Here is a 230,686-nt window from a genome sequence, read left to right as displayed (position 1 = left end):
TTTAAAGCCTGGGGTTTACCGGTCAGTGATCGCGTCCGCCTGTGTACCGGCAGCGAAGAAGTGCTGGCGTTTTACCGTCAGGTTGAAGCCGACCGTCCGTCACTGGGCTTTGATATTGACGGCGTGGTAGTGAAAATTGACTCGCTGGATATTCAGGAAACGCTGGGCTTTGTGGCACGTGCGCCGCGCTGGGCAACAGCCTTCAAATTCCCGGCGCAGGAACAAATCACGCTGGTGAAAGACGTCGAGTTTCAGGTAGGGCGTACTGGTGCGATCACGCCGGTCGCACGTCTGGAGCCGGTTCTGGTCGCGGGCGTGATGGTCAGCAATGCCACGCTACATAACGCAGATGAAATCGAGCGCCTTGGGCTGCGTATCGGCGATACCGTGATTGTCCGTCGTGCCGGAGATGTTATCCCGCAGGTGGTGGGCGTGGTGCTGGATGAGCGTCCTGAAGATGCCCGCGAAGTGGTTTTCCCGACGCATTGCCCGGTCTGTCATTCTGATGTTGAACGTGTCGAAGGCGAAGCCGTGGCGCGTTGTACGGCGGGTCTGATTTGTGGTGCACAGCGTAAAGAAGCGCTGAAGCATTTCGTCTCCCGCCGGGCGCTGGACGTTGACGGCATGGGCGACAAAATCATCGATCAGTTGGTCGAGAAAGAATATGTCAAAACGCCGGCAGATCTGTTCCGTCTGACGGCGGGCAAACTTACCGGTCTGGACCGCATGGGACCGAAATCGGCGCAGAACGTGGTCAGTGCGCTGGAAAAAGCTAAAGAAACCACGCTGGCAAGATTCCTGTATGCGCTGGGCATTCGTGAAGTGGGCGAAGCCACGGCGGCTAACCTTGCCGCGCATTACGGCTCGGTTGAGGCGCTTAAAGCGGCAGATATTGAATCGCTGAAAGGCGTTCAGGATGTGGGTGATGTCGTGGCGAAACACGTGGTGAATTTCCTGTCGGAAGAACATAACCAGCAGGTCATCGACGAGTTGTTAAGCCCTGAAATCAATATTCACTGGCCGGAAGTGCAGGTCATTGTACCGGAAGAAATCGACAGTCCGTTTGCCGGCAAAACTGTGGTGCTGACCGGTTCGCTGTCGATTCTTTCCCGCGATGACGCCAAAGACCGTCTGACTGCGCTGGGCGCGAAAGTCTCCGGCAGCGTGTCGAAGAAAACCGATCTGGTGATTGCCGGTGAAGCGGCGGGTTCCAAGCTGGCGAAAGCACAGGAACTGGGCATTGAGGTGATCGACGAGGCGGAAATGATCCGTCTGCTGGGTGAATAAATCATGGAAAAAGAAGATCTGATCCAGATAGCCAATAGAGTGATGCCGTTCGGAAAATACGCCGGACGGGTGCTGATCGACTTGCCGGAAGAATATTTGCTGTGGTTCGCCCGCAAAGATGAATTTCCGCAAGGAAAACTGGGTGAACTGATGCAGCTGACGCTGACGATTAAAAGCGAAGGGCTGCAAAACCTGATCAATCCGCTGCGCCGCAATGGTCCGGGACTCGATGGCACCGACGAGTAAACGCTGTTGAGAACAGGTCAACTCATAAAACAAAGGCGCTGAATTCAGCGCCTTTTTTCTGCCTGCTATTTAGCCAGCTTATTCAGTAACAGGCGCGTGTTTCAGCGCCGCTTCCTGTTGTTTTTTCTGATAACGTTTTGCCAGCACCGCGCAGGTCATCAACTGTACCTGATGAAAAATCATCAGTGGCAGCACCATCATGCCAATCGCGCTGACCGGGAACAGAATGTTCGCCATCGGAATACCGTTCGCCAGGCTTTTCTTCGAGCCGCAGAACACGATGGTAATTTCATCGGGTTTGCTAAAGCCCATCCAGCGCGCCATATAGGTATTGATCACCAGGATAAAGGCCAGCAGCACCAGACTGAACACCACGATAAACAGCAGTGAACCGATGCCGACCTGATGCCAGATCCCCTGCGTCACGGCTTCGCTGAAAGCGGAATACACCACCAGCAAAATCGATGTCTGGTCGGTTTTGCCGATCATTTTACGGTGACGTTCGACAAAGCCGCCAATCAGCGGACGGAGTAAATGCCCGGCGACAAACGGCACCAGCAGTTGCAGAACAATATGCCAGACCTGTTCTAAACCATTCCCCGTTTCCCCCTGCACATGCATCAGCAGGCTGACCAGCAACGGCGAAACAAAAATCCCCAGCAGACTTGATGCGGAGGCGCTGCACACCGCTGCCGCTACGTTCCCGCCAGCCAGTGAGGTAAACGCAATCGCCGACTGTACCGTCGCAGGCAAAATACACAGATAGACAAAGCCGCTGTAAATTTGCGGACTGACGTCTACCGGATGCCACCACTGGAAAAGCAGCCCGAGGATCGGGAATAAAATGAAGGTACTGAACATCACCCACAAATGCAGACGCCAGTTATTGCTGCCCTGAAAAATAGCTTCGCGCGAGAGTTTTGCGCCATGCATGAAAAACAGCAGGCCGATGGCGAAAATGGTCAGATTATTGAAGAAAGCCACAAATATGCCGCTGGCCGGGAAGAACGTCGCCAGCAAAACCGTAGCGATGAGTGTCAGGGTAAAGCGATCGGGTAAGAAGCGCATAACAAGTCTCGGATTTGTTGTTTCTGAATGCGGCTATTCTGAGTCTTTGCGATACAATTAAAAAATTGATTTATTTAATCCATTAATGCAGAAAATTCATGAATTATTCGCTCAGGCAACTTCGCGTATTTGTGACCGTTTCACGCTACGGCAGCTTCAGCCGGGCTGGTGAGTCCATTGGTTTAAGCCAGTCGGCTGTCAGCCATAGTATGAAAGAGCTGGAAGCCGAAATGGGCGTGCGGTTGCTGGACCGCACAACGCGCGAAGTCGTGCTCACTGATGCCGGTCTGCGTCTGGCGAATCGTGTCGAGCCGTTGCTCGACGAACTCCACGCCATGCTGCTCGACACCCGCAGCTTCGGCACGCAGCATAATGGTCGGGTGCGTATTGCCTCTAGCCAGACGATTTCGGCGCAACTGATGCCGCAATGTATCTCCAGCGGCGAGCGGCAGTATCCGGACATTCGTATTTTGTTGCGCGATCAGGCGCAGCAACTGGTGCTTAACAGCGTCAGAAATGCGGAAGTGGATTTCGGTATTGTGATTGATCCGGGTGAAAACACAGATCTGGACTGCGAGCCGATTCTGCATGAGCCGTTTTTGCTGATGTGCCGTGAGGATCATCCGCTGGCGGCGCTGCCGGAGGTTGAATGGCAGGCACTGAACGGCCAAAAACTGGTGCTGCAGGATTACGCATCAGGAAGCCGGATCCTGATCGACGGCGCACTGAAAGCGCAGAAAGTGAAAGCGGAGATTACTCAGGAAATCGGCCATCCAGCCACGTTATTCCCGATGGTGGAAGCCGGAATTGGTATCAGTGTTATCCCGGCGCTGGCGTTGCCCATGCCGGAAGGGAGCCGTCTGGTGGTCAGAAGCCTGGTGCCGGAAATCAACCGGGTGCTGATGCTGGTCAGACGTAAAAACCGGTCGTTATCACCCGCTGCACAGGCCATCTGGCAGGTGGTGAAAGAGCAGGCGAATTTATTGCGGGAAAAACGCAGCCAGCAGGGAATGTACAACCACTGATACCTTGCCGGCTGTTTCAGGCTTTGACCGGGGTTATACGTAGATATCGACTGCGTTGGTTTCTGAAGGCTTATTCACGCCTTCGTCTTTCTTCATTTCAGCGTCAGCTTGTTGTTGCTGCTGTTGCTGAAGTGCTTTCTGAGCCTGCTGCTGTTGAATCTGCGCGATCTGCTGTTGCAGCATTTCGATTTGCTGCTGCAGGAGTTCTTGCTGTTGCTTAACTTCGTCAGTATCGCCGCCTGAATTGCCCACGTTTTTGAGCTGCTCAGTCAGTTTGGTAATCTGCTTAGTCAGCTTTGCTATCTGGCTGGCACTGCCTGAGTCGCTGGTGGACGCAGAGCTTACCGAACTGCTGGTCGCGCTGATAGTCGTCATAAAAAGCCTCATTGAGTAAGAATAAAATTTTGCACGTAAAGGTGCTTAAGCTATATCGGCAAAAATCAGCGAGGCTTTACAGGCTTTGCCTATTCCTTACGGTATTTATGGCTTTCATTCGGTTAACGCTTTCACTCTGAGCTTCGGCCACCGGGTCAGCCAGCTTTTGCTGCTGATCCGCTCGGCAAAAACTGCGGGGATCGCATGCCGCGGGTTTGGCGTAATACTGAAAGCAAACAAAGCATCCAGTCCCAGCGGCGCATTCAGCTCAATTTGCCCGTCAGCATTCATTCTTGCGCCGATAGCGGTTTCCATTTCCACCCAGTAGCTCATCGCCTCGGCGCTGGAGGCATAGGGCGCATGGCCGTGGCGCTCATGCATGCGGGCCTGATTTTTCACAGACCAGGGAAGGTCGGGCGATTGCGCTTTCAGGCGATGTTCATAGCGCTGGTCAGCTTCCGGCGAGCAATCCAGCGGATTGAAATACACCACGTCGATATCATTGAGTGCTGTGGCCTGCGCATATCCGTGTAGCCGGTCCCAGACCAGATTGCGGACAAAGCCCGCCGCCAGCCAGGCATCGTTAAGATTTTGCGTGCGTGCCTGCGTCAGTGCCAGCAAATGAAGCGGTTCCTCTCTGAGCCAGGTGATGATTTGCTGTTCCATTGTTGCCACGTGATGTTCTCCTTTTATCCGACGTCAGCGTTCTGAGAAGCCAAAGTGTAGCGCCCTTTTGTGACGCTTATCCAACGCACCATTTCGGATATGCGGCTTACGGCGGCGCGCTAAAATGTAGCAAGCCTCCCCTGAATACGGCTACAGGCCGCGCCTGCTGAGGGTTTCTTAAGTGGTACAGCCTTTGCAACATCCATCCTTTGCAACACAAATAAGAGCAAGGCTGTCGCAGTTCTTTTCAACAAAAATTGAATTATCACCGGGCAGGGGATCATTTATGCAAACCACGAAAGTCACACCTGTTTTAAAACGTACACTGGGGAGTTTTAAACTTTGGGGCATTGCCGTCGGGCTGGTTATCTCCGGCGAATATTTTGGCTGGAGTTACGGCTGGGCGCAGGCAGGCACACTGGGCTTTCTTATCACTGCTCTGGTGATAGCGGCTATGTATTGCGCCTTTATTTTCAGCTTTACCGAACTCACTACGTCGATTCCGCACGCGGGCGGTCCTTTTGCTTACGCTTACCGTGCGTTCGGGCCAACGGGCGGATTTGTCGCGGGTTTCGCAACGCTGGTGGAATTTGTTTTTGCGCCGCCTGCTATCGCGATGGCGATCGGGGCGTATCTCAATGTGCAGTTCCCGTCGATTGAGCCGAAATGGGTGGCTGTTGGCGCGTATCTGGTATTTATGGCGCTCAATATTCTCGGCGTCAGTATTGCCGCCACCTTTGAACTTCTGGTCACGTTGCTGGCAATTTTTGAATTGCTGGTCTTTATGGGCGTGGTGGCGCCGGGCTTTGAAATGTCGAACTTTGTTCACGGTGGATGGGCGGGCAGCGACACTTTCAGTCCCGCAGCCTTTTCCGGTATTTTTGCAGCCATTCCTTTTGCCATCTGGTTTTTCCTGGCGATAGAAGGTGCCTCAATGGCCGCTGAAGAGGCGAAAGATCCGCAGCGTACCATTCCGAAAGCTTTTATCGGCGGCATTCTGACTCTGACCGTTCTGGCGCTCGGCGTGATGTTGTTTGCCGGTGGTGTGGGCGACTGGACCAAGCTGTCGAATATCAACGACCCGTTACCGCAGGCCATGAAACTGATTGTCGGCAGCAACAGTGGCTGGCTGCACATGCTGGTCTGGCTGGGGCTTTTTGGCCTGATTGCCTCTTTCCACGGCATTATCATGGGGTATTCCCGTCAGATCTTCGCGCTGGCCCGGGCAGGTTATTTGCCTAAACGGCTTGCCAGCGTCAACGCCCGTTTCCAGACACCGCATCTTGGTATTATCGCGGGGGGCGTTGTTGGCATCGCGGCTATTTTCTCGGATTCACTGATCGTGATTGGCGGCCAGCCACTGACGGCCAATATCGTGACAATGTCGGTCTTTGGCGCCATTGTGATGTACATCATTTCGATGGCTGCATTGTTTAAACTCCGCCGCAGCGAACCGAATTTAATCCGTCCGTTCCGTGCGCCGCTCTATCCTTTTGCACCTGCTCTGGCGCTGGTGCTGGCAGTCGTCTGTCTGATCGCTATGATTTACTACAACACCTTACTGTTTTTGATCTTCGCCGCCATGATGTTGCTGGCGTATGCCTGGTTCCGTATCACCCATCAGTCGCGCACTGATGCCGCGGAAGATCCGCAATTACGTGGCCTGCGCCCGGTTCCCGCTAAAAGCAGCAAATAATCCGGCGCGCTAAGGAGTGTTATGTTTCAGACGACATTAAGTCACCGAAGGTATCAGTTTAAGGATTTACGCGAACTGATGGCAAAGGCGTCGCCCGCACGGTCGGGCGACTATCTGGCTGAAGTGGCTGCCGCCAGCGCTGAAGAGCGCATGGCGGCAAAAATGGCACTGGCTGATGTGCCGCTCAAAACCTTCCTGCAACAATTGCTGGTGCCGTATGAGGACGATGAAGTCACGCGGTTGATTGTCGATACTCATGATGTCGCGGCGTTTGCCGCGATTTCGCATCTCACCGTCGGGGATTTCCGCGACTGGTTGTTGAGTGAAAAAACCGACAGCGTTGTGCTGGCAGCCGTCGCCCGCGGGATCACGCCCGAAATGGCGGCTGCCGTCAGCAAACTGATGCGCAATCAGGATCTGATCCTGGTGGCTAAAAAATGCCGGGTGATTACTCAATTCCGCAATACTATCGGGCTGCCGGGGCACATGAGCGTGCGCCTGCAACCGAACCATCCGACCGATAATTTACAGGGCATTGCTGCCAGTATGCTCGACGGTTTGTTATATGGCTCCGGCGACGCGGTGATCGGTATTAATCCTGCCAGCGACAGCTTACCGCTGCTGGAAAACCTCAATTACATGCTTGATGACATCATTACGCGCTTTGAAATTCCCACGCAGTCCTGTGTTCTGACGCATGTCACTAACACCATCAAACTGGTGGAGCGCGGCGCACCGGTTGATCTGGTGTTTCAGTCGATAGCGGGAACTGAAGCGGCGAACAGCGGGTTTGGTATCAATCTGGCGCTGCTGGCGGAAGCGCAACAGGCGGCGCTCAGTCTTAAGCGTGGCACGCTCGGCGACAACGTGATGTATTTCGAAACCGGGCAGGGCAGTTGTTTATCTGCCAATGCGCATTTTGGGGTCGATCAGCAAACCTGTGAGGCGCGTGCGTACGCCATCGCCCGCCATTTTTCACCGCTGCTGATTAACACCGTGGTGGGGTTTATCGGCCCGGAGTATTTGTATGACGGTAAACAAATTATCCGTGCGGGTCTGGAAGACCATTTCTGCGGCAAACTGCTGGGCGTGCCGCTGGGCTGCGATGTCTGTTACACCAATCATGCAGAAGCCGATCAGGATGATATGGACACTTTGCTGACGCTGCTCGGCACTGCCGGGCTGACGTTCCTGATTGGCGTACCGGGCGCGGATGACATCATGCTCAATTATCAGAGCACTTCTTTCCATGACGCGTTATACATCCGTGAATTACTCGGGCTGAAACATGCGCCGGAATTTGCCGTATGGCTGGAGAAAATGAAAATTATCGATCCGCAGGGCGTCTTGCAGGATACCCGGGCGTCCCATCCGTTACTGCGTCAGTTGCCGCAACTGAGCTGAGGTCTGTGCTGATGAATAAAGAAAAAGAGCAGGGATTATCGCCGCTGGTGCATAGCAACCCGTGGGAAACTCTGCGTCAGTTTACGGCTGCACGTATCGCGCTGGGACGTACCGGTTCGAGTCTGCCCACCGATGAGCTGCTGCGATTTGGTTTAGCCCATGCGCAGGCGCGTGATGCCGTGCATCAGCCCTTTGACAGCCAGAAGCTCGAACCCGAACTTTACGCGCTGGGGCTGGAAACGCTGACCGTTGCCAGCGCTGCACCGGACAGGGCGACCTATTTGTGTCGTCCTGATCTTGGCCGCAAGCTGTCAGAAAGCAGCCGTCAGGCCTTGCAGCGTCTGGCGCCGGAGCCTGCCGACGTGGTACTGGTCATCGCTGACGGTTTGTCATCGAAAGCCGTGCACCGGCAGGCCGTACCGCTGATTGCGGCGTTATTGCCCTATCTGCGCACGCTGGAGCTGAAAATCGGGCCTGTGGTGCTGGCGCATCAGTCGCGGGTGGCACTGGGCGATGATATTGCGCAGGTGATGAAAGCGAAGGCGGTAGCGATTTTGATCGGAGAACGTCCGGGATTGTCATCTCCCGACAGTTTAGGCATTTACATGACCTGGGGGCCCCATACCAAAAGACTGGAATCGGAACGAAATTGTATTTCCAATGTGCGGCCGGAAGGGCTGAATTATCCGCAGGCGGCTTTTAAACTCGCCTGGCTGCTCGAACAATCTTTCCATCGCCAGTTGTCGGGCGTCAATCTGAAAGATGAAAGCGATAATCCGGCGCTACACAATAAGGTCGTGCCGATGTTTAAACTGGAGTAGGGGGAGGAGAAAAATAGAACCAGCTGCTGGTTCGCCTCCATCACGGTTTTTCTTCGGAGTACAGATGCGAAAAAAGCGCCTATAAGGCGCTTTTCTCTGAATTGGTGGGCCGTGCTGGATTCGAACCAGCGACCAATTGATTAAAAGTCAACTGCTCTACCAACTGAGCTAACGGCCCGCAGAAGTGGTGGGCGATGACGGGCTCGAACCGCCGACCCCCTCCGTGTAAAGGAGATGCTCTACCAACTGAGCTAATCGCCCACTTCTGGGTACTTCCCCATGTAAGAAGAAACGTGCTGAGAAATGGTGGGCGATGACGGGCTCGAACCGCCGACCCCCTCCGTGTAAAGGAGATGCTCTACCAACTGAGCTAATCGCCCATTTCTCAATTCTTCTTACTTATCACAACGCGGCACTCTTAAAGAGTGGTGGGCGATGACGGGCTCGAACCGCCGACCCCCTCCGTGTAAAGGAGATGCTCTACCAACTGAGCTAATCGCCCCCGTCGTGATGGAGTCGCATTATAGGGATACTTGAAATTACGTCAACGCTTTTTAAAAACAAAAATGTTCATTCGGCTTATTTTTAGTCAACCTGACGTGTTTCTCGCCCGCGTAGTCGATTCTTTACGCATTCATGGCCTTAAACCACGTGACTGCCCCTGGTTGTGCGTTGAGGAATCAGGGCAGAGTGGTAGAATGTCAGCCACTTTTTGTTAATTGATAGCGACGTTTTTTGGCGTTGCGTGATTAAGGTTGCACCCAGATGAAAATCAAAACCCGTTTTGCCCCAAGCCCGACCGGCTATCTGCACGTCGGTGGCGCCCGTACCGCGCTCTATTCCTGGCTCTTTGCCCGCAACCTTGGCGGTGAGTTTGTGCTGCGTATCGAAGACACCGATCTCGAACGTTCCACTCAGGCAGCTATCGACGCGATTATGGATGGCATGAACTGGCTGAATCTGGACTGGGATGAAGGCCCGTATTTCCAGACCAAGCGTTTTGACCGTTATAACGCGGTGATTGATGAGATGCTGGAAAACGGCACGGCTTATAAATGCTATTGCTCTAAAGAACGTCTGGAAGCGCTGCGTGAAGAACAAATGGCAAATAACGAGAAGCCTCGTTATGACGGCCGCTGCCGCGACAGCCACGAACATCACGCTGCTGATGAGCCGTGTGTGGTGCGTTTTCGTAACCCGCAGGAAGGTTCTGTCATCTTTGACGATCAGATCCGCGGACCGATCGAATTCAGTAATGACGAGCTGGATGATCTGATCATCCGCCGTACCGACGGTTCGCCGACCTATAATTTCTGTGTCGTTGTCGATGACTGGGATATGGAAATCACCCACGTCATCCGTGGCGAAGACCATATCAACAACACGCCGCGTCAGATAAACATCCTGAAAGCGCTGGGCGCGCCGGTACCGGTTTACGCGCACGTTTCTATGATTCTGGGTGACGACGGTAAAAAACTGTCCAAACGCCACGGTGCGGTCGGCGTGATGCAATACCGTGATGACGGTTATCTGCCGGAAGCGCTGCTGAACTATCTGGTGCGTCTGGGCTGGTCTCATGGCGATCAGGAAATTTTCAGCCGCGACGAAATGAAAGCGCTGTTCTCACTGGAAAACGTCAGCAAATCTGCCAGTGCGTTTAACACTGAAAAACTGCAATGGCTGAACCATCACTACATTAACACGATGGATCCGCATTACGTGGCGACCCATCTGCTGTGGCATGTTGAGCAGGCGGGTATCGAAACCCGTAATGGTCCGCAGCTGTTTGAAATCGTGACCCTGTTGGGCGAACGTTGCAAGACGCTGAAAGAGATGGCGGAGTCCTGCCGTTACTTCTACGAAGATTTTGCAGAGTTTGATGCCGATGCGGCGAAGAAACACTTACGCCCGGTTGCACGTCAGCCGCTGGAAGTGGTTCGCGCCAAACTGGCTGCTATCACTGACTGGACCGCTGAAAACATTCACCATGCGATTCAGGGCACGGCGGATGAGCTGGAAGTAGGGATGGGTAAAGTTGGTATGCCACTGCGCGTTGCGGTAACGGGCGCAGGCCAGTCACCGGGTGTTGACGTCACCGTTCACGCTATCGGCCAGAGCCGTGTGCTGGCGCGTATCGATATGGCGTTAGCCTTTATTGCTGAGCGCGAAACACAAGCACAGTAATGGCGGTTAAATAGCGATAAAAAAGCCAGCGCGGGAAACCGGCTGGCTTTTTCTTTTCGTAAAACCCGGGTGTGAAAAACGTCTTAATTAACGTTGTTCAGTTGCCGGTGTTTCAATGGTCGGGCGGTAGGCCAGGAAATACATCAGGCCAACAAAGCCCGCACCACCTACGGCGTTACCGAGGAACACGGCCACGAAGTTAGGCAGGTATTCTGACCAGCTCAGCGCACCGGCAAAGATTGCCGCAGGCACGATGAACATATTTGCTACCACGTGCTGGAAGCCGATGGCCACGAACGCCATAACCGGGAACCACATGCCGATCACTTTGCCGCCAACTTCTTTGCTGGCGAAGGCCAGCCAGATTGCCAGACACACCAGCCAGTTACAGCCGATACCGGAAATGAACGCATGCATGAAGTCTGCGTTGACCTTCGCGGTGGCGGTTGCCACCGTTTTGCTCAGGAAAGCGCCTTCCGTCAGCCCCAGAACGTGGCCGAAGAAATAGGCCACTGCCAGGCTGCCCAGCAGGTTAGCGACAGTGACCCAGAACCAGTTACGCAGCACCGCGTAAAGGCTGATCTGACGCGCGAACCAGGCGATAGGTAGGGTCATCATATTACCGGTCAGCAGTTCTCCCCCTGCTAACACGGTCAGAATGATGCCTACCGGGAAGACGGCAGCGCCAAGCAAGTTACTGAATGAACCCCAGGATGCAGGTAATGTCCCTATTACATGCAGATCCAGAAGGAAACCGGTGGCGATGAATGCGCCAGCCAGAAAGCCCAAAATTAACAAATTCAACACGGTGGCGCGGCTTTTATTAACGCCCGCTGTGACGGCGATGGATGCGATTTCTTTAGGTGAATACAAGGACATGGGAGTGCTCGAATGGTGTAAGTTATGATTATTGCGCGAGAAGTCTATTCTGAGATTTATCTCAAAACAAGGCGATTATCATAGTCTGCTAACATTTCATTAATCATTCGGACATAGATGTTAAGGAAATGCGTAAGCAGATCAGAAAGCTAGGAAGAATGCGGGCTGGCGGACAAATTGTAAAACAAAGCGTCTGTCTGAAAATTTCCCTGATGGCAGAGGATTTTTCCCTGTGGAATGGGGGATTTGGCGGCTTTTTCAGCGCTTGAATTGAGAAACGGATTTAGCCGTTGACAGGGGTAGCGACGTTTCATATTATGCGCCCCGTTCACCCGTTTTTACGGGCATGAATTGGGGGTATAGCTCAGCTGGGAGAGCGCTTGCATGGCATGCAAGAGGTCAGCGGTTCGATCCCGCTTATCTCCACCAACTTCCTTTCCAGAGTAAGTTGGCTGTTTCCTTCCCAGGGAAACAAAAAAGTAAATGTGTACGACCTCGTGTGGGGGTATAGCTCAGCTGGGAGAGCGCTTGCATGGCATGCAAGAGGTCAGCGGTTCGATCCCGCTTATCTCCACCAAATATTAAAGAAACCCGCTTCGGCGGGTTTTTTGCTTTTGGCGCTTTGTCATTTCTCCTGCCTGTTTTACTGCGCTGAATCGCAGACATAAAAAAAGGCGCCGGAGCGCCTTTCTCGTCGTTCTGTATTTGCTTACTTACGCCAGTACCAGACCCGCGATAGAAGCAGACAACACGCTGACCAGCGTTGAGCCGTACAGCAGTTTCAGGCCGAAGCGTGAAACCACGTTGCCCTGATGTTCGTTCAGGCCTTTGATAGCGCCGGCAACGATACCGATGGAAGAGAAGTTTGCGAAAGACACCAGGAACACGGACAAGATGCCCACGCCGCGTGGTGAAAGTTCGGTTGCTACTTTCTGCAGATCCAACATCGCAACGAATTCATTGGAAACCAGTTTGGTTGCCATGATGCTGCCTACCTGCAAGGCTTCGTGACTTGGCACGCCCATCATCCACGCGAATGGATAGAAGACATAACCCAGCACGCCCTGGAAGGTGATACCGAATACCACGTCGAACAACGCATTCAGGCATGAAATCAGTGCGATGAAACCAATCAACATGGCTGCAACGATGATAGCCACTTTGAAGCCTGCCAGGATGTATTCACCCAGCATTTCAAAGAAGCTCTGACCCTGGTGCGTATTACCGATTTGCAGGTCTTCTTCTGAATCAACCTTATAAGGGTTGATCAACGACAGTACGATGAAGGTACTGAACATGTTGAGCACCAGCGCAGCAACAACAAAGCGCGGTTCCAGCATGGTCATGTACGCACCCACAATCGACATAGAAACCGTCGACATTGCTGTGGCAGCCATGGTGTACATACGTTTTTCAGACATTTTGCTCAGAATATCTTTATACGCGATAAAGTTTTCTGACTGACCCAAAATCAGGGAGCTGATGGCGTTGAAAGATTCCAGTTTTCCCATGCCATTAATTTTCGACAGAACCGTACCGATAATACGGATGACGAAAGGCAGTACACGAATGTGTTGTAAAATACCGATCAACGCAGAAATAAACACGATCGGACACAAGACTTTCAAGAAGAAGAACGCTAATCCTTTATCGCTCATGCCTCCAAATACGAAGCCGGTCCCTTCCGCAGCGAATCCTAATAATTTCTCAAACAAGTCTGAGAAGCCTTTCACAAAACCTAAACCAACAGAAGAATTCAGGAAGAAGTAGGCTAACAAGACTTCGATGACCAACAGCTGAACGATGAAGCGTAAACGGATATTTTTCCGGTCACGGCTCACCAGTAAAGCGAGTGCAGCGACAACGGCCAACGCTAATACAAAGTGCAATATTCGGGACATGGGTGCTCCAAATTAGAGGCAGGCTATATTTCGACGGTCATTTTATGTAACGCGTACATTTAAAACGTGAAGTCGATTGCAAATATAGAAATTACAGACACGAATTGCAACAAATCGCGGCCCATCACACAAAAAATCAAGATGTTAATAAAACTAAGCACAATTAGCATTCCTGTGCTAGTTTTATCATGTGCCGTAATGCGTTCTGAATCTGGCCCGTTAATGTCTGTTTTAGGAAAGTGCGCTGCGTCTGGCTTTCTGAAGCCGGGTGAGCGAATCACCCCCTCAGTTATTACCTTCTCGCTTACTGCTGCTGCCTATCAGAGTAATCACTCAGATCATTCCAAATGCACTTGATAATCATTATCAATTAGATATCATTGATGTAAGCGTAATAATTGTAAGGGTTAACTAACTATGCTGAACAGCCGGGCCGAATCTGCAGGCCGCGCGTCCAGAAAGATGAAGCTTTCACTGATGGGACCGGCCTTTATCGCCGCCATTGGTTATATCGATCCGGGCAACTTTGCGACGAATATTCAGGCCGGTGCTTCTTATGGCTATCAGTTGCTGTGGGTGGTGGTATGGGCCAACGTCATGGCGATGTTGATCCAGTTGTTGTCTGCCAAACTCGGTATCGCGACCGGCAAAAACCTGGCCGAACATATCCGCGATCGTTTCCCGCGTCCGGCCGTCTGGGCTTACTGGGTGCAGGCGGAGATTATCGCAATGGCCACCGATCTGGCCGAATTTATTGGCGCCGCCATTGGCTTCAAATTGCTTCTCGGGGTTTCCCTGTTACAGGGCGCAGTACTTACCGGGATTGCCACCTTTATTATCCTTGGGCTGCAAAAACGCGGGCAAAAGCCGCTGGAACTGGTGATCGCCGGTTTACTGTTGTTTGTTGCTGCGGCTTATATTGTTGAATTGTTCTTCTCGCAGCCAAGCATGCTGGCGCTGGGCAAAGGCATGTTAATCCCCGCACTGCCAACCGCCGATTCGGTGTATCTGGCCGCGGGTGTGCTCGGCGCGACCATTATGCCGCATGTCATTTATCTGCACTCTTCGCTGACTCAGCGGGGCGGCAAGGCGTCCAAAGCGCAGCGTTATTCAGCCACCAAGCTGGATGTCGGTATTGCCATGACTATCGCCGGTTTTGTGAATCTGGCGATGATGGCGACGGCTGCGGCGGCATTCCATTTCAGCGGACACAGCGGGATCAGTGAGCTGGATGAAGCCTATCTGACGCTGCAACCGTTGCTCGGCCACGCTGCCGCGACCACCTTCGGTCTGAGTCTGGTGGCAGCCGGTTTATCTTCTACAGTTGTCGGCACGCTGGCCGGACAGGTAGTGATGCAGGGGTTCGTGAAATTCTACATTCCGCTGTGGGTTCGCCGTACGGTGACCATGATGCCGTCTTTTATTGTGATCCTGATGGGATTAGATGCCACACGTATTTTGGTGATGAGCCAGGTATTGCTGAGCTTCGGGATTGCGCTGGCATTGCTGCCGTTGCTGGCTTTTACCGGTAACCGCAGCCTGATGGGCGAGATGGTGAATACTAAAACCGTGCAGTGGGCGGGGCGGGTCATCGTGCTGATCGTCGTCAGCCTTAACCTTTATCTGCTGACAGGTATGTTGAAATAACGCCTTCGCCAGCAACAGGTAATAAAAAACGGGACAGTTTGCGCTGTCCCGTTTTTGTTTTATTCCGTTGATTAATGGCGGTGATCGCCATGCCCGCCCCTGCGATCATCATGGCCGTGACCCCGATCCGGCCCGCGGCGGTGATCATAATGCGGACGTCCGTGGTCGCTGTGATGATAACGCGGTGGCGGCATCGGACGACGTGGAGGATGGCGTTCGTTCCACCAGCCATGATCGCGCCAGCGATAACCATCCCAGTAATAGCCACGCGGGCTGCGTGCACCATAGTGGTGACCACGGTAACCATTCCACCAGCCTGGGTTACGCCAGTCATAGCCGTCCCAGTAATAACCCCGCCTGTCGCGATCACCGATATTGATAGAAAGGCCCGGCGTATTCAGGCTGAAGCTGCTGGCCTGCACGGTGGGTACCGCCGCAGGGAGCAGGGTAAAGAACAATGTGGCAAAAAGTACCGGCTTTAACATGAGTGGCCCCAGATTCCTTATAATTTATGCTGACAGTTATAAGGGGAAGAGGGCACCGGTACTATTGCTTACAATCCTGTTTTGAATGATTTACGCGCCTTAACGGTTTACTTACGAATCCTCCATAAAGGCGCGTTTTTTATACCGCAGGGTAATCGCTTACACTAAAATCCCTTCGATCGCCGCCAGTTCTTCTGTGCTGAAATGACGGTGAGAGACCATGCCCACGGCATCGTCGATCTGGCTGGTTTTACTGGCACCAATCAGGACGGACGTCACGCGGTCGCCGCGCAGAACCCACGCCAGCGCCATCTGCGACAGCTTCTGACCGCGTGCCTGCGCAATATCATTCAGCTTACGCACTTTTGCCAGCTTCTCTTCCGTCAGCTGATCTGCTGTCAGGAACTTACTGCCGCTGGCTGCGCGGGAATCTTCAGGAATGCCCGCCAGATAACGGTCAGTCAGCACGCCGCCTGCCAGTGGCGAGAAGGCGATAGACCCGACGCCGTTATCCGCCAGCGTATCCAGCAGATCAGCCTCAACCCAGCGCTCGAACATGGAATATTTCGGCTGATGGATCAGGCACGGTGTGCCAAGATCTTTCAGGATTTCAAACGCTTTTTTGGCGCGTTCTGCCGGATAGTTCGACAAACCGACGTACAGGGCTTTGCCCTGACGCACGATCAAATCCAGCGCGGCCATGGTTTCTTCCAGCGGTGTATCAGGGTCAGGACGGTGATGATAGAAAATATCCACGTACTCCAGCCCCATGCGTTTCAGGCTCTGATTCAGGCTGGCGACCAGATATTTTTTCGAGCCCCAGTCTCCGTACGGGCCGTCCCACATGGTGTAACCGGCTTTGGAGGAAATAATCAGCTCATCGCGATAAGGCAATAAATCTTCCTGCAGGATGCGGCCGAAATGCTGTTCTGCCGAACCCGGAGGCGGGCCGTAGTTATTGGCCAGATCGAAATGGGTGATCCCATGGTCGAAAGCATGGCGGATCAGTTTCCGGCCATTCTCAAAATGGGCGTTATCGCCGAAGTTATGCCACAAACCCAGGGAAACGGCGGGCAGTTTCAGACCGCTCTGGCCACAGCGACGGTATTCCATATTCTCGTAACGGGTTGGACTGGCTTGATACACCATGTGAGTCCTTATAATAAATTCAGAAGTGAACAGAAGGTTATAAATGTCATAAAAAACCAATTTTAGTGTATGCGCTTTCACAAGCATTTCCAGCTAATCAGATCACATACGGAACAATCCTTGTGCGCAGGATCGTTGATTACCGTGACTATTCTTCCTGCCTATTACCTTTACTGCTGAATCCGCTTCCCTGCATTCACACAGTGCAGGGGTGTAACTCTGCGTTGCCATGCCTTATTTCGAATAATAAATGTGCTGTTCCCCGGTTTGGAGTAATACTCATATTAGTGGGATTAACTGGTTACTTTATTTTTCTCAGAGGATCGTCATGGTTAATGAATACACAGTAGGTGACTATCTCTTAGATCGTTTATCACTCAGCGGGATCTCCGAGTTGTTTGGCGTGCCGGGTGACTACAATCTGAAATTCCTCGACAGTGTGATTAATCATCAGCAAATCACCTGGGTCGGCTGTACCAATGAATTAAATGCCGCCTATGGCGCAGATGGTTACGCCCGTACCAAAGGTATTGCGGCGTTGCTGACGACGTTTGGTGTCGGCGAACTGAGCGCACTGAATGGCATTGCCGGTAGTTATGCGGAATATGTGCCCGTCGTGCATATCGTGGGTGCGCCAGCACTGACGTCTCAGCGTAAAGGTGAGCTGCTGCATCACACGCTGGGAGATGGCGAATTCTGTCATTTCATGCGGATGTCAGCTCCGGTCAGCGTGGCGCAGGCGTCCCTCACACCGGAAAATGCCCTGGCTGAAATCGACCGTGTGATTGAAGAAGTGATGTACAGCTCGCGGCCGGGTTACCTGTTATTGCCCAGCGATGTGGCCGCGTTGCCGGTCAGTACCCGTGCGCATGCGTTACCTGCGCGTCAGCCGCCTTTCTCGGCTTCTTCTCTGGAAGCTTTTACTGCCGCCGCTGAAACGCAGTTGCGGGGTGCAAACCGTGTTTCGTTGCTGGCGGATTTTCTGGCAGACCGCTTCAAGGTTAAAAAGGCGCTGGAACAGTGGATGGAAGAAGTGCCGCTGGCGCATTCAACGTTGCTGATGGGTAAAGGTTTATTCAACGAGCAGCAGGCGCATTTTGCTGGCACTTATTCGGGGGCCGCCAGCGCACCGTCAACGAAAGAAGCGATTGAAGGGGCTGATGTGGTGATCACGGTCGGGGTGAAATTTACTGACACCATCACCGCCGGTTTTACCCAGCAGCTTCCGTCCGGAAAATGCATCGACCTTCAGCCCTTTTTTGCCCGCGTGGGCGATAAGATCTTCCATCAGCTGCCGCTCGAAAAAACGGTCAGCGTGATGCACCGCCTGACCGCTGAACTGGCTTCCGGCCGGACGCCTTATCCTGTTAAACACAACGCATTGCCGTTGTCGCACGATAACAGCCTCGGACAATATGCCTTCTGGCAACAGATTCAGGATTTCCTGCAACCGGGAGATGTGCTGGTCGCTGAGCAGGGCACCGCCTGTTTTGGTGCGGCGGCGCTGAATTTGCCGCAGGATTGCCAGTTCGTCGTCCAGCCGTTATGGGGCTCAATCGGTTTCACGCTGCCCGCCGCATTTGGTGTACAGATTGCCGTACCGGATCGCCGTGTCGTGCTGCTGATTGGCGATGGCTCCGCACAGCTCACCTTGCAGGGATTAGGTGCCGCCATCCGTTATGGCCTGCCGCCGATTATTTTTGTGATTAACAATGACGGTTATACCGTCGAACGGGCGATACACGGCGAAACCCAGCGCTACAACGACATCGCGCAGTGGAACTGGACACAGTTCCCGGCGGCCTTCGGCGGTAAAGAAGTCTTCAGTGCGCGGGTGGATTCGCCGCAGGCGCTGAAAGAAGCGATAGCAAAGGCCACCGCACGGCGGCAGATGGCCTGGATAGAAGTCATTTTGCCAAAAATGGATATTCCTGAACTGCTCAACTCAGTGACTAAATCGCTGGCGCAGCGTAACTCAGGGCAATAAATCAGTTTCCGGTGATGGCGGGACAGTCAGCTGGTCGATGAACCACCAACCCGCCGGACCGGGCTGATTGTTTTTACTCCAGACCGCATCCACCGATATCTGCTTCGGCCAGCCGCGCATCGGCAGGCTGACCAGTTTGTCATGTCCGAACTGTTTCACCAGCCAGTGCGGCAGTGTCGCCCAGCCAAATCCCTGTTCCGCCATTTCCAGCAACATCAGATAACTGGGCGCTGACCAGATCTGACCCCGCGCCCGAGGCATTTCACGACGGCTGTAAGGCTGCAGGCAAAGCTGGCGGAAGGTGTGCAACTGCTCCGGTTGCAGATCGGTGATTTTTGCCAGCGGATGTTCACGGCTGCAAAATACCGACATATCCGTTTGTTCCGGTAAACGCGCCACACCAATGTCCGGCGGATAACTCGCCTGTACTTCCACCATGCCGACATGGGCACGGCCAGACTGCAACAGGTCGATCACATCCTGATCTTCGGCGATCTGACATTCAAATTCGATATCCGGATACCGGCGTTCAAACCGGCGCAGCAGCGCCTCGTGGTGAGTCGGCTGGTAAGTGTCAGACAGCACAAACGTCAGGCGGGTTTCCACCTGCGTCGATAAACGCACCGCCAGTTCATCGAGGCGTTCGCTGGCCGCCAGAATCGCCTGAACGTGGCTGAGCACGCGTTGTCCGGCTGGTGTCAGCACCGGCTGGCGACTCTGGCGGTCAAACAGTGTTACGCCCAGATCCACTTCCAGATTGGCGATCGCCGTACTGACACTCGACTGACTCTTGCGCAGTTTACGCGCCGCTGCTGAAAACGATCCGGTATCGGCCGCTTCGACAAAAGCCATCAGGGCTTCCGGTGAATAGCGCATCAGGTACTCCTTCTGATTCTGATCTATCTATTTTATCGATACTTTCTATCTTTTAACTATCTTATTTAGTGATGATAATGACTGCCTGTGACAGCCGTCACGTAACAATGATCAGGAATCAGGCAGGTTTTTATGTCTAAGCAAACACGGAATATCTCTCAGAAAACGTTCGGCGAACGCATTTTCCACGCGGTGGGTTTTGAAACAATCGCGGTACTGATTTCGGCACCGGCAGCAGCCTGGGCGCTGAACAAACCGGTCTGGGAAATGGGCGCGCTGGCGATCATGCTGTCGACGACAGCGATGGTCTGGAACATCGTTTATAACAGCCTGTTCGACAAATTCTGGCCGGTTTCCCGCGTGGTGCGGACATTTAAAATCCGCGTGGCGCACGCGCTGGGGTTCGAAGGTGGATTTATTATGATTGGTCTGCCGGTTGCCGCACTGTGGCTGGGGATCGGGCTGCTGGACGCCTTTATGCTGGAAGTCGGGTTCTTCCTGTTCTTCCTGCCGTATACCGTGGCCTACAACTGGGTTTACGACACGTTGCGCCAGCGCTGGATGGACCGCCGTCTGGCCGCAGAGGATTGCCCGGCCAAACATTAATCCGCATCGCTGAATGCACAAAAAAGCCCGCCGACATTTTCTTTGTCCGCGGGCTTTTTGTCGGTTATGGTTTTGCCATCCGCATAAACACAGGGTGTGCAAATGAAAACGTTAGGGTTGATTGGTGGCATGAGCTGGGAATCTACCGTGCCGTATTACCGCATGATTAACGAGCATGTGAAGCAGCAACTGGGGGGATTGCATTCTGCCAAACTGTTTCTCTACAGCGTCGATTTTTATGAAATCGAAAAGCTGCAAATGGCTGGTGACTGGCAGCAGGCGGGTGAAATTCTTGGTAACGCCGCGAATTCACTGGCGCGTGCAGGGGCGGAGGTCATCGTTGTGTGTACCAACACCATGCATAAAGTGGCAGACGATATCGAACGGATCGGCGGCCTGCCGCTGCTGCATATCGCCGATGCGACGGCTGACAAAATCACCGGACAGGGGCTGTATAAAATCGGTCTGCTCGGCACGCGTTTCACCATGGAACAGGATTTCTATCGCGGACGTTTGCAGGAAAAACATCAGATTGACGTGGTGACGCCGGATGAAGCTGACCGCGCGATTGTTCATCGCATTATTTATGAAGAGCTGTGCCTGGGCAGGATTAAGGAGGATTCCCGCGCAGAATACCGGCGGATTATTGGCAAATTAGAACAGCAGGGCGTGGAAGGCATTATTCTCGGATGTACCGAAATCACCCTGCTGGTGGGCGCTGAAGACGCGAGCGTGCCGGTTTTTGACACCACCGCCATTCATGCGCTGGCGGCGGCGGAGTTTGCACTAAAGCAGGATTAATCTTCTTCCGGGACCGGCCGGTTGAGCCGCTGTTTTGCCACCTGCATCAGCGGTTTACCTGCCAGCATCAGCCAGGCTGGCAGCATCACGATGCACAGTAGCGGCAATAATTTCAGCCCCGGCACCACCGCTGCGGCCATAAACAAGCTGAGCCAGCCGTCACGTGTCACCACCAGCACCATGCCCATGACGGCGCATGAAACGGTCACCGCCGCCGGCACATCCGGTGCGTACTGATGCAACATCAGGCCAAGCGATACCCCGACAAACACCGCCGGGAAAATGCGTCCGCCACGAAAACCGCAGGCTGCCGCCACCACTAACGCCGCCAGTTTGGTCAGGGTGATCGCCAGCAACGGCCCCATCTCAAACAACGCATTGGAATGTGCCAGTTCCTTCATTTCATCCAGCCCTTTAAACAGGGTAATTTCCCCGCCTGTCAGCGCCAGTAAACCCAGCACAAACCCGCCAATACCCAGGCGCAATACCGGATTCTGAATATTGTTAAACATCCGGTGAACATGCGGGAACAACCAGACGGCAATCATCCCCAGCGCGATGGCAATCAGCACCACGACTGACCCGCTGAAAATATCCATCAGGCTGGCGGCGTCATACGACGGAATGCTGAGCGAAAAATCGGGCTGAAAAAACTGATCGGTGGTGATGGCGCCAGCGCCCGCGGCGAGCAATGGCGCAAAAAGGCGATCCCATAACTGCACATCTTTGCTGGTGCCGAGGGTTTGCGAAAAAATCAGCGCGGCTGCCACCGGCGTGCCGAACAACGCGCCGATAGTCCCGGCCGCCGCCAGGATCACCCAGTCCGTCGTTGGCACTGCGGGCAATAAACGGGATCCTATTGCCGCCACCAGCGCGATATTAATCACTGTAATCGGATGTTCCGGCCCCAAACTGACACCGCCTGCCAGTCCGACCATCAGCGCCAGCGCCAGCCCAGGTAAAGCGCTGACTGCCACCGGGGCGCCAATCAGAGATTCCGTGGCAGGATCCGGCCCGGCGTGGCCTGGCATATACTTAATGATGGCGCCGACGCCAATGCCGGTCAGTGTCAGCATAAACAGCGTCCAGCTGGCGGATTGTGTATTGATATTCAGCACGGCGGGAATGTTCTCCCACAGCAGATTTTGCAGCGCGCCAGAAATCATCATGACGAATACCAGAACCAGGCTGGACATCACGCCAATAATGATCGCGGGCAGGGCAAAAGCTAACATGACTCTGGTGCGGGGATGGAACATGCACGTATTTCCTTATTTATAATTTTGTTTGCTCTGATAGCTTAGATGAATCCCGGCAAAGTCGGTTTGCGGGCTGTCGACATTATTTTGTGTGGCATGCTGCATAAATGTGGGTTGCTTCAAAACTGCGTTGCAGCGTATAGCAATTACCGCTATTTTGCCCACACGAATTTGGCGCAAATGCGCAGCATAATGAATTTACTTTTGCGGAGAATAACATGACCAAATACTCCCTGGTGGGCGATGTCGGGGGCACCAACTGCCGCCTGGCGCTTTGCGCGTTGGACAGCGGCGATATTTCTCAGTCTAAGACTTTCTCCGGGCTGGATTACGACAGCCTCGAAGCCGTGGTGCGTGAGTACCTCGCGCAGCAGCATCAGGATGTTGAGGATGCATGTATTGCCATCGCCTGCCCGATCACTGGCGACTGGGTGGCCATGACCAACCATACGTGGGCCTTTTCCATTGCCGAAATGAAGAAAAACCTTGGCCTGCAACATCTGGAAGTGATCAATGACTTCACCGCCGTTTCGATGGCGATCCCGATGCTGAAAGAAGATGACCTGTTGCAGTTCGGCGGTAAAAAAGCGCAGGACGGCAAACCGGCAGTGATTTACGGTGCTGGCACGGGGCTGGGCGTCGCACACTTAATTCATGCCAATAACCAATGGTTGAGTCTGCCGGGCGAAGGCGGCCATGTTGATTTCGCGCCAAACAGCGAAGAAGAAGACATCATTCTTGAGCAGTTGCGTACCGAAATGGGGCACGTTTCTGCCGAGCGTATTCTCTCCGGTCCGGGGCTGGTGAATCTCTACCGTGCCATTGTTAAATCAGATAACCGCGTGCCGGAAAACTTCAAACCGAAAGACGTGACAGAACTGGCGCTGGCAGACGAAAATCTGGATTGTCGCCGCGCACTGTCGCTGTTCTGCGTCATCATGGGGCGTTTCGGTGGCAACCTGGCGCTGAACATGGGGACCTTCGGCGGCGTGTACATTGCCGGCGGCATTGTTCCGCGCTTCCTGGACTTCTTCAAAGCTTCCGGTTTTCGTGCCGCGTTTGAAGACAAAGGCCGCTTCAAAGATTACCTGATGGATATTCCGGTGTTCCTGATCACGCACGATCAGCCGGGGCTTGTGGGTGCCGGGGCGTACCTGCGTCAGTCTATCGGCCTTCCTCTTCGTCCTTGAAGTTGCAGCGGTGTTGGCTGCGCTCGAAGACCCGAATCACTGACATCAGTCAGCTCATCGGGATCTTCTCACTTGCCGCCTTGCTGCAACTCCAATGACTTAGCGGAAGAATCGGGCTTTCTATTTCAAAAGCCCGATCAAAACCGCATTAACTGCCTGAATTCCTTCACCTTGCTTCTACTCACCGGCACTTCAAAATCCAGATCACTTAAGCGCAAAATGTAGGTGTTGTTAAACCACGGCACGATCTCGCGGATTTTCGACAAATTCACGCAGTACGAACGATGACAGCGGAAAAAATGCTCCTCCGGCAGGCGGTTGCATAATTCGGTGATGTTCATCGGCATGGTGAATTCTTCTTTGCGGGTATATACCTGCGTGACCTTTTCCTGCGCGGCGGCGTAATAAATATCGTTGATATCGGTAACGATAATCCGCTCATCTTTGATCAGATTGATGCTGTGACTGACACGCGGGGTGCTGCCCGCGACGGGGGCAACACCTTCCGGTTTATCGCCCGGTTCCTTCACTGTCAGCTCTTTATCCCGGCGAAAATGTGACTCCAGCTTTTGCAGCATGGTGACAATGCGTGACTCGTGATAAGGCTTAAGAATGTAATCAAATGCCTCGATTTCAAAGGCTTCTGCGGCGTGCTCCTTATAGGCGGTGATAAACACGATATAAGGTTTATGCGCAAACTTACTGATGTTTTGCGCCAGTAATACGCCGTCAAGGGAAGGGATGCTGATATCGAGAAAAATCGCGTCCACTTCATGTGATTGCAGGTATTTAAGCACGTCCAGCCCGTCATCCAATATTGCTTCAATGCTGATGCTGCTGTGGGTATTAATCAGATAACTCAGCTCTTCCTGAGCCGGTACTTCATCTTCGACGATAATCGCTTTCACTGAATTATCTCCCGGTGCGATGGCCCGAAAGGCGGGCGGGTAAAATGAAAAAGCGTCCCTGTAGTCAGGCTATTTTGCTCTCAAGGGCTTGCGTGACTTTTGCAGGAGCGTGGGTAATAACAAACGAAATATCGGTGCCTGGCTCAAGACGGCGGATGCTCAGGCCCTGACCATACAGCAATGAAACACGGTGATGCACATTGAGCAGGCCGATTTTGTTGCCGGGCATTTCATTGCGTGCCACACGGTCAATGGTTTCCTGATTAATACCGTGGCCGGTATCTTTTACTGACACCCTGATACCGTCAGCCTGATGCTTCACTGAAATCACCACCACGCCTTTTCCGCTGCATTTCTGGATGCCGTGCACAATGGCGTTTTCGACCAGCGGTTGGATCAGCAGGCTGGGAATTTTCACCGAAATGTCGTCATCAATGTCATAAATCACCGTCAGTTTGCTGCCGAACCGCGCCTGCTCAATGGCGATGTAATCCTGTACCTGATGAAGTTCTTTGCGCAGGTCGATCAGTTCATCGTTCAGTTCCAGGTTATAACGCAGATAACGGGAAAGGTTGATGATGAGCTGGCGCGCCACGTCGGGGCGGGCGCGGATAGACGACGAAATCGCATTCAGCGCGTTAAACAGAAAATGGGGATTTATCTTGCTCTGCAACGCCCGCATTTCGGCTTTATTGGCCATCTCGCGCAACTGTTCGGTGCGTGATACTTCCATCTGCGTCGACATAATTTGCGACAGCCCGATCGCCATCACTTTCAGCGAATAAGTGATGCGGTGCGGGTCGCAATAATAGATTTTCAGCGAGCCGGTGACTTCGCCTTTTTCCCACAGCGGAATAATAATCAGCGAGTGAATTTGCGGCGTACGGTGCATTTCATCGTTGTTTCTGACCGTGATTTCACCGCTTTCCAGCGTCGCTTTGGTCATCTCACTCAGCGTTTCATGGCCGATATTATACTCTTCAGCACCCACGCCGACGTACGCCAGAATGTTTTTGGTATCAGTGATCGCCACCGCATCGGCGTCGATATCATCACGAATAATGCTACAGATACTGGCCAGGGATTCGGCGTTGATATTCCTGCCTTCTATGTTACGGCCATCTATATTGCGAAAGTACGGCAGCGTTTTATTGGCAATATCCAGCGCCAGCCGCGCCTGCCGTGCGGCAATCACCTCTTTTTCATCCTCGACACTTTGCACCAGCAACACAATCAGGCCGATGGAACTGGCTCCGAGGATCAGCGGTGCAGCGATGTTCATGACGATATCCAGCCCGAGCGAAAACGGTCGCGCCATCAGTAAAATCAGGATCATGGTCAGCGTTTCGCACAGCATGCCGCCCAGAATGCCGACTTTCCAGTGCAGTGATTTTTTGACTTTCTTATTGATATAACCGGAAAGGAAACCTGCGGTAATACTGGTGATGAGGCACGGAACAGACGTTGGTCCGTGAATGTCGATCAGGAAACGGTGCGTGCCGGAAATCAGGCCGGTAATGATCCCGACCCACGGCCCGAACAGGATCCCGCCCGACATGATCGCGATCGTACGCACGTTGATCAGTGAGCCTTCGACGTTGATCCCTGAGAGCGTACCGAAAATGGCGAACAGCGAGAAAATGGCGGTGACCGCAGTCAGTTCCAGCGGCGTATGGGTTTCATTTTCTTTGTGCAGCAGTTTGCGGAACAGCGGGGTTCGCGTGAGGAAGAACAGACAGATGAGCATCAGCGCCGCACGGTCGAAGACCGCCAGCAGCATATCGAACATGTGAGGCATGGCAGATTAGGCTCTTTGCACGATTGAAAGATAAGCGTGCCAAATGGATTCAGCGGTTATTATATGTAAAAGGTCAGACTTTCACCATCGCCAGACACAGGAGCACATTCCGACATGATTTTGTTATCCACGCCGCGGCTGATCATGCAGCCCATCCAGGCTGACGACTGGGCATTTTTCTTGCGGCTGTATCAGACCCCGGACGTCATGCGTTTTATCGGCGATATCGAAACCCACGCACAAGTTCATAGCCGTTTTGAACAACGTCTTGGTCACTGGGATCGCTACAGTGATTTCTGGCTGTGCCTGCTGATCCGCGAAAAAGACACCGGCGCGGCGGTGGGGCTGACCGGATTTTTCCCGGACTGGCGGCCCTATAAACAGGGCGAAGTCGGATTCATTCTGGCGCCTGAACATCAGCGCAAAGGTTATGCAGTGGAATCCCTGCGCGAAGTGCTGAACTTTGCGTTTGACCAGTGTGGTTTTCACCGTCTGCAGGCCAACGTGCTGGAAGGCAACGACGCTTCGCGCCGTGTGCTGGAAAAATGCGGATTCCTCATGGAAGGCCGTTTACGGGACAGCTACCGGATCGGCGACGAGTGGAAAAACGACTGGCTGCTGGGGCTGCTGGCGACCGATCCGCGTCCGCAGTAAAAAAAAGAATGCGCAGTATCTCGACAGCCATTTTCCTCTGCGTTATGTTCGTAGAAGGCCGTTACGCGGCCAGCGTCGCTCGGACGGTCCGGGCGCTTACGTATCCCAGAGGAAATTATGGCTGATTCCAGTTCACCCCGTCGTTTTTCACGTATTGATCGTCTTCCCCCGTATGTTTTCAACATTACCGCTGAACTGAAAATGGCCGCACGCCATCGTGGCGAAGACATTATCGATTTTAGTATGGGTAACCCCGACGGCCCGACACCGCCGCACATTGTGGAAAAACTGGTGCAGGTTGCGCAGCGTGAAGACACGCACGGTTACTCGACCTCACGCGGCATTCCGCGTCTGCGTCGTGCGATTTCCCGCTGGTATGCCGATCGTTATCAGGTAGAGATCGACCCTGAAAGTGAAGCTATCGTCACTATCGGTTCGAAAGAAGGGCTGGCACATCTGATGCTGGCGACGCTCGATCACGGCGACACCGTTCTGGTGCCCAACCCAAGTTATCCGATCCACATTTATGGTGCCGTGATTGCCGGTGCGCAGGTGCGTTCTGTGCCGCTGGCTGAAGGTGTAGATTTCTTTGCCGAGCTGGAAAAAGCCATTCGCGAAACCATTCCGCGGCCGAAAATGATGATCCTCGGCTTCCCGTCCAACCCGACGGCGCAGTGCGTGGAGCTGGATTTCTTCGAGCGCGTGGTGGCACTGGCTAAGCAATACAACGTGCTGGTGATCCACGATCTGGCGTATGCCGACATCGTATACGACGGCTGGAAAGCGCCGTCAATCATGCAGGTGCCGGGTGCAAAAGACATTGCGGTGGAATTCTTCACGCTGTCGAAAAGTTACAACATGGCGGGCTGGCGCATCGGTTTTATGGTCGGTAATCCTGAACTGGTCAGCGCGCTGGCGCGTATCAAAAGTTATCACGATTACGGCACCTTCACGCCGTTGCAGGTGGCGGCCATCGCGGCGCTGGAAGGGGATCAGCAATGCGTGAAAGACATTGCCGAGCAATATCGCCAGCGCCGTAACGTGCTGGTACGCGGGCTGCATGAAGCGGGCTGGATGGTGGAAAATCCGAAAGCGTCGATGTATGTCTGGGCAAAAATTCCGCCTGCGTATGCGCATTTAGGGTCACTGGAATTCGCCAAACGTCTGCTGGCCGACGCTAAAGTTTGTGTGTCGCCGGGCATTGGTTTTGGTGATTACGGCGATACCCATGTGCGTTTCGCCCTGATCGAGAATCAGGACAGGATCCGCCAGGCGGTGCGCGGCATCAAAGCGATGTTCCGGGCAGACGGTTTGCTGCCACCGAAAAAAACGGCGGGTGAACCGCCTGTGGAGCCGGAACAGGCCGTTAACGAATAATATTCTGATGCGCTGAAAGCGATAAATGAAAGCCAGTCATTCAGATGACTGGCTTTTTTGTTTTTATGCGGCCGGTTTGTTCAGCGAATATCGGCAGGCGAACAGCCAAAACGCTCTTTGAAGCGCAGGGAAAAACGCGAGCTGGCCCGATAACCGCAGGCATCCGCGATTTGCGAAAGATTCCAGCGCGTGGTTTGCAGCAGGGTGATCGCATGATGCATGCGGATATCCTGCAACAACGTGCGAAAACTGATTTGCTCTTCCACCAGACGCCTTCTCAGCGTGGCTTCGCTCATCGCCAGTTGCTGGCTGGCGCTGGCGGCCGTCCAGGCAAATTCCGGCGCGGCCGCCAGCAGGGCGGTAAGACGTGTACCGAGCGGTTCTGCGGCGCGCGGCATAAACAATATGCGGCGTTCTGCCAGCGCGATAAGTACGGCGGTAAGACGATTTCGCTGCACTGTATGACTGGCCGGATTGCCGATCCCGCGCAGGCAAAAATCGAGCGTATCGCGTAATTCGTCATCCAGCGGGAGAGTTTCAAACCCGTTCAGCGGCGACAGCGCAGTCAGAAGGCGGGCGTTATCGCGATAAAATTCCGCTACCAGCGCAGGTGAAAACCCCAGATACAGCGACGAGAAAAAACCGTTTGCCGCGTCCGGCGTTTTACTGACGTGCGCCAGCGTATGCTGCGACACCACGATCAGATGTTCCGAATTCCCAAGCTGCACCGACGTGCCGTTTTCATGGCGCAGCGCCAGCTGACCAGAATTTACCCGCAGCAGCGAAGGCTCAAAAAAACGAAAATTCGACACCTGATGAGGCTGTTGCAGATAAGGCTCGGCCCGTGAAAATTGCCGGTCATGACTGACCGGCAATTTATTTGGCAAAAGACTCACGGCGTGACTGTGCTGCTCAGAGGACATGGTTTCTCCTGCCTGCGGACTTTAATCCAGATTGGGATTTAACGTGTAGGTGCCGGTCAGGCTGGCCTGCGCCAGAACGTGACCTTCGATGGCCTGCAACACATCCGGGCCAAAGAATTTATCCTGCAAATCCAGTTTTTCAATGTCCAGCGCATACAGCGTAAATACGTAGTCATGCACCCGTTCATCGTTCCACGGCGGGCACGCGCCGTCGTAACCGTAATAGTCGCCGCCCATGTTTTCATCATCGCCAAACCATGCGGTATAGCCGTTGATGCCATGACGCATTCCGGCGCTGGCGGGCAGCGCGGGTTTGCCGTGCGGCGTCACGCTGTTGCTGTGACTGCCTGCGGCGATTTCGCGAGCATCTGCCGGAATATCCACCAGCAGCCAGTGGAATAAATCGATGCGCGGCAGCGAAGCTGGCACCACTTTGCCTTCCTGATTCACGTCGTCCGGGCGGCCTGGTACGTGCGGATCCACACACACCAGCACAAACGAACGGGTATTTTCCGGCACATCACTCCACGCCAGGTGCGGGTTCTTATTATCGGAAAGTGCAATGTGGTTTTGGGTATCTTTCACGGCAAATGAAAACTCACCCGGGATAGGTGCACCGTTCTCAAAACTCTGGCTAATCAATTTCATCGTAAACTCCGCATCAGACAATGCTATTTTAGTGTGCGTTGATTATAAAGAGCGGTGCGGACAGACAGGGAACATCACCGGTCAAATTATTCACTTTTCCTGTCATTATGAGCGGAAAGGTGAATGTCTGCCGCGTTTAATCCCTGTTGCGGGTATATCCACAAAGTCTGCGCAATTCCTTTCTATACTCAGGGCAATATTCCTGTTTTCCACACGTTATCCTCCGGCGAGGAAATTACTCATGAAAACCCGTTATTCGCTGTCGCAGATCAGCCTGCACTGGGCAACGTTACTGATGATTATTCTGACCTACACGGCGATGCTGACCCGTGATTATTTCCCTGAAGATAATCAGCCGCTGGTGCGTTTGCTGCATTTTAATTTCGGGATTTGTGTCTGGTTGCTGATGTTTGTGCGCATTTTCCTGCGGACCCGCCATGCGACACCGGCGATCACGCCGCCCGTGCCGCGTTGGCAAAAAGCCGCGTCCCATGCAGTGCATGGGGTGTTATATCTGCTGTTTCTGTCGTTGCCGGTGCTGGGGATTTTGACGCTGGAGTTTGGCGGGCGGGAGTGGTTTTTATTCGGCTGGCCGGTGCCACAGTTTGTGACGCCGGATCCCGATGTACGCCGCACGGTGAAAACGGCGCATGAATTCCTGGCAAACTGCGGTTATTACCTGATTGGCCTGCACGCGCTGGCAGCGATTTATCATCATTACTTGCGCAAAGATGACACCTTACTGCGCATGATGCCGGGAAAATAAAGCGGGATTCACCGGCAGAAATCTGCCGGTGAAGGGGAGGCGATTATTCTTCGTCGTGTTTGTAATGAATGACCCGGCGTTTACCGTCAATCTGTACGTCAGCCCATTTACGCGTTACCGGTTTGACCTCGCCGTTGCGCAGGGCAGTGATCAGCGCAGGGTTATCCTTTTCTTCATACAGATAAAGTTCTCCCGTTTGCGCCCATTTCCCGGCCTGTCTGGCGTAAATACGGCAGTTGACGGAAGGCGTATCCAGCGTATTACAGAGGAAAACTTCTTTCTGCCGGTCGTTGTTTAAATCCAGCGTATTAACGATACACGCGCCCTGCAGGCTGTGACAGTCGCGCAGTGTGTTGCGGTATTCATCCAGCTGCGGCAGGTTTTTCCACCAGGTGTCGTCGGGGGATACCGCGCCTTTCGCAAGCTGAATCATCTTCTTAGCGTCTTCCACGCGATAATTTTCAGCCAGTGCAGCATGCTCTTTATCATCGTAAGCGCCCCAGCGTGATGTCTGCGCGATCATATTTTTCAGTGTGACCTGCAGGCGCGGATCGGCAGTAAACGCGGGGTGTTGTTGCAGCGCTGTCAGCGCCTCGTTGCCACGGCGACCGGTATCAAAACGCAGCATCTTCAGATCGAAATCCTTCGCCTGCGTTTTGCCGCTGTCGAGTCGCGCAATCTGATTGTTGACGCTGATACGGTAAGGATCGAGCAGCGGGCTGTTGGCCGCCATCAACAGAATGACCACCAGCAGCGACAACGGCTTATTGAATTGGGTAATACGCGGCAGCCAGTCCGGGCGTTTATCGATCACCGAAAAACTGTAGCAAAGGGCGGCGATCAGCGTGACGCTGATCACCAGCACCGCCCACAGACGTTGCGGCGTCCAGCCGTATTGCGAAACGCGCAGGCCGGTGGAATACAGCGCCAGCACGGCATACACCGGCAGCAGTAAAATCGCCGCATTCACCAGCAAACGGATCGCCCGCGGATACGGTTTTTCAGCGTGATCGGTTTCGCGTACCACGTTAACCAGCAGCAGAATGCCGAGCGCCATGGTGGTCAGCAAACTGGCTGCGGACCAGGCTTGCGATAACACCGTCAGGCCGGTGAACGGCAGGGCGAACAGGAAAATCAGCGCAACGAACGCCACCAGCGGCAGCAGGCCTTTGAGAATAAAACGGATGATATTGCGGGTGGTATTCATCAGCGCCGGTTGCGTGCGGCAGGTGACGATACTGATGCCCAGCAGCAGGCCGAACACCAGATGCATAAACAGCGGCGTATCGAAAAACAGCTCATGGAAATATTCAATGCCGATCACCCGGAACAGCCCGGCACATAATGCCATCACGCCAACGGCCAGCAGCATCATCAGCAACGTCAGCATGGCGCACAGCGTATTCTGGCTGTAGCAGGCGGAAAGGTTGGCGTAACGGTAACGGCTTTCTGCCGGGAACGCCTGCACCTGTAGCCACGGCAAAACAAAAAAGACCAGCAGCGTCAGCGACAGGTTAAACGGCACCATCACGCTGTCCCCGGACGTTGCCGCGATATTGCTTTTCGCCCAGGCTGCCATGCCCGCCAGTAACAGGATGAGTAACCCCGTTCCGCCCCAGAACCGGCGATCACCAGGCTGTACTACTGACAGAGAAATCAGCACCGGTAATGTTAATGCCATAGTCTGGCCGTAAATATTATGAGAGAACCCGGCATATCTGATGGCCGCGTGATCTGAAAAGAAGTAATACAGCAGGAACCCCTGCAACAGGCAAATCGCAAGGATTAACCAGCGGGTGGGAACGGGCAGAGGCGGCATCGCGCGACCTGCTCTGTTGAACTGAGACATCCGTGACTCTCCGAAAGTGTAAGAGGACATGTTGTTAAAAACGCATGCCAGTGTAGAGGGTTCCGGCTTCCGGTGCAGAAAACTCTTCACCTGAGCGGCCTCAGCGTTTTGTGAGCGACCCTTCATAACTGGCAAAATCAGCGGCAGTCACTAGGCTTATGGACTGGATGGAGAATTTCGAGGTGAAAATGGCAGAACATGAACTGAAAGAAAAGCGCATTGAAATTGTTAAGAATTTCTACGCCAAACTGGATCAGGCAGATGCCTCTTTACTGGATCTCTTTGCTGAAGATGTGGTGCTGTTTTTTCCAAAATTTGGCACCGCGCAGGGAAAGTCTTCACTGGGGGAACTGGGTAAACGCTTTGCGCTTGAAATCGACAAGATCCAACATATTCAGAACGCTTTCCGCTTTCTGAGTGACGGAGATGCCATTGTGCTGGAAGGGCAGATGCGCGGCGTGATGCAAAACGGTGACCGCTGGCCGACGTCCGAAGTCGGCAGCCATCATTTCTGCACTGTCTTTGTCTTTGAAGATTTGCTGATCAAACGGCTGAGCATTTATCTCGATCCGGACTTTAATCTTGAGGATAAAAAGCGGGTGAATAATTACCGGCAGGTGATGAAAAGCGAGGAAAGCAAAACCTGAGATTGTCGGATAAAAAAAGAAGGGAAACCGTTTCAACCCACGGTTCCCCTTCGCCAACTGCCTCTTATCAGGATTCGGCAGGGACAATGTTGTTCTTATAGCGTTGCAGAATGGGTGAGTTGATCTCCGACGGGTTCTGCAACTGCCACAGGTTACGTTCGATACCGTCATTCACCAGATAAATCACGCCGGATTCAATCGCCGACATCAGGCATAACATCACAGGCTCATTGGTGGTGTAGCCCAGTTCGCCTTCCAGCAACCGCTGATAATCGATAAAGCGGAACACCCCGGCCTGCACTTCATACGACAAAATCGTTTTGCTGGTATTTACGGAAGATAAAACCTCGCCGGTATTGACGTCGACAGCGCGCAGGTTCACGGCTATCTGATCCAGCTGGTATTGCGTACTGGCACCGATACCGAAATACCGCGCCCCCACGCCGCCTGATTTCACATTACTTTCGTAACCGATTATCGAGCCTTCAATCAGAATATTCGCTGCCACCAGCGAGGAAAGTGGCCGCTGATTATTGATCGCGACACTGCCATTTTCCTGCGCGGCACGGATAATTTTGCGTTCGTTCAGCAGGTTTTGCAGCCCCTGACGTTCCAGCGGGATAAACCATTTTGAATCTTTGAGTGCCGATACCAGCATCGCTGTGGCGCTTTGTGGCACGGCGGTCGAGAAGTTACTGGCCGGATACGGTTTGAACTGGCCCGTTTCATCCTGAATGTTATAGACCGACACAAAAATCCGGCCCTGCGGCGAAGGCAAATGCGTCAGATCGGTATAGCTTGGCGCCCGGGGCAATAATGTCGGTCTTGCGGCTTCTTTCGGTGCTGCTGTGAGGCACCCGCTCAACACAAAAACTGCGATGAGTAATAAATAGCTGCGCATGATGTCGTTCCTGTTTTTATTGATCGTCGGAATCAGTTGGTGGTGGCGGACAAACCCTGAACCTGAATAGTGGAAATTTTACCGGTCTTGCGGTCAGTGACATTCATCACCAGCTGTCCGTCGGTATTCTGGATATCCACGATAAAGTCCTGTGTTACCAGTCGCCCCGGTTTTCCCTGATTGACGTTGCCCATCAGGCTGCCCAGCAATTGTGACTGAATTGAGGCGGTGAAATTGTCCAGTGCAGACGTCGAGGTGGACCCGAAGTCATACGCATCGGGGTCTTTATAGGAGTTTTGCGCCTGAGCTTCGTTGAGCAGAAACGCGCCATTATTCGGGTTGCCGCCGAAATTCGGGTTGATGAACTGGAAAACCATATTGCCGCCCCAGGAAACCGGGGACGCCGTCAGCAATGCCAGCAGCATGACTGAACGCGAAGCTGAGACTGGAATATTCACGATGCTCTCCTTAAGAGGCTGTGCATTAAAATTCGTCATGGGCGAGATCCCCGGTGCCCAGTAACGCTTTGTCTAATTGCCGCCGTGATAACGCTTCGGTTACACCGGCAATGGCGGTATCGACGTCCTTATTAAAATTGCGACGGTTGGGAAACAGCAAAGTCTGATACAGGGTGTCCTGACCTATTTTTATGGTGATCCAGCTCCCCCAGCGGGCGCTGGGCCTTTCTGAAATGGTGATGGTTTCCGGGTAGTTCTGTTCCCATTTGCCGGTAAAGCCACGGTAAAAATCGTGGCCGACCGATGTCACGGTTCTGTCGGTGATAAGCCCCGGGTCTTTTATATCCGCAGCCTGAACATGCAGGCAGGTGGCGCATAACAGCGCCAGCCAGAGCCAGAAGCCCTTTATGCAAATAGTCATGATGTCAGCGCTTGAGATTGTCATTCGCCCAGGACGCCGCCTGGGTACGGTTTTTAACCGAGATTTTTCTAAATAAATTATAGAGATGCGTCTTGACGGTGTTCTCGCTGATAAACAGCAAACGCGCGATTTCCGTGTTCGAGGCGCCCACACGTAACTTATTGAGGATCTCTTTTTCACGATGGGTCAGGCCGGTTTCTTCTGAGTGAAGATGACGGAAAGCACCGGACTGATTGATCAGGTAACTGGCGAAGCCCTGAGAGAAGTAACATTCTCCGCGGATCACGCTTCTGATCCCTTCCACCAGATGTTCTTCGTCAGTGGAGAGATAAAAAACGGCGCTGATCCCCGGCCAGGTTTCAATTTCCCGAAAATGATAATTATCAGGTGTGTTTAATAATAATAACTTCACGTTGTCGTGATAGCGGTTAATAGCTGTTTGCCACAGTTCAATTGTCCGGCGATCGGCTTCCATCATATCGAAGAGAATTAATGCCTGTTGAAGCGCCTGATCCTCAAGTGATTTATGGATATTATGCAGCCGGGTATTGACACAAAGTTGCTGTTTTAATTGTTGCAATAAAGCACTGGCTTGTAATGATGGTTTGGTCACTAATAAAAGAATATTATTATTGATTGCTGCTTCATTACTCATAATGAAACCCTGCCCTGATTTTTATAGCCACAGTCTGCCACTGCCTGAATATTGAAAAGGCACGGAATAGACTGAGATTTTATTTTGCTAAATCTATAGCTGTATGTTTGCTGTGCATATCTGAAAGTAGCAAATATTCACAACCTGAGGCACATAATATTTTCAGGTGGTTTATGTGCGGTACTGACTCAATTTAGCTTTTGGTTTACCTTACGCAAGGCTTATTTATGTTTCAAAATGTAACTGAAAATGTATAAAGCTTTCCTTATGTATTCCGGGAAATTAAATTCCGCCCTATTAAAGAGGGCTTAAGTAATAAATTTACACTATCTTAACGTTTGGCCTTGTTAAGACAGCATATTTGTCAGATAGCGCTGCGAATTAAGGGGGCTCAAACACCAGCCGGCTGCGTATTTCGCCTTAAATAACTCAAACTGGTTTATCTTTTCGTATTGATTTTACTTAGGTGAGCACATCTGCAGGCTTCTTTATGCCCTGTTAAACCGCGCCGCAAGGCAGCGGGAAGGCATTTTTAAGCGACTGTTAAGGGGTGGAAATGTGCGGGGGATCTCTTTTAGGGCTGTTTTAGTTTCAGAGAGAATTAAGAATAGTTGCATTTGTGTGATTATTTAAAACGGTTTGCTCTGTAACTTTAGGATTAATGCCATGGGTTGATTAGCCGTGCTGATCTTTTACTGAGACGCGCTGGTCAATCCGTATGATAAATACCGCCTCATGCTTTTTGATGACGTCTGAAATTAAAATACGACGAGCGGGTGAGTTCCTTATTTTGAGCAAACACCATAATCAATTCGTCAGCAGCAATTAGCCGGTAAGCAAAGTGTGGTGCCGGTATATACAGGGTGACGAAATGAAAAAGACTTTATTGACCCTGGCGTTACTTTCAACCTCCTGGGGCATTCATGCACAGCAATTTGATATGGCCTATCCGGAAATGAATTCTGAGGTGCCGGATCAGATTTTTGCTGGCGCAAGGAATTCATCGGGGAATTCGTCAGTGATTTATCAGAACGGTAATAACAATCTGGCCACCACTTATCAGACGGGTTCTGGAAATTCCGGCGTTATCCGTCAGTCCGGGTCAGAGAATACTGCGCTGGTGAATCAGCGAGGTAATGGAAATAACGCGGATATATCCCAAAGCGGCAGCGATAATTTTGCCTACGTATCGCAAACCGGTGGCGGGGATGCATCCATTACGCAACAGAATTTTGGCAATACCGCATACATTCTGCAAAAAGGCCGGAGTGTGACGGAAATTCGCCAGAATGGTACGAACCAGAGCGGCGGCGTCGTGCAAAATTCGTCAGGAATGGCGATTAGAGTGACACAGCATTAACACACCAAACATCCGATATTAAACCAATGGGGTAGCATCATGAAACTTTGGAAAATTGTGGCAGTCTCCGCTTTAGTCGTCAGTGGCAGTGCATTTGCAACCAGTCCTGGTCATGGCGGGGGTGGCTCTGACCACGGTCATAATCCACCTTCATCAACTGTGCCGACATTCACAGCCACTCAGTGGAATTCTGAAATTCAGATTTACCAGCAGGGCACGGCAAACCTGGCGAATGCCACTCAATCTGGCGCACAAAAATCGCTGACCGCAATCAGTCAGGATGGCTACAGAAATAGCGCCGGGACGACTCAGACCGGTGATGGCAGCCTGATCAGTGTGGTACAAAAAGGTGAATACAACGGCGCTAACGTTTCTCAGAGCGCTAACGGCAGCAAAGTGCTCGTGTCCCAGAACGGTTCAGGCAACTATGCCCAGGCTTCACAAGGTGCGAATGGCTCTCTGACCAGCATTACTCAGGTCGGTACCGCGAACCTGGCCTACGCGTCACAAAACTGATGAGTGTTCCCTCCCCTGCGAAGGGGAGGAGTAAAGCAGAACAGGGCACTAGCCCTGTTTTTTTTCGACGGAACCCTGAGGATAAACGCTATGCACTTACTGCTGATCGCCGCCGTGATGTCCAACCAGCTTTGGTTTGATACGCACAACGAGGCGCAGAATTATGTTATTACCCCGATGGTCAGTCTCACCAAAGCCTGTTCCTGTCAGGTGGCGGTTTCTGTGTTGCAGGAAAGCACCGCAGGCACCAGCACCAGCCGCCAGAGCCACAATGTGAATCTTTCCGCCAATCAGCCACAGCCTCTGGGACAGATGCGTTTTGCCGTCCAGCCCGGCGGGAAAACACAAATTATGATAACCATTACAGACGGCGACAAACTGCGTCTGGAAAAGCAGCTTACCTTGCCGAATGACGCCTGATACCGGGCGGATCACACCGCCAGATTGTCATAGCCTTTGCGGCGATAATTAAGGACAGAGATGCCCCAGAACACGACGAAAATCGCCACAGCCGCATAGCCGACGCTGCCCATATTCTCATTCAGGCGTTCGACAACCGCCCATATTCCGCCGTGTAAATCCAGTTTATCGGCCATCAGTCCGAGTGCTTCCAGGCCGCCGATAAACAGAGCGATCATCACGCTGGTGGCTGTAATCGTCATGTTGTAATAGAGCTTTCGCACCGGTTTATCGAACGCCCAGCCGTAAGCGCCGACCATGACAAAGTTATCCAGCGAATCGACCAGTGCCATGCCGCTGGCGAACAACGCCGGAAATACCAGAATGCTCCATACGGACATGCCGGAAGAGGCCCCCGCAGCGGAAATACCCAACAGGCCAATTTCCGTGGCGGTATCAAAACCCAGCCCGAACAAAAATCCCACCAGATACATCTGCCAGCTTTTATTCACCAGATTAAATGCAAAGCTGAATAACCGGCTCATCACACCCCCCTGCATCGCGTGGGTTTCTCCGGCGTCCGGAAAGCTTTTGCCCTGTTTGATCTTCTGAAAACGGCGGTAAACATCGCGCAGGATCAGCGCATTCAGCAGGGCCATCATCAGTAAAAACAGTGCTGAAACCATCGTGCCGATGGTGCTGCCATAATCGTGCAACCAGCCAATTTTGTTGCCAAACATCAGTGACGTCGCGGCGATCGCCACGCAGGCCAGTACCACAATGCTGGAATGTCCGAGGGAGAAAAATGCCCCGACGGCCACCGGACGCTGACCCTGTTGCATCAGCTTGCGGGTAACGTTATCGATAGCTGCAATATGATCGGCATCGACGGCATGACGCAGCCCGTAACCGTAAGCCAGCAAGGCCGCCGCCACCAGCGCCGCATTGTGGCGAAACACCACCAGTGCCCAGCCCCAGGCCAGTAAATTGATTGCCAGCAGCCCGATCAGCAGCCAGAAAGCACGACGGTGCGTGTGAAAAAAATCACGGTTAATCATGGGAGTCCTTGTTGTTAAAACCAGAAGAAAATTGCAGACGGGCGCAGGCGACAACGGCCTGACCCAAAGCCAGTCCGCCGTCTCCGGCGGGCACGTTTTGCGGCATCAGCACGCGAAGGGGGGCTAAATAATGATGTAAAAGCTGGCGCAGCAGGCGGTTGTGCAGCACGCCGCCACCCAGTGCGACCGTGCGGGTGCCGGTTCTCACCGCGTGGTAGCAGGCGAGGGCGGCAAAGCCTTGCGCCAGCGCGTCGTGAAAAGCGAAAGCCCGTGCGGCAGGCGTGGCATTCCAGCCGAGCCATTGCTGCCAGAACGTCGCTAAATCCAGAAAAGTGCCCGACGGCGTATGCCGCAGTGGCATCGTGACCGGATGCGAAATACCCTGTGCACGTTGTGCCAGCGCTTCCAGACGGCATGCCGCTTCGCCTTCCCAGCTCAGTTGCGCAGGCGTACAGCCGAGTGCGGCGGCGACGGCATCAAACAAGCGCCCGCAGGAAGACGCCAGCGGGGCATTAATCCCGGCGGTGATGGCTCTGGAGAGCGGTAACCACGGAAATGCCTGCAACACCTTTGCCTCCGGGCGTGTCTGCCAGTCCGGCACAAACGCCTGCCACTGCGCCAGCAAATTCCGCCACGGTTCCCGCGCGGCCCGGTCGCCACCCGGCAGCGCAACGGCAGGCAATCCGCCTAAATGTTCACAGTGCAGATAATCCACCTGTAAACACTCACCGCCCCACAGGGCACCGGTTTTATCGTCAGCAATACCATAACCCAGCCCGTCAAGCGCCAGCCCGATGACCTTGCTGCCATCCAGCGGCCAGTGATGTTCCGCCAGACACGCGGTGATATGAGCGTGATGATGAAGAACATCAATCATGCGTACACCGTGACTTTCCGCCTGCACATGACTGATATACGCCGGATGTGCATCACGGGCCACCGCCAGCGGCATACAGTCATAAAGGTGCTGAAAATGTTCAATCGCCTGCTGCTGCTGTCCGGCAATATCGCTGCGGGTGAGTGACCCGAAATGTGCGCTGAGAATCGCCTGATCACCGCGCACCAGACAGAAGGTATTTTTGAGGTCACCGCCCAGTGCCAGCAGCGACGGCTGGGCATCGAATCCGTCAGGCAACGTAAAAGCATCGGGCACATAGCCGCGTGCGCGGCGCAGCATTTCAGTACCGTGCGGCGTCACACGCAGCAGCGAATCATCGGCGCGCTGGACGATATCGCGGTTATGCAACAGCCACATGTCTGCAATGCCATCGAGTTGCAACAGCGCAGCCGCATTAGTCAGCACGGGGGCACAACCGTTCGCATTTCCGGAGGTCATCACCAGCGGGGTATCCGCTGCCTGCATCAGCAAATGATGCAGCGGGGTAAACGGCAGCATCAGTCCGACTTCGTCCAGTTCCGGCGCGATTGCCGCGCACAGCGGCGACATCGCGCTTTTCGTTGCCAGTACGATGGGCGCGGCCGGTGACTCCAGCATTTCGCGCAGCGCAAATGGCGGGCTTTCATCGCTGCATTCTGCCAGCCAGCCGATGTCCGGCAGCATCACCGCCAGCGGTTTTGACGGACGCTGTTTACGTTCGCGCAGCCGCATCACCGCGTTTTGCTGCGTGGCATCGCAGGCCAGATGAAAGCCTCCCAGCCCTTTAATAGCGACGATTTTACCCGCGCGTAATGCCGCAACCGCGTATTCCAGCGCCGCATCTCCTTGCGCCAGCATGTCGCCATTTTGCAACGTCGCGCTGACCTGCGGCCCGCACTGCGGGCAGGCGACCGGCTGCGCGTGAAACCGCCGGTCGGCGGGGTTCTGATATTCCTGCTGACAGTGCGGACACAATGTAAATTCCGCCATGCTGGTGGAAGGGCGGTCATAAGGCATGGCGCGGATCAGTGTAAAACGCGGGCCGCAATGTGTGCAGTTGGTGAAGGCGTAGCCGAAACGACGATCACCCGGGCGGGTGATGTCTTTCAGGCATTCCGGGCAGGTCGCCGCGTCGGGCACCACCTGCGTATCCATCCGGCTGTGACGGCTGTCAGCGATAGTGAAATTTTGCGGAAGCGTCTGCCAGTCGAAAGGATTGAAGCTGATGCTGTCGATGCGCGCCAGCGGCGGGCAGTCGCGCTGTAATTGTTCAATAAAAAGTTCGAGATTGACCGGCTGAAGCAGCCTGATTTCCACACCCGCGCTGTCATTACACACTTCCCCCCGGAGCTGCAGACGGTCGGCCAGTTGCCAGATAAAAGGTCGGAAACCGACGCCCTGGACTTTGCCGCAGACGCGAATGAGCAGACCGGAATCAGACATAAATACCTCTTAAATCTCAGGGGGGTTTTGCTCCTCCCCCTGCGAAGGGGGAGGAGCTTAAAAACTAAACCTCAACCACCGGGATCACATCTTCCACGGCGCTGCGCAGGCGCGCTTTCATGTCGCTGTAAGTCTGATGAGCGTAGTTCTCTGCCCAGCGCTGATCGGCGATCTGCTCGACTTTCACCGCGCAGTATTTGGTTTCCGGCGTTTTGGAAATCGGGTCGAGATTGTCCTGGGTCAGTTCATTACAGGCACCGATCCACCACTGATACGTCATGTACACCGCACCCGGGTTGATACGTTCGTTGTAGTTGGCGCGGGAAATGACTTTGCCACGGCGTGATGCCACCCAGACCAGTTGCTGATCACGGATACCCAGCGCCTGGGCGTCCACCGGGTGCATCTGCACGAAGCCCGGTTCATCAGCCAGCGTTTGCAATGCCGCACAGTTACCGGTCATTGAACGGCAGGAGTAGTGACCGACTTCACGCACGGTACACAACACCAGCGGATAATCGCCGTCCGGCACTTCAGCCGGTGCGCGCCACGGTGCGGCAAACAACTGGCCTTTACCGGTCGGGGTATCGAAGTGATTGTCGGCATACAGATATGGCGTCCCCGGGCTTTCAAGCGTGGTACAAGGCCACTGCACGTGTCCCAGTTCGCCCATTTTTTCGTAGGTGGCGCCGTAAAACAGCGGACACAGGCTGCGCATTTCGTCCCAGATTTCCTGGTTATCGTTGTAATGCATCGGATAACCCATTTCGGTCGCCAGCAGGCTGATAATGTCCCAGTCGCGCTTGACGTTATATTTTGGTTCGATGGCTTTCTCGAAGCGCTGGAAGCCACGGTCTGCGCAGGAGAAGACACCGCCGTGTTCGCCCCAGGAAGTGGCCGGTAAAATCACGTCGGCCTGCTCGGCGGTTTTGGTCATGAAGATGTCCTGAACCACCACGAATTCCAGTGCTTCAAAGCCTTTGCGCACCAGACCTAAATCGGCTTCGGTCTGCAACGGATCTTCACCCATGATGTAATAGGCTTTAACTTTGCCTTCAAGGGCCAGATGCGGGATTTCCGTGATACGGTGACCGACTTCGGTGTCCATCTGATTCACGTCAATGCCCCAGGCATCGGCGAATTTCGCGCGAACTTTCGGATCAGTGACGGACTGATAGCCCGGGAATTCATTCGGCAGCACGCCCATATCACAGGCACCCTGCACATTATTCTGACCGCGTACCGGTCCGACGCCGACGTTGGCGCGGCCAAGATTACCGGTCAGCAAAGCCAGCCCTGCCAGACCTTTTACCACGTCAACCGCCTGACCAAACTGGGTGACGCCCATGCCCCACATGATGGTGGCTGAAGGTGCAGCGGCGTAAGTGCGCATCGCCTGACGGATTTGCTGCGCAGAAACACCGGTCTGTTCTGCCACGGCTTCCGGTGAGTAATCCGCCACATTTTTGCGGTATTCCTCAAAGCCTTCGGTGTATTTCGCGACATAGTCATGGTCATACAGATCTTCTTCGATCAACACGTGGGCAAAGGCATTTACCAGCGCCATGTTGCAGCCGTTTTTGATTTGCAGATGCTGATCGGCAATACGTGCGGTTTCGATGCGGCGGGGGTCGCAGACGATGATCTGCGCGCCTTTTTCTTTCGCTTTGATCACACGGCGCGCGACGATGGGATGGGAATCCGCGCAGTTATAGCCGAACACCAGCAGACATTTTGAGTTTTCGATATCGCCGATGGAATTACTCATCGCGCCGTTACCGAGCGTGGCCTGCAAACCGGCCACCGACGGGCCGTGACACACGCGGGCGCAGCAGTCGACGTTATTGGTGCCGATCACTGCACGGGCAAATTTCTGCATCACATAGTTGGTTTCATTGCCGGTCCCGCGGGAAGAACCGGTGGTCATAATGGAACGCGGGCCGTGTTTTTGTTTAATGTCTTTCAGGCGCTGTGCGGTGTAACGGATGGCTTCATCCCAGCTGACGGCTTCGAATTTTCCGCCTTTCTGGCGGCGGATGAGCGGCTGGGTCAGGCGCGGGGTCAGCAGTTTGGTGTCATTGAGAAAATCCCAGCCGTAATAGCCTTTCAGGCACAGTTCGCCCTGATTGGTGACGCCGTTCGCGGCTTCCGCACGGATGATTTTTCCGTTATCTACAACCAGATTTAATTTACATCCGGCGCCGCAATACGGGCAGACAGTGGTGACTTTTTTCATGGTCTTGCTTCCTTAATCCGGGGTTAAAACAGCAACGGGGAGGTGCTGTCGAGCGCAGCGCGGCGGCGTTTTTCTGCGTTCATTTCCTGTAAGTGGTTACGGTCGATAGCGAAAAGTGCCTTGGTCGGGCAGATTTCCATACAGGCCGGGCCTTCAGCGCGGGTGTGGCACAGGTCGCATTTGTGCGCCTCGGCTTTATCCGAGGTGGTGACCATCGCCGCGCCGTTCTGGCGGAAAACGGGTTTGGTGACGACTTCCATGGCGCCGTACGGGCAGGCGACAACGCAGGTCTTACAGCCGATGCAGCGTTCCTGCATCACCTGTACATGATCTCCGGTGCGAAGAATGGCGCCGTTCGGACAGACGTTGGCACAGGGCGCATCTTCACACTGGCGACACATCACCGGTGTACTGAGATTGACACCTTTAATAACGTGCAGACGCGGTGCGAATGTCGCGGCGTTGAGCAGCGAAATATCCTGCGATTCACTGTGAGCCATCACGCAGGCAATTTCACAGGTACGACAGCCGATGCATTTTTTAGGGTCGGCGATGATAAACCGGTTCATTTTTCTCTCCAAATCCCCGTCGTCCTTGACATCGCAGGTGCGTTGGCTGCGTTCACTCGCCCGAATCACTGACTCATGTCAGCTCATCGGGACTCCTTCGCTTGCCGCCTTCCTGCCATGCCAATGCCTTAGGGGATTTCAGTGTGCTTTTAATACAGGGGGTTAAAAGTTTTCATCTACTTCTATACATAAAACGTGCCAGTTTCGGATGCTTGTTTTTATCTATGTATTTCAGTTGGTTATATAAAAATGACGTAACGATGACGAAATGTCGGGCTGATGTCATGTCTGTTTCGTCACCGCATCGACAGTTATGTCGACAGCCGCTGTCAGAGGCTTTCGGGCCGGAAAGGGGCGATTCCCAGCCCCTGATCCAGCGCAGGCAATAGCTGATACAGGCGGTTCACGGCCTGTTCAACGGCGGCACTCATCGGGAAGTAAAAAGCCACCACGTCCGTCTGAATGCCGACAAAGGTGATCTGCGGGATGTCTTCACGCAATTGCTGAATAAGAAACGTCAGCGGCAGATTGTGGGTGGTCATCATGAACATCTCAGCGATGTCATCTTCATCGATAATGCGCATTTCACCGGGCGCCAGCCCCATGTCGGTGGCATCGACAATCACCAGATGCGCAGGCCGCAGTTCGCGTAAATAACCGATGTCGTTCTCTGGTGCCGCACCGCCGTCAACCACAGTCCAGCCGGACAGCGGTTTTTCAGCGCACAGTTCGGCCAGCCGCGGGCCGGCACCGTCGTCGCCCATCATGCTGTTGCCCACGCACAGCAATGCGTAGCGGGAGGATAAATCAGGCATCGTATCTCCTGACCATCAGGTACATGGCGGGGTCGTTTTCAATCTGGGCAAGCAGGGTGATCAGCGCATCGCTCCAGCCCTGTTGCGTATCACTCATGTACGGGCGGGCAGCGCTCAGCGCCAGCGCCAGCAGGTGGGTGTGGCTGCTGTCGATAATGATCTCTCCGAAACGCTGCACACCGGCCAGTTTTCGATATGCTTCGCTGTTTTCGGGCAGGCAGTCAATCCAGTGCATATACCCGTCGAGAGGGCATTCGAGACGGGATTTCAGGCAGTCGATCACCCCGAGGTGATGGCCGATCGCCAGGCTGTAATACACCACTTCCTGCACTTTTTGCGAACTGCGTTTCAGGGCGCTTTTCTCATCGACAAACTTGCTGCTCAGCGAATAGAAAATCACTTTGTTCTTGTCCGGCTGATGACCGGCGTAGGGTTGATGTCGCGCGTAGCGCTGGTCGTTGACGGAGGTCATCACAGGTGTACCTCGCCACGCAGAACCTGCTGATAAATGTGCTGCAGGTTGCCGACAATTTCGTTGAGACGCAGATCGCCTTGTTCTTCAAGATATGCAGAAACGCGCTGTTCCACGGGTTGTAAGCCGGGCGCGGCCACGATATCCATAAAGGTGTCGGCAATCTGACGGCCATAACGGTAACCGGCCATCCGGCGCGCTTCGCGGTCCAGCAACACGCGCAGCGGCTGCGGTAAATCCGGGTGCAGCAGCAGAGCCGGTTCGGTGGCCGCCTCATCGTGTTGCTGGCCTTTGATCTTCTGATCCAGCAAACCCAGCGCCATCGCAAAACCATAAATGGTGGCGGCCGGTGTCGGCGGGCAACCCGGAATATACACATCCACCGGCACGATTTTGTCGGTGCCGCCCCACACGCAATACAGATCGTGGAAGATGCCGCCGCTGTTGCCGCAGGCGCCGTAGGAAATGCAGATTTTCGGATCCGGCGCAGAATCCCAGGCGCGCAGCGCCGGAATACGCATGGCGCGGGTCACGGCACCGGTGAACAGCAAAATGTCTGCGTGACGCGGCGACGGGACCACTTTAATCCCAAAGCGTTCGGCGTCGAACAGCGGGGAAATGGCCGCGAAAATCTCAATTTCACAGCCGTTACAGCCGCCGCAGTCCACGCGGTAAACGTAAGCTGAGCGGCGGATGCTGTGAAGCAGTGTGGATTTCAGTTTGGCAATGCTTTCATCCAGCGTGACGGGTACCGGCAGGCCATTTTCGTCACGCGGAGCAATCAGGTTATGACTCATGAATGAGCCTCCGTGGTCATGTGCCGGCCAATATCAATACGGTCGGAGGAAGAAAGGCTGTGCAGTTTTTTGCATTCGGGGCAGGTTTCATACTGCTCCCGGCGGTCAGCAACTTGCCGGTCGCTCAGGGCGGCGCTTTCCTGCAACAGGCTGAGTGCGAAGTCGATTTCCTTTTGTACCGCGTAAGGTTTGCCGCAGGCACGGCAGTGACAGATAGGGAAATCCGCGGTCTCAAACAGGTCTTCTTTACGCCAGACTGCCAGTTCAAATTCCTGCGACAGTCTGATGGCCGCCGTCGGGCAGACTTCCTCGCAGCGGGCGCAGAAAATGCAGCGGCCTAAGAACAGCTGCCAGCGGAGGGTTTCGCCGTCTTCTGCCGTGGTCATGGTCAGCGCGTTAGACGGGCAGGCGTTGGCACACGCGCCGCAGGCAATACACTGCTGTGCGGTGTATTGCGGTTTGCCGCGAAAATTCGCTGCCAGATCCAGCGGCTTAAACGGATAAGCCACGGTTGCGGTGCCGGTTTTAAGCACTTTTTTAATCAGTTTCAGCATGATGGGAGCAGCTCCTCAAAGCGGCGAATTTTTGCGTTCGATGCCGTAGCGTTCGATCTCTTTGTAAGGCACGACGATGGACGTTTTCTTACGCACATCGACAACCGTCATGCGGTCGGTGCAGGAATAACAAGGATCGAGACTGCCGATAATCAGCGGCGCATCGGAGACCGTATTACCGCGCAACATGTAACGCAGCGTCGGCCAGTTGGCGTAAGTCGCCGCACGGCAACGCCAGCGGAACAGCTTTTGGTTGTCGCCGGTCATGCTCCAGTGAATGTCGTCACCGCGTGGTGCTTCAGCAAAACCGAGGGCGAAACGGTGAGGAATATAATTAAAGCCTTCCACCGCCAGCGGGCCGCCGGGCAGGCTTTGCAGGCCGAACTCGATCATATTCAGGGCGTTAAACACTTCGTGGATGCGCACTTTCAGGCGGGAATAAACGTCGTTACCGGTTTCGCTGCACAGTTCAAATGGCAGTTTGGCGTAACCGGCATAAGGGTGATCCTGGCGCATATCGCGGCGGTGACCGCTGCCGCGCACCATCGGGCCGACATTACTGAAATCGCGCGCCACCTGCGGATCCAGAATACCGACGCCGACGCTGCGCTGCCGGGTATTCGGCGTACTGAGCAGGATATCCACCAGCTCGTTAAGATCCCGGCGCATGCTGCCCGCCAGCGCAATCGTGGCGATCATGTCGTCTTTGAGGATGTCACGGCGGATGCCGCCGATCAGGTTCATGCCGTAGGTTTTACGCGCGCCGGTCAGGATTTCTGCCATCTTCATCGACTGTTCACGGACGCGGAAAAACTGCATGAAACCGGAATCAAAACCGACAAAATGACAGGCAAGCCCGAGGTTCAGCAGATGGCTGTGCAGACGTTCGACTTCCAGCAGAATAGAACGGATCATCTGGGCGCGTTCCGGCACCACGATACCCATCGCGTTTTCGACCGAAGAGGTGTACGCCACGCTGTGCGTGAACCCGCAGATGCCGCAAACGCGGTCTGAGAGGAAGGTGACTTCGTTGTAACCCATGCGGGTTTCGGCCAGTTTCTCCATGCCACGGTGCACGTAAAACAGCCGGTAATCGGCATCGATAATGTCTTCACCGTCAACGAACAGACGAAAGTGTCCCGGTTCGTCAGAAGTGACGTGCAGCGGACCAATCGGCACAATTTTGCTGCCTTCTTTGGCTTCGGAAATAAACGGATAGGTTTCTTCGTCCGTGGTAGGTGCCGGGCGCTGACGGTAATCCATCGCGTCTTTGCGCAGCGGGTATAAATCGTCCGGCCAGTCATCCGGCAGCACCAGACGGCGTTCGTCCGGCAACCCGACCGGGCGCAACCCGTACATATCACGCACTTCACGTTCGCCCCAGACCGCTGCCGGTACGCGCGGTGTCACGGAAGGGAATTCCAGCGACACAGGATCCACTTCGGCGCGCACGGTGATCCAGCACTTCACGCCTTTTTCCATCGACAGCACGTAATACAGCGCGTAATTGCCGCACAGCGTCCGTTCGTCGTTTCCGAACAATACGGAGAGCCAGCCACCCTGCTGGTAATACAGCCATTCGACCACTTCCGGCAGCCAGTTCAGCCTGATGGTGACGGTCGCCTGCGTGTCGGTCTGCCATTCACTGCCTAAGATCGCCGACGGAAACTGCTTCGCCAGCGCGGCCAGATACTCTTTACCGACCGGGTTTTGATTTAATGCGGTATTGAACTCACTCATTACAAAGCCTCTTCCCGCCGCAGCGGGACAAGAAAAATGTCAGGTCAGCCTGCGACCAGCCAGGAAACCAGCGCCAGAAACGCCAGCCCGAAACCCGCCCAGGTGGTGCGGGAAGTTTTAAGAAAGCGCAGACGGGCGACGCTGTTCTCGATGAGCGCCACCACAAATACCGCGATCAGCAGTTTCACCAGACACAGCACCATGGCGGTCAGCAACGTCAGCGGCGTGAGTTGCTCCGCCAGTCCGAACGGGAAAAACAGACCAAGGAATAGCTGCAACACCACCAGTTGTTTCAGGCTGATGCCGATTTTCAGCACGCCCAGCGCCGCGCCGGAGTATTCGGTCAGCGGGCCTTCCTGTAATTCCTGCTCGGCTTCCGCCATGTCGAACGGCAGCTTGCCCATTTCGATATAGGTCGCGAATGCACAGGCCAGACCGGCCAGAACGAGGGTTAAGGAAGACGACAGCGGCCAGTGCAGAACACGGGCGGCAATGGCGCCAAGCGAGGTGGAACCGGCGACCAGCGCCGCAATCCACAGCCCGAGCAGCAGAATGGGCTCGACCAGCACACCAAGCACCGCTTCACGGCTGGCGCCGATGCCGGTGAAGGTGCTGCCGGTATCCAGCCCGGCGATGGCAAACACAAAACGCACTATGGCAAACAGATAGATGACCGTGATCAGATCGCCCGCCGCGCCCATTGGCGACGCCAGCGTCACCACTGGCAGGGCGGTGGCGATCACCAGTAAGCCGCCGGTCAGCAGGTACGGCATGCTGCGAAACGCCGCACCGGCCGCGGCGGGTGCGACACTCTGGCGGGTCAGCAGTTTGGTGATATCACGGTATTCCTGTAACACGCCCGGTCCCTGACGGTTGTGCATCCGTGCGCGCATTACGCGACTGAATCCGGCAAACAGCGGCGCGAGCGCCAGCAACGCAATCGCCTGAATCAGCGCCAGCGGCCACAACGAACCCGCGAGTAAGAATGAAGTGTTCATAGTCAGTTCCTCAGGCAAAAGCCACGACCAGCAACACGGCCAGTTCGATGAAAGCCAGACGACGGCAGAAGGCACCCAGCCAGCCACGGTGCAGCGCGGCCACCAGCGGAGCCGGTGTCATGTGCTGACGCAGGCGATAAAGCGGGGCAAACATCACGCGCAGCGGTTGGGCAAAACCCGTCGCTGTCACCACCATGTCAGCGGAATGGCCGTAGCCACAGGCCCAGGCATCGCCGCGTGAACGGTTTGGCAGACGGGAACCGCGCAATACCGTGGCGGCAATCCACGGCAGCAGCGGCATGCCCAGCAGCAGAATGGCGACCATCGGCGCGGATACCGCAGACGTGGCGGAAAACGCCGCGCCATGTCCGGCGGCCTGTAAAACAGGCACGTTCAGCACTGAGGCGGCAACGGCGGAGAAGTGCGGAATCAACCACGGCGAGGCGACACCGAAAACCACACACAACAGCGCCAGCAATACGCTGCTGAGTGTCATCAGTCGCGGGGCAGGCGTGGCGTCTGCCGCCGCCGGACTGCGTGGTGTGCCTAAGAAAGTGACGCCGAAAACTTTGGCAATACACATCAGCGCCAGCGCACCGGTCAGGGCCAGACCGACCGCCAGCAGCGGCCCGAGCAGACGTGCGATAAACACGTGACCCGCACTCAGCTGGAACAGCGACTGATACAGCAGCCATTCGCTGGCAAAGCCGTTCAGCGGCGGCAGGGCAGCCATCGACATCAGGGCAATCAGCATCGACACGGCGGTCCACGGCATCAGACGGGCGATCCCGCCGAGTTTTTCCATGTCCTTAATGCCGGTCTGCATTTCGATTTCACCGGCACCGAGGAACAGCGCGGTTTTAAACAACCCGTGATTAAACAGGTGAAACAATCCGGCCAGCAGGGCGAGCGAAGCCAGCAGCGGCAGATTCAGCGCCACGCCCACCATGGCGCTGCCGATGCCGAGCAAAATAATCCCGACGTTTTCCAGCGTGTGATAGGCCAGCAGACGGCGGATATCGTGCTCCATCAGCGCGTACAGGCCGCCGATAAATGCGGTCAGGATTGCCAGAAGCAATACCATCAGGCCCCACCAGAGTGGCGGTGCGCCGAGCAAGTCCAGACCGACTTTTACGATGCCAATAATGCCGATTTTCATCAGTGCCGAAGAGAACAGGGCAGCGGCGTGGGCGGGGGCGCTGGAATGCGACTGCGGCACCCAGGCGTGCAGCGGGATAATCCCGGCGTAGAGTCCGAAACCGGCCAGTGCCAGCAGGAAAGCCAGCGATTTAATGCCTGGCGTAAACGTGGTGTGGCGAAGAACCTCAAAATCCAGACTGCTGCTGGCGTGATGCAGCAGCGCAAACGCCAGGATCAGACACAGCGTGCCGAGGCGGCCGGATAAAAACTGATTCAGACCGGCACGGCGGCTTTTCACATCGTCGGCTTGTACGATCATGAAATACGCACACAGCGCGGCCATTTCCATCATCAGGATCAGTTCAGCCGCATTGGCGGAAATCGCCGCGGCAGTCAGCGCCGCCAGCAGCAGATTGCATAACAACCCGGAACGGGCGCGCTGGCGCGGACGGGCATTCGCCAGCCATGCGCAGGCATACAGGCTGCTGAACAAGGCTGTTACCGACATCGCCAGTAACAACAATGCATTCAGCGGGCTGAAGCTGGCGTGGTAAGGCAGAACCGGCAGTGTAAGGGTCACCGGTGCGCCACTGTTAACCATCTGAATCGCAGCGATAATAACCGCCACGGATGCCACCATGCTGCCAGCGCCTGAAATCAGGCTGCTTAATTTCGCGGCTCCTGCCAGTAACCCGCAGATAATGCCGCTGAAAACCCAGACCAGCAGCGCCAGCGTCAACAGTGATGCCGGATCCAACGTTAATAGTGCCGTCATTGTTTGGCCTCCGTGTCAGGCGCACTAAAGGATGTCAGCCCGGCCGGGAATACATTCATCGCATTCAGGCGTTTTTGCTGGCTGGCATTTTCAGACAGACTGGCCGTGATAAGCCGGATGGCCTGTGTGGGACAGGTCTTGATGCACGCCGGACCCTCAGGGCTGAAGCTGCATAAATCGCATTTCACTGCCACCGCGCGAACCCCCGGCACACAATCCAGGAAAGGGCTGATCGCACGTGGCGGGCGCGGCGCGGGCAGCGCTTTTGAGGTGTTACAGTCGACGGGCATGTCCAGCGGCGTGCTGCCGGAAAAGGTGATGGCACCGAACGGGCAGGCAAGCCCGCACAGTTTGCAACTGACGCAGAGGCTTTCATTGAGATGAATCGCGTCGTTTTCACGGGTGATAGCATTAACCGGACACACCTGCGCGCAGGGGGCATCTTCACACTGGTGACACATCACCGGCGCGGAATCCAGACGGTTTCGCATCACCTGCAAACGGGGGGCAGATTGTAAACCGTGACGCTGGTGTTCCTGCGAACAACTGGCCATACAGGTATTGCAGCCAATACAAAGTTTCGGATCAGCTATCACATATTGATTCATGGCATTTTTAAAGCTCATGAAGTCTCCTTGGTATTTCGTCAAAGGTGACGAAATCGGCACTTAAATTGACATTTCGACATTTATGTCGGAATAGATCCCAGTAAAAAAACGGCAATGAAAAACATTCCTGTTATGCCGGTGCGATAATGTATTTCTGAATGTAACTCAGGCGTGGTCGAGTAATTTATCGAGTTGCGAATGAATGGGCTGATTAGTTTTCAGTGAGTCAAAAATACACTGATAAATAGCCGATATTTTATTGAGATAATGTTCCAGCACGGCGTTCTTATCTTTAATATCCACGGTGCCATCAACCCGGCCTTCTTCACTCAGCGTGGCGTGTGCAAACGCTCTGAAGTCGGGTTCTTCACCGCTGTGCGCCATGTTCAGGCTGTAAACGATATCCTGACTGTAGAAGTCGTCGCTGAGATGAATACTGACGGAAAAATGGTTAAACAGGGTGAAGCGGATATCCTGATCTTCGCCGCAACTGAATTCATGGTTTATCTTTTTATTTGAATGGGTTATGGCCTGTGTCAGGCTGTTCTGATACAGGCGCCATTGTGATTTCAGATGGCTGTTTTTGCTGGCTATATAATCCGCTTTACTGGTCAGTTCGCTGAGAGTGCTCATTGTCATTACCCGTTATTGAGGTGTGCGTAGGTGCCTTTCCGGTCCGTCTTTATGCAGAAAGTGACGACGAAAATACGGCGCATACATCCCTGCTGGCATAAAACGTGCCAGTTTCCGGTTTTGTTTAATAACTGCTTTATTATTAAAAGGTTAAGATATTTAAAACCTGTGTGCCCGGTCGCATGAAAAACATAATGACATGTCGATGACACGGTATTTCGACATATATGACGGACTGCGCCGGGATTATTTCGCTATCCGGTTTTCTTCTCCGTGTCTCCGTGTCGAAAAATTGTGGCATCAATATTGCTACTTACCTTCCCATGCGCTGTTTATTAATCTCCTGACGGAGAGGGAAATAATGCACGAGATTACGTTGTGCCAGAACGCCGTGGAAATAATGCAACAGTTTGGACGGCAAAATAATGCCCGGAGAATTACGGCGGTATGGATGGAAATTGGCGCGTTTTCCTGCGTCGAACCTGAAGCGGTGCAATTTTGCTTCGAACTGGCGTGCCGCGAAACGCTCGCTGAAGGTTGTGAATTGCATCTCCACACACCGGCGGCAGAAAGCTGGTGCTACACGTGCCAGCAGGACATCACTTTACTCAGCCCCGGCGTGCTGCTGTGTCCGCACTGTGGCGGACGTGATGTGCGGGTGGTGGCCGATGACGGCATGAAAATTAAACGAATCGAAATCGAATAACGGGCACCCGATGTGCCCGGGGAGAAAGCTATGTGCAGTACCTGCGGTTGTGCCAGCGGCGAACTTCGTATCGAAGGCGTCAGCCCTGAACACACTCATCACCATTCCCATGATCACGATGATTCACATGATCATCGCCACGGTCTGCCGTTTGCACCGCGACGCCTGGTGGACATCGAAATGGACGTGCTGGCGAAGAATAACCATATCGCTGCCCATAACCGCGAGCATTTTGCGGCGGCGGGCATTCTGGCACTGAATCTGGTGTCCAGCCCTGGCTCCGGTAAAACGACCCTGCTGACCAGCACCCTGACCCGGCTGGCACCGTATTTCGACTGCGCGGTGATAGAAGGCGATCAGCAAACCACTCACGATGCCGATCGTATCCGTGCCACCGGCGTCCCGGCGATCCAGGTGAATACCGGTAAAGGCTGCCATCTGGATGCGCAAATGGTTCATGATGCGTTGCATCAGCTGTCGCCAAACAATAACAGCCTGTTGTTTATCGAAAATGTCGGCAATCTGGTGTGTCCGGCCAGTTTTGATCTCGGTGAATTGCACAAAGTGGCGGTGCTGTCCGTCACGGAAGGTGAGGACAAGCCGCTGAAATATCCGCATATGTTTGCCGCATCGCGCCTGATGGTCCTCAATAAAATCGACCTGTTGCCGTATGTCAGTTTTGACGTCGAAGCCTGTATTGCCAATGCGCGCCAGGTCAATCCGCAGATTGAAGTGATCCGGCTTTCTGCCACTACCGGCGAAGGTATGGAGCAGTGGCTGGCCTGGCTGGAGCAGCAACGATGTGCATAGGCATTCCGGGACAAATCGTCGCGCTGCATGACCAGCAGCCTGATCACGCCTGGGCAGAAGTCTGCGGTCTGCGCCGCGAAGTGAATATTGCGCTGGTGTGCGACGGCCAGCCACAAACGCTGATCGGCGGCTGGGTGTTAATCCACGTCGGTTTTGCATTGAGCAAACTTGATGAACAGGAAGCACAAGAAACGCTGGCTGCGCTGCACGCGATGGAAGAAGTAGAAGCCGATGTCGCCCTGTTTCTCGGTGCGGGAGAGGCCCGATAATGCGTTTTGTTGATGAATTCCGTGATCCGAAACTGGCGAAAACGCTGATTGAACGGCTGCATCAGCGGGCGGCATTACTGCCTTACACCGCTGAAAAACCCATGCAGATTATGGAAGTGTGCGGCGGCCATACCCATGCCATTTTCAAATTCGGGCTGGATAAACTGCTGCCCCCGCAACTGGAATTTATCCACGGGCCGGGGTGTCCGGTGTGCGTGTTACCGATGGGGCGTATCGATGCCTGCTGTGAAATTGCCGCACATCCCGACGTGATTTTCTGCACCTTTGGCGACGCGCTGCGCGTGCCCGGCAAGCAAGGCTCGCTGTTGCAGGCGCGCGAACGGGGTGCCGATGTGCGTGTGGTTTATTCCCCGCTGGATACGCTGAAACTGGCTCGTGCAAATCCGGCACGTCAGGTGGTGTTTTTCGCCCTCGGTTTTGAAACCACGCTGCCGGTTACCGCTGTCACGCTGCAACAGGCACGGCGCGAACGTCTGCCCAATTTCAGCGTGTTCTGTCAGCACATCAGCCTGATGCCGACCTTACGCAGCCTGCTCTCGCAGGATGATGTGCGGATTGATGCTTTTCTGGCTCCCGGTCACGTCAGCATGGTGACGGGCACCGCACCTTATCATTTCATCAATGAAGAATTCGGCAAGCCACTGGTGATCAGCGGCTTTGAGCCACTCGATATGCTGCAAAGCGTGCTGATGCTGGTGGAACAAGTTTGCGAGGCATCGTGTAAAACGGAAAACCAGTATCGCCGCGTGGTGCCGGAAGAGGGTAACCTGCTGGCACAGGAAGCGATGCGCGAAGTGTTTACGCTTGCCGGTAGCAGCGAGTGGCGCGGTCTGGGCGTGATTGAAGCCTCAGGGATTTCCCTGGCCCCCGCCTATGCCTCATTTGATGCAGAGCGGCGCTTTAACCCGCAGGCACAACCGGTAGCGGACGATCCCCGCTCCCGTTGCGGTGAAGTGCTGACCGGGCGCTGCAAGCCGCATGAGTGCCCGCTGTTTGGCACCGCTTGTACGCCACATAATGCATTTGGTGCGCTGATGGTGTCTTCTGAAGGTGCGTGCGCGGCGTGGTATCAGTACCGGCATCAGGAAACGGCAATGGCGGATAAACCGCAGCAAAAGCATCAACAGCAGAAGGTAAGTCAGGATGAGTGATCGCAAAGAAGTCGTCACAATGGCGCATGGCAGCGGCGGCCGCGCCATGCAACAGATGATCGAACAGATGTTCATCAGCGCATTTGATAATCCCTGGCTTAACGAACGGGAAGATGGCGCACGATTGTCACTTGCCAGCCTGAGTGCACAGGGCGACCGGCTGGCGTTTACCACGGACAGTTACGTGATTGATCCCATCTTTTTCCCCGGCGGCAATATCGGCAAGCTGGCGGTGTGCGGCACGGCAAACGATCTGGCGGTCTGCGGGGCGACACCCGCCTATCTTTCCTGCGGTTTTATTCTGGAAGAAGGGTTAGCGCTGGATGACTTACAAAAAATAGTCAGCGCGATGGCGCAGACCGCACATGCTGCGGGCATTGCCATTGTGACCGGCGATACCAAGGTCGTGCAGCGAGGTGCCGCCGACAAAATCTTTATTAATACCGCCGGGATCGGCGTGATCCCAACGGCCGTTAACTGGGCCGCCGGTACGATAAAAGCAGGCGATAAAGTGATCGTCAGCGGGACGCTCGGCGATCATGGTGCGGCGATCCTCAATCTGCGTGAAAAGCTGGGGATGGATCTGGGCGTGGAAAGTGACTGCGCGGTGCTTGCGCCGATGATTGCACCACTGCGACCGCTGGCTGGCGTGCATGCCTTACGTGATGCCACGCGCGGCGGGGTGAATGCGATTTTGCATGAATTCAGCGCCGCCAGTGGTTTTGGGATATGTATCGACGAAACCGCGTTGCCGGTGAAACCGGCTGTGCGTGGCATCTGTGAATTACTGGGGCTGGAACCGCTGAATTTTGCCAATGAAGGCAAACTGGTGATCGTCGTGTCCGACCGGGCTGAAGAGCAGGTGCTGAACCTGTTACGCAGCCATCCGCTGGGCGCTGATGCGGCGACTATCGGCGAGGTGACGATAAGTCCGCAGGTGTGTCTGCGCGGCGCGCTGGGTGTTTCCCGCCAGTTAATGTTGCCCCATGCGGAGCCATTACCCCGCATTTGTTGATCTCGTCAGGGGAGCGCGCCGCCGCGAAGGCGTAAACTTTCTTAATCGTTTCTTCAAAAACGCTTTACATCAAAAGCCAGAGCCCACGGTATGCAGAGTGCAACAATGAGCACCACAAAACACAAAGGATTACTGGAACTGACGCGCACATTGCTGCTGCAACAGAACATGACTTCGCTGCTGGAAACCCTGACGCAAGTGGTTCAGAGCGCCGGTATTGCGGAGGCTGTGACGCTGGTGTTGTTCGACAATAACAGCGAACGCGTCAGTTTTTATGGCATCGATCCGCATCATCAGCCGGTCAGTTATGAAGATGAAACGCTGCTGGCGACCGGGCCGCTACATGCCTTACTGAGCAATCCTAAAACGCAGGTCTGGCGCAGCGAAGCGTTGCATCTGCGCTATCCGCAACTGGCGGCGCTGAACCTGTATCCGGCGTTTACCGATTATTGTCTGGTGCCTCTGCTGGCCTCTTCCGGCTTGCTGGGGGGCTGTGAGTTTACCCGTCAGCACGCGACCCCGTTCAGTGAGGAAGACAAGAACGGTCTTTATGAGCTTTGTACGCTGGCGGCCATTGCGGTCGAACAAATCCAGTTGCGCGAAAACGCCTCGCTCCAGCAATCCCTGCTGCGCCATGAACGTGACGATTTCCGCATTCTGGTGGATATCACCAACGCCGTCCTGTCCAAGCTGGATCTCGACGAACTGACCGGCGAAATCGCCAAGACTATTCACCATTTCTTTCACATTAATGCCATCAGCATTGTGTTGTGTGATGCCGATAAAGACAGCGAACAGGCCAGTGTTTACGCGACACATTATGTGCAAACGCACGTCGCGGAGCGTGAACAGTCGCGCATGACGCTGGAGGGTTCCCTGGAACAGCAGGTGATGAAAAATGGCGAAATGTTGCTGACTAACGTGCGGTCCGCCGAAGAACCGGATAACGATGAAAGCACGTTGTTCCAGCTGTTATGGCGGGATCAGACCAAAACCCTGTGCATTCTGCCGTTACGTTTTGGTCATAAAACGCTGGGGGTGTTGAAACTGGCACAGTGCCAGCCGGATAACTTTAATTCCGCTAATCTGCGCGTGTTGCAGCAGATCGCCGAACGCATTGCGATTGCCGTGGATAACGCACTGGCCTATCAGGAAATTAAAAGCCTGAAGGAAAAACTGCAACACGAAAACCTGTATCTCACCGAGCAGATAAACAGCAATAACCCGGATTTCAGCGACATTGTCGGCCGCAGTTCCAGCATGTCGGCGGTGCTGAAACAGGTTGAGATCGTGGCGAAAAGCGACTGTTCTGTGCTGATCCTCGGCGAAACCGGCACCGGTAAAGAGCTGATCGCCCGTGCGATCCATAATCTCGGCGATCGTCGTGATCAGCGCATGGTGAAAATGAACTGCGCGGCCATGCCTGCCGGATTAATGGAAAGCGATTTATTCGGCCATGAAAAAGGCTCGTTTACCGGGGCTACCGCTCAGCGGATGGGGCGTTTTGAACTGGCTGATAAAGGCACCTTATTTCTCGATGAAGTGGGTGAAATTCCGATTGAACTGCAACCCAAGTTGCTGCGCATTTTGCAGGAGCAGGAGTTCGAGCGTGTCGGCGGCAATAAACTGATTTCGGTGGATGTGCGGATGATCGCTGCGACCAACCGCGACCTGTGCCAGATGGTTGCCGATAAAGAATTCCGCAGTGATTTGTATTACCGGCTGAATGTGTTCCCGATTGTCATCCCGCCGTTGCGTGAGCGACCTGAAGACATTCCGCAACTGGTGAAATTCCTGACCTATAAAATCGCCAAGCGCATGAAACGCACCATCGACAGTATTCCCGCCGAGACCTTGCGTTTATTAAGCCGGATGCCCTGGCCGGGCAATGTGCGTGAACTGGAAAATGTTATTGAACGCGCTGTGCTGCTGACCCGCGGAACGGTGCTGGATTTACAACTTCCTGAGCTGAATTATCCGTTGCCGGTGTCTCAGCCGGAGAGGGTGATGCCCGCGCCTGATACTGCGCCCGCCCCGCATTTGAATGAGGAAGACGAGCGCGAACGTATTCTTCAGGTACTTAAGGAGACCAACGGCGTGGTCGCCGGTCCGCGTGGTGCGGCACAACGTCTGGGATTAAAACGTACGACGTTGTTGTCGAGAATGAAAAAATTGGGGATTGCCGCGCATTAACCGGGTCAGGCTGTTTTTACCGCACCGGACAATGAAATATGGCCGATGCGGTAATGCTGCCCGTCGCCTGCCAGCGGATTTCTCCCCGCCGTAAAATGGATTTTCTTCCAGTTTGTCGTGTCCCAGGCGGTGACGTCGATAAGTCTGTCGCTCACCGTTTGCTCACTGAATGGCGCAAGGTCACTGAACGGTGCGATATCCGTTATCTCTCTTTTCGCATATACCGCCTCCGCGACGTTTCCGCTGACATGTGCCGTCAGCACCGGATAAACCCGGATCTGCGGCCAGCCGAAGGCGCCGGCGACGCCCTGAAAACCTGCACCTGAAATAAAACGGTTCATATCTGATACGTCCTGCCACAGGTAAAACGGCGCGTAGATATTTTCTGCGCTGCCGGTTTGCAGGCAGTTGCGGCGGGCATAGAGATAGGTTTTGAAAATAAGCCCTGCAAAACCGTCCGTCCGATATCCGTTATCCGCAATGCGCTTTTCAATAATGCCCATGTCGTAGTCCGCAGGCAGGGTAAAACTGTATTGCATGGCAATCATGACCGGGCTCCTTGCGCAATTCTGAACATTTCACCGTGACTGAACGACCAGTCTTCCGGCTGTGTAAAACTCACCACCACCATCACATCAGCCTGAGAAATTCCCAGTGTGAGGTGTAATTTTTCGGCCAGATGGTGGAACAGTTGCTGTTTCTGATAACCGTTACGCGGTTTGCCTGCGGTGATGTGAAACAGCAGAAAATCGTCTGAACGCCGGTCATTTTCACCGGCTAAATAGGTCGGGTTGATCACCCGCTGGTGGCGGCTGACCGGTTCGAATAACTGAAAACAATCATCTTTGGGCACGGAAAAGTGATCAACCAGCGCTTCCTGTAATATGGCTGAAATGGCATCCTGCCAGGCATCCGCGCGGTGGGCTGGTAAAGAAATTCGGCTAAAAGGCATCGGTTGTTCCTCCGGTTACGGGGCGCGGGTTACTGGTCATTGAGAGCGGCGAAGCGGCTCAGGGCGGATGCCGCTGCGGGCCAGCCGGCATAAAATGCCAGATGGGTGATCACTTCTGAAAGTTCGGCCTGTGAGACCCCGTTTTTTACCGCCAGGCTCAGATGAAAAGGCAGTTGTTCAACGCGATTGAGGGCAATCAGTGCGGCAACGGTGATCAGGCTGCGATCACGCGCAGACAATTCATTTCTTTTCCACAGATCGCCGAACAGCACCTGTTCCGTCAGTTCCGCAAATTTGGGCGTCAGACGCGCCATGGTATCCAGCGTCTGTGTTTGGGACGAGGTCGTGCTCATATCAGGCTCCTTTTTGTCGGTGTGAAAAGGAGCATAAGGCGTTATGATTATCCTGAATATCGAAAATAACAGCAGCATTAGTCCATAAAAACGGGATGATTAAGCATGGCGAAAAGACCGGTCACTTTTGATTCAGAAGCCTTGCGCAGTTTTGTTACCGGCATTGAGCTGGGGAGTTTTGTGCTGGCCGCCGACCGGCTGGGACGCTCCACATCTGCCGTCAGCGCGCAGCTGAAAAAGCTGGAGCAACAGGCGGGCACGGAGCTGGTACAGAAATCCGGACGGCACCTGATCCTGACCGGACGCGGCGAAGTGATGCTGAGTTATGCGCGGCGGATCCTCAGCCTGAATGATGAGGCCAGCGCTGTGCTGCTCGCCAGTACGCTGAGCGGCAGCCTGAACCTGGGCATGCAGGAGGATTTCGGCGAAACCCTGTTACCGGCCATTCTCGGCACATTCACCCGCGCACATCCGCAGGTGCAGGTTTCCGCCAGTATTACCCGTAATCAGCAATTGCTGGACGGGATCCGGCATAACGAGTTTGATCTGGCGGTGTGCTGGCAGGCTGATGAAACGCCACTTTTCCCGTCAAGCCGCTCGCTCGGACGGATACCGCTGCGCTGGATTGGCCCTGAAAGTTTCGACCTGAATCACTATCAGGAAACCGGCGAACCGGTGCCCCTGCTGGTGTTCGAAGCGCCATGCCTGATGCGGAATGCCGCAACGACGGCGCTGGATAACGCCGGTATTGCGTGGCGGATAGCCTTCACCAGCCGCAGCCTGAGCGGGATTTGGGCGGCGATGTCGGCGGGGCTGGGGGTGACTGTTCGTACGGATTTCGGTATGCCATCAACCGTACGGATTTTGCAGGAATTGCCCGCGCCGGGTGAGGTGGGGATCAGCCTTCATCAGAGCCTGACGCCCCCGGGCGAGGCGGCCGCCAGCCTGAGAGAGTCGATTGTCGGCTTCTTTACGCAGCAGCACTGAGCCGCTGTGACTATTTTTTAGCCGGTTGCTGACGATAATGTTCCAGACGTTCGCGAAAATAAGCGCGCAGATGTTCCGGCTGCTCCATCTCCACTTCATCTGCGTTGACCGGCAGATGGTTGCGCTCACGCACCACGACAGTCCCGGCCGCCAGCCCGGCGCTGACTTTATCCATTTCCTCTTTACTCAGCCCTGCGAGTGCTTTGTTCATGGTTTCTCCTTTTGATTGTTCTGTTAGGTTGTCGGGCAAAGCCTCTATTCTACTGCGGTTCCGGCCAGTGTCTTTAACATGCCGTCTGCGAAATACGTCTCCAGCAACGCCGGGTCGGTTTTCTGATGTTCCGATGAAAGAAATTTGGCAATAGCGTTGCGATCATCTTCTCCCCAAATAAAGATTTTATCGGGATGATAAAAAGCATGTTTTTTTATTGAGGCATTATTGGTGATCAGTTTCTTATTAAAAGCCATGGCTTCGAGAGCACGCAGCGTTAATCCGCATTGATCCGGCTTGTTGATCTCAAGAACGACAGAAGCGCGTTTCAGCTTTTCAATATTTTGCTGATAACTGATTTTCTGATTGATACAACAGTCCGGGTAATCCGGGGTTCCGTTGCAATCGCCCACCAGATAAAAGTCGGTCTGGCAGTGATTCTGGCGCAATACCGGTGTCAGGTCGTTAATGAGTTTTGCCCGATAATCATCAAACCCGCCGACATAAAAGCAAGAGCCGGATGACGGCGTATTTGCCGGTTCCGATTGCCACGCAGCCATGTTATGGCGGGTGAACGGCAAAAACTGGTCAACATAAGAAAGTCCGTATTTCCGGCAATCTTCGGGATCAAAACTGTAAATAACATCAAAAACAGCGGTGACCCGGTCGAGATAATTTTCGTCATGGGAAAGTAATTTCAGCCGACGTCTTTTAGACGTAAGCGCGGCCACTGAGTCGCGCAATACCAATATTTTTTTGCATTTGAGCAGGGAAAGTAAATCCAGCATCAGAAATGCGCTGTAGCCGTTACAAATGATGATGTCGCTTTCACGCACGTGGCGGAACTTAATAGCAATCTGAAATTTCCGGTGCCAGTGTTTGAGCCGCTTTCCCGGCAGCAAAGAGTGGACAGATTTAAAGTGTTTTTTGACGTGATAAATCGTATGCACATTAAATTCTTTTTTCAGTGCAGAGGTCATCATCCGTTCGTACTCTGAGTTCCATTCGATGAAATGTATTTTCGGTGGTTGCGAAAGATAGTTTTTCATTGTTTCTCCCTTTATGACCAAAGTTTAGCATTTTCAGTGCATAAAAGTGTTGATGCGGCCTGGAAAGCCATCCCATCTCACAACGGGTTTACAAAATCGCCAAAAACAGGCCATTATTTATCCTTCCCCTGACCGGAACGGAGCCTGAAAAATGACCCGAATGACAGCGAAAGATTTCCCGCCTGAACTCCTCGAATATTTTGATTTTTACGTGCACGGCAAAATGACCAAACGTGAGTTTCTTGATCTCTCGGCGAAGTTTGTGGCAGGCGGATTGTCGCTGGCTGCACTGACAACGCTGATGACGCCGAACTATGCCTACGCCGAACAGGTGCAATTCACTGATCCGGATATTGTGGCGGAATACATTCAGTATCCGTCGCCGCAGGGACACGGCAGCGTGAAAGGCTATCTGGTGCGTCCGGCCAAAGTGACCGGTAAAGTGCCTGGTGTGGTGGTGGTGCATGAAAATCGCGGGCTGAATCCGTATATCGAAGATGTCGCGCGGCGGGTGGCGAAAGCCGGATTTGTCGCGCTGGCGCCGGACGGGCTGAGTTCGGTCGGCGGTTATCCGGGCAATGATGAAAAAGGGCGCGAACTGCAAAAACACGTTGATCCGACCAAACTGATGAACGACTTTTTTGCGGCGGTAGAATTTCTGATGCACCACGAGACTGGCACCGGCAAAGTCGGCATCACCGGTTTCTGTTACGGCGGTGGCGTGGCGAATGCGGCGGCGGTGGCTTACCCTGAACTGGCGGCCGCCGTGCCGTTCTACGGGCGTCAGCCGAAAGCGGAAGATGTGCCGCGTATCAAAGCGCCGTTATTGCTGCATTATGCTGAACTGGATAAACCCATTACCGAAGGCTGGCCGGCGTATGAAGCGGCGCTGAAGGCCAATAACAAAGTTTATGAAGCGCATATTTATCCCGGCGTGAACCACGGTTTCCACAATGATTCGACGCCGCGTTATGACAAAGCGGCGGCGGATTTAGCGTGGGAAAGAACCATTGCCTGGTTTAAAAAGTACCTCGAACCGCAGACAGAAAGCGCATAAAAGAAAAGGGCGGGATCGCAAAATCCCGCCCTTTTTTTACGTTTCAGACGCCCGTTATGATTTCAGGATGCCATCGAAATCCGAGGCATCATGGCGCTCTTCCAGTTGTTCATCACCCCAGGTGCGGTTCACAATGCGTCCGCGTTTCACCGCCGGACGGCCCGCCACTTCAGCCGCCCAGCGCTGGAAGTGCTTATAAGATTCGATGTCGAGGAATTTAGCCGATTCATACAGACCGCCCTGCGCCAGGCTGCCATACCAGGTGAAAATGGCGATATCAGCAATCGTGTATTCTTCCCCGGCAATAAAACGGTGTTCAGCAAGCTGACGGTCTAATACGTCGAGCTGGCGTTTGGCTTCCATCGTAAAGCGGTTAATGGCGTATTCGATTTTGACCGGCGCGTAATGGTAGAAGTGACCGAAACCGCCGCCAAGATACGGCGCGGAACCTTGCAGCCAGAACAACCAGTTCAGGGTTTCAGTGCGACCGGCGAGATCTTTTGGCAGGAATTGGCCAAATTTTTCCGCCAGATACAGCAGGATGTTGCCGGATTCAAACACGCGGATTGGCGGTGTGGTTGAGTTATCCAGCAGCGCCGGAATTTTTGAGTTCGGGTTAACGTCAACAAAGCCGCTGGAGAACTGATCGCCTTCATTGATGCGGATAATAAACGCATCGTATTCCGCACCGCTGATGCCCAGCGCCAGTAACTCTTCCAGCAGGATCGTCACTTTCTGGCCGTTCGGCGTGCCAAGGGAATAGAGCTGAAGCGGGTGCTTACCGACCGGCAGCGTTTTTTCGTGCGTCGGACCGGCTATCGGGCGGTTGATGTTCGAGAACTTGCTGACTTCATCTTTATTCCAGGTCCAGACTTCAGGGGGCTGATACTGTTCTGACATTGCATTCTCCGCATCTTTTTTTGAGGTTAAGACTCAAAAGTCTAGCAGGAGATAATCAATGGCGACGCTGAGAATGTGCCTTCGGGGCGCGGCTAACTGGCGGCAGGATACAACCCTTTGCGCTTCCATTTCACATCGGCCACTGACTGGCCGTTGTGAATTCTCCCCTGTAACAGCAAATTGAATTTCGCGCCGGTAGCGCGCATCAGGCGGCTTTGCAGAATATACACTGCCTCGGTGCCCAGCTCGCGGCACGGCAAATGCACGGCAGTGAAACTTTGTGCCGCTGATGTTTTCATGTCGTGCGCAAAATCGATACTCATCACCGAAATATCTTCCGGGACTTTAAATCCGTATTCGTTCAGGGCATCAATGGTGGCCTGTGCAATCTGATCGCCTCCGCATAAGATGGCTGACGGCATGGTTTCCCGTTTATGCCCCCGGAGATACTTCTCAATATTTTCTCTCGCCTGTTCCCCTCCGCTGCCATGATTGACCAGCAAATGCAGGGCTTCGTCGAACACCACATGGTGTTCAAGGCAGGCGCGTTTAAAGCCATCGAGGCGCTGCATCATGGTTTCACGACGCAGGTCGGTGAACAATAAAACGGGGCGGTGACCTCTGGTAAACAGATAGTTGGCAGCACTGTAACCGATGGAATAATGATCGGCAGAAACACAGTCCAGACGCATCTCGCTGTCCTTGGCGTTGATCATTACCACCGGTTTGTTAGATTCTGCTGCCAGCCGATACAGCATCACGTCATCAATACCGATAATGACAATGCCGTCGACATCCGGCTGATGAAGTGCCTGCATAAAAACAGCGATATCCGGTTCATTGACTGCCAGCGCGCATTTACGTATGTGAATATCAAAACGCGCAACTTCCGCCGTTATTTCCTGAATCACTTCATAATAATAACGATCTTCATGGGGAGAGAAGGCGGCGGGTGGCGCACAGAGCAACAGGCAATTCATTAACAAACGGCTGGCCGGAATGTCACGCAAAATACCCATTGTTCTGGCATGGGCAAATACTTTCTCTTTTGCCTGGAGACTGACATTGGCTTTCCCTGCCAGCACACGGGAAACGGTACTCGGAGAAAGCCCGGTTAACTCCGCTATTTGCCTGATTTTTAATTTTCCCGTCATTTTGTGATCAATGCCTCAAATGGAGATGGACTTATTGCCATGGTTAACTGGTTGTAATTCATGGGCTATTCAGCATGATAGCAAATTCCGCAAACGGCACTGCAATTCCTGTCACAAATAACAGTTGTTGGAAAAAAAAACCATTATTACTCTCCAGAATATAAACCTCAGAAACAAAAAATAAGGTATTTATCTGTGCTGAATCTATAAAGAATTCAACACGGTGACGCCCTTTATGCGGCTTAAATCCGCCAGCTGTTCGGTTAAATATAAGGAGTAAGAGAATGCTGAAAATAGCCATTATTGGTACGGGTAATATTTCACATAACCATATTCAGGGATATTTAGAGTTTGCTGATCGTTGCCAGATTGTTGCGCTGGTAGATATTTATCCTGAAAAAGCGGAAGAGAAAAAACGGCATTATGGCCTGACGAACGCCAGGGTCTATGCCAGCCATGAGGAAATCCTTAATGATGCAGATATCGACATTTTTGACGTCTGCACGCCGCCGTATGTCCACGCCGAAATCTCGATTAATGCGCTGAACGCAGGCAAACACGTGTTGTGCGAAAAGCCGATGGCGGCGTCATTACAGGAATGCGACGCGATGATCAGCGCGGCGCAGGCGAGCGGGAAAACGCTGTCAATCATCGCGCAAAACCGTTTTACCGACGCGTTCTGGCGGCTGAAAAAAGTGCTCGATTCCGGTGAGACCGGCAAAGTGTGTCATGCGCAGGTGGATTCTTTCTGGTGGCGCGGTCATTCCTATTACGATTTGTGGTGGCGCGGCACCTGGGAAAAAGAAGCGGGCGGTTGCACGCTCAATCACGCCGTTCACCATATTGACGCGATTCAGTGGATGCTCGGTTTTCCCTCTGAAGTGGTCTCGATGATTACCAACGCTGCGCATGATAATGCCGAAGTGGAAGATCTCTCGGCGGCCATTTTCAAATATGACTCCGGCGCACTGACCCAACTGACGGCTTCCGTGGTGCATCACGGCGAAGATCAGAAGATTGTTATTCAGGGCGAGAAAGCGCGAATTTCAGCTCCGTGGGACAAATACGCCAGCATTTCTGCGCCGAACGGTTTCCCGATTGATGCGCGTGACACGGATCGTGAAAACCAGCTTGAAGACATTTACCAGTCGATTCCCAAACTCACTTATACCCTGCACACCGGCCAGATCGACAATTTCCTGACCGCACTGGAAACCGGTACCGCGCCGCTGATTGACGGCATTCAGGGCAAGCGTTCACTGGAACTGATTGCCGCGATTTATAAATCCGCCATTACCCGCAGCATTGTGTCACTGCCGTTGTCGCCGGAAGATCCGTTTTATCAGACCGGCGGGCTGGTTTCGCTGGCACCGCACTTTTATGAAAAATCAGCATCGGTGGAAAACTTCGCCAATGAAGATGCGATCCCTCTCGGCAAAAATATGGATAAAGGAGCCTGAACATGAGCAATAAAGACGGTATGAATTATGCGCCGGTGGGGAAACCGCAACCTGTGGTAAAGCCCGGTGAATTCGTGATTGCTGCTGCGGCCCTGGATCACGGGCATATCTACGGTATGTGTAACGGGCTGATCGAGGCGGGCGCCAGCCTGAAATGGGTTTACGATCCGGATCCGGTAAAAGTGGAGAAGTTTGTCGCCCAGTATCCGCAGGTTAAGGTCGCGGAGTCATTGCAGATACTCCTTGATGACCGTGAAGTGCAGATGATCGCGGGGGCGGGCATTCCGTCCGAACGCTGCGCGCTGGGGCTGAAAGTCATGGCCGCCGGGAAAGACTATTTCAGCGACAAAGCGCCGCTGACCACGCTGGAACAACTGGCGCAAGCGAAGGCCAAAGTGGCCGAAACCGGGCGCAAATATGCCGTGTATTACAGCGAACGCCTGCACGTAGAAAGTGCGGTCTTCGCAGGCCAGCTGGTGCACGAAGGAGCGATCGGACGCGTGATCCAGACGCTGGGTACCGGCCCGCATCGTGAGGGTGAAGGGCGTCCCGACTGGTTCTACGAGAGAGAGCGTTTTGGCGGCATCCTGTGTGATATCGGCAGCCATCAGATTGAACAATTTCTGTTTTATACCGGCAACAGTGACGCACAGGTTGTGGCGGCTCAGGCCCTTAATTTCAATCACCCGCAGTATCCGCGTTTCGAAGACTTTGGCGACACGATGCTGAAAGGCAATAACGGCGCACGGGGTTATTTCCGCTGCGACTGGTTCACACCAGAAGGGCTGAGCACCTGGGGCGACGGCCGTCTGACGCTGCTCGGCACCGAAGGTTATATCGAGATCCGCAAATATGTTGATCTCACGCTCGGCGAGCAGGACGTGGTGTATCTGGTGAATCAACAAGGCGAGTTCCGTTACCCGGTTTCCGGCAACGTCGGCTTCCCGTTCTTTGGTCAGTTGATCCTCGATTGCCTGAACCGCACCGAGCACGCCATGACCCAGGAGCATGCGTTTAAAGCTGCCGAGCTGTGCATCCGGGCACAGATGCTGGCAAACGGAACCCACTAAACGGGAGCAGATGATGAAAACTCTCCAGGCTGCGGTGATCGGTTGCGGGTCTATCCATACCTGCCATGTGGCAGCGATCCGGCACGAACCGGATTGCCAGTTAAGGGCGATTGCGGAGTGCGATATTGGCAAAGGCCGGGCGCTGGCGCAGGAATATGGTTGTGATTTTTACACGGATTATCACGAAATGTTGTGCGATCCGCAGATTGACGTGGTGCATATCTGCCTGCCGCATCATCTGCACAAGGAGGCTATTCTCGCCGCGCTGGCGGCGGGAAAGCATGTTTTTACCGAGAAACCGGTGGCGCTGAATATCGGAGAAGTCAGCGCCATTAAACTCGCGGCGTCACAGGCTGCGGGGCTGACAGGCGTGTGTTACCAGAACCGTCTGAATCCTTCCAGTCAGAAAATTAAAACGCTGCTGGAAAGCGGGCAACTGGGCAACATGCTGAGCATCAAAGCTATTCTGACCTGGTCGCGCAGTGGTGCTTATTACAGCGAAAGCCTGTGGCGCGGGCGTTTTGCCACTGAAGGCGGCAGCCTGCTGATCAATCAGGCGATACATACGCTGGATTTAATGCAGTGGTTTGGCGGCGGTGTTCTCGCGCTGAAAGGCGTGGTGGAAAGAACCTTTCTCAGTGAACTGACTGAAAATGAAGACACAGCGATGGTCAGCCTGAAAATGGGCAACGGTGCGCATGGATTGTTTTACGCAACGAACTGCCACAGCACCGATTCACCGTTGCTGCTGGAAATTCATTGTGAAAAAGGACTGTTGCAGTTGTATCACAACGTGTTGTGGCTGATTGAAGGAGAAAATAAAACGCTGCTGATAAGTGATGACAGCCCGTCAGGAACAGCCAAAAGCTACTGGGGCGACAGTCATCGTCAGGCAGTCTCGAATTTCTATCATTCTGTACGTCATCCTGAAGAACAAAATTATATCTCTGTTTCACAAGCCGAAGTTTCCCTGAATATTGTCGGTGCGATTTACCGCTCCTCACAATCAGGGAAATGGATCACGTTGGCTGATTAAATCTCTATTAATAATAACCCTACATTCACAGGATAATAATAATGAAACCTACTGAACGCAGAGTAGGTTACGGCACGGCTATAGGCTATGGCGTAACTGATTTATTTGGCGGTGGTGCATTCGCCGTTATCGGTACCTGGCTTTTATTCTTCTATACCATGTATTGCGGATTAACCGTTTTAGAAGCGGGATCTATTTTTGCTATTGCCCGTGTCATTGATGCCGTATTAAGTCCGATCATGGGTTATATCACCGATCACTTCGGAAATACCTGGCTCGGAAAACGGTTTGGTCGCCGCCGGTTTTTCCTGCTGATCAGTTCGCCACTGATGTTCCTGTATGCGCTGGTCTGGGTAAAGGACATGGGCTACTGGTATTATCTTGGCACATATCTGTCGATTGAATTACTTTCAGCGATGGTGCTGGTGCCGTGGGAAACGCTGGCCGCCGAGATGACCAACCGCTTCGGCGAACGTACCCGTCTCGCCGGTGTGCGTATGATTTGCTCGCAGCTCGGCGGTTTCCTGGCTGTGTCTGTGCCGGGCGTCATCATGATGTTTACCGGTAAAGATAATCCGATGACGTATACCTATACCGGCATATTCTTCGCCACGGTATTTTGTATCGCGGTATTCACCACATGGCTGTGTACCTGGGAAGCCAAAGACGTGCGGGATCCGAATGAGCCGGAACCGGAAATGGAAACAGGCGGCAGTCTCTGGCATCATCTGAAGAGTCTGGTTTTAGATTTTATCTCATCCTTTAATATCCGCATGTTCCGCCAGCATATTATTATTTATATTGCTTCCTTTACCGCCATGGACGTATTCGGTGCCGTCTTTACCTACTATGTGGTTTATGGTCTGAATCAGGATGTGGGATCGGTTTCCGGATATTTAAGTGTGGCGGCCTTTGTTTCTGTGCCATCGACGATTGTTTATATGATGGTGATGGAACGACTGAATCTTTCGCCTTCTGCCGCGCTGCGAATCGCCTATGGTTGTATATTCTTTGTGCTGGCTGCTCTGTTTTATATTTATATCACCAACGCAACGGTGCCGTTAATTCTCTTTACTTCCATCTTCGTTATTTTAGGCTTTGGACGTTCAGGGCTTTATTATATTCCGTGGAATATTTACAGCTTTATCCCGGACGTCGATGAAATAGTCACCAAAAAACGTCGTGAAGGAATTTTTGCCGGTGTGATGGTGTTTACCCGTAAAAGTACCGTTGCGATTGCCATCATGGTGATTGGCCTGGTGCTGGAAGAAAGTGGATTTGTGAAAGGGCAGGGTGCTCAGCCGCTCAGCGCGTTACACGCGATCATTGGCCTGATGATCTTCGCCACCGGTGCGTTGCTGGCGATCAGCTTCTACATGACCTTCAAATTCAAGCTGACGCGGGACACACATAAAATCCTGATCAAGGAAACCGCCCGTCTGAAACTGGGTGGCGCGCAGGAAGACTGCGATGAGGTGTCACGTAAGGTGATTAAAGATCTGACCGGTTACGAATACAACGAAGTCTGGGGCGGGAGCGCGACACGTAAAACCGCGAGGGAAAAGTTAGCGATTGAGTAACCCGTAACCTGCGGGCCGCAACCGGCCCGCAGGTATTTTCTGTCAGTGATCCTGCGCGGGCAGGGTCTGGTTTCCGTCACCCAGCGCGAGCTGCATAAACACGGTGTCCAGCCAGCGGCCATGCTTAAATCCAACGCTATGCAGGGTGCCTTTCATCTGAAAACCGGCGGCGAGATGTAAGCCAATTGAGGCTTTATTTTCGCTGTCACCGACGTTACCGATCAACTGACGATAGCCGTGAGTTTCCGCCCAGTCTATCGCCCGTCGCAGCAGCGCTTTACCCGCACCGCGTTTCTGAAAAGCAGGATCAATATAGATAGAATCCTCCAGCGTGTGGCGATACGCATAACGTTCGCGATAATGACCCAGATAGCAATATCCCTTCACTTCATCCTCATGCAAAACCACCAGCCAGAGCAAACCTGCCTCTTTAATCTTCTTCAGCCGGCCCGCCATCTCGCGTTCATCCGGGGGCTGTGTCTCGAACGAGGCGGTTCCATGGAGAACGTGCCAGGCATAAATTTTCTGTATCGCGGGAATATGCTGCTCTCCGGCTTCAATAATTTCCATTCTTGCAGGTTCTCATTGGTTATTTCTGATAAGCCTACTCTTTCCGAAAAGGGGCGGGGAGGGCAAACTTTTTATGACTGATATAAGGAAAAGATCTGGATGTCCGGACTTAAGTGGGGTCATCTATATGCTTTTTTCTTCTTAGCGATGCTTTATTGGTTTTTTAAACAGCGACCATCCTCCTGTTATAGTCATTTTCATTACGCATTAGCGGTTATTTTTTAAGGAAAAAAAGTGAAACTGACGTTATCTCATTTACGCACGGGTGTTGTGTTTTTGCTGGCAGGATTACTGCTGGCGGGTTGTGATCAAAAAAGTGGTGATGCAAAACATATCAAAGTCGGCGTGATTAATGGCGCAGAGCAGGATGTGGCGGAAGTGGCGAAAAAGGTCGCGAAGGATAAATACGGTCTGGACGTCGAACTGGTCGGTTTCAGCGGCTCATTATTACCGAATGACGCGACCGAACATGGCGATCTGGATGCGAATGTTTTCCAGCACCGTCCGTTCCTTGATCAGGATAACAAAGCCCACGACTACCATCTGGTGGTGGTCGGCAACACCTTTGTGTTCCCGATGGCGGGCTACTCGAAAAAAATCAAAACTGTGGATCAGCTGAAAGATGGCGCGACGGTGGCGATCCCTAACGATCCGACCAACTTAGGCCGCGCACTTTTGCTGCTGCAAAAAGAGAAACTGATCACGCTGAAAGAAGGCAAGGGCCTGCTGCCAACGGCGCTGGATATCACCGAAAACCCGCATCATCTGAATATTATGGAGCTGGAAGGCGCGCAGTTACCGCGTGTGCTGGATGACCCGAAAGTCGATGTGGCGATCATCAGCACGACCTATATCCAGCAAACCGGTTTATCACCGGTGCATGACAGCGTGTTTATCGAAGATAAAAATTCGCCATACGTGAATATTCTGGTTTCGCGCCCGGACAATAAAGATGCTGAAAATGTGCAGGAGTTTCTGAAATCCTATCAGTCGCCAGAAGTGGCGAAAGCGGCGGAGAAGATCTTTAACGGCGGCGCGGTTCCGGGCTGGTGAGGGTGTTTGTGGGGAATATTATGAGCACTAAAAATGGTGTCCCCTACAGGAATATTTTTAAATTTATAAATAATTGATTTATATGGTTTATGTTAATATCAATTATTTATGTTATACGTATTTCTATACGCTATTTAATTTATTGGATGCAAGATTTCTGATAAGAAGGGAAATTCAAGGACTGCGACAGCATCAATGTTGCGCCTTATCTCTGCTTCATCACTATTATGGCGGCCGAGACTAAGATAAAAGTTTTGCCCCTCATGGACAGCATAAATAATCCAGTGTCCAGTTAATCTCTTTTCTTGAGAGCGTCTTAGGAAGTTTTCTACAACAGCTTCATGCGCGATTCGCCCTGCATCCTCAGGCGTAAAGTACCTTTCCTGTCCAGAACTCATCACCTCATTTACGTCAGCTTCCAATTTAGGCAGGCCATAATTACGTAACGCACCAATTAAGTTGATTGCCATATCAGATACGCTGCTACCCACGTAATGCTTGTGCCACAACCCTTTCAGATAAACCTTTTTGTCGAACATTGTTGCTGGTTTGGTACTGCTTTGCCCTCTACGAGATAAACCTTCAAGGTGAAGAATCTCATCACCGATTTTGAATGGGTTTTCAGCCCTAGACATGTACGTGCCATAAATCTGCATGATAAAGATCAGGCTACATCTATCTAACATTTCTTCAGTAATGCCAATACTGAGGCATACATCAAAAATTTCATCTCTTTTATCTTTACCCCCAATTAGGATCTTTTCATAGCGTTTCATAAATGACTTCCAGATGTTGAAAGATTAAATAATATACTCACTACCATGAGTAATCCAACTTTGCTTAGTATCAATGTTGAGGATGGGTTAGGAAAATTTCTTGTGATTATCTTATTTTTATATATTTACAAATCTTTACGTTAGAATTTACCCTCTTACCACCACTCACCACTATTCCCCATCGGTCAGGAAATACTAAAAGAAACTAACGAATACTAAGAGATACTAATGAATATTGCGGAGCACCCTTAATAAGCATTCCTCACCCTTCAAAACATTTAATTGTCAATATTAAATTGCCAATTCACTTTAACCATCTCATATTTACAACTCTAAATTATGATGGCAGTCTTAGCGCATCCGACAACATCTGAGAATGTCCAATATTAATTTATCATCTAACTAGGGAGAGTCATGTCTATAAATACTGTAAACGAAATTCAATCTAACTCATTAAGATTAATAAGGCTCTCTTCTGTAATTAGCGCTACAGGCTTGCCAAGGTCAACACTCTACAAAATGATGAAGTGTGAAAAATTCCCCAAGAACGTAATGATTGGAGAACGCTCTGTTGCGTGGGTTGAAAGTGAAATCGAAGATTGGATTAAAGAAAATATTAAAAGAAGGAGTTAGTTATAATGGGTAGTGAAGATTTAATTTTTTGTAAAGATAGCAATATTGATCAAGTGCTTAACTATAAATCTATTACTTTCAGTGAAGGGCACTCTGATGGTGGTTATGCTATTCGATCTATAGAGATTAAGCGCTTTAATGAAATAAAATCACTGCGTGAGGAATTTAAAAAATTGACAGGGTATGAGGTTCCTTATACTGAGTGTAATGCTTCAGAAATGAATCTATTAGTAGAGCGCGGGTTAAGTGTCATTAATACAGCTAATAAAGCTTATAAAGATGCTTTGGCTGATGCAAAAAGTATTGATGACGATATTGCCCAAGCCCATAAAGGTAAACGTAGCGGACTTGGTGGCTATGAAAGCTTACGAGCTTATCTGCAGGATCTCGAATACAGAAAAGACCGTATCGATGGGTATATTGCATCTGCCGACAAGCTATTAAATGAGCGTCGAGAGCTTTTAGGCATGTTACGCAAGCAGGCTGAGGTACTATCTGCGAACAATGCGCCTGGTCTGATGCCGGTAATTCTTACGCGAATACCTATGGAATATCTTAAAGGATGTCCGATCAAAGAATCTTACTTTAATAAGTCAGATAGTCCAATTTTATATGCTTGGAAAGAGCTGGATATGCTGGAGACAGCATTGCGAAAAATTATTTCATTATGCACTATACCTACAAGTAAATATGAAATAGCTAATGGTGGAGAAAGTAAGGCTCGATATTATCGTGAATACTTCAGCAATCTAAATGCCGAGCTACGTCAAAGAATGACGGCCATTGATTATGTAAATAGTAAATGTCTGCATGATCAGCGCATGCATAGAAAAACACACATGATGAATTCATCAATTTGAAATAATAAGGTATAAGACATGGCAGTACATTTAATTCCTGATATGGCGAAGCAGTTTCATCAACTTTTCACTCGAGGTGCAGAATATTTCAGTAATAATAAAGAAGGGGAATTTACCATATCGACTCCCTCCGAAAATTCTTTGCATATAGCGATGTTAGAATCAGGTTGGATGATGGGAAGTATTACTCTGCGTGATATTGATAGTTCTACCGGGCAAGCTATTGAGATTGGTGATAACTCGTTGCATTCAGGGCGAGCGTTATCAGGGCGTTTTAAAAAGAAACTAACTGTTAATGGCACGCCTTTTGAATTAGTTGAAACAGATTCCTGTGTTTCATTATCTTACGAACAATTGGGGCAGCTCGCTAACATCAATAGCTTTGATAAATTTGTAAGCCTTCTCTCTGATTTTTTTGGTCGTGCTGTTTCTTTAGATATGCTGCGGATTGGGTTTAACGGTGAATATGCCGGACTGCCTACTAATCCCATTGAGAACCCTAAAGGGGAGGATATTAATACCGGCTGGCATGCTATAGCACGAGAGTTTAATAACGGCTCCCAGGTCATCACTGAAAAATTTAGCCTGGGCGAAGGTGGCGACTATCCGCATCTGGATGCTCTGGCTAATCAGCTTATCAAAGATAAAATCCCTGAAGCCTTCCGGGAAGATCCGCGCCTGGTGGTTTTGGTCGGTGCCGAACTGGCAGCAAAAGAACGTCTGCGTTTGTTTAATGCCGCAGATCGCTCACTTTCCGATACTGCTGCGGCGCAGTTGCTGACCAGCTCTATTGCAGGGCGCTTTGCTTTTGTTCCGCCATTCATGCCTGGTAAACGTCTGGCTGTTACAACGCTGGAAAATCTTCATATCTACACGCAGAAAGGCTCACGCCGCTTCCGCGCTGAGTTTGTGGATGATTCAGCTGAGTATCAGCACGCCTATCTGCGCAATGAAGGCTATGCACTGGGCAATGGATTTTTGTATGCGGCGGCGGATGAAAACGCCATCACGCTGCTGTAGGGGCTAACAATGGAATATTCACCGGTGTCGACGGGGTGGGTGTGTGTGGCTACAGAAGGGGACACAATGGATGGGCGTAAAATAGAACCCTCCTGGATCACTGATTTGGCTGAAACGTACAATCCTAAGTTATATACCGCATTAATTTGGGAAGAACATAATCGTGATCTAGATAATTTGGGTGAAGTCTTGGAAGCGCGTAGTGAGACTTCCGCAGGGTTGAAGAAGCTGTATGTCAGAATTAGACCTACAGCAAAGCTAATGAGCTACAACGAACATGGGCAGAAGTTGTTTTGTTCGATAGAAGTTAAAGACGATTTTCCGGACGTTGGTCGTTTTTATCTCAGTGGATTAGCTGTGACTGATAGTCCAGCAAGTATTGGAACCGATCGACTAAAGTTTAGTGTTAATAAACGTTATTTTTCCCGTTTTGATGCCCAGACGCTTATTAGTAACCCTATAGTATTCTCTTTGAAAGATAGTATTACCATGGCCGGTAAAGGCTGGGTTTCTGCAATTTCAAACAATTGATTATATTTCATTTATCTTACCACCCGGTTGAATAAGATCGGGTTAGATAACTATTTTTCGGAAATGACTAATGAATATATTTAAGCAGAAGAATTGGTTTGCAACTAATGCTGTAGAGTTTTCTTTTAACTTTGTAGGCAACAAAAATAGTTTGCCTACAAAGATCTTCTCACGTTATAGTTTTGTTGCTGCCGCAAAATCGGCAGTCGGGCGTAGGAACCCGAATAAGTTACAGGCGACATACGACGCGCCAAGCGTCTTTTTTTGTGTCGTAGCCTCAGTGCACCTGTTTTTTGCGGGCTTGATCCGCGTAGAATCTATGGTGGGCTGGGCGGGGCTGACTTCGGTCAGGCCGGTATCCTGTAACGCCGGTATTCCTACCCCCGTCCAGCTCACCACCCAAGAGTGTAGGAACTCCCGTGGTGAGATTTCATCTCAGTTACAGGAGGTTGCCGTATGGCTTCTGCCCCTCAGTTTGTTTGCCCGCAATTCACTTATCTGTTCCTGGCCGTTCGCCGCGCTGACCTTTGCGCCGTACCTTGCCGCCTCAAAGTCACAGCATCTTCTGAACGGTATGCCCGGCGTGCGCTTGCCAAAGACTTTGTCCTGGCCTTCGCTGGCCGCCTGCCCTGTACAACGCAGGAGGCACGCCCATGAGCAATAAAACCCAAAACGTTTTTCCCTATGCCTTCTCAAATGAAGGTCATGACAAAATTCTTAGAGCACATCAGGCATCCGCCTGTCTGGCCGAGTTGTTGGCACTGGCCGCCAGTAACACGCAGTCGAGCATTTCCCTGCAAGGCATGGCCGCCCTTTTTGAGAGCCTGGCGGATCAGCTGGACGGGGCGATCGGATGCAGTGAAATGTTTCAAGGTGAAGTCAAAATGGGGGAAAATGATGTTGAATAAAACCCGGTTAACCTCGGCTGAATTTCGTGCGGCCTTATTACGGCATTATATTTCCCAGGCGTTTATTTCCCTGATGGTCTCTAAACATAGCGATGCGGTATTTATTAGCGACGGTGAAAGTATTCCTCTTAGCCTGGATAAGGTTGCAGCCAATATTATTTATCATATTGAGCATCCGTTTATTCAAAAGCTGGGCGCAATTGAAGGCGGGCGTTTAGCCGCGCAGGAATTAAATAAGATGCTCAAGCCGGGATTTATGAGCGAAGCCATGCAGCTTTCTTGTTACGGCACGATGCGCCTGGGCAGGGTTTATCAAGACATTATTTACGGTGCGCCGGACGGCGAATTTCCCGCAGGCAGTTGCATCATGGATGAACAGGACGGGGAGGCAACGCTATGAGTCACAAGCCGGTATCAGAGGCGATCAGCGCCGCGAAAGGCCGCTGGCCACATATACTTCCTGCGATGGGTATCACCGTTCCGGCCAATGGCCAGCACGGAGCCTGTCCGAAATGCGGCGGGAAGGATCGCTTTCGCTTTGATGATAAGGACGGGCGCGGCACCTGGATTTGTTCGCAGTGTGAACACGGCGACGGGCTGGACTTAGTGCGGCTGGTCAGCGGGACGACTGCGGCGGAAGCCGCCAAAGAAGTGGCGGCGGCGTTGGCGATGGCCTCAGCGTCATTATCGACAAACACGCCCGCCAGAAAAGAAGCCTCCCCGGAGCAAAAGCGGGCGACGTGCCTGAAAGCGTATCGTGCGCTGCTGGGTCAGTGCGTTCAGGGCGAAAGTGAATATCTGAAAGGGAAGGGATTAGACAACACCGAGGGAATGCTTACTCAGGTCATGAAGCCGTTCGGGGGCGTGGAGTTTATCCCCGGCTCTCTTTTGCTGCCCTTAACCGATGCGCAGGGGCTGCAAACCGGCGCACAGCTTATTCACCCCAACGGTGATAAACGGCTGTTACCCCATTCCGCGCTGGCCGGCTCATTCATCAGCGTGGTTGAACCGGGCGATATCGCCCCGGAGCAGGTGACGATCACGGAAGGGTTTGCGACGGCGCTCACCGTGTCCAGGTTGACGGACGGGGTTTGCGTGGCTGCCGTCTCGGCAAACAACCTGCTTAACGTGGCGCAGGCAGTGCGTGAAAAGTGGCCGGAGGCGCGGATCATCATTGCCGGGGATAACGACTTTGACGACGGCAAGGAAAACACCGGCAAGCTGTGCGCACAAAAGGCGGCTAAGGCGGTCAATGGCTGGGTGACGGTGCCGCCCACGAGGCATAAGGCCGACTGGGACGATTTCCGCCAGGAGCACGGCATGGATCGCGCCAAAGAAGCTTTTAAAGAAGAACTTGTGCTGTTTGGTAAAGGCAAAACCAAGTTGCCCCAGGGATTCCGCCTGACGCAGGAATACCTGTGGTACGACAAACAGGTGCAGAAGTCCGACGGTGACACGGAGATCCGCAACATCAAGCTGTGCAGCCCGGTGCGCGTCACGGCCATCACCTGCGACGAAGATGGCAGTAACTACGGCCGCCTGCTGGAGTGGGAGGATACCAACGGGATCAGCCGAAAATGGGCAATGCCGATGGAAATGCTGGCCAGTGCCGGGGAAGAGCTGCGCCGCACGTTGCTGGTTAACGGACTGTCGTACATCAATATTAACGGCCAGGCGCGTGCGCACCTGATGGAATACATCTCTCTGTGCAAGCCAGAGCGTAAAGTCACCTGCGTGACCAAAACCGGGTGGCACGGTTCGGTGTACGTTCTCCAGGATGAAGTGATCGGCGTCGGTTCAGAATCCGTTATTTTGCAGACCTCAAGCGTTCAGGGGCGGGATTTCAGAACGGCGGGCACGTTGGAAGACTGGCGGGATCAGGTTTCCCGCTACTGCGTTGGCAACGGGCGTGTGGCCTTTGCCGTGAGTCTGGCATTCGCTGCGCCGCTGCTGAAATTGGTGGGCGTTGGCGGGGGCGGATATCACCTCAAGGGGGAATCTACCGACGGTAAAACCACCACCATGAAGGTGGCCGCGTCAGTGTGCGGCGGGGCTGATTTCTGGCACACCTGGCGTGCCACCGGCAACGCACTGGAAGGCACCGCCAGCCGCCGAAACGACGCCACGCTAATGTTGGATGAAATTCGGGAAGTAGACGGCAGAGAGGCGGGGAACATTGCCTACATGTTGGCGAACGGCCAGGGTAAAGCGCGGGCGAGAACGGACGGCAGCGTGCGGGAAACTAACCGCTGGTGCCTGCTGTTCCTGTCCACCGGCGAGCTTTCCCTGGTCGAACACGCCGCCAACGTGGGGGAAAAGACCTACGCCGGGGTTGAGGTGCGGATGATCCAAATCCCCAGCGACACCGGCAAGCACGGCGTTTTTGAGGAGTTGCACGGTTTTGCTGGCGGCAAGGCGCTGGCCGAACATCTTGAGCAGTCCGTGATGCTGAGCCACGGTGCGCCGTTCAGGGAGTGGCTGCGCTGCCTAACGGCCGATCTTCCGGGCATGACCAGCAAGGCCAAGGCCATGCTGAAAGAGTTTACCCGCAGGCTGACGCCCGACAACGCCGGGAACCAGGTCGGACGCGCGGTGACGCGCTTTGCGCTGGTGGCGATGGCGGGCGAGTTGGCCACCGAGGCGGGGATCACCGGCTGGCAACCCGGAGAGGCCTACAACGCCGCCAAAAGCTGTCTGGATGCGTGGATGTATGACCGTGGCCATACGGCGAACCAGGAGGACGCCGCCGCGCTGGAGCAGGTCAGGGACTTCATGACGCGCAACCAGTACAGCCGCTTTGCCGACTGGCACGACTCACACAGCCGCCCGGCCAATATGGTGGGCTTTCGCCGCGTAGAGAAGGGCAGCGGCCAGGAGGAAACGGTGACCACCTTCTACGTGCTGCCTACTGGCTGGAAGGAGGTCACCAAGGGCTTTGATGCCAAGAAGGTGGCCAGGCTGTGCGCGACGGCGGGTTATCTCGACGTGCCGGAGGAGGAAGCTAGAACCCAGAAAAGCCTCCGCCTGCCAGAGATGGGGGTTAAACGGGTCTATCAGCTCAACAGCACCGTCTTAGGATAATACTCTCGCACGAGTCTTATTTATAACTGGTAACAGAGGTAACACTGGTTACAGCCACTTACGGCAAGGCCTCGGCCTGTTACCAGTAAAAAAGGGTCACTGGTAACACTGGTAACAAAGTGCAGAGCGTTACCAGTGGTTACCAGTAATAAACAGGACGAGGTAACGGAATATCTATATACAAAACAGGGGTGTAACCAGTGTTACCACTGTTACCAGTCAAAAACGATAAAGCAAACATGAAACCCTGGCTTGAGGCTTCTTTCTGGCGGGCTGGGGTTAGAAGGATAAAATAGGATGCGAGTATTCAAAGTGATATGCCCGGAGTGTGATGCTGCGGCCGTAATCAAAAAGACGCACCGTAAACATAAGCATTTTGCTGACCTCTACTGTTCCTGTTCGGATCCGGAATGTGGTCACACCTTTGTGATGAATATGACTTTCTCGCATACCCTAAGCCCAAGCGGCAGGACGTACAACCGCATAGTAAAGGATATTGCTGACAACATTGCGCCCGCACAGCGCGAAGAAATAGCGGCTTTTCTGACGAACTCAGCAAAAGAAACGTGGGAAGAAGAACGACGAAACAGTGAGACAAAAAGTACGGTAGTTCGCCGAAGTTAATCCGGTGAGCGAAATACTCAAACGCGGACTCACAGGTTTTTAGCCTTACATTTTTTTCAGTTTTGATTTTCATCCCTTGTGCTACCAGGCCGCGTGGTGCAAGGGTTCTCACGTTTTACCCACCTCGCACACCATTATCTTTTCCTTAACTCATTTCCACGTAAAATATAAAAGTTGTTTTTAAACATATGGTTGACCGGCATTCAGCAAGATAGCCAGAACTTTAAAACTGAAAAATTCTGAAATTCGTTTCAATCTTTTCATTTTGAGTTCAGCGAGAGAACCCCAGGCGCGGCGCGGTCTGGGGTATCGGTTTGTAGAAAATGAAAACTGAAAAAATTATGCATTACAAAAACCGCAGGCGGGTGCGGTGTAGTGCAATTTTCGTCATTTTTTCATTTTTTAGGAAAGAAGCTGACCTTTATAAAAATAAGTTGCTTTCTCTCAATGACAATTCTTACACCGATTAAGCAACTTGCTTTTTTCGATATGACCGAAATGTTATTGCCTATCCTATTGAATGTGTTGAATAAAAAATAACCTGGGGCTTTGGTTGTGAATAGTTTATCTAAAATACTTTACGCTAACGTAAACTTGGTTTATGTTTATTTCTAAAAGTTTCCAGGTTTAAGAGGATGTAATAATGCCAACTTATATTATTTCTTATGATCTCAGGAAGCCCGGAAGAAATTATGATGAACTCTATAAAGCAATAAAAAACTATCCTAATTGGGCTAAAGTCAATGAGTCGGTTTGGGCTGTTGTTTCAGCAGGTTCTGCTGTTCAAGTCAGAGACTTTATTATGAAATATGTTGATGCAAATGACAGCGTTTTTGTCATTAAATCAGGATTAGAAGCTGCTTGGCATAATACGATTTGTGAATCGGCTTGGTTGAAAAAGAACTTATAAATCCCCTAAGGTTTTATTTAAAAAACTGAGGCAAGAATGAAGCTTGAAGAATGTAACTTAAAGATTTTTGATATTACAAAATTTTGTCTTTCTGATTATAAAGAGAATAAGGAGAGGTTGAGTGATATAAGTAAATTTATCGATCCATTGATAAAGTTTTTAGATAAAAAAACCTTCAAGAACAGCAGGGTTTCTTCGAAGTCAACGAATGAAATATATTGTTATGATATCAAAAAATATGGTGATGATTTTCTGATAGTTTTGTGGAATAGTTATATTGGTAATAATAATAAGGTTTTATCAATTCCGCAAAATGGAAATGTTGGTGATAAGAATACCGTCTCTCATACCAAAGTAGGAAAAAATAGAATCCCAGGGATTCCAGCTTACTACTATGTAGCCACTAAAGAGCGTAAGCTTATCACTTTGGATTTTAAAGGTGCTTCGTCTGAAACAGCTATTCTGATGCAATATATCAAAGACTTTATGCATAATTTTTCAAGCTTTTCTGATCATATTCTAGGAGAAAATGGAAAATTTAGTGGTGGTTATAAAGTTAAAAAATCAGATAAAAACTACTGTTATTTCTCCTTGGAGTTTAAACGTTATATTAATGCATCCGTCGAAAAGGATTTGATCTTAAACTTTAAGAATGTGATAAAAATAATAACAAAAGAAAAAATTACTGTAAGTAGTGGTTCTTCCCAGTCTCTATTGAATCTGAAGCCCATTATAAAGCTTTTCACAACTCAGTCAGATAAAACGAGTATTGATTCAACAGTAAGAATGCAGGTTGATGTTGCATTTGATAGCTCAACACAGCTAAAAGATTACTTAGCAACAATAAAAGGTACGTATGATATTGGTAATGTGAGTTTCGTTATACAAAGGGAAAGAAAACAGGAAATTGTAAATTTAGATAATAGCCAAGCTAAGGAGAAAGTTGTTTTTGAAACTCCAGCTTCTAGGGTTGATGAAATCATTACCTGGCCTTATGATGCAAGTGATATTATAAAGGCACTTAATTTCGATAATCGCATCGATAATTTTATTAAGCTTTCTTGTAGCGGTAAGAATGTCGACGAACAAAATAATGACGATTCTACAATAGAAATATTAAATGCTCAGGCTTAATTGTTGAGGTTTTAAAATGTTTAAATTATTGATGGAAAAAGTTTATAATTGGTCTCCAGTTATTATTTTTATCATCATCTCGGCGCTTGTTTATTTTTTATCAAATAAATTTGAGCTAGTGTTAAGGAATGCTCTAAATAGTGACTCATTAAAGCTGACTAATCTTACAGATACATTGATTAGCGTTGCTTCTATAATATTTGCTATTAGTGGTGCTTGGATTGCTTTGATTTTTCCTAAAGCAATAAAAAATCTCAAGAAAAATAAGGTTAGAGAAATTACATCTGAGGATGAGGAGGCGGCTTTTTACGATATATCAATATGTTCTGTGGTGAGTTTGAGTGTTTTATTTATAGTTGTCATAATAAACTATATTTTATCAGTGGCTGTAATTATGCCTTACAAAATTGATGTGTTTTATTATTCATTTATTGTTGTGTCTTCTCTATATTTTTTGGAGGCAATAGTGGTTTTATGGACTGCGAAAACCACCTTCAAAGTTTTCTCTTCATATAGTATGGCCATAATGAATCGCTCAACTATTGAAAATATTGAGAGTGTGCCTAGAGAGGAAGATGATAATTAATTTTGATTATGTCCTAATAAAAAATCACTGTAATGCTGAATCATTTTTCTACGGCAGTCTAAATACTGCGCATGATTATAAGTTCCACGTATAGAGTTCTTATCAACATGCGCAAGCTGCATCTCAATCCAAGCACTATCAAAACCTTCCTCATGCAAGACAGTGCTCATGGTGTGCCTGAACCCATGTCCTGTGGCTTTGCCATGATATCCGATCAGTTTGAGCACCTTATTAATGCTCCCTTCGCTCATTGGCTTACTGGCATCATTGCGACCAGGGAAAACGAGTTGATATCGCCCTGTAAGCGTTTCTAACTGGCGAAGGATCTCCACTGCCTGCCTGGATAACGGAACCAAGTGAGGGCGCTTCATCTTCATGCGCTCGGTAGGGATCTCCCACAGAGCATTTTCTAAATCAAACTCCTCCCATCTTGCTGCCCTTAATTCGATTGTTCGGGTGCCGGTTAGCATCAGCAACTGCGTGGCCAATTTAGTGATGATGCTGCCTGAGTAGGTATCCAGAGCTTTTATGAAAGCAGGGAGTTCATCCGCCATCAGGAAGGGGTAGTGGTTTCTTTTTGGTGTCTGTAAGGCGCTGGCCAGATCTGGAGCTGGGTTATAGGTAGCGCGGCCAGTAATAACAGCGTAGCGGAATACCTCTCCACAGCGTTGGCGTACTTTACTGGCTAATTCGACCGCTCCCCGGCCTTCAATTTTCTGAAGTACAAGCAGTAACTCTAAAGGTTGGATCCCATCAATAGCCCTTTCACCCAGGAAAGGAAATACATTCAACTCAAGAAGGCGGATCACTGACTGAGCGTAATTCTCTGTCCAGGATGCTTTCTTAGCGGCATGCCATTCCAGAGCAATAGCTTTGAAGGTATTGCCAGCAGCGGACAGCTGAGCAAGTTTACCCGCTTTGCGGGCTTCACTCGGATTTATACCTTTGGCCAGTTGGGATTTGGCTTCTTCACGTCTGGCACGCGCATCTGCTAAAGAAACTGCGGGATACACTCCAAAAGAAATCATTTTTGACTTACCTGCAAAGCGATATCTGAAACGCCAGCCCTTCGCGCCCGAGGTTTCGACGAGCAAAGAAAGCCCATTCCCATCATTAAGGGTGAAGGGTTTTTCGGCTGGTTTGGCGCGTTTTATTTGGATATCACTGAGTGGCATGTGTATAGCTCTCTGCATCGAACCTGAGTTATACGCAATTATATACACAATTGTGCGAGCTTTAACTGCATTTTCTTAGATGTGCTGAGACGTGGTTTTAGTTTATTGATTTGAAATATATAGATTTTTAGACTTTAAGAGACGCAATGAGAAGTAAAAATGGTGTCCCCTACAGGAATCGAACCTGTAACTAGCCCTTAGGAGGGGCTTGTTATATCCGTTTAACTAAGGAGACACGGGCGCCTGTGGAAAGCGCCCGCGTAGTATACCCATTTTTCTCGTAATAATAAGGCATCAGGCTGCCGTTTGGTCGTTTCCTCGCCACTCAGGGCTTCGCGGCCTCTTTTTTCGCAGCTTCTTGCTCCTCTTTCTTCGCTTCAGCTTTCTTCTGATTACTCATGTCATTACGGATCTGCGCGTGGCTTATCAGCGCGAAGATAAAGGTGCCGCCGAAGATGTTGCCGGCCAGTGTCGGCAGGGCGAACGGCCAGATAAATTCGTACCAGGGAATGGCGCCCGAGAACACCAGATACAGCACTTCTACCGATCCGACGACGATGTGCGTCAGGTCGCCAATTGCCACCATGTAGGTCATCAGCATGATCACCCACAGTTTGGCGGTCCCGGCAGAAGGGATCATCCAGACCATGGTGGCAATCAGCCAGCCGGAAACCATACCGCCGACAAACATACCTTCGGGGTCTTTTTTCATGATATCCATGCTGATGGTGCGAAACGCCTCGTCGGTTGCGGTATCGAAAAAGGGCACCAGATGAAACACCAGCGCCGCCAGTCCGCCGCCGATGACGTTACCCGCCAGCACGATGCCCCATAAACGCAGCAACAACAGAATGTTTCTGCCGGTCGGTTTTTGCATGATGGGTAACACGGCAGTAACGGTGTTTTCGGTAAATAACTGCTGGCGCGCCATGATCACAATAATGAACCCGACGGTATAACCGATATTTTCAATGAAGAAACGTTCCGGTGTATCGGGCAGGCGGGCGTGAAGAATGCCTTTTGCCATCAGCGAGGCGCTGATCGACAATCCGGCGGCAATTGCCGACCACAGCAACGCCTGTCCGTCGCGCTCAAGCTCTTTTTCACCTTCCATGCGGATAACTTCGTGAACGGCGGCTGCTTTCGACGGCAAGTTCTCTTCACCGGTCTCGATTTCCTTTCCCTGTGTATGTTCGTCACTGTCAACATCCTTGTCATTGTGATGCTGTTTTTCTCCGGCCATCGTTGTTCCCCAAAAGTAAAGCAAAGTGATTGCAGATATGTTCATGAGTAAGCATAGGCGAGGCAGGTGAATTATGAGCAGGTATACAAAAAAGTTACAAACCGTTAACCCATGAACCTGATGGAACATTTCAGAAGATGTTTGCCGGATTTCAGGCTTTTCAGCCGGGTAAACTGTGCCTCCCTGAGCTGCGTCGCGCCTGACGCCTGTGATATGATGCACACTTGTGAAAAATAAGAGACATCACCATGTTTGAAGCCCTTGATCTGAGCTGTGTTCGTGATGAACGAACCCTGTTTAGCGGCTTAAGTTTCACTATCGAACCGGGCGAAATGGTGCAGATCGAAGGCCGTAACGGTGCCGGTAAAACCAGTTTACTGCGTATTCTTGCCGGGCTGTCCTCTCCGGACGCCGGTGAAGTCCGCTGGCAGGGCGTGAGTACCCGCCGTCAGCGCGATATTTTCCATCAGCAGCTTCTGTACCTCGGCCATCAGCCCGGCGTAAAGTCAGTGCTTACTGCGTTTGAAAACCTTGCCTTTTATCTGTCTGTGAATGGCCCGATGGTCAGAGGTAATGCCAGCGCGGAAGCGATTTATCAGGCGCTGGAAAACGTCGGATTGCTGGGTTATGAAGATGTGACGGTGGGGCAGATGTCCGCCGGGCAGCAACGCCGCGTCGCACTGGCGCGTCTGTGGCTGAGCGATGCGCCGCTATGGATCCTCGATGAACCGCTGACCGCCATTGATAAACAAGGCGTTGCCACACTGATTGCGCTGTTCGAACAGCATGCGCAGCGGGGTGGAATGGTGTTGCTGACAACGCATCAGGATTTGCAGGGTGTTAACCGCGACGTGCGAAAACTTCGTCTGACCAGCGCAGAGCCGGTGTGACGCGAAGGGGATATAAAAGGAATGTTTACGAAAGTCCTGCGCCGCGAACTGAAAATTGCCTTTCGCAAAAGCGCTGAAATTATCAATCCGCTGTGGTTTTTCCTGATTGTGATTACGCTGTTCCCGTTAGGGATCGGCCCTGAGCCTGAACTGCTGGCGCGCATTGCGCCCGGCATTGTCTGGGTCGCCGCGCTGTTATCTTCCCTGCTGGCGCTGGAAAGATTGTTCCGTGATGACTATCTCGATGGCACGCTCGAGCAACTTCTGTTATTGCCTTCGCCGCTGGCACTCACGGTTCTGGGGAAAGTATGTGCTCACTGGGTGGTGACGGGGTTGCCGTTACTGATCCTTTCACCGCTGATTGCGCTGCTGCTTTCGCTGGATTTTGAGACCTGGAAAGCCGTCGCACTGACGATTTTACTGGGCACGCCGACGCTGAGTTTTATCGGTGCGATTGGTGTGGCGCTGACCGTCGGGCTGCGCAAAGGTGGCGTTCTGCTCAGTCTGCTGGTATTGCCGCTGTATATTCCGGTGCTGATTTTTGCCACCGGCGCGATTGATGCCGCCTCGATGTCGATGCCGATCGGCGGTTATCTCGCCATTCTTGGCGCGATGCTGGCAGGCAGCGCAACGTTAGCGCCTTTTGCCACCGCCGCCGCTTTGAGAGTGAGTATCCACTGACACTTTTTGCCGGTAAAAGGCGATAGCACAGAATTATTTTACGTGTCGTTACAATAGAGAAGAAAAAACGCAACCTTTGACTAACATCACACTTCTCTATAGTGAACAATAGAGCTGCCAATAATAAGTGCGGGTGATTTAACACTGACCGCGCAAGAACCCACCGAGGTTTCACGGCATATCACACAGTGACATTTTAGAGTGAGCAACGATAACAATGTGGAAATGGTTACATCAACTCGCCAGGCCTGAACGGCTTTACCACGTCTGTGGCCGGTTCATTCCCTGGCTCGGGATTGTGGGGCTTGCCTGCCTGCTGATTGGCTGGGTATGGGGTTTTGGCTATGCGCCGCCGGATTACCAGCAAGGTAACAGTTACCGGATTATGTATATTCATGTCCCGGCGGCCATCTGGTCGATGGGGATTTACAGCGGGATGGCGATCGCCGCGTTTATCGGCCTGGTGTGGCAGATGAAAATGTCCGATCTGGCGGTAGCGGCAATGGCACCGGTTGGCGCTGTTTTCACCTTTATCGCGCTGGTCACCGGCTCGGCATGGGGCAAACCGATGTGGGGCACCTGGTGGGTGTGGGATGCGCGTCTGACCTCCGAACTGGTGTTACTGTTTCTGTATCTCGGTGTGATAGCGCTGTATAACGCCTTTGATGACCGCCGTCTGGCCGGGCGTGCCGCCGGTATTCTGGTGCTGGTCGGCGTGGTGAATATTCCTATCATCCATTACTCCGTGCAGTGGTGGAATACGCTGCATCAGGGTTCCACCAATATGCAGCAGACCATCGACCCGAGCATGCGTTATCCGCTGCGCTGGGCGATTTTCGGTTACCTGTTCTTCTTTATTACCCTGACGCTGATGCGGTTACGAAACCTGATTTTGGTGCAGGAACGTCTGCGTCCGTGGGTGGCCGGTCTTGTGAATAAGGAGCGTCGCGGATGAGTCCTGCATTCTCAAGCTGGCATGATTTCTTTGCGATGGGCGGCTACGCCTTTTATGTCTGGCTGTCGGTCGCTGCCACGCTGCTCTCGCTGGTTGTGCTGGTGGCGCATACCCTGATTCAGCACCGGCAAATCCTCGGCGACGTCCGTCGTCGTCAGGCACGCGAAAAACGCATCAGTCAGTCTCAGTCTAAAAAACAGCCAGGCGCACAGACGTCACCGCTGGAACCGGACACTTCCCCGGAGAAGTTATTGTGAATCCACGTCGTAAAAAGCGGCTGTCGCTGGCGCTGGTGGTGCTGATCGGTCTTGGTCTGAGCATTTCACTGGTGATGTACGCGCTGCGCTCCAACATTGATTTGTTTTATACACCCGGTGAAATCCTGCAGGGCAAAGGCGAGGACCACGAAATGCCGACGGTGGGCCAGCGCCTGCGTATCGGCGGCATGGTGATGCCCGGCTCCGTGAAACGTGACCCGAAAAGTTTGCAGGTGAGCTTTAAAATTTATGATGCGCGTGGCGCGATTGCCGTGACCTACAACGGCATCCTTCCCGACCTGTTCCGTGAAGGACAGGGCGTGGTGGCGCAGGGTGTGATGGAACCGGGAAATGTGGTGAATGCCATTCAGGTTCTGGCAAAACACGACGAAAAATATGTGCCGCCGGAAGTTGCCGACGCCATGAAAGAAAACCACACAGGACCGGCTTCGGCCTACGTGGGTAACGATAAAGGAAACGACCGCTCATGATGCCGGAACTGGGAACATTTGCACTCTGTCTGGCATTAGGGCTGGCGGTATTGCTGAGTATTTATCCGCAGTGGGGCGCCGCACGTCAGGATGGCCGGATGATGGCGATGGCGCGCCCGTTGTCTTACGGCATGTTTGTCTGCATCGCGCTGGCGTTCATTATTCTGGTGCATGCGTTTGTGGTGAATGATTTCACCGTCGCCTATGTTGCTAATAATTCCAACACCCACCTGCCGGTGTATTACCGCGTGGCGGCGACGTGGGGAGCGCACGAAGGTTCGCTGCTGCTGTGGGTGTTATTACTCAGTTGCTGGACGCTTGCCGTGGCGCTGTTTAGCCGCCGTATGCCGCAGGATGCGGTGTCGCGCGTGCTGGCGGTGATGGGCATGATCACCGGCGGTTTCCTGCTGTTTATTCTGCTGACATCCAACCCGTTCATCCGCTCGTTGCCGAATTTTCCGGTGGACGGCAGCGACCTGAATCCGGTGTTACAGGACATCGGCCTGATATTCCATCCGCCATTGCTGTACATGGGGTATGTCGGTTTCTCTGTGGCCTTTGCTTTCGCGATTGCTTCGCTGATGGCAGGGCGTCTGGATACCGCGTGGGCGCGCTGGTCGCGTCCGTGGACACAAGCCGCCTGGGTGTTTCTGACCATCGGTATCGTGCTTGGATCGGCGTGGGCGTATTACGAATTAGGCTGGGGCGGCTGGTGGTTCTGGGATCCGGTTGAAAATGCTTCCTTTATGCCGTGGCTGGCGGGTACGGCGCTGATCCACTCGCTCGCCGTCACCGAAAAACGCGGGACGTTCAAAGCCTGGACGGTGCTGTTGGCCATCACTGCGTTCTCGCTGTGTCTGCTCGGGACTTTCCTGGTGCGCTCCGGCGTGCTGGTCTCGGTTCACTCGTTTGCCTCTGATCCGGCACGCGGCATGTTTATTCTCGCGTATCTGGTCATTGTGATCGGCGGTTCGCTGCTGCTGTACGCCTTTAAAGGTAACTCGGTGCGCGCACCAAGCCGTCATGAACTGCATTCCCGCGAAAGTTATTTGCTGGGCAATAACGTATTGCTGGTGGCGGCGATGCTGGTGGTGCTGCTCGGTACGCTGCTGCCGCTTATCCACAAACAGCTCGGGCTGGGCAGTATTTCTATCGGTGAACCCTTCTTTAATACGATGTTTACCTGGCTGATGGCGCCGCTGGCGCTGTTGTTAGGCATCGGACCACTGGTGCGCTGGCGTCGTGATGAGCCCAGCAAACTGTGGCGTCGTCTGGGTGTTGCGCTGGTCGTCACGCTGGTCTTGTCGATTCTTCTGCCGTGGTTGTTGCAGGATAAAATCGTCGGTATGACCGTGGTGGGAATGCTGATGTCGGTGTGGGTGATTGTGCTGACGTTGATGGAATTACACGAACGCGCCACCCATCGTCATTCATTCTGGCGCGGTCTGACCAAACTTTCACGCAGTCACTGGGGCATGGTGCTCGGCCATCTCGGCGTGGCGGTGACGGTGATCGGCATCGCGTTTAGCCAGAATTATAGCGTTGAACGTGATGTGCGCATGAAGTCCGGCGATACCGTGGATATTCATGATTATCACTTTATCTTCCGCGACGTTCGCGACATCACCGGCCCGAACTATACCGGCGGTGAGGCGAATATTGATGTGACGCAGAACGGCAAGCAAGTCACCACGCTGCACGCCGAAAAACGCTTCTACAGCGTGGCGCGCAGCATGATGACCGAAGCGGCTATCGACGGCAATCTGGCGCGTGACCTGTATGCGGCGCTCGGCGAAGAGATGGACGATGGCTCGTGGGCGGTGCGTTTGTACTACAAACCTTTTGTCCGCTGGATCTGGCTCGGTGGCCTGTTTATGGCGGCCGGTGGCGTGCTGTGTATTCTCGACCCGCGTTATCGCATGAGTAAAAAGCTTAAGAAGCAAGGTCTGACGGAGGCTGAAGAAGCATGAACCGTAAACTTCTCTTTATTCCGCTGATTTTGTTCCTGGCGCTGGCCGCGGCTTTTCTGGTGCAACTGACCCGCAATGCCAACGGCGATGATCCGACGCTGCTGGAATCAGCCCTGATTGGCAAACCGGTGCCGGTGTTCAAACTGGAATCGCTGGCGCAGGCGGGCAAAACCTACGATCAGTCGGTGCTGCGCGATGGCAAACCGATGCTGCTCAACGTCTGGGCGACGTGGTGTCCGACCTGCCGCGCCGAACATGATTATCTCAATACGCTGGCGGCAAAAGGTGTCCGTGTGGTCGGCCTGAACTACAAAGACGACCGGCAGAAAGCGGTCAACTGGCTGAACACACTGGGCAATCCTTACATGCTGAGTCTTTACGACGGCGACGGCATGCTGGGGTTAGATCTGGGTGTTTATGGCGCGCCGGAAACCTTCCTGATCGACGGGCAGGGCATTATCCGCTATCGCCATGCCGGTGACTTAAATGAAAAAGTCTGGCAGACCGAAGTTCTGCCGCTGTACAAAAAATACGGAGGCAATGTATGAGACTGATTTCATCGCTGCCTGCGTTGTTGCTGGGCATGCTGCTGAGTGTCAGCGCGTTCGCCTCCATCGACACGTATCAGTTCAAATCGCCGGAACAGGAACAGGCTTACCGGGACATCACGGCGCAGTTGCGTTGCCCGAAATGTCAGAACACCAATATTGCCGCGTCGGATTCGATCATCGCCGCCGATATGCGTACCAAGGTGTTTCAGTTGCTTAATGAAGGGCAGGACAGACAGCAAATCGTCGCGTATATGGTGGCGCGTTATGGCAATTTCGTGACTTACGAACCGCCGGTCACGCCCTCTACCTTTATTTTGTGGCTCGGGCCGGTGCTGGTCATTGTTATCGGCGCAGGCATGATTTTTATGCGTTCCCGCCGGGGTGCTGCGCGCACTGAAAACACGGCCACATCAATGTCAGAACAAGAGAGACAGCGCCTGGCGCAGTTACTTAAAGACAGCGACAGGAAAGGATCATGAGCATTTTTTGGCTGTGCATTGTAGTGATGCTGGTTATTGCACTGGCGCTGTTTATCGTGCCGGTTATCCGTGGCGACCGCGCGGAACACACTTCCCGCGATGCGCTGAATAAAGCGTTTTATCATCACCGTTTGACTGAGCTGGAAGAAGACGAAGCGCAGGGCGTGGTGGACGAACGTCCGGCGCATATTCAGGAATTGCAGGAAAACTTACTGACTGATATTCCGGCGGGTCAGGTGTCCGCCGCCATTCAGCCGATTGGTCGCTGGACGCTGGTGCCCGGTGCTATTTTGCTGGTGATGATCACGCTCGGTTTGTATCTCTACGCCGGTGGTCTGGGGCAGGTGAGTGCGTGGAATCAGGTCATGCAGCGTATGCCCGATTTACGCCATCGCATTGCTGATGACCACGGCGCGCCGCTGACCGCCACCGACGTGCAGGATTTAGGGCTCGGATTGCGTACCGATTTGCAGGCAAATCCGCATAATATCCAGGACTGGGTGATGCTTGGCCGTGTAGGGATGGCGCTCAATAATGCCGCCACCGCCACGCAGGCTTATGCCCACGCTTATCAGCTCGCGCCGGATGATATGTCAGTCAAACTCGGTTATGCCGAAGTGTTAACCCGTTCGTCCGATCCGCAGGATAACCTTACCGGCGGCAACCTTTTGCGCAGTATGCTGGAAAAATCTCAGGGTGATCTGCGTGTATTAAGTCTGCTGGCCTATAATGAATATGAACAGGGACACTACCCGCAAGCCATTGGCGCGTGGGAAGTTATGCAGAAAATCCTGCCAGCCGGTGACAAACGCCTGGAAATGGTCAACGCCAGCATTGCGCAGGCAAAACAAAAAGCGGGGCTGGATCAGGTTAAACTGGCGGTCAATGTCACGCTTTCTGCTGAGGCTCAGGTGAAACTTCCGCAGAATGGCACGGTCTTTATTTCGGTGACAGATGGCAGCAGTCCGGTGCCGGTTGCGGTGAAAAAGCTGCCGCTGAGTCGCTTCCCGCTGGCGATCACTGTCGATGACAGCAACGCAATGATGCCGGAACGCTTGCTTTCTTCGCTGCATCAATTAAAAGTACGCGTTCGTATTTCACAAAATGGTCTGGCAACGCCAGCCTCAGGTGACTGGTACGGCGACAGTCCGCTGACTGATTTTTCCGGCAACGGTCAGGTCAGCATTGAGATTAATCAGCAGGTTCCTTAATCAGGAACCGACGATCAAAAACAGGGAGATATCCATGAACTTACGCCTGACTGGGCTGGCGTTTGCGACAGTTTTACTGGTCGGTTGTGCCGGCACATCCGGATCATCGGACAGCGAACAGCAGGGACGTTCTGATCCGCTCGAAGGTTTCAACCGGGTGATGTTCGACTTCAACTATAACTATATGGATCCGTATCTTGTGCGCCCTGTCGCGGTGGCGTGGCGTGATTACGTGCCGCAACCGGCGCGTAACGGTACCAGCAACTTCCTGAGCAACCTGGATGAACCGGCCAGCATGGTTAACTCCTTGCTGAAAGGCGATCCGTACCGTGCAGCGATCCACTTTAACCGCTTCTTCCTGAACACCATTTTAGGGATGGGGGGACTGATCGACGTCGCCGGGATGGCGAACCCGAAACTGGCGCGTGAAGAGGCGCAGGGCTTTGGCAGCACGCTTGGCCATTACGGCGTGGGTTACGGCCCGTATGTGGTTCTGCCAGGTTACGGCAGCGCGACAATTCGTGATGAAGGTGGTGATCTGGTTGATGATTTGTATCCGATGCTCAGCTATCTGACATTCTGGATGTCAGCCGGTAAATGGGTACTGGAAGGGGTGGAAACCCGTGCAGAACTGCTCGATTCTGATGGCCTGATCCGTAACTCTTCTGATCCGTATCTGTTTATACGTGAGGCTTACTTCCAGCGTCATGATTTCCTGGCAAGAGGCGGTCAGCTGATGCCGCAGGAAAACCCGAACGCCGCACTGATTCAGGGCGACCTGAAAGATATCGACTCGGAATAACCGTTCCGGACACACAAAAAAAGCGCCTTCTGGCGCTTTTTTTATATCAGGCGTATCACTCAGTTCATCAGAAGCTGTAGTTAAAGTTCGCGCCGTACAGCATGGCGGTCCCTTTGGCCTGGTATTCGTAATTCGGTACACCATCAGCGACTTTCTCACTGATGTTCACCGTCTGGCCATGCATATAGGAGACACCGACGTCCACAGATGCGTCTTTATTGAAGGCGTAAGTGGTACCGGCTGAAATCCAGAAGCGATCCTGATCCGGGATAGAAATGGTGCGGTTATCTGCCGGAACCGGGCTGTCATCAAAGGCGATACCGGTACGGAACGTCCAGTTATCGTCGTAGTAGTAGGTGGTACCCAACGCGATGCGGTAAGCATCATGAAAGCCTTCATCTTTCTGGAACAGCGTCTGGCCGTTAGAACCGGTGGCTTTCAGCTCCTGGAACTGGCTCCAGCTGGTGTAAGCCAGGCTGTAGTGAATCGCCCATTTTGGTGCCACACGGTTATAACCGGACACTTCCCACATTTCTGGCAGGTTCAGGGTCAGGGAACCCGGAACAGTTTGACCGCCAGTCCCGCCTAAGGCTTTTGGAATGCCGTTGCGGTATTCGCCATCGAAGTCAATTTTGACTTCAGAACGGTAGGTGAAGCCGTAGCGGTTATTATCATCCACTTCATACAGGATACCGGCGTTCCAGCCGTAGCCCCACTCATTGCCTTTCAGCTTGGCGGCTTCCGTATCCGCAGGCAGCCGGCCACCGGTTTGAATTGGCACCAGTTCACCGGCGGTACGACGGAATTTAGCTTTCGCGTAAACGGCATCAAAGCCCAGGCCGAAGCTGAAATGCTGGTTCAAACGGTAAGCAACGCTTAAGTTAGTGTTGACGGTAGTGAGGTCAGTTTCGCCGCCGATCGGGCCTGCCGGATAATTATCGCTGAATTCTGTCGCCAGACCATAGTTTGACGTAGCTGATGCACCGACGGCCCATTGATCATTGAGCGGCATAATAAAGTGCAGGTTCGGTACCCACTGATTCGGTGCAATGTTATCCGCATCAGTGCTCTGACCTGTAACCGGCGAGTTGCCCGTCACTTTGACATCCGGGTCGATATAAATCGCGCCCGCGGAGAAGGAAGGACGATCAAACATGGTCATGGTTGCCGGGTTACGGCTCCCGGATGCCGCGGTGTCAGCGATGGCACCTTCACCCGAGAAAGAGCGACCTAAACCCGCAGCGGTATATTCATTTAACTGAAAACCTGCTGCATATACGTTGGAGGAAACAATTGCCACTGCAGCTGCCAGAGCTGATCTTTTAAACAGGTTTTTCTGGTTCATGACCAAAACCTCAATTTTATGTTTTTTATCAAACAATGTTACATGGAGTAACAATGAGCGCGGGATTGTAGGGTCCGTTATCAGTCTGACAAATCAGACCAGTGAGCGAAGTATAGGTCTGACCTGTGGTGAAGTTGCAATAATGTTTCGTTGATATTTCTTATTTGATGCAAGAAATTGGATCTGCTTAACAAAAAACAAACAATAAAAGTTCAATTAAGAAACGTTAAAGTGAGAACAATAACGCTGTAATCATCGATTACTTACATATACGTGATCTGGATCACCTGAAAGGCACATAATAAGTAAGTGCTAGTGTGTTGTCAGAGAGGTGGCGTAAAATACAGGCTGGAAATAAAACTTTATTCGCAAACAGGCCAGACGGTGGATGTTGCCGTTGGTGCCGGGGAGAAATTATGTCTGACGTAACCATGTCCTCTAAATCCACTCAACCTCTGCATTCCATCAACAAATGTGGTGCGGAAGAAACCGCAGCCTGCTGTTGTGTAGATGTGGGTACCATCATGGACAACACTGATTGCACTGCTTCTTACAGCCGCGTTTTCGAAACCGAAGCCCAGGCGAAAGAAACCCTGCAAGCCCTGACCGAACGTGCCCGCGGCGTAGAATCTGAGCCGTGCGAAATCACCAGCCGTATCGAAAAAGTGGCAGGCGGTGTTGAACTGAATATCGATTTTACTTTCAGCTGTCAGGCTGAAACGATGATCTTCCAGCTCGGGCTGCGTTAATCCCCGTCATACTTTGAGCCGCAGATGCGTTGGCTGCACTCAGTAACCCGAATCACTGACTTATGTCAGCTCATCGGGATTACTTCGATTGCCGCCTTCCTGCGACTCAAATTATTTAGGGGAAGTTGTAATACCGCTTAAATAAGCGGTATTTTTTTGTCTGCTATTTCTGCCTGCCGCCTTTCTTCTCATTCTTATTTCAGAAAAATTTGCTGTTGCTCGCACTTCATTGCCTTTCACTTTGCCAAATGTAAATACATAGTTAAAACTGAGTTATCAGGTCTGACCTCTTAGGACCCTATTTTTCTCAGGAGCTCGTATGAATAACGTTATTCCACTGGTGACGCGTGAGGGCGATCGCATTGCGATTGTCGACGGCTTGCGCACGCCGTTTGCCAAACAGGCCACCGCTTATCACGGCATTCCTGCTGTCGATCTCGGCAAAATTGTGGTCAGTGAGCTGCTGGCAAAAAGTGGGATAGACCCGAAGCACATCGATCAGCTGGTTTTCGGCCAGGTAGTCCAGATGCCGGAAGCGCCGAATATCGCCCGCGAAATTGTGCTCGGCACTGGCATGAATGTGTCGACCGATGCGTACAGCGTTTCACGTGCCTGCGCCACCAGTTTTCAGGCGGTCGCCAACGTGGCCGAAAGCATTATGAGCGGCATGGTGCAGGTCGGGATCGCAGGCGGAGCGGATTCTTCTTCAGTACTGCCGATTGGCGTCAGCAAACGTCTCGCCCGCGCCCTGGTGGATGTTAATAAAGCGCGCACTCTGTCGCAGCGCCTTTCCATTTTCAGCAAACTGAAACTGCGTGATTTATTGCCGGTGCCGCCGGCAGTAGCCGAATATTCTACCGGTCTGCGCATGGGGGATACCGCTGAGCAGATGGCGAAAAGCCACAATATCAGCCGTGCGCAGCAGGATGAGCTGGCGCACCGTTCCCATACGCTGGCTGCACAGGCGTGGGAGCAGGGTTATTTAAGCTCGCAGGTGATGGCAGCGCAGATTCCGCCTTACCGCGAAGTGCTGCAAAAAGACAACAACATCCGCCTGAATTCTGAAATCAGCCAGTACGCCAAATTACGTCCGGCGTTTGACCGCAAACACGGCACTGTTACCGCTGCCACCAGCACGCCGCTGACTGACGGTGCGGCGGCGGTATTAATGATGAGTGAATCCCGTGCGCGTGAACTGGGCCTTGAACCTCTCGGCTACCTGAAAAGTTTCGCATTTGCTGCCATCGACGTCTGGGAAGATATGCTTCTCGGGCCTGCTTATGCCACGCCGCTGGCGCTGGACCGCGCAGGGCTGACGCTGGGTGATTTGGATCTTATCGATATGCACGAAGCGTTTGCCGCGCAGACGCTGGCGAATATCAAAATGTTAGCCAGTGATGAATTCGCCCGCGAAAAACTCGGCCGCAGTCAGGCAGTTGGCGAAATAGACTGGGATAAATTCAATGTTCTGGGCGGTTCACTGGCCTACGGACATCCTTTTGCGGCCACCGGCGCACGCATGATTACGCAAACGCTGCACGAATTACGCCGTCGGGGAGGCCGTTACGGGCTGACGACGGCTTGCGCAGCGGGCGGCCTGGGTGCGGCAATGATTCTGGAGGCCGCGCAATGAGAGATAATATGGAAAATCTGAATCCGGCAGATACGGAAGCTGCCGAACCGGCTTCTGCTTTTTCTCTGATGTTTACTGCTGAACACGTGGGGATTATCACCCTCGATGTTCCCGGTGAAAAAGTGAATACCTTAAGGGCTGAATTTGCTCAGCAAATCTGTGCCATTTTGCAAAAAGCGCAGCAGTATCCCAATCTGAAAGGTCTGGTGCTGATTTCCGGCAAACCGGACTCGTTCATTGCCGGTGCGGATATCACGATGATTTCCGGTTGCCGGACCGCTGCCGAAGCCAGTGAACTGGCGCAAAAGGGCCAGACGGTGATGTCGCAGATTGCGTCCTTTTCCGTGCCGGTGGTGGCGGCCATTCATGGTAGCTGTCTCGGCGGTGGTCTGGAACTGGCGCTGGCGTGCCATGCCCGCGTGTGTTCGCTGGATGAAAAAACGCAACTCGGCCTGCCGGAAGTACAACTGGGTTTACTGCCGGGTTCCGGGGGTACGCAGCGGCTTCCGCGGCTTATCGGCGCGCCTAAAGCGCTGGAGTTGATGTTAACCGGTCGCAGTGTTCGCGCGAAGCAGGCGCTGAGAATGGGGCTGGTGGATGACGCAGTACCGTATTCTATTTTGCTGCAAACGGCGCTGGAACGTGTGGCAAAAGGACGTAAATCACGTCCGCCATTGCCGTGGCAGGCGCGTCTGGCCGGTGGTCCGTTGGGCAAAAGTTTGCTGTTCCATTTTGTACGCAAACAGACGCAGGCAAAAACGCACGGCAATTATCCTGCCACCGAAAAAATCATAGATGTGGTGAAAACCGGGCTGGATCAGGGCAGTGGTAGCGGCTATCAGGCGGAAGCTAAAGCCTTTGGGGAGCTGGTGATGACGCCGGAATCTGCGGCATTGCGCGGCCTGTTTTTCGCTTCCACCGCGCTGAAAAAAGAAAAGGGTGGCGATGCCGAACCCTTGCCGGTTCGCCGTGCAGGTATTCTCGGTGGTGGCCTGATGGGCGGCGGTATCGCGAATGTGACTGCCACCAAAGCCGGTCTGCCGGTGCGTATTAAAGACATTAATCACGAAGGCATCCGTCATGCCCTGAAATACAGCTGGGATTTGCTGGAGAAAAAGGTGCGAGGCCGCAGGCTGACCCGCAACGAACAGCAACGGCAGATGATGCTGATTTCCGGCACCACGGATTACAGCGGTTTTGCGCAGATTGATATCGTGGTGGAAGCGGTGTTTGAGGATTTATTGCTCAAGCAAGCCATGGTGGCAGAAATCGAGCAAAATGCTGCCCCCCATACGATTTTTGCCTCAAACACCTCTTCTCTGCCCATTCATAAGATTGCAGAGCAGGCTGACAGGCCGGAACAGGTGATCGGACTGCACTATTTCAGCCCGGTGGATAAAATGCCGCTGGTGGAAGTGATCCCGCATGCGGGCACCAGTGCGCAGACGATTTCGACAACGGTCTCGCTGGCCAGGAAACAGGGGAAAACGGCGATTGTGGTGGGCGACAGTGCCGGATTCTACGTAAACCGCATTCTTGCGCCTTACATCAATGAAGCGGCGCGTTGCTTACTGGCTGGTGAACCGGTCGATCACATCGACAAAGCGCTGGTGAATTTTGGTTTCCCGGTCGGGCCCATCCAGTTGCTGGATGAAGTGGGCATTGATGTCGGCACAAAAATTGGTCCGATTCTGGTGGACGCTTTTGGTGAGCGTTTTGCCGCACCCTCCGGTTTTGATGCAGTGCTGAAAGACGACCGAAAAGGGCGTAAGAACGGTAAAGGTTTCTACCTTTACGGGCAGAAAGGGCGGGCGACGAAGAAGAAACAGGTCGATCCGGCGATTTACCGTCTGCTGAATGTCACGCCAAAAGTGCAGCAATCAGAAGATGAGATCGCCCACCGTTGTGTGATGCTGATGCTCAACGAAGCCGTACGTTGTCTGGATGAAAACGTGATCCGCAGTGCGCGGGATGGCGATCTTGGTGCCGTGTTCGGAATTGGCTTCCCGCCATTCCTTGGGGGACCGTTCCGTTACATGGACCAGTTGGGCATCGCCAGTGTGGTGAAGACACTGGAGCGACTGGCGCATCAGTATGGTGAGCGCTTCACCCCATGCGAAGGGCTATTACGTCGGGCGCATCAGGGAGAACGGTTCTGTTCAGATAGCGGGACAGGCGATAAGGTCAGTAAAGTGTGATTGTGGTCACTGCTTATTGCTGAGTTTCGCGAGAATCTGGAACGGATCATGCTTCATGCTTGCAGTCAGACAAATGCCCGCGGGATCTTTTTTATGGTGGGAATGACTTTGTACAGAAACAATCCCAAGCGATTGATCTACAACCTGAGTGGTTAAAAAATCGCCTGAATAGTTTACAAGCGGTAAGGGTTGGTGTAAAAAACAGCGTTTTCTTTACGTGAAGTTTCAGGCAAAATGCCCGACCGCTGATGCTTACCATGCAAAGCATGTGGGCACAGCGCGTTAAGTGGATGTACTGCCTGACAGCTATCTTGTAATGAGAGACATCAATCAGACAGTGATTGAAATGCTGGGCAATGGGTAATACAGCACGCAAGGCGTTTCTGTATGGCGCTATTTTTGTTAACAAAAGCGGTGCAATATGCAAGTTGTAATCATGCGTCACGGTGATGCAGTTCTCGAAGCTGCAAGCGATTCAGTTCGCCCCTTAAGCGAATGCGGATGTGACGAATCAGTACATATGGCTGCCTGGCTGAATGGCCGTGGCGTCAAAATTGACCGCGTTCTGGTCAGTCCGTACCTGCGTGCGCAGCAGACGCTTGAAAAAGTGCGCCAGTGTCTGGCGCTGCCTGAAAACGTTGAGATTGATATTCTGAAAGAACTGACACCGGGCGGAGATCCTGCTGTGGTCGCCAGTGAACTGCAGCATCTGGCGCTGACCGGCGTCAGCGCGGTACTGGTGGTATCTCACCTGCCGCTGGTCGGTTATCTGGTGGCAGAGCTGTGTCCGGGTGTTTGCCCCCCGATGTTCGCCACTTCCGCGATGGCAAGTGTTGAACTGAACGGTGAAACCGGGCAGGGGACTTTCGACTGGCAGTTCAGCCCATGCCAGGTGATGGCTAAGGTTTAGTTTTCCGGGACGGAAAACTAAACAAAGAAAGGCACAGCTTCTGCTGTGCCTTTCTCGTTTCTGGATATCGGTGTTGAGTTCGCGGTCAGCTGATTTTGTCGTCCAGCTCCACCAGCACCAGCAAAGCGGCGTTGCCGCCGAACTCTTTTGGGGCCTGATGGAAGGCTTCGACATCAGGATGCTGTGCCAGCCACAGCGGAGTTTGCTGCTTGAGAATATGTTTGCCGTGACCGTGCATTACGCAGGCGCAATGCACATGCTCGCGGCGGCAGGCGGCGATCAGCGCGCCCAGTTCCTGCTTAGCTTCTTTCTGTGTTAAACCATGTAAATCCAGAAACAGTTCGGGCGAATAATCCCCGCGGCGCAATTTTTTCAATTCGAAATGACTGACGTCAGGCCGGATATGGCGAACCGGGCCTTCTTCCTGCAACATCGGCTGGAATTCATCGGAAAAATAATAACTCGCGTCCACCTGTTCCTGAATCAGCTTTTTAGGCGACAGTTCTGATACCTTTTTCCGTAGCGGGCGGTGAGTAATCGTATCGTTTTTCAGGCGCTTGATGCCCGGAACAGCCTCGCGGAATAACGCCGCTTCCTCGGGGCTGAGCAGGTGTTTTTTCTTCATTTTTTTATCGTCATTTTCGTTCAATACAGACAGTGTACCTTCCGTCCCCCTGCGGTTTAAAGAAAACTCAGGGTTAAATTCTTCGAGACATCGCGCAAGTGCGTTGACTAGCTGCTGATTTGTGGCAGGCTTCGTGGCAAACTATGCGGCAAATAATGGGTTAAACGTCTGTTAAAAACCCGTGCACTGCCTGGAGAATAAAATTGGACAAAATTTTCGTCGACGAAGCTGTCAGTGAACTGCATACCATTCAGGATATGCTGCGCTGGACCGTCAGCCGCCTGAACGCGGCCAATGTCTATTACGGTCACGGCACCGATAATCCGTGGGACGAAGCAGTGCAACTGGTCTTGCCAAGCGTGTTTTTGCCGCTGGACATTCCTGAAGATATGCACACCGCGCGCCTGACATCCAGTGAGCGCCACCGCATTGTTGAACGAGTCATCCGCCGCGTTAATGAGCGTGTTCCGGTTGCCTATCTGACTAACAAAGCCTGGTTCTGTGACATGGAATTCTATGTCGATGAACGCGTACTGGTGCCCCGTTCGCCAATTGGTGAGCTGATCAGCAACCGTTTTTCCGGCATTCTTAGCGAACAGCCCCAACACATTCTGGATATGTGTACCGGCAGCGGCTGCATTGCCATTGCCTGCGCTTACGCGTTCCCTGAAACCGAAGTCGATGCCGTCGACATTTCTGCCGACGCGCTGGCCGTGGCGGAGCGCAATATCGACACGCACGGTATCGAGAACTGGGTCACGCCAATCCGCTCTGACCTGTTCCGCGAATTGCCGCCGCTGCAATACGACCTGATTGTCACCAATCCGCCGTATGTGGACGAAGAAGACATGTCAGATTTGCCGCAGGAATACCGCCACGAACCGGTTCTGGGTCTGGCTTCCGGCAGCGACGGTCTGAAACTGACCCGCCGCATTCTGGCCTGCGCGCCGGATTACCTGACCGATAACGGCGTACTGATTTGCGAAGTGGGCAACAGCATGGTGCATCTGATGGAACAGTATCCTCAGATCCCGTTCACCTGGCTGGAATTTGAAAACGGCGGCGACGGTGTCTTTATGCTGACTAAACAGCAGCTCGTCGATTGTGCCGAAGAGTTCCGCGCATACCGCGACTGATATACCCGTCATCGATGACAATCATGACCGGTGTTGTGCCGGTCATTCAGAAAACAATCAACATAATGGTTAAGGAGCCGTGATGGCAGGGAACAGTATTGGGCAGTTTTTCCGCGTCACTACTTTTGGCGAATCCCACGGTGTGGCACTGGGCTGTATTATTGACGGCGTGCCGCCGGGCATTTCGCTGACCGAAGCAGACCTGCAACACGATCTCGACCGTCGTCGTCCGGGCACCTCGCGTTACACCACGCAGCGCCGCGAAGCCGACGAAGTGAAAATTCTTTCTGGCGTGTTTGAAGGCGTGACCACCGGCACCAGCATCGGTCTGATTATCCAGAATACCGATCAGCGTTCGCAGGATTACAGCGCGATCAAAGACGTGTTCCGTCCGGGACATGCCGATTACACCTACGAGCAAAAATACGGCGTGCGCGATTACCGTGGCGGCGGTCGTTCGTCTGCCCGTGAAACCGCGATGCGCGTGGCCGCAGGTGCGGTTGCCAAGAAATATCTGCTGGAAAAATTCGGCGTTAAAGTGCGCGGATATATGTCGCAAATGGGCGATATCACCTGCGAACTGAAAGACTGGGATCTGGTGGAAACCAACCCGTTCTTCTGCCCGGATGAAAGCAAGCTGGAAGCGCTGGATGAACTGATGCGCGCGCTGAAAAAGGAAGGCGATTCGATTGGTGCCAAAATCACCGTCGTGGCGGATCACGTGCCGGTCGGTCTTGGTGAACCGGTGTTTGACCGTCTGGATGCCGATCTGGCGCACGCGCTGATGAGCATTAATGCGGTGAAAGGCGTTGAAATTGGTGACGGTTTTGCGGTTGTCGCAAAACGCGGCAGCGAAAATCGTGACGAAATCACACCGAAGGGTTTCGAAAGCAACCACGCTGGCGGCATTCTTGGCGGGATCAGCAGCGGCCAGCCGGTTGTAGCGCATCTGGCGCTGAAACCGACTTCCAGCATTACCGTTCCCGGCCGTACGATTAACCGCGAAGGCGAGCAGGTCGAGATGATTACCAAAGGTCGCCATGACCCGTGTGTCGGTATCCGCGCTGTGCCGATTGCCGAAGCAATGATGGCGATTGTGCTGATGGATCATTTACTGCGTCAGCGTGCTCAGAACGGCGACGTCCACTCCACCGTGCCACGCTGGTAATTTATCTGATGAATCCTTTACGCACGCTACCTGCGTTTCGTGCTGTTTGCGTCAGTTTTCTGGCGCTTGCACTTTGCGCACCTGCCATAGCCGTAACGCCGTGGCAGAAAATCACCCAGCCCATTTCCGGCACGCCGCAAGCGATTGGCAGTTATGCCAATGGTTGTCAGGTTGGCGCACAGCCGCTGCCGCTGAACTCTCCGGCCTATCAGGTAATGCGTACCGATCAGCGTCGCTATTTCGGCCAGCCGGATTTACTGGCGTTCATCACCCGTCTGGGCACACAGGCTCAGCAAAAAGGGCTGGGCACCATGCTGGTCGGGGATATGGCGATGCCGGCTGGCGGGCGCTTTAGCAGTGGTCACGCCAGTCATCAGTCCGGGCTGGATGTGGACATCTGGCTGCAACTGCCGCGTCAGCGCTGGAGCGAACAGATGTTGCTCAAGCCGCAGCCTATCGATCTGGTCAGCGCCAACGGTAAATCCATTGTGCCAGCTCAGTGGCAGCCACGGATCGAAACGCTGATAAAAATGGCAGCGCAAGATAAAGACGTGGTACGGATCTTCGTCAATCCGGCCATCAAACAACAGCTTTGTCTGGATGCCGGAACGGATCGTGAATGGCTGCATAAGGTGCGTCCGTGGTTTGGTCATCGCGCGCACATGCACGTTCGTCTGCGTTGTCCGGTCGGTAACCTCGAATGTGAAAATCAGGCACCGCCGCCTCCGGGTGATGGCTGTGGCGCTGAGCTGCAAAGCTGGTTCCTGCCACCCAAGCCGGGCAGCGGAATCCCTGTGAAAAAAGAGCCGCCTCCGTTGCCGCCTTCGTGTCAGGCGCTGCTGGATAAACACGTTCTTTAATACGTTTTACTCACCCTTCGCCACGCATAGCGAGCTGACAGAAAAATGGACTGGTTGATTGTTGCCCCGTGGGTTTTGGTTGTTTTATTTTTCGTTGCACTGTTTGCCGGTTTCATTGATTCCATTGCAGGTGGCGGCGGGCTGATCAGCCTGCCAGCGCTGCTGGCGGCAGGTGTGTCACCGGCGCAGGCCATTGCCACCAATAAGCTGTCATCGATCGGCGGATCTTTCTCTGCCAGTCTTTACTTTGTGCGGCGTGGCGTGGTGGATCTCAACGATCAGAAGCTGAACATTGCCTGTACGTTTACCGGTTCGGTGATCGGCGCGATCCTTATCCAGCATCTGCGCGCCGACATATTGCGTCAGGTTTTACCGCTGCTGATCATCTGCATCGGTTTGTATTTTTTACTGACGCCGCGTCTGGGCGAAAGTGACCGGGCAAGGCGCTTAAATGCTCTGCCGTATGCGCTGGTAGGCGGCGGTTGCGTGGGTTTCTACGACGGCTTTTTCGGCCCCGGCGCAGGGTCTTTCTACGCACTGGCTTTTGTGACGTTATGCGGGTTTAATCTGGCAAAAGCCACGGCACATGCGAAAGTCCTGAATTTCACCTCAAACCTGGGCGGGCTGATCTTCTTTATACTGGGCGGCAAAGTGATCTGGGTGCTGGGATTTGTCATGGCCGCCGGACAGTTTATCGGCGCACGACTGGGCGCACGTATGGTGCTCAGTAAGGGGCAGAAGATGATCCGCCCGATGGTGGTTATCGTTTCCGTGGTGATGAGCTGCAAGCTGATTTACGACAATCATGGTGCTGAAATTCATCAGTGGTTAAGCCTGCATTTATAATGTCCGGAGCAGCAGAATGCTTGCCTGAAGTCATGAAAACACGCGTTTAAACAGGGGTATATTGTCGCCCCTGATCTTACTTTAACGAGTTTCACTGCAATTATGTCTGATTCGACTGCAACACATAACTATCATCAACTGATCGACATTTTTAATTCCTGCTTTTTTGAGGAATTCAACGTTCGCTTAGTGAAAGGCGACGACGAACCGATCTATCTGCCTGCTGATGAACAAGAACCGTTTAACCGTATTGTGTTCGCACACGGTTATTACGCCAGCGGCATGCATGAAATTTCCCACTGGTGCGTGGCCGGTGCTGAGCGCCGTAAACGGGTTGATTTCGGCTACTGGTATTGCCCGGATGGCCGCGATGCGCAAACACAAAGTGAATTCGAGAAAGTGGAAGTCAAACCACAATCTTACGAATGGTTGTTCTGTGCGGCGGCAGGTTTTCGTTTCAACGTTAGCTGTGACAATCTCAGCGGCGATTGCGAGCCGGACCGCGTGGGTTTCCAGAACAAAGTACGCGAAGAAGTGCTGCGTATGCTGGAGCAGGGTATCCCTGAAAGACCGGCGCGCTTTATTAAAGCGTTACAATCGTTTTACAATACGGCCCCGTTGACGCCTGCAGATTTCCCTGCATTGCAGCCGATCGAATAAGAACTGAACACGAGAGGAAGAGTAATGATCGCAGAATTTGAAACGCGAATTTTAACGCTAATCGACGATATGGTCGAAAGCGCCAGCGACGATGAGTTATTTGCCAGTGGCTATCTGCGAGGCCACCTGACCGTCGCGGTGGCGGAAGCGGAAGAGAACGGTGAACACACCGCCGAAGCGTTGAAACTCCGTGTTCAGGACGGTCTGGACAAGGCCATCAAAGCCGGTGAACTGTCGCCGCGCGATCAGCTTCTGGTGCAGGGGATGTGGGAAAATCTGTATCAGGCATCTCTCCCTCAGTAATCTCTTTTCAGTAAAAAAAAGCGCAGCGACGGATTAACCGGCTGCGCTTTTTTATTGCCTGAGAAGGGGCTGGTTAATGCGATTCGACCGGGCGGCCTTTCAGCAGTTTTCTGACCCACATCCGGTTCGGGTTCAGTGCTGCCAGCGTGTCACTGTCGAGCGGCAGCGGTTCACCGGCAATCTGCGCCGCCAGAATTTCCGCCCCCAGCGGCGCGGAACTCAGACCGCGTGAGCCGAGCGCGCCAAACAGAAACAGATTTTCATACACCGGCGCTTCTGCAACCGGGCGATGACGCTGAATATCCAGATCCAGTTTTTTATAGCTTTCCAGCAATGCGTCGTAATCTGACACCGAGCCGATCATCGGCAGATGATCCCGTGTCGCGCAACGCACGCCGTTTCGCGCTTCGCCTTCACTCACATCCACGTCATGCGGCCATTGCTGATCCGGCAAACAGCTGAGTAAACGCTGGCGGTTTTCCTGCTGATCGTCTTCACGGTAATCCGTGCATTTGTCGGCGCGGTGATAGCTTGCGCCAATACAATGATGCTGATTCTGCGGGCTGACCGGCGTCATATAGCCGTCGTAACACAGTACCTGTTTAAGCTTGCTCAGCGCCGGTGTGGTCGGAATATGCGAAACCTGACCGCTGACCGCGTAAACCGGCAGTTTTTCGGTCTGGCTGAAATCTGTAATGTCCGCACCGTTCGCCAGGACTACCGCCTGATGACGGGCAACATGGCCATCGGCAAAGGTCAGCGCCCACTGCGAATCTGCGTCAAAATTTAATGCGGTCGCGCGCTGGCGATAATGCACCGTTAAGCCCTGCGTTTCGGCCAGCGCAATCAGCGAAGCCGTCAGTTCTGCCGGACACAGCCACGCGCCGAGCGGATACGTCACGCCGCCGCTGCCGCATGGCAATCCGCACAACGCTTCCACATCTTCTTCACTCAGCCCTTTCGCCAGTGCTTCCGGCCAGCCGCCTGTGAGAATGCCGTCAATTTTGCCCTGACTTTTTTCGTCATAACCCAGTTGCGTGACGCCACTCCAGCCGTGATCGAAAGGCACATCCCGCTTTTCAAGCTGCGCATACTGGCGGCGGGCGAAGGTGAAGGCATGGGCAAAGAAGTTTTCCAGTGTGTCGCCGCGGCCATTGAGCAACGGATAAACCGCGCCCTGGCGGTTACCTGAAGCGCCGAGCGCCGGTTTTTCATCGGCGCAATACAGCGTGACCGCAAAGCCACGGCGAAGTAACGCCAGCGACAATACGGCGCTGGCGACGCCGCCGCCGAGAAGGGCGAATTCAGTGGCATTTTTCGCCGCCGGGCGCACATACCACGGTGCGGGATGAGGTACATCAATTTTTGCCGGCAGCACACCGGCTAACATATGCCGCTTTTCGCCGAATCCCGGCACCTTGCTGATGTCAAAACCTGCGTCCTGCAATCCGCGGCGGACAAAACCGGCCACGGTGAAAGTGGCGAATGTACCCTGCGGGCGGGTCATTTTCGCCATAGAACGGAATAACGCCTCCGTCCACATGTCCGGGTTTTTGGAAGGTGCAAATCCGTCGAGAAACCAGGCGTCGACCTGCTGATTCATACTGGTGTCACATGCCGGAAGCAGGGTAGTCACATCGCCGAACCACAGATCAAGCGTGATGCGCCCGTCCGCCAGCAGCAGCCGGTGACAGCCGGAAAAGGGCATCGGCCATTGTTCGCAAAGCTGCGCGGAATACGCGGCGAGTTCGGGCCATTGTGTGTGCGCTGTCGCCAGATCATGGGCAGACAGCGGGAATTTCTCGTAGCTGATGAAATGCAGGCGTTGCAGCACAGCGTCGGCGTGCGCCTCGCGGAACGCATCGAAGGCTTGCCACAGCGACAGAAAGTTCAGTCCGGTGCCAAAACCGGTCTCGGCGATGATGCACAACTGGCGGGGGTGAGCGGCAAAACGCGCCGGAAAATGATTGCCATTGAGAAAAACATGACGCGTTTCCAGCAGGCCGTTCTGATTGGAAAAATAGACGTCATCAAAATGTCGGGAAACAGGTGTACCCTGTTCGTTCCAGCTTAATTCAGCGGGCGTGATCGGGTTATGGCTCACGTGAAACTCTCTCAGTTCAAGGCGATGCCGGAGTTTAACGCTGCGTTTGCACCCGCGCAAATTTACCACGATTTACACAAGGAATTGCTGATCGGACTTGTTCGGCGTACAACTGTACGCTAGAGTGCGTGACGAAATCCCAAATGGTGAATAGTACAAGAGGTATTAAATGAAACGTGCAGTGATTACTGGCCTGGGTATCATCTCGAGCATCGGTAACAACAAGCAGGAAGTTCTTGCATCTCTGCAGGAAGGTCGCTCTGGGATCACCTTCTCGCAAGAGCTGAAAGATGCCGGGATGCGTAGTCACGTCTGGGGTGATGTCAAATTAGACACCGCAGGCCTCATCGATCGTAAGATTGTGCGTTTCATGAGTGATGCCTCGATCTACGCTTACCTTTCCATGCAACAGGCGATTGAAGACTCTGGTCTGACCCCTGAAATGGTTTCCAACGAACGTACCGGCCTGATTGCAGGTTCCGGCGGCGGTTCTCCGCGCAATCAGGTTGCGGGCTCCGACGGTATGCGTGCCAAAGGCCTGCGCGGCGTTGGCCCTTACATGGTGACCAAAGCGATGGCTTCCGGCGTTTCAGCCTGCCTTGCGACCCCATTCAAAATTCGTGGTGTTAACTATTCCATCAGTTCTGCCTGCGCCACCTCTGCACACTGCATCGGTAACGCGGTAGAAATGATTCAGCTGGGCAAACAGGACGTGGTGTTTGCCGGTGGCGGTGAAGAGCTGTGCTGGGAAATGGCGTGCGAATTCGACGCGATGGGCGCACTGTCCACCAGCTACAACGAAACACCAGACAAAGCTTCCCGTACCTACGACAAAGCGCGTGACGGTTTCGTTATCGCAGGCGGCGGCGGTATGGTTGTTGTCGAAGAGCTGGAACACGCTCTGGCACGTGGCGCGCACATCTACGCAGAAATCGTTGGCTACGGCGCAACGTCTGACGGCGCAGACATGGTGGCTCCATCTGGTGAAGGCGCAGTGCGTTGCATGAAAATGGCAATGAACGGCGTGGATACCCCAATCGACTACGTGAACGTGCACGGGACTTCTACCCCGGTCGGCGACGTGAAAGAACTGGGCGCTATCCGTGAAGTGTTCGGCGATAAAACCCCGGCACTGTCTTCTACCAAAGCCATGACCGGTCACTCGCTGGGTGCCGCAGGCGTTCAGGAAGCGATCTATACCTTGCTGATGGCTGAATACGGCTTCATCGCGCCAAGCATCAACATCGAGAATCTCGATGAGCAGGCCGAAGGCATGGACATCATCACTAAACCCACTCAGCGCGAGCTGACGACTGTGATGTCCAACAGCTTCGGCTTCGGTGGCACCAATGCCACGCTGGTCATGCGTAAGCTGAAAAACGACAAATAATCTGTCGCTAAGTCAGTCAATAAAAGCCTGCTTCCGAGCGGGCTTTTTTACATCCATCATCCTTCGGGTTGCCTCTGCGTTGGCTTCGTTCATTCACCTCAGTCACTTACTTTTGTAAGCTCCTGAGGATTCATTCTCTCGCCGCCTTGATGCAACTCGAATGATTTTGGATATGTTTATCAATAATTCAGGTACAATTTCGCCGCTTCTTATTTTCACCTTGTTGACATAATGCTCTCACTCAGACACATCCATCATCGACATCTGCATGTTCCGGCCTGGCTCGGGATAGTGGCGATCCTGATGTTGTTTATTGCGCCGGTGATTTCTAAATCGCTGGTGGCTGAGGGTGCGCAGCATATGATGATGTCCGGCATGGTGATGTCCGATATGGACATGGATATGCCGGATGCAGATATGGCTGACATGAATATGTCAGGCCATCACGCCTCATCGATGGAACATTGTCAGAAGCAAACCTGTAAATCAGCGCCGCAGGATGCGGTGAAAGCGATGCTTTCCGGTGAAATGAGCGATGCTGCCTGCGGTTATTGCGTGCTGCTGGTGCATTTACCGATGCTCGATTTACAGGCCATGCCGATGCTGTGGTCGCTGGATTTTTCCAGCCGTGCCCCTCCGCGCGCTGTTATACAACGTCTTATCCCTTCTCTGTTTTTCACGGATTCCCAACCCCGCGCACCGCCTGTTTTTCTGTAACTGCCTCTGAATCAATTTTTTCAAGTTAACTGCGATTGTTATCGCTGTTGACGGCGTGCTATTTGAAATTCAGGAAATCAGATTTATGAATCAACCTGCAAACCTGCCTGCCAGCGCGGGTAAAAAAATGCCTGCACAAGCGGCCTTTCTGGCGTTGCTGCGCCGTGTGCATTTTTACATTGGCCTGTTCGTCGGACCGTTTATTTTTGTCGCGGCACTCACCGGTACGTTGTATGTGCTGACCCCTCAGTTCGAAAATTATCTCTATTCTGATGCGCTCTTCACCTCCTCACACGGTGAACCGCAGCCGCTTTCGCGACAGATTGATGCGGCGCTAAACGTAACCGGCCAGGATAGACAGATTTATGCGGTCAGACCGGCTCCGTCTGCCGGTGAGACCACCCGGGTCATGTTTTCTGATCCGCAACTGGGCGCCTCCAAAAGCCGGGCGATTTTCATCGATCCGGTGACGCTGGCGGTGAAAGGGGACATGACGGTGTACGGCACCAGCGGCATTTTGCCGTTCCGCACCTGGCTGGATGATTTACATCGCGGCTTACTACTCGGTGATGCGGGGCGTATTTACAGCGAACTTGCCGCCTCCTGGTTGTGGGTAGCGGCATTGGGCGGCGTCGTGCTCTGGTTCACTGGCCGCCGTCAACCCCGCCAGTTGCGTAAGGTCAGCGGGAAAGCGGAAAAACAGCAGCACAGCCGCCGCTGGCACAGCTCGCTCGGCCTGTGTTTACTGGCTGGCTTACTGTTCTTCTCCGCTACCGGCCTGACGTGGTCGCAATGGGCGGGTGACAATATCGGTGTGCTGCGCGCGTATATGGGCTGGATGACGCCTGCCGTGAAAACCAGTCTGGATCCGCAGGCGGTCGCTGCACCTGCGGATGAACATGCGGAACATCATGCGCAGATGGCAGACATGCCTGATATGCCGGGAATGGATATGTCTGCGCATAAAATGCCTGCTGTGCCGCAAGCCGTCGCTGTTTCTGCACAGACTTTTGATGCAGTGGTACAGGCGGCGCGTGAGTCTGGCATTGCGGCGAACAAGATTGAAATCCGTCCAACGTATAGTGCGGAGAAAGCCTGGACGGTGACGGAAGTTGATCGCCGCTGGCCGACGCAGGTGGATGCGGTGTCCGTCGATCCCCGTTCAATGCAGATTGTCGATCACGTGCGTTTTGCTGATTTCCCGTTGCTCGCCAAACTCACCCGCTGGGGCGTGGATGCACATATGGGGATTCTGTTCGGCGTCTGGAATCAGGCCATCCTGGTGATTTTTGGTGTCGGACTTTGCGTGATGATTGCCTGGGGATATCGCCTGTGGTGGCTGCGAAGAACTGTCAGCAATGACGGTAGTCATCCGGTTGTTACTCTGCTGCAAACCTGGAAGTCGGTGCCGTTCAGCCTGCAATGCCCGATTTTGGTGATCACGCTCGGTCTGGCAATTTCATTACCCGTGATGGGCGCGAGTTTACTTATTTTTATGCTGATCGATGTTATCCGCTGGCAGCGGCGAAATTCTTCGGGTAACGTCAGCGCATTCTGATCAGAGAAGAAAAAAACATGTTGATGGCGGCATCTGGCTCTGTATTGAAGCCTTTTTTACGTGACAGATTTTTGCATCTGTTAATCCTGCTTGGCGTCATTCTGACCCTGTTCCAGCCGGAGAAAATCAGCCGGTTCCCGCAGTTTGTGGACTGGGACACGATCGTCACTTTGCTGGGTTTGCTGATGCTGACCAAGGGCGTTGAGGTCAGCGGTTATTTTGATTTTGTTGGCCGTAAGATGATTAACGCCATCGACAATGAGCGGCGGCTGGCGCTGTTTCTGGTCACTGCGGCGGCGCTGCTGTCCACGTTTATGACCAATGACGTCGCACTGTTCATCGTGATTCCGCTGACGATCACGCTGAAGAAACTGACGTCGTTGCCGGTGACGCGGCTGATTATATTTGAAGCGCTGGCGGTAAATGCCGGTTCGCTGCTTACGCCGATCGGTAATCCGCAAAATATCCTGCTATGGAATAAATCCGGTCAGTCGTTCCTGCATTTTATCGGGCAGATGACACCGCTGGCGCTGATAACCCTGGCTGCATTATTGCTGGTGACCTGGTTTTGTTTTCCGTCGCATAGCCTGAAAAAGATTGAAAACAATCAGGGATACCCTTTCCGCAAGCGTCTGCTGGTTAGCTGCGTCGTCCTTTACGTGGTGTTTATTGCCTGTGTCGATCTGGGGCTGGCGTTGTATGGGTTGCTGGCGGTGATCCTGTGCTTTTTATTGCTGGCGCGGAATGTTCTGCTGCGTATCGACTGGCCGCTGATCCTGGTGTTTATCGTGATGTTTATCGATGTGCGTTTACTGGTCGGGTTGAATGCCCTGCAGCCTGCGTTTACCCACATTCATAGCTTGCCAGATTACGGACATTATCTGCTGAGCATCGGGCTTTCTCAGGTGATCAGCAATGTGCCTGCGACGATCCTGATGATCAACTATTTACCTTCCGGGCCGCTGCTGGCTTATGCCGTCAATGCCGGCGGTTTCGGGCTGGCGATAGGCTCACTGGCCAATCTCATCGCGTTACGCATGGCGAATGACAAAAAGATCTGGCTGCGGTTTCACTATTACTCTTTCCCGTTCCTGCTGTTCAGCGGCATCACGGGCTGGCTATTGCTGACGCTGTTTGTTAAATGACAGGCACCTGCAGCGAAGCCAGACGGTTCACGGCGGCGGTGATTTCAGCGGGGGTTAATGCTGAAAACCCCAGCAGCCAGCCGTCCTGATGTTGTGTCACTACACCGGCGCTGGCGGTAAACAAAGGTGAAAGCCGTGGCGTTTCAACGCCAGCCTGTGCGGCAAGGGCGCTGAAATGCGGTTCCTGCCCGGCAGGCAGACGGGCAGCGAGCTGTAGCCCTCCGGCTGCCACCTGAGGTGTCAGCCATTCAATCTTTTGCTTAATTTGCGCCAGCAGATGATCACGGCGGCTATGGTAAAGCTGACGTGACAAGCGCAGATGTGAAGCGAAATGCCCGGCCTGCATAAATTCCGCCGTGACGGCCTGCATCAGTTGCGAAGAATGGCCGTCATTCACGGTGCGCATCATCACCATTGGCGCCACCAGCGCAGGCGGTAATACGGCATAGGCCAGCCGCAAAGACGGAAATAAAACTTTCGAGAACGTCCCCACATAAATAACCCGCTGATGTTTATCCAGCCCCTGCATGGCCGGAAGCGGTCGCCCGTCGTAATGCAGTTCGCTGTCATAATCATCTTCGATGATCCAGCTGTTGTGACGTTTCGCGTATTCGAGCAGGTGTAAACGGCGTGACAAACTCAGGCTGACACCGGTCGGGTAATGGTGTGATGGTGTCAGGTACATAAGGCGTGGCACGGGTGAATCAGCTTCCGGCGCCATTCCCTGCTCATCCACCGCAATGGCGCAAATGTCGGCTCCGGCACTGGCAAACGCGTTGCGGGCGCCCGGATATCCCGGCTGCTCAACCCAAACCCTATCCGCCGGATCAATCAGCAGCATCGCCAGCAGTTGTAATGCCTGCTGAGAACTGGTGGTGATCAGGATGTGTTCAGCGCTGCAAATGACCCCGCGTGACTGCTGAAGATAGCTGGCCAGCACCTCGCGCAACGGCAAATACCCTTGCGGGTCGCCATATCCCAGCAGACGTTCGCCCTGAGTCCGCAGTTGTCTGGCGGTAATTTGCTTCCAGATTTTCAGCGGGAAGGCGCGCAGATCAGGCGAACCGGCTGCAAAGGCGACGGGCGATTGCGGATCACGACAACCGCCGGTGGCGACAATTTTCTCTCCGCGCGCTGACAATCCCGCCAATCCCGGTGGGATGACTTTACTGTTTCGGGAGGACGGGGCGCGGGGCAGTGACTGGCTGACAAAGGTGCCTTTGCCGGTATGGCGCTGAAGATAACCCTCCGCTTCTGCCTGCGCGTAGGCGGCTTCCACGGTCACCCGTGAGAGTTTCAGATCACAGGCCAGAATGCGGGAAGAGGGCAAGCGTTCTCCACCAGCCAGCGCGCCGGAATTGATGGCCTGCCGCAACGCAGCACACAGCCGGTCACGCAAACCTGCCGCAGCGCCTGAACCGTTGGTCGCTGTGTTTTCGAAAAGCGTAATCAGTGCAGAGGGCTGAGACAGTGCTGGCATAATGGGTCTTATCATCGGCTTGAAATTGGCATTAATCATAAGACCAAAAACAGCGATGATGGAACTGTTTTCAGCCATATCACTTAATGAGGAAGCGTTTATGCAACAAGAGTCTTATGTTTTGGGATTCGCACCACCGTCACCTGAAATCAGTGCTGCGTATTTGTTGTCGAAACTGAGTTTTTATACTGATGCCGCCGATGTCGCGGCGGATTTACAAAACGGTGTGAGCGCAATTGTGGTTATTGATACCCGTTCTGCTGAACATTATGCACGCGGCCATGTGCCGGGCGCGGTCAGTTTTCCGCATAAACTGATGACAGCAGAAAGCACCCGCGAACTTAGCAAAGACGTGGTGTACGTGACGTATTGCGACGGAATCGGCTGCAACGGTTCAACGCAGGGCGCGTATAAACTGGCGAAACTTGGATTCAGGGTAAAGGAAATGATTGGCGGGCTGGATTTCTGGATCCGCGATCAGCACCCGGTTACGCCAGGTGAAGAACGCGGACAGTATTCACGGGAACAAATGCCGCCAGATTGCGGTTGTTGATAAGGCGTTATTGCAGGATTAAAACAGCAACCACAACAGCAGTACGACCACCACGAACGCGATAAACAACAGCGGCTTGCCGCCCATCGCCTGCATGGACGGCGGCAACATCGCGATAAACGGATTCATGATCGGTTGAGGATCGGTCCGTGTCACGGTGGTGAATGTATCGTCTGTATCATCGGCGCGTGGAGAACGGTCAACCCGCTGGCTGAACAGCACACCAATCAGATCACTGACCTGAACCTGCGTCAGCGGCGTGGAAAGCGTCGCACTGAAACGGTTTTCGGCGTATTCCGTTAGCTGATGAATTTCATGGGTGCTGGCCGGTTGCTTGAGCACGCTCAGCAATGTGGTCAGCGTTGGTGCGGTGGTCTGCTGGCTCAGTGACGCTTTCACCTGCATAAACTGGCTGAGCACCTGAAAATGCTTCGCCGGTATAGGTTCGCCCACTTTCACGCCAACCAGCGTAAACAGTTCCTGCCAGACTTTCACCGGGGCTTCGCCAGTGGCTGCACTGAGGCGGGTGACAAGCTGTTGCAGGCTGTTGTGTTCGGCAGGCAGCAACGGACGATCGGTGACCGGCGTCTGCTGGGGCTGCGGGATATTCATCTGACGGGTCTGGATCAGATCCAGCACCTGTTGCAACTGCGGATGCGTCAGCTGACTCAGCACGGTATGACCGAAATTCTGGCGGATAAAATCGCTCACCGCCTGCCGGTTATTACCCTGTGGCAGCAGCTCAGTCAGTTGCAGCATCAGCTGGCGCGAGGCATGGCTGTCCTGCGCCTGCGAGAGTTTTCCCTGCAACAGCGCTTCGGCCTGCGGGAATTGCTGTGAGGTGATTTCTGCACCGTGAGGCAACGCAAGATCGTGGCGCAAATTGGCCCAGATCTCAGCAGATTTGATTGGCGTCAGTGCCATCAGTTTGACGATCAGTTTTTCCAGCGTGGTGCGCTGTACCGGCGTTAATGGCAGCTCAGTACCTGCTTTAGCCGGAACGGTCTGACCCTGGGGTTGTGTTCTGTTGTCGCCAACCGGCATGCCCGGGCCGCTCAAAGGTTGCATATCACCGTCCTTCGCTGGAAATTTAAAACGTCGCTTAAACTCAATGATAAGTAAAAAGCACGGCGCAGAGCGCGGAAGCGCCTCATCATACCTGCAAAGTGTTTTAATCGACACAGTGAATAGCAGGCTGAGAAAGATTCTTCAGGATATTGTTTCCTAAAACAGCCGCTAAAAACGTCTGGCGGGGCGCGAAAGCAGAAAGTGGAGGGAAGGCGCCACCCTCTTCAGTGAGGATGGCATACGATTGAGAGAATTTATTTTTGTTTCGCGGACGCGCTACGGGTGAACAGCGGCTTTCGCAAACGCTGTGCCAGAATGACCCCGGCAAGCGTGATACCTCCGCCAATCAGATGGTAGCTGTGCAACTGTTCGTGCAGAAACAGTACGGCGATGACCGCAGTGAAAATCGGCGACAGATTCATGAAAATCGACGCTTTATTGGCACCCAAACGGATCACACCCTGGATCCACAAAAATGGCGCAATAATTGACGCCGGGATCCCCGCGAAAAGCACCAGCGGAATATTATGTGCCGTCAGGCTGACATCCTTCGCGAGCAGGAAGTTGGGCAGCAGCAATAAAACGCCGAAAATGATCTGCACATACAACGACTGCCAGTTCGGCAGCGGGATCGCCCAGCGTTTGGTGAGCACGCCATACAGCGCGTAGGAGGCCGAAGCCGCAAACATCATCAGTTCGCCCGTGCCGATGCCGTGTTGCAGCAACTGCGCCGGATCCCCGGCACTGACCAGCCAGACTAAACCGCCGAGGGAAATAATACTGCCCAGCGCCACACCTACTGTCGGGACCACACTGAGCACAAACAGGCCAATCAGCACGGTCAGCAGCGGGATGAGTGAATTCAGGATACCCATAAACAGTGCGCTGACGCTGTGTGCGGCGTAGTAAGCCAGACTCTGATACAGCACCATGCCCAACAGACCGAGGATCAGCAGTTTCCACCCGTATTGTTTCACCACCTGAAGGTTGCGCAGCATGCCGGGCAGAACGAAAGGCGTCAGCGTCAGCAATGCCAGAAGCCAGCGGTAGAACGAAATGGCGGCAGGATCAATCGCGCTGGCCGAGGCTTTGCTGACAACAGCATTCAGCGACCAGATCAGGACGGCGAGCAGGGGAAAGAGCACATTCATTGAATATTATTCCTGAGTAAATCGTCACGTCAGTGTACGGTTGTCTTATTTGTTATATATAACGATAATCAGACAACTGATCGCGTAATTCAGACAATCCTCGTGTTGCTCACAGACAAAAGGTATTTATGCCCGCGCCGCGTACTTCTTTGCCCCGATATTACCCGCCGTTACCGGAAAAGATGCCGGTGACCCTGCTTTTTCGCGGGGAAATTGTGGAGGGGAATTCTGAGTATGTTGAGCATTCACATCCGTGGAGCCAGATTATCTGCGTGAAATCCGGCGTTCTTGCCATGCGCGTAGCCGGACAGCGTTATCTGGCCCCGCGTGAATTCGCTATCTGGGTGCCCGCAGGGGTTGAGCATTCAAGCTATAACCGTAAAACCACGCGTTTTTGCGTCATTGATATCGCGCCTGAGCTGGATACCCATCTGCCCGCCGGGCCTTGTCTGCTGACGCCGACGGCCATTTTTAACGCCATTGCTGATGACTGTTTCTCACGGAATATGACCGAGCCGCAGAGTGAAACGGATCTGCGTATGTGCCGCGTTTTACTGGATCAAATCAGTCTGGCACCCCGTCAGAACACTTATTTACCCACATCGGAAAATAAATTACTGGCCCCCGTTCTGAGCGCACTGGAGAAAAACCCGGCGGATAATACGTCGCTGGCGCAATGGGCGAAGCAGGTGTATACCACCGAACGAACATTGTCGCGGCGTTGCCAGCAGGAACTGGGAATGAGTTTTGCCCAATGGCGTCAGCGGTTGCGTTTCCTGCATTCGGTCTCATTGCTGGAGCAGGGGAAAACGGTGCAGGAAGTCGCGCTTGATCTGGGCTACAGCTCGTCTTCGGCATTTATCGCCATGTTCCAGCAGGTTTCCGGCACCACGCCGCAGCGTTTTCGTAACGACAGGTAAACCTGTGCCCTGAAAGTTGGGATCTGGCCCGGTATCGTGGCAAAATCAATGCCCTCTTTATTTTCTATTCTTTCTTTAGGCCATGCTGCCGGAGACAAACGTGAAAATCCTGGTTGATGAAAATATGCCGTATGCCGTCGAGCTTTTTAGCCGGTTGGGGAACGTGCAGGCCGTACCTGGCCGTCCTATCCCGCAAGATGCCCTGAATGATGCCGATGCGTTGATGGTGCGGTCTGTGACCAAAGTGAACGAAAGTTTGCTGGCGGGAAAACCGGTGAAATTTGTGGGTACCGCCACGGCGGGCACCGATCACGTTGATGATGCATGGCTTGCCAGCGCAGGGATTGGTTTCTCGGCCGCGCCCGGCTGTAATGCCATTGCCGTGGTGGAATATGTTTTCTCATCCTTGCTGATCCTTGCTCAGCGCGACGGTTTCCATCTGCGCGATAAAACGGTCGGGATCATTGGTGTCGGTAACGTCGGTTCACGTCTGAATACCCGCCTTGAAGCGCTGGGTGTACGCACGTTATTGTGCGATCCGCCGCGAGCCGATCGGGGTGATGCCGGTGAATTCTGGCCGCTTGAGAAGCTGGTCGCTGAAGCCGATATCCTGACGTTCCATACGCCGCTGAATATGTCCGGCCCTTATGCCACACATCATCTGGTGGATGCGGATTTACTGGCGCGTCTGCCCGCTGACCGGATCCTCATTAACGCCTGTCGTGGTGAGGTGGTGGATAACGCCGCGCTGCTCGACGCACTGAATGGCAGCAAAAAACTGACGGCTGTGCTGGATGTCTGGGAACCGGAACCTGATTTGTCGTTAGCGTTGCTGGATAAAGTTGCTATCGGCACGGCACATATCGCCGGTTACAGCCTGGAAGGGAAAGCACGCGGCACCACACAGGTGTTCGAAGCATTCAGTCAGTTTATCGGTCAGCCACAAACGGTGCCGCCGGAATCATTACTCCCTGCGCCTGAATTTGCCGAAGTGACGCTGAGTGGCGCGCTGAGCGAAGCCAAACTGCTGCGTCTTATTCACTTAGTGTATGATGTGCGCCGCGATGACCGGCCTTTGCGCCGTGTCGCCGGAAAACCGGGCGAATTCGACAAGCTGCGTAAGTTCTATGAAGAACGTCGTGAGTGGTCATCTTTACGGGTGATTTGCGACGATGCGGCGACCGCCGGTGTGTTGAAAAAACTGGGCTTTAACAGCCAGTTAGCCACTGCTTAAAACGGCCTTAAGTTTTTTCGCCGCGAGTGGTGCGATAACACGTTTGCAAACAGGGCGGTGATCATCATCGCCCCTTGTATTTTGTACTTTTATTTTCTGGAGAATACCAACATGTCTGATGGCTGGAATATTGCGCTGCTTGGCGCAACGGGCGCAGTCGGTGATGCGTTACTGGAATTATTGGCTGATCGTCAGTTCCCGGTTGGTGAGCTCTTCCCGCTGGCAAGTGAACGCAGCGCCGGTAAGACCGTGCGTTTTAACGGCAAAAGTCTGCGCGTACAACAGGCATCTGAGTTCGACTGGTCGCAGGTTCAACTGGCGTTCTTTGTTGCGGGTTCTGAGGCTTCTGCCTTGTATGCCGAAGAAGCGGCAAATCAGGGCTGTCTGGTCATCGACAGCAGCGGCCTGTTCTCTCTTGAACACGATATTCCTCTGGTGGTGCCGGGCGTGAACCCTGACGCACTGTCTCATTACCGCAACCGCAATATCGTGGCCGTGGCCGACAGCCTGACCAGCCAACTGCTGACCGCCATCAAACCACTGACCGAACAGGCCGGTTTGTCGCGTCTGCATGTCACTTCTTTGCTTTCCGTTTCTGCGCTGGGCAAAGCCGCGGTTGACGATCTGGCCGGGCAAAGCGCCCGTCTGCTGAACGGCATTCCGGCAGAAGAAGGCATTTTCAGCAAACAACTGGCGTTTAACCTGTTACCGCTGGTCAGTGATGAAGAGGGCAGTGTGCGTCAGGAACGCCGTCTGGTGGATCAGGTTCGCAAAGTGTTGCAGGACGATGGGCTGCCGATTTCTGTCAGTTGCGTGCAGTCGCCGGTGTTTTACGGTCACGCGCAGGTGGTTCATATGGAAGGTTTGCGTCCGCTGTCAGCGGAAGAAGCGCGCGCTGAACTCGAACGCATTGATGATATTAATCTGAGCGATGAAGATGATTTCCCGACGCAGGTCAGTGATGCGTCCGGTAATGCCAATCTGAGCATCGGTTGTATCCGTAATGACTACGGCATTCCTGAGTTACTGCAATTCTGGTCAGTGGCTGACAACGTCCGTTTTGGCGGCGCACTGATGGCGGTGGAAACTGCCGAGAAGCTGATTAACGAGTACTGGTACTGATTATGTCCGATGAAGTGATCGCTGACGTCAGCACCGCACCGGTTGCCGGACGTGTGGCGTTAGGCATTGAATATGACGGCAGTGCCTATTTTGGCTGGCAGCGTCAGCAGGGCGTCGCCAGCGTGCAGGAGTGTCTGGAAAAAGCACTGAGCCGTGTGGCCAATGCACCGATCGTCGTGTTTTGCGCCGGGCGTACAGACGCAGGCGTCAGCGCAACGGGGCAGGTGGTGCATTTCGACACGCCGGTGCTGCGCAAAGACGCGGCATGGACGATGGGGGTGAATACCCATTTGCCCAAAGATATCGCTGTGCGCTGGTGTGCGAATGTGGGCGAGGATTTTCATGCCCGTTTCAGCGCCACCGCCCGCCGGTATCGATACGTTATTTATAACAACCGTTACCGTTCAGCGATTTTGCATGCCGGCGTGACCCATGTTCACATGCCGCTCGACGTCGAAAAAATGCAGCTTGCCGGTCAGGCGTTGCTGGGTGAGAACGATTTCACGTCTTTTCGTGCATCACAGTGCCAGTCGCGTACGCCGTGGCGTTATGTGATGCATGTGAATGTGAGCCGTCACGGCAGCTATGTGGTGGTCGATATCAAGGCTAATGCGTTTGTTCATCACATGGTGCGCAATATCGTGGGGAGCCTGGTGGAAATCGGTGCCGGTAATCAGCCTGTTGGCTGGATGGGAGAGCTACTGGCAGCGAAAGATCGCAATCTTGCGGCAGCTACGGGCAAGCCTGAAGGGTTATATCTGGTCTGCGTGGATTACCCTGAGAAATTTGCGCTGCCTCAGGTGAATATGGGACCCCTGTTCCTCGAAGATTAAGAAACGGATCAAGCGATTGTTTAAATGGGCTGTTAAACCGGAAAGAGGTGGAAAATCAAATGGGTTTTATTCACTTTGTCATTGATTTTATTTTGCATATTGATGTGCATTTAGCGGAGCTGGTTGCGCAGTATGGCATCTGGGTTTACGGCATTTTATTCCTGATTTTGTTCTGCGAAACCGGTCTGGTGGTGACACCTTTCCTGCCGGGTGACTCATTATTGTTCGTAGCAGGTGCGCTGGCGGCGTTGCCGGGCAACGACATGAACGTTCATCTGATGGCGTTCCTGATGGCGATTGCGGCGATACTCGGCGATGCGGTGAACTACACTATCGGACGGGTATTTGGTGAACGTCTGTTCAGTAATCCTGATTCAAAGATTTTCCGTCGCAGTTATTTGGACAAGACGCATAAGTTTTACGAGAAACATGGCGGCAAAACGATTATTCTTGCGCGCTTCGTGCCGATCGTCCGCACGTTTGCACCGTTTGTGGCCGGTATGGGGCAAATGTCTTACCGCCATTTCGCTGCGTATAACGTGATTGGTGCACTGGTTTGGGTGCTGTTATTTACCTATGCTGGCTACCTTTTCGGCGATCTGCCGATTGTTCAGGAAAATCTGAAATTACTGATCGTGGCAATCATTGTGGTTTCCATCCTGCCGGGTGTGATTGAAATCTGGCGGCACAAACGCGCAGCGGCCAAAGAAAAGCGTCAACAGGATTAATTCCGTACGTTTTTTACGCAAGCGCTTTAAAATTTAAGGCATTAAACCTGAGGGTAGGACCAGTTTTTTATCCACAGTGTCTGGCCGTTATGGTTTAATGAGCGACAATTTATGGTCTGTTCCTGCGAACAACCCTTCTGTGGCGCGGTGTGTGAGGTTTTTTATCACCCCGTACACAGGCGATTTTGGGTAGGTTTCAGGGGACTTGTTACAGCATGAACAGCGGACTGGCTTCGGCCGGGTTCAAACAGAAAGGTTATCGATGAGCTGGATTGAACGAATTCTTAGTAAGAGCACTGACTCGCAAACCCGTAAGGCAAGTATTCCTGAGGGCGTCTGGACTAAATGTGACAGCTGCGGGCAGGTCCTTTACCGCGCCGAGCTTGAGCGCAATCTCATGGTGTGCCCTAAGTGCGACCACCATATGCGCCTTACCGCGCGTATGCGTCTGTCCACTTTCATGGACGAGGGCAGTGAGATTGAGTTAGGCAGTGAGCTTGAGCCTAAAGATGTTCTGAAGTTTAAAGATTCCAAGAAATACAAAGATCGTCTGGTTGCAGCACAAAAAGAAACCAACGAAAAAGACGCCATGGTCGTCATGAAAGGTACGCTGTTTGGCATGCCAATCGTGGTCGCATCGTTTGAATTTGCTTTCATGGGCGGTTCAATGGCGTCCGTCGTGGGGGCACGTTTTGTGCGTGCCGTTGAGCAGGCACTGGAAGATAACTGCCCGCTGGTCTGTTTCTCTGCCAGTGGCGGCGCCCGTATGCAGGAAGCGCTGATGTCGCTGATGCAGATGGCGAAAACCAGTGCAGCACTGGCGAAGTTACAGGAACGTGGCCTGCCATACATTTCTGTACTGACTGACCCTACGATGGGCGGTGTTTCTGCCAGTCTGGCAATGCTGGGTGACATTAACGTCGCGGAGCCGAAGGCGCTGATCGGTTTTGCCGGTCCACGTGTTATCGAGCAAACCGTTCGTGAAAAACTGCCGCCGGGCTTCCAGCGCAGTGAATTCCTGATCGAAAAAGGTGCGATTGATATGATCGTACGTCGTCCGGAAATGCGCGCCAAACTGGGCAGCGTTCTGGCGAAACTGACCGGGCAACCGGAGCCGAAAGTGGCTGACGTCCATGTTGCTGTCAACGGTTCTGCCGCTGACAACCAGGATGCCTGATCGAACAGGGTAAACGCCGGTCAGTTATTCGGGCGGCCACCGCGTGTTGTGCCGCCCACACTGTTTTTCTGCAAAACAGACAGCCGTGCTTTTACTCTGTTGGTGTGATCTGACAAAGAGGGCATTGCCTGCTGTCACAGTCTGGTGATGTAGTGTCGAAGTGAACCTGACAAGGTTGAACGGGACTCATGCAAAATCAACTTATTCCCCAAGCCACGTCGCCTTTGGCCACGTGGCTTTATTATCTTGAACATCTCCACTCTCAGGCTATTGAGCTTGGCCTTGACCGGGTCAAAGCGGTTGCCGCCAAACTCGACTTACTGACGCCAGCGCCGCTGGTTTTCACCGTGGCCGGAACCAATGGTAAAGGCACCACCTGCGCGACGCTGGAATCCATCCTGATGGCGGCGGGTTACCGTGTGGGCGTTTACAGCTCCCCGCATCTGGTGCGCTACACTGAACGTGTCCGTATTCAGGGGGAAGAATTAGCGGAATCTGCGCATTGCGAATCTTTTGCGGGGCTGGAGGCTGGCCGTGGCGATATCTCGCTGACCTACTTTGAATACGGCACATTGTCGGCGTTGCAGCTGTTTAAACAGGCTAAGCTGGATGTGGTGATACTTGAAGTCGGGCTGGGCGGTCGTCTGGATGCGACTAATATTGTCGATGCCAGCGTGGCTGTCGTCACCAGTATTGCGCTGGATCATACCGACTGGCTGGGATCTGACCGCGAAAGTATTGGCCGCGAAAAAGCCGGTATTTTCCGCGCCGGTAAACCGGCCGTGGTGGGTGAGCCGGATATGCCACAATCCATTGCTGCGGTTGCGCAGGAAAAACATGCGGATTTACACCGCCGCGATGTGAACTGGCATTTTTCTGCGGATGCCGGACAGTGGCGCTGGGCAGCGCGGGAAGAAGGTAATGAGGTTAACGTGCTGGAAGGTTTACCGTTGCCGAATGTACCGCTGGCTAACGCCGCGACCGCGCTGGCTGCACTGCATTATTCAACACTGGATATCCCTGAAGCCGCGTTGCGCAGCGGTTTACAGCGCGCTGCTTTGCCGGGACGTTTCCAGACGGTGAGTGAATCGCCAAGGCTGATCCTGGATGTCGCGCACAATCCGCATGCGGCAGCGTATCTGGCCGGACGTCTGGCGGAACAGCCGCGAAAGGGTGGCAAAGTGCGTGCCGTCGTCGGAATGTTGAAAGACAAAGATATTGCCGGTACGCTGGCTTGCCTGTCGCCGCAGGTGGATGAATGGTATTGCGCGCCGCTGGAAGGCCCGCGCGGGGCCAGTGTCGAAGAACTGACCGTCCATCTGCCGCAGGCGCGCCAGTTTGATGATGTGGAGTCTGCCTGGAAACAGGCTATGCAGGAGGCGGCTCCTCAGGATATTGTGATTGTCTGCGGCTCGTTCCATACCGTAGCTCACGTAATGGATGCTATAGACACGGGGAAAACCAGTGGCAAGTAAGTTTCAAAATCGTCTGGTCGGGACGGTCATTCTGGTGGCACTGGGTGTCATCATTTTGCCTGGTTTACTCGACGGCAAGAAAAAGCATTACGAAGACGAATTTGCGTCTATTCCATTGGTGCCAAAACCGGGTGATGTTGAGGAACAGGACTCGGTGCCACCGGTCACGCAATCTTTGCCTGCTCAGCCGCCGGAAGGTGCCGATCAGATGATGAATGGTGAACAGGACGATACAAGTCCTGCCAATAACACCAACGCCGCCAATCATGGCAATGTGGCGCCGGGTAATACCACGATAGAAGCGCCGCCGGTCACCACACTGCCTGAGCAGAAAAAAACGGTGCAGCCTGCTCCTCAAAAACCCAAAGTGATCGAACCGAAACCGATGGTGGAAGCGAAGCCAACGGTGAAACCGAAGCCGGTCGAACAGCCAAAACCGGTTGAACAACCGAAGGCCGTTGCTGAACAGCCAAAACCGGTTGAACAGCCGAAGGCTGCGCCGGCAGAAAAAGCGCCGACAGGGCAGTCTTATGTGGTGCAGCTTGGCGCATTGAAAAATGCCGCCAAAGCCAATGAGATTGTGGCGAATCTGCGGTTGTCTGGTTTCCGTGCTTACACAGTGCCTGCAACACCGGTACAGGGGCAGATCACGCGCCTGTACGTCGGCCCGGATGCCTCGAAGCAGAAACTCGAAGCGTCACTTCCGCAACTGCAACAGCTGAGCGGATTGGGTGGGCAGGTTCGCGCTTACTCCGCACACTGACTTTGCTCCTCCCCCTGCGAAGGGGGAGGCGGGGAGGGGGTTTAGCGGGCAACGCCAGATTCAACGTTGCCATTAATACCCCACCCCAACCCTCCCCTTCGCAGGGGAGGGAGTCGTTAAAACATAAAAAATACCACGGAGGGCACAAGCGATTTGTGCCCTTTTTCTATAAGATCCTCTGGTTGGATTTTTATAGGTTTATGCTGCGATTAAGGTTTTTTTAATCGCTATTATTAATTTGTCTGACCGGCTGATTTCCCCTACGCAAACGTTTTCTTTTTCTGTTAGAATTCGCCGCGAACTGGATGCCGGGGCAGATGTGACTGGATTAGACACTGGAATAGTTAATGGTCTGGATTGATTACGTCATTATTGCGGTTATCGGATTTTCTGCTTTAGTCAGTTTGATCCGTGGCTTTGTTCGTGAGGCTTTATCGCTGGTAACCTGGGCTTGCGCCTTTTTTGTTGCCAGCCATTATTACCCTTACCTCGCCATCTACTTCACACGTTTCGAAGATGAGTTAGTTCGAAACGGGATCGCAATTGCCATCTTGTTCATCGCGACGTTGATCGTAGGTGCAATTGTCAACTATGTGATTGGTTCACTGGTTGAAAGAACCGGGTTGTCCGGCACTGACAGGGTGTTAGGTGTGTGCTTCGGCGCACTGCGCGGGGTGTTAATTGTCTCCGCGATGCTGTTCTTCCTCGATACTTTTACCGGTTTTTCGCAAAGTGAAGACTGGAAACAATCCCAGTTGATCCCACAGTTCAGTTATATCATCAGGTGGTTCTTTGACTACCTGCAGAGCACGTCGAGTTTCTTGCCAAAACATATTTAGTTTTGGCAGCGCTGAAGAGGAAAAGACAACATGTGCGGTATTGTCGGTATCGCCGGTTTCATGCCGGTAAACCAGTCGATTTATGACGCGTTAACGGTGTTACAACACCGTGGTCAGGATGCCGCAGGCATCACCACCATCGACGCGAATAATAACTTCCGTTTACGTAAAGCGAATGGCCTGGTGAAGGATGTTTTCGAAGCCCGCCATATGCAACGCTTACAGGGCAACATGGGTATCGGCCATGTGCGCTACCCAACGGCTGGCAGTTCCAGCGCTTCAGAAGCTCAACCCTTTTACGTCAACTCTCCGTTCGGCATTACCCTTGCCCATAACGGCAACCTGACCAATGCTCACGAATTGCGCAGCAACCTGTTCGAAGGCCAGCGCCGTCATGTGAACACCACGTCCGATTCTGAGATTCTGCTCAATATCCTGGCGAGTGAACTGGATCGTTTCCAGCATTACCCGCTGGAAGCTGACAACATTTTTGCTGCGGTTGCCGCAGTGAATCTGAAAATCCGTGGTGCCTACGCGTGTGTGGCGATGATTATCGGTCATGGCATGCTGGCGTTCCGTGACCCGCACGGTATCCGTCCGCTGGTTATCGGTAAACGTACGCTGGAAGATGGCCGTAATGAGTACATGGTGGCTTCTGAGAGTGTGGCACTCGATACGCTGGGCTTTGAGTTCCTGCGCGACGTTGCGCCGGGTGAAGCGGTGTATATCACCGAAAAAGGTCAGTTGTTCACCCGTATGTGTGCCGAGAACCCGCAGTACAATCCGTGCCTGTTCGAATACGTGTATTTCGCGCGTCCGGATTCCTTCATCGATAAAATTTCCGTCTACAGCGCCCGTGTTCGTATGGGTGAAAAGCTGGGCGCGAAAATTGCCCGTGAATGGGAAGACCTGGATATTGACGTGGTGATCCCGATCCCGGAAACCTCCTGCGATATCGCGCTGGAAATCGCCCGCATCCTGGATAAACCGTACCGTCAGGGATTTGTGAAAAACCGCTATGTCGGCCGTACCTTTATCATGCCGGGCCAGCAGGAACGCCGTAAATCTGTACGCCGTAAACTGAATGCTAACCGCGCTGAATTCCGTGATAAAAACGTGTTGCTGGTGGATGACTCCATCGTGCGTGGCACCACCTCTCAACAGATTGTTGAGATGGCGCGTGAAGCCGGAGCACGACGTGTTTATCTGGCGTCTGCGGCGCCGGAAATTCGTTTCCCGAACGTGTACGGTATCGATATGCCAAGCGCGAACGAGCTGATTGCCCATGGCCGTGAAGTCAGTGAAATCAACCAGATAATTGGTGCTGATGCCTTGATCTTCCAGGATCTGAGCGACCTGATCGCCGCAGTGAAAGAAGACAATATGGATATCGAGAAATTCGAATGTTCAGTTTTCGACGGTGTTTACGTCACCAAAGACGTTGACCAGAACTATCTGGAATACCTCGAAGCCCTGCGCAATGACGACGCTCAGGCGTTGCGTGGCCAGCAGGAAGCTGAAAACCTTGAGATGCACAACGAAGGCTGATTAGCCGGTTGCTGACATCCGCATAAACGCGCCCCTCCGGTGAACACCGGGCGGGCGCGTTTTTTTATGCCTGAATTTATGTCAGTATTGGCACCACCGGGTCCGGGTTCATTTTTCTAAGGCAGTGTTCATGAAACGACTTATCGTCGGTATTTCCGGCGCCAGCGGCGCAATCTATGGTGTCAGGCTCTTGCAGGTATTGCAGAGCGTACCTGATATCGAAACACATCTGGTGATGAGCAATGCGGCCCGCCAGACGATGACACTGGAAACCGATCTCACACTACGCGACGTTCAGGCGCTGGCCGATGTGGTGCATGATTCCCGCGATATCGCGGCCAGCATTTCTTCCGGTTCTTTTAAAACTGCCGGAATGGTGATTTTGCCCTGCTCGATCAAAACGCTTTCCGGCATCGTAAACAGTTACACCGACGGTCTGCTGACCCGTGCAGCCGACGTGGTGTTGAAAGAGCGCCGCCGTCTGGTGTTGTGTGTGCGTGAAACGCCGCTGCATCTCGGCCATTTACGGCTGATGACCCAGGCCGCTGAACTGGGTGCTGTCATTATGCCGCCGGTTCCGGCGTTTTATCATCGCCCGGCCTCGGTGGAAGATATCATCGATCAGACGGTAAACCGGGTGATTGATCAGTTTGATATCGAACTGCCGGAAGACTTATTTGTTCGATGGCAGGGCAGTCGTTAAACTTTCACGTCCCAATACGCACTCATTTCGCGCACTTCAGTTACATTGCACCAACAATGATCACAATTTGATTCATTGGGGTGCAGTGTTAAACCTCCCTTCAGCTATCCTTCCCTCAGACCTTTGAAAACTTTCATTATCCCGATGCTTTTTTGACCGGTTTTCACTCTCTCGCTGCGGAAAGTCGCGATGCGGAGAAACGGCACGAAAAGTGCATGAGAAAATCTGGCAAAAAGCCATTTGCATCGTTCAGCAAACTATAAAAAGACGTTCATTCACGCACACACAACCACAACAGATGAATAATCACTGAGGCTAATGTATGAAAAAGTTGTTCAAGGTTCTCCCGCTGGTTCTGGTCTTAGCCAGTGCAGGTAGTGCATTTGCTGCCGTGCCTAAAGCAATTAATATCGGTACTGATCCGACTTACGCCCCATTTGAATCAAAAGACTCCAGCGGCAAGCTGGTTGGTTTTGATATCGACCTGGCCAACGAGATGTGCAAACGTGCAGCCATTAAATGCACTTACGTTGAAAGTGATTTTGATGCGCTGATCCCGTCCCTGAAAGCGAAAAAGATTGATGCGATTATTTCCTCATTATCCATCACTGAAAAACGCCAGCAGGAAATTGATTTCACAGAGAAACTTTACGCCGCTAACGCCCGTCTGATCGCGCCTAAAGGTTCTAAAGTTCTGCCTACTCTGGATGCGCTGAAAGGTAAAAATGTCGGCGTTCTGCAGGGTTCCACTCAGGAAGCTTATGCCAACGCGATGTGGCAGCCAAAAGGCATCAACGTAGTCGCTTACCAGAACCAGGATCTGATTTATGCGGATCTGGCTTCCGGTCGTCTTGACGCGGCATTCCAGGATGAAGTGGCAGGCAGCGAAGGCTTCCTGAAACAGGCTGCAGGTAAAGATTACGCGTTTGCTGGCCCGTCAGTTAAAGACGATAAATTCTTCGGCGTGGGTACCGGCATGGGTCTGCGTAAGACGGATACTGACCTGAAAGACGCACTGAATAAGGCATTTGACAGCATGCGTAAAGACGGGACTTACGACAAACTGGCGAAAAAATACTTCGACTTTGATGTTTACGGCGGCTGATACGCGTCGTGAGATGTGCCAAAGGGGGCGGTGTGCCGCTCCCTGCGGTTCTGACGCTGGCCGTCTTTTTGTCTGCGCAGGGATCCACTAAAGACAGGAAAAAACCATGCTGTATGGGTATTCCCAGGTAATTATCCAGGGCACGTTAGTGACACTGGAGCTGGCGATTTCGTCAGTCATTCTGGCGCTGGTGATAGGGTTAATCGGCGCGGGCGGGAAACTGTCAAAGAACCGGATCGTGTCTGGTTTTTTTGGTTGCTACACCACGCTTATTCGCGGCGTACCTGATCTGGTATTAATGTTATTGATTTTCTACGGGTTGCAGATTGCGCTTAACAGCGTCACCGAATCACTGGGATTGACGCAAATTGATATCGATCCGATGAGCGCCGGTATTATCACGCTGGGCTTTATCTACGGGGCTTATTTCACTGAGACGTTCCGTGGTGCGTTTATGGCGGTCCCGCGTGGACAAATCGAAGCTGCGACGGCTTTCGGGTTCAGCGGTTCACAGATTTTCCGACGAATTTTATTTCCGGCCATGATGCGCTTTGCACTGCCGGGTATTGCCAACAACTGGCAGGTTATTCTCAAAGCCACCGCGCTGGTGTCATTGCTGGGTCTGAATGATGTGGTCAAAGCCACGCAACTGGCCGGGAAAGGCACTTATCAGCCGTTCTATTTTGCGATTGTGGCGGGAGTGGTTTATCTGATTTTCACCACGCTGTCGAACGGCGTGCTGGTATGGCTTGATCGCCGTTATTCGCTGGGTGTGAAGAGGGCTGATCTATGATCGAAATTTTACAACAGTACGGTATGTCTTTGCTCTACAGCGATGGCTACCGTTTTACCGGTCTGGCGATCACCCTGTGGTTACTGATCAGCTCCGTGGTGATAGGCGGATTACTGGCGGTACCGATGGCGGTGGGGCGCGTGTCTTCTAACAAATTCCTGCGTTATCCGATCTGGCTGTACACCTATATTTTCCGCGGAACGCCGCTGTATGTTCAGTTGCTGGTGTTTTATTCGGGGATGTACAGCCTGGAAATCGTGCGTGGTACCGACTTCCTCAATGCCTTCTTCCGCAGCGGGCTTAACTGTACGATTCTGGCGCTGACGCTCAACACCTGTGCCTACACCACCGAGATTTTTGCCGGTGCTATCCGCGCAGTACCGCACGGCGAAATCGAAGCGGCCAATGCCTACGGTTTCTCACGCTTTAAACTGTACACCTGCATTATTTTGCCGTCGGCATTACGTACGGCGCTGCCTGCTTACAGTAATGAAGTCATTCTGATGTTGCACTCCACCGCGCTGGCATTTACCGCCACGGTACCGGACGTGCTGAAAATAGCCCGCGACATCAACTCGGCGACGTATCAGCCGTTTTATGCTTTCGGGATTGCAGCAGTGATTTATCTTTGTGTTTCTTTTGTCCTGATCGGGCTGTTCCGCAAGGCGGAAAAACGCTGGCTGGCTCACGTAAAGCCCCAAGCTCATTAATAAGAATTATTTTTGCGGAATAACTTTATGCCAGAAAACAAATTAGCGGTTCTCGATCTCCACAAGCGCTATGGCGACCACGAAGTGCTGAAAGGTGTTTCGTTGTCGGCCAATGCGGGTGATGTGATCAGTATTATCGGTTCATCAGGTTCCGGAAAAAGTACCTTCCTGCGCTGCATTAACTTCCTCGAGAAACCAAGCGAAGGCTCGATCAGCGTTAATAATCAGGATATCCGCATGGTGCGCGACACCGACGGTCAGCTGAAAGTGTTTGATAAGAAGCAACTGCAACTGCTGCGTACCAAACTGACGATGGTGTTCCAGCATTTCAACCTGTGGAGCCACATGACGGTGCTGGAAAACGTCATGGAAGCGCCGGTGCAGGTGCTGGGGCTGAGCAAAGCCGAAGCGCGTGAACGTGCGGTGAAATACCTCGATAAAGTGGGCATCGACGCCCGCGCACAAGGTAAATATCCGGTGAACTTGTCAGGCGGTCAGCAACAGCGTGTGTCTATTGCCCGCGCGCTGGCGATGGAACCGGAAGTGCTGCTGTTTGATGAGCCGACTTCCGCGCTGGATCCTGAACTGGTCGGCGAGGTGCTGCGTATCATGCAAAAGCTGGCGGAAGAGGGGAAAACCATGGTGGTGGTAACGCATGAGATGGAGTTTGCCCGCCATGTCTCCAGCCACGTCATTTTCCTGCATCAGGGTGTGATTGAAGAGCAGGGCGATCCTGCTGAAGTCTTTGGCAATCCGAAAAGCGCCCGTCTGCAACAGTTCCTTTCCGGTGCGCTGAAGTAACATCTGTACGCGCCTTCCCCTCACATGAGGGGAAGGTTTAAAGCAAATCAACCTTTCGCGGCCAGCAGGCACAACTGAAGGGTCAGTTCATAGGACTTCACAAACGAATTCACCGGCAGGAACTCAAACTTCGAATGGAAATTGTGCGCGCCGGTAAAGTAGTTCGGCGTCAGTAATCCTTTGGCCGATAATGCTGCGCCGTCGGTGCCGCCACGCATCGGGATCACTTTCGGCTCCACGCCAATTTCTTTCAGGCCGGCAAAGATCAGGTCGATCGCCCGGCGATCTTCGCCGATGGCGCTGCTGATATTGCTGTAGGTATCGCTGATCTCAACTGAGACTTTTGCGGTCGGATACTGCGCGGCTATCTCTTTCGCCACATCCTGAATTTTCTGCTTACGGGCGGCAAAACTGGCGCTGTCGAAATCGCGAATAGAAGCTTTCAGTTCCGCGCCTTGCTGCGAAGCGCTCATGCCGTTGAACCAGATATAACCTTCCCGGCCTTCAGTGTTTTCAGGGGTTTCAGCGCGGTCAAAATGACTGATGAAATCCTGCGCCATCAGCAGCGGATTCACCAGCACGCCTTTGGCCGACATCGGATGCGCTGTCACGCCGGTGAAGGTAATTTCTGCCGCTGCCGCATTGAAGTTTTCATACACCACTTCGCCGAGTTCGCAGCAGTCGATGGTGTAAGCAAAATCGACATCAAAGCGGGCGAGATCCAACGCCTTGGCACCGCGCAGACCAATTTCTTCGTCAGGCACAAACGCCACCACGATATCGCCGTATTCCTGCTCAGCCGTCAGGTTTTCCAGCAATGTCATCACCACCGTCACTGCCGCTTTATTATCCGCACCCAGCACACTGGTGCCGTCGCTGAAAATAATATCCTCACCTTTGTAAGGCAAGATTTCCGGGCGTTCCGCAGGGCGCAGCCAGATATCCAGCGCCTTGTTCAGACACACATCCTCACCGGTAAAACGCAATGTCTGCGGATGAATATCCGGGCGCAGGCCGACATCCACGGTATCGATATGCGTGATAAAACCGATACGCGGCCCCCCTTTTTTGGTGCCGGATTTGACTGCCGTCACGGTGGCATATTCATCGATCTGAATATTTTCCAGACCCAGCTGATGCAGTTCTTCAGCCAGCAACCGCGCCATGTCGTGCTGGCCCGGCGTGCTGGGTAAGGTCGTCGCGCTGGCATCACTTTGTGATGTCACGGAGAGATAGCGGTAGAAGCGTTCGGTAAGCTGTGTTGCGATTGTTGTCGACATCTTAACCTCTGAATGTGCGCAAATATTGTTCCCTGTTATAAGATTTTCATATATAACAAAGTATTACTACGTGTTATCCAGATGTTAATCTGTTTTTGCTTTAGGTTCCACGATGAAGAAGATCTAAACACTCTCCGGACAGGGAAAATAGGGAAAAGAATGAAACACAACATCTTAAAAATAAGCACAGGTTTACTGGCGTTAACCATCACCAGCGGCGTTTGTGCTAAAACGCTGGTTTACTGCTCCGAAGGCTCGCCTGAGCAATTCAACCCGCAACTTTATACATCGGGCACTTCCGTGGATGCCAGCGCTGCGCCAATTTATAACCGTCTGGTGGATTTCAAAATCGGTACTACAGAACTGGTGCCGAGTCTGGCGGAAAGCTGGGAGGTCAGCGCAGACGGTAAAACCTATACCTTCCACCTGCGTAAAGGCGTGAAATTCCAGAGCAGCAAGTTGTTCAAACCCACCCGCGACTTCAACGCTGACGACGTGATCTTCTCGTTCATGCGCCAGAAAGACGAGAATAACCCTTATCATAAAATTTCCGGCGGCACTTACCTTAACTTCGACAGCCTGAAAATGGGCGATCTTATCGGCAGCATTGATAAGGTGGATGATTACACGGTGCGCTTTAACCTGACACGTCCCGAAGCGCCGTTCGTGGCCGATCTGGCGTGGTATTTTGCTTCCATCCTCTCGGCGGAATATGCCGATCAGATGCTTAAAGCCGGTACACCGGAAAAATTGGATCAGGATCCAATTGGGACCGGGCCGTTTGAGCTGGTGCAGTACCAGAAAGATACGCGCCTGCTGTACAAAGCGTTCCCGGACTACTGGCAGGGCAAATCTAAAATTGACCGTCTGGTGTATACCATTACGCCTGACGCCTCAATGCGCCTCGCCAAACTTGAGAAAAACGAATGCCAGGTGATGCCGTTCCCGAATCCGGCTGATCTGGATCGTATGCGCGCCAATAAAGACATCAACCTGATGAGCAAGGCTGGCCTGAACACCGGTTTCCTGTCGTTCAATACGCAGAAAGCGCCGCTGGATAATGTGAAAGTGCGTCAGGCGCTGACCATGGCCATTAACAAACCACAGATCATTGAAGCGGTGTTCCACGGTACGGGAACCGTCGCGAAAACGCTGCTGCCGACGGGGGTCTGGAGTTACAACGACAAACTGGTGGATTACGATTACTCACCGGAGAAAGCCAAAGCTCTTCTGGCCGAAGCCGGGATGCCGAACGGTTTTGATATCGATTTATGGGCGATGCCGGTACAGCGTCCGTATAACCCGAACGCCCGGCGTATGGCGGAAATGATCCAGGCGGACTGGGCAAAAATTGGCGTGAAAGCGCATATCGTCAGTTACGAATGGGGTGAATACCAGACCCGTATCCGTAACGGCGAACATATGGCAGCGCTGATGGGCTGGACAACGGCGAACGGTGACCCGGATAACTTCTTTGGTCCGCTGTTTACCTGTAATGCCGCGAAGGGCGGTTCGAACTCAGCGAAATGGTGTTACGCGCCGTTTGACCAGTTGATCACCGAAGCGAAAGAAACCACCGATCATGCGAAACGTGTGGCGCTTTACGAGCAGGCCCAGCAGATGATGCACGATCAGGCACCGGCGGTGATGATCGCCCACTCGACCATTTTCGAACCGGTACGCAAAGAAGTGAGCGGTTATGAAGTGGACCCGTTTGGGAAACATGTGTTTTATCAGGTGGATGTGAAGGAGTAGAACCTGAGGGGGGGAAATTGAATTGTGAAAGTTTCGGTTTCTCAATAACAGTTCTCACACGAGATATTTCGCCGAAACCGAGCAGAGGGGAAAGGCTTTTCCCCTCTGCACTCCCCTCGCTTTTTCACTGCGCGCTGTCGCTGGAACGAAGGACATGTTCTGATCGTTCTGAGTGTGGCGCAAAATGTCATCGCTCCGCGATTCCCTCATTTCAGGCTTCGAGCCATAGGTCTCGAACCGTTCATTCGGTGCCATTTTTGAGCACGCCAATCAACATTTCTAAAAGATAAAACCTCTCTGTTTTTGAATTTAAGAACGTGCGGGCGATTCAGAAATCTTGCTGAACGGAGCGGCCTGAAGACCAAGGCTTCAGGACCGAGAGAAGGCACCGCGCAGCGGCAAGATTTCCAGCCTGTCGCAGTGATAGCTGAAACATAGCCAGCGAGCGAAGCGCTTGTTGAAAAAGCGAGGAGGAATCCAAAGGAGGAAAAGCACTTTCCTCCTTTGGGCGGTTTCGGTGCAGAAAGTTAAGTAATCTCAGTTATTGAGAAACCGAAACATCCCCCCGATCAGTTTTTAAAAAGCGCCAGTACCGCGCCATTGTACCTATGAGACCCCAATCTGGTTGAGCAGGGTGAAGGGCTGCCAAACCCTTCATCCCAGCAAATCCTCCAGCGTTTCCTTTAACTCCTGATGCTTAAACACAAACCCTGCTGCTTCCAGCCGGCGCGGCACTGCCCGCTGACCACCCAGCACTAATACAGCTGATTCGCCCATCAGCAAGCGCACCACAGGCGCGGGTGCCCGCATAAACGCCGGGCGGTGCAATACTTCGCCGAGCAGGGCACTGAATTGCTCGTTGCGCGCCGGATACGGCGACACCATATTGAACGGGCCGGAAAGTGTTTCGTGTTCCAGCAAGAACAGAATCCCGTCAATCATGTCGTTGATGTGGATCCATGGCATGTATTGCTGACCATCACCGAGCGGGCCACCGAGACCGGCGCGGTAGGGCAGAACTATTTTGGCCAGCGCACCGCCTTTTTCAGCCAGTACGATGCCGGTGCGCAGCAAACAAACACGCGTCGCCGCGCTTTGTGCTGACATCGCCAGTGCTTCCCAGCGGGCACACAATTGCCAGGTAAACTGCTTGTTAGGCGGCTCATCTTCAGGCACCAGAGCCTGGCCCTGATCGCCGTAATAGCCGACCGCCGAACCGGAGATAAACACGGCAGGGGGCTTTTCACTGGCGTTAATCAGCGTTGCCAGCTTTTCTGTCAGCTTCCAGCGGCTCTCGCATAACAACGCTTTGTGTTCTTTGGTCCAGCGTTTGTCGGCAATGGGTTCACCGGCAAGGTTAATTACGGCATCGAAACCGTCGAGCGAGGTTTTTCCTTCCAGCGTTTCCCAGACGGAAACCTGCGACCCGAGTATTTTCGCCGCGCGTTCAGGGGCACGGCTCAGGGCGGTGATCTGATGAGATTGCTCAAGAAGCCGTTCGGTCAATTTTCTTCCGATGAGGCCGGTGGCGCCGGTAATCAAGATCTTCATATCGGGATCCTTAACTGTCTGAATACGCGGATGAACTGTCTTTAATCATAGATGAGTCATCGCAATTAACTCGCGATATGGAGCACAGTTAAGGGTTTTTTATTCTGAGATATTCAGAACGCCTCCGGCAGGCTGAAGGGGCTTACTGAACCTGCGCCAGCGCGTAGGCTTTTTGTGTCGCCGGGCGGCTTTTAACCCGTTCGAACCAGTTGCGTACGGCAGGGTATCCAGCCAGATCAATACGCTGGCGTTCATGAGCCGCGACCCACGGATAAGTGGCCATGTCGGCGATACTGTAATTCTCCCCGGCGATATAGGCATTTTTCTCTAACTGGCGGTTCAGCACGCCATACAGACGCTGAGTTTCCTGTAAATAACGCTCAATGGCGTAAGGCACCGGCTGCGGCGCATAATGCGTAAAATGGTGGTTCTGACCCAGCATCGGGCCAAATCCGGCAACCTGCCAGGTCAGCCATTCCAGTGTCACCGTGCGCTCACGCAACTCTTTGCTGAGAAATTTTCCGGTTTTTTCTGCCAGATATTGCAAAATTGCGCCAGACTCAAAAATACTGACCGGTGTGCCGCCGTCAACGGGCTGACTGTCGACAATGGCCGGGATTTTGTTGTTGGGTGAAATGGCGAGGAATTCAGGTTTGAATTGCTCCCCTGCGCTGATATCAATACGGTGGAGCCGGTATTGCAGGCCACTCTCTTCAAGAAAAAGAGAAACTTTATGGCCATTCGGTGTTGGTGCGTAATAAAGATCGATCATATTGCCTCCTGCGTTGTTTTAATCACTCTCCGCGAATGGCGGGGCGGGATGCGCTAATGTGGAACGGGTAATCACAAGCTTCTTATCCGATTGAGTAGGGTATCATAATGCAGATGTTTAGAAGTCTATGTCGGACTTGTCTGATGGCGAACTTTGCGGGGTAACATAGCTTTTAGGTTGCATCAACGCATCCATAGCTATTGAAGCCACCCAGCAGACCCAGATAGAATCTCCGGACATTATCGACGTGTTGCAAAATCACAGCGCACAGACTTATTGCGCACAGACCAGCGCTTAAAAGAGAAGGTTCCAGCGGATGTCAGAACAAGAGCAAAACATCAGTACGGATGAGTGGGTTGATATCGTCAACGAAGACAACGAGGTCATTGCCCAGGCCAGCCGACAACAAATGCGTGCTCAGGTCCTGCGTCATCGTGCCAGCTATATTGTGGTTCATGATGGAATGGGGAATATTTTGGTTCAGCGTCGGACTGAAACCAAAGATTTCTATCCGGGCTGGCTCGATGCAACGGCCGGTGGTGTGGTGCAAAGCGGTGAAAATATACTTGATTCAGCTCGCCGTGAAGCCGAGGAAGAGCTGGGTATTGCCGGTGTGCCGTTTGCAGAGCACGGTCAGTTCTACTTTGAAGAAGAGAACAAATGTCGCGTATGGGGGGCATTGTTTAGCTGTGTATCCCATGGCCCGTTTGCCCTGCAGGAAGAAGAAATTGATGCCGTCCGCTGGATGACACCGGAAGAAATCACTGCGCGTTGTGATGAATTTACGCCGGACTCCCTGAAAGCACTTTCTCTGTGGATGACGCGAAACAATGAGAAAGAACACGGTAAGCCGCTGACCCGTGAAGCCGTAGCCCCTGTGGCGGATGCGTCTGTCCCGGGTAATAAAGAAAACGATGAAGAAGAATCGTCAGCGAAAGATGATATCTGAATCACATCACGGGCGAACGCATATCGCCCGTTCTCTTTTTAGCAACTCTCCCGCTTGCACAACGACGAAGCGATCGTCACTTCTTCCCATTCCTCGTCATTAATCCTCGCCAGCAATGCCTGGGCAGCGCGCACCCCGATTTCTTTATGCGGAATAGCAATAGTGGTCAGCGGCGGCTGGCATACTTTACTGACATCGGCATTGCCGAAGCCGACCACGGCAAGTTCATCTGGCACTTTGATGCGTCTGCGCTGGCATTCATACAGTGCGCCACAGGCGAGATCGTCGGAAACACACACCAGCGCGTCAATTTCCGGCCAGGCAAGCAGGAACTCCGGCAGTTGCTGAGCGCCGGTGGAAAAGCTGGCAGGCTCGGCGGCGTTTATCACCCGGTGCGGGGACATGTGCGCTTTCAACATGGCCTTACGCCAACCCTGAAGGTGCTGCTGGAAAATCCACTGTTCCTGATTGGCACACAGCATGCCAATATTCTGATATCCCTTCGCCACCACCGTCTGGGTCAACTGAAACATCGCCTCGACATAATCAATGCCGATATTCATGTCGATTGGCGAAGTGGTCAGCGCACCGATTTCCAGCACCGGGATGGTCAGGTTATCCAGCCATTGACGTACATTGGCGGAGTGTTCAACGGACAGTAAAATCGCCGCCGCCAGATTGTAGGAAAGCAACGTTTCCAGCAGTTTTTCTTCCCGCTCAATACGATGTTGAGATTCCGCCAGCATGATCTGATAACCGGCCGGTTGCAGCACTTTCTGTAGCCCGGCAAACATCTCGGCGCAGCCCGCTTCGGAAAGGCTCGGCACAATCATCGCAATGGTATTTGAGGAGGCGGAAGCCAGGGAACTGGCGGCCTGGTTGGGCAGATATCCCAGCTGACTGACCGCTTCTTCGATCTTCTCCCGTAGCTTATCGGAGACCTGTTCGGGTGTGCGCAGCGCACGGGAAACAGTCATGCTGCCCACGCCCGCCAGTTGCGCGACATCAGCCAGCGTCACTCTTCCGGTACTGCGTCTTTTCTTGTTAATGGACATTCACGATCCTGACCTTAACTGCGCATCTTGCGCAAAATGTATACCCACAGGTATAGCGAAAAAAGCGGGCCGCAGCAGGACCGGTAAATCGGGAACCACGGCAGAATTCGGTAAATTATCGGCAATTTCCCGACAAAGTATACCGTTATTTATGCGATCCACGGGACGGCGATACCGCTGTGTGATTATTTTTGATAGCGCTATCACAGATCTCAATGATAGAAGTTTGGTAGCGCTATCTTTGAGATCTGTATCACAGATGTTAACGCTACCGCTGAAGTAGAGTCTGGATCGTTGGTGCGGTCTGGGGGAAATTTGACCGGCCATCTTTAAAAATAAAAACGGAGCATCACTATGCTGAATGATTGGCTGACATCTGAACGAATTCAGATCAGAACGGATATCACGGACTGGCGGCAGGCAGTGGAAGTGAGCGCTGAGCCACTGCTGAAAGAAGGGACAATTACCCCGGATTACCTGACGGCTATTTTTGCTCAACGGGAAAAACTGGGGCCGTATTTTGTTCTGGCGCCGGGCATTGCGATGCCACACGCCAGACCAGAAGAAGGGGCGAACGGGTTGGGACTCTCGTTGCTGACGCTGCCGCACGGCGTGGCGTTTAATTCAGAGGATAACGATCCGGTGTATACCGTGGTGATGTTATCGGCAGCAGATAAGCACAGCCATATTGAACTGATTTCTGAACTGGCAGAATTATTTTCCAGTGAAGAAGATATGCAGAAAATACATCAGGCAAAAACCATCAGAGAAATTCAGGACGTTATATCCCGCTATTAATTTGACTTAATATTGTAAAGGGAGTGCGACTTAAATCTAAGGGTATTCTGACCATTCATATGCATTAACATGTGCAGATGGAGTACGGTTCTACATATTTTAATCGTTTAAAAAACAGATAAAGGACAAGTGGATAATATGAAAATCATGGCGATTTGTGGTTCCGGTTTAGGCAGCAGCTTTATGGTTGAAATGAACATCAAGAAAGTCCTGAAGAAACTCAATATTCAGGCAGATGTTCAGCACTCTGATTTGTCCTCAGCCATTCCGGGTGAAGCCGACCTGTTCGTGATGGCAAAGGACATCGCTGCCAGTGCCAGCATTCCTGAAAACCAGTTAGTGGTGATTACCAACATCATTGATATTAATGAACTTGAAACAAAACTGATTGCTCACTTTGAAAAACATCCAGTGTCCTGACCGGCACTGAATAACCCTACAAATAAAACAAATAGACAAACGAGGTGGATATGTTTATCCAGGAAACGCTCAAGTTTGTGGTCGATATATTAAAAGTGCCTTCCATACTGGTGGGGCTCATCGCATTAATCGGTCTGGTGGCACAAAAGAAAAACTTTTCTGATGTGGTGAAAGGCACGGTTAAAACAATACTTGGCTTTTTAGTATTGGGCGGTGGTGCAACAGTATTAGTTGGCTCATTAAATCCTTTAGGCGGTATGTTTGAACACGCCTTTAATATCCAGGGTATTATTCCTAATAACGAAGCGATTGTTTCCATCGCGCTGGAGAAATTCGGTGCACCGACAGCGTTAATTATGGCGTTTGGTATGGTGGCAAACCTGATCGTGGCCCGTTTCACCCGTCTTAAATATGTGTTTCTGACCGGTCATCACACGTTTTATATGGCCTGTATGATCAGCGTTATTCTGACGGTGGCCGGTTTTGAAGGTGTTTCACTGGTGTTCACCGGTTCCCTGACGCTGGGCCTTATCATGGCGTTCTTCCCGGCGCTGGCGCAACGTTACATGCGTAAAATTACCGGCAGCGACGACGTGGCATTTGGTCATTTCGGCACCATTGGTTACGTCTTATCGGGCTGGATCGGCAGTAAAGTTGGCAAAGGTTCACGTTCTACGGAAGAAATGAATCTGCCGAAAAACCTCAGTTTCCTGCGCGACAGTTCCATCTCAATCTCACTCACCATGATTATTATTTATCTGATTATGGCGGTGTTCGCGGGTCAGGTCTTTGTTGAGGCGACCTACAGTGCAGGCCAGAACTACCTGGTGTACGCCATCATCATGGCAATTACCTTTGCGGCGGGTGTGTTCATCATTTTGCAGGGTGTGCGTCTGATCCTGGCGGAAATCGTTCCGGCATTCGTCGGCTTCTCCGAGAAACTGGTGCCTAATGCCCGTCCGGCGCTGGATTGTCCGGTGGTGTATCCGTACGCGCCGAATGCGGTGCTGATCGGTTTCCTGTTCAGCTTCCTTGGCGGTCTGGTGGGACTGTTCCTGTTAGGGCAAATGCATCTGGTGCTGATCCTGCCGGGCGTGGTGCCACACTTCTTCACTGGTGCGACGGCAGGTGTGTTCGGTAATGCGACCGGCGGGCGTCGCGGGGCAATGATCGGTGCGTTTGCCAACGGCGTGCTGATTACCTTCCTGCCGGTTCTGCTGTTGCCAGTACTGGGCGCGCTGGGCTTTGCTAATGCCACCTTCTCTGATGCGGACTTCGGCGTTATCGGCATCCTGCTGGGTAATCTGGCTCGCTTTATGTCGAAGGAAGGCATCATGGCGCTGATTGTCGGTATCTTCGCGGTACTGGTTGCCTGGAACTATCTCGGCAAAAAACCGGCGGCTGAGAAAGAAATCACTGAAAAGTAATTCCCTGCACCACTACGTTTTTTAACTCCATCCGGGAAACACTGTCCTGCCTGTTAGAAATAACAGGCCAGGATAAGTGCTCATTAAAATAAGGACCAATGAAGATGAAAGATGTCCAGGAGGTTCGTGATCTGGCCCGCCATATCCGTATCGAGACGCTAAAAATGCTGACCGGTTTAGGATTCGGGCACTATGGCGGCAGCATGTCCGTGGTGGAAACGCTGGCCGTGTTGTATGGCGATGTGATGCGCATCGACCCGAAAAAACCAGACTGGCAGGAGCGGGATTATTTCGTGCTGTCCAAAGGCCATGCTGGTCCGGTGTTGTATGCCACGCTGGCACTGAAAGGTTATTTCCCGGTCAGCGAATTACACACACTCAACCAGAATGGCACAAAGCTGCCGAGCCATCCGGACCGGCTGCGGACCACCGGCGTGGATGCCACCACCGGCTCGCTGGGACAAGGCGTTTCCATTGCGGCGGGCATGGCACTTTCGCATAAGCTGGCTGGTCGCAGCAACCGCGTCTTCTGCATTCTTGGCGACGGTGAGTTGAACGAGGGCCAGTGCTGGGAAGCCTTCCAGTTTATTGCGCACCACAATCTGCATAACCTGACACTGTTCATCGATTACAACAAACAGCAACTCGATGGCACGCTGGATGAAGTGATTAAGCCATTCGATCTGGCCGGAAAATTCAGTGCGTTCGGGTTTGATGTAGAGACCATTAAAGGCGATGACATTGTGGCTATCAGCGAGGCGGTCACGCCGGTTCGTCACGCCGAGCAGCGTCCTCTGGTGGTGATCCTCGACAGCATCAAAGGGCAGGGCGTGAAGTATCTCGAGCAACTGGCGAACTCACATCACCTGCGTTTAACGCCGGATGTGAAACTGGAAATCGAAAATGCTATCGCTGAGCTGGAGGCCACTCATGTTTGAAGTTTCTCTTGAATTGCAAAAAGACGCAGTGGAAATGCGCAAAGTTTACGCCAGCACTGTGCGTGAAAAAATTGTAGAGAACACGCCGATTATCGCGCTGGAAGCCGATCTGATGAGCTCGATGGCGATGGACGGCGTTCATAAAGATCATCCAGATCACGTGATTAACTGCGGCATCATGGAAGCGAATGTCATCGGTGTTGCCGCCGGGCTATCGCTGACCGGTCGCGTGCCGTTTGTGCATACTTTTACCGCCTTTGCCAGCCGCCGCTGTTTCGATCAGCTGTTTATGTCTCTGGATTACCAGAAGAATAACGTCAAAATCATTGCGTCAGATGCGGGCGTCAGCGCCTGTCATAACGGCGGCACGCATATGTCGTTCGAAGATATGGGCATTGTGCGCGGGCTGGCGAGTTCGGTGGTGATGGAAGTCACCGACGCCGTGATGTTCCGCAATATTTTGCTGCAACTGATGGATTTAAAAGGTTTCTACTGGGTGCGTACCATTCGCAAACAGGCTACGCAGGTTTACAAGGAAGGCTCGACGTTTACCATCGGCAAGGCTAATGTGCTGCGTGATGGCACAGACGTGACGCTGATTGCTAACGGGATTATGGTGGCGGAAGCGCTGAGAGCGGCGCAAATGCTGGAACGCGAAGGGGTCAGTGCGGCAGTCATCGACATGTTTACCCTCAAGCCGATTGATAAAGATGTCATCATCAAATACGCCACGAAAACCGGCAAAATTGTGACCTGTGAAAACCACAGTATTCATAACGGACTGGGATCGGCGGTGGCGGAAGTGCTGGTGGAAAACCAGCCGGTGCCGATGCGCCGGGTTGGTGTCAAAGAGCGTTACGGACAGGTGGGCACCCAGGAGTTTTTACAGCAGGAATATGGCCTGACGGCTGAACATATTCTGGAAGCAGCAAAAACACTGCTCTGAATCTTTATCGATCAGCCATGAAGCGCTCCGCAATAAAGACCAAAAAAAACGCCGGACTCAAAAAGCCCGGCGTCTTGCGTTCAGAGGGTTTGGCTTATTTGGCCGCAACCGCTGCTTCTGCCTGAGCAGACTGAATCGCAGTCAGTGCAACGGTGTAGACGATATCGTCAACCAGTGCGCCACGCGACAGGTCATTAACCGGTTTACGCATACCCTGCAGCATCGGCCCGATAGAGACCAGATCCGCAGAACGTTGTACCGCTTTGTACGTGGTGTTACCGGTATTCAGGTCAGGGAAGATGAACACGGTCGCTTTACCCGCAACCGGCGAGTTTGGCGCTTTAGATTGTGCAACATCAGCCATGATCGCAGCATCATATTGCAGCGGGCCATCGATGATGAGATCCGGACGTTTTTCCTGGGCCAGACGGGTCGCTTCACGCACTTTCTCAACGTCGCTACCGGCGCCGGAGTTACCGGTTGAGTAGGAGATCATGGCAACGCGGGGTTCGATACCGAAGGCTGCAGCGGAGTCCGCAGACTGGATCGCGATTTCAGACAGCTGTTCAGCAGTAGGATCCGGGTTGATCGCACAGTCGCCATAAACCAGAACCTGATCAGGCAGCAGCATGAAGAACACAGAGGAAACCAGTGAGCTGCCCGGCGCGGTTTTGATCAACTGTAATGGCGGGCGGATGGTGTTTGCGGTGGTGTGAACAGCACCGGAAACCAGACCGTCAACGTTACCTTGTTCCAGCATCAGGGTGCCGAGAACCACGTTGTCTTCCAGTTGTTCGCGCGCAACCACTTCGGTCATACCCTTGCTTTTACGCAGTTCAACCAGACGCGCCACGTATTCTTCACGGACAGCCACCGGATCAACGATTTCGATGCCTTTACCCAGCGTCACGCCCTGAGCTGCTGCAACGCGTTTGATCTCGTCAGGGTTACCCAACAGAACACATTCCGCGATACCACGTTCAGCACAAAGCGCTGCCGCTTTCACAGTGCGTGGCTCGTCGCCTTCCGGCAGAACGATACGTTTACCGGCTTTACGGGCCAGTTCGGTCAGCTGATAGCGGAATGCCGGAGGTGACAGACGGCGTGAACGTTCAGAGTGTGCGCTCAGGGAGTTGATCCAGTCAGCATTGATGTGAGAAGCCACGTACTGTTGCAGTTTCTCTACGCGCTGATGGTCATCTGCAGGCACTTCCAGATTGAAGCTTTGCAGGCTCAGGGAAGTCTGCCAGGTGTTGGTTTCTACCATGAAGACTGGCAGGCCTGTCTGGAATGCACGTTCGCACAGGCTGTTGATGCGGGCGTCGATTTCGTAGCCACCGGTCAGCAGGATAGCGCCGATTTCCACGCCATTCATGGCTGCCAGACAGGCTGAAACCAGCACGTCAGGACGGTCAGCGGAGGTCACCAGCAGGGAGCCAGGACGGAAATGCTCCAGCATATGCGGAATGCTGCGTGCGCAGAAAGTGACGGATTTCACGCGGCGGGTTTTGACGTCGCCTTCGTTGATGATACGTGCGTTCAGGTGCTTAGCCATGTCGATTGCGCGGGTGGCAATCAGCTCGAAGCTCCACGGAATGCAGCCCAGAACCGGCAGCGGGCTGTTAGCGAACAGCTGAGTCGGGTCGATATTTGCCACGCTGGCTTTGGTGGAATCATCAAAGATTTCAGACAGGTCAGGACGTGTACGCCCCTGCTCGTCAACCGGTGCATTCAGTTTGTTAATGATTACGCCGGTGATATTTTTGTTTTTGCTGCCACCGAAGCTGGAACGGGCCAGTTCGATACGTTCTTTGAGCTGCGCAGGAGAATCATTACCCAGCGCCAGAACGAAGACGATTTCTGCGTTCAGGGTTTTGGCAATTTCGTAGTTCAGCGCATTGGCGAACTGGTGTTTGCGGGTAGGCACTAAACCTTCAACCAGCACCACTTCGGCATCTTTGGTGTTTTCGTGATAACGCGCGATGATTTCTTCCATCAGCACGTCTTGCTGGTTTGAGCTCAGCAAGGTTTCAACGTGGCTCATTTTCAGCGGTTCGGCTGCAGTCACGGTGGAGTTAGCGCGAATAATGGTCGTGGTTTGGTCAGGAGCATCTCCGCCAGTACGCGGCTGGGCGATAGGTTTGAAGATACTCAGGCTGACGCCTTTTTGTTCCATGGCACGGATCACACCCAGGCTGACACTGGTCAGACCGACACTGGTGCCTGTAGGGATCAACATAATTGTACGGGACACGGCTAAACCTCTTTAACGGTTGCCAGGCAGGGACATTCGCAGGTTTGTGCAGAGGGGATAATGATCAGCATAAGCGCGATGATTATCCTGCGCGGTGCGTCCAAACGGGCGGCGTTTGCCTATAAGTGAAAAATTGCCCGCATTACGCGGGCAGTCTTGAATCGAATTATGCAGTCAGACGCGCGGCGTCTTGTGCAATCACCAGCTCTTCGTTGGTTGGGATAACCAGAGCGGCGCGAGTGCCTTCTTTGTTGATCGCCCCGGATTTACCGAAACGGGCAGCCAGGTTACGTTCGTGATCCACTTCAAAGCCCAGCAGGCCTAATTTAGCCAGAGACAATTCGCGAACCATTGCGGCGTTTTCGCCGATACCGCCTGTGAATACGACGGCGTCCAGGCGGCCTTCCATCAGTGAAGTGTACGCACCGATGTATTTCGCCAGGCGGTGGCAGAAGACGTCCATGGCACGTCTGGCATCAGCTTTAGTGGTGTAGTTGTCTTCAACATAACGGCAGTCGCTGGTGACTTCAGTCAGGCCCAGCAGACCCGATTCTTTAGTCAGCATTTTGTTGATTTGATCAACGCTCATGCCCAGAGAATCGTGCAGGTGGAAGATAATTGCCGGGTCGATGTCACCGCTGCGGGTACCCATCACCAGACCTTCCAGCGGGGTCAGCCCCATGGAAGTATCCACACATTTACCGTTACGGATGGCACTGACAGAACCGCCGTTACCCAGGTGGCAAGTGATCAGATTCACTTCTTCCACGGGTTTGTTCAGCATTTTTGCGGCTTCCTGAGTCACGTAGAAGTGACTGGTGCCGTGTGCGCCATAACGACGGACATGGTGATCTTTATACAGGCTGTACGGCAGGGCGTAGAGGTATGATTCTTCTGGCATTGTCTGATGGAAAGCGGTGTCGAAAACGGCAACGTTTTTATCAGCCAGTTTAGGGAAAGATTTCAGTGCTTCATCAATACCGATCAGGTGAGCCGGGTTATGCAGCGGCGCAAACGGGATAGACTCTTTGATACCCTCGATGACAGCGTCGTTGATCAGCATTGATTTGGTCAGCTTCTCGCCGCCATGAACGATGCGGTGGCCGATTGCAACCAGTTCTGCGGACAGCTCAGGTTTTTTGCTCAGAATGTTATTAACGATGAATTTCAACGCTTCACTGTGTGCGGCGCCCGCACCTAAAGCGGCTTCTTCTTTGCCACCGTCCATTTTCCATTTAATGCGCGCTTCTGGCAGATGGAAACATTCGGCTAAACCTGAAATGTGTTCTTCGCCATTTGCAGCATCAATGATGGCAAACTTTAGGGAAGAACTACCACAGTTAAGAACCAGTACAAGCTTACTCGACATGGAAGTACCTATTTATTGTTGGTGCTGTTTAAAAAAAACAATACACGTGGTTAATAAATCGTCAGTCTGACATCAAGCGTAGCGCATAATGGCGGCGACAATTATGATTAACATCATGCCAGAGAGCCAAAACAGGCATGACGATGAAAAAGCTGAAGAATTGCCGGGCTTTGGTTTTTTTAAGCGTCCGGATGACAGAAATAAAGCGGTTTACTGCACCGCATATTTCGGTTTACGTATCTTCAGGGTGTTACTAATCAGCAAAAACACTAACAAAAAATACAATAATTAATTACAAATCCTCTCAGACCGAGGCACTATGGTTATTATGGGGGCGAAAGATTGCAATTCACCGCGTTTGCCCCAAGTTTATATTGATCTCGTTGCCTGAGAGGGTTGCGAGGCTGCGATAGAATACCGACAGGTGCCAGCAAAAACAAAATATATTTTATCGTGATAAACTCCAGTTTGTGTTTTACAACTATTTTTTAAATTTTACACGTGAAGTTGAGGTGCAAAGATGACGAGTAAGCCAACAGGCTCGGTAGGCTGGTTCCAGGTATTCCAGCGCGGGCAGCACTATATGAAGACATGGCCGTCAGATAAGCGCCTGGCTCCGATGTTTCCGGAGAACCGGATTTCTACTGCTACACGCTTCGCGGTACGCATCATGCCACCGGTTGCGGTCTTTACCCTGACGTGGCAAATCGCGCTCGGCGGACAACTCGGGCTGGCCGTCGCCACGGCAATTTTTGCCTGTAGCTTGCCGATGCAGGGACTGTGGTGGCTGGGTCGCCGTTCTCTGACGCCACTGCCGCCGGGATTACTCGGCTGGTTCCACGATGTACGCAATAAACTCACTGAATCCGGACTGGCGCTGGCGCCAGTTGAAGGCACGCCGACGTATCAGTCACTGGCTGACGTCCTTAAGCGCGCGTTCAAACAACTGGACAAAACCTTTTTAGACGATCTGTAAGCCTGATTTCCCCGCTTACTGCGTCTGTCATCATCTATAGTCTTTCATAAGTCGCATTTCACCGGGGGAAAGTCTCCCCTGGTGATTATTTCAGATGAGATCCCGACCCAAATCAAAGAATGGTGTGCTTGCGATTTCGCAGAACTTTGCGCTATGCCATGCTTTGCTCATTATGCAGACATGAGGATTTTCACGATGGAAATGACGAACGCTCAACGCCTGATTTTGTCCAATCAATACAAGATGATGACCATGCTGGATCCCGATAACGCAGAACGCTATCGCCGGTTACAAACAGTGATCGAACGGGGTTTTGGTTTGCAAATGCGCGAGCTGGACAGAGATTTCGGCGAATTGCCGGAAGAAACCTGTCGCACAGTCATTAACATTATGGAAATGCATCATGCGATGCAGGTGTCGTGGACCAATTTAAAAGACACGCAAGACTTGGATCGCCGCCGAATTGATTTCCTGGGTTTTGATGCCGCAACGGAATCCCGTTATTTAAGCTATGTCCGCTTTATGGTGAACACCGAAGGACGTTACACTGATTTTGATGCAGGCACTCATGGGTTTAACTCGCAGACCAAAATGTGGGATAAATACCAGCGTATGTTGGCGGTCTGGCAGTCGTGCCCGCGTCAGTATCACCTGAGCGCGGTAGAGATCGCGCAAATTATCAATGCCTGATGTAAACACTTAAAGGAGTCGCCTGTGCTTTGTAAGGGTTTTTTGTTCGACCTTGATGGAACGTTAGTTGATTCATTACCTGCCGTTGAGCGTGCCTGGGTGAGCTGGGCGCTTAGCTGGGGTGTCAGCCCGCAGGATGTACTGGCGTTTATTCACGGTAAGCAGGCGATCACTTCTTTGCGTCATTTTATGGCGGGTGAAAGTGAAGAAACGATTCAAAAAGAGTTTCTCAAGCTGGAACAAATTGAAGCCACGGACACCGAGGGTGTCGCCGCTCTCCCGGGCGCACATTTGTTGTTAAGCGAACTCAATCGCCAGAATATTCCCTGGGCGATTGTGACTTCCGGATCAATGCCTGTTGCCAGTGCGCGCCATAAAGCGGCGCATTTGCCTGAACCCGAAGTGTTTATCACCGCTGAACAGGTCAAACACGGCAAGCCACAACCCGATGCCTATTTGCTGGGGGCAGAACGTTTAGGTCTGGCACCGGAAGATTGTGTGGTGGTTGAAGATGCCGCCGCCGGTGTGATGGCCGGGCTGGCTGCGGGCTGCAAGGTCATTGCCGTCAATGCGCCAGACGATACACCCGGGATTGAAAATGTTGATTTCGATCTGACTACGCTCGAAATTCTGCTGGTCAGCAGTTCCGACGAAGGTGTGAAAGTCAGCCTGCGTTAAGGACAGAAAAAATACAATTTCCCTGTATAAATTGATATAAACCTCGCCTGTGCGGGGTTTTTTTATGCCATTCTCATACCCAGTCATACTTCAAATTGTCTCTGCGTTGGCTGCGTTACCCGGCCCATCCATGGGCCTCGCCCCTGAAGGAGTCGCTGCAAGCAGCGTACCAGTCTGCTCCCGGCAGATTGGTACCGAACCCCGGTCACTTACTCATGTAAGCCCCGGGGATTCACGCAGTTGCCGCCTTGATACAATTTGAATTATTTAGGGTATATAGCTATTTATCCTCCTCTCTCAACGCAAATGGAGTGTGTTTTGACCGGTGAATTGCTTTGGGTAGTCACGTTACTGGTTATTGCTATGGTGCTGTTCGCGCGCAATACGCTGCGAATGGATATTGTGGCATTGCTGGTGATTATTTCTTTCGTCCTGAGCGGCACGCTGACCATCAATGAAGCGCTGGCCGGATTCAGTGACCCGAACGTCATTTTGATCGCGGCGCTATTTGTCGTCGGGCACGGGCTGGTCAGAACCGGTGTGGCGTATCAGGTCGGTGACTGGCTGATGAAGGTGGCGGGCAACAGTGAAACGCGGATGCTGGTTTTGCTGATGCTCACGGTTGCCGGTCTCGGTGCTTTTATGAGTTCCACCGGCGTAGTCGCGATCTTCATTCCTGTCGTGATCAGCGTTTCGGCGCGAATGAAAACCTCTCCCGCACGACTGATGATGCCACTAAGTTTCGCCGGGCTTATTAGTGGCATGATGACGCTGGTCGCCACACCGCCGAACATGGTGGTCAACAGCGAACTGTTGCGTGAAGGATTCGACGGTTTTGGTTTCTTCGGCGTCACCCCTGTCGGGCTCGTGGTGCTGATAATGGGTATCGGATACATGTTGATCGCCCGTCGCTGGCTGTCATCAGAAGATGCGTCACGAGGCCAGCAGCGCTGGAAGCGGCGAACGTTCCGGGATTTGATCCGCGATTATCACCTGACCGGCCGGGCGCGTCGCGTCACTATCCGTCCGGGTTCGCCTCTGGTCGGGCGTACACTTGATGATGTGCATCTGCGTTCCCGCTACGGCGCGAACGTGGTGGGCATTGAACGCTGGCGTAAATTTCGCCGCGTGATGGTCAGCGCAACGGGGAATACCGAACTGTTTGCGCGCGATGTGTTACTGCTTGATATGTCAGATCCAGACATCTCCATCAGGCAATTTTGCACTGACGAAATGCTCGAGCCTATGGTGCTACGCGGCGAGTATTTCTCTGAGCAATCGCGGGATGTCGGGATGGCCGAAGTCTCGCTGATCCCGGATTCGGAGCTCCTGGGGAAAACGCTGCGTGCCGTCGCCTTCCGTTCGACCTATGGGCTGAATGTCGTCGGGATCCGCCGTCAGGGTGAAGCGCTGGATGGAAAACTGGTGGATGAAGAATTACAGCTCGGCGATATGCTACTGGTCATTGGCGACTGGAAGCTGATCCGCCAGCTTCAGCAACAAATGCATGATTTCATTGTGCTTAATCTTCCTGCCGAAGTGGACGAAGTCGCGCCAGCCCTGAGTCAGGCACCGCATGCATTGTTTTGTCTGGCGCTGATGGTTGCGCTGATGCTGACCGATGATGTGCCTAATGCTATCGCCGCCATTATCGCCTGCATGCTGATGGGTAAATTCCGCTGTATCACGATGGAAGGGGCCTACAAAGCCATTCACTGGCCCAGTTTGCTGCTGATAGTCGGGATGATGCCTTTTGCGCTGGCGCTGCAAAAAACCGGCGGTGTGGCGCTGATTGTGAAGGGGTTAATGGAGGTAAGCGGCGGCTATGGGCCATATATGATGCTGCTGAGTTTATTCATTCTCTGTGCAGGTATCGGGCTGTTTATTTCCAATACGGCGACTGCGGTTTTGATGGCACCGATTGCTATCGCAGCAGCACACCAGATGGGGGTATCGCCATACCCGTTCACCATGATTATCGCTATTGCGGCTTCTGCCGCCTTTATGACACCGGTGTCTTCACCGGTAAACACGCTGGTTATGGTGCCGGGTAACTATAAATTTGGCGATTTCCTGCGCATCGGTGTGCCGTTCACTCTGCTGGTGATGCTGGTCAGCGTTTTTCTGGTGCCGGTGCTGTTCCCGTTTTGACCTTAATATCAGAGCGGGGAATCCAGGCTGATTTCATCCAATGACAGACTGAAGCTCGGAATGAACACTTCCATAAAGTAGTCCATTTCCGGGCTTTTTCTGTCTGCCAGCGTTTTCTCCAGACGGGCTTTCGCCAGTGTGAATTCGTTATTGCCTGCCGACAATTCCTCCAGACATTTCAGGTAAGCACATAACGCATCAGCCTGTTTGACGGTCAGTTTTTCTTCTTCAGTGTAATAATGCTCGTCAATCAGCGGTCGGAAATCTTCCTGTAATTCCTTTGGCAGCATTTCAATCAGTTTCTGCTGAGCAATTTTCTCAATCTTTTTGTACTCATGCGCGATTTGCGGATTGTAATACTTGATTGGCGTTGGCATATCACCGGTAATCACTTCGCTGGCATCGTGATACATGGCGAGCAGGGCAACGCGTTCTGCGCTCAGATTGCCGTTAAATTTACGGTTCTTGATCACGGCTAAAGCATGGGCGACAAAAGCGACTTGCAGACTGTGTTCCAACACGTTTTCGGTGCGGACATTGCGCATCAGCGGCCAGCGGCTGATCAGTTTGAGGCGGGAAAGATGGGCGAAAAAATGGCTCTGGTTCATAGCACTCTCAATAACTACGGTGAATGAGTGACTATTGTGAGCAGTGCGAAACAGTTATGCAAATGCGGAAACTGGCGGGAGAAAGAAAAGGGCGCCATTATCAGCGCCCTTACTGCATTACTGGCGATAGGTTTCGAGGAAACGTCCCAGTTTGTTAACGGCCATTTCCAACTCATCAACGCGTGGCAGCGTCACGATACGCACATGGTCCGGATACGGCCAGTTGAATGCAGAACCCTGAACCAGCAAGACTTTTTGCTGTAACAGCAAATCGAGCACCATTTTCTGATCGTCATGGATGTTAAAACGTTTGGCGTCAATGCGCGGGAACATATACAGCGCCCCTTTAGGTTTCACGCAGGAAACACCCGGGATTTCATTGATCAGTTCCCATGCACGATCACGCTGTTCGACCAGACGTCCGCCCGGCTGAATAAACTCGCTGATACTTTGATAGCCGCCCAGCGCGGTCTGAATGGCATGTTGCATCGGCACGTTGGCACAAAGGCGCATCGAGGCCAGCATTTCCAGACCTTCGATATAACCTTTCGCATGTTTCTTCGGTCCGTTCAGAACCATCCAGCCTTGACGGAAACCCGCCACGCGATAGGTTTTTGACAGACCGTTAAAAGTGACGGTCAGTAAATCCGGTGCCAGTGAAGCGATGGAAATGTGCTGGGCTTCGTCATACAGGATTTTGTCGTAAATTTCGTCGGCAAAAATAATCAGATTATGTTCCCGGGCGATGTCCACAATCTGCATCAGCAATTCTTTGCTGTATACCGCACCGGTCGGGTTGTTCGGGTTGATGATCACAATGCCGCGGGTGCGTGGTGTGATTTTGTCACGAATATCGGCAATGTCCGGGAACCAGTCAGCCCCTTCATCACACAGGTAATGCACCGCATTACCGCCTGATAACGAAACCGCCGCTGTCCACAAGGGGTAATCAGGTGCCGGGACTAACATTTCATCGCCGGTGTTAAGTAATGCCTGCATTGACTGAACAATCAGTTCGGAAACACCGTTGCCGATATAGATATCTTCGACCGTGATGTCGCGCATGTCGCGTGCCTGATAGTGCTGCATGATCGCTTTACGTGCAGAAAACAGACCTTTCGAATCACAATAACCCTGTGCGGTAGGAAGGTTGCGGATAACGTCGACCAGGATTTCATCAGGTGCATCAAAACCGAATGGCGCAGGGTTGCCGATGTTCAGCTTGAGGACTTTATTACCTTCTTCTTCAAGACGTTTTGCTTCTTTGAGCACCGGGCCGCGAATGTCATAACAGACGTTGTCCAGTTTGCGGGATTTTTCAATCGGGGACATGTAAATGAGAGCCTTTTGCAATAAAGCCTGTTCTTCCCTGGTGCGGAGCGACCGTAGAACAGTGCGAAGGGCTCAATTTACTCTCCCGCAGAGGGCATGAGAAGGGCTGCGCACCGTTTTGGTGAAAAACAGCAGTAAAGCGGGCTATGGTGGGTTATTACCTCAAAGTATGAGAAGCTTAATGGTTTATTATGCTGTGTTATTGTTATTTTGTGATTTTATATTTTGCAAATGAGTGCTTTGTGAACAATAAATTCACTGTTTTTGCTGCGTTACCTCTATTCCCGGCGATGTCAGTTTGTTGTCTTTAATGGGGTGAACATCATGAAATCTTACCAAAGCTCGACAAATTCTGAAAAAAGTTCAGGAGGCTTTGTTTTACCGCTGAAAAATTTTAACAGGAATTAGTTTTATTTATCTAATGATTAATAGCGAATGCTGGATGAATGATCATGTTCTAAGTAAAGTCTTAAACGTATTTTCCAGGATTAGATAAATGCTTTCAAAGGATATATTGCAACAGGCGGGCGTAAACAAAATTTGATGAAACAAGAAAAATCTTAATGTTACTTAAACAAAACACCTTGGGCATAAAATGGTTATTCGGGTGACTCAATGAATTTATTGAATTATATTTTTAATAATCACCTTTATTAGTTAATTTAGCTTATGTTTCTCTCACGATGATATTGCCGGAACTTAGCTTTATGGTTGCGGCAGGCGGCACTGTAAGGGATATGGAATGGTTTGCGGGGAAAGGCTATATTAAATAAGAGGTTCTAATCATTCAGCCTTTGTGAGGAATTATTGTGCACAGGTTTAATGACTGAACGCTCACAATGATGAAAACTTTCATGCACAAATATTTCTCAATTTAGGTTATCAAATGAGTGAGTATCCGACATATCTGGTATTCTGCTTTTTGCGGGTACTTTGACGCACCATCAGGGTAGCTTGTTATTAGATTCTATAAAGTGAAGAAAAACTATGACAATTGCAAATCGTCCAATCCTCAATCTCGATCTTGATCTGTTGAGGACATTTGTAGCTGTTGCTGATCTTAATACGTTCGCTGCGGCTGCTGCTGCGGTGTGTCGTACTCAGTCGGCGGTAAGCCAACAAATGCAACGTCTAGAACAACTCGTTGGAAAAGAACTGTTTGCCAGACATGGACGCAATAAATTATTAACTGAACACGGTATTCAGTTATTGGGATACGCACGCAAAATCCTTCGTTTTAATGATGAAGCCTGTACCTCTTTGATGTACAGCAATGTTCAAGGTGGGATAACAATTGGTGCATCAGATGATACTGCTGACACCATTTTACCTTTCCTGCTCAGCCGCGTGACATCCGTATATCCAAAGTTGTCTATTGATGTCCGCGTCAAGCGCAGTCCTTTCATGTTGTCGATGCTCGAAAGTGAAGAAGTGGATTTGGCCATCACCACGATGACAAACACTGATCACCCGCACATCGTATTGCGCACGTCGCCAACACTCTGGTATTGCTCGGCTGATTTTGCATACCCCTCCGGCGACAGTGTTCCGCTGGTGGTGCTCGATGAGCCAAGCCCTTACCGGATGATGGCGATAGAGCACCTCAGTCAGGCAGGTATTCCGTGGCGTATTGCTTATGTCGCGTCGACATTATCGGCAATTCGTGCGGCAGTGCGCGCGGGGCTGGGTGTGACGGCACGTCCCATCGAAATGATGAGTCCGGAGCTGCGTGTTCTGGGTGAACAGGACGGTTTACCACGTTTGCCGGATACGCAGTATGTGTTGTACAAAAATGCCCGTTGTGAAAATGAACTTGCAATGGCGATCTTCAATGCAGTTGAGCAAGGGAATGACCCCTATTCTCTCAGTGCCTATGGTCCTCGTCCGGTAGTGGATGACGATCATGAGTTACTGGCAGACTCTGAAAGTTAAGGTAATCCCCCGGCTTTACCTTCCGCCTCTGTCTAACGAGGCGGGGGTAAAGGCTTCTACCTATTAAGGGGCGGGAAAGTCATTCTTTTAGTGATTTTGTTTAATATCCTTCCTAAAGCCTCTGTTTTTGTTCGTTAGCCTTTCTTCTTCCCAGTAATGACTGCCATCCTTATCACCAATGACTACAGTAAATGGCGTAAAATGTTGACTTTTTTCAGGTTAAAAAAAAGCATCAAATTTTTCCGTAAATCGCTTGTCGTTTTTTGAAAATCAATAAAACTTGTTAAATGTGTGCCTTTTTTTCTATCAAAATTGACAGAACTCTGACATGGATCAAAAAAATAACCCCATTAAGAGAGTGGAAGCGCTGTCTATTCCTGCGACAATAGTAAAGTTCGAAAGATGTCATAACTCCCGTCACAGGCCCATGCTTTATCACAGAATTTAACTGACACGATTTAGCTTAAGTCCCGGCGCATGATATGTTAATTAAATGATAAGCATGTAAACTAATGTGGAGATACTTTTGTCAAAGTTGACAAAAGGTTATAGAAAAGGGTAAAAAGCCCACAACAAATCACTGGCTTAATCCCTTGTTGAGCCGTGAACTGTGTGGTTTTTAATCCTTCCCTTGAATCGATGTGGTGCGCAAACTGCCGACCTTACAGAGCAGATGCCAAAGTACCACTTTTGATGAGTAAGCAATGAGTATGTCAACAGCCACTGAAGTCATCGCTCAACACTGGGCGTTCGCCGTTTTTCTTGTCGTTGCAGTAGGCCTCTGCTGCCTGATGTTACTGGGCGCCGCGTTCCTTGGCGGGAGAGCCAGAGCACGCTACAAAAACACGCCTTTTGAGTCAGGTATCGCCTCTGTCGGCACTGCCCGGCTACGTCTTTCCGCCAAGTTCTATCTGGTCGCCATGTTCTTCGTCATCTTCGACGTTGAAGCCCTGTATCTCTATGCATGGTCAACGTCTATTCGCGAAAGCGGCTGGACCGGATTCGTGGAAGCTACCATTTTCATTTTGGTACTGCTGGCAGGTTTGTTCTATCTGGTGCGAATTGGCGCACTCGACTGGACACCAACACGTTCGAAAGGACCTGTTAAACCAAGCCCGGCGATTAATACCAACAGTCACCCTCAGTAAGCAGTCAAAGCGAGGCATTAAGATGGACTATACGCTCACCCGCATAGACCCGGACGGTGAGAACGACCGTTACCCCCTGCAGTCTCAGGAGGTCGTCGGCGATCCTCTTCAGGAACAGGTTAAACGCAGCGTCTTCATGGGAAATCTCCAGGAGTCGCTTCACGGAATGGTGAACTGGGGTCGTAAAAACTCCCTTTGGCCCTACAACTTCGGCCTTTCCTGCTGTTATGTCGAAATGGTGACGTCATTCACTGCGGTGCATGACGTTGCGCGTTTTGGTGCAGAAGTTCTGCGTGCTTCACCACGCCAGGCTGACTTTATGGTGGTGGCGGGAACCTGCTTCACCAAAATGGCTCCGGTTATCCAGCGTTTATACGATCAGATGCTGGAACCGAAATGGGTGATTTCGATGGGCGCCTGTGCGAACTCCGGCGGCATGTACGATATTTATTCTGTGGTGCAGGGCGTGGATAAATTCCTGCCTGTCGACGTGTACATCCCGGGATGTCCGCCGCGTCCGGAAGCCTATATGCAGGCTCTGCTGCTGTTGCAGGAGTCCATTGGTAAAGAACGTCGCCCATTGTCATGGGTTGTTGGCGACCAGGGTGTTTACCGCGCGAATATGCAGTCTGAAAAAGAGCGTAAACGTGCTGAGCGTATTGCCGTGACAAATCTGCGTTCGCCGGACGAGATTTAACACTGCGGTCTGAGAGTCAACCCTGAGGGGCGGTGTGTATGAATATCCCCCTTACGGCATAAATGACCATTTAGTGTGGTGAAAAAAATATGACAGATTTGACGACGCAAGATTCCGCCCTGCCAGCATGGCATACCCGTGATCATCTCGATGATCCGGTTATTGGCGAATTGCGTAACCGTTTTGGGCCAGAGGCCTTTACTGTTCAGGCAACCCGCACCGGAATTCCCGTGGTGTGGTTCAAGCGTGAACAGTTACTGGAAGCGATTACCTTTTTACGAAAACAGCCAAAACCTTATGTCATGCTTTTCGATTTGCATGGCTTTGATGAGCGTTTACGTACACACCGCGACGGTTTACCGGCCGCGGATTTTTCCGTTTTCTACCACCTGATCTCCGTCGAGCGTAACCGCGACATCATGATCAAAGTGGCATTGGCAGAAAACGATCTTCATGTTCCGACGATCACCAAAGTGTTCCCGAATGCTAACTGGTACGAGCGCGAAACATGGGAAATGTTCGGTATTACCTTCGACGGTCACCCGCACCTGACGCGCATTATGATGCCGCAGACCTGGGAAGGGCATCCGCTGCGTAAAGACTATCCGGCGCGCGCCACCGAGTTCGATCCTTACGAGCTGACTAAGCAGAAAGAAGAACTCGAGATGGAATCGCTGACCTTCAAGCCTGAAGACTGGGGCATGAAGCGTGGCACCGAAAATGAGGACTTTATGTTCCTCAACCTCGGTCCTAACCATCCGTCTGCGCACGGTGCATTCCGTATCATTCTGCAGCTTGATGGCGAAGAGATTGTCGACTGCGTGCCTGACGTCGGTTACCACCACCGTGGTGCTGAGAAAATGGGCGAGCGCCAGTCCTGGCACAGCTACATTCCTTACACCGACCGTATCGAATACCTCGGCGGTTGTGTAAACGAAATGCCGTACGTGCTGGCTGTTGAAAAACTCGCCGGTATCGTAACGCCGGATCGCGTTAACACCATTCGCGTCATGCTGTCCGAATTGTTCCGTATCAACAGCCATCTGCTGTACATCTCTACGTTTATTCAGGACGTGGGCGCGATGACTCCGGTGTTCTTCGCCTTTACCGATCGTCAGAAAATCTACGATCTGGTGGAAGCGATTACCGGTTTCCGTATGCACCCGGCCTGGTTCCGTATTGGTGGCGTAGCGCATGATCTGCCGAAAGGCTGGGATCGTCTCCTGCGTGAGTTCCTTGACTGGATGCCAGCCCGTCTGGACTCCTATGTCAAAGCGGCGCTGAAAAACACCATTCTGATTGGCCGTTCCAAAGGCGTGGCTGCTTACAACGCAGACGACGCTCTGGCCTGGGGTACCACCGGTGCTGGCCTGCGCGCAACGGGGATCCCGTTCGATGTGCGTAAATGGCGTCCATACTCTGGCTACGAAAACTTTGACTTTGAAGTGCCGACCGGTGATGGCGTCAGTGACTGTTATTCCCGCGTCATGCTCAAAGTAGAAGAACTGCGTCAGAGCCTGCGTATTCTGGAACAGTGTTACAAAAATATGCCGGAAGGCCCGTTCAAGGCGGATCACCCACTGACCACGCCGCCACCGAAAGAGCGCACACTGCAACACATCGAGACCCTGATCACGCACTTCCTGCAAGTGTCGTGGGGGCCGGTCATGCCTGCGCAAGAATCTTTCCAGATGGTTGAAGCAACCAAAGGGATCAACAGCTACTACCTGACCAGTGACGGCAGCACCATGAGCTACCGTACCCGTGTCCGTACACCAAGCTTCCCGCATTTGCAGCAGATCCCGTCCGTAATCCGTGGCAGCCTGGTATCCGACCTGATCGTGTATCTGGGCAGTATCGACTTTGTAATGTCAGATGTGGACCGCTAACGATGACAGATATCAATAAAGACTCTGAAGTTCAGTACATCAATATCAGCGAGCCTGTTGTACCGCCGGTGTTTGTGCTGAGTGACGCTGAACGTGAAGCGATTGAGCACGAAAAACATCACTATGAAGATGCCCGTGCGGCCTCTATCGAAGCGTTGAAAATCGTGCAGAAAGCGCGTGGTTGGGTGCCGGACGGTGCTATCTACGCGATCTCCGATGTTCTGGGCATTCCTGCCAGCGACGTCGAAGGTGTGGCGACATTCTACAGCCAGATCTTCCGTCAGCCGGTCGGCCGCCATGTGATCCGTTACTGTGACAGCGTGGTGTGCCACATCACCGGTTATCAGGGGATCCAGGCCGCGCTGGAACAACAGTTGCACATCAAGCCGGGTGAGACGACCGAAGACGGGCGCTTCACCCTGCTGCCGACCTGCTGCCTCGGTAACTGTGACAAAGGCCCGTCAATGATGATTGATGAGGACACGCACAGCCATCTGACGCCGGAAGCGATCGGCTCGCTACTGGAGCGCTACGCATGACATATACCCCAAGACACATTGAACGCACACCGGAGATGCATCCGCTGACCTGGCGTATGCGTGACGACAAACAACCTGTCTGGATCGATGAATACCGTAGCAAAAACGGTTACGTCGGTGCGGAAAAAGCCCTTAAAGGCATGGCCCAGGAAGAAATCGTCAATCTGGTAAAAGACGCTGGCCTGAAAGGGCGCGGTGGCGCAGGTTTCTCCACGGGTCTGAAGTGGAGCCTGATGCCGAAAGACGAAAGCATGAATATCCGCTATCTGCTGTGTAACGCCGATGAGATGGAACCAGGTACGTATAAAGACCGATTGCTGATGGAACAAATGCCGCACCTGCTGGTGGAAGGCATGCTGATCTCCGCATTCGCGCTGAAATCTTACCGTGGTTACATTTTCCTGCGTGGCGAATATATCGAAGCTGCGGTGAACCTGCGCCGTGCGATTGCTGAAGCGACTGAAGCAGGTCTGTTGGGTAAAAATATCCTCGGCACCGGGTTCGATTTCGAACTGATTGTTCACACCGGGGCAGGGCGTTACATCTGTGGTGAAGAAACCGCGCTGATCAACTCCCTTGAAGGCCGTCGTGCTAACCCGCGTTCCAAGCCACCGTTCCCGGCATCTGCCGGTGCATGGGGTAAACCGACGTGTGTCAACAACGTCGAAACCCTGTGCAACGTGCCAGCGATTCTTGAGCATGGTGTGGACTGGTACAAAGGTATTTCTGCGGGCAAAAGCGAAGATGCCGGCACCAAACTGATGGGTTTCTCCGGCCGGGTAAAAAATCCGGGCGTCTGGGAACTGCCGTTTGGGACTACCGCACGTGAAATTCTTGAAGAGTATGCCGGTGGCATGCGCGATGGCCTGAAATTCAAAGCCTGGCAGCCGGGCGGGGCGGGGACAGACTTCCTGACCGCCGATCATCTGGATTTGCCGATGGACTTTGCCAGTATTGGTAAAGCTGGTAGTCGTCTGGGGACTGCACTGGCGATGGCCGTTGACAATGAAATTGGCATGGTTCCGCTGGTGCGTAACCTGGAAGAATTCTTCGCCCGTGAGTCTTGTGGCTGGTGTACACCGTGCCGCGATGGTTTGCCGTGGAGTGTGAAGATCCTCCGTGCGCTGGAACGTGGTGAAGGCCAGCCAGGGGATATCGAAACTCTCGAACAGCTTTGCCGCCAGCTTGGCCCGGGCAAAACCTTCTGCGCACATGCGCCGGGTGCTGTGGAGCCATTGCAGAGTGCGATTAAATATTTCCGGGAAGAGTTTGAGGCGGGTATCGCCAAACAGCATTACAACAACGCGCGTGCGATTGCAGGCATTCAGCCAAACAATCTGCTGAAAGAGCGTTGGTAGTGAGGGCAACAGGCAGCGGACGTGAGCCCGCTGTGCGCGAATTCCCGGAACAAGGGACGCGCTGTCGAGTGATATACGCCAACCCGGCAAGAATTTTTGATTAACGCCCGCCGTCAGGCGGGCCACGTGGAAGCATGCTGACTATGGCTACGATTCATGTAGACGGCAAAGAATACGATGTAGACGGAGCGGACAACCTGTTACAGGCTTGCCTCTCTCTCGGCCTCGATATTCCTTATTTTTGCTGGCATCCGGCGCTGGGAAGCGTCGGCGCTTGCCGCCAATGTGCGGTTAAGCAATACCAAAATGCGGAAGACACGCGCGGTCGTCTGGTGATGTCATGTATGACACCAGCGTCTGATGGCACCTTCATTTCCATCGACGACGGAGAAGCGAAAGAATTCCGTGAAAGCGTCGTGGAATGGCTGATGACCAACCACCCGCACGATTGTCCGGTATGTGAGGAAGGCGGTAACTGTCACCTGCAGGATATGACAGTCATGACCGGCCACAGTATGCGCCGTTACCGCTTCACCAAACGTACCCACAACAACCAGGATCTCGGCCCGTTCATTTCACACGAAATGAACCGCTGTATCGCCTGTTATCGCTGTGTCCGTTACTACAAGGATTACGCGGACGGCACCGATCTGGGTGTTTATGGCGCACACGACAACGTCTATTTTGGCCGTCCGGAAGATGGTCCGCTGGAAAGCGAGTTCTCCGGTAACCTGGTCGAAGTGTGTCCGACCGGCGTATTCACCGATAAAACGCACTCTGAACGTTATAACCGTAAATGGGACATGCAGTTTGCGCCAAGCATCTGTCAGCAATGTTCTGTTGGTTGTAACACCAGCCCGGGTGAGCGTTACGGCGAATTGCGTCGTATCGAAAACCGTTATAACGGTACCGTAAACCATTACTTCCTGTGCGACCGCGGTCGTTTCGGTTATGGCTACGTGAACCTGAAAGATCGTCCGAAGAAACCATTGCAGCTGCGTGGTAACGACTGGATCGAACTTAACGCTGAACAGGCGATGCAGGGCGCGGCAGATATTATCCGTCAGGCTAAGAAAACCATCGGTATCGGTTCTCCGCGCGCCAGCCTTGAAAGCAACTTTGCTTTGCGTGAACTGGTCGGCGCCGAAAACTTCTACACCGGTATCAACGCGGCAGAGCAGGGCCGTCTGCAACTGATGCTGAACATTCTGCGCAACAGCGGTGTTCACACACCGGCGCTGCGTGAAATCGAAGAGTACGATGCGGTTCTGGTGCTGGGTGAAGACTTAACCCAGACCGGCGCGCGTATCGCACTGTCTGTGCGTCAGGCCGTTAAAGGCAAAGCCCGCGCGATGGCGGCGGCACAGCGTGTTGCCGACTGGCAGATCGCGGCAGTCCAGAATATCGGTCAGCATGCCAAACATCCGTTGTTTATCACCAACGTGGATAACACCAAACTCGACGACATCGCGGCTTACAATTACCGTGCACCGGTCGATGAGCAGGCTCGTTTCGGCTTTGCTATCGCCCATGCGCTGGATAATTCTGCGCCCGCGGTCAGCGATCTGGCTGATGGCCTGAACAAGAAAATCGACGTGATCGTGCAGGCACTGACCGGTGCGCGCAAGCCGCTGATCATTACCGGCACCAGCGCCGGTTCTGATGCCATTATCGAAGCGGCCGCCAATATCGCCAAAGCGCTGAAAGTAGCAGGCAGCGATGTCGGCATTACGTTCGTGGCCTCTGCGGCCAACAGCATCGGTCTTTCGATGATTGGCGGCGGTTCGCTGGATGAAGCGCTTGAGTTGCTAACCCGTGGTGATGCTGACAGCGCCATCGTGATGGAAAATGACCTTTACCGTCAGGCTCCGGAAGCCAAAGTGGATGCGGCATTAGCCAAGGTGCAGAATCTGCTGGTTGTTGACCATCAGCGTACGCGCATTATGGATAGAGCCAGCCTGATCCTGCCTGCAGCAAGTTTTGCCGAAAGCGACGGTACGCTGGTGAATCAGGAAGGTCGCGCACAGCGCTTCTTCCAGGTTTACGACCCGGCTTACTACGACACAACGGTTGCCATGCTGGAAAGCTGGCGCTGGATGCACTCGCTGCATTCCACCATCAACAGCCGTCATGTTGACTGGACTCAGTTGGATCACGTGATCGAAGCCTGTGTTGAAGCACTGCCACAGCTGAAGGGCATGGTAGAAGCTGCGCCAAACGCCAGCTTCCGTATTCGTGGTCAGAAACTGGCTCGTTCTCCGGCACGTTCAAGTGGTCGTACTGCCATGCGCGCGAACATCAGCGTGCATGAACCGCGTCAGCCACAAGATAAAGACACCATGTTTGCCTTCTCGATGGAAGGGAACAACAGCCCGACAGCTAACCGCAATCAGGTGCCATTCGCCTGGGCGCCGGGCTGGAACTCACCGCAAGCCTGGAACAAATTCCAGAGCGAAGTTGGCGGCAGTTTGCGCCACGGTGATCCGGGTGTGCGTCTGATTGAAGCCGGTGAGGGGACACTCGATTACTTCACCACTATTCCGGCTGCCTTTACTGCACAGCGCGATAACTGGCGTGTCGCGCCTTACTATCACCTGTTCGGCAGCGAAGAAATGACACAGCGCTCGAAGGTTATCCAGCAACGTATGCCAGAAGCCTACGTGATGGTTAACCCGGCAGATGCCGCGCAGTTAGGGGTGAACGCAGGTTCTCAGGTGGAATTCACCTGTGCCGGTCAGACACTGAAACTGCCGGTTCGTCTGAGCGAAACATTGAGTCAGGGCCAGGTTGGCCTGCCGCTGGGCTTACCGGGTATTCCTCCGGTGCTGGTTGGCGCAACGGTTGAAAATCTGCGGGAGGCAGCACAATGAGCTGGTTTACACCTGTAGTCATCGATTCGTTGATCGCCATTCTGAAAGCGGTGGTGATCCTGCTGGTTGTGGTGACCTGTGGGGCCTTCATGAGCTTCGGCGAGCGCCGTTTGCTGGGCCTGTTCCAGAACCGTTACGGGCCAAACCGTGTCGGCTGGGGCGGTTCCCTGCAACTGGTCGCTGACATGATCAAGATGTTCTTCAAGGAAGACTGGGTACCTAAATTCACCGACAAAGCCATCTTTACGCTGGCACCGATGATTGCGTTTACGTCCCTGCTGATTTCCTTTGCGATTGTTCCGGTCAGCCCGACCTGGTTCGCCGCCGATCTGAACATCGGTATTTTGTTCTTCCTGATGATGGCCGGTCTGACCGTCTATGCGGTGTTGTTCGCTGGCTGGTCCAGTAACAACAAATACTCGCTGTTGGGGGCGATGCGTGCATCCGCTCAGACGCTGAGCTACGAAGTATTCCTCGGTTTATCGCTGATGGGTGTTGTGGCGCAGGCGGGTTCTTTCAATCTGCAAGACATCGTCAATTCTCAGGCGCATGTGTGGAACATCATTCCGCAGTTCTTTGGCTTCGTGACCTTTGCGATTGCCGGCGTTGCTGTTTGCCACCGTCACCCGTTTGACCAGCCGGAAGCCGAGCAGGAACTGGCCGATGGTTACCACATTGAATATTCCGGTATGAAATTCGGTCTGTTCTTCGTGGGGGAATACATCGGTATCGTGACGGTCTCTGCGCTGATCGTCACCTTGTTCTTCGGTGGCTGGCAGGGGCCGTTCCTGCCGCCGTTTATCTGGTTTGCGTTGAAAACTGCTTTCTTCATGGTGATGTTCATTTTGATCCGTGCTGCTTTGCCGCGTCCCCGCTACGACCAGGTGATGTCATTTGGCTGGAAAGTTTGCCTGCCACTGACATTACTTAATCTGCTGGCGACCGCTGCGGTCATTTTGTACAACGCGCAATAAGGGGTGATGTAACCATGACATTGAAAGACATAGTGGTCGGGTTCGGTACCCAGGTTCGCAGCTTGTGGATGATAGGCATGCACGCCTTCGCCAAGCGCGAAACCCAGATGTACCCTGAAGTTCCGGTCAACCCACCTCCGCGTTACCGTGGCCGTATCGTGCTGACGCGCGATCCGGACGGTGAAGAGCGCTGCGTTGCCTGTAACCTGTGTGCAGTAGCTTGTCCGGTAGGCTGTATTTCTCTGCAAAAAGCAGAAATGAAAGATGGCCGCTGGTATCCGGAATTCTTCCGCATCAACTTCTCACGCTGCATTTTCTGCGGTCTGTGTGAAGAAGCTTGCCCGACAACAGCCATTCAGCTGACGCCGGACTTTGAGTTGGGCGAATTTAAACGCCAGGATCTGGTGTATGAAAAAGAAGATCTGTTGATTTCGGGGCCGGGTAAATATCCGGAATACAATTTCTACCGGATGGCCGGTATGGCGATTGACGGCAAGTCGAAAGGCGAAGCTGAAAACGAAGCCAAACCGATCAACGTCAAAGGTCTGATGCCTTAAGGAGCCGCAAGCATGGAATTTGCATTTTATATTGCAGCCCTGGTGGCCGTGTTGGCGACATTGCGTGTGATCACGCATACCAACCCGGTACACGCACTGCTGTATTTGATCGTCTCTTTACTGGCGATCGCTGCGGTCTTCTTCTCGCTCGGTGCGTATTTCGCCGGTGCCCTGGAGATCATCGTATACGCCGGTGCCATTATGGTGCTGTTCGTGTTCGTGGTGATGATGCTCAACCTTGGCAACGTCCAGGAGCAGGAACGCGCATGGCTTAAACCTGCCACCTGGATCGGGCCTTCGGTTCTGTCTGTCATCCTGCTGGTGGTGATGATCATGTCAATCCTCGGGTTACACGATCACGGCATCAAAGGTGACATGGTTGATGCGAAAGCCGTCGGTATCGCACTGTTCGGACCTTACGTTCTGGCGGTTGAACTGGCATCAATGTTGCTGCTGGCCGGTCTGGTCGTGGCATTCCATATTGGTCGTGAGCACAAACCCGGTGAAGTCTTTGGTGACGCACCGGTGACGACCGAAATGGCAACAAAAAGAAAAACGGAGGAGAGAGCATGATCCCTCTACAACATGGTCTTATTCTGGCCGCGATCCTCTTTATGTTGGGGCTTACCGGGCTGCTGGTTCGTCGTAACCTGTTGTTTATGCTGATCAGCCTCGAAGTGATGATCAACGCGGCAGCGCTGGCGTTCATCGTGGCGGGAAGCTACTGGGGTCAGGCGGACGGTCAGGTGATGTATATTCTGGCTATCAGCCTGGCTGCGGCGGAGGCCAGTATTGGTCTGGCGTTGTTGCTGCAACTGTATCGCCGTCGCCACACTCTCAATATTGATACTGTCAGTGAGATGCGCGGATGAACTTACTCTATTTAACAATTCTGTTCCCACTGATTGGCTTCCTGTTACTGGCCTTTTCACGCGGTCGCTGGTCTGAAAATACCTCCGCTACCATCGGTGTCGGGTCGATTGGTCTGGCAGCGCTGACCACTATTTATGTGGGTATCAATTTCCTCAGCCAGAAAGCGGCGGGTGTTGAAGTCTTTAACCAGCATTTGTGGAACTGGATGCAGGTCGGGGATTTCAATATTCCCGTCACACTCACGCTCGACGGTTTGTCGATGACCATGTTGTCTGTGGTCACCGGTGTCGGTTTCTTCATCCACATGTTCGCTTCCTGGTACATGCGCGGTGAAGAAGGCTATTCACGCTTCTTCGCGTACACCAACCTGTTTATCGCCAGCATGGTGATTCTGGTACTGGCAGACAACCTGTTGCTGATGTACCTCGGTTGGGAAGGTGTGGGCCTGTGCAGTTACCTGTTGATCGGTTTCTACTACACCCATCCGGCGAACGGTGCGGCTGCGATGAAAGCGTTCATCGTGACCCGTGTTGGTGATGTGTTCCTGGCTTTCGCGCTGTTCATCTTGTACCGCGAGCTGGGTACGCTGAACTTCCGTGAACTGATGATCCTGGCACCGCAGAAACTGGCAGTAGGCGATACGGCGATCACCTGGGCGACCCTGATGTTACTGGGTGGCGCAGTGGGTAAATCCGCACAGCTTCCGCTTCAGACCTGGCTGGCAGACGCCATGGCCGGTCCGACGCCGGTTTCTGCGCTAATCCACGCCGCGACCATGGTGACTGCCGGTGTTTATCTGATTGCCCGCACGCACGGCCTGTTCCTGATGGCGCCGGAAATTCTGCATCTGGTGGGTATTATTGGTGCGGTCACGCTGGTTCTGGCAGGTTTCGCTGCGCTGGTGCAAACCGACATCAAACGTGTTCTCGCGTACTCGACCATGAGCCAGATTGGTTACATGTTCCTGGCGCTGGGCGTTCAGGCGTGGGATGCCGCTATCTTCCACCTGATGACGCATGCGTTCTTCAAAGCACTGTTGTTCCTTTCTTCCGGTTCGGTCATTTTGGCCTGCCACCATGAGCAGAACATCTTCAAAATGGGTGGATTACGTAAATCCATTCCTCTTGTCTATCTCTGCTTCCTGGTCGGTGGCGCGGCGCTGTCCGCCTTGCCAATCATCACTGCGGGCTTCTTCAGTAAAGACGAAATCCTCGCGGGTGCGCTGGCTAACGGCCACCTGAATCTGATGGTTGCCGGTCTGGTCGGTGCGTTTATGACCTCGCTGTACACCTTCCGCATGATCTTCATCGTCTTCCACGGCGAAGAAAAAATTAAAGCCCATGCGGGTAAAGGCATCACTCACCACCTGCCGCTGCTGGTGTTACTGGTTCTGTCCACCTTCATTGGCGCAATGATTGTTCCGCCACTGAAAGGCGTACTGCCGGATACCACTGAGCTGGCGCACGGCAGCGTGCTGACGCTGGAAATCACATCAGGCGTGATTGCAATTGCTGGCATTCTGCTGGCGGCAGCCCTGTATCTGGGTAAACGCTCGCTGGTCAACAGCATTGCGAAAAGCGCACCGGGACGTTTCTTCACGACCTGGTGGTTCCATGCCTGGGGCTTCGACTGGCTGTACGACATGATTTTCGTCAAACCTTATCTGCTGGTTGCGAAACTCCTGCAACGTGATCCGCTGAACTCAATGATGAATCTGCCTGCGCTGTTTGCCCGTCTGGGTAACCGTGGTCTGACTCTCAGCGAAAACGGTCAGGTACGTTGGTACGTCGCGTCAATGGGGCTCGGTGCAGTCGTTGTTCTGACGCTGCTGCTGGTGATTTAAGCCTGCATTACAGGTGTAGTTATCAATGCTGGCCTGTTCCCGTAACGGGCCGGCAAGTGAAATAGCCTTCGGGCATAAAAGAAGGGAACGACACGCCATGCTATTACCTTGGCTAATATTTATCCCCTTTATCGGCGGGCTGCTGTGCTGGCAGACTGAGCGCTTTGGGAGCAAAGTACCGCGCTGGATCGCGTTGATTGCGATGGGGCTGACGCTGGCTCTTTCCGTGCAATTGTGGTTGCAGGGAGGATATTCATTAACGACGCCTGCGGGTATTCCACAGTGGCAATCCGAGTTTTCATTGCCATGGATCCCACGTTTTGGCATCAGCTTCCATCTGGCACTGGACGGTTTGTCCCTGCTGATGGTGGTGCTGACCGGTCTGCTGGGTGTTCTGGCGATCCTCTGTTCCTGGCGTGAAATCCAGAAGTATCAGGGATTCTTCCATCTGAACTTGCTGTGGATCCTCGGCGGTGTCATCGGTGTGTTCCTTGCCATCGACATGTTCCTGTTCTTCTTCTTCTGGGAAATGATGCTGGTGCCGATGTACTTCCTGATTGCCTTGTGGGGTCACAAAGCGTCAGACGGTAAAACGCGTATCAGCGCAGCAACCAAATTCTTCATCTATACACAGTCCAGCGGACTGGTGATGTTGATTGCTATCCTCGGCCTGGTGTTTGTGCACTACAATGCCACCGGCGTATGGACATTCAACTATGCCGACCTGCTGAAAACGCCAATGTCGCACGGTGTTGAATATCTGCTGATGCTTGGCTTCTTCATCGCCTTTGCGGTGAAAATGCCGGTTGTGCCATTGCATGGCTGGTTGCCGGATGCACACAGTCAGGCACCGACCGCAGGTTCCGTTGACTTAGCCGGTATCTTGCTGAAAACCGCGGCCTACGGGATGTTGCGTTTCTGTCTGCCTCTGTTCCCGGAAGCGTCTCACCAGTTCGCACCGATTGCCATGTGGCTGGGTGTCATTGGTATCTTCTACGGTGCGTGGATGGCGTTCTGCCAGACCGATATTAAACGTCTGATTGCGTACACCTCCGTTTCGCACATGGGCTTCGTACTGATTGCCATCTACACCGGCAGCCAACTGGCGTACCAGGGCGCGGTTATCCAGATGATTGCACACGGTCTTTCCGCAGCCGGTATGTTCATCATCTGTGGTCAGCTATACGAACGTCTGCATACCCGTGATATGCGCCAGATGGGCGGATTGTGGGGCCGGATTAAATACCTGCCAGCGTTGTCGCTGTTCTTCGCCGTCGCTACTTTGGGGATGCCGGGTACAGGTAATTTCGTCGGTGAAATCCAGATCCTGTTCGGCAGCTTCCCGGTTGTGCCGGTGATCACTGTCATCTCGACATTCGGTCTGGTGTTTGCCTCTGTGTATTCTCTGGCGATGATGCAGCGCGCTTACTACGGCAAAGCAAAATCTGACGAACCGCTGCCGGGCATGACCTCACGCGAACTGTCGATTATCCTGTTGCTGGTGGTATTGCTGGTGGCGCTGGGCTTCTACCCGCAGCCAATTCTGGATACATCAAGTGCAGCGATGACTAACATTCAGCACTGGTACGGGTCATCAGTTTCCACTATTTCAACGACAAGGCCGTAACTCGCCATGACATTTACACTTCAAAATCTGATCGCACTATTACCGCTGATGATCGTCGGATTGACGGTGGTGGTGGTGATGCTGTCCATTGCGTGGCGACGCGACCATTTTCTTAATGCCACACTGACAGTCATCGGGCTGAACGTTGCCTTACTTTCCCTTTACTACGTCGGGCAGGTCGGCCCGCAGGACGTCACACCGCTGCTGCGCGTTGACGGCTACTCGATGTTCTACATCGGGCTGGTGCTGCTGGCGAGTCTGGCCACCAGTACGTTTGCTTACCCTTGGCTGGCCGGTTATCCGGACAACCGCGAAGAGTTCTACCTGTTAGTTCTCATTGCGGCGATGGGCGGTATTCTGCTGGCATGCTCTAACCATCTGGCGTCAATGTTCCTCGGAATCGAACTGATTTCCCTGCCATTGTTCGGCCTGATTGGTTACGCCTACCGCCAGAAACGCTCGCTGGAAGCTGCCATCAAATACATGCTGCTGTCGGCTGCCGCATCATCCTTCCTGCTGTTTGGTATGGCGCTGCTGTACGCACAGTCCGGTGATTTGTCCTTTGCGTCACTGGGCAAAAACCTGGGCGACGGCGTGATGCTGCACCAGCCGCTGCTGATGGCCGGTCTGGGCATGATGATTGTAGGGCTGGGCTTCAAGCTGTCGCTGGTTCCGTTCCACCTGTGGACGCCAGATGTGTATCAGGGCGCACCTGCACCGGTCTCGACTTTCCTGGCAACCGCCAGCAAAATCGCGATCTTTGCTGTGGTGATGCGTTTGTTCCTGTATGCGCCGGTAGCTGACAGCGAATCCATCCGCATCGTGCTGGGCATTATTGCCTTCTGTTCGATTCTGGTGGGTAACCTGATGGCCATCAGTCAGAGCAACATCAAACGTCTGCTCGGTTATTCCTCCATCGCGCACCTGGGTTATCTGCTGGTGGCACTGATTGCGGTACAAACGCACCAGTTGTCGATGGAAACCGTGGGCGTATATCTGGCGGGTTATCTGTTCAGTAGCCTCGGCGCCTTCGGTGTGGTCAGCCTGATGTCCAGCCCGTACAAAGGGCCGGATGCTGAATCACTGTTCTCTTATCGTGGTCTGTTCTGGCATAAGCCAATTCTGTCTGCGGTGATGACCGTGATGATGCTGTCACTGGCCGGTATTCCGATGACGCTCGGCTTTATCGGTAAGTTCTACGTGATTGCGACCGGTGTGACCGCGCATCTGTGGTGGCTGACCGGTGCTGTGGTTGTCGGTTCTGCGATTGGTCTTTACTACTACCTGCGCGTAACGGTGAGCCTGTATCTGAGTGCGCCTGAAACGCTGGTACGTGATACGCCAAACAACTGGGCGCTCACGGCGGGTGGGGTAGTCGTACTGATTTCCGCGATTCTGGTGCTGCTGCTGGGTATCTTCCCGCAACCGTTGATTTCGCTGGTACAGATGGCGCAACCGCTGCTCTGATAAAGTCTGCAAACGCAGTCTGAAAGCTGACGAAGCCGCTCGCATGAGCGGCTTTTTTAATCGTATTGGTTAGATATTGTGATGCAAATCACATTTATATGTACGTTCAATAAATTATTACATTGGTTTTGTGATCTCTCCCATTTCATTATTCCTGCCAATGCGTACACTGCGCGCTTGTTCAGATTCGTACAGGTTCACACCATGAATGTTTTAGTGATGATCGCCATTACCACCGGTATCCTCTCCGGTATCTGGGGCTGGGTTGCGATTAGCTTTGGGCTGATAAGCTGGGCGGGTTTTCTTGGATGCACGGCATATTTTGCGTGTCCGCAGGGCGGATTACGCGGATTGCTGATCAGCACGCTGACCTGTCTCAGCGGTGTATTCTGGGCTGTCGTGATCATCGCGGGAAGCGCAATGCGTCCGGAATGGAGCATTCTTGGTTATCTGCTGACCGGCATCGTCGCATTCCTGATGTGTATTCAGGCGCGTCAGCAGTGGCTGGCCTTTGTACCGGGTACCTTTATTGGTGCCTGCGCGACCTTCGCCGCACAAGGTGACTGGCGTCAGGTGGTGGTATCTTTGCTGGTCGGGCTGGTATTCGGTTATGCAATGAAAAACAGCGGATTATGGCTGGCAAAACAGCGTGAAAAGCAGCAAAGCGACGCCAGGAAAGGGGCGGTTTTCACTGAAACGAAAGGGTCAGAAGGTTCTTAATTCCTCGGTTTTTCTGCAGTTTAGGGCGGATCCTTCAGGCAATTACTCCTGATATACGCTAGGGTTAAAAGCAGTCTATGCTTTTACACGAACACATCATAAGGAGATAACCATGGCTGACCAATTTGAGACACAGCAAAATTCGCTGGACGACGATTTACGCATGCTGACTGAAACGCTGGAAGAAGTACTGAAGTCCTCTGGTGACAAAGCGGATGAGAAGTACATTCAGGTCAAAGCACGCGCAGAAAATGCGCTGAAAGACATCAAATCACGTATTGACCCGGCTGCACGCTCTTACTGCAAGAAAGCCCGCCTGGTAGCGGAAAGAACTGACGACTATGTGCATGAAAACCCATGGCATGGTGTGGGTGTCGGTGCTGCCGTAGGTCTGGTTGTCGGCCTGCTTCTGCGTCGTTAATCTGACTGAACAGGGGCAGCGTGGGCTGCTCCTGTTTTGTTTCTCCCGGTTTGCTTACTCCTTTCTCCCTGCCTATACTCCTTCTTAGCTAATGGCACTCACTTCAGCTTGATCTGTCGCATATTTTCATTTTTCGTATCGCCGCATAATTCATCCGTAATTGATCCAACCCGTTTTTTGATCCAGAAGGGTATTTCTGCCCGTCACTAAACATCCGGTATGGCCTGAGGTAGCGGTGAAACAAATATCAGCAATCATTGAGCAGCTTGATACGACGCTGGCAGGCGAATGGCCTGATGCAGCGGGGATCCGGCAGTTCAGTTATTCCCTGCAAAAACAGCCTGACACCGGCCTGCTGGAATGGTTGTCTGCGCAACCCTGCTACCCGAAATTCTACTGGCAACATCGTGATGGCAATGAAGAAGCCGCTGTTTGTGGTGATGCCTACTCATTTTGCGATACCGCCCGGGCACAGGCGTTCATCCGCGAGCACCAGGATGAACCCGATTTGCATATCTGGGGGTTGAATGCGTTTAACGGGGCTGACGGGGCTGCAATAGCTGCCAACGCACTGTTTCTTCCGCGCATCGAACTTTGCCGTCAGGGAAACAGTTACTGGCTGCGGTGTACCGTTTTCAGCCCACATTCTTTACGCGATGAGGCACGTCGCACCCGCTTATTTTTACGTTCACTGGTCGTCAGTCGCGCCTTACCGTCGATCGCTTCCCGTGTATTGCAACATCATCATTTACCGGACGAGCCTCAGTGGAAACAGTTGATAGACCGCGCGCTGTCGGGTATTGAGCAGCATCAGTTCGACAAAGTGGTGCTGGCGCGAAAAACCACCTTAACGCTCAGCCAGCCGCTGAATGCCTGCGCATTTCTTGCCGCCAGCCGCGACGTTAATCATCACTGTTACCATTTCATGCTGGCTTTTACCCCGCAACAGGCGTTTCTGGGCTCCAGCCCGGAACGTTTATTCTTGCGTGATCACACCGAACTCTATACCGAAGCGCTGGCGGGAACCGTGGCCAATCATCCCGATGACCGGGAAGCGCGGGCGCTGGGGGACTGGCTGCTCAGCGATGGCAAAAACCAACGCGAAAATTTACTGGTCGTCGACGATATCTGCCAGCGCTTACAGGGCGGGGCGCATTCGCTGGATGTGACGCCAGCGGAGATTTTACGTCTGCGCAAGGTGCAGCATTTACGCCGCAATATTCACGGTGAGCTGACCGACCCCGATGACGCTGCTTGCCTGCAACGTCTGCAACCGACCGCAGCAGTGGCCGGATTACCCCGTCAGGCCGCGCGTGAATTTATCGCCGAATTTGAGCCTTTTGACCGCGAGTGGTATGCCGGTTCCGCCGGGTATCTCAGTGCTGAACAAAGTGAATTTACCGTCGCGTTACGTTCGGCGACGGTGAAAGGACATCATCTTGAACTCTACGCAGGCGCGGGGATTGTCGCCGGTTCTGACGCTGCACAGGAATGGCAGGAAATCGAAAACAAAGCCGCTGGTTTGCGCACTTTGTTGGAAGAGCATTACACCCCTGCCGTTCAGGCCGGATAACCCCTTGCCGGAGTGAATTGAACATGTCTGTTGCCGTCTTTAACCGCCGCTGGGCGACGCTTATCCTCGAAGCGTTAACCCGACATCAGGTGCAGCATGTGTGCATCGCGCCCGGTTCCCGCTCTACACCGCTAACCCTTGCCGCCGCCGCGCATCCGCACCTTATCTGCCACACCCATTTTGATGAACGCGGCCTTGGCCATCTGGCTCTCGGGCTGGCAAAAGCCAGCGGGCAGCGGGTGGCGATCATCGTCACCTCCGGCACGGCGGTGGCAAATTTATATCCGGCGCTGATCGAAGCCGGGCTGACCGGCGAAAAGCTGGTGTTGCTCACGGCTGATCGTCCGCCGGAACTCATCGATTGCGGTGCGAATCAGGCTATCCGCCAGACCGGCATGTTTGCCAGTCACCCCGTCGGGACGCTGGATTTACCGCGTCCGACGCCTGAAATCAGTGCGCGCTGGCTGGTTTCTGCGCTGGATAATACGCTGGCGCAGCAGACGCACGGTGCCGTGCACATTAACTGTCCGTTCGCCGAACCGTTGTATGGCGAGGACAACGGCGAGCATCAGGACTGGTTGCTGGCGCTGGGCGACTGGTGGCAGGGCCATGAACCGTGGCTGAATTATTCTCAGGTTTTACCTGCAATCGCGCAGCCGGACTGGTTTTCCTGGCGGCAAAAGCGCGGCGTCATTATCGCTGGCCGTCTTTCTGCCTGCGAAAGTGAACAGGTGGCGCAGTGGGCGGCGCAACTGGGCTGGCCGTTGATCAGTGATGTGCAGGCATCAACCGGCAATCCGCTTCCCTGCGCAGATTTGTGGCTGGCATCGCCGCAGGCGCAGGCGATACTGGCGCACGTCCAGTTGGTTATCCAGTTCGGTGGCGGTCTGACCGGTAAGCGCCTGCTGCAATGGCAGGCGACCTGTCAACCCGATGAATACTGGCTGGTTGACCCGCTGTCAGGCCGTCAGGATCCGGCGCAGCATCGCGGTCGTCGTCTACAGGCCCGCGTCAGTGAATGGTTACAGTCTCACCCGGCACAGCCTCAGCCTGACTGGGCAGAAGCCCTTGAGCATTGCTCGCAGCGGGCGTTACATGCGGTTGAAACCCGTCTCGACGGTGTATTTGGCGAGGCCGCCGCAGCGTGGCAGCTTCCGGCTTTATTACCTGAGCACGGCCAGTTATTTCTTGGCAACAGTCTGATTGTTCGTCTGGTGGATGCCTTTGCCCAACTCCCCGCCGGTTATCCTGTTTTCGCCAATCGCGGGGCAAGCGGTATTGACGGGCTGCTGTCCACCGCCGCAGGTGTGCAGCGCGCGACCTGCAAACCGACGCTGGTGCTGCTGGGTGATATCTCTGCACTTTATGATTTAAACGCGCTGGCGCTGATGCGTCAGTGTTCCGCGCCGACGGTGATTATTGTGGTGAATAACAATGGTGGACAAATTTTCTCGTTGTTGCCAACGCCCGAAGCCGAGCGGCAGCGTTTTTACTGCATGCCGCAGAACGTCAGCTTCAGCCATGCGGCAGCGATGTTTGGTCTGGATTATGCCTGTCCGGCATCGATGTCTGAGCTTCATCATGCCGTCAGACAATGCTGGCAGCATGGTGGCGTGAAACTGATCGAGTTGAAAGTCAGTGAGACAGAAGGGGCAGAATGCCTGCGTTCGCTGGTGAAGGAGATGAGCGCATCATGACGCTGGCCTGTCACACACTCAACCCAGAGGTTAAAGATCGTCCGTGGCTGGTGTTTCTCCACGGCCTGCTGGGCAGTGCAGATGACTGGCAACCCTTACTTCCTGCGCTTGAAGGCTGGCCTTGTCTGTTTGTGGATTTACCGGGACATGGTCGTTCCGCGTCGCTGACAGCTGCCGGATTTGCGGATGTCAGCCAGCTGTTAACCGATACCCTGCACGAAAATAACGTCACTGCGTACTGGCTGATCGGCTACTCGCTGGGGGGGCGCATCAGTCTGTATCACGCCTGTCAGGGTGATCGCAGCGGATTGCAGGGGCTGCTGGTGGAAGGCGCACATCCGGGGCTGACCTGTCAGGCTGAACGCGCACAACGCCGCCATCATGATCAGCAATGGGCGGCTCGCTTTTTGCAAGTACCGTGGAAACAGGCGCTGGAAAGCTGGTATCGCCAGCCGGTGTTTTCCAGCCTGACCGATGCGCAACGCCAGCAAATGATCGTGCTGCGTGAGAACAACAACCCGCACACTGTCTCTGCCATGCTGGCGGCCACGTCGCTTTCGGTACAGCCTGATTTACGCGCACAATTGCTGCGGCTTTCCCTGCCGGTTGTGTGGTTGTGTGGCAGTCAGGACGCCAAGTTTATTCATCTTGCGCAGCAATCCGGTTTCGGGCTACGCACTGTCGCTAATGCCGGGCATAACGCCCACCGTGATAACCCGGCGGAGTTTGCCCGTCAGGCGCTGGCATTTATTACTTCACCTGTCTTAAAGGAAGTTGAACATGATTTATCCTGATGAAAAAGAACTGTACGCGCCAGTCGAATGGCGTGATTGTACCGGCGAGTTTGAAGATATTCGTTACCACAAATCTACCGACGGCATCGCTAAAATCACCATCAACCGTCCGCAGGTTCGCAATGCATTTCGTCCGCTGACCGTCAAAGAAATGATCCGCGCACTCGACGATGCCCGTAACGACGAAGGCATCGGCGTGATCGTGCTGACCGGTGAAGGCGAAAAAGCCTTCTGTGCGGGCGGCGATCAGAAAGTGCGTGGCGATTACGGTGGTTATCAGGATGCCAGCGGTGTGCATCATCTCAACGTGCTGGATTTCCAGCGCCAGATCCGCACCTGTCCGAAACCAGTCGTGGCGATGGTTGCTGGTTATTCCATTGGCGGCGGCCATGTTCTGCATATGATGTGTGACCTGACCATTGCGGCAGATAACGCCATCTTCGGGCAGACCGGCCCGAAAGTTGGTTCTTTCGACGGCGGCTGGGGCGCATCCTATATGGCGCGTATCGTCGGTCAGAAAAAGGCCCGTGAAATCTGGTTCCTGTGCCGTCAGTACGATGCTAAAGCGGCGCTGGATATGGGGCTGGTCAACACCGTAGTTCCTCTGGCCGATCTGGAAAAAGAAACGGTGCGCTGGTGTCGTGAAATGCTGGAAAACAGTCCGATGGCACTGCGTTGCCTGAAAGCCGCACTGAACGCCGATTGCGACGGTCAGGCAGGGCTTCAGGAACTGGCAGGGAACGCCACAATGTTGTTCTACATGACCGATGAAGGTCAGGAAGGTCGCAACGCGTTTAATGAAAAACGCCAGCCGGACTTCAGCAAATTTAAGCGTAATCCATAATGCGTCGCGCCACGGTGTATCGGTACAGCGTGCCGATGGAGGCTGGGGTGGTGCTGCGCAATCAGCGCCTGAAAACCCGCGACGGTTTTTTGGTGTCACTGTGGCAGGACGAAGCAACGGGTTGGGGCGAAGTTGCGCCGCTGCCCGGTTTTAGTGTGGAAGATGTGTCTCAGGCGCAGGATGCCGTTCAGCATGGCCTGAGCCAGTGGGTGCAGGGGGCCTCGCTGGCTGCCGTTGCCTCTGCGTTCAGTGCTTTACCTTCGGTGGCTTTCGGGCTGAGTTGTGCGGACGCCGAATTACGCGGCGAATTGCCCGAAGTGCTGAGCACGCGCTGTGCGCCGTTGTGTCATGGCGATCCGAATGAGCTTTATGCGCGTCTGGGTGCGCTGCCGGGCGATTTTCGCGGCAGGAAAGTGGCTAAGGTGAAAGTGGGATTGTACGAATCCGTCGGCGATGGTCTGAATGTCAGTATGTTGCTGGAAGCCTTGCCGGAACTGCATTTGCGCCTTGATGCCAACCGCAGCTGGACGCCGGTCAAAGCCGAAGGGTTTGCCCGTCATGTGGCGCCCGAACTGCGTTCACGCATCGCGTTTATCGAAGAACCGTGCCTGACCCGCGAGCAGTCCCGCGATTTCGCCCGTCTGACCGGTATTGCGATCGCCTGGGATGAAAGCGTGCGCGAAACCGGTTTTACCGTGAAGGCCGAACCCGGGCTGGCGGCGATCATCATCAAACCCACGCTGACCGGCAGTCTGATGCGTTGCCGTCAGCTGATCGCGCAGGCGCATGCCGCAGGGCTGGAAGCTGTGATCAGTTCCTCCATCGAGTCGAGTCTCGGGCTGACACAACTGGCGCGCATTGCCCAATGGCTGACGCCGGACGCCATTCCGGGGCTGGATACGCTGGATCTCATGCGGACGCAGTTGATCCGTCGCTGGCCGGGCTCTGAATTACCGCTAACGGATGTGTCTGATCTGGAGATTGTGTGGCAGAGCAAATGATCAACGACTGGCCATGGCGCGAAAGGGCAAACCTTTCACCTTTTGCCGTAGCGCTGAAAGCGGGAGATATCACCTGGTGCTGGCGTGATTTACAGCACCGCATCGACACGCTGGCAGCCGGTTTTATTGCGCAGGGTGTAGGCGAGGGTGCGGGTGTGGTTTTGCGCAGTAAAAACACCCTTGATGCCGTACTCAGCTATCTGGCGTTATTACAAACCGGCGCGCGCCTGTTACCGCTTAATCCGCAACTGCCGTGGGTATTATGTGATGAACTGCTTTCGCAACTCGATATCGCTTTCGTACTCGATCTGGCGGAGCCGGAACTGCCGCTGAATATTCCCGCGCTGACCATGCAGAATGCCTGTTGGCTCAGTTCTGCCGGATGGCAACCGCAGCGTATTGCCACGCTGACGCTGACATCGGGTTCCAGCGGTTTGCCGAAAGCCGCAGCACATACGGTTGCCGCCCATCTCGCCAGTGCGGCGGGTGTGCTGAACCTGATCCCTTTCACCCGTAACGATAGCTGGTTACTTTCTCTGCCACTGTTTCATGTTTCCGGGCAAGGCATCGTCTGGCGCTGGCTGCTGGCCGGCGCTACGCTGATGCTGTCCGAAGACCAACCGCTCGATGCAGCGCTGGCAGAATGCAGCCACGCTTCGCTGGTACCGACGCAACTCTGGCGTCTGCTGCAAGGCACGCCGGTGCCTGAAAAGCTGACAGACGTTTTGCTTGGTGGGGCGCAAATTCCTCTGGCGCTGACTGAACAGGCAGAAAAAGCAGGAATACGCTGCTGGTGCGGATATGGGCTGACGGAAACTGCGTCCACAGTGACGGCGAAACGAGCCGATGGCAGCGCCGGTATCGGTCAGGTATTGGCGGGGAAGGAAGTCAAAATCGTTGATCAGGAGATCCTGATCCGTACCGACAGTATGGCCAGTGGTTACTGGAAAAACGGTCAGCTATCACCGGTGACTGATGCGCAAGGGTGGTTGCATACCCGCGACCGTGGCACGTGGATTGACGATGAACTGCAGGTGGCCGGGCGGATGGATAATTTGTTTTTCAGCGGCGGAGAAGGGATCCAACCTGAAGATATCGAGAAAGTGCTGGTCAGCCACCCGCAGGTTTCGCAGGCATTTGTGGTTCCGATGGAAGATGAGCAATTTGGTCAGCGACCGGTCGCCGTGCTCGAAGCACAAGCCGGGCTGGTGTATGAGGAACTCAATCGCTGGCTGAGCGATAAGATACCGCGTTTCCAGTTGCCGGTGGCCTATCATCCGCTGCCCGGGGCTTTGTCGCAGGGGGGGATTAAAATCTCGCGGGCGAGCGTCCGGCAATGGGTAGAAATGCTTTCGTAAAACAATAGCCCGGAATAAACAATAAAGGCCGCATAATGCGGCCTTTATGATTTCTGATGGTAAAAAGTCAGTCTTTCAGTGCTTTCTCAACCCCTGCGCCATAAGCCGGATCGACTTTATAGAACAGTGCCAGTTGGCGTGCCTGTGTTTCCGGCGAAGCATGTTTCAGCTCACCCGCAATGCGTGCAAACATACGATGATGCTCAGCCTCAGACAGCAGGTTGAATAGCAAACGTGGCTGAGTGAAGTAATCATCATCTTCCCGGTGATTCCAGTGGTCTGCCGCGCCTTCAATACTCAGTGGCGGTTCGCTGAAATCGGGCTGTTGCTGGAACAAGCCCGCGCTGTTGGGTTCGTAAGTCACGCCGTTGCCGCTGTTACCGTCCACACGCATTGCGCCGTCACGGTGATAATTATGGAACGGGCATTTTGGCGCGTTGACCGGGATCTGATGATGATTTACGCCCAGACGGTAACGGTGCGCATCGCCGTAAGAGAACAGACGCCCCTGCAGCATACGGTCAGGTGAGAAACCGATGCCAGGTACTACATTGGCCGGGCTCATGGCGACTTGTTCTACTTCGGCAAAGTAGTTTTCCGGATTGCGGTTCAGTTCGAATTCACCCACTTCAATCAGCGGATAATCGCTGTGCAGCCAGACTTTGGTCAGGTCAAACGGGTTGTACGGCAGTTTTGCAGCGTCCGCTTCCGGCATGATTTGCACAAACAGTTTCCAGCGCGGGAAATCGCCGCGTTCAATCGCTTCATACAAATCACGCTGCGAACTCTCGCGGTCGGTGCCCACCAGTTTTTCGGCTTCATCGTCCATCAGGTTTTCAATACCCTGCTGGCAGCGGAAGTGGAATTTCACCCAGAAGCGTTCATTTTCAGTATTGATAAAGCTGAAGGTATGGCTGCCGAAACCGTGGATATGACGGTAAGACGTTGGCAGACCACGGTCGCTGACATCAATGGTCAGCTGATGCAGGGCTTCCGGAAGATGAGAGAAGAAGTCCCATTTGTATGCCGGATTACGCAGGTTAGTGCGCGGGTCACGTTTGACGACGTGGTTCAGATCCGGGAATTTCAGCGGGTCACGCAGATAAAACACCGGCGTATTATTGCCGACTAAATCCCAGTTTCCTTCTTCGGTGTAGAACTTCATCGAGAAACCGCGAATATCACGTTCGGCATCCGCTGCACCGCGTTCACCGGCAACCGTCGAGAAACGGATAAACATGTCAGTTTGTTTGCCGATTGCGGAGAAGATCTTCGCGCGGGTGAAAGCGGTAATATCGTGCGTCACGGTGAAAGTACCATAAGCGCCGGAGCCTTTAGCGTGCATACGACGCTCCGGGATCACTTCGCGGTCGAAATGCGCTAATTTCTCAAGAAACCAGACATCCTGCAAAAGCAACGGACCACGGCGGCCAGCGGTAATCACGTTGTTATTATCGACGACTGGCGCGCCAGCGGCGGTGGTTAAACCTTTCTTGGTCATAAAAATTCCTTCCGGTAATTGCGTGTGTATGTAAGTAAAAACGTTGGGGTGGTTCCTTTAATCTTACTTAAGTCAAATTAACTCTACCGATTAGAAATAAACCCTATATTGATCAGAGGCAAATAGGTGGGAGTTATCATTTCGATGGGAAACGTTCGTTTCATCAATGAAAACGATGTTTCTTACAATTTTCACAACCCCGGTGAATGCATTCACGTTCCAAAAAGTTGTTACGACTGAGTGAATTGCTTTAGACTTCCCGTGGAAGATTTATTGTCGTTTGACTGTTATTTAGGATAAATAATGAAAAAGTTACTTGTCGCTGGTGCCGCTGCCAGTCTGATGTTTGTCGCGGCATCTGCCAGCGCAATCAGTGTCAATGGTGAAGTCGGTGAGCATTACACGCATCTGGGTGTGGGCTTCGGCACCACATCTCCGGGTCTGGCATTGAGCGGTGATTACACCCATAACGATGACGACGGTGATGTGGCAGGCTTGGGTTTGGGATACAACATTCCTTTGGGTCCGTTCATCGCGACCGTCGGCGGTAAGGGCCTGTACACCAATCCTAAAGACGGTGACGAAGGTTACGCGGCGGCCGTCGGCGGTGGTCTGCAACTGCCAATCGCGAAAATGTTCACCCTGTACGGCGACTATTATTATTCCCCGGATTCCCTGTCCAGCGGCATTGCTAACTATGAAGAAGCGAACGCAGGTATTCGTCTGACGGCCATCCCGCTGGTTACCGTGAGCGTGGGTTACCGCTACATGGCGATGGATGGCAAAGATGGCAACCGCGATAACGTGGTGGCAGACGGTGCTTATTTAGGTGGCGCTGTTAATTTCTGATTTTGTCTGAAGCAAAATCTGAAGGCTCGCATTCGTGCGGGCCTTTTTGTTTTCTGCCGAACGGAGATTGTTTTTCTGTCCCAGCCTTTCTACAGTGGAGTAACAAAAAGACAGAAGGAGAACGGGATGCTTAGGGTTGAGATGCTGAGTACGGGTGATGAAGTGCTGCACGGCCAGATTGTGGATACCAATTCGGCATGGCTGGCGAATTATCTGTTTGAGCAAGGTTTACCGATGACCAGTCGTGAAACCGTGGGCGACAGTCTGGACGCGCTGGTGGCTGTTCTCAAAGAACGCAGCCACATCGCTGATGTGCTTATCGTGAACGGCGGCCTGGGGCCAACGACCGATGATTTAAGTGCGCTGGCGGCGGCTAAAGCCTGTGATGTGGAACTGGTGGAAGATGCTGGCTGGATTGAAACCATGCAGGCGTTCTTCAATGAACGTGGCCGTCCGATGGCCGAATCCAACCGCAAACAGGCACAAATCCCGGCCAATGCCGAGCTGCTGGATAATCCGGTGGGCACCGCCTGCGGCTTCAGCGTGAAGCTCAACCGCTGTCAGATTTTCTTCACGCCCGGCGTACCGTCCGAATTTAAAGTGATGGTGGAACAACAAATCGTTCCACGTCTGCACAAACAATTTCCGGCGCTGGAAGCGCCGTTATGTTTGCGTCTGACCACGTTCGGACGTGGCGAAAGTGACCTTGCCACCGAGTTGGATCAACTTGAGCTGCCGGAAGGCGTGGTGATGGGTTACCGTTCGTCATCGCCGATTATCGAGCTGAAAGTCACCGGCCCGCGCTCTCAGGAGGCTGCAATGCACAAAGCGTTTGAACGCGTGCGTGAAGTCGCAGGGGAGAGCACGATTTTTGAAGGGCTGGGTAGCCTGCCGGATCGTCTGGCAGAACGCCTGCTGGCGCAGGATTTACGTCTGGCGGTCAGTGAAAGTTTCACCGGCGGCCTGCTGAACTGGCGTCTGCAAAGCGCCGGCGTTCCGCTGGTCAACGGCGAGTTATTGCCGCAAGGCGACGAACCCTCACCTGAAAAATCCCTCGAATGCTTACTGGCGCGTGCGCAGACGTTGGCCGAAACCACCGGCGCACAACTGGCGCTGGCTGTGGGCGCGCTGTCAGGTGCAGAATTAAGTCTGGCACTGCATACCCCAACCGGCACCAGCGGCCTGACAATCCGCTATACCGCCACGCGTCACGGACTGGCATTACGTCAGGAGACCATGGCGATGGTGGCGATGAATATGCTGCGGCGCTATCTGAATGGCTGGGAGCCGGTGGCGGATTACCCGTGGTTGGATCGGGTTGAGAAGGTTTAGCTTTAGCTCCCTCCCCTGCGAAGGGGAGGGCTGGGGTGGGGTATTAAAGCGAAATCAAAGAGTTGAGGTTGGCTTTGATGAGATGTTAGCCCTTAAAACCCCCTCCCGTCCTCCCCCTTCGCAGGGGGAGGAGTAAAGTCTAAAACGCGATCTCAATATCCCCAACCGGCATGCAACAACACGGCAAAATCTCGCCGTCTGAGATAAAGGCCAGGGGTTTCTCGCTGTAGGCGACCTCACCGTTAATCAACCGCATCCGGCACGATCCGCAATAACCTTCGCGACACTGGTATTCCACTTCAACCTGATGATGTTCAAACACCTCCAGCAAATTCCGGTGCTCTGACTTACACGCCAGTTGCTGTCCGTTTGCTGAAAGTGTGATGGTTCTGTCGGCCATTTAAAGCTCGAAATCACTCAGGTCATCGGCGTGAACTTCAGAATCAATCTGACCTACCAGATAGGAGCTGACTTCCACTTCCTGTGGCGCAACCTGCACGTTATCAGACACCAGCCAGGCGTTGATCCACGGGATCGGGTTCGAGCGGGTTTTGAACGGAGCATCCAGCCCGACAGCCTGCATACGGATATTGGTGATGTATTCGACGTACTGACACAGAATGTCTTTGTTCAGGCCGATCATCGAACCGTCTTTGAACAGGTATTCTGCCCAGTCCTTTTCCTGCTGTGCCGCCAGCACGAACAGGTCATGGCACTCCTGCTGACATTCCAGCGCGATTTCTGCCATTTCAGGGTCGTCCTGACCTGAGCGCAGCAGGTTCAGCGCGTGCTGAGTGCCGGTCAGATGCAGCGCTTCATCACGGGCGATCATCTTGATGATTTTCGCGTTGCCTTCCATCAGTTCACGTTCGGCGAACGCAAATGAACAGGCAAAGCTGACGTAGAAACGTACGGCTTCCAGCGCGTTGACGCTCATCAGACAGATGTAGAGTTTCTTCTTAAGTTCATGCAGGTTAACTACAACGGTTTTGCCGTTGACCTGATGCGTGCCTTCGCCCAGCAGATGGTAGTAGCTGGTCATCTCGATCAGCGTGTCGTAGTAACCGGAGATGTCTTTCGCGCGCTTGAGGATTTCTTCATTGGTCACGATATCGTCAAACACAATCGCCGGATCATTCACGATGTTACGGATAATATGCGTGTAAGAGCGCGAGTGAATAGTTTCCGAAAACGCCCAAGTTTCGACCCAGGTTTCCAGCTCAGGAATAGAAATCAGCGGTAACAGCGCGACGTTCGGGCTGCGGCCCTGAATGGAATCCAGCAGCGTCTGGTATTTCAGGTTGCTCAGGAAAATGTGTTTCTCGTGATCCGGCAACGCCTGAAAATCGATACGGTCGCGGGAAACATCAATCTCTTCCGGACGCCAGAAGAAGGACAGTTGCTTTTCGATCAGTTTTTCAAAGATTTCATGCTTCTGCTGGTCGAAACGGGCAACGTTAACCGACTGACCAAAGAACATTGGCTCAAGAAGCTGATCGTTTTTATTCTGGGAAAAAGTACTGTAGGCCATAACTTCCTCGAAATTCTCGGCAAAAACCCCCTGACGGGGGTTTTGAATAATATTCTTAGTTAAAACAAAAGATTAGATTTTGCAGGCGCCGCTTTCACAGTCATCAGCCACATCGGCTTTCATGTCTTCCTGTACATCATCAGCACCGTCACGGGTGTTCTGATAGTACAGCGTTTTCACGCCAAATTTGTAGGCGGTCAGCAAGTCTTTCAACAACTGTTTCATTGGCACTTTGCTGTTCGGGAAGCGCGACGGGTCGTAGTTGGTGTTTGACGAAATCGCCTGGTCGATGAATTTCTGCATTACGCCAACCAGTTGCAGGTAGCCGTCGTTGTTCGGCATATCCCACAGCAGTTCGTACTGATCTTTCAGACGCTCGTACTCCGGCACAACCTGACGCAGAATCCCGTCTTTCGACGCTTTGATACTGATGTGGCCGCGAGGTGGCTCGATACCGTTGGTGGCGTTGGAGATCTGCGAAGAGGTCTCGGACGGCATCAGCGCGGACAGCGTGGAGTTACGCAGGCCGTATGTTTTGATGTTTTCACGCAGCGTATCCCAGTCCAGATGCAGCGGTTCATCGCAGATGGCATCCAGATCTTTCTTATAGGTATCCACCGGCATGATGCCTTGTGAATAGGTGGTTTCGTTGAACCACTGGCACGCGCCTTGTTCTTTCGCCAGTTCGTTGGAGGCTTTCAGCAGGTAATACTGAATGGCTTCGAACGTTTTGTGGGTCAGGTTGTTAGCGCTGCCATCGGAATAACGCACACCGTTTTTCGCCAGATAATACGCGTAGTTAATCACGCCGATACCCAGCGTACGTCGGCCCATCGCACCGCGTTTTGCGGCTTTGATCGGGTAATCCTGATAATCGAGCAGGGCGTCCAGAGCGCGAACTGCCAGAACAGCCAGTTCTTCCAGATCGTCGAGGCTTTCGATCGCACCGAGGTTGAAAGCAGACAGCGTACACAGCGCGATTTCGCCGTTTTCGTCATTAACGTCATCCAGCGGTTTGGTTGGCAGCGCAATTTCCAGACACAGGTTGGACTGGCGAACAGGCGCGATAGCCGGATCAAACGGGCTGTGGGTGTTGCAGTGGTCAACGTGCTGAATGTAGATACGGCCTGTAGAGGCGCGTTCCTGCATCATCAGGGAGAACAGTTCCACCGCTTTCACTTTCTGCTTACGGATGCTGGCATCCTGCTCGTACTTCTCGTACAGACGCTCGAACTCGTCCTGATCGGCAAAGAATGCATCGTACAGGCCAGGTACGTCAGACGGGCTGAACAGGGTAATGTCGCCGCCTTTCACCAGACGCTGATACATCAGTTTGTTGATCTGCACGCCGTAGTCCATATGACGGACGCGGTTGCCTTCAACACCACGGTTGTTTTTCAGTACCAGCAGGCTTTCGACTTCCAGATGCCACATCGGGTAGAAGAGTGTCGCTGCGCCGCCACGAACACCGCCCTGAGAACAGGATTTCACCGCAGTCTGGAAATGTTTGTAGAACGGGATACAACCGGTGTGGAATGCTTCACCGCCACGGATCGGGCTGCCCAGCGCACGAATGCGACCGGCGTTGATGCCGATACCGGCGCGTTGTGAAACGTATTTCACGATGGCGCTGGAGGTCGCGTTAATGGAATCCAGACTGTCGCCACATTCGATCAGCACGCATGAGCTGAACTGACGGGTCGGAGTGCGCACGCCGGACATAATTGGCGTAGGCAGGGAAATTTTGAAGGTTGAAATCGCGTCGTAGAAACGTTTGATGTAATCCAGACGGGTTTCGCGCGGGTAGCCGGAGAACAGGCAGGCCGCGACCAGAATGTATAGGAACTGAGCACTTTCGTAGATATCGCCGGTCACACGGTTCTGTGCCAGATATTTCCCTTCCAGTTGCTTAACCGCAGCGTAAGAGAAATTCATGTCGCGCCAGTGGTCAATAAAACTGTCCATCTGCTCGAACTCTTCAGCCGTGTAGTCTTCCAGCAGATGTTTGTCGTATTTACCCATTTCAACCATGCGGGTCACCTGGTCGATCAGTTTTGGTGGTTCAAACTGGCCGTAGGCTTTTTTACGCAGGTGGAAGATCGCCAGACGCGCGGCCAGATATTGGTAATCCGGTGCATCTTTAGAGATCAGATCAGCCGCCGCTTTGATGATGGTTTCGTGAATATCAGCGGTTTTGATGCCGTCATAGAACTGGATGTGTGAACGGAGTTCTACTTGAGAAACTGATACGTTTTGAAGACCTTCCGCTGCCCAGTCAATGACACGGTGGATTTTATCAAGGTTGATGCGTTCTGTGCGGCCATCACGTTTAGTAACAAGCAGACTTTGGTTCATTGGGTGCGATACCTTAAAGGTTTATAAAGGGTCTGACCTGACCGCGTAAAACATGCGCGGCAGCACAAGAGGTTCCTAGTGTGCTGGTCAGGATATAAACACAATATATTGTGGGTTTGTTATTTTCTGATGACAAGATAGTGATTGAATGTCCCTTTTGCAAGTGAACAAAACGGGCAGATTTGTGGATAAGTTGGGGAGAAATTTTGACGTCAAGCCTGAGAAGTCCGTCATTGCTGGCGCGACAAACCTGTCAATATCTCAGATACGATTTTCTTATATTTTTATGAAAGGTGATCAACTGCCGGTTTATTAAACGTTAGAAAAAAACGCTATATTGATCTGGATAACTATTCTAAAAAATCATGTTGCGGTGTTCACGCCAACCAACGTCCTAAAAACTAAGGTTTTAACCCCGGCATACCCCGTCTCTTAACGTAAATTCTACTGGATTAGCGGAAAAAATGACTTGCAACCGATGACGATTTGGCGTCGCCGTACAGCCGTTAAGCCGCTTCGGGGCAACCTTGCCAGCAGGTTTTTGTTCACTTTCTGAAAAGTGCGTTTTTGAGAAAAATGAGCCTTATTATAAATACATATGATGAATGAATGATGTTGTTTATATATTCTAAATTTATCATTAAGTGGTCTCCCGGCACTGTGCATATTACTTTCGCTCCTCTTTCATCAGGTGCGGGATTAGAACTTCAATGGTCTTCAATAAAATCACGGCGTGTTTATTTTTAGTCTTTAATTTATTGCCTTTTTCAGAGGCGGCTTTTGCAGAAACTCTCCCGACCTGTTCAGGGTTGCAAATTACTGAAAGTTGCAACGCCACGGCCACCACGCTTGAAAATAAAACCCTCAATACCTATACCGTGGCTGATGGCGCTGAGATGCAGTTCTCCGGCCTGAACGGTTCAGGTTCCTCGGGTGGTGCCTTCCACCTGGGAAACAGCACCACACTGGAGATTATTCCTGAGAGCACCACCGGTTACAGCGTATTTACCGGAAACAGCAGTTCGGGAAACGGTGGCGCGATCTTTGCGAAAGAAAACTCGACGGTATATTTAGAAAATACCCTGTTCATTGATAACGTCGCCCATGATTACGGCGGTGCAATATATATGAATGGCACCAATGATGAAGGTGATACTGATCTTGCCATTACTAATGCCGTGTTTTCAGGGAATATTTCCAGTGAGGGGAAAGGCGGCGCTATTTATTCTCTTAATAATAAAGTCCAGCTGACAAATGTTTTATTTGAGGATAATCAGGCAAAGACCAACAAAAGTGCCAGTTCAGGTAATGGTAGCGGTGGTGCGATTGATGCCACGGACAATACGTCTGACTCCCACGGCAGCATGTTTATCACTAACAGTGAATTCACCGGCAATCAGGCCGAAGGACAGGGAGGCGCAATCTACACCAGCAGCGCGTCTACGCCATTCCTGATCAACATCAACATTGATGAAAACTATCAAGAAAATGATGGTGTTGCCTATTACCACGATAACGTCGCTGGCAATTATGGCGATGCACCCGATGCCGCTGGCGGCGGGTTCATGTATCTCGGCCACAGCGAAGCCGATTTTGATATTGCTGCAGATAAAACGCTGATCATCGGCAATACCGCCAACGACGGCGCTTATGACTCGATCGCCGGTTATGGCGCGATTTTCAAACGCGGTGCTGGTGAACTGGTACTTAATGCTGATAACAGCGGTTTTACCGGCGTATTCGACATTTTAGAGGGCACGGTCACGCTGGGACGTGATGACACGCTGATCAATGTCGGCGACACCAACTGTCAGGCTGCGGCAGATACCTGTCACGGTATTGTGTTAGGTAACGATAATTATGTGAATGACACGGCAATACTGAATGTTGGCAGCACGCAGCAAACCTTTAAAAATGCCTTTATGGGGCATGAGAACAGTACATTGAATATTGATGCTGGCGGTAATGTCATTGTTAACAGCGGCTACATGGCGGGGACAACCACCGGAGCAGGCGATCTGACCGTGGCAGAAAATGGCAGTTTCACCCTGACCGGCGCGCAGTCTATGGGGCTGGATGGCGACATTGTGGTGGAACAAAACGCTGTACTCAGCGTTCAGGGCGATGCTGAAGATTTAGCGATATTGCAGGCCGATCCGCAGTCTGTTGTGCTCGACGGCGGTGTGCTGGATTTGTCGGACATGTCCACCTTCAACGGTGAAGCGAATCAGACTAACGACGGCCTGACGATTACAGGGTCCGGCGGTACGGTAATCGGTAATGCTGATCTGGTGACGCTGGGGACGGGCAGCGACTATCACGTTGATGGCGGCGTGTATGCGGTGATTGATGCCGGTGCCGGACGTGTCACGCTGGCGGATAACAATACTTATCTGGGCACGACGCAGATCGCTTCCGGGACATTGCAGGTCACCGGTAACTCTCAGTTGGGCGATGAAGCCTATAACCGTCAGGTCATTTTTACTGATCCGGCACAGGCCAGTACGCTGGAGATTTCTGCGCCGGGCGATACCAGCGGGCAGGTCGATACCACATCAGCACAAACCGGTAAGGCACGAGATATTGAAATGCGGGCCTCAGGGACGATGCAGGTGGACGACGGCGTGACCACGCAATGGGGCGGTTTAACCGCTGACAGTACCGGCGGGCAGGCAGACGTTGACAGCACGTTCACCAAAACCGGTAACGGTACGTTGATTCTGAAAGATTCGGGCAACAGCCATTCCGCTGTCCGGGTCGAACAGGGTACTTTGCAGGGAGGCGCGGAAAACATCATCGCAGACGCCTCTTCATTGTACGTCGGCGAAAATGCCACGTTTGCCACCGGCATGGATCAGCAGGTGCGCAGCATCGATGCGGATTCCACCGGTACACTGTTGATTTCCGACAACACTCAGCTGGTCCTGACAAATCAGGACACTTCCTCGGCGCTGGATGCCAGCCTGTTTACCGGCACGGGCGGCACGCTGGTGAATGCTACGTCCGGTATGGCGCTTAAAGGCACGCTGAACACGAATCTTTCCCTGGATGCATTGACCTATTTAGCCGGTGTGACGGTCAACGGCAGCCTTGATAACAGCGCAGGAACCGCCAGTCTGGAGAATGGCAAGGCCGGGGATACGCTGACGGTCAACGGTGATTACACCGGCGGCGGCACGCTGGTGCTGGAAACTGAAATGAATGGTGATACCTCGGCGACCGACCAGCTGATTCTTAACGGCAATACTTCCGGTGATACCGCGCTGGCGGTTGTGCCGGTCAGCGGCATCGGGCAGGCGACACAAACCGGTATCAAAGTTGTCGATTTTGTTGCCGACCCGCAAAGCTTCCAGAACGCGGCAGATTTCCATCTGGCCGGTGGTCAGCAATATATCAATATGGGCGCCTACGACTATTCTCTGGTGCAGGATAATCAGGACTGGTATCTGCGCTCGCAGGTGGTGACGCCGGAGCCTCAGCCCGATCCTGACGTCCAGCCGCAACCTGATCCCGATGTTCAACCGCAGCCGCAACCTGTGCCAGCCTCTGGCGGGGAAGATTTTACACCGGTGCTGAACCCTAAAATGGGCGGCTATATGAGCAACCTGCGCATCGCCAATAATGCCTTCAGTATGACGGCGCAGGATCATGCTGGTGCCGGTCATGACAATATTAAGCTGCGGGTGGATTCATCGCGCGACAGCTCAACCTTTGCCAGCCAGATTGACAGTCACAATGACACGTCAGTGGTTCAGATCAGCGGCAATTTCCTGCGCAATAATGCAGGTGACGGGGAAATCCTGGCGGGTGTGGTGGGCGGTTACAGTAACAGCCACGGCGATAGCACCAGCGTACTGACCGGGCGCAAATCAGATAATGACAGTCAGGGATACGCCGTCGGACTGACCGCTTCCTGGTATCAGAACGCACAGGATCATCAGGGCGCGTATCTCGACAGCTGGATGCAATATGCCTGGTTTGATAACAGCGTCAGCGAAGACGGTACAGGTGATGATAATTATCACTCTTCCGGCCTTTCCGCCTCACTGGAAGGTGGTTACCGTTTTACCCTGATGCAGGGAAACCAGTGGAACTGGACGGTGCAACCCCAGGCGCAGGTGATTTATCAGGGCGTGAAGCAGAAAGATTTTACCGCGTCGAATCAGTCGAAAGTGGCACAACAGGGGGATAATAACGTTCAGACGCGCTTAGGCTTGCGCAGTGAATGGGATATTCATCCGTCGCCGACGCTGCATCTCAGACCTTTTGTAGAGGCGAATTACCGCCATAACAGTGCGGAAACTTCCCTGAATGTGGATGGCGTGAATTTCACCGATAACACCGCCAAAGACAGTGCGGAACTGAGTACCGGGATCAGTGGCAATTTGGGCGAAAATACCACGCTCTGGGGCAAGGTTGGACAGCAAGAAGGGTCAGATGATTTTTCGCAAACCGAAGCGTCAGTTGGGGTGAGTATTCGCTGGTAAGTCAGTCAGTTAGCCGTGAAATTAAAAGGGTGCAGCGCAGGCTGTACCCTTTTTTGCAGTCAGAATATTACAGCGCCTGGGTGTGGATCATGTAGTTCACATCAACATTTGGCCCGAGTTTGAAATGGTCGGTCAGCGGGTTGTAGTGCAGTCCCATAATGTGACGCTCAAACAGCGATGTGCGGTCAATCATGCCCAGCAATTCAGACGGCTTGATGAATTTTTTGATGTCGTGCGTGCCTTTCGGCACCATTTTCAGCACATATTCAGCGCCGAAAATGGCCATCAGCCAGGCTTTATTGTTGCGGTTGATGGTGGAAAAGAACACATGGCCGCCAGGTTTCACCAGACGTGCGCAGGCAGCAACGACAGAAGCCGGATCCGGTACGTGTTCCAGCATTTCCATGCAAGTCACCACGTCATATTGCTGCGGATGCGCGTCGGCGTGCGCTTCCACGGTTTCCTGCACGTACTCCACCTTCACGCCGCTTTCCAGCGCATGCAAACGTGCTACCTGCAAGGGTTCGCCGCCCATGTCCAGTCCGGTGACTGTCGCCCCCGCCACTGCCATGCTTTCACTCAAAATGCCGCCACCGCAGCCGACATCGAGAACATTTTTTCCAAACAGGCCATCAGCGCGTTCGAGAATGTAGTTCAGACGCAGCGGATTGATGCGATGCAGCGGTTTGAATTCGCCTTCCAGATCCCACCAGCGCGAGGCGACGGCTTCAAATTTGGCGATTTCTGCATGGTCGATGTTTTGCGGTGTTGCGGAGGGTGTGGTTGTCATGAGCGTGATGAACTCCTTATAACTTGATTAGCGGATTATACATATTCCATCTGCTTTGGCTCAGTTTTGTGGTTTTGGTTAATGTTTATACGAAATGAAGCCCTGCGTGCAAAGGTTTGAAACGCGTTGGATAATAGTAGGCAAAAGGGGGCGGTTGTTTTCCACGTTTGGCTGGTTTGTGGTATAGTTTTACACCTTTGCGCTATATATGCCTACGTGGGCAGCGGCCATGAATAATCAGTAGAGGGATAGCAGCTCCATGAGCGACCTTGCCAGAGAAATCACACCGATTAACATCGAAGAAGAGCTTAAAAACTCTTATTTGGATTATGCGATGTCCGTTATTGTCGGACGTGCGTTACCAGATGTGCGCGATGGTTTGAAACCGGTGCACCGCCGCGTACTTTTCGCAATGAATGTCCTCGGTAACGACTGGAATAAAGCCTATAAAAAATCGGCCCGTGTGGTCGGTGACGTTATCGGTAAATATCACCCACACGGTGATACCGCGGTTTATGACACCATCGTTCGTATGGCTCAGCCTTTCTCACTTCGCTATATGCTGGTGGACGGGCAGGGTAACTTCGGGTCAGTGGATGGCGACTCCGCAGCAGCCATGCGTTATACCGAAATCCGCATGTCAAAAATTGCACACGAATTGCTGGCAGATTTAGAAAAAGAAACTGTCGATTTCGTGCCAAACTATGACGGCACAGAACAAATTCCTTCTGTTATGCCAACGCGCATTCCCAACCTGCTGGTTAACGGCTCGTCGGGTATCGCTGTGGGTATGGCAACCAACATTCCGCCGCATAACCTCACCGAGGTGATCAACGGCTGTCTGGCGTATATTGAAGATGAAAACATCAGCATTGAAGGGCTGATGGAACACATCCCGGGGCCAGACTTCCCGACGGCTGCGATCATCAACGGTCGCCGTGGTATCGAAGAAGCTTACCGTACCGGCCGTGGCAAAATTTATATCCGTGCCCGAGCTGAAGTAGAAGCCGATGCGAAAACCGGTCGCGAAACCATCATTGTTCACGAGATCCCGTATCAGGTGAACAAAGCCCGTCTGATCGAAAAGATCGCCGAGCTGGTGAAAGAAAAACGCGTCGAAGGTATCAGTGCGCTGCGCGATGAGTCTGATAAAGACGGCATGCGTATCGTGATTGAAATTAAACGCGATGCTGTCGGTGAAGTGGTTCTGAACAACCTGTATTCCCTGACGCAACTGCAGACGTCTTTCGGCATCAACATGGTGGCATTGCACCAGGGTCAGCCGAAGATTCTCGGTCTGAAAGAAATTTTGTCAGCGTTCGTCCGCCACCGCCGTGAAGTGGTGACGCGTCGTACCATTTTCGAACTGCGTAAAGCCCGCGACCGTGCTCATATCCTCGAAGCACTGGCTATCGCGCTGGCGAACATCGACCCGATCATTGAACTGATCCGTGCGGCACCGACGCCGGCTGAAGCGAAAGCTGGCCTGGTCGCGCGTTCATGGGATCTGGGCAACGTGTCAGCAATGCTGGCAAGTGCGGGTGACGATGCAGCCCGTCCTGAATGGCTGGAGCCGCAGTTTGGTATTCATGATGGAAAATACTTCCTGACTGAGCAACAGGCACAGGCCATTCTGGATCTGCGTCTGCAGAAACTGACCGGTCTTGAGCACGAAAAACTGCTGGATGAATACAAAGAGCTGCTGGTGCAAATCGCTGAGCTGCTGTTCATCCTGTCCAACCCTGACCGTCTGATGGAAGTCATTCGTGAAGAACTGGAAGCGATCCGTGATCAATACAACGATCCGCGTCGTACCGAAATTACGGCAAATACCTCTGACATCAACATCGAAGACCTGATCAATCAGGAAGACGTTGTGGTGACCTTGTCGCATCAGGGCTACGTGAAATATCAGCCTCTGACTGATTACGAAGCGCAGCGTCGCGGCGGTAAAGGGAAGTCAGCAGCACGCATTAAAGAAGAAGACTTTATCGATCGTCTGCTGGTGGCCAACACCCACGACACTATTCTGATGTTCTCAAGTCGCGGGCGTCTGTACTGGATGAAAGTCTATCAGTTGCCGGAAGCCAGCCGCGGTGCCCGTGGCCGTCCTATCGTCAACCTGTTGCCGCTTGAGCCGAACGAACGCATTACCGCCATTCTGCCAGTACGTGAGTACGAAGAAGGTCGTCATGTGTTCATGGCAACTGCCAGCGGTACCGTGAAGAAAACCGCGCTGACCGATTTCAGCCGTCCACGCAGCGCTGGCATTATCGCCATCAACCTCAACGAGGGTGATGAGCTGATTGGTGTTGACCTCACTGACGGTAAAGACGAAGTCATGCTGTTCTCTGCGGCCGGTAAAGTCGTGCGCTTCTCTGAAGAAGCCGTCCGCTCAATGGGCCGTACGGCGACGGGGGTTCGCGGTATCCGTCTGGGCGAAGGCGACAGCGTTGTATCGCTTATCATCCCACGCGGTGACGGTTGTATCCTGACTGTGACGCAGAACGGTTTCGGTAAACGTACTGAATCGACCGAGTACCCAACTAAATCCCGTGCAACGCAGGGCGTTATCTCAATCAAAGTGAGTGAGCGTAACGGACCGGTTATTGGTGCGATTCAGGTTGACGAAGCGGATCAAATCATGATGATCACCGATGCCGGTACGCTGGTGCGTACCCGTGTTTCCGAAGTGAGTACTGTTGGTCGTAACACTCAGGGTGTGACGCTTATCCGTACCGCAGACGATGAGAATGTGGTTGGCTTGCAACGTGTTGCAGAACCGGTTGAAGACGAAGAACTGGATGGCGTAGCCACCGAAGCGGGCGAACTGGAAGCGGCACAAGCAGCCGATCTGCCAGACGACGCGGAAAGTGAAGACGATCAGCCAGCTGATGACGAAGAAGAATAAGTTTTCTTAGTCAGCAGACAAAAGGGCATAACAATAGTTATGCCCTTTTTTATTGGATTCGTCTTAAAACAAATCTTTCACCTACACTGCATTATGCGGCGCTTTTTAGAAAGTCTGGCAATAGTGTATCCTGATCCCCATTCCGCTCGCTGAGCCGTTTTGCTAATGGTTAATCCTTGAAATATCTTGCTTCGTTTCGCACAACGCTAAAAATCTCCCGTTATCTTTTCCGGGTGCTGGCGCTTATGTTGTGGACACTGGGTGTGCTGCTGACCACCTTTTATGTGCTGAATATTTTCCATAACAAAGAATCCGAGATCCGCGATGAGGACAATCTCAATTACGATCTGGCGCAGAGTTACATCAAAAATTCCAATGATGTGATGCACAGCATTAAGTTTATGGCTGAGAATCGCCTGAGCGCTTCAGTGAACGGGCTGGATATCATCAACGGCATAATCAGCACTAAAAACACGGCGCCGTCTTATCTCTCATTGTTCCCTGAGTCCGACTGCTCGCAGATTAATGATAGCTACCGTAATTCGCTGGCTTCGCTGGGTAACATGATCCATTACTGGAAAGACAACTTTTCCGATGCCTACGATCTCAATCGCGTGTTCCTCATCAGTGGCGAGAGTTTGTGTCTGGTTGATTTTGGTATCAGCAGCGAACCGTTCGAGCGCGAAAGCCAGGAACAGTTGAAATCATTGCATGAAAAAATTATGCAATATCGCAACAGTAAGAGCACAGATAAAGAAAACAGCCTGTACTGGGTGTCGCAGTCCGGCAGTAAAGACTCCGGAAATTTGTATGTGCTGACCCCGATTTATGTCGGCAATAAACTCGAAGCGCTGATGGGTATTCAGCAAAATCTGCGCGCCGAAGATTTGTTGAATCCGAATTCACAGCACACCGCCGTGACGTTGCTGGATGAAGACGATCAGCCGCTGCTGGGGATTTCCGAGGACGGGCACTACAGCGCCGCGCCGGGCGATTATCCGCAGGCCAGTTCATTCTTCGGGTATGTAAATGGTTATAAAGATTTGGTCTACAAAAAGCCGCTGACACCGTCCTCGCTGAGTGTGGTGTATTCCATGCCGTTTAATACGGTGATCGAGCGATTTAAGATCCTGATTTTTAATGCGGTTTTACTGAATATATTCTCCGGCCTGTTATTGTTTATTCTGGCCTGGGTTTTTGAGCGCAAAATGTTTTTACCGGCCGAGGAAAACGCATTCCGGCTTGAAGAACATGAACAGTTCAACCATAAAATCGTGGCCTCAGCGCCGGTCGGCATTTCCATTTTGCGTATCAGCGATGGCGTTAACATTCTGAGTAATGAACTGGCGCATAATTATATCAGCATGCTGACGCAGGAAGACCGGCAGCGTATTACGCGGATCATCTGCGATCAGCAGACCAATTTCGTCGATGTCATCACCAAGAACAATAACAACATCCAGCTAAGTTTCGTGCATTCACGCTACCGTAATGAAGACGTGGCGATTTGTGTGCTGATCGACGTCAGTGCGCGCGTGAAAATGGAAGAGTCTTTGCAGGAAATGGCTAATGCGGCCGAGCAGGCCAGCCAGTCGAAATCAATGTTCCTGGCAACCGTCAGCCATGAATTGCGCACGCCGCTTTACGGTATCATCGGCAACCTGGATTTACTGCAAACGCAAGGGTTGCCTCAGGGCGTTGACCGTCTGGTGACGGCAATGAATAACTCGTCGGCACTGCTGCTGAAAATCATCAGCGACATTCTCGACTTCTCCAAAATAGAATCCGAGCAGCTGAAAATCGAGCCGCAGGAATTCTCCTGTCGCGAAGTGATCACTCACATTGCCGGTAACTATTTGCCGCTGGTGGTGAAAAAGCGTCTGGGACTTTACTGCTTTATCGAACACAACGTGCCGTTGTCATTCAATGGCGATCCGGTGCGTCTGCAACAGGTCATCTCCAACATCCTGAACAATGCGATTAAATTTACCGACACCGGCTGCATTGTTCTGAATGTCAGAACCTGCGGAAACTATCTTGAGTTTCAGGTGCGCGATACCGGCGTCGGGATCCCTGAGCGCGAAATCACCCGCCTGTTTGATCCGTTCTTCCAGGTCGGAACCGGCGTGCAGCGCCATTTCCAGGGCACCGGTCTGGGGCTGGCTATCTGTGAAAAGCTGATTAACCTGATGGATGGCGATATTGAGGTGGAATCGGAACCGGGGTTGGGCAGTTCGTTTACGGTGCGTATTCCGCTCTACAACGCCACTTTCCCGTCGGGTGAGCCGCTGGACAACTGGCAGGACAAAACGGTCTGGCTGGATGTGCGCAATGCTTATCTGGAAAGTTACCTGATGCAACTGATGCGTTATCACGGCGCGAATGTTCAGCGCTGCGAGCCGGAACTGCAAAGCCAGCGGGAAGATGTACTGATTACTGACACGCCGCTGATCCATAAGGGCGAACTGGCCGCACAGATTGAATTTTCCATCGGCCATATCGGGCCGCCAGTCGAAACGCGTCCGGGTTACTGGATCCATAGTACGTCCACACCACTGGAAATCACTGCGCTGCTCAACCGGATTTACCGTCTCGAGACGACAGCGGAAGAGGGCGGCTCAGCGACGCCGGAATCCGCTGTGGCGCAGGATTACAGCGATATTACCTTGCTGGTGGTGGATGATCATCCGATTAACCGCCGTCTCCTGGCGGATCAACTGGGCACGATGGGCTATATCGTGGTGACGGCGAACGACGGGATTGACGCACTGGATGCCATGCGCGCGCATGAAATTGATATTGTGCTCAGCGACGTCAACATGCCGCGCCTCGACGGTTACGGGCTGACGGCAAAACTGCGCGAACTCGGCCATACCTTACCGGTGATCGGCGTCACCGCTAACGCGCTGGCGGAACAACGGCAGCGTTGTCTGGAAGCGGGTATGGATAACTGTTTATCCAAGCCAGTCACACTGGAAACCCTGCGCGATACGCTGCGTTATTACAGTGCGCTGGTTCGCAGAAAGCGACAATCCTGACGGACGACGTCGGAAAATACAAAAGGCACCGTTAGGTGCCTTTTTCACGTCTGAACCTACATAACGCCCTGAAGCGTTAGTCTTTATCTACCGGCTGGGAGCTGACGGAAGACAGATAGTTCAGCAGGGCGATATCGTTTTCCACGCCCAGTTTCAGCATCGCAGATTTCTTCTGGCTGCTGATGGTTTTAATGCTGCGGTTCAGCTTTTTGGCAATCTCAGTCACCAGGAAACCTTCTGCGAACAGGCGCAGAACTTCGCTTTCTTTCGGAGACAGGCGTTTGTCGCCGTAACCGTTGGCGCTGATTTTTTCCAGCAGTTTTGCCACGCTGTCCGGCGTGAACTTTTTGCCTTTCTGCAATGCGGCCAGCGCTTTTGGCAGGTCAGTTGGCGCGCCTTGCTTGAGCACAATCCCCTCGATATCCAGATCCAGTACAGAACTCAGGATCGCCGGATTATTGTTCATGGTCAGAACAATGATGGATAACTGCGGGTAGTGGCGCTTGATGTATTTGATCAGGGTGATGCCATCGCCGAATTTATCGCCCGGCATGGACAGGTCAGTGATCAGCACATGAGCATCAAGTTTGCTTAAGCTGTTAACCAGTGCAGTTGAGTCTTCGAACTCGCCTACAACATTCACCCATTCAATTTGTTCAAGGGACTTACGAATACCAAACAGGACGATAGGATGGTCATCAGCAATAATTACGTTCATATTATTCATGTGATTAGCTACCTTGCTGGAGCAGTCTGGAGACAAAAGAATCAATGTGGTTGATGGTTTCAGTAATCTGTAACGCATCGCCATCTGCGATGTATTGTTCTAACGATTCACACATTTGCTTGCCTGGGGTCAGGTTCAGCATAGCGAACACTCCCTTGAGACGATGTGCTGTTTGGGAAAGTGATGTGAAATCACGACGTTGGTTTTCATTATACAGTTTCTCAAGATCTTCCGGTACTGTCTCGACGAAAAGCTGATAGTAATCGCTTGATTTTAGCTGCTTTTCATAAAGGTCGAGAGAGTCTTCGCCGGGCTCTTCGGGTGAAACACTGTCATCGGATACAGAAAATTGCTGTTCGATTAACAGTAAGGTTGCGTCTATCAGCGCATTGCTGATGTTGTAATTGACGCGAATATAATGCTTTTCAAGCTGCTGGAATCCCGACTCATCGTCAGTCAGCAGCAGGGTAAATTTGTCACTGTTTTGCGGGTTATCTGTCAGTAAAACATCATATTCCCGCGCGACCTGACGATCGTCAGCCACGATGCACACCGCGCCGTAAGCGTTCATGGTCCGGGTCACAATACCGCGAACTTCCTCTGATGTGATATCGAGTAATACCGTCACATCATTGAGTAATTTCTCGTCTTCCGCTTCGATTTCCTGCGCTTCCTGACGTTGTTTAACACGTACAGTATAGCGTGTGCCGATGTTGAGCTTGCTGCGGATTTCCAGCTGACCGCCCAGTTTTTTGCACAGCTGATTACACAGGAAAAATGTCAGCCCGGAACCGTGGTTAAAGCGATCGACTAACGTCTGGCTAAGGAAAGGATAATTCAGATTACTCAATTCTTCTTTGGAAATTCCGCTACCCGTATCGTTTATGTGGAAAATCAGCTGATCCGGGCGATCTTCGTCCTGTTCGCTGGTCAGGGTCACCTTGCCCAGCGATGTGGTAACAATGGCATAATCGAGCAGCAGGGACAGAATTTTCTTCACTGCCTGCATATCGCCGACAAAGGCCGCTTCAGGGGCAATCTGGAAATGATTCAGCAACCCGAGGCCTTTCTGATTCAGGCGGGGCAGGGCCTCAAGCAACAGCTCATCTACCAGGGTTGAAAGCACGTACTTATCGTTCGCCGGTTGCCAGTCCTGAGTTTCCAGACGGGTCAGCAGCGTAATGTTATCAACCAGCGTCAGCGCGTTACGCGACTCACTCAGGAGTTTGCTTTCCAGCGCCTGACGTTCTTCCGGTTTCTGTTCTTCCACTAACGCCACGGCCAGCCCGTTCAGTTCCTGCAATGGCTGATTCAGCTCAATGCCCAGATTATGCAGCATCAGTTTGCGTGCCTGCAGGTTCTTCTCAAACTCACGTTTGGCCTGTTGCAGCGTGCGGTTCACCATCACTTCTTTATCCTGATCGTGGAGCATAAACAGGTAAGTTTCCGGCGAAATCTGGCTGCGGATCATGCGGATTTCATAAACTTCGTTATTGACGGTCGCCTGTATCGTGCCGTGATGCTGCTCGGCCATATTGGCAATTTTGTTCAGACTCAGATGCGGTAATAACTGGTCAGCAATTTTATTACTGAGGATCACGCTGTGGTTGCTGAAGTTATACACCAGTAAACCGAGCGGCAGACCCGAAATGATTTCCTGATTCAGCGCCTGCTGCATCTGTAATTGTGCCGCCATATTCTCGCTCGGGCGGATGTACTGATGGCGAATGAAATAGATACTGGTCATCGCCAGCCCGATCAGGAACAGGTTAATCAGGATCAGCCAGAAGTTATTACGTGAAAGATCAACCACAAGGCTGAACAGCGGAACGTGGTAGGTGAGTGACAGCGGTGAATTTCTCAGCGGCACATCAAACACCAGCGACCATCCCTGCATCACGATGCTGCTGGCCGCCGGATTATCATCGGCCGGATCACCTTCATTGACCGCCGTGGTGTTGCCATTAAGCTGGAAATTATCTCTCGACATACTGTAAGGGATAAGATCACTCATCGGTAAATCGAAGGCAATCACGGTCGCCAGATGTCCCGGATTATTAAAGGTGGTGCGCAGGGAGAAGGAATAGTCGTTACTCTGGCGCGATTTGCGCAGAGGAGAATAACTTTCGCGTTCGTCCAGCGTGTTCGCCTGCTGCAACATTTCGGCACGGCGTGATTGCAACGTGCTGGTGAAATAGTTTTCCTTCAGGCGGGAGTCTTGCAACTGCAGCGGCACCGTGGTGATCAACAACATGCTGTTATCCTGACCGTTCAGGTAATACAGCGAATAAGGGTGAGTTGTTGAGCCCCACTGGTCATCCAGGAAGGATGAAATTTTCAGGGTTAAATCCAGCGTGGAACTGTCGTGTGCACCGAAAATCAGCGCATCAGTTTTCTTGTGAGGCTTGGAGACAAAATACATATCCTGACGCAGGCGGATTTCCTGCGCACTGACGGCATCCGCCGCCATCGGCTGGCCGGTGAAATTGTCGTAAATCTGGTAGGTCATGTAGCGATACTTATCGATGCGCTTTTGCAGCAAGTCAGCGGTATTTTGCACCGTGCGCAGTTTGTCGTTCAGATAAGCATTGGTGTAGTTATACCCGTAAAGGCCGAGCCCCATAGCCAGCAACAAAATGAACAACCAAAAGAATCGCGTGATATTGGTTGATGTCAGCGATAAATATTTACCAGCCATGATGATGAGTTTTTTCCTTCATTCTTGTAATGACGCTTTTAGCGGACGACGGTTTTTGCACAAACAGTGGTACACAACATCGTTGCCGCAACGCAACCTGATGCAACAGATAAACTGCTGACCTGCGCGATAAACCGGTCAGCGCAGAACCCGCTAAAGCCAGGTTGCGAAATATGTTCAGCGAACATTTCCTGTGAGGGCGGTGCAGTTATCGGGCCGTGAGGCATGTTGTGAAAATCCCTTTGCGTTTAAAAAATTAAGCCTTTATCCGCCCACAGACGCACTGGGCGGACACTTTATCAGAAAGCATAAGTGCTGTGATTGCGCATAGTCCTAATTATGTGTTTGCCAAATACCCTTTTGCCATAAAATCTACAAGGCGATCACACAATTGATAAGTTAATTTGATCGATTATCTGACTGTCTGTTGCTTAATTTTGTTAACAATAACACCATGTATATTGTGTGGGTAATTTATTAATTTGTTGTTTTTTATAATAATAAAATTATCTGCATAGCGTTAAACCAAAATTTAACATCTGTCAAACTGATGATTTGACTTTTTTTAATGAATTATTTCAATCTTAATGATTATGTCTTTTTATGGCGATTAACTCAAATCATGCATATAACTTATGGAGTTTCGGGAAAAAATACCGAAATGATGGTTAACCAAAGCCCCTAAAAAATATATAAATTTAATAACAGCCGTTTTTGTTTGTTTTGTAGCCTGTGGCAATACCTCACACCAGTTGGAAGTTTATCCATTTTTCTTAATGGTCTTCATTACCCGCTGAACCGCTTTTTACCTGAAAAGGAAGAGCGGTATTTAGCGTGTATGGACAACAACTGGCGTAACAGGGGTACAACATGGCTCAGAACGGTAGCGTTGTTATTGATATTCTTTCTCGTACTAATGGTGCAGTAATCTCACAGGTTTCAAACGCCAGTCAGGACGTAACTCTTAATCAAATCAGCATAGTACGCGTACACGCGACCCGTGACGTGGTCACCCGCTATGAGCGTGTGGGGAATGATCTTGTTATTCACATGAAAGACGGACGCACCGTCCGCTATCACAGTTTCTTCGATACAGATGGCAAGGGGAATCACAGCGAACTGATTTTTGATGATGGTACCCACCCGATCGAACATGCCGCGTTTGTCGATACCGGCGCAACAGCGGGGGCAACCCCGATCGTTCCCGCTTATGAAACCATTCCTGATGCCGGGGCGCTGGTACTCGACTCCTCTAATTTTGATCCCGCTGTTTTAGGTGCCGTGCTGGGCGTTGTCGCACTGGGTGCCGGGATCGCAATTGCCGCAGGTGGCGGCGGTGGTGGTGGCGGTGGCAGCAGCAGTAATAACGGTGGCAGCGATGGCGGCGGAAACACTGACGGTGGGAATACCGGTGGCGGGAATACTGGTGGCGGAAACACCGGTGGCGGAAACACCGGCCAGACCGCAACGTTATCGCTGGGCGCATTTGCCGGTGACAACACCCTTAACGCCACGGAATCGCGTTTAGCACAAATCTTTTCAGGCACCGCAAGTAACGTGGCCGCAGGCGAGACCATTACCCTGACCATCAACGGTAAAACCTACACCAGTACCGTAGGCGCTGACGGCAAATGGAACATCAATCTGCCGACGGTAGATTTACAAAATCTGGCAGATGGTACTTACGTGGTGTCCGTCACTGTCACCGGCACTGATGGCAAATCGGTTACTCAGGGGATCACCGTTGTCGTGGATAAAACCCCGCCGGTGGTCTCGCTCGATCCTGTCGCCAGTGACAACATTCTTGACGCCGTTGAGCATCAGCAACCGCTGACAGTGACCGGCACAGCTTCTGTCTCTGAAGCCGGGCGCACACTGGTCGTTACCCTCAATGGCACGCAATACAACACGACGGTCGGTGCTGATGGCACCTGGTCGGTGACAATACCCGCCAGCACGGTTTCCGCGCTTGCTGAAGGCAATTATACGCTGACCGCGTCACTGACCGATGCCGCAGGAAACTCGACCACTACACCGGAAAGTTTCGTTATCAGCGACAGCGCCGGTATTTTGATGGTCAACCCGATCTCAGGTGATGGTCAGCTCAATGCCAGTGAAGCGCAAAGCGCGCTGGTGATCACCGGTACCACATCCAATGTCCCTGCGGGCACGCAGATCACGGTGACAATCGGCGGCGTGGCATATCAGACCACAACAACAGCGGAGGGGGGCTGGAACCTGAGTCTTTCTCCTGCCCGGTTGCAGGCGCTGACTGATGGCCCGACGACCGTAACCGTCAGCCTGGTCGATAGTCAGGGCAATACCATCAGTCAGACGACAGATCTGAATGTTGCTATCCATGGCGTTCCGCCGACGCTTGATCCGGCTTTCGGCGGTGACAATACGCTCAATGGCAGTGAATCCATCACCAGCCAGACATTGACGGGGAACACGGGTCTCACCGGCGATGGTCAGACCGTGACTGTCACCCTTGGTGGCCAGCAAATTACCGGCACGGTTACGCCAGACGGTATCTTCACCGTGACGGTTCCGCCTTCAGTACTCGGTAACCTGCCGCAGGGCAGCAATAATATCGTGGTCACCGTGACGGACCCGGCGGGCAATCACAACACCATTACCACGCCAGTCAGCATCGATACTGTCGCCCCAACCCTTGCTATCAATCCGCTGGCGGGCGACGGCCAAATCAGTCTGGCCGAAGCTGCAGGCGCACTGACCCTGTCAGGTACCGCCTCGGCAGCAGATGCAGGCAGAACGGTTACCATCACCATTGACGGCCAGACATTTACCGCCGTTGTCGGTGATGACGGCGCATGGAGCACACAAATCCCGGCTGGCACGCTGACCGGTCTGAACGGTGATTTCCCGATCAGCGCCACCCTGACGGATGCGGCGGGCAACACCACCACCAGCACCAGCCCGCTGCATGTTGCTGCCGATTCCACTCTTCAGCCGGGCATTTCAGTGAATGCATTTGGCGGCGATGACGCCGTTGACGGCGCGGAAGTCCAGACGGCGCAGGTGCTGAGCGGGACCACTACCCGCGTCGAAGCGGGTCAGATCGTCACCATTACGCTCAACGGCAATACCTATGAAGCCACGGTGCAGGCCAGCGGCAACTGGAGTGTGATCATTCCGGCAGCCGATATGGTCACGCTGACCGACGGTACCCAAACCCTCAATGTCAGCGTGTCTGATAAAGCCGGTAACCCGGCGACCGGCACTGATACTTTCGAGGTTGATACCTCTCAGAACGGTATTGCGATTGACCCGGTAACGGGTGATAACGTCATCAACGCAGTGGAAACTGCAAACGGCATTGAAATCAGTGGTACCACTCTGGGGGTAGCGGAAAACGCCATAGTCACCGTGCAGTTCGGCTCGCTGTTTAAAACAGCCACGGTAGGGGCGAATGGCAGATGGTTCATGCTGTTAAGCACGGGCGAGATCGAGGACATTCAAGGAAGCAATCCAGATCTCAACAGCATTTCTGCCACTGTCGAAGGGCCTGGTGGAATAATTTTATCGAACAGTATTAATATCGGTATCGATAACACCAATCCTCTTCCCACTCTCAATACCCCGTTTGGCGATAGTCTGCTCAATGCGACTGAAGCCGCCGCCGGGCAGACTCTCAGCGGTACCACTGGAAAATCGGGTGATGGTCAAACCGTCACCGTCACATTAGGCGGGAAAACCTATAACGCGACTGTGGCCGCAGACGGCAACTGGTCAGTTCAGGTTCCGGCAGCAGATTTGCAGGCGTTGCCACAGGGCAATGTGGCGATTGCCGTCACTGCCACTGACGGCGCTGGCAATACCGCCACGTTAAACAGTAACGCTACGGCTGATTTCACCGCGCCGCTTCTGACTGTTAACCCGGTTTCCGGCGACGGATACATCAACGCCTCTGAAGCGGCTGAGGGGGTGACGATCACCGGAACTGCCTCGATTTCGGAAGCCGGACGCACCGTCACCGTCACCCTCAACGGTGAAACCTATACCGGCATTGTGCAGCCAAACGGCCAGTGGAATGTTGCCGTGCCAGCCACCGCATTCAATGGTGTGGCAGACGGCAGCTATCCGGTGAGCGTCCAGTTGTCCGATGCGGCGGGCAACAGCACAACGGTTAACTCCGGCGTGCAGCTTGCAGCCGATGCGGCGAACGGCCCGACCATCACCGTTAATACCTTTGCGGGTAATAATGTGCTGGATGGAGCAGAACAACAAACCGCGCAGCAGCTCAGCGGTTCAACCTCCCGTGTTGAAGCGGGTCAGACAGTCCTGATCCTGCTGAATGGCCATTCTTATACGGCAGTGGTGCAGCCAAGCGGAAGCTGGAGCGTCAGCGTTCCGGCGGCGGATCTGGCGACCATCGCCAACGGCACCACACAAATTAGCGTGTCAGTGGCGGATAAAGCGGGAAATGTGGCGACAGGCAGCGAAACCCTGATCGTCAACAACCTGCTCAGCGGGCTGGCGGTGAATCCGGTGGCGGGCGATAACCAGCTCAATGCCGGTGAAGCCGCCGCAGGAATTACCCTCAGCGGCACCTCCAGCAACGTGCCGGTAAATGGCGTGGTGACCATCACGCTGAACGGTAAAATTTATACGGCAACCGTCGGCACGGGCGGTGCCTGGAGTGCGCAGATCCCGGCAGCCGATCTGGCGCTGCTCAGTGACGGCACTAACACCGTGAAAGTCAGCGCGACTGATGCGGCAGGCAATCCGGTGTCCGGCAGCAGTGACTTCGGTGTGATCATCCATTCCCTCCCTGACGCGACGCTCAACACGCCGTTTGGCGATACGCAGCTCAATGCCAGTGAAGCGGCAGCAGGTCAGACGCTGACCGGCAGCACCGGGGTCAGCGGCGACGGACAGACTGTCATCGTTACCGTCGGCGGGACAGATTACACCGCCACGGTGGATGCCAGCGGGAACTGGAGCGCCACCGTCCCTGCCGGAGATTTGCAAACCCTTCCTCAGGGACCCGGGGCGGTGCTGGTGGCCGTCACGGATGCGGCAGGCAATACCAGCAATCTCAGTACGCCGGTAACTATTGATACCGTCGCGCCAGTAGTCACCATCACCACACCGGTCGCGGGCGACGGCACCATCAATGCCGCAGAAGCCGGGGCGATTATTCCGGTCAGCGGCACGGCGGGCGCGGGTGAGGCGGGCGATACCGTCACCATCAGCATTGGCGGATACACTTATACCGGCACTGTGGCAGCAGGCGGCGGCTGGACAGTCAACATTCCGGCCGATGCGCTGGCAAACGTGGCGAACGGCACCTATACCCTGACCGCCACGGTGACCGATGCCGCCGGTAACGCAGGCACCGCAACCGCACCGGTCACTGTGACAGCGGATCCGGCATTGCTGCCGACAATCGACATTGACCTCTTTGCCGGAGACGGCACCCTTGACGGCGCGGAACGTATGAACCCGCAAACCGTCAGCGGAACGACCACCCATGTGGAAGCCGGACAAATCGTCACCGTGACCATCGGCGGCATTGATTATCAGGCTACAGTGCTGGCCAGCGGTGCATGGAGCGTCAGCGTACCGGCTGCCACCTTGCAGACCCTGCAAAATGGCGCGGCAACCATTGAGGTTTCTGTCGCCGATAAAGCCGGTAATCCGGCGAACAACAGCGAAGACTTCACCGTTAACAGCGCGCTGGGCGGTGTGACCATCAATCCGATCACCGGCGATAACAAAATCGACGCTACGGAAGCGGCTGCGGGTTTTGATATCAGCGGTAAAACCGCCAACGTGCCGGAAGGAACGCCGGTAACCGTTAAACTGGGTACGGTGACCTACACCACGCAGACCGATGCTGACGGTAACTGGACAGTTAACGTTCCGGCGTCTGACGTTGCCAGTCTGGCGGATGGCACCAGTCACGTAATTGCCTCGACTGTCACCACGGATCAGGGGCCGGTGACCACCACCCAGGATTTGGGCATCTACGCCACATTGCCGGAGCCAACGCTCAACACCCCGTTTGGCGATGGTTTGCTGAGCAGCGCGGAAGCCGCCACCGATCAGACACTGACCGGTAAAACCGGACTGACCGGCGACGGTCAGACGGTGACGGTTACCCTTGACGGCGTCCCTTATACCGGCACGGTTGCCACTGACGGTAGCTGGACCGTGACCATTCCTGCCGCGGATTTGCAGGGCCTCGGTGAAGGCACGAAGACCATCACTGTTGATGTGACAGACGCGGCGGGTAACACCGCAACCTTACCGGGTTCCGTGAATGTGGACTTCACACCGCCTCCGCTGACGCTGGATAACGTGGCGACGGACAATGTGATTAACGCTGCCGAAGCTGGCGCACCGATCACCCTCAGCGGGACCAGTGATCCGGCCGATGCAGGACAGTCAGTGACACTGACCTTTAACGGACAAACCTATACCGCAGAGGTGCAACCAGACGGTAGCTGGAGCACCACCATTCCGGCGAATACCCTCAACGGTCTGGCGGATGGCAGCTATCCGCTGACCACCACACTGACGGATGCAGCGGGTAATACCACCACTTTGCCACCGGTCAATATCGGGATCGCGACCAATAACGTCCCTGTGCCGGACATTGATACACCGTTTGGCGATACCTATCTCAACCTGACCGAGTCCGGCCAGTCGCAAACCATCACCGGCAGCATTGGTGCGACGGCTGACGGCCAGACGGTCGTGGTTTCCTTAGGCGGTGAAGACTATCCGGCGACGCTGAACCCGAACGGCACCTGGAGTGTCACGATTCCGGCGGCTGATTTAGGGGCGCTGGACAATGGCAGTCTGCCGCTGAGCGTGACGGTCACGGACGCCGCCGGTAACACTGGCACCACCAGCTCGCAAATCACGGTTGACCGCACGGCGCCAGTTCTCAGTATTAATGACGTGGCGACCGACAACATCATCAACGCGGCTGAGTCCCTGCAACCGGTGGTGATCAGCGGTACGGCCGGTCTGGACGATACCGGACGTACGGTGTCTGTAGTGCTGAGTTTCAACAACGTCAGCTACACGGCAACCGTGCAGCCCGATGGCACCTGGAGCTTCACGCTGCCAAGTACCGTCGTGCAGTCGCTGACGGATACCACTTATACGCTGACCGCCACGATCACCGATGCGGCAGGCAACAGCACGACAGCCACGCAGACCTTCAGTGTGGATGCGAATGTCGCTAATTTGCCGACGCTGACGATTACAGCCGTGTCCGGCGATGATTACATTAATGCGGCGGAGAAAGGCGCGGATATTCCGATCACCGGGACATCCACCAATCTTGAAGTCGGGCAGACGGTGGTGGTGAGCTTTAACGGCAAAAACTACAACGCCGTCGTCGGTGCGAATGGCGACTGGACGGCAACCGTGCCGCTGGCTGATCTGGGCACCTTGTCTGACGGACCGGTTACCGTTACAGCGACCGCCAGCGATGTGGCGGGTAACCCGGCATCCGCATCGCACAACGCCACTGTTATCACCCAGCCGGGCGACCTGCCAACCCTGACCATCAACGCCATTTCCGGCGATGATTACATCAATAGCACTGAACACAATCAGGGCATGATCGTGAGCGGAACCTCCACGCATGTGCCCGTGGGCGGTACGGTGACCGTGGTCATTACCGGCGAAAACTACACGGCGACCTATACCGCTACCGTGCAGGCTGACGGGAGCTGGAGCTTCCCGATGACGGCGGCGCAGGTTCAGGCGATGCCCGCCGGGAACAATACCTTCACAGCAACAGCGGATGATGTGGCGCAAAACGTAGCAACCAGCACGCATGATGTCACGGTTGATACAACTCCTCCGCTGCTGACTGTCGAGGTGGATACCGGCGGTGACGGCATCATCAATCTGGCAGAAGCCGCGCTGGGTGTGCCGGTGAGCGGGACGACGGATCCTAATCTGACGGTCAAAGTGACCTTCAATGGTAAGGATTACCTGACCACGGCCAACGATCAGGGAGTCTGGTCGCTGACCCTACCGGGCGTTGATGTGCAGGCACTCGCCACCGATGGCAGCAAAACCCTCGGCGTGAGCGTCAGTGATGCGGCCGGTAACATTGTGACTGCTTCAGGCAGTTTCACGCTGGCAACCCATTCGCTGCCAACCCTGACCGTCGGTGCTATTGCAGGCGACGGCGTGCTGAATATTGCTGAAGCCGCCGCAGGGTTTACCCTGAGCGGTACCAGTACCGGGCTGGTTGCGGGCACCACGGTGCTGGTCACTATTCCGGGGCTGGCGGATCCGATCACCGGTACCGTGAACGGCCTCGGAACAGGCTGGACAGCCGTCGTGGCACCGGGTCTGCTTAGCGGGCTGGACAACGGGCCGGTTCAGGTCAGCGTCTCCGCGACGGATACCGCGCTTAACCCGGCGTCTTCCAGTGCCAGTCTGAATGTGGTGCTGACCCAACCGGGTGTGCCAACCATTAATACGCCGTTTACCGACGGCGTGCTGAATGCCGCTGAAGCGGGCGCAACGCAGCTGATTACCGGCACCACCGGCATTACCGGCGCAGGTCAGACCGTGACGGTGACGATAGATGGCACGACGGTCACCGCGACCGTCGGCGCGGATGGTAACTGGACCGCCACCGTCCCTGCTTCTGTCTTGCAGGGGCTGACGGATGACACACACACTATTTCGGTGACGGCAACCGACAGTGCAGGTAACCCGAGCAGCGCAGCCGGTACCCTTGATTTCACGTCGGTAACGCAAATCCTGCCGCAGGCCGGAATCAATACACCGTTCGGTGATGGTGTACTGAATCTGGATGAAGCGACGGCGGGTGGCACCATTACCGGGACGACCGGTATCACCTCGCCGGGTCAGACGGTTACCGTCGTGATTAACGGTAATGCGGTGCCGGTGGTGGTGGATTCTGCTGCCGGAACCTGGAGTGTCACTCTGACACCCGCGCAGTTGCTGGGTTTACAGGATGGCACCTGGCCTGTTGTGGTGACGGTCACGGACAGCGCGGGTAACATCTCGCCGCTGACGACGTCGGTTGACGTACAAATCAACAACGTCCCGGCACCGGCAATCAATCTGCCGTTTGGTGACGGTACGCTAAATATTGCCGAATCCATTGACGTTAACGGGCAAACCCTTACCGGTACCACCGGCGTAACCGGAGCCGGGCAAACCGTCAGCGTGGCGATCGCGGGCATGACCGGCAGCCCGTTTACGGCAACGGTCGACCCGGACACCGGCAACTGGAGCCTTAACCTGACATCAGCGCAGCTCACTTCCCTTGGCACCGCGACGGCGTCACATCTGATTACCGTCACGGCCACCGACAGCGCGGGTAACCATACTGATGCGACACTGGCCTTCACCTCCTATCTGTCTGCCCCTGTGCCGGTTATCGACCCGCCATTTGGCGACGGCAATCTGAATATCACGGAAGCGGCTGATGTGAACGTGATTACCGGTAATACCGGCATCACCGGCAACAACCAGAACGTTAAACTGACCATTGATGTGAACGGCATTACCTATAACGCGACCGTCGATCCGCTGACCGGCGACTGGTCGGTAAGTCTGCCTGCAGGCGTGCTGAACTCTCTGGGCAGTGGTTTGCATGACATTAACGTCACCGTGACCGATGCCGCAGGCAACAGTACGCCTGCGACGTTGCCATTCACCAGCTATCTCACCGCGCCGGATGTCACCATCAACACGCCGTTTGGCGATGGTTATCTGAGCGCTGCGGAAGCCGCCACACCGCTAACCCTGAGCGGGACGACGGGGATTACAGGGGCGGGGCAAACCGTGGTGGTCACTATTGCCGGAATACCTCTTCCGGGTGTCACGGTGGATGCGGACGGTAACTGGACGGTGCCTGTGACGGCGGGCGAAATCGCCGATCTGCCGCAGGGCGCACAGCAAATCTCCGTGACGGTCACGGACGGCGGCGGCAACACCGGTTCGGCCTCGGCTGACGTTGGCATTGCCGTGACCCAACTGCCAGCCGTAGCAGTAACGTCCTTTGCCGGTGCCGGTTTTGATCTGACCTACGCCGAGAGCCAGAGCACGCAAACCATCACCGGTACGACGGTGAATGTGCAGGCGGGACAGCAGGTGACGGTCACTGTCGGCAGCATCAGCCATCAGGCAACGGTGCTGGGCGATGGCTCATGGAGTGTGACGCTGACACCGGCTGAGCTGGCTACGCTGAACAGCGCGGACACCATCACCGCTTCTGTCAATGATCTGGCGGGTAACACGGCAAACCTGCTGGCACCACAGGCCATCACGGTCAACCTGACGCCGCCAACATTCGCCATCACCATTGATCCGGTCACCGGTGACAACATCATTAACGTGGCGGATGGCAATCCGGCGAACATTACCCTTTCCGGTAAAACAGTGAATGTGCCGGATGGCACATTGGTCAACATCACCGTGGGAGGTGTTCCGCATCTGGCGACTGTCACTGCGGGAACCTGGTCTGTGGCTGTCTCTGCCACTGAATTTGTGAATGGCACGACCACCACGGTGACCGCATCAACGCTTATTCCGTTGACCAATGCCACACAAAGCGTGCTGGTGGATACCACCGCACCGACCCTGACTATCAGCGCCTTTACCGGCGACGATATTCTGAATAATACCGAGTCGAAATCCGCGCAACTGATTTCAGGGACGGCGGATACCAGCGAGGTGGGCCGGGTGGTTACGGTCACGCTGAATGGCAAAACTTACAGCGGCACCGTGCAGACAGGCGGTACCTGGTCTGTCAGCGTGCCCGCCGCCGATTTGCAGGCATTGCCGCAAGGGAATGGTGCGACCAACGTGATCTCCGCCACCCTGACGGATGCGGCAGGCAACGTGGGGACGGCGGTTCCGCATACGGTGAACGTCGATACGTCTGCGCCGTTGCTGGCGCTGGATGCGGTGGCCGGTAACAACGTCATCAATCTGGCGGAATCACTGCTCAACGTACTGGTGGGCGGGACCTCCAGCGGCGCGGACGGTCAGACCGTCAACGTCACACTGGGCGGTGCATCAATCGGTACGGCGGTTATCCAGCCGGGCGGGGCATGGTCGCTCAACCTGACACCTGAACAACTGATTTTACTCAACGATGGCACTCTGACACTGGCGGCCTCCGTGACCGATGCGGCGGGTAACACCACCAGCGTCAGCACCGGTCTGGATATCTTCTTTAACAAACTGCTTAATCTGAATGTCACCAGCGGGCTGGGGCTGACAGATGGATTCCTCAATCTGGCGGAATCGCAGGTAGCGCAAACCCTCAGCGGAACGGCGATTGGTGCGGGCGTGGGTTCAGTGGTGTCGACGGTTATCAACGGCACGCCGCTCTCGGCGATTGTCGGGGCTAACGGTGCGTGGTCACTGAACATTCCGGCGGCCTTGCTCGGTGCGCTGGGTGAAGGTCAGCAGGTGCTCAACCTGAACCTCACCGATGCGGCAGGGAATGTGAAAGCATCTGTGCTCAATCTGGACGTCATTAAAACGCTTCCGGTTCTGGGCGATCTGGATCCTCTGTTTGGTGGCAACGGTCTGCTGAATGCGGCGGAATCTCTGCTGGCACAAACCATTGGCGGCGTCGCGACAGCGGTTGACGGCACTCTGGTGACCGTGACGCTTGGCGGTAAAACCTACAACACTACCGTGACGGCGGGTACCTGGGATCTGCAGATCCAGCCGGGTGATCTGGGCGCGTTGCTGGATGGCAACCTGAATCTGGGCATCACCCTGACTGACCCGGCAGGCAACTCGTCTGCAACGAATATTCCGGTGGGGATTGCGATCCACAATCTGCCGCAGGTGGTGCTCGACACCGTGTTTGGCGACGGCGTGCTGAATATCGCCGATCTGCTGGTGAATCAGACCATCAGCGGCACGGTCTCTAACGTGGCTGCGGGGACAGCAATCGCAGTGCAGGTCGGAACGCAAACCATTGATGGCGTGGTCGATGCGACCGGGCATTTCCTGGTCACCGTCCCGCCGTCTGTTCTTGGTTTGCTGAGCGGCACGACCGCTGCGGTCAGCGTGACGGTAGCAGATGCTGCCGGTAACGTTGGCAGCGCGGCCGTGAACGCGGTGCTGGATCTGGTCAGGCCGGTCATTAACCTGACCTCAGTTCTGGGCGACGGCTTGCTGAACGCGGCTGACGCGCTGACGACCCAGGTGATTGGCGGTACGGTCACCGGTGTGGCGACGGGTACGCAGGTACAGGTCACGCTGGGCGGGAAAACCTTCCTCGGGGCGACCGATGCCAGCGGTGCATTCAGCATCACCCTGCAACCGGGTGACCTGAACGCGCTGGGGGATGGCACCTTCACGGTCGGGGTTTCTGTGACCGACAGTGTAGGCAATACCGCCACTACCAGCGGAACGCTGAACGCTATTATCAATGCGGTACCGAAAATTGTGCTGGATCCGGTCTTTGGTGCTGACGGTATTCTTAACGCCGCTGAAGCGCTGCTGACTCAAACCATCAGCGGTACGGTCACCAACGGCCAGGTCGGGGAAATCGTCAATATCAATGTCGGCGGCGGTCTGATTAACCTGACCGCTACCGTAGACAGCGACGGCAAATTCTCAGCGTCGCTGACGCCGCTGCAATTATCCGGCCTGCTTGACGGGAACCTCACCCTCGTCGCCTCAGTCACCGATGCGGTGGGTAACACGACCTCAAGTACCGTGGGCCTGAATGTCGGTATTAACAATCTGCCGTCGATTGTGCTTAACCCGCTGTTTGGCGATGGCGTGCTGAATGTGGTTGACCTGCTGACCGGACAAACCATCAGCGGTGTCGCGACCAACGTGGCGCAGGGCACGCAGGTGCAGGTTTCCCTGAATGGCAAAAATTATCTGGCGACGGTCGGTGCGGGCGGTGTCTTCAGTGTCACCGTGCCGGTGACCGATCTGACCGCCATCCTCAACGGCACGCAGTCGGTGGTCGCCAGCCTGACGGACGGATCCGGTAACGCGGCGTCGGTCACCGGCCTGCTGAGTGTGGTATCGCAGTCACTGCCAACCATCACGCTGAATCCGCTGTTTGGCGATGGTCTGCTGAACGCGGCAGATGCGCTGCTGACCCAAACCATCAGCGGTACCACGACTAACGCGCAGGGCTCAACGGTGACCCTGAACGTGGGCGGAAATACCCTGACGGCGCTGGTGAAAGCCGACGGCACCTTCAGTGTGGCGATTCCGCAGCTCACTCTGGCGGGCTTGCTCGACGGTACGCTGAACGTCGGTGCCTCAGTGACCAACGCCGCCGGTAACGCCGTCAGCGGCAGTGCTACAGCAACGGTGGGGATCCATACCTTGCCGACGCTGCTGGTCAATACCTTGTTTGGCGGAGACCAGTATCTCAATGCTGCAGAAGCCGGTGCGAATACCAATATTACCGGTACATCTAATCTGCTCAACGGCACGGTATCTGTAACGGTCGGCACCGTTACACACACCGGTACTGTCACTAATGGCGTCTGGAGCGTGCCGTTCACCTCTGCTGAATTGCAAGGACTGGCGGACGGTTCCACACAGGTCTCCGTGGTGGTGAGAGACAGTGTGGGTAACACCGCGACGTCTTCCAACCTGCTGAACGTCCTGACACATGATCTGCCGCTGGTGGCGCTGAATCCGGTTCTCGGGCTGACGCTCGGTCTGGTGAGCAATATCCTCGGGGGTCAGGGGCTGACGCTGAGCGGCACCAGCCGCAATATCGCGCAGGGCGGTCTGGTCAGCGTAACCCTGCTGGGGAATACGCTGGCGGGTACCGTGCAGGCAGACGGTTCGTGGACGGTGAAATTCAGCAGTGCGCTGCTGAGCAGCTACGGACTGGTGGGCCTGCTGTCGGCATTACTGGGATCGATTGTTGAACTGAAAGCCGTTGATGCCGCCGGTAACGGATTTGATGCCCATGTCGGGCTGACCGTCGGTTCATCATTACCGCCAGAAACCGCCACGCTGATGGCGACCTCTCTGTCTGCCGAGGATACCGACACGCATACACTGGCCGCCAGTGTGGTAGCCGATTCTACGACCACTTCTACATCGGAACCCACAGACACCACGCACGCCACCAGCACACTGGTCTCGTCGCTGGCGACTACGGAGTCTACTGCCACCACGACATCAGAAACCACCGCGCATGCTGATACTGCCTTCTCGATTGGCGGAGTCACTATCGATCTGACGGCAACGGACGGTGTCGCACTGGGTGGCACCGGCGATGACGTGATTGCAGTTCACACGCTGGACTTCGGTCTGATCGACGGCGGTACCGGTGTCGATACCTTGCTGCTGGCGGGCACCAATCAGCATCTGGATCTGACCCTGCTCGGGCTGAAAGTTGAGCATATCGACATCTTCGATTTGGGCAATTCCGGCACCAACAGTATCTCGCTGAACCTGCATGAGGCGCTGAGCGTGAAGGATAACCCGACCGATGAAGTGATCATCAAAGGCGGCGAGGGCAGTCTGGTGAATCTGCACATCGGCACTGACGGTGCGTGGAACGAAACCGGGCAACGCACGGTGGATGGCCTGACGTTCGACGTTTACCACAATACCTCAATAGAAGCCTCGAATACGCTGGGAGACGTTCTGGTGCAGCACGGTCTGCACGTTCAGCAAAGTTGATGTAGTGCGCCTCCCCCTGCGAAGGGGGAGGCGGAGAGGGGGTTTGCAAACGACTGCGCCCACCCAACCCTCCCCTTTGCAGGGGAGGGAGCAGTACCAAAAATATAAATCGGCGTAATTAAGTGGTGTCGGTAATGAAAAATAAGAGAGTGATGCGGTCACTGACCGTGATGTTGGGCACCTTGTGCCTGACCGGTTTAACAGGGAATACGGGGGTGACGGCGGCGGTTAAACAGCCGGAATTTAACTGGCAGGCTGCGCCGACCGAGGAGATGCGTGCCAGCCTGACGTTGCAGGATGCCATCCTGCGGGCATTTGCGCGTAATCCGCAAATTTCAGAAGCGGCGGCGCAAATTCGCGTCGGCAAAGGCAACCTTGATGAGGCAAAAAGCGCCTGGTATCCGCAGATTTCCTTACAGGGAACTGCCGGAAAATCACATCAGACTGACTCGGCAGGTAGCCTGAGTAATAACGCATCGGCGGGCGTCCAGCTCAGCCAGCTGCTGTATGACTTTGGTCGTACCGGCGGCAGCATCAGTCAGCAGGAATACCTGTCTGATGCCTATCGTTATTCGCTTTACAGCACAATGACTGATGTGGCGCTCAGTACCCTGCAGGCCTATCTCTCGGTCAAACGCTATCAGGCGCTGAGCCTGGCGGCGCGCGACAATATCGCTTCTCTCGAACGTGTGAGGGACACCGCCAGACTGCGGGCAGACGCCGGACTGAGTTCACAGTCTGACGTGTTGCAGGCAGAAACGCGTATCGCCGGAATGAGAGCCACCGTTGAGCAATACCGCGCGCAGCAACGTTCTGCACAGGCACAACTGACGGTGCTGACCGGCGTGGTGTCCGATAATTTGCCGGATCTGCCGCAAAGTCTGCTGGACCAGAAAGTGACCCTCGACAAAATCCCTTACGAAAACAGCACGCTGGTGCGTGCCGCGCAGGCTAAACAGCAGGCGGCGATTGAAGAAGTCAATCAGACCGAAGCTCAGCACTGGCCGACCCTGAAAGTGCAGGCAGGACGTACGCGCTATGAAAACAGCGGCGGTGGCGGTTCTTACTGGGACGATCAGGTACAGCTGGCGGTGGATGCGCCGGTGTATCAGGGCGGGGCGGTCAGCGCCAAAGTCCGCGCGGCAGAAGGCCAGCGGCAGGCGGCACAGGCCGAAGTCGAAAAAGCCAAGCTGGACATCAACCAGAAAGCGTCGGCAGCTTATGCCGATATGATCGGCGGTCAGCAGCGGCAACTGGCGGGTGAGGAACAGTTCGGCAGCGCGACGCATACCCGCAGCGTTTATCAGGATGAATACAAACTCAGCAAGCGCAGCCTGAACGATTTGCTCAGCGTTGAGCAGGACGTTTTTCAGGCCGATACGTCGCGCATTGGCGCGCTGTATGACGGCTGGGATGCGACGGTGCGCTACGCCGCCGCCGTGGACAATCTGGTCGATATGTTAGGCATCGACAGACACAAACAAACAGGTGACACCATCCCGATGCTGTAAGGCGCGGACAGGACGGGAATAAACCAGAAGCATTCGATATCGAGGTTGAAATGAGTAATGAAGCAACAACACCTTTGTCGATCGACGTCTGGATAAGCGCCATGGGGCGCGTGGCCGAAACATTCGGTAAACCAGCAGATCCGCTTTATCTTCGCCAGCAAATGCGCTGGTTCGAACATCAGCCGTTGCGGCGTCAGCTCGACCGGCTCAGCGGTCTGATGGGGCTTCAGGTGGGTATGGTCAGCTGGAATCAGGTGCGCTGGCGTCAGGAAGTGTTACCTGCCGTCATTACGCTGCAACAGGGTGGCATTGCGGTACTGGAAAATCTGCACGATGACGGCATGGTGGACTACTGGCTGAGCGATGGCGGCAACTTAGTGCGTTCGGCTGAACTGGTGGTGTTGCTTGAGCAAAGCACCGGTCCGGTCTTTCTGGTTGGTGTGGCACCGCGCGGGCGCGATCAGCGTATCGACCCGTTCGTTCAGCCGCATAAAAAACACTGGTTCTGGGATAACTTCCGGGGTTCCGGGCGCAAAATCGCGGAAATCTCGCTGGCCTCTATTCTCGGTAACGTGCTGGCGCTGGCGGGAATTTTGTTCTCAATGCAGGTGTATGACCGCGTTATTCCGGCGCAATCTTACCCGACCTTGTGGGTGCTGTTTTTCGGCGTGGTGCTGGCGGCGGGGATGGAATATGTCATCCGCCTGATGCGTACGCTGGTGTCGGATCTGATGGGCAAGAAAGTCGATCTGAAAGTCTCCTCGCTGTTTTTCGTGCGGGCGATGAATATCAAAAACGACGACCGGCCGAAATCCACCGGTTCCTTTATCTCTCAGTTGCGTGAAATCGATCAGGTGCGCGAACTGCTGACCTCGACCACCATCAGCGCGGCGGCGGATATGCCTTTCGTGTTGCTGTTCCTTGGCATCATGTTTTTCATCGGTGGCCCGCTGGTGATTATCCCGCTGCTGGCGATCCCGCTGATTGTCATTCCCGGCATTCTGATCCAGTGGCCGATGGCCAAACTGGCGAAAGAAGGTATGCGCGAAAGCGCACTGCGCAACGCCGTGCTGGTGGAAACCATCGAAGGCATCGAAGACATCAAAGCCTTGCAGGCGGAAGCCTATTTCCAGCGTCAGTGGGAACAGACGCACGAAGTGAGCGCGGCGGTCGGCATGAAGCAACGCGTGTGGGGCGCGCGCCTGACAGGCTGGGCCTCCACCGTGCAGCAACTGACTTACGGCGGCATGCTGGTTTTCGGCGTGTATCTGGTGCTCAGCGGCGACATCACCACCGGTACGCTGGTCGCCAGCAGCATGTTGTCATCGCGCACCATCGCACCGCTGATGCAACTGACGATGGTGTTTTCCCGCTGGCAGCATGCGAAAAGCGCCATGCGCGGGCTGGATGAACTGCTGAAAAAACCTGTTGACCGGCCAGCGGATGCGCAGTTGTCACATTGCCCGACGCTCAGCGGTCATTTCAATGTGCGTAATCTGCAATACACCTACGACAAAGAAAATGCGCCGAATGTGCTCGGTATCGGGCAACTGGAGATCAAGCCGGGCGAACGCGTGGCAATCCTCGGGAAAGTCGGTGCGGGTAAATCCACATTGCTCAAACTGCTGGCGGGGCAGGCCAGTCCGTCGCAGGGGAAAATTCTCATCGACGGCGTCGACATGACTAAAGTTGAACCGGCGGATATCCGCCGCCAGCTCGGTTATCTGTCGCAGGATTCGCGGCTGTTTTTCGGCACCTTGCGTCAGAACCTGATGCTGGGTTATCCGCACGCGACTGACCAGGAAATGCTGCAGGCGTTACGTATCAGTGGCGCGTTGTCGATGGTGCAGGCCGACGCGTCGAGCCTGGATAAAATCATTAACGAAGGCGGGCGCGGGTTGTCCGGCGGTCAGCGGCAGATGGTGATGCTGAGCCGCATGATCCTGCGTAACCCGCAGGTGGTGCTGATGGACGAACCGACCGCGTCGATGGATGAACAACTGGAAGAATACGTCATCCGTCAGTTACATGGCTGGCTGGTGGGGCGGACGCTGATTGTGGTGACGCACCGTCCGGCGCTGCTCAGGCTGGTGGACAGGATCGTCGTGATGGATAACGGGCGCGTGGTGGCTGACGGACCGCGGGATCAGATCCTCGCCAAAGTAGCCAGCACCACGCCCGCTCCGGCAGCGGCGGTCATGGACGATAAAAAACAAGGCGCAGCCTGAGCTGCTAAGGACACCGCATGGCACATCTGACATTGCATGATGAACTGGAAGCCGAAAGCCGCAAAGTCTCGTGGATTATCTGGGGCACGCTGGCCAGTTTGCTGGTGTTTTTTGTCTGGGCACGTTTTGCTGTGCTGGACGAAGTAACGGTCGGTACCGGCAAAGTGACGCCATCGAGCAAAGCACAGCAAATTGACTCGCTCGATGGTGGCGTAATTTTAAAACTGATGGTGCAGGAAGGATCAGTGGTGAATCGCGGACAGCTTCTGGCGCAGCTTGACCCGACACGTTCTCAGTCAAACTATGGCGAGGCCGCCTCCCGTGTGCGGACATTACGTGCTTCTTCTGAACGTCTGAGCGCTGAACTGACCGGCGCACCGCTGAAATTCAGCCCCGAAACCATGAAATCACCGGAACTGGTGGCGCGTGAACGCCAGTTATATTTATCACGTAAGCAGAACCGTGATGAAACGGTGACTAACCTGCAACAGTCGCTCAGACTGGTGAACGATGAAATCAACATGACGCAACCCCTGGTGGCCAAAGGCGCGGCAGGGCAGGTCGAAGTCATTCGCCTCAAACGTCAGGCCAGCGAACTGCGCGGAAAAATCGACGATGCCACTAACCAGTACGCGGTACGTGCGCGTGAGGAGCAGGTGAAAAATAACGCCGATCTGGACGCTGAATTGCAGGTGTTGGCCGGTAAAGAAGATCAGGTGACGCGCTCTGAGCTGTATTCGCCGGTTCACGGCATTGTTAAAGACATTCAGGTTTCCACTGTCGGCGGTGTTCTGCAACCGGGTGGCAAGCTGATGGAAATCGTGCCGATTGAAGATCAGCTGCTGATCGAAACCCGCATTAACCCGCGCGACATCGCCTATATCCGCCCCGGACTGCCTGCCACGGTAAAAATCTCGGCGTACGATTCATCAATCTATGGCGATCTGGACGGTAAAGTTGAAGGTGTCTCACCGGATACGTTGCAGGATGAAGTGAAGCGCGACCAGTACTATTACCGTGTGTATGTCCGCACCGACAAAGCTTTCCTGACCAACAAAGCCGGGCGCCAGTTCCCGATCGTGCCGGGGATGGTGGCGAATGTGGATATCAAAACCGGTCAGAAAAGCGTGCTGGATTATCTGATTAAACCGTTGAATAAGGTGAAAGAATCCCTGAGGGAGAGGTAAGCAGGAGGGCGCTGCTGCTGAGGCTTTAAAGTCAACACCTTGGGCTCGCCGCCCAAACTGGCCCAGAGGACGCGTAAGCGCGCGCCCTCTGGACTCCGGCGGTATTTTAACTGCGCGCTCTGCTCGCTGACTATGTTTCAGCTGCCGCAGTGATAGCCATAAAGCTCCCTCCCCTGCGAAGGGGAGGGTTGGGGTGGGGTATTAAAGAAAAATCAGAGAGTTAAAGTAAGCTTTGACTAAGTGTTAGCCCGTAAAACCCCCTCCCAACCTCCCCCTTCGCAGGGGGAGGAGGAAAGATAAAACATTCTGTCGTTGAATTTAAGATCGTGCGGGCGATTCAGAAATCTTGCTGAACGGAGCGGCTTCGAGACCTGTGGCTCGAAGACCGAGTGAAGGCACCGCGCAGCGGCAAGATTTCCAGCCTGTCTCTGCGGCAACTGAAACATAGCCAGCACGCGATAGCGCTTGTTGAAAAGCGAAGGGAGATCCAAGAGGGAAAAAGCACTTTTCCCTCTTGGTCGGTTTCGGCGCGAAAGGCTCTGCGATAACAGTTATTGAGAAACCAAAATATTCCCGCTCAAGCCTTCACGGCCAGTGAAAACCCAAAATTTGCACCTTTATAAAAGGGGTTCAAGCCGCTATTGCAGCGGCTCCTGCAATCTAAACCCGGCGATAGGATCTTCAATCTCAGTCTTGCGCTTGTCCTGCCACAAATTCATCCTCGCCCGCAGCGAGCCGCTGAGTTCATCGTGAACCTGCTTCGCCGCCTCGGATTCCGGGTTCAGCTCAAGCACGAATTCCATAAATTTATCCGCGATATAACGGTTTTTCTTCACGCCGGTACCGGTCAGCCAGGCCATGCCAAGGGTATAAGCGGCTTCGGCGCGATCCGGGTGTGCGGCGTTATGCAGAATTTCCGGCAGCCAGACTTCTGCTGCCTGACGTTTCTCGGCATCTGAGCCATTATCCAGCGCGCAACTGGCGCGATAGTAGGCGGCGGACAGGTGCCCGGCGTCTATCGCACGCTGATACCACTGCATCGCCTGTTCATAATCCGGTTCGCCGCTCAGCCCGTCGCGCAGCGCGTTAGCGCAGGTAAACATAGCCGGAACCATGCCAGAGCGGGCGGCGCTGAGCACACAATCCATCGCATTACTGTCATTGTGATAATGCTCAGGCACATCATGGTGCCAGCCGTTGCGGTAGAAGAAATACAGCTCGTAGCAGTGAATGGCACTGCCGTGGCGCGCCATGCCGGTCATCAGAAAATGAGCGGCATCGATGTCGTCATTGATTGCCATATCATGCGCCAGCGTGACCAGATCGCTGACCGGTTGTTCATCCCCCGATTGCTGGATAAGCGACCATGCGTGTTCCATCAGCCCTTCACTTAACTCTGGCCGGGCTGGCAGTCCGTACAATCCGAATTGCAGCGCCGTCGCGGCAAACGCGACCAGCACCGGATCATTGGCCTGGCTCAGGCCGCGGGTCAGTAACTGAGTGAGTACCGGCAAACCTTCTTCATGACCGTTTGCCAGCACGGCGCGGGAAATAAACATGCGGGCAGAATGGCCCGGCATCGCCTGCGGTGAAACGGCGAACAATGCGTCATAAACGGTCAGGCCGGCCTGATCATCATCCTGCCAGTAAGCGGTACAAATCCCGGCGAGATCCAGCAGGCGGACGCGGGTTTCAGGCGTGAGGGGCTGAGCCAGTAAAGTCGCCAAACGCTGCTGGAGTTCCTGCGCCCGCGGTGATTCCCGTTCTGCAATATCGCCGGATAGCGCATCGCACAGCGCGTTCGCACGAAACTGGTTACGTTCTTCATCGCTGAATTCCGCACACAGCGGGCTGTCGATAATCAGCATCTGTTGCTCGTCGCTGCCGCCCCAGAACGCGGAATGGAATAACAGGTAGGATTCCATCGTGCCGACGTCGGCGTGACGCACGGACATCGCCATGCGCAGCCAGTAATCCAGCGCTTCTTCACCGGTTTTTCGGGTTTGCTGTAACGCGGCAGGTAACATTTGCGGCCAGTGTGTGGCAGGTTCGAACCCGAGGGCGTGGATATGCGCCACCCCGGCTTGCCAGATTTCACTGTCCTGAATCGAAAACTTCTCATGCAGGGGCTTGGGGATTTCGCCAGCGAAAAGAGATTTCAGCCAGTAAGGCTCACCGAAACCCCCGCTGAGATTCATCAGATGGCGGAACGCATGAGTCGGGCGCGGGTGTAATTCGATGGCGCGTAAAAACGCCAGCACGGCGTAATCGCAACACAACTGGGCACCGAGCCACTGGTGATCTTCAATTTCATTTTCGCCCTGAGACTGGCGGATCAACCAGGCATTTTCATGCCAGACCATGCCCAGCAATACGTGAGCGTGGTAGCTCTGCGGGCATTGCTGCGCCCAGTCACTGAGAACTTCCAGCGGATTAAGTGCAGGCGATTCCGTACCGGTAAACAGAGTGGCCGGATGCATCAGCAGGCCGTAATCGCTTTGGCCTTCGCCCTGATTCTGCCAGCCACGCATCAGTGACAACAGCCACTCGTCGAGTTTTAGAAAACGGCGGGTTGCCAGAAGCATTCTGGCTTTGGATATGTTGTCTAGCTGATCCTGTTGTGGCATGAGGTTCCCTGAACGGTTGAATAAAGAAGCTGTTGCGTGGCACCGCAGTTTATCGGTCTTCCCGGCGGTGATCAGCGGGATTGGTCTGACTTTGGCTATAGTAACGGATCTGAAGTGTCGCTGACCAACAAAGCCTCTCCACAATATCGATTAATAATTTTCCGAAAATACCTTATTAATTTAATGGATTAGATATCGAATATTAAGAAAATCGAAATTCAAAAGATGGAGATAATGTGAAGTAATTATGGAGAAATACAGTCAACGGGCGCGATATAATCAATGATGAATATCACAGAGTGATATTATATCTTTGTAAATCAAAAAAAACCGGCCACAAAGGGCCGGCTGTTGTTTCCACAAAACGGGGAATGAGGGTAATTGAATAACAAATAATGATGATAGCGAGAGAGAGTATATATTATTGCTGAATGTATGATTTATCACTTAGTGCGGTAACGGGTTTAATTAATTAATTGATATATATCATTTTTTTATTAAATTAGCTTTGCGTGCTTTATTTTAACAAAAATAAACAGACGTAAATTTACGCAAAATTAATATATTGTTACATATTCTAATATATACGTAATGTCTTCACTAATTTCGTATCATTTTCTTTCTGGATTAAAAGAATCTATATCATGAGAATGGAACTGCCATGTCGGGCCAACATTTATACAGATACAAAAAACGTTATGCAGATTTAAAGCGGTAAAAAAAACTGTACTTTACATTTAGTGGCACGGTCCGACACCTATCGAGGACAAAAAAATGAAAATCCGTGTTCTTTCACTCATGATCCCTGCTTTAGTGGTGGCGGGATCAGCAAGTGCGGCAGAAGTTTATAATAAAGATGGTAATAAACTGGACCTGTACGGTTTAGTGGATGGCTTGCACTACTTCTCTAACGACAAAGGTTCTGATGGCGATCAGAGCTACATCCGCCTTGGTTTCAAAGGCGAAACCCAGATTACTGATCAACTGACGGGTTACGGCCAATGGGAATATCAGGTTCAGGCTAATCAGGCTGAAAGCTCTGATGACGGTGACCGCGCATTTACCCGTTATGGTTTTGCAGGTCTGAAATTTGGCGACATGGGTTCATTCGACTACGGTCGTAACAACGGCGTGATGTATGACGTTGCCGCCTGGACCGACATGCAGCCTGAGTTCGATGGTTCCACTTATGGTGCTGACCAGTTCCTTTATCAGCGTACCAACGGCGTGGCAACTTACCGCAACGACAATTTCTTTGGTCTGGTCGATGGCCTGCACTTTGCCCTGCAATATCAGGGTAAAAACGACAGCGGCGGCGGCGAACCAGGTACCCGTGATGTGCTGACACAGAACGGCGACGGTTACGGTATGTCGCTGAGCTACGATATTGGCGCGGGCGTCAGCGTAGCGGGTGCCTTCTTCAACTCTGACCGTACTGACGAGCAGAACTCTGCACCGGGTATCATGGGCGACGGTAAAAAAGCCGAAGGTTACACCGGTGGTCTGAAATATGACGCGAATAACGTCTATCTGGCTGCGATGTTTACCCAGGCTTACAACGCTTCCCGCTTCGGTTCCACCGATTCAGAAGCTTACGGTTATGCTAACGAATCCCAGGCATTTGAAGCCTATGCAAGTTATCAGTTCGATTTCGGTTTGCGTCCGTTCGTAGCTTATAACCAAACCCGCGGTAAAGATTTAGGTTCAGACCGTCTGGGTAATAACTACCAGGATCAGGATCTGGTTAAATTTGTTGACCTCGGTGCGACTTACTACTTCAACAAAAACATGTCAGCCTACGTTGACTATAAAATTAACCTGATCGACAGCAGCACCTTCACCGACAACGCTGGCATCAATACCGATGACGTGACGGCGGTAGGTCTGGTGTATCAGTTCTAAGCGTGCCTTTCTCAGACACAGAATAGCGCTTAGCAGTAAAGAATAAGCAGTAAAAGAACGCGGCCTCTGATGGCCGCGTTTTTTGTGAGTTTCTGACAGCTTCAGGCAGATTTCTGATGGATGAGATGCAGCGGGGGAGAGACATCAAGTTTGATGTCAGGGTTCTGGCGGAATTCATGTGGCGTTATGTTGAAACGCTTGCGGAACATGTAGGTGAAATGCGATTGCGAACCAAAACCGAAATCCATAGCAATGTCAAAAATCGGGGTTTCACTGCTGCTCAGCTGATAAACAGCACTCGCCAGACGGCGTTCCCTGATGTACTTCCCCAGAGAAATGCCTGTCGATTCTTTGAACAGTTTTTGCATGTGCCAGAGCGAATAGCCTGAATACTCAGCCAGTTCTTCAAGATGGATCACACGACCAAGATGGCCTTCAATCCATTTGCTGAGTGCGCAGACGATAGCGATATGAATGTCTTGAGCCATAACCAGTCTGTATTAAGGTTGAATATCGCTATTATACACGAGTTCGCCAGGTTGGCGTGGCAGCTGTTGCTCAGAGATGTTCAGGGGGGGGCAGACAATAATGGCCCGGTGGGCAGGACTGTAATGACAGCCGCGCGGGCCATGTTTTAACGTAACAGGATCCAGTGGATCAAACGGGCGATGCCATCGTCCACCACGACTATCCCGACGAGAATAAGAACAATCAAAACCACAAAGTTCTTACCGGTTGGCAAAATGATGTCTCCCTTTATCCCTTTTCAGGGAACGGAACTCAGTTACCAGGGGCTGCTGCCCTGCATATTCAGTGCAATCACACCCAGACAAACCGCAACAAAGATCAAAAATACGATAAGAAGCCGTTTCATTCTTTTTTTACAGAGCCTGCGCTCTTCCTCCACAGTGAGTCAGCCAGCAATTTCTTTAGCCACAAACACTGCGAACGTTAACCGCTTATTTCTGCGAGATCCAGTCTGTCAGAAATTTTTCATCTTTTTGCTCGCGTTTGATTAACCGTCTGTGGCCGGGCGACGTACCAGATCGGTTTTCTGCCCGCCATTAATCACCGTCGTTGGTGGCGTTTCCGGCACCAGCGCATCCGGCGCAATGTTCATATGGTTAAGGATTTCGCCCATAATCTGCCCGAAAATCGGGCCTGCAACCGAACCACCGAAGTGCTTGCCCGCTTGCGGATTATTGACCATCACCACCAGTGCAACACGCGGATTACTGGCAGGCGCAACACCGGCGGTGTAGTTGATGTAACCGCCGTCGTATTTGCCACTGGCTCCCATTTTTTCCGCCGTACCGGTTTTAATCGCCAGACGGTATCCCGGCACCGCAGCGCTGAGGCCGGAGCCGCCGGGCAGGGCGTCACTTTCCATCATATGAATCACGGTTCTGACCACGTCAGCCGACATCACACGGGTACCAAGCACCGGCGGCGTGACTTTGGTTATCGACAGCGGGCGGTAAATACCTTCGGCACCAATCGTGGCGTATTCACGGGCGATTTGCAGTGGCGTGACGCGCAGGCCGTAGCCAAAGGAGAAGGTAGCGCGCTCGATATCAGCCCAGCGGTCACGGTGGAGCGGGAAATAACCACTGCTTTCGCCACCGATACCCAGATCTGTCGGTTTGCCCAAACCAAAGGACTGATAAAGCTGAACCAGTACACTGGCAGGCATCGCCAGCGCAATGTGCGACACCGCAATGTCACTGGATTTTTGCAAGATACCGGTGATGGTCAGCGCTGGCCAATGACCAACGTCGCGGATCAGGTGGCCGTTAACGGTATACGGATGGGTATCGAGAACGGAATCCGGACGGATCATATGGCGGTTCAGACCCGCCATCACCACCAGCGGTTTGACCGTCGAACCCGGTTCGAAACTGTCGCTGATCGCCACATTTCGCATGTCTTTTGCCTGAACACCGGCATAGTTATTGGGATTATAGGACGGATAGGACGCCATCCCTAAAATCTCACCGGTATTCACATCCACCAGAACAGCAGCACCGGATTCAGCCTGGTTAAGCGTAACGCCATCGCGCAGCCGCGAGTACAAAACGTACTGCATAAAACTGTCGATACTCAGGTTGATGGTGGGCGGCTGTTGTGGCGCGACTTCTTTCAGGATGCCGATCACATTGCCATGGCGATCCTGACGGTATTCGCGCATGCCCGGTTTGCCCTGCAGCAGAGCATTAAAGCCTTTTTCAACGCCAGTCAGGCCTTCATTATCTGTCCCGACGACGCCGACCAGATTTGCTGCGGCTTCACTCATCGGGTAATAACGGCTGTCATCGAGCTGACTGCTGATGCCGCCGAGGTGCAGCTGGCTGATATCTGCGGCGATGCCTTCTTCTATTTTGCGGCCGAGATAGACGAAGCGGCGTTGAGGATCACTGGTGATGGTTTGCTGGAGCTGCGAAAGTGGCATATTCAGCGCGGAAGCCAGATATTGCCACTTCGGACTGTTCAGGTCGCTGTGCAATTCCAGCACACGGAACGGATCGGCGATAATGTCTTTTGAGGCGACGCTCAGCGCCAGCGGATGGCCGTTACGATCAACAATAGTGCCGCGCCCGGCAGGGATGACAGTGGAACGCAACGAGCGGGAGTCGGCTTCTTTTTCCAGCATTGGCTGGTTGAGCAATTGCAGGTAGCCCACCCGGCCGAGCAGAAGCGCCAGACAACAGACAATACCGAGACAAATCAGCGCAAAGCGCTTGGTGTAGAAATTAGGTTGGGCGCTGGATTTTTTTAGGCTCGGTGGCATGGCGGTTTCGCAAAGTCATTGGCGCGTGTGAAGCGAAAAGCGAAGGTGCGGGAACAATGTACCGGATGAAATCACCCAGGTCTGTACCTCATTCTGTGCAACTCATCGCTCTGATTGATAATGAATTTCGTATAACCCGCACATCTTATATTAAGCCATAGCGATGGATTGTTTATTTCAATTGCTCTTTGTAAGTAAGTGCAACGGCAAGGTGGATTTTTACTCCACAGCGAGCCACTCATCGGCTTCTTCGAACATTTCCTCTAACATTTGGTTTAACTGCGAACGTTCCTGCTTGCTGGCACCGTGGGTATTCAGCCCGTTAGCCTGCATCGGTTTTACTTTTACTTCCGCGTCAGGAAACAGACGGTGTACCCGTTTAACCAGTTCCGCTTCAATCTTTTCACTGGCATTGGGGATGCCGGAGACATTCCGTTTGTCAAAAATCAGTTCGACCCGCATAACTTTCCTCATAAAAGACAGGGAGAAATAACTGTTGAAATATACAGTCTTATTTGTGCGGGTCCAAGTGATTTTTAGTCTGTTCTCTGCATAACGCCGCGCCCGATGAGACGCTGACGATCGTGAGGGCGGCGCAGATCAAGCTGCGGACCTACCGGAACGATACCTGTCGGATTCAGCCATAAAATACCGTAGTAACCTTGTTTGATATGCGCCAGGTTTACCGTGTCGCTGACCCCCGGCCACTGATAGAGTTCACGCAAATAATTTGAAAGATTTCGATAGTCTTCAATACGGCGAATATTACATTTGAAGGCACCGTGATACGCGCTGTCGAAACGCACCAGAGTGACGAACAGACGCCAGTCGGCTTCGGTAATATATTCACCGGCCATGTACCGGTGGGTGTTTAAATGCGCCTCAAGGGTATCGAGCGTGCCGAACAGTTGGGTCACGGCGTCGTTATAGCTTGCCTGAGTCTTCGCAAAGCCTGTCTTGTACACACCGTTGTTGACGTCGTGATAAATCACTTCATTCCAGCGGTCGATGTCTTCGCGCAGGGCAGCAGGATAAAAGTTATCCCGATTTCCGGTCAGTGCATCAAACGTATGGTTAAGAATGCGGATAATGTCAGCCGATTCATTATTGATGATACGTCCTTCGCGACGGTCCCACAGTACGGGCACGGATACTTTGCCG

Annotated in this window: 198 protein-coding genes, 7 tRNA genes and 1 pseudogene (2 of these 206 cut by a window edge); 132 read left to right on the top strand and 74 right to left on the bottom strand. The window is 53.2% G+C overall.

Annotation, left to right across the window (positions count from 1 at the left end; translation table 11 throughout):
* Both ligA and ABIC79_RS06120 read left to right on the top strand, forming a co-directional pair.
* Nucleotides 1-1,287, top strand: partial view of an NAD-dependent DNA ligase LigA gene (gene ligA, locus ABIC79_RS06125; RefSeq protein ID WP_015689494.1) — the 3' portion only. Its footprint begins 735 nt before the window's first position; 1,287 of the gene's 2,022 nt are visible here — the last part of the coding sequence; its start codon lies off the left edge, out of view; its stop codon occupies nucleotides 1,285-1,287.
* 3 nt (nucleotides 1,288-1,290) lie between these two features.
* Nucleotides 1,291-1,533: a DUF3820 family protein gene (locus ABIC79_RS06120; RefSeq protein WP_013574439.1), complete on the top strand. Its 243-nt coding sequence runs from the start codon at nucleotides 1,291-1,293 to the stop codon at nucleotides 1,531-1,533.
* 78 nt (nucleotides 1,534-1,611) lie between these two features.
* Here the strand turns inward: ABIC79_RS06120 and ABIC79_RS06115 are convergent, their stop codons facing one another.
* Nucleotides 1,612-2,601, bottom strand: coding sequence for a bile acid:sodium symporter family protein (locus ABIC79_RS06115; RefSeq protein WP_013574440.1), 990 nt, complete (start codon nucleotides 2,599-2,601; stop codon nucleotides 1,612-1,614).
* A gap of 98 nt (nucleotides 2,602-2,699) precedes the next feature.
* On the opposite strand from ABIC79_RS06115, the gene ABIC79_RS06110 reads away from it, so the two are divergent.
* Nucleotides 2,700-3,626: a LysR family transcriptional regulator gene (locus tag ABIC79_RS06110; protein ID WP_112198400.1), complete on the top strand. Its 927-nt coding sequence runs from the start codon at nucleotides 2,700-2,702 to the stop codon at nucleotides 3,624-3,626.
* Nucleotides 3,627-3,659: 33 nt separating this feature from the next.
* Here ABIC79_RS06110 and ABIC79_RS06105 read toward each other — a convergent pair whose 3' ends face one another.
* Both ABIC79_RS06105 and ABIC79_RS06100 read right to left on the bottom strand, forming a co-directional pair.
* Entirely contained in the window at nucleotides 3,660-4,001 is a 342-nt protein-coding gene (locus ABIC79_RS06105; RefSeq protein WP_013574442.1) for a FlxA-like family protein, read from the bottom strand.
* 114 nt (nucleotides 4,002-4,115) lie between these two features.
* Nucleotides 4,116-4,667 carry a nucleotidyltransferase family protein gene (locus ABIC79_RS06100; protein ID WP_015689495.1) on the bottom strand — a complete coding sequence of 184 codons (552 nt, stop codon included), beginning with the start codon at nucleotides 4,665-4,667 and terminating at the stop codon, nucleotides 4,116-4,118.
* 286 nt (nucleotides 4,668-4,953) lie between these two features.
* Here ABIC79_RS06100 and eat point away from each other — a divergent pair, with 286 nt between their 5' ends.
* Genes eat through eutC form a run of 3 tightly spaced genes read left to right on the top strand, consistent with a single transcriptional unit; the run spans nucleotide 4,954 to nucleotide 8,588 of the window.
* Nucleotides 4,954-6,363 (top strand): ethanolamine permease, encoded by a 1,410-nt coding sequence (gene eat / locus ABIC79_RS06095; RefSeq protein ID WP_015689496.1) that lies wholly within the window; start codon nucleotides 4,954-4,956, stop codon nucleotides 6,361-6,363.
* Nucleotides 6,364-6,384: 21 nt separating this feature from the next.
* A complete protein-coding gene (locus ABIC79_RS06090) occupies nucleotides 6,385-7,767 on the top strand; it encodes an ethanolamine ammonia-lyase subunit EutB (protein WP_112151262.1) in 1,383 nt (460 codons plus the stop codon).
* A gap of 11 nt (nucleotides 7,768-7,778) precedes the next feature.
* Complete coding sequence (gene eutC, locus ABIC79_RS06085) at nucleotides 7,779-8,588, top strand: ethanolamine ammonia-lyase subunit EutC (RefSeq protein WP_354566630.1); 810 nt, start codon at nucleotides 7,779-7,781, stop codon at nucleotides 8,586-8,588.
* Between the two features lie 102 nt (nucleotides 8,589-8,690).
* Here eutC and ABIC79_RS06080 read toward each other — a convergent pair.
* The 4 genes from ABIC79_RS06080 to ABIC79_RS06065 all read right to left on the bottom strand — a co-directional run bounded on the left by ABIC79_RS06080 (nucleotide 8,691) and on the right by ABIC79_RS06065 (nucleotide 9,090).
* Nucleotides 8,691-8,766, bottom strand: a tRNA-Lys gene (locus ABIC79_RS06080).
* A 7-nt stretch (nucleotides 8,767-8,773) separates the two neighbouring features.
* Nucleotides 8,774-8,849, bottom strand: a tRNA-Val gene (locus tag ABIC79_RS06075).
* Between the two features lie 43 nt (nucleotides 8,850-8,892).
* Nucleotides 8,893-8,968 (bottom strand) — tRNA-Val (locus ABIC79_RS06070).
* Nucleotides 8,969-9,014: 46 nt separating this feature from the next.
* A tRNA-Val gene (locus tag ABIC79_RS06065) sits at nucleotides 9,015-9,090 on the bottom strand.
* A gap of 263 nt (nucleotides 9,091-9,353) precedes the next feature.
* On the opposite strand from ABIC79_RS06065, the gene gltX reads away from it, so the two are divergent.
* Entirely contained in the window at nucleotides 9,354-10,772 is a 1,419-nt protein-coding gene (gene gltX / locus ABIC79_RS06060; RefSeq protein WP_013574447.1) for a glutamate--tRNA ligase, read from the top strand.
* A gap of 87 nt (nucleotides 10,773-10,859) precedes the next feature.
* Here the strand turns inward: gltX and ABIC79_RS06055 are convergent, their stop codons facing one another.
* Entirely contained in the window at nucleotides 10,860-11,651 is a 792-nt protein-coding gene (locus tag ABIC79_RS06055; RefSeq protein ID WP_015696330.1) for a formate/nitrite transporter family protein, read from the bottom strand.
* A 353-nt stretch (nucleotides 11,652-12,004) separates the two neighbouring features.
* Between ABIC79_RS06055 and ABIC79_RS06050 the strand changes: the two genes are divergently transcribed.
* Together ABIC79_RS06050 and ABIC79_RS06045 are read left to right on the top strand one after the other, a co-directional pair.
* Nucleotides 12,005-12,080: transfer RNA gene (locus ABIC79_RS06050), tRNA-Ala, on the top strand.
* Nucleotides 12,081-12,152: 72 nt separating this feature from the next.
* Nucleotides 12,153-12,228, top strand: a tRNA-Ala gene (locus ABIC79_RS06045).
* A 136-nt stretch (nucleotides 12,229-12,364) separates the two neighbouring features.
* Here ABIC79_RS06045 and ABIC79_RS06040 read toward each other — a convergent pair.
* On the bottom strand, nucleotides 12,365-13,552 hold the full coding sequence (locus ABIC79_RS06040) for a NupC/NupG family nucleoside CNT transporter (RefSeq protein WP_013574449.1): 1,188 nt from the start codon (nucleotides 13,550-13,552) through the stop codon (nucleotides 12,365-12,367).
* Between the two features lie 417 nt (nucleotides 13,553-13,969).
* Between ABIC79_RS06040 and ABIC79_RS06035 the strand changes: the two genes are divergently transcribed.
* Complete coding sequence (locus ABIC79_RS06035) at nucleotides 13,970-15,199, top strand: Nramp family divalent metal transporter (RefSeq protein ID WP_013574450.1); 1,230 nt, start codon at nucleotides 13,970-13,972, stop codon at nucleotides 15,197-15,199.
* Between the two features lie 71 nt (nucleotides 15,200-15,270).
* Here ABIC79_RS06035 and ABIC79_RS06030 read toward each other — a convergent pair whose 3' ends face one another.
* Both ABIC79_RS06030 and mgrA read right to left on the bottom strand, forming a co-directional pair.
* The gene (locus ABIC79_RS06030; protein ID WP_013574451.1) at nucleotides 15,271-15,684 is read right to left on the bottom strand and encodes a DUF2502 domain-containing protein; all 414 of its coding nucleotides are present in this window, start codon (nucleotides 15,682-15,684) and stop codon (nucleotides 15,271-15,273) included.
* A 159-nt stretch (nucleotides 15,685-15,843) separates the two neighbouring features.
* Nucleotides 15,844-16,833 carry an L-glyceraldehyde 3-phosphate reductase gene (gene mgrA, locus ABIC79_RS06025; RefSeq protein ID WP_112151259.1) on the bottom strand — a complete coding sequence of 330 codons (990 nt, stop codon included), beginning with the start codon at nucleotides 16,831-16,833 and terminating at the stop codon, nucleotides 15,844-15,846.
* A 328-nt stretch (nucleotides 16,834-17,161) separates the two neighbouring features.
* On the opposite strand from mgrA, the gene ABIC79_RS06020 reads away from it, so the two are divergent.
* Complete coding sequence (locus ABIC79_RS06020; RefSeq protein WP_112198042.1) at nucleotides 17,162-18,820, top strand: alpha-keto acid decarboxylase family protein; 1,659 nt, start codon at nucleotides 17,162-17,164, stop codon at nucleotides 18,818-18,820.
* Here ABIC79_RS06020 and ABIC79_RS06015 read toward each other — a convergent pair.
* On the bottom strand, nucleotides 18,809-19,696 hold the full coding sequence (locus ABIC79_RS06015; RefSeq protein WP_112198043.1) for a LysR family transcriptional regulator: 888 nt from the start codon (nucleotides 19,694-19,696) through the stop codon (nucleotides 18,809-18,811). The two genes, ABIC79_RS06020 and ABIC79_RS06015, sit on opposite strands and share 12 nt — an antisense overlap.
* 132 nt (nucleotides 19,697-19,828) lie before the next feature.
* Here ABIC79_RS06015 and ABIC79_RS06010 point away from each other — a divergent pair, with 132 nt between their 5' ends.
* Entirely contained in the window at nucleotides 19,829-20,302 is a 474-nt protein-coding gene (locus tag ABIC79_RS06010) for a multidrug/biocide efflux PACE transporter (protein ID WP_013574455.1), read from the top strand.
* A gap of 102 nt (nucleotides 20,303-20,404) precedes the next feature.
* Nucleotides 20,405-21,103 (top strand): aspartate/glutamate racemase family protein, encoded by a 699-nt coding sequence (locus tag ABIC79_RS06005; RefSeq protein ID WP_354566629.1) that lies wholly within the window; start codon nucleotides 20,405-20,407, stop codon nucleotides 21,101-21,103.
* Here ABIC79_RS06005 and ABIC79_RS06000 read toward each other — a convergent pair.
* Nucleotides 21,100-22,362, bottom strand: coding sequence for an ion channel protein (locus ABIC79_RS06000; RefSeq protein ID WP_013574457.1), 1,263 nt, complete (start codon nucleotides 22,360-22,362; stop codon nucleotides 21,100-21,102). The two genes, ABIC79_RS06005 and ABIC79_RS06000, sit on opposite strands and share 4 nt — an antisense overlap.
* 218 nt (nucleotides 22,363-22,580) lie before the next feature.
* Between ABIC79_RS06000 and glk the strand changes: the two genes are divergently transcribed.
* Nucleotides 22,581-23,552, top strand: a complete 972-nt coding sequence (gene glk, locus ABIC79_RS05995) for a glucokinase (RefSeq protein ID WP_013574458.1) — start codon at nucleotides 22,581-22,583, stop codon at nucleotides 23,550-23,552.
* A 137-nt stretch (nucleotides 23,553-23,689) separates the two neighbouring features.
* Here glk and ABIC79_RS05990 read toward each other — a convergent pair whose 3' ends face one another.
* The gene (locus ABIC79_RS05990) at nucleotides 23,690-24,460 is read right to left on the bottom strand and encodes a LytR/AlgR family response regulator transcription factor (protein WP_013574459.1); all 771 of its coding nucleotides are present in this window, start codon (nucleotides 24,458-24,460) and stop codon (nucleotides 23,690-23,692) included.
* Nucleotides 24,461-24,524: 64 nt separating this feature from the next.
* Nucleotides 24,525-26,258, bottom strand: a complete 1,734-nt coding sequence (locus ABIC79_RS05985) for a sensor histidine kinase (RefSeq protein ID WP_013574460.1) — start codon at nucleotides 26,256-26,258, stop codon at nucleotides 24,525-24,527.
* A gap of 114 nt (nucleotides 26,259-26,372) precedes the next feature.
* Between ABIC79_RS05985 and ABIC79_RS05980 the strand changes: the two genes are divergently transcribed.
* Both ABIC79_RS05980 and alaC read left to right on the top strand, forming a co-directional pair.
* Nucleotides 26,373-26,912, top strand: a complete 540-nt coding sequence (locus ABIC79_RS05980) for a GNAT family N-acetyltransferase (protein WP_112198044.1) — start codon at nucleotides 26,373-26,375, stop codon at nucleotides 26,910-26,912.
* 117 nt (nucleotides 26,913-27,029) lie between these two features.
* Nucleotides 27,030-28,289, top strand: a complete 1,260-nt coding sequence (alaC, locus tag ABIC79_RS05975; protein ID WP_112151252.1) for an alanine transaminase — start codon at nucleotides 27,030-27,032, stop codon at nucleotides 28,287-28,289.
* An 80-nt stretch (nucleotides 28,290-28,369) separates the two neighbouring features.
* Here the strand turns inward: alaC and ABIC79_RS05970 are convergent, their stop codons facing one another.
* On the bottom strand, nucleotides 28,370-29,212 hold the full coding sequence (locus tag ABIC79_RS05970; protein WP_354566628.1) for a helix-turn-helix transcriptional regulator: 843 nt from the start codon (nucleotides 29,210-29,212) through the stop codon (nucleotides 28,370-28,372).
* Between the two features lie 21 nt (nucleotides 29,213-29,233).
* Nucleotides 29,234-29,860: a YbhB/YbcL family Raf kinase inhibitor-like protein gene (locus tag ABIC79_RS05965; RefSeq protein WP_013574464.1), complete on the bottom strand. Its 627-nt coding sequence runs from the start codon at nucleotides 29,858-29,860 to the stop codon at nucleotides 29,234-29,236.
* Between the two features lie 241 nt (nucleotides 29,861-30,101).
* Here ABIC79_RS05965 and ABIC79_RS05960 point away from each other — a divergent pair, with 241 nt between their 5' ends.
* Complete coding sequence (locus tag ABIC79_RS05960; RefSeq protein ID WP_037036325.1) at nucleotides 30,102-30,626, top strand: cytochrome b; 525 nt, start codon at nucleotides 30,102-30,104, stop codon at nucleotides 30,624-30,626.
* 43 nt (nucleotides 30,627-30,669) lie between these two features.
* Here ABIC79_RS05960 and ABIC79_RS05955 read toward each other — a convergent pair whose 3' ends face one another.
* Nucleotides 30,670-32,475 (bottom strand): DUF4153 domain-containing protein, encoded by a 1,806-nt coding sequence (locus tag ABIC79_RS05955; RefSeq protein WP_112151249.1) that lies wholly within the window; start codon nucleotides 32,473-32,475, stop codon nucleotides 30,670-30,672.
* Nucleotides 32,476-32,663: 188 nt separating this feature from the next.
* Here ABIC79_RS05955 and ABIC79_RS05950 point away from each other — a divergent pair, with 188 nt between their 5' ends.
* On the top strand, nucleotides 32,664-33,122 hold the full coding sequence (locus ABIC79_RS05950) for a nuclear transport factor 2 family protein (protein WP_013574467.1): 459 nt from the start codon (nucleotides 32,664-32,666) through the stop codon (nucleotides 33,120-33,122).
* 67 nt (nucleotides 33,123-33,189) lie between these two features.
* Here ABIC79_RS05950 and csgG read toward each other — a convergent pair whose 3' ends face one another.
* Genes csgG through csgD form a run of 4 tightly spaced genes read right to left on the bottom strand, consistent with a single transcriptional unit; the run spans nucleotide 33,190 to nucleotide 35,557 of the window.
* On the bottom strand, nucleotides 33,190-34,023 hold the full coding sequence (gene csgG / locus ABIC79_RS05945; protein ID WP_013574468.1) for a curli production assembly/transport protein CsgG: 834 nt from the start codon (nucleotides 34,021-34,023) through the stop codon (nucleotides 33,190-33,192).
* A 32-nt stretch (nucleotides 34,024-34,055) separates the two neighbouring features.
* Nucleotides 34,056-34,448, bottom strand: a complete 393-nt coding sequence (gene csgF, locus ABIC79_RS05940; RefSeq protein ID WP_369794818.1) for a curli production assembly/transport protein CsgF — start codon at nucleotides 34,446-34,448, stop codon at nucleotides 34,056-34,058.
* 58 nt (nucleotides 34,449-34,506) lie between these two features.
* Nucleotides 34,507-34,926, bottom strand: a complete 420-nt coding sequence (gene csgE / locus ABIC79_RS05935) for a curli production assembly/transport protein CsgE (RefSeq protein WP_013574470.1) — start codon at nucleotides 34,924-34,926, stop codon at nucleotides 34,507-34,509.
* A complete protein-coding gene (gene csgD, locus ABIC79_RS05930) occupies nucleotides 34,907-35,557 on the bottom strand; it encodes a biofilm master transcriptional regulator CsgD (RefSeq protein ID WP_013574471.1) in 651 nt (216 codons plus the stop codon). Before csgD ends, csgE begins: the two co-directional genes overlap by 20 nt.
* 871 nt (nucleotides 35,558-36,428) lie before the next feature.
* On the opposite strand from csgD, the gene ABIC79_RS05925 reads away from it, so the two are divergent.
* The 3 genes from ABIC79_RS05925 (at nucleotide 36,429) to csgC (ending at nucleotide 37,853) form a co-directional block, all read left to right on the top strand.
* Entirely contained in the window at nucleotides 36,429-36,917 is a 489-nt protein-coding gene (locus ABIC79_RS05925; protein WP_354566627.1) for a curlin, read from the top strand.
* Between the two features lie 39 nt (nucleotides 36,918-36,956).
* Nucleotides 36,957-37,433 carry a curli major subunit CsgA gene (gene csgA / locus ABIC79_RS05920; RefSeq protein ID WP_013574473.1) on the top strand — a complete coding sequence of 159 codons (477 nt, stop codon included), beginning with the start codon at nucleotides 36,957-36,959 and terminating at the stop codon, nucleotides 37,431-37,433.
* Nucleotides 37,434-37,523: 90 nt separating this feature from the next.
* The gene (gene csgC, locus ABIC79_RS05915) at nucleotides 37,524-37,853 is read left to right on the top strand and encodes a curli assembly chaperone CsgC (RefSeq protein ID WP_013574474.1); all 330 of its coding nucleotides are present in this window, start codon (nucleotides 37,524-37,526) and stop codon (nucleotides 37,851-37,853) included.
* 11 nt (nucleotides 37,854-37,864) lie between these two features.
* On the opposite strand, the gene ABIC79_RS05910 is transcribed toward csgC, so the two are convergent.
* The 13 genes from ABIC79_RS05910 to hycA all read right to left on the bottom strand — a co-directional run bounded on the left by ABIC79_RS05910 (nucleotide 37,865) and on the right by hycA (nucleotide 52,547).
* On the bottom strand, nucleotides 37,865-38,890 hold the full coding sequence (locus tag ABIC79_RS05910; RefSeq protein ID WP_112151246.1) for a HoxN/HupN/NixA family nickel/cobalt transporter: 1,026 nt from the start codon (nucleotides 38,888-38,890) through the stop codon (nucleotides 37,865-37,867).
* On the bottom strand, nucleotides 38,883-41,210 hold the full coding sequence (hypF, locus tag ABIC79_RS05905) for a carbamoyltransferase HypF (protein WP_354566626.1): 2,328 nt from the start codon (nucleotides 41,208-41,210) through the stop codon (nucleotides 38,883-38,885). Before hypF ends, ABIC79_RS05910 begins: the two co-directional genes overlap by 8 nt.
* A 64-nt stretch (nucleotides 41,211-41,274) precedes the next feature.
* The gene (fdhF, locus tag ABIC79_RS05900) at nucleotides 41,275-43,446 is read right to left on the bottom strand and encodes a formate dehydrogenase subunit alpha (protein ID WP_015689505.1); all 2,172 of its coding nucleotides are present in this window, start codon (nucleotides 43,444-43,446) and stop codon (nucleotides 41,275-41,277) included.
* A 23-nt stretch (nucleotides 43,447-43,469) separates the two neighbouring features.
* The gene (gene hydN, locus ABIC79_RS05895) at nucleotides 43,470-44,015 is read right to left on the bottom strand and encodes an electron transport protein HydN (protein WP_013574478.1); all 546 of its coding nucleotides are present in this window, start codon (nucleotides 44,013-44,015) and stop codon (nucleotides 43,470-43,472) included.
* A gap of 329 nt (nucleotides 44,016-44,344) precedes the next feature.
* A complete protein-coding gene (gene hycI / locus ABIC79_RS05890; RefSeq protein ID WP_354566625.1) occupies nucleotides 44,345-44,830 on the bottom strand; it encodes a hydrogenase maturation peptidase HycI in 486 nt (161 codons plus the stop codon).
* A complete protein-coding gene (hycH, locus tag ABIC79_RS05885; RefSeq protein WP_013574480.1) occupies nucleotides 44,823-45,302 on the bottom strand; it encodes a formate hydrogenlyase maturation protein HycH in 480 nt (159 codons plus the stop codon). Before hycH ends, hycI begins: the two co-directional genes overlap by 8 nt.
* The gene (locus ABIC79_RS05880) at nucleotides 45,302-46,099 is read right to left on the bottom strand and encodes an NADH-quinone oxidoreductase subunit B family protein (RefSeq protein WP_013574481.1); all 798 of its coding nucleotides are present in this window, start codon (nucleotides 46,097-46,099) and stop codon (nucleotides 45,302-45,304) included. Before ABIC79_RS05880 ends, hycH begins: the two co-directional genes overlap by 1 nt.
* Nucleotides 46,096-46,653, bottom strand: coding sequence for a formate hydrogenlyase complex iron-sulfur subunit (locus tag ABIC79_RS05875; RefSeq protein ID WP_013574482.1), 558 nt, complete (start codon nucleotides 46,651-46,653; stop codon nucleotides 46,096-46,098). The genes ABIC79_RS05880 and ABIC79_RS05875 overlap by 4 nt, the downstream gene beginning before the upstream one ends.
* A 15-nt stretch (nucleotides 46,654-46,668) precedes the next feature.
* Nucleotides 46,669-48,393 carry a hydrogenase large subunit gene (locus ABIC79_RS05870; RefSeq protein ID WP_013574483.1) on the bottom strand — a complete coding sequence of 575 codons (1,725 nt, stop codon included), beginning with the start codon at nucleotides 48,391-48,393 and terminating at the stop codon, nucleotides 46,669-46,671.
* 44 nt (nucleotides 48,394-48,437) lie between these two features.
* Nucleotides 48,438-49,391 carry a respiratory chain complex I subunit 1 family protein gene (locus ABIC79_RS05865; protein WP_119261367.1) on the bottom strand — a complete coding sequence of 318 codons (954 nt, stop codon included), beginning with the start codon at nucleotides 49,389-49,391 and terminating at the stop codon, nucleotides 48,438-48,440.
* A 10-nt stretch (nucleotides 49,392-49,401) separates the two neighbouring features.
* The gene (locus ABIC79_RS05860) at nucleotides 49,402-51,306 is read right to left on the bottom strand and encodes a proton-conducting transporter transmembrane domain-containing protein (RefSeq protein WP_354566624.1); all 1,905 of its coding nucleotides are present in this window, start codon (nucleotides 51,304-51,306) and stop codon (nucleotides 49,402-49,404) included.
* Nucleotides 51,303-51,932, bottom strand: a complete 630-nt coding sequence (locus ABIC79_RS05855; protein ID WP_015689513.1) for a 4Fe-4S dicluster domain-containing protein — start codon at nucleotides 51,930-51,932, stop codon at nucleotides 51,303-51,305. The genes ABIC79_RS05860 and ABIC79_RS05855 overlap by 4 nt, the downstream gene beginning before the upstream one ends.
* Nucleotides 51,933-52,079: 147 nt before the next feature.
* Entirely contained in the window at nucleotides 52,080-52,547 is a 468-nt protein-coding gene (gene hycA, locus ABIC79_RS05850) for a formate hydrogenlyase regulator HycA (RefSeq protein WP_013574487.1), read from the bottom strand.
* 361 nt (nucleotides 52,548-52,908) lie between these two features.
* Between hycA and hypA the strand changes: the two genes are divergently transcribed.
* The 6 genes from hypA to flhA all read left to right on the top strand — a co-directional run bounded on the left by hypA (nucleotide 52,909) and on the right by flhA (nucleotide 58,712).
* Entirely contained in the window at nucleotides 52,909-53,253 is a 345-nt protein-coding gene (gene hypA / locus ABIC79_RS05845; protein WP_013574488.1) for a hydrogenase maturation nickel metallochaperone HypA, read from the top strand.
* 30 nt (nucleotides 53,254-53,283) lie between these two features.
* A complete protein-coding gene (gene hypB, locus ABIC79_RS05840) occupies nucleotides 53,284-54,063 on the top strand; it encodes a hydrogenase nickel incorporation protein HypB (RefSeq protein ID WP_112151238.1) in 780 nt (259 codons plus the stop codon).
* Entirely contained in the window at nucleotides 54,054-54,332 is a 279-nt protein-coding gene (gene hypC / locus ABIC79_RS05835) for a HypC/HybG/HupF family hydrogenase formation chaperone (protein ID WP_013574490.1), read from the top strand. The genes hypB and hypC overlap by 10 nt, the downstream gene beginning before the upstream one ends.
* Nucleotides 54,332-55,504 (top strand): hydrogenase formation protein HypD, encoded by a 1,173-nt coding sequence (gene hypD, locus ABIC79_RS05830; RefSeq protein WP_013574491.1) that lies wholly within the window; start codon nucleotides 54,332-54,334, stop codon nucleotides 55,502-55,504. The genes hypC and hypD overlap by 1 nt, the downstream gene beginning before the upstream one ends.
* Nucleotides 55,497-56,519, top strand: a complete 1,023-nt coding sequence (hypE, locus tag ABIC79_RS05825; protein WP_013574492.1) for a hydrogenase expression/formation protein HypE — start codon at nucleotides 55,497-55,499, stop codon at nucleotides 56,517-56,519. Before hypD ends, hypE begins: the two co-directional genes overlap by 8 nt.
* Before the next feature lie 105 nt (nucleotides 56,520-56,624).
* On the top strand, nucleotides 56,625-58,712 hold the full coding sequence (gene flhA / locus ABIC79_RS05820; protein WP_379671728.1) for a formate hydrogenlyase transcriptional activator FlhA: 2,088 nt from the start codon (nucleotides 56,625-56,627) through the stop codon (nucleotides 58,710-58,712).
* Nucleotides 58,713-58,717: 5 nt separating this feature from the next.
* Here flhA and ABIC79_RS05815 read toward each other — a convergent pair whose 3' ends face one another.
* From ABIC79_RS05815 to ABIC79_RS05805, 3 genes are read right to left on the bottom strand one after another with little or no spacing between them, the layout of a single operon-like run.
* Complete coding sequence (locus tag ABIC79_RS05815) at nucleotides 58,718-59,260, bottom strand: DUF4865 family protein (RefSeq protein ID WP_223509728.1); 543 nt, start codon at nucleotides 59,258-59,260, stop codon at nucleotides 58,718-58,720.
* The gene (locus ABIC79_RS05810) at nucleotides 59,257-59,664 is read right to left on the bottom strand and encodes a tautomerase family protein (protein WP_013574495.1); all 408 of its coding nucleotides are present in this window, start codon (nucleotides 59,662-59,664) and stop codon (nucleotides 59,257-59,259) included. Before ABIC79_RS05810 ends, ABIC79_RS05815 begins: the two co-directional genes overlap by 4 nt.
* A 29-nt stretch (nucleotides 59,665-59,693) precedes the next feature.
* On the bottom strand, nucleotides 59,694-60,017 hold the full coding sequence (locus tag ABIC79_RS05805) for a carboxymuconolactone decarboxylase family protein (RefSeq protein ID WP_013574496.1): 324 nt from the start codon (nucleotides 60,015-60,017) through the stop codon (nucleotides 59,694-59,696).
* Nucleotides 60,018-60,122: 105 nt separating this feature from the next.
* Here ABIC79_RS05805 and ABIC79_RS05800 point away from each other — a divergent pair, with 105 nt between their 5' ends.
* Complete coding sequence (locus ABIC79_RS05800) at nucleotides 60,123-61,004, top strand: LysR substrate-binding domain-containing protein (RefSeq protein ID WP_166859981.1); 882 nt, start codon at nucleotides 60,123-60,125, stop codon at nucleotides 61,002-61,004.
* A gap of 10 nt (nucleotides 61,005-61,014) precedes the next feature.
* Here the strand turns inward: ABIC79_RS05800 and ABIC79_RS05795 are convergent, their stop codons facing one another.
* Together ABIC79_RS05795 and ABIC79_RS05790 are read right to left on the bottom strand one after the other, a co-directional pair.
* Nucleotides 61,015-61,215, bottom strand: coding sequence for a DNA polymerase III subunit theta (locus ABIC79_RS05795; RefSeq protein ID WP_166859982.1), 201 nt, complete (start codon nucleotides 61,213-61,215; stop codon nucleotides 61,015-61,017).
* A gap of 44 nt (nucleotides 61,216-61,259) precedes the next feature.
* Nucleotides 61,260-62,264, bottom strand: a complete 1,005-nt coding sequence (locus ABIC79_RS05790) for a WaaS/CpsH family glycosyltransferase (RefSeq protein WP_166859984.1) — start codon at nucleotides 62,262-62,264, stop codon at nucleotides 61,260-61,262.
* Between the two features lie 151 nt (nucleotides 62,265-62,415).
* Here ABIC79_RS05790 and yghX point away from each other — a divergent pair, with 151 nt between their 5' ends.
* A complete protein-coding gene (gene yghX, locus ABIC79_RS05785) occupies nucleotides 62,416-63,321 on the top strand; it encodes a YghX family hydrolase (protein ID WP_166859986.1) in 906 nt (301 codons plus the stop codon).
* 54 nt (nucleotides 63,322-63,375) lie between these two features.
* On the opposite strand, the gene yghU is transcribed toward yghX, so the two are convergent.
* The 3 genes from yghU to ABIC79_RS05770 form a co-directional block, all read right to left on the bottom strand.
* Complete coding sequence (gene yghU, locus ABIC79_RS05780; protein ID WP_013574501.1) at nucleotides 63,376-64,221, bottom strand: glutathione-dependent disulfide-bond oxidoreductase; 846 nt, start codon at nucleotides 64,219-64,221, stop codon at nucleotides 63,376-63,378.
* Between the two features lie 92 nt (nucleotides 64,222-64,313).
* Complete coding sequence (locus ABIC79_RS05775) at nucleotides 64,314-65,375, bottom strand: LacI family DNA-binding transcriptional regulator (protein WP_013574502.1); 1,062 nt, start codon at nucleotides 65,373-65,375, stop codon at nucleotides 64,314-64,316.
* Between the two features lie 58 nt (nucleotides 65,376-65,433).
* On the bottom strand, nucleotides 65,434-65,676 hold the full coding sequence (locus ABIC79_RS05770) for a hypothetical protein (protein WP_015689520.1): 243 nt from the start codon (nucleotides 65,674-65,676) through the stop codon (nucleotides 65,434-65,436).
* On the opposite strand from ABIC79_RS05770, the gene ABIC79_RS05765 reads away from it, so the two are divergent.
* The 4 genes from ABIC79_RS05765 to ABIC79_RS05750 are packed head-to-tail and all read left to right on the top strand — an operon-like array spanning nucleotide 65,660 to nucleotide 70,521.
* Nucleotides 65,660-66,835: a Gfo/Idh/MocA family protein gene (locus ABIC79_RS05765; RefSeq protein ID WP_013574503.1), complete on the top strand. Its 1,176-nt coding sequence runs from the start codon at nucleotides 65,660-65,662 to the stop codon at nucleotides 66,833-66,835. The two genes, ABIC79_RS05770 and ABIC79_RS05765, sit on opposite strands and share 17 nt — an antisense overlap.
* 2 nt (nucleotides 66,836-66,837) lie before the next feature.
* A complete protein-coding gene (locus ABIC79_RS05760) occupies nucleotides 66,838-67,905 on the top strand; it encodes a Gfo/Idh/MocA family protein (protein ID WP_121019556.1) in 1,068 nt (355 codons plus the stop codon).
* 13 nt (nucleotides 67,906-67,918) lie between these two features.
* Nucleotides 67,919-68,941, top strand: coding sequence for a Gfo/Idh/MocA family protein (locus tag ABIC79_RS05755; protein WP_112198157.1), 1,023 nt, complete (start codon nucleotides 67,919-67,921; stop codon nucleotides 68,939-68,941).
* 41 nt (nucleotides 68,942-68,982) lie between these two features.
* Complete coding sequence (locus ABIC79_RS05750; protein WP_112198156.1) at nucleotides 68,983-70,521, top strand: MFS transporter; 1,539 nt, start codon at nucleotides 68,983-68,985, stop codon at nucleotides 70,519-70,521.
* A 42-nt stretch (nucleotides 70,522-70,563) separates the two neighbouring features.
* On the opposite strand, the gene ABIC79_RS05745 is transcribed toward ABIC79_RS05750, so the two are convergent.
* Nucleotides 70,564-71,091: a GNAT family N-acetyltransferase gene (locus tag ABIC79_RS05745; protein WP_037036282.1), complete on the bottom strand. Its 528-nt coding sequence runs from the start codon at nucleotides 71,089-71,091 to the stop codon at nucleotides 70,564-70,566.
* A 234-nt stretch (nucleotides 71,092-71,325) separates the two neighbouring features.
* Between ABIC79_RS05745 and nlpA the strand changes: the two genes are divergently transcribed.
* Nucleotides 71,326-72,144, top strand: coding sequence for a lipoprotein NlpA (nlpA, locus tag ABIC79_RS05740; protein WP_131638715.1), 819 nt, complete (start codon nucleotides 71,326-71,328; stop codon nucleotides 72,142-72,144).
* A gap of 134 nt (nucleotides 72,145-72,278) precedes the next feature.
* Here nlpA and ABIC79_RS05735 read toward each other — a convergent pair whose 3' ends face one another.
* Nucleotides 72,279-72,920 (bottom strand): hypothetical protein, encoded by a 642-nt coding sequence (locus ABIC79_RS05735; protein ID WP_052673400.1) that lies wholly within the window; start codon nucleotides 72,918-72,920, stop codon nucleotides 72,279-72,281.
* A 414-nt stretch (nucleotides 72,921-73,334) separates the two neighbouring features.
* Here ABIC79_RS05735 and ABIC79_RS05730 point away from each other — a divergent pair, with 414 nt between their 5' ends.
* The 13 genes and pseudogenes from ABIC79_RS05730 to ABIC79_RS05670 all read left to right on the top strand — a co-directional run bounded on the left by ABIC79_RS05730 (nucleotide 73,335) and on the right by ABIC79_RS05670 (nucleotide 83,207).
* Nucleotides 73,335-73,553 carry an AlpA family transcriptional regulator gene (locus ABIC79_RS05730; RefSeq protein WP_072045072.1) on the top strand — a complete coding sequence of 73 codons (219 nt, stop codon included), beginning with the start codon at nucleotides 73,335-73,337 and terminating at the stop codon, nucleotides 73,551-73,553.
* A gap of 5 nt (nucleotides 73,554-73,558) precedes the next feature.
* A complete protein-coding gene (locus ABIC79_RS05725; protein ID WP_354566623.1) occupies nucleotides 73,559-74,413 on the top strand; it encodes a hypothetical protein in 855 nt (284 codons plus the stop codon).
* An 18-nt stretch (nucleotides 74,414-74,431) separates the two neighbouring features.
* On the top strand, nucleotides 74,432-75,433 hold the full coding sequence (locus ABIC79_RS05720) for a P2 family phage major capsid protein (protein ID WP_354566622.1): 1,002 nt from the start codon (nucleotides 74,432-74,434) through the stop codon (nucleotides 75,431-75,433).
* A gap of 9 nt (nucleotides 75,434-75,442) precedes the next feature.
* Nucleotides 75,443-75,964: a GPO family capsid scaffolding protein gene (locus ABIC79_RS05715; RefSeq protein ID WP_354566621.1), complete on the top strand. Its 522-nt coding sequence runs from the start codon at nucleotides 75,443-75,445 to the stop codon at nucleotides 75,962-75,964.
* A gap of 70 nt (nucleotides 75,965-76,034) precedes the next feature.
* Nucleotides 76,035-76,367: pseudogene (locus tag ABIC79_RS05710) on the top strand (ash family protein); the annotation flags it as partial.
* Between the two features lie 53 nt (nucleotides 76,368-76,420).
* Nucleotides 76,421-76,621 (top strand): host cell division inhibitor Icd-like protein, encoded by a 201-nt coding sequence (locus tag ABIC79_RS05705; protein ID WP_354566667.1) that lies wholly within the window; start codon nucleotides 76,421-76,423, stop codon nucleotides 76,619-76,621.
* Nucleotides 76,618-76,872 carry a hypothetical protein gene (locus ABIC79_RS05700; RefSeq protein ID WP_354566620.1) on the top strand — a complete coding sequence of 85 codons (255 nt, stop codon included), beginning with the start codon at nucleotides 76,618-76,620 and terminating at the stop codon, nucleotides 76,870-76,872. Before ABIC79_RS05705 ends, ABIC79_RS05700 begins: the two co-directional genes overlap by 4 nt.
* Nucleotides 76,859-77,272, top strand: coding sequence for a DUF5375 family protein (locus tag ABIC79_RS05695; protein WP_502947758.1), 414 nt, complete (start codon nucleotides 76,859-76,861; stop codon nucleotides 77,270-77,272). Before ABIC79_RS05700 ends, ABIC79_RS05695 begins: the two co-directional genes overlap by 14 nt.
* Nucleotides 77,269-79,953: a DUF927 domain-containing protein gene (locus ABIC79_RS05690; RefSeq protein WP_354566619.1), complete on the top strand. Its 2,685-nt coding sequence runs from the start codon at nucleotides 77,269-77,271 to the stop codon at nucleotides 79,951-79,953. Before ABIC79_RS05695 ends, ABIC79_RS05690 begins: the two co-directional genes overlap by 4 nt.
* Before the next feature lie 297 nt (nucleotides 79,954-80,250).
* Nucleotides 80,251-80,577 (top strand): Ogr/Delta-like zinc finger protein, encoded by a 327-nt coding sequence (locus ABIC79_RS05685; RefSeq protein ID WP_354566618.1) that lies wholly within the window; start codon nucleotides 80,251-80,253, stop codon nucleotides 80,575-80,577.
* Between the two features lie 643 nt (nucleotides 80,578-81,220).
* Nucleotides 81,221-81,487: a CRISPR-associated endonuclease Cas2 gene (locus ABIC79_RS05680; RefSeq protein ID WP_354566617.1), complete on the top strand. Its 267-nt coding sequence runs from the start codon at nucleotides 81,221-81,223 to the stop codon at nucleotides 81,485-81,487.
* 36 nt (nucleotides 81,488-81,523) lie between these two features.
* Entirely contained in the window at nucleotides 81,524-82,621 is a 1,098-nt protein-coding gene (locus tag ABIC79_RS05675) for a hypothetical protein (protein WP_354566616.1), read from the top strand.
* Nucleotides 82,622-82,637: 16 nt separating this feature from the next.
* On the top strand, nucleotides 82,638-83,207 hold the full coding sequence (locus ABIC79_RS05670; protein ID WP_354566615.1) for a hypothetical protein: 570 nt from the start codon (nucleotides 82,638-82,640) through the stop codon (nucleotides 83,205-83,207).
* Here the strand turns inward: ABIC79_RS05670 and ABIC79_RS05665 are convergent.
* The 3 genes from ABIC79_RS05665 to ABIC79_RS05655 all read right to left on the bottom strand — a co-directional run bounded on the left by ABIC79_RS05665 (nucleotide 83,204) and on the right by ABIC79_RS05655 (nucleotide 85,625).
* Nucleotides 83,204-84,382 carry a tyrosine-type recombinase/integrase gene (locus ABIC79_RS05665; protein ID WP_354566614.1) on the bottom strand — a complete coding sequence of 393 codons (1,179 nt, stop codon included), beginning with the start codon at nucleotides 84,380-84,382 and terminating at the stop codon, nucleotides 83,204-83,206. The genes ABIC79_RS05670 and ABIC79_RS05665 overlap by 4 nt on opposite strands.
* A gap of 160 nt (nucleotides 84,383-84,542) precedes the next feature.
* Nucleotides 84,543-84,617 (bottom strand) — tRNA-Arg (locus ABIC79_RS05660).
* A 90-nt stretch (nucleotides 84,618-84,707) separates the two neighbouring features.
* Entirely contained in the window at nucleotides 84,708-85,625 is a 918-nt protein-coding gene (locus tag ABIC79_RS05655; RefSeq protein WP_037036265.1) for a formate/nitrite transporter family protein, read from the bottom strand.
* Between the two features lie 248 nt (nucleotides 85,626-85,873).
* On the opposite strand from ABIC79_RS05655, the gene ccmA reads away from it, so the two are divergent.
* The 10 genes from ccmA (at nucleotide 85,874) to mlaA (ending at nucleotide 93,912) form a co-directional block, all read left to right on the top strand.
* Nucleotides 85,874-86,515, top strand: a complete 642-nt coding sequence (gene ccmA / locus ABIC79_RS05650) for a cytochrome c biogenesis heme-transporting ATPase CcmA (protein ID WP_112151228.1) — start codon at nucleotides 85,874-85,876, stop codon at nucleotides 86,513-86,515.
* Between the two features lie 21 nt (nucleotides 86,516-86,536).
* The gene (gene ccmB / locus ABIC79_RS05645; protein ID WP_013574523.1) at nucleotides 86,537-87,196 is read left to right on the top strand and encodes a heme exporter protein CcmB; all 660 of its coding nucleotides are present in this window, start codon (nucleotides 86,537-86,539) and stop codon (nucleotides 87,194-87,196) included.
* Between the two features lie 217 nt (nucleotides 87,197-87,413).
* Nucleotides 87,414-88,151 carry a heme ABC transporter permease gene (locus ABIC79_RS05640; RefSeq protein WP_013574524.1) on the top strand — a complete coding sequence of 246 codons (738 nt, stop codon included), beginning with the start codon at nucleotides 87,414-87,416 and terminating at the stop codon, nucleotides 88,149-88,151.
* Nucleotides 88,148-88,408: a heme exporter protein CcmD gene (gene ccmD / locus ABIC79_RS05635; RefSeq protein ID WP_013574525.1), complete on the top strand. Its 261-nt coding sequence runs from the start codon at nucleotides 88,148-88,150 to the stop codon at nucleotides 88,406-88,408. The genes ABIC79_RS05640 and ccmD overlap by 4 nt, the downstream gene beginning before the upstream one ends.
* A complete protein-coding gene (gene ccmE, locus ABIC79_RS05630; RefSeq protein WP_112151227.1) occupies nucleotides 88,405-88,899 on the top strand; it encodes a cytochrome c maturation protein CcmE in 495 nt (164 codons plus the stop codon). Before ccmD ends, ccmE begins: the two co-directional genes overlap by 4 nt.
* Entirely contained in the window at nucleotides 88,896-90,869 is a 1,974-nt protein-coding gene (locus tag ABIC79_RS05625) for a heme lyase CcmF/NrfE family subunit (protein ID WP_126124690.1), read from the top strand. The genes ccmE and ABIC79_RS05625 overlap by 4 nt, the downstream gene beginning before the upstream one ends.
* The gene (locus tag ABIC79_RS05620) at nucleotides 90,866-91,417 is read left to right on the top strand and encodes a DsbE family thiol:disulfide interchange protein (RefSeq protein ID WP_013574528.1); all 552 of its coding nucleotides are present in this window, start codon (nucleotides 90,866-90,868) and stop codon (nucleotides 91,415-91,417) included. Before ABIC79_RS05625 ends, ABIC79_RS05620 begins: the two co-directional genes overlap by 4 nt.
* A complete protein-coding gene (locus ABIC79_RS05615; RefSeq protein ID WP_013574529.1) occupies nucleotides 91,414-91,899 on the top strand; it encodes a cytochrome c-type biogenesis protein in 486 nt (161 codons plus the stop codon). Before ABIC79_RS05620 ends, ABIC79_RS05615 begins: the two co-directional genes overlap by 4 nt.
* Nucleotides 91,896-93,110: a c-type cytochrome biogenesis protein CcmI gene (gene ccmI / locus ABIC79_RS05610; RefSeq protein WP_112198153.1), complete on the top strand. Its 1,215-nt coding sequence runs from the start codon at nucleotides 91,896-91,898 to the stop codon at nucleotides 93,108-93,110. Before ABIC79_RS05615 ends, ccmI begins: the two co-directional genes overlap by 4 nt.
* A gap of 34 nt (nucleotides 93,111-93,144) precedes the next feature.
* Entirely contained in the window at nucleotides 93,145-93,912 is a 768-nt protein-coding gene (gene mlaA, locus ABIC79_RS05605; RefSeq protein WP_013574531.1) for a phospholipid-binding lipoprotein MlaA, read from the top strand.
* A 67-nt stretch (nucleotides 93,913-93,979) separates the two neighbouring features.
* On the opposite strand, the gene fadL is transcribed toward mlaA, so the two are convergent.
* Nucleotides 93,980-95,257, bottom strand: coding sequence for a long-chain fatty acid transporter FadL (gene fadL / locus ABIC79_RS05600; protein WP_013574532.1), 1,278 nt, complete (start codon nucleotides 95,255-95,257; stop codon nucleotides 93,980-93,982).
* Between the two features lie 416 nt (nucleotides 95,258-95,673).
* Between fadL and ABIC79_RS05595 the strand changes: the two genes are divergently transcribed.
* From ABIC79_RS05595 to sixA, 4 genes are all read left to right on the top strand, one after another.
* Nucleotides 95,674-96,006, top strand: a complete 333-nt coding sequence (locus tag ABIC79_RS05595; protein ID WP_013574533.1) for a YfcZ/YiiS family protein — start codon at nucleotides 95,674-95,676, stop codon at nucleotides 96,004-96,006.
* A 319-nt stretch (nucleotides 96,007-96,325) separates the two neighbouring features.
* Complete coding sequence (gene fadI / locus ABIC79_RS05590) at nucleotides 96,326-97,639, top strand: acetyl-CoA C-acyltransferase FadI (protein ID WP_013574534.1); 1,314 nt, start codon at nucleotides 96,326-96,328, stop codon at nucleotides 97,637-97,639.
* Nucleotides 97,636-99,837, top strand: a complete 2,202-nt coding sequence (fadJ, locus tag ABIC79_RS05585) for a fatty acid oxidation complex subunit alpha FadJ (protein ID WP_119261380.1) — start codon at nucleotides 97,636-97,638, stop codon at nucleotides 99,835-99,837. Before fadI ends, fadJ begins: the two co-directional genes overlap by 4 nt.
* A 421-nt stretch (nucleotides 99,838-100,258) precedes the next feature.
* Complete coding sequence (gene sixA / locus ABIC79_RS05580; RefSeq protein WP_013574536.1) at nucleotides 100,259-100,747, top strand: phosphohistidine phosphatase SixA; 489 nt, start codon at nucleotides 100,259-100,261, stop codon at nucleotides 100,745-100,747.
* An 85-nt stretch (nucleotides 100,748-100,832) separates the two neighbouring features.
* On the opposite strand, the gene smrB is transcribed toward sixA, so the two are convergent.
* On the bottom strand, nucleotides 100,833-101,372 hold the full coding sequence (smrB, locus tag ABIC79_RS05575; protein WP_013574537.1) for an endonuclease SmrB: 540 nt from the start codon (nucleotides 101,370-101,372) through the stop codon (nucleotides 100,833-100,835).
* Between the two features lie 203 nt (nucleotides 101,373-101,575).
* Here smrB and prmB point away from each other — a divergent pair, with 203 nt between their 5' ends.
* From prmB to ABIC79_RS05545, 6 genes are all read left to right on the top strand, one after another.
* Complete coding sequence (gene prmB, locus ABIC79_RS05570) at nucleotides 101,576-102,508, top strand: 50S ribosomal protein L3 N(5)-glutamine methyltransferase (protein ID WP_013574538.1); 933 nt, start codon at nucleotides 101,576-101,578, stop codon at nucleotides 102,506-102,508.
* Nucleotides 102,509-102,590: 82 nt separating this feature from the next.
* Nucleotides 102,591-103,676, top strand: a complete 1,086-nt coding sequence (aroC, locus tag ABIC79_RS05565) for a chorismate synthase (protein WP_013574539.1) — start codon at nucleotides 102,591-102,593, stop codon at nucleotides 103,674-103,676.
* Nucleotides 103,677-103,684: 8 nt separating this feature from the next.
* A complete protein-coding gene (gene mepA / locus ABIC79_RS05560; RefSeq protein WP_013574540.1) occupies nucleotides 103,685-104,536 on the top strand; it encodes a penicillin-insensitive murein endopeptidase in 852 nt (283 codons plus the stop codon).
* Between the two features lie 45 nt (nucleotides 104,537-104,581).
* On the top strand, nucleotides 104,582-105,382 hold the full coding sequence (locus tag ABIC79_RS05555) for a sulfite exporter TauE/SafE family protein (protein ID WP_013574541.1): 801 nt from the start codon (nucleotides 104,582-104,584) through the stop codon (nucleotides 105,380-105,382).
* A 102-nt stretch (nucleotides 105,383-105,484) separates the two neighbouring features.
* Nucleotides 105,485-106,042: an elongation factor P hydroxylase gene (locus tag ABIC79_RS05550; protein ID WP_354566613.1), complete on the top strand. Its 558-nt coding sequence runs from the start codon at nucleotides 105,485-105,487 to the stop codon at nucleotides 106,040-106,042.
* 24 nt (nucleotides 106,043-106,066) lie between these two features.
* Nucleotides 106,067-106,345 (top strand): YfcL family protein, encoded by a 279-nt coding sequence (locus ABIC79_RS05545; RefSeq protein WP_013574543.1) that lies wholly within the window; start codon nucleotides 106,067-106,069, stop codon nucleotides 106,343-106,345.
* A 73-nt stretch (nucleotides 106,346-106,418) separates the two neighbouring features.
* On the opposite strand, the gene mnmC is transcribed toward ABIC79_RS05545, so the two are convergent.
* Entirely contained in the window at nucleotides 106,419-108,449 is a 2,031-nt protein-coding gene (gene mnmC, locus ABIC79_RS05540; RefSeq protein ID WP_166859994.1) for a bifunctional tRNA (5-methylaminomethyl-2-thiouridine)(34)-methyltransferase MnmC2/FAD-dependent 5-carboxymethylaminomethyl-2-thiouridine(34) oxidoreductase MnmC1, read from the bottom strand.
* 169 nt (nucleotides 108,450-108,618) lie between these two features.
* On the opposite strand from mnmC, the gene fabB reads away from it, so the two are divergent.
* From fabB to ABIC79_RS05520, 4 genes are all read left to right on the top strand, one after another.
* Nucleotides 108,619-109,839 carry a beta-ketoacyl-ACP synthase I gene (gene fabB / locus ABIC79_RS05535; RefSeq protein ID WP_013574545.1) on the top strand — a complete coding sequence of 407 codons (1,221 nt, stop codon included), beginning with the start codon at nucleotides 108,619-108,621 and terminating at the stop codon, nucleotides 109,837-109,839.
* A 231-nt stretch (nucleotides 109,840-110,070) separates the two neighbouring features.
* The gene (locus ABIC79_RS05530) at nucleotides 110,071-110,556 is read left to right on the top strand and encodes a DUF2946 domain-containing protein (protein ID WP_013574546.1); all 486 of its coding nucleotides are present in this window, start codon (nucleotides 110,071-110,073) and stop codon (nucleotides 110,554-110,556) included.
* Nucleotides 110,557-110,641: 85 nt separating this feature from the next.
* Entirely contained in the window at nucleotides 110,642-112,114 is a 1,473-nt protein-coding gene (locus ABIC79_RS05525; protein ID WP_166859997.1) for a PepSY-associated TM helix domain-containing protein, read from the top strand.
* A gap of 17 nt (nucleotides 112,115-112,131) precedes the next feature.
* Nucleotides 112,132-113,259, top strand: coding sequence for an SLC13 family permease (locus ABIC79_RS05520; RefSeq protein ID WP_121019548.1), 1,128 nt, complete (start codon nucleotides 112,132-112,134; stop codon nucleotides 113,257-113,259).
* On the opposite strand, the gene pdxR is transcribed toward ABIC79_RS05520, so the two are convergent.
* Nucleotides 113,252-114,739, bottom strand: a complete 1,488-nt coding sequence (gene pdxR / locus ABIC79_RS05515; protein ID WP_015689522.1) for a MocR-like pyridoxine biosynthesis transcription factor PdxR — start codon at nucleotides 114,737-114,739, stop codon at nucleotides 113,252-113,254. The two genes, ABIC79_RS05520 and pdxR, sit on opposite strands and share 8 nt — an antisense overlap.
* A gap of 100 nt (nucleotides 114,740-114,839) precedes the next feature.
* Here pdxR and ABIC79_RS05510 point away from each other — a divergent pair, with 100 nt between their 5' ends.
* On the top strand, nucleotides 114,840-115,292 hold the full coding sequence (locus tag ABIC79_RS05510; protein WP_013574550.1) for a rhodanese-like domain-containing protein: 453 nt from the start codon (nucleotides 114,840-114,842) through the stop codon (nucleotides 115,290-115,292).
* Between the two features lie 18 nt (nucleotides 115,293-115,310).
* Here the strand turns inward: ABIC79_RS05510 and flk are convergent, their stop codons facing one another.
* The gene (gene flk, locus ABIC79_RS05505) at nucleotides 115,311-116,360 is read right to left on the bottom strand and encodes a flagella biosynthesis regulator Flk (RefSeq protein WP_013574551.1); all 1,050 of its coding nucleotides are present in this window, start codon (nucleotides 116,358-116,360) and stop codon (nucleotides 115,311-115,313) included.
* Nucleotides 116,361-116,614: 254 nt separating this feature from the next.
* Entirely contained in the window at nucleotides 116,615-117,511 is an 897-nt protein-coding gene (locus ABIC79_RS05500) for a DMT family transporter (protein WP_013574552.1), read from the bottom strand.
* 128 nt (nucleotides 117,512-117,639) lie between these two features.
* On the opposite strand from ABIC79_RS05500, the gene ABIC79_RS05495 reads away from it, so the two are divergent.
* From ABIC79_RS05495 to hisP, 15 genes are all read left to right on the top strand, one after another.
* Nucleotides 117,640-118,431, top strand: coding sequence for an AraC family transcriptional regulator (locus tag ABIC79_RS05495; protein WP_013574553.1), 792 nt, complete (start codon nucleotides 117,640-117,642; stop codon nucleotides 118,429-118,431).
* Between the two features lie 100 nt (nucleotides 118,432-118,531).
* Nucleotides 118,532-119,665: a 4-phosphoerythronate dehydrogenase PdxB gene (pdxB, locus tag ABIC79_RS05490; protein ID WP_112151215.1), complete on the top strand. Its 1,134-nt coding sequence runs from the start codon at nucleotides 118,532-118,534 to the stop codon at nucleotides 119,663-119,665.
* A 111-nt stretch (nucleotides 119,666-119,776) separates the two neighbouring features.
* Complete coding sequence (locus ABIC79_RS05485; RefSeq protein WP_013574555.1) at nucleotides 119,777-120,787, top strand: aspartate-semialdehyde dehydrogenase; 1,011 nt, start codon at nucleotides 119,777-119,779, stop codon at nucleotides 120,785-120,787.
* 2 nt (nucleotides 120,788-120,789) lie between these two features.
* Nucleotides 120,790-121,620 (top strand): tRNA pseudouridine(38-40) synthase TruA, encoded by an 831-nt coding sequence (gene truA / locus ABIC79_RS05480; RefSeq protein ID WP_013574556.1) that lies wholly within the window; start codon nucleotides 120,790-120,792, stop codon nucleotides 121,618-121,620.
* A gap of 59 nt (nucleotides 121,621-121,679) precedes the next feature.
* Nucleotides 121,680-122,348 carry a DedA family protein gene (locus ABIC79_RS05475; RefSeq protein WP_354566664.1) on the top strand — a complete coding sequence of 223 codons (669 nt, stop codon included), beginning with the start codon at nucleotides 121,680-121,682 and terminating at the stop codon, nucleotides 122,346-122,348.
* A 262-nt stretch (nucleotides 122,349-122,610) separates the two neighbouring features.
* Complete coding sequence (gene accD / locus ABIC79_RS05470) at nucleotides 122,611-123,525, top strand: acetyl-CoA carboxylase, carboxyltransferase subunit beta (protein ID WP_013574558.1); 915 nt, start codon at nucleotides 122,611-122,613, stop codon at nucleotides 123,523-123,525.
* Nucleotides 123,526-123,713: 188 nt separating this feature from the next.
* Nucleotides 123,714-125,000: a bifunctional tetrahydrofolate synthase/dihydrofolate synthase gene (folC, locus tag ABIC79_RS05465; protein ID WP_013574559.1), complete on the top strand. Its 1,287-nt coding sequence runs from the start codon at nucleotides 123,714-123,716 to the stop codon at nucleotides 124,998-125,000.
* Nucleotides 124,990-125,763 carry a cell division protein DedD gene (gene dedD / locus ABIC79_RS05460; protein ID WP_037036222.1) on the top strand — a complete coding sequence of 258 codons (774 nt, stop codon included), beginning with the start codon at nucleotides 124,990-124,992 and terminating at the stop codon, nucleotides 125,761-125,763. Before folC ends, dedD begins: the two co-directional genes overlap by 11 nt.
* 347 nt (nucleotides 125,764-126,110) lie before the next feature.
* A complete protein-coding gene (cvpA, locus tag ABIC79_RS05455) occupies nucleotides 126,111-126,602 on the top strand; it encodes a colicin V production protein (protein WP_013574561.1) in 492 nt (163 codons plus the stop codon).
* Between the two features lie 30 nt (nucleotides 126,603-126,632).
* A complete protein-coding gene (gene purF, locus ABIC79_RS05450; protein ID WP_013574562.1) occupies nucleotides 126,633-128,150 on the top strand; it encodes an amidophosphoribosyltransferase in 1,518 nt (505 codons plus the stop codon).
* 130 nt (nucleotides 128,151-128,280) lie between these two features.
* Nucleotides 128,281-128,853 (top strand): UbiX family flavin prenyltransferase, encoded by a 573-nt coding sequence (locus ABIC79_RS05445; RefSeq protein WP_013574563.1) that lies wholly within the window; start codon nucleotides 128,281-128,283, stop codon nucleotides 128,851-128,853.
* A gap of 322 nt (nucleotides 128,854-129,175) precedes the next feature.
* Nucleotides 129,176-129,958, top strand: coding sequence for a lysine/arginine/ornithine ABC transporter substrate-binding protein ArgT (gene argT, locus ABIC79_RS05440; protein WP_013574564.1), 783 nt, complete (start codon nucleotides 129,176-129,178; stop codon nucleotides 129,956-129,958).
* Nucleotides 129,959-130,064: 106 nt separating this feature from the next.
* The gene (locus tag ABIC79_RS05435) at nucleotides 130,065-130,751 is read left to right on the top strand and encodes a histidine ABC transporter permease HisQ (RefSeq protein ID WP_013574565.1); all 687 of its coding nucleotides are present in this window, start codon (nucleotides 130,065-130,067) and stop codon (nucleotides 130,749-130,751) included.
* The gene (locus ABIC79_RS05430) at nucleotides 130,748-131,461 is read left to right on the top strand and encodes an ABC transporter permease (RefSeq protein WP_013574566.1); all 714 of its coding nucleotides are present in this window, start codon (nucleotides 130,748-130,750) and stop codon (nucleotides 131,459-131,461) included. The genes ABIC79_RS05435 and ABIC79_RS05430 overlap by 4 nt, the downstream gene beginning before the upstream one ends.
* Before the next feature lie 27 nt (nucleotides 131,462-131,488).
* Nucleotides 131,489-132,262, top strand: a complete 774-nt coding sequence (gene hisP, locus ABIC79_RS05425) for a histidine ABC transporter ATP-binding protein HisP (RefSeq protein ID WP_013574567.1) — start codon at nucleotides 131,489-131,491, stop codon at nucleotides 132,260-132,262.
* A gap of 47 nt (nucleotides 132,263-132,309) precedes the next feature.
* Here the strand turns inward: hisP and pepT are convergent, their stop codons facing one another.
* Entirely contained in the window at nucleotides 132,310-133,542 is a 1,233-nt protein-coding gene (gene pepT / locus ABIC79_RS05420; protein WP_217215909.1) for a peptidase T, read from the bottom strand.
* Nucleotides 133,543-133,701: 159 nt separating this feature from the next.
* On the opposite strand from pepT, the gene ABIC79_RS05415 reads away from it, so the two are divergent.
* Nucleotides 133,702-135,297: an ABC transporter substrate-binding protein gene (locus tag ABIC79_RS05415; RefSeq protein ID WP_013574569.1), complete on the top strand. Its 1,596-nt coding sequence runs from the start codon at nucleotides 133,702-133,704 to the stop codon at nucleotides 135,295-135,297.
* A 654-nt stretch (nucleotides 135,298-135,951) separates the two neighbouring features.
* Here ABIC79_RS05415 and ABIC79_RS05410 read toward each other — a convergent pair.
* Both ABIC79_RS05410 and yfcG read right to left on the bottom strand, forming a co-directional pair.
* On the bottom strand, nucleotides 135,952-136,848 hold the full coding sequence (locus ABIC79_RS05410; RefSeq protein WP_112197091.1) for a TIGR01777 family oxidoreductase: 897 nt from the start codon (nucleotides 136,846-136,848) through the stop codon (nucleotides 135,952-135,954).
* A 142-nt stretch (nucleotides 136,849-136,990) separates the two neighbouring features.
* A complete protein-coding gene (gene yfcG, locus ABIC79_RS05405; protein WP_013574571.1) occupies nucleotides 136,991-137,620 on the bottom strand; it encodes a GSH-dependent disulfide bond oxidoreductase in 630 nt (209 codons plus the stop codon).
* Between the two features lie 316 nt (nucleotides 137,621-137,936).
* Between yfcG and yfcD the strand changes: the two genes are divergently transcribed.
* Entirely contained in the window at nucleotides 137,937-138,569 is a 633-nt protein-coding gene (gene yfcD / locus ABIC79_RS05400) for an NUDIX hydrolase YfcD (protein WP_112151210.1), read from the top strand.
* 38 nt (nucleotides 138,570-138,607) lie between these two features.
* Here yfcD and ABIC79_RS05395 read toward each other — a convergent pair whose 3' ends face one another.
* Nucleotides 138,608-139,624 (bottom strand): LacI family DNA-binding transcriptional regulator, encoded by a 1,017-nt coding sequence (locus ABIC79_RS05395; protein ID WP_037036215.1) that lies wholly within the window; start codon nucleotides 139,622-139,624, stop codon nucleotides 138,608-138,610.
* Between the two features lie 354 nt (nucleotides 139,625-139,978).
* Between ABIC79_RS05395 and ABIC79_RS05390 the strand changes: the two genes are divergently transcribed.
* The 5 genes from ABIC79_RS05390 to ABIC79_RS05370 all read left to right on the top strand — a co-directional run bounded on the left by ABIC79_RS05390 (nucleotide 139,979) and on the right by ABIC79_RS05370 (nucleotide 144,153).
* Nucleotides 139,979-140,422 (top strand): PTS sugar transporter subunit IIA, encoded by a 444-nt coding sequence (locus ABIC79_RS05390; RefSeq protein WP_013574574.1) that lies wholly within the window; start codon nucleotides 139,979-139,981, stop codon nucleotides 140,420-140,422.
* Nucleotides 140,423-140,560: 138 nt separating this feature from the next.
* Nucleotides 140,561-140,842 carry a PTS sugar transporter subunit IIB gene (locus ABIC79_RS05385; protein ID WP_013574575.1) on the top strand — a complete coding sequence of 94 codons (282 nt, stop codon included), beginning with the start codon at nucleotides 140,561-140,563 and terminating at the stop codon, nucleotides 140,840-140,842.
* A 50-nt stretch (nucleotides 140,843-140,892) separates the two neighbouring features.
* Nucleotides 140,893-142,269 carry a PTS ascorbate transporter subunit IIC gene (locus ABIC79_RS05380; RefSeq protein ID WP_013574576.1) on the top strand — a complete coding sequence of 459 codons (1,377 nt, stop codon included), beginning with the start codon at nucleotides 140,893-140,895 and terminating at the stop codon, nucleotides 142,267-142,269.
* A 104-nt stretch (nucleotides 142,270-142,373) separates the two neighbouring features.
* Nucleotides 142,374-143,207, top strand: a complete 834-nt coding sequence (locus tag ABIC79_RS05375) for a transketolase (RefSeq protein ID WP_354566611.1) — start codon at nucleotides 142,374-142,376, stop codon at nucleotides 143,205-143,207.
* Nucleotides 143,200-144,153 (top strand): transketolase family protein, encoded by a 954-nt coding sequence (locus tag ABIC79_RS05370; protein WP_013574578.1) that lies wholly within the window; start codon nucleotides 143,200-143,202, stop codon nucleotides 144,151-144,153. Before ABIC79_RS05375 ends, ABIC79_RS05370 begins: the two co-directional genes overlap by 8 nt.
* Before the next feature lie 94 nt (nucleotides 144,154-144,247).
* On the opposite strand, the gene pta is transcribed toward ABIC79_RS05370, so the two are convergent.
* Both pta and ackA read right to left on the bottom strand, forming a co-directional pair.
* Nucleotides 144,248-146,392 (bottom strand): phosphate acetyltransferase, encoded by a 2,145-nt coding sequence (gene pta, locus ABIC79_RS05365; protein WP_153374992.1) that lies wholly within the window; start codon nucleotides 146,390-146,392, stop codon nucleotides 144,248-144,250.
* Nucleotides 146,393-146,573: 181 nt separating this feature from the next.
* Nucleotides 146,574-147,776 carry an acetate kinase gene (gene ackA, locus ABIC79_RS05360; RefSeq protein WP_013574580.1) on the bottom strand — a complete coding sequence of 401 codons (1,203 nt, stop codon included), beginning with the start codon at nucleotides 147,774-147,776 and terminating at the stop codon, nucleotides 146,574-146,576.
* Nucleotides 147,777-147,879: 103 nt separating this feature from the next.
* Between ackA and ABIC79_RS05355 the strand changes: the two genes are divergently transcribed.
* From ABIC79_RS05355 to ABIC79_RS05335, 5 genes are all read left to right on the top strand, one after another.
* Nucleotides 147,880-148,068 carry a hypothetical protein gene (locus ABIC79_RS05355; protein WP_112151348.1) on the top strand — a complete coding sequence of 63 codons (189 nt, stop codon included), beginning with the start codon at nucleotides 147,880-147,882 and terminating at the stop codon, nucleotides 148,066-148,068.
* A gap of 228 nt (nucleotides 148,069-148,296) precedes the next feature.
* Nucleotides 148,297-148,752 (top strand): terminus macrodomain insulation protein YfbV, encoded by a 456-nt coding sequence (gene yfbV, locus ABIC79_RS05350; protein ID WP_013574582.1) that lies wholly within the window; start codon nucleotides 148,297-148,299, stop codon nucleotides 148,750-148,752.
* A gap of 195 nt (nucleotides 148,753-148,947) precedes the next feature.
* On the top strand, nucleotides 148,948-149,442 hold the full coding sequence (locus ABIC79_RS05345) for a YfbU family protein (RefSeq protein WP_013574583.1): 495 nt from the start codon (nucleotides 148,948-148,950) through the stop codon (nucleotides 149,440-149,442).
* Between the two features lie 24 nt (nucleotides 149,443-149,466).
* The gene (locus tag ABIC79_RS05340; protein WP_013574584.1) at nucleotides 149,467-150,120 is read left to right on the top strand and encodes a sugar phosphatase; all 654 of its coding nucleotides are present in this window, start codon (nucleotides 149,467-149,469) and stop codon (nucleotides 150,118-150,120) included.
* A 318-nt stretch (nucleotides 150,121-150,438) separates the two neighbouring features.
* Nucleotides 150,439-152,271, top strand: coding sequence for an SLC13 family permease (locus tag ABIC79_RS05335; protein ID WP_013574585.1), 1,833 nt, complete (start codon nucleotides 150,439-150,441; stop codon nucleotides 152,269-152,271).
* A gap of 8 nt (nucleotides 152,272-152,279) precedes the next feature.
* Here ABIC79_RS05335 and yfbR read toward each other — a convergent pair whose 3' ends face one another.
* Both yfbR and ABIC79_RS05320 read right to left on the bottom strand, forming a co-directional pair.
* Nucleotides 152,280-152,879: a 5'-deoxynucleotidase gene (gene yfbR / locus ABIC79_RS05330; protein ID WP_354566610.1), complete on the bottom strand. Its 600-nt coding sequence runs from the start codon at nucleotides 152,877-152,879 to the stop codon at nucleotides 152,280-152,282.
* A gap of 117 nt (nucleotides 152,880-152,996) precedes the next feature.
* On the bottom strand, nucleotides 152,997-154,211 hold the full coding sequence (locus ABIC79_RS05320; RefSeq protein ID WP_013574587.1) for a pyridoxal phosphate-dependent aminotransferase: 1,215 nt from the start codon (nucleotides 154,209-154,211) through the stop codon (nucleotides 152,997-152,999).
* Nucleotides 154,212-155,198: 987 nt separating this feature from the next.
* Between ABIC79_RS05320 and lrhA the strand changes: the two genes are divergently transcribed.
* The 22 genes from lrhA to menE all read left to right on the top strand — a co-directional run bounded on the left by lrhA (nucleotide 155,199) and on the right by menE (nucleotide 180,393).
* On the top strand, nucleotides 155,199-156,143 hold the full coding sequence (gene lrhA, locus ABIC79_RS05315; RefSeq protein WP_013574588.1) for a transcriptional regulator LrhA: 945 nt from the start codon (nucleotides 155,199-155,201) through the stop codon (nucleotides 156,141-156,143).
* A 704-nt stretch (nucleotides 156,144-156,847) separates the two neighbouring features.
* Complete coding sequence (locus tag ABIC79_RS05310; RefSeq protein WP_013574589.1) at nucleotides 156,848-157,291, top strand: NADH-quinone oxidoreductase subunit A; 444 nt, start codon at nucleotides 156,848-156,850, stop codon at nucleotides 157,289-157,291.
* A gap of 22 nt (nucleotides 157,292-157,313) precedes the next feature.
* Complete coding sequence (locus ABIC79_RS05305) at nucleotides 157,314-157,988, top strand: NuoB/complex I 20 kDa subunit family protein (protein ID WP_013574590.1); 675 nt, start codon at nucleotides 157,314-157,316, stop codon at nucleotides 157,986-157,988.
* Between the two features lie 89 nt (nucleotides 157,989-158,077).
* Nucleotides 158,078-159,877: an NADH-quinone oxidoreductase subunit C/D gene (gene nuoC, locus ABIC79_RS05300; RefSeq protein WP_013574591.1), complete on the top strand. Its 1,800-nt coding sequence runs from the start codon at nucleotides 158,078-158,080 to the stop codon at nucleotides 159,875-159,877.
* 2 nt (nucleotides 159,878-159,879) lie between these two features.
* Nucleotides 159,880-160,416 (top strand): NADH-quinone oxidoreductase subunit NuoE, encoded by a 537-nt coding sequence (gene nuoE, locus ABIC79_RS05295; RefSeq protein WP_013574592.1) that lies wholly within the window; start codon nucleotides 159,880-159,882, stop codon nucleotides 160,414-160,416.
* On the top strand, nucleotides 160,413-161,774 hold the full coding sequence (nuoF, locus tag ABIC79_RS05290; RefSeq protein WP_013574593.1) for an NADH-quinone oxidoreductase subunit NuoF: 1,362 nt from the start codon (nucleotides 160,413-160,415) through the stop codon (nucleotides 161,772-161,774). The genes nuoE and nuoF overlap by 4 nt, the downstream gene beginning before the upstream one ends.
* Before the next feature lie 143 nt (nucleotides 161,775-161,917).
* Complete coding sequence (gene nuoG, locus ABIC79_RS05285; protein WP_126124692.1) at nucleotides 161,918-164,644, top strand: NADH-quinone oxidoreductase subunit NuoG; 2,727 nt, start codon at nucleotides 161,918-161,920, stop codon at nucleotides 164,642-164,644.
* Nucleotides 164,641-165,618, top strand: a complete 978-nt coding sequence (gene nuoH / locus ABIC79_RS05280) for an NADH-quinone oxidoreductase subunit NuoH (RefSeq protein ID WP_013574595.1) — start codon at nucleotides 164,641-164,643, stop codon at nucleotides 165,616-165,618. The genes nuoG and nuoH overlap by 4 nt, the downstream gene beginning before the upstream one ends.
* Nucleotides 165,619-165,632: 14 nt before the next feature.
* Nucleotides 165,633-166,175 carry an NADH-quinone oxidoreductase subunit NuoI gene (gene nuoI, locus ABIC79_RS05275; RefSeq protein WP_013574596.1) on the top strand — a complete coding sequence of 181 codons (543 nt, stop codon included), beginning with the start codon at nucleotides 165,633-165,635 and terminating at the stop codon, nucleotides 166,173-166,175.
* A 12-nt stretch (nucleotides 166,176-166,187) separates the two neighbouring features.
* The gene (nuoJ, locus tag ABIC79_RS05270) at nucleotides 166,188-166,748 is read left to right on the top strand and encodes an NADH-quinone oxidoreductase subunit J (RefSeq protein WP_013574597.1); all 561 of its coding nucleotides are present in this window, start codon (nucleotides 166,188-166,190) and stop codon (nucleotides 166,746-166,748) included.
* Complete coding sequence (nuoK, locus tag ABIC79_RS05265) at nucleotides 166,745-167,047, top strand: NADH-quinone oxidoreductase subunit NuoK (protein ID WP_354566609.1); 303 nt, start codon at nucleotides 166,745-166,747, stop codon at nucleotides 167,045-167,047. The genes nuoJ and nuoK overlap by 4 nt, the downstream gene beginning before the upstream one ends.
* A complete protein-coding gene (gene nuoL, locus ABIC79_RS05260; protein ID WP_013574598.1) occupies nucleotides 167,044-168,891 on the top strand; it encodes an NADH-quinone oxidoreductase subunit L in 1,848 nt (615 codons plus the stop codon). The genes nuoK and nuoL overlap by 4 nt, the downstream gene beginning before the upstream one ends.
* 97 nt (nucleotides 168,892-168,988) lie before the next feature.
* On the top strand, nucleotides 168,989-170,518 hold the full coding sequence (gene nuoM / locus ABIC79_RS05255) for an NADH-quinone oxidoreductase subunit M (RefSeq protein ID WP_112151208.1): 1,530 nt from the start codon (nucleotides 168,989-168,991) through the stop codon (nucleotides 170,516-170,518).
* A 6-nt stretch (nucleotides 170,519-170,524) separates the two neighbouring features.
* On the top strand, nucleotides 170,525-171,985 hold the full coding sequence (gene nuoN, locus ABIC79_RS05250) for an NADH-quinone oxidoreductase subunit NuoN (RefSeq protein ID WP_013574600.1): 1,461 nt from the start codon (nucleotides 170,525-170,527) through the stop codon (nucleotides 171,983-171,985).
* A 204-nt stretch (nucleotides 171,986-172,189) separates the two neighbouring features.
* Complete coding sequence (locus tag ABIC79_RS05245) at nucleotides 172,190-172,705, top strand: DUF1097 domain-containing protein (RefSeq protein ID WP_112151207.1); 516 nt, start codon at nucleotides 172,190-172,192, stop codon at nucleotides 172,703-172,705.
* 112 nt (nucleotides 172,706-172,817) lie between these two features.
* The gene (elaB, locus tag ABIC79_RS05240; protein ID WP_013574602.1) at nucleotides 172,818-173,126 is read left to right on the top strand and encodes a stress response protein ElaB; all 309 of its coding nucleotides are present in this window, start codon (nucleotides 172,818-172,820) and stop codon (nucleotides 173,124-173,126) included.
* 235 nt (nucleotides 173,127-173,361) lie between these two features.
* Nucleotides 173,362-174,699, top strand: a complete 1,338-nt coding sequence (menF, locus tag ABIC79_RS05235; RefSeq protein ID WP_037036193.1) for an isochorismate synthase MenF — start codon at nucleotides 173,362-173,364, stop codon at nucleotides 174,697-174,699.
* A 23-nt stretch (nucleotides 174,700-174,722) separates the two neighbouring features.
* On the top strand, nucleotides 174,723-176,396 hold the full coding sequence (gene menD, locus ABIC79_RS05230; protein ID WP_112198242.1) for a 2-succinyl-5-enolpyruvyl-6-hydroxy-3-cyclohexene-1-carboxylic-acid synthase: 1,674 nt from the start codon (nucleotides 174,723-174,725) through the stop codon (nucleotides 176,394-176,396).
* Complete coding sequence (gene menH, locus ABIC79_RS05225) at nucleotides 176,393-177,190, top strand: 2-succinyl-6-hydroxy-2,4-cyclohexadiene-1-carboxylate synthase (protein ID WP_013574605.1); 798 nt, start codon at nucleotides 176,393-176,395, stop codon at nucleotides 177,188-177,190. The genes menD and menH overlap by 4 nt, the downstream gene beginning before the upstream one ends.
* Nucleotides 177,177-178,034: a 1,4-dihydroxy-2-naphthoyl-CoA synthase gene (menB, locus tag ABIC79_RS05220; RefSeq protein ID WP_013574606.1), complete on the top strand. Its 858-nt coding sequence runs from the start codon at nucleotides 177,177-177,179 to the stop codon at nucleotides 178,032-178,034. The genes menH and menB overlap by 14 nt, the downstream gene beginning before the upstream one ends.
* Nucleotides 178,034-179,035, top strand: a complete 1,002-nt coding sequence (gene menC, locus ABIC79_RS05215) for an o-succinylbenzoate synthase (protein ID WP_013574607.1) — start codon at nucleotides 178,034-178,036, stop codon at nucleotides 179,033-179,035. Before menB ends, menC begins: the two co-directional genes overlap by 1 nt.
* Nucleotides 179,020-180,393 (top strand): o-succinylbenzoate--CoA ligase, encoded by a 1,374-nt coding sequence (gene menE, locus ABIC79_RS05210; RefSeq protein ID WP_354566608.1) that lies wholly within the window; start codon nucleotides 179,020-179,022, stop codon nucleotides 180,391-180,393. Before menC ends, menE begins: the two co-directional genes overlap by 16 nt.
* A 67-nt stretch (nucleotides 180,394-180,460) precedes the next feature.
* On the opposite strand, the gene ABIC79_RS05205 is transcribed toward menE, so the two are convergent.
* Nucleotides 180,461-181,894: a catalase gene (locus ABIC79_RS05205; RefSeq protein ID WP_354566607.1), complete on the bottom strand. Its 1,434-nt coding sequence runs from the start codon at nucleotides 181,892-181,894 to the stop codon at nucleotides 180,461-180,463.
* Between the two features lie 303 nt (nucleotides 181,895-182,197).
* Here ABIC79_RS05205 and ABIC79_RS05200 point away from each other — a divergent pair, with 303 nt between their 5' ends.
* Nucleotides 182,198-182,743, top strand: a complete 546-nt coding sequence (locus ABIC79_RS05200) for a YfaZ family outer membrane protein (protein WP_013574610.1) — start codon at nucleotides 182,198-182,200, stop codon at nucleotides 182,741-182,743.
* A 126-nt stretch (nucleotides 182,744-182,869) separates the two neighbouring features.
* The gene (locus ABIC79_RS05195) at nucleotides 182,870-184,075 is read left to right on the top strand and encodes a nicotinamide mononucleotide deamidase-related protein YfaY (RefSeq protein WP_354566606.1); all 1,206 of its coding nucleotides are present in this window, start codon (nucleotides 182,870-182,872) and stop codon (nucleotides 184,073-184,075) included.
* A 139-nt stretch (nucleotides 184,076-184,214) separates the two neighbouring features.
* Here ABIC79_RS05195 and yfaE read toward each other — a convergent pair whose 3' ends face one another.
* The 3 genes from yfaE to nrdA form a co-directional block, all read right to left on the bottom strand.
* Nucleotides 184,215-184,475 carry a class I ribonucleotide reductase maintenance protein YfaE gene (gene yfaE / locus ABIC79_RS05190; RefSeq protein ID WP_013574612.1) on the bottom strand — a complete coding sequence of 87 codons (261 nt, stop codon included), beginning with the start codon at nucleotides 184,473-184,475 and terminating at the stop codon, nucleotides 184,215-184,217.
* Nucleotides 184,476-185,606 (bottom strand): class Ia ribonucleoside-diphosphate reductase subunit beta, encoded by a 1,131-nt coding sequence (gene nrdB, locus ABIC79_RS05185; protein WP_112198666.1) that lies wholly within the window; start codon nucleotides 185,604-185,606, stop codon nucleotides 184,476-184,478.
* Nucleotides 185,607-185,678: 72 nt separating this feature from the next.
* Nucleotides 185,679-187,961 carry a class 1a ribonucleoside-diphosphate reductase subunit alpha gene (gene nrdA, locus ABIC79_RS05180; RefSeq protein ID WP_013574614.1) on the bottom strand — a complete coding sequence of 761 codons (2,283 nt, stop codon included), beginning with the start codon at nucleotides 187,959-187,961 and terminating at the stop codon, nucleotides 185,679-185,681.
* Between the two features lie 710 nt (nucleotides 187,962-188,671).
* Between nrdA and yfaL the strand changes: the two genes are divergently transcribed.
* Nucleotides 188,672-192,448 (top strand): AIDA-I family autotransporter adhesin YfaL/EhaC, encoded by a 3,777-nt coding sequence (gene yfaL, locus ABIC79_RS05175; RefSeq protein WP_354566605.1) that lies wholly within the window; start codon nucleotides 188,672-188,674, stop codon nucleotides 192,446-192,448.
* 67 nt (nucleotides 192,449-192,515) lie between these two features.
* Here the strand turns inward: yfaL and ubiG are convergent, their stop codons facing one another.
* Nucleotides 192,516-193,238 (bottom strand): bifunctional 2-polyprenyl-6-hydroxyphenol methylase/3-demethylubiquinol 3-O-methyltransferase UbiG, encoded by a 723-nt coding sequence (ubiG, locus tag ABIC79_RS05170; protein ID WP_354566604.1) that lies wholly within the window; start codon nucleotides 193,236-193,238, stop codon nucleotides 192,516-192,518.
* A 259-nt stretch (nucleotides 193,239-193,497) separates the two neighbouring features.
* Here ubiG and gyrA point away from each other — a divergent pair, with 259 nt between their 5' ends.
* Both gyrA and rcsC read left to right on the top strand, forming a co-directional pair.
* Nucleotides 193,498-196,149, top strand: coding sequence for a DNA topoisomerase (ATP-hydrolyzing) subunit A (gene gyrA / locus ABIC79_RS05165; protein ID WP_013574618.1), 2,652 nt, complete (start codon nucleotides 193,498-193,500; stop codon nucleotides 196,147-196,149).
* Nucleotides 196,150-196,325: 176 nt separating this feature from the next.
* Entirely contained in the window at nucleotides 196,326-199,187 is a 2,862-nt protein-coding gene (gene rcsC, locus ABIC79_RS05160; RefSeq protein WP_013574619.1) for a two-component system sensor histidine kinase RcsC, read from the top strand.
* A gap of 76 nt (nucleotides 199,188-199,263) precedes the next feature.
* Here the strand turns inward: rcsC and rcsB are convergent, their stop codons facing one another.
* Both rcsB and rcsD read right to left on the bottom strand, forming a co-directional pair.
* Nucleotides 199,264-199,914 (bottom strand): response regulator transcription factor RcsB, encoded by a 651-nt coding sequence (gene rcsB / locus ABIC79_RS05155; protein WP_013574620.1) that lies wholly within the window; start codon nucleotides 199,912-199,914, stop codon nucleotides 199,264-199,266.
* Between the two features lie 4 nt (nucleotides 199,915-199,918).
* The gene (rcsD, locus tag ABIC79_RS05150; protein ID WP_013574621.1) at nucleotides 199,919-202,612 is read right to left on the bottom strand and encodes a phosphotransferase RcsD; all 2,694 of its coding nucleotides are present in this window, start codon (nucleotides 202,610-202,612) and stop codon (nucleotides 199,919-199,921) included.
* Nucleotides 202,613-203,482: 870 nt separating this feature from the next.
* On the opposite strand from rcsD, the gene ABIC79_RS05145 reads away from it, so the two are divergent.
* The 4 genes from ABIC79_RS05145 to ABIC79_RS05130 all read left to right on the top strand — a co-directional run bounded on the left by ABIC79_RS05145 (nucleotide 203,483) and on the right by ABIC79_RS05130 (nucleotide 222,208).
* Complete coding sequence (locus tag ABIC79_RS05145) at nucleotides 203,483-217,282, top strand: Ig-like domain-containing protein (RefSeq protein WP_354566603.1); 13,800 nt, start codon at nucleotides 203,483-203,485, stop codon at nucleotides 217,280-217,282.
* A gap of 134 nt (nucleotides 217,283-217,416) precedes the next feature.
* The gene (locus ABIC79_RS05140) at nucleotides 217,417-218,793 is read left to right on the top strand and encodes a TolC family outer membrane protein (protein ID WP_041673044.1); all 1,377 of its coding nucleotides are present in this window, start codon (nucleotides 217,417-217,419) and stop codon (nucleotides 218,791-218,793) included.
* A gap of 50 nt (nucleotides 218,794-218,843) precedes the next feature.
* The gene (locus ABIC79_RS05135) at nucleotides 218,844-221,021 is read left to right on the top strand and encodes a type I secretion system permease/ATPase (RefSeq protein WP_013574624.1); all 2,178 of its coding nucleotides are present in this window, start codon (nucleotides 218,844-218,846) and stop codon (nucleotides 221,019-221,021) included.
* A 17-nt stretch (nucleotides 221,022-221,038) separates the two neighbouring features.
* Nucleotides 221,039-222,208: a beta-barrel domain-containing protein gene (locus ABIC79_RS05130; protein WP_013574625.1), complete on the top strand. Its 1,170-nt coding sequence runs from the start codon at nucleotides 221,039-221,041 to the stop codon at nucleotides 222,206-222,208.
* A 638-nt stretch (nucleotides 222,209-222,846) separates the two neighbouring features.
* Here ABIC79_RS05130 and ABIC79_RS05125 read toward each other — a convergent pair.
* The gene (locus ABIC79_RS05125) at nucleotides 222,847-224,835 is read right to left on the bottom strand and encodes a DUF4034 domain-containing protein (protein ID WP_217216373.1); all 1,989 of its coding nucleotides are present in this window, start codon (nucleotides 224,833-224,835) and stop codon (nucleotides 222,847-222,849) included.
* Nucleotides 224,836-225,609: 774 nt separating this feature from the next.
* Between ABIC79_RS05125 and ompC the strand changes: the two genes are divergently transcribed.
* Nucleotides 225,610-226,737, top strand: a complete 1,128-nt coding sequence (gene ompC, locus ABIC79_RS05120; RefSeq protein WP_013574627.1) for a porin OmpC — start codon at nucleotides 225,610-225,612, stop codon at nucleotides 226,735-226,737.
* Between the two features lie 101 nt (nucleotides 226,738-226,838).
* On the opposite strand, the gene ABIC79_RS05115 is transcribed toward ompC, so the two are convergent.
* Nucleotides 226,839-227,225, bottom strand: a complete 387-nt coding sequence (locus ABIC79_RS05115; RefSeq protein WP_013574628.1) for a helix-turn-helix domain-containing protein — start codon at nucleotides 227,223-227,225, stop codon at nucleotides 226,839-226,841.
* 164 nt (nucleotides 227,226-227,389) lie between these two features.
* On the opposite strand from ABIC79_RS05115, the gene ABIC79_RS05110 reads away from it, so the two are divergent.
* Nucleotides 227,390-227,692 carry a hypothetical protein gene (locus tag ABIC79_RS05110; RefSeq protein WP_015689534.1) on the top strand — a complete coding sequence of 101 codons (303 nt, stop codon included), beginning with the start codon at nucleotides 227,390-227,392 and terminating at the stop codon, nucleotides 227,690-227,692.
* Between the two features lie 60 nt (nucleotides 227,693-227,752).
* On the opposite strand, the gene ABIC79_RS05105 is transcribed toward ABIC79_RS05110, so the two are convergent.
* The 3 genes from ABIC79_RS05105 to ABIC79_RS05095 form a co-directional block, all read right to left on the bottom strand.
* Nucleotides 227,753-229,525, bottom strand: coding sequence for a penicillin-binding transpeptidase domain-containing protein (locus tag ABIC79_RS05105; RefSeq protein ID WP_013574629.1), 1,773 nt, complete (start codon nucleotides 229,523-229,525; stop codon nucleotides 227,753-227,755).
* A gap of 219 nt (nucleotides 229,526-229,744) precedes the next feature.
* Nucleotides 229,745-229,987 (bottom strand): DinI family protein, encoded by a 243-nt coding sequence (locus tag ABIC79_RS05100; RefSeq protein WP_013574630.1) that lies wholly within the window; start codon nucleotides 229,985-229,987, stop codon nucleotides 229,745-229,747.
* 74 nt (nucleotides 229,988-230,061) lie between these two features.
* Nucleotides 230,062-230,686, bottom strand: the 3' portion of a protein-coding gene (locus tag ABIC79_RS05095; protein WP_354566602.1) for a glutathione S-transferase family protein. It continues 341 nt past the right edge of the window; only the last 625 of its 966 coding nucleotides appear in the window; its start codon lies off the right edge, out of view; its stop codon occupies nucleotides 230,062-230,064.

It is taken from the genome of Rahnella sp. 2050 (assembly GCF_040544515.1).
Lineage (GTDB): Bacteria > Pseudomonadota > Gammaproteobacteria > Enterobacterales > Enterobacteriaceae > Rahnella > Rahnella aceris.
Note: the sequence above shows the minus strand (reverse complement) of the source record. Positions and strands in the feature narration are given on the sequence as shown.

Excerpts from the sequence above, each read along its gene's own strand:
- ABIC79_RS06120 (WP_013574439.1), top strand. The coding sequence starts at position 1,291 with ATGGAAAAAGAAGATCTGATCCAGATAGCCAATAGAGTGATGCCGTTC.
- ABIC79_RS06115 (WP_013574440.1), bottom strand. The coding sequence starts at position 2,601 with ATGCGCTTCTTACCCGATCGCTTTACCCTGACACTCATCGCTACGGTT.
- ABIC79_RS06110 (WP_112198400.1), top strand. The coding sequence starts at position 2,700 with ATGAATTATTCGCTCAGGCAACTTCGCGTATTTGTGACCGTTTCACGC.
- ABIC79_RS06105 (WP_013574442.1), bottom strand. The coding sequence starts at position 4,001 with ATGACGACTATCAGCGCGACCAGCAGTTCGGTAAGCTCTGCGTCCACC.
- ABIC79_RS06100 (WP_015689495.1), bottom strand. The coding sequence starts at position 4,667 with ATGGAACAGCAAATCATCACCTGGCTCAGAGAGGAACCGCTTCATTTG.
- eat (WP_015689496.1), top strand. The coding sequence starts at position 4,954 with ATGCAAACCACGAAAGTCACACCTGTTTTAAAACGTACACTGGGGAGT.
- ABIC79_RS06090 (WP_112151262.1), top strand. The coding sequence starts at position 6,385 with ATGTTTCAGACGACATTAAGTCACCGAAGGTATCAGTTTAAGGATTTA.
- eutC (WP_354566630.1), top strand. The coding sequence starts at position 7,779 with ATGAATAAAGAAAAAGAGCAGGGATTATCGCCGCTGGTGCATAGCAAC.
- gltX (WP_013574447.1), top strand. The coding sequence starts at position 9,354 with ATGAAAATCAAAACCCGTTTTGCCCCAAGCCCGACCGGCTATCTGCAC.
- ABIC79_RS06055 (WP_015696330.1), bottom strand. The coding sequence starts at position 11,651 with ATGTCCTTGTATTCACCTAAAGAAATCGCATCCATCGCCGTCACAGCG.
- ABIC79_RS06040 (WP_013574449.1), bottom strand. The coding sequence starts at position 13,552 with ATGTCCCGAATATTGCACTTTGTATTAGCGTTGGCCGTTGTCGCTGCA.
- ABIC79_RS06035 (WP_013574450.1), top strand. The coding sequence starts at position 13,970 with ATGCTGAACAGCCGGGCCGAATCTGCAGGCCGCGCGTCCAGAAAGATG.
- ABIC79_RS06030 (WP_013574451.1), bottom strand. The coding sequence starts at position 15,684 with ATGTTAAAGCCGGTACTTTTTGCCACATTGTTCTTTACCCTGCTCCCT.
- mgrA (WP_112151259.1), bottom strand. The coding sequence starts at position 16,833 with ATGGTGTATCAAGCCAGTCCAACCCGTTACGAGAATATGGAATACCGT.
- ABIC79_RS06020 (WP_112198042.1), top strand. The coding sequence starts at position 17,162 with ATGGTTAATGAATACACAGTAGGTGACTATCTCTTAGATCGTTTATCA.
- ABIC79_RS06015 (WP_112198043.1), bottom strand. The coding sequence starts at position 19,696 with ATGCGCTATTCACCGGAAGCCCTGATGGCTTTTGTCGAAGCGGCCGAT.
- ABIC79_RS06010 (WP_013574455.1), top strand. The coding sequence starts at position 19,829 with ATGTCTAAGCAAACACGGAATATCTCTCAGAAAACGTTCGGCGAACGC.
- ABIC79_RS06005 (WP_354566629.1), top strand. The coding sequence starts at position 20,405 with ATGAAAACGTTAGGGTTGATTGGTGGCATGAGCTGGGAATCTACCGTG.
- ABIC79_RS06000 (WP_013574457.1), bottom strand. The coding sequence starts at position 22,362 with ATGTTCCATCCCCGCACCAGAGTCATGTTAGCTTTTGCCCTGCCCGCG.
- glk (WP_013574458.1), top strand. The coding sequence starts at position 22,581 with ATGACCAAATACTCCCTGGTGGGCGATGTCGGGGGCACCAACTGCCGC.
- ABIC79_RS05985 (WP_013574460.1), bottom strand. The coding sequence starts at position 26,258 with ATGCCTCACATGTTCGATATGCTGCTGGCGGTCTTCGACCGTGCGGCG.
- ABIC79_RS05980 (WP_112198044.1), top strand. The coding sequence starts at position 26,373 with ATGATTTTGTTATCCACGCCGCGGCTGATCATGCAGCCCATCCAGGCT.
- alaC (WP_112151252.1), top strand. The coding sequence starts at position 27,030 with ATGGCTGATTCCAGTTCACCCCGTCGTTTTTCACGTATTGATCGTCTT.
- ABIC79_RS05970 (WP_354566628.1), bottom strand. The coding sequence starts at position 29,212 with ATGTCCTCTGAGCAGCACAGTCACGCCGTGAGTCTTTTGCCAAATAAA.
- ABIC79_RS05965 (WP_013574464.1), bottom strand. The coding sequence starts at position 29,860 with ATGAAATTGATTAGCCAGAGTTTTGAGAACGGTGCACCTATCCCGGGT.
- ABIC79_RS05960 (WP_037036325.1), top strand. The coding sequence starts at position 30,102 with ATGAAAACCCGTTATTCGCTGTCGCAGATCAGCCTGCACTGGGCAACG.
- ABIC79_RS05955 (WP_112151249.1), bottom strand. The coding sequence starts at position 32,475 with ATGTCTCAGTTCAACAGAGCAGGTCGCGCGATGCCGCCTCTGCCCGTT.
- ABIC79_RS05950 (WP_013574467.1), top strand. The coding sequence starts at position 32,664 with ATGGCAGAACATGAACTGAAAGAAAAGCGCATTGAAATTGTTAAGAAT.
- csgG (WP_013574468.1), bottom strand. The coding sequence starts at position 34,023 with ATGCGCAGCTATTTATTACTCATCGCAGTTTTTGTGTTGAGCGGGTGC.
- csgF (WP_369794818.1), bottom strand. The coding sequence starts at position 34,448 with ATGCTGCTGGCATTGCTGACGGCGTCCCCGGTTTCCTGGGGCGGCAAT.
- csgE (WP_013574470.1), bottom strand. The coding sequence starts at position 34,926 with ATGACAATCTCAAGCGCTGACATCATGACTATTTGCATAAAGGGCTTC.
- csgD (WP_013574471.1), bottom strand. The coding sequence starts at position 35,557 with ATGAGTAATGAAGCAGCAATCAATAATAATATTCTTTTATTAGTGACC.
- ABIC79_RS05925 (WP_354566627.1), top strand. The coding sequence starts at position 36,429 with ATGAAAAAGACTTTATTGACCCTGGCGTTACTTTCAACCTCCTGGGGC.
- csgA (WP_013574473.1), top strand. The coding sequence starts at position 36,957 with ATGAAACTTTGGAAAATTGTGGCAGTCTCCGCTTTAGTCGTCAGTGGC.
- csgC (WP_013574474.1), top strand. The coding sequence starts at position 37,524 with ATGCACTTACTGCTGATCGCCGCCGTGATGTCCAACCAGCTTTGGTTT.
- ABIC79_RS05910 (WP_112151246.1), bottom strand. The coding sequence starts at position 38,890 with ATGATTAACCGTGATTTTTTTCACACGCACCGTCGTGCTTTCTGGCTG.
- hypF (WP_354566626.1), bottom strand. The coding sequence starts at position 41,210 with ATGTCTGATTCCGGTCTGCTCATTCGCGTCTGCGGCAAAGTCCAGGGC.
- fdhF (WP_015689505.1), bottom strand. The coding sequence starts at position 43,446 with ATGAAAAAAGTCACCACTGTCTGCCCGTATTGCGGCGCCGGATGTAAA.
- hydN (WP_013574478.1), bottom strand. The coding sequence starts at position 44,015 with ATGAACCGGTTTATCATCGCCGACCCTAAAAAATGCATCGGCTGTCGT.
- hycI (WP_354566625.1), bottom strand. The coding sequence starts at position 44,830 with ATGCCTGATTTATCCTCCCGCTACGCATTGCTGTGCGTGGGCAACAGC.
- hycH (WP_013574480.1), bottom strand. The coding sequence starts at position 45,302 with ATGACCTCCGTCAACGACCAGCGCTACGCGCGACATCAACCCTACGCC.
- ABIC79_RS05880 (WP_013574481.1), bottom strand. The coding sequence starts at position 46,099 with ATGAGTCATAACCTGATTGCTCCGCGTGACGAAAATGGCCTGCCGGTA.
- ABIC79_RS05875 (WP_013574482.1), bottom strand. The coding sequence starts at position 46,653 with ATGCTGAAACTGATTAAAAAAGTGCTTAAAACCGGCACCGCAACCGTG.
- ABIC79_RS05870 (WP_013574483.1), bottom strand. The coding sequence starts at position 48,393 with ATGAGTGAGTTCAATACCGCATTAAATCAAAACCCGGTCGGTAAAGAG.
- ABIC79_RS05865 (WP_119261367.1), bottom strand. The coding sequence starts at position 49,391 with ATGAACACTTCATTCTTACTCGCGGGTTCGTTGTGGCCGCTGGCGCTG.
- ABIC79_RS05860 (WP_354566624.1), bottom strand. The coding sequence starts at position 51,306 with ATGACGGCACTATTAACGTTGGATCCGGCATCACTGTTGACGCTGGCG.
- ABIC79_RS05855 (WP_015689513.1), bottom strand. The coding sequence starts at position 51,932 with ATGAGCTTTAAAAATGCCATGAATCAATATGTGATAGCTGATCCGAAA.
- hycA (WP_013574487.1), bottom strand. The coding sequence starts at position 52,547 with ATGAGCACTCTCAGCGAACTGACCAGTAAAGCGGATTATATAGCCAGC.
- hypA (WP_013574488.1), top strand. The coding sequence starts at position 52,909 with ATGCACGAGATTACGTTGTGCCAGAACGCCGTGGAAATAATGCAACAG.
- hypB (WP_112151238.1), top strand. The coding sequence starts at position 53,284 with ATGTGCAGTACCTGCGGTTGTGCCAGCGGCGAACTTCGTATCGAAGGC.
- hypC (WP_013574490.1), top strand. The coding sequence starts at position 54,054 with ATGTGCATAGGCATTCCGGGACAAATCGTCGCGCTGCATGACCAGCAG.
- hypD (WP_013574491.1), top strand. The coding sequence starts at position 54,332 with ATGCGTTTTGTTGATGAATTCCGTGATCCGAAACTGGCGAAAACGCTG.
- hypE (WP_013574492.1), top strand. The coding sequence starts at position 55,497 with ATGAGTGATCGCAAAGAAGTCGTCACAATGGCGCATGGCAGCGGCGGC.
- flhA (WP_379671728.1), top strand. The coding sequence starts at position 56,625 with ATGAGCACCACAAAACACAAAGGATTACTGGAACTGACGCGCACATTG.
- ABIC79_RS05815 (WP_223509728.1), bottom strand. The coding sequence starts at position 59,260 with ATGATTGCCATGCAATACAGTTTTACCCTGCCTGCGGACTACGACATG.
- ABIC79_RS05810 (WP_013574495.1), bottom strand. The coding sequence starts at position 59,664 with ATGCCTTTTAGCCGAATTTCTTTACCAGCCCACCGCGCGGATGCCTGG.
- ABIC79_RS05805 (WP_013574496.1), bottom strand. The coding sequence starts at position 60,017 with ATGAGCACGACCTCGTCCCAAACACAGACGCTGGATACCATGGCGCGT.
- ABIC79_RS05800 (WP_166859981.1), top strand. The coding sequence starts at position 60,123 with ATGGCGAAAAGACCGGTCACTTTTGATTCAGAAGCCTTGCGCAGTTTT.
- ABIC79_RS05795 (WP_166859982.1), bottom strand. The coding sequence starts at position 61,215 with ATGAACAAAGCACTCGCAGGGCTGAGTAAAGAGGAAATGGATAAAGTC.
- ABIC79_RS05790 (WP_166859984.1), bottom strand. The coding sequence starts at position 62,264 with ATGAAAAACTATCTTTCGCAACCACCGAAAATACATTTCATCGAATGG.
- yghX (WP_166859986.1), top strand. The coding sequence starts at position 62,416 with ATGACCCGAATGACAGCGAAAGATTTCCCGCCTGAACTCCTCGAATAT.
- yghU (WP_013574501.1), bottom strand. The coding sequence starts at position 64,221 with ATGTCAGAACAGTATCAGCCCCCTGAAGTCTGGACCTGGAATAAAGAT.
- ABIC79_RS05775 (WP_013574502.1), bottom strand. The coding sequence starts at position 65,375 with ATGACGGGAAAATTAAAAATCAGGCAAATAGCGGAGTTAACCGGGCTT.
- ABIC79_RS05765 (WP_013574503.1), top strand. The coding sequence starts at position 65,660 with ATGCTGAAAATAGCCATTATTGGTACGGGTAATATTTCACATAACCAT.
- ABIC79_RS05770 (WP_015689520.1), bottom strand. The coding sequence starts at position 65,676 with ATGGCTATTTTCAGCATTCTCTTACTCCTTATATTTAACCGAACAGCT.
- ABIC79_RS05760 (WP_121019556.1), top strand. The coding sequence starts at position 66,838 with ATGAGCAATAAAGACGGTATGAATTATGCGCCGGTGGGGAAACCGCAA.
- ABIC79_RS05755 (WP_112198157.1), top strand. The coding sequence starts at position 67,919 with ATGAAAACTCTCCAGGCTGCGGTGATCGGTTGCGGGTCTATCCATACC.
- ABIC79_RS05750 (WP_112198156.1), top strand. The coding sequence starts at position 68,983 with ATGAAACCTACTGAACGCAGAGTAGGTTACGGCACGGCTATAGGCTAT.
- ABIC79_RS05745 (WP_037036282.1), bottom strand. The coding sequence starts at position 71,091 with ATGGAAATTATTGAAGCCGGAGAGCAGCATATTCCCGCGATACAGAAA.
- ABIC79_RS05735 (WP_052673400.1), bottom strand. The coding sequence starts at position 72,920 with ATGAAACGCTATGAAAAGATCCTAATTGGGGGTAAAGATAAAAGAGAT.
- ABIC79_RS05730 (WP_072045072.1), top strand. The coding sequence starts at position 73,335 with ATGTCTATAAATACTGTAAACGAAATTCAATCTAACTCATTAAGATTA.
- ABIC79_RS05725 (WP_354566623.1), top strand. The coding sequence starts at position 73,559 with ATGGGTAGTGAAGATTTAATTTTTTGTAAAGATAGCAATATTGATCAA.
- ABIC79_RS05720 (WP_354566622.1), top strand. The coding sequence starts at position 74,432 with ATGGCAGTACATTTAATTCCTGATATGGCGAAGCAGTTTCATCAACTT.
- ABIC79_RS05715 (WP_354566621.1), top strand. The coding sequence starts at position 75,443 with ATGGAATATTCACCGGTGTCGACGGGGTGGGTGTGTGTGGCTACAGAA.
- ABIC79_RS05705 (WP_354566667.1), top strand. The coding sequence starts at position 76,421 with ATGGCTTCTGCCCCTCAGTTTGTTTGCCCGCAATTCACTTATCTGTTC.
- ABIC79_RS05700 (WP_354566620.1), top strand. The coding sequence starts at position 76,618 with ATGAGCAATAAAACCCAAAACGTTTTTCCCTATGCCTTCTCAAATGAA.
- ABIC79_RS05695 (WP_502947758.1), top strand. The coding sequence starts at position 76,859 with ATGATGTTGAATAAAACCCGGTTAACCTCGGCTGAATTTCGTGCGGCC.
- ABIC79_RS05690 (WP_354566619.1), top strand. The coding sequence starts at position 77,269 with ATGAGTCACAAGCCGGTATCAGAGGCGATCAGCGCCGCGAAAGGCCGC.
- ABIC79_RS05685 (WP_354566618.1), top strand. The coding sequence starts at position 80,251 with ATGCGAGTATTCAAAGTGATATGCCCGGAGTGTGATGCTGCGGCCGTA.
- ABIC79_RS05680 (WP_354566617.1), top strand. The coding sequence starts at position 81,221 with ATGCCAACTTATATTATTTCTTATGATCTCAGGAAGCCCGGAAGAAAT.
- ABIC79_RS05675 (WP_354566616.1), top strand. The coding sequence starts at position 81,524 with ATGAAGCTTGAAGAATGTAACTTAAAGATTTTTGATATTACAAAATTT.
- ABIC79_RS05670 (WP_354566615.1), top strand. The coding sequence starts at position 82,638 with ATGTTTAAATTATTGATGGAAAAAGTTTATAATTGGTCTCCAGTTATT.
- ABIC79_RS05665 (WP_354566614.1), bottom strand. The coding sequence starts at position 84,382 with ATGCCACTCAGTGATATCCAAATAAAACGCGCCAAACCAGCCGAAAAA.
- ABIC79_RS05655 (WP_037036265.1), bottom strand. The coding sequence starts at position 85,625 with ATGGCCGGAGAAAAACAGCATCACAATGACAAGGATGTTGACAGTGAC.
- ccmA (WP_112151228.1), top strand. The coding sequence starts at position 85,874 with ATGTTTGAAGCCCTTGATCTGAGCTGTGTTCGTGATGAACGAACCCTG.
- ccmB (WP_013574523.1), top strand. The coding sequence starts at position 86,537 with ATGTTTACGAAAGTCCTGCGCCGCGAACTGAAAATTGCCTTTCGCAAA.
- ABIC79_RS05640 (WP_013574524.1), top strand. The coding sequence starts at position 87,414 with ATGTGGAAATGGTTACATCAACTCGCCAGGCCTGAACGGCTTTACCAC.
- ccmD (WP_013574525.1), top strand. The coding sequence starts at position 88,148 with ATGAGTCCTGCATTCTCAAGCTGGCATGATTTCTTTGCGATGGGCGGC.
- ABIC79_RS05625 (WP_126124690.1), top strand. The coding sequence starts at position 88,896 with ATGATGCCGGAACTGGGAACATTTGCACTCTGTCTGGCATTAGGGCTG.
- ABIC79_RS05620 (WP_013574528.1), top strand. The coding sequence starts at position 90,866 with ATGAACCGTAAACTTCTCTTTATTCCGCTGATTTTGTTCCTGGCGCTG.
- ABIC79_RS05615 (WP_013574529.1), top strand. The coding sequence starts at position 91,414 with ATGAGACTGATTTCATCGCTGCCTGCGTTGTTGCTGGGCATGCTGCTG.
- ccmI (WP_112198153.1), top strand. The coding sequence starts at position 91,896 with ATGAGCATTTTTTGGCTGTGCATTGTAGTGATGCTGGTTATTGCACTG.
- mlaA (WP_013574531.1), top strand. The coding sequence starts at position 93,145 with ATGAACTTACGCCTGACTGGGCTGGCGTTTGCGACAGTTTTACTGGTC.
- fadL (WP_013574532.1), bottom strand. The coding sequence starts at position 95,257 with ATGAACCAGAAAAACCTGTTTAAAAGATCAGCTCTGGCAGCTGCAGTG.
- ABIC79_RS05595 (WP_013574533.1), top strand. The coding sequence starts at position 95,674 with ATGTCTGACGTAACCATGTCCTCTAAATCCACTCAACCTCTGCATTCC.
- fadI (WP_013574534.1), top strand. The coding sequence starts at position 96,326 with ATGAATAACGTTATTCCACTGGTGACGCGTGAGGGCGATCGCATTGCG.
- fadJ (WP_119261380.1), top strand. The coding sequence starts at position 97,636 with ATGAGAGATAATATGGAAAATCTGAATCCGGCAGATACGGAAGCTGCC.
- sixA (WP_013574536.1), top strand. The coding sequence starts at position 100,259 with ATGCAAGTTGTAATCATGCGTCACGGTGATGCAGTTCTCGAAGCTGCA.
- smrB (WP_013574537.1), bottom strand. The coding sequence starts at position 101,372 with ATGAAGAAAAAACACCTGCTCAGCCCCGAGGAAGCGGCGTTATTCCGC.
- aroC (WP_013574539.1), top strand. The coding sequence starts at position 102,591 with ATGGCAGGGAACAGTATTGGGCAGTTTTTCCGCGTCACTACTTTTGGC.
- mepA (WP_013574540.1), top strand. The coding sequence starts at position 103,685 with ATGAATCCTTTACGCACGCTACCTGCGTTTCGTGCTGTTTGCGTCAGT.
- ABIC79_RS05555 (WP_013574541.1), top strand. The coding sequence starts at position 104,582 with ATGGACTGGTTGATTGTTGCCCCGTGGGTTTTGGTTGTTTTATTTTTC.
- ABIC79_RS05550 (WP_354566613.1), top strand. The coding sequence starts at position 105,485 with ATGTCTGATTCGACTGCAACACATAACTATCATCAACTGATCGACATT.
- ABIC79_RS05545 (WP_013574543.1), top strand. The coding sequence starts at position 106,067 with ATGATCGCAGAATTTGAAACGCGAATTTTAACGCTAATCGACGATATG.
- fabB (WP_013574545.1), top strand. The coding sequence starts at position 108,619 with ATGAAACGTGCAGTGATTACTGGCCTGGGTATCATCTCGAGCATCGGT.
- ABIC79_RS05530 (WP_013574546.1), top strand. The coding sequence starts at position 110,071 with ATGCTCTCACTCAGACACATCCATCATCGACATCTGCATGTTCCGGCC.
- ABIC79_RS05525 (WP_166859997.1), top strand. The coding sequence starts at position 110,642 with ATGAATCAACCTGCAAACCTGCCTGCCAGCGCGGGTAAAAAAATGCCT.
- ABIC79_RS05520 (WP_121019548.1), top strand. The coding sequence starts at position 112,132 with ATGTTGATGGCGGCATCTGGCTCTGTATTGAAGCCTTTTTTACGTGAC.
- pdxR (WP_015689522.1), bottom strand. The coding sequence starts at position 114,739 with ATGCCAGCACTGTCTCAGCCCTCTGCACTGATTACGCTTTTCGAAAAC.
- ABIC79_RS05510 (WP_013574550.1), top strand. The coding sequence starts at position 114,840 with ATGCAACAAGAGTCTTATGTTTTGGGATTCGCACCACCGTCACCTGAA.
- flk (WP_013574551.1), bottom strand. The coding sequence starts at position 116,360 with ATGCAACCTTTGAGCGGCCCGGGCATGCCGGTTGGCGACAACAGAACA.
- ABIC79_RS05500 (WP_013574552.1), bottom strand. The coding sequence starts at position 117,511 with ATGAATGTGCTCTTTCCCCTGCTCGCCGTCCTGATCTGGTCGCTGAAT.
- ABIC79_RS05495 (WP_013574553.1), top strand. The coding sequence starts at position 117,640 with ATGCCCGCGCCGCGTACTTCTTTGCCCCGATATTACCCGCCGTTACCG.
- ABIC79_RS05485 (WP_013574555.1), top strand. The coding sequence starts at position 119,777 with ATGTCTGATGGCTGGAATATTGCGCTGCTTGGCGCAACGGGCGCAGTC.
- truA (WP_013574556.1), top strand. The coding sequence starts at position 120,790 with ATGTCCGATGAAGTGATCGCTGACGTCAGCACCGCACCGGTTGCCGGA.
- ABIC79_RS05475 (WP_354566664.1), top strand. The coding sequence starts at position 121,680 with ATGGGTTTTATTCACTTTGTCATTGATTTTATTTTGCATATTGATGTG.
- accD (WP_013574558.1), top strand. The coding sequence starts at position 122,611 with ATGAGCTGGATTGAACGAATTCTTAGTAAGAGCACTGACTCGCAAACC.
- folC (WP_013574559.1), top strand. The coding sequence starts at position 123,714 with ATGCAAAATCAACTTATTCCCCAAGCCACGTCGCCTTTGGCCACGTGG.
- cvpA (WP_013574561.1), top strand. The coding sequence starts at position 126,111 with ATGGTCTGGATTGATTACGTCATTATTGCGGTTATCGGATTTTCTGCT.
- purF (WP_013574562.1), top strand. The coding sequence starts at position 126,633 with ATGTGCGGTATTGTCGGTATCGCCGGTTTCATGCCGGTAAACCAGTCG.
- ABIC79_RS05445 (WP_013574563.1), top strand. The coding sequence starts at position 128,281 with ATGAAACGACTTATCGTCGGTATTTCCGGCGCCAGCGGCGCAATCTAT.
- argT (WP_013574564.1), top strand. The coding sequence starts at position 129,176 with ATGAAAAAGTTGTTCAAGGTTCTCCCGCTGGTTCTGGTCTTAGCCAGT.
- ABIC79_RS05435 (WP_013574565.1), top strand. The coding sequence starts at position 130,065 with ATGCTGTATGGGTATTCCCAGGTAATTATCCAGGGCACGTTAGTGACA.
- ABIC79_RS05430 (WP_013574566.1), top strand. The coding sequence starts at position 130,748 with ATGATCGAAATTTTACAACAGTACGGTATGTCTTTGCTCTACAGCGAT.
- hisP (WP_013574567.1), top strand. The coding sequence starts at position 131,489 with ATGCCAGAAAACAAATTAGCGGTTCTCGATCTCCACAAGCGCTATGGC.
- pepT (WP_217215909.1), bottom strand. The coding sequence starts at position 133,542 with ATGTCGACAACAATCGCAACACAGCTTACCGAACGCTTCTACCGCTAT.
- ABIC79_RS05415 (WP_013574569.1), top strand. The coding sequence starts at position 133,702 with ATGAAACACAACATCTTAAAAATAAGCACAGGTTTACTGGCGTTAACC.
- ABIC79_RS05410 (WP_112197091.1), bottom strand. The coding sequence starts at position 136,848 with ATGAAGATCTTGATTACCGGCGCCACCGGCCTCATCGGAAGAAAATTG.
- yfcG (WP_013574571.1), bottom strand. The coding sequence starts at position 137,620 with ATGATCGATCTTTATTACGCACCAACACCGAATGGCCATAAAGTTTCT.
- yfcD (WP_112151210.1), top strand. The coding sequence starts at position 137,937 with ATGTCAGAACAAGAGCAAAACATCAGTACGGATGAGTGGGTTGATATC.
- ABIC79_RS05395 (WP_037036215.1), bottom strand. The coding sequence starts at position 139,624 with ATGTCCATTAACAAGAAAAGACGCAGTACCGGAAGAGTGACGCTGGCT.
- ABIC79_RS05390 (WP_013574574.1), top strand. The coding sequence starts at position 139,979 with ATGCTGAATGATTGGCTGACATCTGAACGAATTCAGATCAGAACGGAT.
- ABIC79_RS05385 (WP_013574575.1), top strand. The coding sequence starts at position 140,561 with ATGAAAATCATGGCGATTTGTGGTTCCGGTTTAGGCAGCAGCTTTATG.
- ABIC79_RS05380 (WP_013574576.1), top strand. The coding sequence starts at position 140,893 with ATGTTTATCCAGGAAACGCTCAAGTTTGTGGTCGATATATTAAAAGTG.
- ABIC79_RS05375 (WP_354566611.1), top strand. The coding sequence starts at position 142,374 with ATGAAAGATGTCCAGGAGGTTCGTGATCTGGCCCGCCATATCCGTATC.
- ABIC79_RS05370 (WP_013574578.1), top strand. The coding sequence starts at position 143,200 with ATGTTTGAAGTTTCTCTTGAATTGCAAAAAGACGCAGTGGAAATGCGC.
- pta (WP_153374992.1), bottom strand. The coding sequence starts at position 146,392 with ATGTTGATCCCTACAGGCACCAGTGTCGGTCTGACCAGTGTCAGCCTG.
- ackA (WP_013574580.1), bottom strand. The coding sequence starts at position 147,776 with ATGTCGAGTAAGCTTGTACTGGTTCTTAACTGTGGTAGTTCTTCCCTA.
- ABIC79_RS05355 (WP_112151348.1), top strand. The coding sequence starts at position 147,880 with ATGATTAACATCATGCCAGAGAGCCAAAACAGGCATGACGATGAAAAA.
- yfbV (WP_013574582.1), top strand. The coding sequence starts at position 148,297 with ATGACGAGTAAGCCAACAGGCTCGGTAGGCTGGTTCCAGGTATTCCAG.
- ABIC79_RS05345 (WP_013574583.1), top strand. The coding sequence starts at position 148,948 with ATGGAAATGACGAACGCTCAACGCCTGATTTTGTCCAATCAATACAAG.
- yfbR (WP_354566610.1), bottom strand. The coding sequence starts at position 152,879 with ATGAACCAGAGCCATTTTTTCGCCCATCTTTCCCGCCTCAAACTGATC.
- ABIC79_RS05320 (WP_013574587.1), bottom strand. The coding sequence starts at position 154,211 with ATGTCCCCGATTGAAAAATCCCGCAAACTGGACAACGTCTGTTATGAC.
- lrhA (WP_013574588.1), top strand. The coding sequence starts at position 155,199 with ATGACAATTGCAAATCGTCCAATCCTCAATCTCGATCTTGATCTGTTG.
- ABIC79_RS05310 (WP_013574589.1), top strand. The coding sequence starts at position 156,848 with ATGAGTATGTCAACAGCCACTGAAGTCATCGCTCAACACTGGGCGTTC.
- ABIC79_RS05305 (WP_013574590.1), top strand. The coding sequence starts at position 157,314 with ATGGACTATACGCTCACCCGCATAGACCCGGACGGTGAGAACGACCGT.
- nuoC (WP_013574591.1), top strand. The coding sequence starts at position 158,078 with ATGACAGATTTGACGACGCAAGATTCCGCCCTGCCAGCATGGCATACC.
- nuoE (WP_013574592.1), top strand. The coding sequence starts at position 159,880 with ATGACAGATATCAATAAAGACTCTGAAGTTCAGTACATCAATATCAGC.
- nuoF (WP_013574593.1), top strand. The coding sequence starts at position 160,413 with ATGACATATACCCCAAGACACATTGAACGCACACCGGAGATGCATCCG.
- nuoG (WP_126124692.1), top strand. The coding sequence starts at position 161,918 with ATGGCTACGATTCATGTAGACGGCAAAGAATACGATGTAGACGGAGCG.
- nuoH (WP_013574595.1), top strand. The coding sequence starts at position 164,641 with ATGAGCTGGTTTACACCTGTAGTCATCGATTCGTTGATCGCCATTCTG.
- nuoI (WP_013574596.1), top strand. The coding sequence starts at position 165,633 with ATGACATTGAAAGACATAGTGGTCGGGTTCGGTACCCAGGTTCGCAGC.
- nuoJ (WP_013574597.1), top strand. The coding sequence starts at position 166,188 with ATGGAATTTGCATTTTATATTGCAGCCCTGGTGGCCGTGTTGGCGACA.
- nuoK (WP_354566609.1), top strand. The coding sequence starts at position 166,745 with ATGATCCCTCTACAACATGGTCTTATTCTGGCCGCGATCCTCTTTATG.
- nuoL (WP_013574598.1), top strand. The coding sequence starts at position 167,044 with ATGAACTTACTCTATTTAACAATTCTGTTCCCACTGATTGGCTTCCTG.
- nuoM (WP_112151208.1), top strand. The coding sequence starts at position 168,989 with ATGCTATTACCTTGGCTAATATTTATCCCCTTTATCGGCGGGCTGCTG.
- nuoN (WP_013574600.1), top strand. The coding sequence starts at position 170,525 with ATGACATTTACACTTCAAAATCTGATCGCACTATTACCGCTGATGATC.
- ABIC79_RS05245 (WP_112151207.1), top strand. The coding sequence starts at position 172,190 with ATGAATGTTTTAGTGATGATCGCCATTACCACCGGTATCCTCTCCGGT.
- elaB (WP_013574602.1), top strand. The coding sequence starts at position 172,818 with ATGGCTGACCAATTTGAGACACAGCAAAATTCGCTGGACGACGATTTA.
- menD (WP_112198242.1), top strand. The coding sequence starts at position 174,723 with ATGTCTGTTGCCGTCTTTAACCGCCGCTGGGCGACGCTTATCCTCGAA.
- menH (WP_013574605.1), top strand. The coding sequence starts at position 176,393 with ATGACGCTGGCCTGTCACACACTCAACCCAGAGGTTAAAGATCGTCCG.
- menB (WP_013574606.1), top strand. The coding sequence starts at position 177,177 with ATGATTTATCCTGATGAAAAAGAACTGTACGCGCCAGTCGAATGGCGT.
- menC (WP_013574607.1), top strand. The coding sequence starts at position 178,034 with ATGCGTCGCGCCACGGTGTATCGGTACAGCGTGCCGATGGAGGCTGGG.
- ABIC79_RS05205 (WP_354566607.1), bottom strand. The coding sequence starts at position 181,894 with ATGACCAAGAAAGGTTTAACCACCGCCGCTGGCGCGCCAGTCGTCGAT.
- ABIC79_RS05200 (WP_013574610.1), top strand. The coding sequence starts at position 182,198 with ATGAAAAAGTTACTTGTCGCTGGTGCCGCTGCCAGTCTGATGTTTGTC.
- ABIC79_RS05195 (WP_354566606.1), top strand. The coding sequence starts at position 182,870 with ATGCTTAGGGTTGAGATGCTGAGTACGGGTGATGAAGTGCTGCACGGC.
- yfaE (WP_013574612.1), bottom strand. The coding sequence starts at position 184,475 with ATGGCCGACAGAACCATCACACTTTCAGCAAACGGACAGCAACTGGCG.
- nrdB (WP_112198666.1), bottom strand. The coding sequence starts at position 185,606 with ATGGCCTACAGTACTTTTTCCCAGAATAAAAACGATCAGCTTCTTGAG.
- nrdA (WP_013574614.1), bottom strand. The coding sequence starts at position 187,961 with ATGAACCAAAGTCTGCTTGTTACTAAACGTGATGGCCGCACAGAACGC.
- yfaL (WP_354566605.1), top strand. The coding sequence starts at position 188,672 with ATGGTCTTCAATAAAATCACGGCGTGTTTATTTTTAGTCTTTAATTTA.
- ubiG (WP_354566604.1), bottom strand. The coding sequence starts at position 193,238 with ATGACAACCACACCCTCCGCAACACCGCAAAACATCGACCATGCAGAA.
- gyrA (WP_013574618.1), top strand. The coding sequence starts at position 193,498 with ATGAGCGACCTTGCCAGAGAAATCACACCGATTAACATCGAAGAAGAG.
- rcsB (WP_013574620.1), bottom strand. The coding sequence starts at position 199,914 with ATGAATAATATGAACGTAATTATTGCTGATGACCATCCTATCGTCCTG.
- rcsD (WP_013574621.1), bottom strand. The coding sequence starts at position 202,612 with ATGGCTGGTAAATATTTATCGCTGACATCAACCAATATCACGCGATTC.
- ABIC79_RS05145 (WP_354566603.1), top strand. The coding sequence starts at position 203,483 with ATGGCTCAGAACGGTAGCGTTGTTATTGATATTCTTTCTCGTACTAAT.
- ABIC79_RS05140 (WP_041673044.1), top strand. The coding sequence starts at position 217,417 with ATGAAAAATAAGAGAGTGATGCGGTCACTGACCGTGATGTTGGGCACC.
- ABIC79_RS05135 (WP_013574624.1), top strand. The coding sequence starts at position 218,844 with ATGAGTAATGAAGCAACAACACCTTTGTCGATCGACGTCTGGATAAGC.
- ABIC79_RS05130 (WP_013574625.1), top strand. The coding sequence starts at position 221,039 with ATGGCACATCTGACATTGCATGATGAACTGGAAGCCGAAAGCCGCAAA.
- ABIC79_RS05125 (WP_217216373.1), bottom strand. The coding sequence starts at position 224,835 with ATGCCACAACAGGATCAGCTAGACAACATATCCAAAGCCAGAATGCTT.
- ompC (WP_013574627.1), top strand. The coding sequence starts at position 225,610 with ATGAAAATCCGTGTTCTTTCACTCATGATCCCTGCTTTAGTGGTGGCG.
- ABIC79_RS05115 (WP_013574628.1), bottom strand. The coding sequence starts at position 227,225 with ATGGCTCAAGACATTCATATCGCTATCGTCTGCGCACTCAGCAAATGG.
- ABIC79_RS05105 (WP_013574629.1), bottom strand. The coding sequence starts at position 229,525 with ATGCCACCGAGCCTAAAAAAATCCAGCGCCCAACCTAATTTCTACACC.
- ABIC79_RS05100 (WP_013574630.1), bottom strand. The coding sequence starts at position 229,987 with ATGCGGGTCGAACTGATTTTTGACAAACGGAATGTCTCCGGCATCCCC.